Here is a 184,150-nt window from a genome sequence, read left to right as displayed (position 1 = left end):
CGCGGGCGACCCGCACGACGTCGTCACGGAACTCTCGGGGGTAGGGCTTGGGCACGGTGGCATCCTTCCAGCCCGCCTCAACGGCAAGCCAGCTCAGGTGTCACCAGTTGGTGCAGCAGACCCGACGGTTGGCGGCGGGGTTCGGGGTGTCGGTCACGACGGTGTGGCGGTACCTGCGCGAGGCCATCAACCTGCTCGCCGTCATGGCCGCCGACACCACAACCGCCGCTGCTCAGGCGGCGAGGTTGGCCTACGCGATCCTCGACGGCACCCTGATCCCGATCGACCGGGTCGCCGACCAGAAGCCGTACTACTCCGGCAAGCACAAGCGTCACGGCGTCAACGTCCAGGTCCTGGCCGACCCCCACGGCCGACTGTTCTGGGCATCGCCGGCACTACCCGGCGCGGTCCACGACATCACCGCCGCCCGCACACACGATCTCATCAACACCCTGACCAGCCACAACGTCGAAGTGCTGGCCGACCGCGGCTACCAAGGAGCCGGCGGCACCATCCGCACTCCGTTCAAGCGACGCAGCAGCCGCGGCGGCCTGTCCCGCAGGCAGAAGGCCGTCAACCGTTCCCACGCCCGCGTCCGCGCCCCCGGCGAACGCGCCGTAGCGGTCCTCAAGACTTGGAAGATCCTGACCAAGCTGCGCTGCTGCCCACGACGCGCCACCACCATCGTGCAGGCCATCCTCGTCCTCCAACACATCGAGGACAACCGCCACCCACGATGAAAATGGCTCACTGGTAGAACGCCTGTTTGGAGAAGCCGAGCACCCGGCAGGTCACCGCGACGGGAATCCCGTCCGCGGCCAGGTCAAGGACCAGCGGGTACATCATTTTGAGATGATGTCGCGGGCGAAGAACGCCGCCGCCCGGCGCAGGATCTCGTTCTCCTGCTCCAGCAGCTTGTTGCGCTTACGCAAAGCTCGTAGTTCCGCCGACTCCTGCCCAGTGACCCCTGGGCGGTTGCCGTCTTCGATGTCGGCCAGCTTCAGCCAACGGTGCAGGCAGGACTCGGAGATCCCGAAGTCCTTCGCGATCTGCGACAGCGGGGCCTCGCCCCGGCGGGCGACCCGCGACGACGTCAGCACGGAACTCAGGCGGGAACGCTTTCGGCACGGGTGCATCCTTCCAGGAGGACCAAGATCCTCACAGGTCAGGAGTCAACCAAACCCGGGGCAGTCCCGGTGCTGATCCCGGTCTCCTCCGAGACCCAGGCGAGGTAGGTCGGGTTGCTGTCCGTCGAGGGCGCGCAGATGACCTCCGACACCTCGTAGGAGTGGCGCTTACGCAGCAGCGCCTCCAGGGCCAGGTACCGGTGGACGGTCGTCTTCACCACCACAAGCCAGTCCTGGGCGGTTCCGCGCGGGATCAGCGTGGGGCGGTTCGCATGCTGCTTCGCCCGGCCCCACTCAAACACCGCCCGGCCGGCGCGGCGCCGGACCCGGTGGGCTGCTCAGGCCGCGGCGGGCGGCCCGCACGCGGCGTGGGCGGCGTCGAAGATCGCGCGCAGGTCGCCGTCGTCGGCCGCCTGGAGCGCCCGGTCGGCGTCGGCGAGCGCCGCCGCGAACGTGCGCAGCGTCGCCCGGACCGCCGCCCGGTTCTCCCACACCATCGCGGTGCTGCGGTACGGCGCGGAGGCGGCCGACGCGGTGGCCCGCGCGTAGCTGGCGGCGGCCAGGCGGCGCGCCAGCCCGTCGGGCGCGGCGGTGTTGGCCAGGACCGCCGCGAGCAGGTGCGGCAGGTGCGACACCAGCGCCACGGCGGCGTCGTGCCCGGCGGCGTCGACCGGCACGATCCGGGCGTCGAAGTGGCGGCGGAGCAGATCGGCGACCTGTCGGTACGCGGCCGGGTCCGCACCGTCGCCGGACAGCGCCCACGGCACCCCGACGAGGAGGTCGGCGGCGCCCGCGTCGAACCCGGCGCGCGGCCCGCCGGCCATCGGGTGCCCGGCGACGAACCGGTCGGCGTACCCGCCCTGCCGGGCGCGCGCGGCGACGCCGCCCTTGGTACTGCCGACGTCGGTCACCACCGCGTCGGGCCGGGCCGCGGCCACCACCGCGTCGAGCAGGTCGGGCAGCCGGCGCAGCGGCGCGGCGAGGACCACGACGGCGGCGTCGGCGACCGCGTCGGGCAGGTCGGTACCGCAGGCCAGGCCGGCGCGCGCGGCCGCCGCCCGGGTCGGCGCGGACGCGTCCCACACCCGCACCGGCACCCCCTGCCGGCGCAGCCGCAGGGCGACCGCCCCGCCGATGAGGCCGACCCCGACGACCGCCACGGCCGGCCCGGCCGGGGCGGCGGCCGGCCGGCTCACAGCGGCCCCCGGCCGGCGCGCAGCAGGAGCAGCGCGAACGCGACGCCGTCCTCGCCCAGGGCGGCCTTGAAGCGGGCCAGGATCTGCCGCTCCCGGGACAGCACCAGGCGGGTGCCCCCACCGGCGACGCGCGCCCGGCCCACCTGCTGGGAGAGGCCGCTGCGCTCCCGCCACAGGGCGAGCAGCGCGGTGTCGATGCTGTCGATGCGCGCCCGGAGCGCGTCGGTACCCCCGTCGTCGCACTCCTGCGGGCGGGGCGTGGTGGTGGTGGACGGGTGCGACATGGTGGTCTCCCTCGGCGGCGTTGTCACCGCCCCGGAGGTCGCCGTGCCCGGGAGATCCGACGAAAAAAGCCCCAGGCTCGACGAGCCCGGGGCCGGATGCGGATCGACTGATGTCAGACGTCCACCATCGGCTTCGGACCCGGCCTGGCATAGCCGACGAAGCGGTGGGCGTATCGCGCGGACATCACCCACCCATGGTGGCCGACGCGGCCCGCGAACGCAACGGCCGCCGGGTCGGTGTTTCCCGGATCGGCCGACCGGTCAGGCGCCGCCGCCACCGGTCGGCCCGGCACCGCCCCGTCGTGGGATGAATCGGTCCAGCTCCAGCGGTTAGCGTGACCGTTCACCGCGGCCGCCGCACTCCGGCCGGCCGCGGGCGTCGCGCCCCGCCGGGACGCGGCGACAGCGGGACGCCACGACAGCGAAGGGACTTCGGTCGCATGGGACGGGTCGTCGGACACTACGCGCCCCGGGCGCTCGCCGGCCTGGTCGGCGCCCTGCTGATTCTCGCCCTGGTGCCCGGCCTGGCCCTGCCGTGGCAGCTCTGGGTGGCGGTCCTCGGCATCGCCCTGGGCCTGGGGCTGGCCATCCTCGCGCACCACCGGCACCTGTGCTTGCGGTGCGTCGGCGCGCTGCCGCTGAACGCCGCGGCGGCGGCCGAGCGGTACGCCCGCAGGTTCCGCGCCGCCCACCTGTTCGAGCGCCGGCCGGTGGCCCTGGGGTACCTGGCGGCGGTCGCGCTCTGCTCGCTGCTGTACGCCGATCCGGTGGGGCGGTACTTCTGGGTGGGGGCGCAGCTCTCGCTGGTCTACCTGATGTTCGCCTACGTCACCCACCAGCGGCTCCAGCCGTGGTGCCCGCGCTGCCGGCACGGCGGCCAGGAGCACGCGGCACCGGCGACGCCCACCCCGATCCTCACCACCACCTGACCCCGCCGCCCGGCACCCGCTGCCCGGAACCCCGTCCGGCGCCGCGTGCTTCTTGCGCCTGACGGCCGCCAGGGCGCCCGACTGTGGAAATGCGGGCGGGCGCGGGGGATAGGGCTGGGGCGTCGCGGCCACTACAGTGAGGCATCCACCGATATCGATAGGAGAAGTGGATGCGATCCTCCTTCGCCGCCCTCACCGCCGTCGGGCTGTTGATCGCCCTCCCCGCTCCGTCCGCCCCGGCCGCGCCCGCGGCGCCGCCGGCCCCCACCCGCGCGGACCTCGCCGCCGCCACCGCCCACCTGCGCGACGACGACCCGAGCAACGAGGAACTGGGCCGCCTGCTCGACGAGGTCGCGGCCGCCGCCCGGGGCCGCATCACCCTCGGCACGGCCGGGACGACCAACGAGCGCCGCCCGATCCGGCGCGCCACGCTCGGCCAGGGCCCGCTGCGCATCTGCTTCGTCACGCAGCAGCACGGCGACGAACCGCTCGGCACGCCGGCCGCCCTCAAGGCGCTGTGGGCGCTGGGCGCGGAGGACACCGAGTTCACCCGCTGGCTGCTGGGTCGGATCACCCTCGACGTCGTGCTCCGGGCGAACCCCGACGGGCAGGCCCGCAAGTGGCGGTACAACTACGACCCCCAGGCCAAGCCGAAGTACGGGCAGGCGGGCAAGGGGTACGACATCAACCGGTACCACGAGCCCTCCACCGCGCCGGAGAAGAACCCCGCGCCGGAGGCCGGGGCGATCCAGCGGCTCTGGCTGGAGACGAAGCCGTCGATCGTCGTCGACTACCACATGCAGGGCGCGTACACCGGGCCCGACGGCAAGCCCGTCACGGCCTCGATCATGTGGCCGACGCACGCCAAGGTGACGGCAGCGGCGAAGAACCGCGGCAGGCAGCTCGCCGTCCTCGCCCGGACCAGCATGACCGCGGGCGGGGCCAGCGTGACCCGCTACCCGGGCGACGACCTGGAGGGGATCGCCCGCAACGCCTACGGCCTGCGCGGCAGCGGCTCGCTCCTGGTCGAGCTGTCGCGGATCCCGGGCCGGGAGGCGTTCCAGGTCCAGTCGGCGCTGGACTCGATGGTCGCCATCGCGCGGTCCGCCGCCGACGGGTCCCTGGACAAGATCGACCCCGCCAAGGCCGACGACATCCCCGGGCGCGGCTACCGCGTCGCGGACGCCGACGACCCCGGGCACTGACCGCATCCCCCCGGACGCGCGCACGGCGCGGCCAGGCCCGGTTCTGGCGCCGGGGCGGACCTGACGGCCGCCCCGGCGCGGCTCTCAGAAGATCCAGTTCTGGTGGTTGCCGCCGTTGCAGTCGAGCGTGTAGGCGGAGTTCTCGTAGTTGCTGTCCAGGCAGCGGCCGGTCGCCACGTTCTGGACCTTGAGGCCGACGCCGGTGCGGATGACGTGCCACTGCTGGTACCGGTTGCCGCTGCACCCCAGGGTGTAGAGATTGCCCTGGTGGTCGCTGTCCAGGCAGCGGTTCGTGGCGATGTTGACGAAGGTGGCGCCCTGCGGGCCGGACCCCCGCCGCCACTGCTGGAAGCCGCCGCCGTTGCAGTCGTGGGTGTACGCCACGCCGTCGTTGTTGCTGTCCAGGCAGCGGTCGGTGGCGACGCTGCGGACGCTGCCCGTGTCCCCTACGGCCTGCGCCGGGGCAGCCGTCAGCAGGGTGGCGGCCATGGCAGTGGCGGCGCCGGCCAGGAACATGCGCTTCATTGTGGACTCCTCGGACTGTGCTGTGCCGCGGTGCGGTGCGGGCCGTCCGTCGTGTCGGGCCGGCCCGTTCCCGCCTGACAGCGACGACCATCGCGGCCGGGCGGCGGCCGGGACAAGCAGGTGGGACGCGGTGGGGACGCCCGGGACGCCGCCACCCGCGCCACCTGTGCCGCCGCCCGCGCTCCGGTACGGCGCCGGAGTGGACGGACCCGGGTGCGCGCCCCCCCGGCCCGGCCGGGACGACAACCCGTGCGGGCGCCGCGGGCGGGTCAGGCGGCGCCGGCCGGCCCGGTCCGCGTGTCGCGGTCGGCGACTACCCGGTCGCGGCCGGCGCCCTTGGCGCGGTACAGGGCCGCGTCGGCCGCCTGGAACAGCGCCGCCCGGTCGACCGGGCCGGCCGCCGACGCCAGCCCGACGCTCACCGTGACCCGCAGCGGCCGCCCGTCGGTCTCGACGACCGCGGCGGCCACCCGGCGGCGCAGCTCCTCCATCCGCTGCCGGGCCGCCGCGGCGGGGGTGTGCGGCATCAGGACGACGAACTCCTCGCCGCCGTGCCGGGCGAGCAGGTCGTCGATGCCGAGGTCGACGGCGAAGACGCGGGCCAGGGCGGTCAGGACGGCGTCGCCCGCGCCGTGGCCGTACGCGTCGTTGACCCGTTTGAAGTGATCCACGTCGATGATGGCCAGGCTCAGGCGCGGCCCGGCCGGGCCGGCGTCCAGGATCAGCCGGTCGAGCCGCTCCATCAGGTGGCGGCGGTTGTACAGGCCGGTGAGCGGATCCCGGACGGCCTGCTCCGCGAGGTCCGCCCGCAGCGCCTCGATCGTCGCCAACTGGGCGCGGAGCTGCGCGTTGGCCTGGGCCAGGCGCGCGTTGGCCTGGTCCGCCTCGCGGCGGCGGCGGTTGAGTTCGGTGATGTCGCGGGCGACGAAGGTCCAGCCGATCGCGCCGCGCCGCCGGTCGGCGATGGCCTGGACCCGCACGTGCAGGTCCAGGCCCGAGCCCCACACGTCGGACAGCGTGTGGGCGGCGCTGCCGTGCTCCGGCGGGGCCAGGCCGGTCAGCAGGCCGTCGACGGCCGCGCCGATCAGCTCGCCGCCCTGGCGGGGCCGCAGGTGCCGGGCCAGCCGCCGGGCGGCGTCGTTGGCGTCCACGATGACGCCGCCGCCGTCCACCACGAGCACCGCGTCGCTGACGCTCTCGAACACGCGCTGGTGCGCCAGCGGCATCCGCTCGATCCAGTTGCGGGAGACCGCCAGGTACCCGGCGATGGCGAGCACCGTGAAGCCGGTGGCGGTGGCGTCGACCGGCAGGGCGCCGAGGTACCAGACGACGCGGGCGACCACCGGCACCAGGCTGCCGACCAGCAGCGCGCCCAGCATCCGCCGGTGGCTGTCCCGGCTGCGGTGCCAGGCGCGGGCCACCCGGACCATGCTGTAGGCGACGAGGCTCTGCCCGTACGCGACGTTGACCCAGAACAGGGGTCCCGGCTCGACCTTCACCTCGTGGCCGGGGCCCCGCCACAGCACGTCGCGCAGCACCAGCCCGTGCCACGGGTCGGTGAGTGCCGCCACGGCCGTCGCCGCCGGGACCACCGCGAGCGCCAGCAGCAGCCGGCGCGAGGGCTCCCAGCCCCGGTCCAGTACCGCCAGCGACAGCACCAGCAGCCCGCTGCACAGCACGAGGAGCACCGGCGAGCTGGCCAGCTTCGCCGCGTAGGCCAGGCGCGCGTCCGGCGCCAGTACCGCGGCCAGCTCGACGCCCGACCACACCGCCACGGTGGTGCAGTTGATCGCCAGCACCCGCAGCGGCAGTACCCGGTGCCGGCGGGGCCAGCAGAGCAGGGCCACGACCGAGACGACGGCGATCGACAGCACGAACTGCGCGCTGGCCAGGGTCACGCGGTACCTCCCGTTTCGGCCGCGGCGGGGCCGCCGCTGTCTGGGACTCATCGGCGGGCCGGCCCGCAGGCTGAGCCCCGGGCGCCGTCGCCCGCCCGCCGCCGCCCCGGCGACGCGGCGTACCGGCCTCGATTATCGAAGATGCGCGGGGCGGGCGGAAATGATCGGACACACACCGTCGAATACGGGATGGACAGCGCGCCACCGCGCCGACTGCGACAGCCGCGGGATTGCGCGATTTTCGCTCACGACATCCGTGAGGATCGATGTATATGATGCGCTCGGCCGTATGCCGCTGCGGGCGCGGCGGAGCGGATCCGCGCGGGGACGCGCGGATCCGCCCCCGGCGCGACGCGGCGGTCCGCTCCGACGACGAGACGTCCGCGCCGCTCCGGCGACCACCCACCCCATCCCGGAGCATCCGGCGCGATGTCGCCACCCGCCCCGGGCGCCCCGCGTGCAAGGTCCGCGGCGGTGCCGCCCGCCCCTCATGGAAGGCCGCCGCAGATGTCTGCTCGCACCCGCCCGATGACCGCCGCGCCCTGGATCGGCATACCGCTGCTGCTCCTGGCCGTCGCCGGCACCCCCGCCGGCGCCGCCGCGGGCGCCCCGCCGCCGGCGCCGGCCGGCTACCAGCCCTTCGCCAAGCCCGCGTCCGCCGCGCTGACCGCCGGCGACAGCCGCAGCGCCATCCGGGTGAAGTTCGCCGAGGGCGCCCCGGTCCGGCTGCGCGACGGCGTGCTGCGCGGCCCCGCCGGCCCCGTCGCCGTGCCCGGCACCGCGCGCCGGCTGTTCCCCCAGTCCGAGGAGGAGCTGGCGGCGCTGTCCGGGGCCGCGCTGCGCTCGTCCGGCCGCGTCCAGGCCGACCTGAACCAGTACTACGAGATCACGCTGCGGCCCGGCGCCGACCCGGTGGCGGCGCTCGCCGAGCTGCTCGCCCGCGACATCGTGGAGATCGCCTACCCGACTCCGCTGCCCGTGGTGCGCCCCGGCCCGACGGGCGCGGCGGCCGCCGGCCCGGCGGCCGCGGCCACCCCGAGCTTCGTGGACCGCCAGCGGTACCGGCAGTCGGCGTCCGTCAACGGCGTCGACGTCGAGTACGCGCGGACGGTGCCGGGCGGGACCGGCAAGAACGTGCGCGTGCACGACATCGAGGGCGGCTGGGTCCGCGACCACGAGGACATGACCTCGCTGCGCCCGGACGAGGTGTTCGTGCCGCAGGGCTCGCCCGCGCCCGAGGACAAGAACCACGGCACGGCCGTGATGGGCACGCTGATCGGCGACGACAACCCCGCCGGGGTGACCGGGCTGGTCCCGCAGGCCACCCCGCGGCTGACCAACGACACCATGGTCGGCGGGCAGGTCAACCGGGGCGGCGCGATCGCCACGGCGGCCAAGGTCCTGCGGCCGGGCGACGTGATGCTGTTGGAGATGCAGATGAACGGCTGCACCGGCGGCTTCGCGCCGGTCGAGTGGGAGCCGGCGACCTACGACGCGATCGTCGCGGCGACGTCGCTGGGCATCACCGTGGTCGAGCCGGCCGGCAACGGCAGCAGCGACCTGGACGCGCCGTGCAACGGCAGCCCGTTCCCGCGGGGCAAGCCCGACTCCGGGGCGATCATCGTCGGCGCGGGCGGGGCCGGCCCGGCCCAGGGCTGCTCGACGGCGCGGCAGAAGCTCGGCTTCTCCACGTTCGGCAGGCGGGTCGACCTCCAGGCGTGGGGCGAGTGCGTGGTGACGACCGGGTACGGCGACCTGCAGAAGGGCACCGCGCAGACGAGCTACACGGCGCGGTTCAGCGGGACGTCCAGCGCGTCGCCGATCGTGGCCGGCAGTGCCGCGGCGCTGTCCAGCATCGCCCGCGAGCGCGGCCGCACGCTGACCCCGGCCCAGATCCGCGACCTGCTGGTCCGCACCGGTTCGCCGCAGGCCGGCGGGGGCAAGATCGGGCCGCTGCCGAACCTGCGCGCGGCGGTCGCGGCGCTGGAGGAGCTGCCGGTCCGCTGATCCTCAGCCGGCGGCCTCGTCGTACAGGGTCTCCAGCCGGGCGGTCTGGGTGTGCAGGTCGAAGTGGGCGCCGACGTGCCGGCGGGCCGCGGCGGCGAGCCGGCGGCACCGCGCGTCGTCGGTGAGCAGCGCCCGCAGGTGCGCGGCGAGCGCGGCGGGGTCGCCCTCCGGTCCGAGCAGGCCCGTCTCGCCGTGCCGGACGGCCTCCGGGATGCCGCTGTGCCGGGTGGCGACCGCGGGCACCCCGTGCGCGGCGGCCTCCAGGATGGTCGTCGGCAGGCCCTCGCGGTCGCCGTCGGGGGCGAGCTTCGACGGCGCCGCGAGGAGCCGGGACCCGGCCAGGTGCCGCGCCACGTCCGCGGGCGGGCAGGCGCCGGTGAACGTGGCGTCCAGGCGCAGGGCCGCGGCCCTGCGCCTGGCCTCGGGCAGGCCGGGGCCGTCGCCGACCAGCAGCAGCCGGGGGCGCAGGTCGGCGAGCGCCGCCGCCGCCGTCAGCAGGTCGTCGACGCCCTTCTTCGGGACGAAGCGGCCGACGAAGACCACGTCCCACCGCTTCGGCCCGGCCGGCTGCGGCGCCGGCAGCGGTACGCCGGTGTGGTGCACCCGGACCCGGGCCGGGTCGGCGCCGAGCGCGACCACCCGCTGCGCGATCGGCCGCGAGACCGCCAGGACCAGGGCCGCCTGCGCGAACGCCTCCCGCAGGTGCCGCCGGTACCGGGCGCCGCGCGCGCCGGCCGCCGCGGCCTGGCTCGTGACGTCGCGCCCGTGCGCGGTGATCACCAGCGGGAGCCCGAGCGCCGCGGCCGACCGGGCGACCAGCCAGCCGTCCCCGGCGAAGTGGGCGTGCACCAGCCGCGGGTCCGCCCGCCGCAGCGCCGCGCGCAGCGGCCGGCAGCGGCCGGTGGCCCGCAGGGCGAGGAAGCCCGCCCGCCCGGCGGGGCCGCCGGGCAGGACCGCCACGTCGGTGGCGCGGGCCAGCGGCGAGGGGTGCCGCAGCGCCCCGACGTAGGTGGGGCGCCAGCGGGTCAGCGCCCCGCCCTGGTCACGGACGAACGTCTCGGAACCCGGCAACAAGAGGCTGCGCCAGATCACCACGCGCTGTTCGGCTGCCATGTGCTCCGTCCACCGGTTCCGCGGCCCGGCCCGCCGCGCCGCGGCGGCGCAGGACGGCGTCCCGCAGCCGGTGCCGCAGCGTCGGCGGGACGACCCACAGTTGCAGGAATGTCAGGTAGTCGATCATGCCCGGCCGCCCGTGCCGGTGCGCCTCGCGCCACAGCGCGGCGAGGACGTGCGGGCTGCGGGTGGGGGCGGCCATCGAGGTGACCACGCTCATCAGGAACGCCGCGTACGCCCGGGGCGTGAACAGGTGCCGGATCGTGCGGACCCACGCGAACTGCGCCTGCCACGGTTCGGTGAGGCTGATCCGCGGCCGGTCCTCGTCCTGGTTCCAGATCACCAGCGGCGCGTCGGCGACGACGAACTCCGCCCCGGGCAGGGCCGCCGCCCGCAGCGTCCAGTCCAGCTCCTGCTGCCGGCGCAGCCCGACGGTGAACGGCACCCGGCGGAACAGTTCGGTCGGCGCCAGCAGCGTCGAGGTCTGGACGAAGCCGTCGCCGTGGAACAGTCCGCGCCGGACGGTCAGGTACTCGCTGACCGGTTCGCCGGCCGCCGGCAGGCGGCGCGGGATGACGTACTCGGCGCGGGGCGTCCGGTTGTACATCCGGCAGGAGACGATCGGCAGCCGCGCCCGGACCCGCTGGGCCGCGGCGAACTGGGTGGCCAGCTTCTCCGGCAGCCACTCGTCGTCGTCGTCCAGCAGCGCCGTCCATGGGGCGCGGGCCGCGTCCACGCCCGCGTTGCGCGCGTGCGGCGCGCCGCCGTTGCGCTCCAGCGTGATCACGCGGAGGCGGGGGTCGTCGACGGCGGCCAGGGCCGCGGCCGTCGCGTCGTCGGGGCCGTCGACGACCACGACGACCTCGATGTCGGAGAGGGTCTGGGCCAGCGCACCGCGCACCGCGCGGGTGACGAGACCGGGCCGGAACCGGGTGGGGATGACCACGCTGACCATCGGTGTGGCGTGCATCGCGCGCCCTTCGCGTAGGGAGACCTTGCCGGAGCACGGAACGCGCCGAAGGTAGCGAGCGAGTACTTCTTTCGGGTGAATTCACGGGGGCCAATGCCCGTACGGCCGACGTGCGTGCCGCTATGCGGCGCCGCGCCCGCGCCGCCCGCGCAGCGCCGGACCGACTCCGGCCAGCGCCCGCCCGGCGCGCGCCAGTACCCGACCCGCCCGCGCGAGCAGCCGGCCGGCGGTCAGCGGCACGACGGAGACCAGCAGGTCGCCGGAGCCGTCGCGCACCGGTGCCACCAGGTAGAGCCGGGTGCCGCGCCGCCGGACCCGGCGGGCGCCGCCCGTCCAGCGGGGGGCGCGCAGCGCGGCCGCGCCGCCGATCCCGGCGGACCCGGGGGACCGCGTCGGGTCGGCCGGGCCCAGCCGCGCGGAGACGCAGCGCCGCCGGCCGCCGCCGGCCAGCAGGTCCGGCACCCGGAAGCCGATCTCGACGGTCGTGCCGGCGGCGTCGCGGCCGGTCACCCGGGTCGCCGCCGGCACGTCCTCCGCCGCGACCGCGAGGGTCGCCGGCAGGTCCGGTAGCGGGCTGCGGGCGGTGAGGACCAGTGTGTCCGCGCCGTCGGCGCCGCGCCGCCACGCCGCCGCCGCGACGTCCAGCCGGGCCGGCCAGTCCGGGGCCGCGGTGACCTCGAAGCAGGAGTCGGGCACCGGCCGGTCCCCGCGGCGCAGCCCCGGGTAGCGCGCGTACCGGCGCCCCTCCTCGACCAGGGTGCCCGGCGTGCCGGCGGTCGCGTCGTGCCGCACCGCGTCGAGTAGGTCGTCCAGCGCGCCGTCGCGGCACAGGGCCGCCCGGATCCGGGTCTGGGCCGGCAGCCGGTCGGCGATCTCCGGGGTCAGGTGCGCGGCCACCAGTCGCCCCACCCCGTGGTGGACCTCCCGCTGGGTGGCCCGGTCCAGCAGCAGCAGGTCGTCCTGGAGCAGCTTGCCGATGTTGTGGTCCACGTAGTGCCGCAGCACGGCTTCGCGGGCGGCGCCCGGCGGCAGCAGCCGCGACGCGAAGGCGAGCATCGCCCCGACCGCGGTCAGCCGGTCCCGGTGCCGGCTCAGGTAGGTGATGTTGGTGGCGCCGTGCCGGCGGACGGCGTAGTAGTACGGCTGGTCGGCGAGGACCGACACCCGGGCCGCCCGGTGGCAGGCCTCCAGCGTGAACGGCTGGTCGCTGCCCAGGGGCCAGCCCAGCGGGTACCGGATGCCGTACCGCTCGATCAGCTCCCGCCGGAACAGCTTGGTGTTGCCCAGGGAGCGGGCCAGCGGCGAGTCGGCCAGCCCGACGTCGACGGCGTCGCGGGCGAAGATGTCCTGGAAGATGTGCCGGCTGTTGACCCCGACGACGCGGCCGAGCACCACGTCCGCGCCGTGCGCGTCGGCCGCGTCGACCAGCCGGGCCAGCGCGTCGGGCGCGAGCCGGTCGTCGGCGCCGACGAAGAAGACGTACCGGCCGGTCGCCGCGTCGAGCCCGCGGTTGCACGGCCCGGCCGGGCCGCCGGAGTTCGCCTGGTGGACCACGGTGAACAGGCCCGGGTGCCGCCGGGCGTACCGGTCCAGCTCCCGGCCGCTGCCGTCGGTCGAGCCGTCGTCGACCGCGACGACGTGCATCCGCCGCGCGCCGATGCTCTGGCCCACCAGCGAGTCCAGGCACTGCCGCAGGTACGGCATCGTGTTGTAGACGGGGACGATCACGTCGACGTCGGGGCGGGCGTCGCTCATCGCCGCGGCACCCCGGCGGTCGGGGCCGGGCGGTCGGCGGCGGGGACCAGCCGCCGGTACAGCGCGTCGAGCCGCCGGGCCTGCGCGGGCCAGGTCCAGCGCGGCAGCGGGGAGTCGGGCGCGTCGTAGGCCGCCCGGTAGCGCCGCGGGTCGGCCAGTACCGCGCGGACGGCGCGGACGAGGTCGTCCACGTCCCCGGCGCGGAACACCTCGCCCTGGCCGGTCGCCCGGACCGCCGCCGCCATCGCCCGCACGTCGCTGACGACCACCGGCAGCCGGGCGTGGGCGTACTCGAAGAACTTGGTGATCAGGGCCAGTTCGTGGTTGGGCCAGTGGTGGATCGGGATGAGCCCCGCGTCGGCGCCGGCCAGCAGCGGGACGACCTGCCAGTACGGCACGTACGGCAGCAGGTGCACCCGGTCGGCGACCCCGAGCCGGCGGGCCAGCGCGCGCACCTGCCCGGGGTACGGCGCCGCCACGTCGCCGACCACGAGCGCCAGGTGCGCCCCCGGCAGGTGGGGCAGGGCGGCCACGGCGGAGGCGATCCCGCGCTGGGCGGCCGCGACGCCGCTGTACACCAGCAGCGGGGTGTCGGCGGCCAGGTTGCCGCACCGGCGGCGCAGGTCCGGGGCGGGCTCGTCGGGGGCGTCCGCCGGCCGCGCGAGCAGCGGCGCGTTGAGGACCACCACCGGACGCTCCGGCAGCCGGTGCGCGGTCTGCAGCAGGCCCGCCAGTTCGTCGGAGACGGTGACGACCGCGTCGGCGTCCGCCGCGAACTCGCGTTCGTAGCCGACGTGGGCGGGCAGCCAGCGCGCGTCGTCCCGGCGGGGCCGGATGCCCGGCAGGTACTCGTGCGCGTCCCACACCAGGGCCACCGGCCGGCCCCGCGCGCGGCGCCGCCGCGCGGCCCCCGCCCCGACGCCGAGCATCCGGAAGTCGTGGGCGTGGATCAGATCCGGCTCCAGCGCGTCGACGACCGGCCCGAAGACGCGCGCGTACGACGCCAGGCCCGGCTCCAGCCGCCGCCACGCCCCGTCGCCCAGGCGCCGCCGCCAGTACCAGAGCATCCCGTACTCGACGGGCCGCCGCGCCGCCCGCGCCAGCCGCAGCAGCAGGCCGCCCCGCGCCACGAGGCGCCGCCGCAGCGCCCCGGCACCTCCGCCGGCCGCGGCCGGGGAGCCCCCGCCGGGCATCGGCAGCAGCCGCACCTCGGCGCCGCCGAGCCGGTACCGCTGCGCGGTGTCCGTCGGCGAGACGCCCAGCAGGGTCACCTGCCAGCCCGCCTCGGCGGCCGAGCGGGCCACCTTCTGCACGCGGGAGTCCCCGGCGACGGCGTTGTCCACCAGCATGACCACCCGGCCGCGCGGCACGGCGCGGCCCGGGGCGGCGGTGCGCGACTCGGGGTCGGGGTCGGGTGACGTCATCCGGTCTCCGTGTGCTCGGGGGCCGCGGACGGGCGCGCCGGAGTCTACGCGGCCACCTCCGCCGACCTCGGCGCCCCCGGCGGCCTCAGGCCCGGCGGCGGGCCGCGCGCCGGACCAGCAGCCAGCCGCCCGCCGCGGCCGCGAGGACGGCGACCGCCGCGGCCGCCAGCAGCCAGGGCGGCGGCCCGCCGGAGCCGGCCGCGGCCGCGGGGGTGGGCTCCGGGCCGACCGGCGTACCGGTGGCGGTGGCCGGTGTCGGTGTCGGCGGGGCGGGGGCTGCCGGGTCGGCGACGGTGAACGGGTAGGCGCCCTGCACCAGGTGCCCGTCGACGGAGACCACCCGGTACGCCACCTTGTAGCTGCCGTTGGCCAGGGGCTGGCGGATGGGGACGGTGCCCTTGGTCCCGGCGACGGCGGCCTCGCCGGTGGGGACCTTCTGCCCGGCGCCGTCGGTGAGGACGACGGTGGTGAAGGCGGGGTCCAGCTCCTCCAGGAACCGCAGCACGATCGCCGTCGGCGCGGCCCTGAGGGCGGCCCCCTTGGCCGGGCTGGCGGAGGTGAGCTGGTTGTGGGCGGCCGCGGGGGCGGCCGGGGCGAGGGCGGCGGCCAGGGCGACCAGTACCGCGGCGGACAGGCGGGCGAGCGAACGGGGCATGGGGGTCTCCGGTGGGTGGGGGTCAGCCGAGCAGGTCCTGGCCGACCCAGCCGCCGGGGTCGCAGCCGGGCGGGACGGCGAAGACGGCGGAGCCGATCGGGGTCGTCCACTCGTTGAGCAGGTCCCGCTCGGCGAGGCGGCGCTGGAGGGGAAGGAACTGGCGGGCGATGTCGGCCTGGTACGAGGCGAAGATCAGCCCGCTGTCGGCGTGCCCCTCGGCCGTGGGGGCGCCGTCGTAGTTGTACGGCCGCCGCAGGATCTTGAGTCGGTCCTCGGTCACGTGGGCCCGCGTGACGTGCGAGAAGTCCGGCATGACGGTCAGGCCGTCGTCGTTGGTCGCCGTGAAGTCGGGGGGGTCGTGCTCGGCGGTGCCGGTCAGCGGGGCGCCGCTGTCCAGCCGCCGGCCGACGGCCGCCTCGCGGTCGGGCCGGCCGAGCAGGTCCCAGGTTTCCAGGTTCATGCTGATGCGGCGCACGACCAGCGTGGTGCTGTCGCGCAGCCACGGCGGACCCTCGGGCAGCCACACCACCGTGTCCGCCGCGGCGCCCGCGGCGGGGTTCGCCGTGCCGTCGAGCTGGCCGAACAGGTTGCGCTGGGTGCGGCCCGGCTCGGCGCCGGCCGCGCGCCGGAAGCCCTGCTGGACCCAGCGGACGGTGCCGAACGGGCGGCTGTCCTTGATCAGTACCCGCTGGGCGTGGGTGACGGTGACCGGGTCGTCGGCGCACACCTGGAGCAGGACGTCGCCGCCGGACCAGCGCGGCTGCAACCTGTCGATCTTGAACGGCGGCAGGTCGGCCAGCGACCCCGGGCGGCGGTCCTCGACGCCCGCGGCCCGGTACAGCCCCGGCCCGAAGCCGAAGGTCACCGTCAAGCGGGCGGGGATCTGCCCCAGCTCCGGCTCCGTGTCGGCCAGCGCCGGCTGCCCCTGCGTGAGCCGGGCGGCGTCGTCGGTGAGCAGCCGCAGCATCCGGCCCAGCTCCGTCCGGCCGACGCCGGGGCGCAGCGTGAGCGCCACGAACGCCGCGTGGGCCTGGGGCTCGGTGGTGACGCCGGCCTGCCGCGCGCCGTGGAACGGCTCCACCGCGGACCCCGTGGACACGGGGGTCAGGGCCGGCGCCCCGTCGCGGCCGGCGGCGGCGACCGCCGCGCCGCCGGCCAGGGCGCCGCCGGCCGCCACCGCCCCACCGGTGAGCAGCCGGCGGCGGCTCACCGGCCGCGCCTCGGGTGTGCCGCTCACGGCGCCGGGGACCCGGCGGCGGCGGACCCGCTGGCCGAGGGCGCGGCGCCGCCGGGCGACGGGCTGGCGCCGTGCCCGGGGGCGTAGTCCTCGCCCGCGCCGGTGTACGGCTTGGCGACCGCGGTGAACGCCATCGTCCCCCCACCGGCGAAGGTGAGCGTGAACGACACCTGCTCGCCGGCCGCGACCGGCCGCTTGAGCCCCATCAGCATCAGGTGGTCGCCGCCGGGCTCCAGCTTGTGCGTACTCCGGGCCTTGACCACAAGGCCGCCCTGCTTGGCCCGCATGACCATTTTGCCGTCTTTCATGGCCATCTCGTGCAGCTCCATCGGCGCGAGGTCCGTGGTGGCGCCGACCACGGTCACGTCGGCGTCGGAGTCGTTGACCAGCGTCCCGAACGCCGCGGTCATGCCCTTGTCGGCGGCCTTGACCCACGGGTCCTGGATCCGCAGCGACTGGGCGGCCGCCGTGCTCGGCGCGGCCGCGGACGGCGGGTCCGCCGACCCGCAGCCGGACAGCGGCGCGGCCAGGAGCGCGGCGGCGAGTAGGGCGGCGTACCGGGCGGTTCGGGCAGGAACATGGCGCATGGGATCCTCCTCGTACGGCGGGTCGACGAACTGTTAGTCGGCGCCGCGCGGACAGGAGTTCCCGGCATTGCCCAGCTCACCGCGCCTGGCGCCGCCGCACCGGAATCGGGTGGTCGAGCCGGGTGTCCCGGCCCGGAGGCCACGGCGCCGGCACGGTCAGGCACTTCGGCACCCGAGCGGCGCCAGACATCGATGGCCGTAATCCTCAAGAGGGTGTGTCGGATACCGGACAGTGAGGAAAGTCATGCGCCGGGCCGCCTCTAGCGTGGACGGACCGAGTCCGTTCGCCCACGCTCACGGAGGTGTCACCCATGCGTACGACGTACCTCGCGGCGGTCCTCGCCGCAGCCACCCTGTCCACCGCCCTGACGACCCCGGCCGGCGCCGCGGTGGTCGGGGCCCCCGCCGCTCCGGCGCCCGGCGGCCCGCCCACCGCGTTGTCGGCCGGGGGCGACGGCGACCGGACCGAGGTGGCCTGGCACCGCGGCCACGGGCAACTCGCCGTCTCCGCCGCGGAGGCGAGCGGCTGGAGCACGCCGCGCGAGATCGCCCGCCCCGGCCTCGTGCGCCAGACCGCCCTGCTGACCCGCCCCGACGGCGGCGCGGAGGTGCTGGCGCTCGCCGACGACCGCCACAACCGGCGGCAGCTCTCCAGCGTCGCGCGGTCCGCCGACGGCACGTGGTCGCCGCTGCAGCCGGTGCCGGCCGACGCCGCCTCCGCCACCGCGTTCGCGGCCGTCCCCGTCGGTGCCGCCGACCTGGACGTCGTCTACGTCGCGCAGAAGGAGGCGCGGACCGTCAGCCGGCGGGCGGGCGTGTGGTCGCCGCAGCGGACGCTGGGCGGCGCCAGCGAGGGGGTGGGGGTCACCGCGGTCCACCACCGCGGCCGGACCGAGGCGTTCTGGATCTCCGGCGGCGGGCTGCAGACGAGCGTGCGCGCGGCCGCGGACGGTGCGTGGAGCCCGCCCACTGTCGTGCCGGCGGGCATGACGTTCGAGACCGTGAACGCCGTCACCGGCGCCGACGGCAGCCTCGACCTCGTCGGGGTGACTCGCAAGCGCCTCGTGGGCGCGGTCCGGCGGGACGCCTCGGGCACCTGGGAGGAGACGCGGTTCCCCCAGTCCGATGGCGACGAACTGCGCGAGGCGCGGGGGGTCCGGGTCGGGAGCCGGCTGCACGTGCTGACCGCCGGGCGCGACGGAATGCTGCGGGTGACCACCCGCAGCGGCGACGCGTGGGGCAGGACGACGCACCTGGGGTCGGCGAGGGACCTCGGCGGCAGCCAGTCCCCGTTCACCACCGGCCTGCTGGGCGCGGCGAGCAGCGGCACCACCGTCGAGGTGCTCACCTTCGCCCAGGGGATCAACCGGGTCGGCGGCGACGAGCACGGCTGGACTCCGCAGCGGCGCGTACTTCCCTTCTGAGCCCGGCAGCGGCGGGCCCGGCACGGCCCGAGCCCGCCGGCACCGGCCAGGGGAGACTCATCTGTGCCGTCGCGGGCGCGCCGTCACCGGGTGCGGCGCAGTCCGCGCCAGGCGCCGAAGGCGGCCGCGACCACCAGCAGCACGCCGATCAACTGCATCCCCGGGGAGTCGTCGGCCTCCCCGTACCGGAGCGCGGCGAAGCCGAGGGCGGCGACCGCCGCGGCGGCGAGAACGACGAGGTACTTCACGCGGACTCCTCGGTGGTGTCGGCGGGCCGACCGTCGTCGACCCACTCCAGCAGGTCGCCGGGCTGGCAGCCGAGCACCCGGCACATGGCCTCCAGCGTGCTGAAGCGCACGGCCTTGGCCCGCCCGTTCTTCAGGACGGCGACGTTGGCCGGCGTCAGGCCGACCCGTTCGGCGAACTCGCCGACGCTCATCTTGCGCCGGGCCAGCTCGACGTCGATGCGGACGACGATCGGCATCAGATCACCGCCTCCATGTCGGTCCGCAGCGCGGTGGCCTGGCGCAGCAGGGCACGCATGACGACCATCAGCAGGCCGACGGCCGCGACACCGACCAGCAGCAACAGCAGCAGCAGCGGCAGCCCGGGGTCGTCGGCATGGAATCCGACATAGAAGAAGACCCCGAGGAGCACCGTCCAGGCTGCGCCGATCACCCACACGATCGCGTCCACCCACCACAGCGAGGCGTCGCTGAAGATCCGGTCGTTCTGGACCAGGCCGAGCAGCTTCCAGGTACAGACGATCACCGCCTGGACGCAGACCACCCAGAAGACGGTGACGGCGGTCGCCGGCCAGCGCAGGTGTGCCATGTCCGGCGACTCCCGGGCCATGTGCGCGAACTGTCCGGGCAGCGACATCGTCTCGAACAGGACGAGGATCCCGAACAGCAGTACGAGAAATACTCTCAGTGGCAGTACCACTCGATTGACCGTCAGCATTAATCGAGTATCAGTTGCATCCTATCGAAAGTCAATAGATAGATAGTCGCCGTGAGTACGGGTGTCCCGACGTCAGATGTGTGGTTTCGTGGGCGAAGCGTTCTGCCCGAGCCGATTGACGAATCCTGCGGCCGGCTCCTGCGCGGCGGACCACCCCGCGGCCGCGCAGGGGAAGGCGGCCGGCCGGTGGGCGCCCGGACTCACCGGGGCAGGCAGTTCCAGTGGCGGAACTCCGCTGAGCAGGGAGCTTGCCAGTCCTAGCAGCCAGATCCTCATGACTCATTGTGAGCGTTCGGGAGTCGTCCTCCCGGTAGCCGGCCCCGCACGCTGCCAGGTGACCCGGCGGTCAGTCGGCGGCGACGGCCGAATCGTGCTCGGCGCCCGGCAGCATCCAACCCCGAATCAACAGTCGGCGGTACCGGTACCGGTACTGCCCGTCGCCGACTGGGCGGAAGCGGTGAACGCCTCGATGGTGTCCATGTGTTCCGGGTTGAGCCCCGCCCGCGACTCGGGCCGGATCAACAACGCCCGGCCGGTCCCGGTCAGTTCGGCGTGCAGCGGACTGTCCGCGAGCGGTACGACCTCGTCATCGGTCCAGATCAGCCGCCGCCCGCGGGCGAGAACCCGCCGTGCGGCCTCGACCTTCAGCCGGTCGGCGTGCTCGCCGTGCACCTGGTCGGCGAAGGCCCGCTCCAGCGGGGGGAGCCGGAACAGGCGCTCCACCTGGTTCGAGAAGGCGCACCACGTGGAGCACCACACGACCTGCGCGCCGCCGGCGGTGTGCAGGTCGCGGATGCGGTCGAGGAGGGCCGGCGCCCACCGCATGGGGTAGGGGAAGCCTGCGGCGTGGGCGGTGCCGTGGTGCGGCGCGGCGCTCCAGCGGGGCTTGCGGGCATTGATGACGCCGTCGACGTCGAGGAGCCAGACGGGTGCCCCGGCCGGGTCGGCCGGCGGGGCGAGTCCGAGTCGTTCTTCCAGCGTGGTCATCGGGGAGCTCCCCACGTCAGGCAGCGGGTTCGGTCCGTCGGGGATCAGAAACCGCCGAGGCCGGGCGGGTCGAGGTCGAACGGCGGTCGGGGTTCGGGCGTCTGCGCTGCGGGCGGGGGAGGGAGACCAGAGGAGCGGCCAGCGGCGCCCACGAGCGGAACGCCAGGGCGACGAGTACGCCGCCGCCGGGCAGGACCGGCAGGACCCACGTGACCGTCCGCGCCGTCCGCTTCCGCCGCGACTGCCCCCGCGGCGACGGCGGCGAACGCCAGCGGGCCGCCGAGGACGTCACCCAGCCGGCCGAGGTCCTCCCACCGCGAGTGGCATCCCGTCGCCCGTTTCGCTGATAGTAGGACCGCGGAGTCGGGGCGGTAAGTCTTGTCGACATTTCTACTGGACGGCGGCGCGGAACTCCCGGGCGACTTCCTCGTCGTCGGGGTGGGAATGCCGCTTCACGTCCAATGAAAACAGTTGCCATTTTCGAATGATCTCCGTAGCCTGGCCTACAGTGGTCCGTCTGCTGAAAGGTCCCCATGCCTGGCCCTGGCCTGTCACGCCGTCGCCTGTTGCACGCCGGTGCCGGTCTCGCCCTGGCCGGTACCGGCCTGATCGGCGCCGCCGGGTGCGCGCGGCAGCACTCCGCTCCGCCGAGGTCCGCCGACACCCCGCCGCGCCGCGGCGGCCGGCTGCGGGCCGCGTTCATCGGGGGGACCGCGGACACCGCCAACGTGCTCTACGCGGTGATGACGGCAGTCGGCTACGTCCGGGCGCGGGTCGTCTACGACACCGTCGGCGAACTGGACGACGACGGCCGTCCGGTGTGGCGCCTGGCCGAGTCGGTCGAGGGGGACGCCACCGGCACCCGCTGGACCATCCGCCTGCGCTCCGGGCCGGCCTTCCCCAACAACCGCCCGGTCACCGCCGCCGACGTGCTGTTCAGCCTGCGCGCCTACGTGGAGCACAAGGCCCCCCAGTCGGCCCTGCTGGCCGACGTGGATTTCGCCGCCAGCCGCGCGGCCGACCCGCGCACCCTCGCCGTGGTACTCCGCCGGCCGAACGCCTTCTTCGACCTGGTGCTCACCCAGTCGCTGTTCGTCGTCCCGGCCGGCACGACCGACTTCGACCGGGCCGCCGGCAGCGGCCCGTTCACGATCACCAGCTACCAGCCCGGCAAGCCGGCGGTGCTGGCCGCCAACCGGAACTACTGGGGCGCGGACTCCGGCGGGCCGTACCTCGACGAGCTGGAACTGGTCCCCGTTCTCGACGCCACCGCCCGGGTCAACGCCCTCAAGGCCGGTCAGGTGGACTACGCCGCGAGCGTGCCGCTGCCCGCCGCCCGCGCCGAGGCGGGCAACCCGGCCCTGCAGGTCCTGACGCCCCCGAAGTCGGCGTGGGTGGATCTCGGCATCGCCTTCCACCGCGCCCAGGCCCCGTTCACCGACGCCCGGGTCGTCGAAGCGATGCGGTACGCCGTCGACCGCACCGCGATGGTGCGGACGGTCACGCTCGGCATGGGCGAGCCGGCCCAGGACCGCCTCGGTGCCCACTTCCCGTACTACGCCACGGACCTGCCGAGCCGGGACCACGACCCCGAGCGCGCCAAAAGCCTGCTGACCGCGGCCGGCGCGAGTGGCCTGAGCTTCCCGCTGCGGACCAGCGACTACGAGTACGGGATGGTCGAGGCCGCGCTCGCCCTCGCCGAGCAGGCCCGCGCGGCCGGGGTGACGGTCCGCCTGGACAAGGTGCCCGCGGCCGACTACTACCGCGACCCGGCCGGCTCCCGCGCCCCGGCGCAGTCGCTGAACAACCACCCGAAGCCGCTGCCGCTGGAGGTGCTGTACTACTACGGCACCGGCGCGGTCGCGGGGTTCACCGGCCTGGCCGGGCCGGCGATCGATCCGCTCGTCCAAGCGGTGCGCGGCGCGACGACGGAGGAGAAGCGGACCACCGCCCTGGGCGACATCCAGCACTTCCTGCACGACAAGGGCGGGGACCTGATCTACGCCCGTGCACCCGTCGTCGCCCTGGCGGACACCCGGGTACACCACGTGCAGGCGCGCGGCTACGCCGCCTGGCCGAGCTTCCGCGACGCGTTCCTCGCCTGATGGGCGACCGGGCGCCCGCCCGGCCGCCGCGAGCGTCGGTGCCCGGGCGGTTGGTGGCCGGGCGGTCGGGTGCCGGGCGGTTGGTGGCCGGGCGGCTGCTCGGGGCGCTCGCCGTGCTTCTCGCAGTGACCCTCGGCGTGTTCGTCGCCACGGCGCTCGCCGCCGGTGACGCGGCGTCGGCCCGGCTCGGGCCGGCGGCCGACCCCGCCACGGTGCAGGCGCTGCGCACCGAGCTGGGCCTGGACCAGCCGCCGGCCCAGCGCTACCTGGGCTGGCTCGGCGCCGCCGCGCGCGGCGACCTCGGCACCTCGCTGATCTCCGGCCGACCGGTGACCGACCTGATCGCCGACCGCCTGGGCAACTCGGCGATCCTCGCCGCCGCGGCCGCCGCCGTCCTCACCCCGGCCGCGCTGCTGCTCGGCACGTGGGCCGGACTGCGGCCGCGCCGCCGCCCCGACCGGGTGGTGGGCGCCGCCAGCGTGGTGCTGCTGGCGCTGCCCGAGTTCGTGGTCGGCGTGGCCCTGGTGAGCGTCTTCGCCGTCGGCCTGGGCTGGCTGCCCGCGGTGTCCTACCTGCCCGAGGGCCAGGGACCGCTCGGGCAGCCCTCGGTGCTGGTGCTGCCGGTGGCCGCCCTGACGCTGGCCAGCCTGGCGCCGACGGTGCGGCTGGTCCGGGCGGGCGTCGCCGTGGCCGGCGCCGCCGACGCGGCCGCCGCCGCCCGGCTGAACGGGGTACCGGAGGGGCGGGTCGTCCGCTGCTACGTCCTGCCGGCGGCGCTGCCGGCCGCGCTGCCGATGCTCGCGCGCACGCTGACGTACCTGCTCGGCGGGGCGCTGGTCGTGGAGACGCTGTTCGGCTACCCGGGCCTGGCCTCGGCGATGGTGGAGGCGGTGAACCAGCGGGACGTGCCGGTGGTCCAGGCGCTGGCGCTGCTGGCGGCGGCGGCGGCCGTGGCCGTCAACCTGTGCGCCGACCTGGCCGCCCGCGCGCTCGACCCGGCGGGGTCGGCCCGGTGAGCCGCGGTACCGTCCGCCGCGCGCTGGTGTGGGCGCCCGTGGCCCTGCTGGTGGCGGCGGCCCTCGCCGGCCCCGCCCTCGCGCCCGGCTCGGTCGCCGCGCCGGTCGACATCCCCTACGGGCCGCCCGCCCCCGGCCGGCCGCTGGGCACCGACTACGCGGGCGTGGACGTGCTCAGCCGGACGCTCGCCGGTGGGCAGCGGCTGCTGCTCACCGCCGCCCTGGCCACGGTCCTGGCGTACGCGCTCGGTACCGCGCTGGGGCTGCTGGCCGCGCACCGCCGGGGCGGCGTCGACACCGCCGTGGGCGGCGTCGCCGACCTCCTGCTGGCCCTGCCGGCGTTCGTCCTGCTGGCGGTGGTGGTGGTCGCCACGGGGCCCGGCGTGCTCGGGGTCGCGGCGGCCACCGTCGGCATCCTGCTGCCGGACGTGGTGCGGACGGTGCGGGCGGTCGCCCGGTCCGCGCTGGCGCGCGACCACGTCGAGGTCGCCGTGCTGCGCGGCGAGAGCGGCCCGGCCGTGCTCGGCCGGGAGGTGCTGCCGTACCTGGCCCGCCCGCTGGCCGCCGACGTGCCGATCCGCTTCACCGCCGCGGTCTACACCGGCGCCACGGCCGCCTTCCTCGGCTTCGGGGCAGCGCCGCCCACCCCCGACTGGGGCCTGATGGTCTTTGAGAACCGGGCCGGGCTGGGTATCCAGCCGGCCGCGGTCCTGGCCCCGGCGGCGTGCCTGTTCGCGCTGCTGCTGGCGCTGAGCTGGGCCGCCGGGCGGGTCGGTGACCGCGGCGGGGCCGCGCCCGCCGCAGCGCGGCGCGGCCGCCGGCCGTCCGCGCCGCCGGCCGCCGGCACGGGCGCGCCCGACGCCGCTGGCGCGGTGGCCGCCCTGCGCGGACTGGAGTTGCGCGACAGTGCGGGGCGGGCGGTGGTCGGCGGGGCGCATCTGACCCTGTGGCCGGGGCGGGTGGTCGCGCTGGTCGGCCCGTCGGGCTGCGGCAAGACGAGCTGCGCGCTGGCCCTGCTGGGCGCCGTCCGGCCGGGCCTGGTGTGGACCGGCGGCGTCGCCCACCTCGCCGGCGAGCCGACCGGCCCGGCGGTACCCCGGCGCCGGCTCCGCCGCCTCCGGGCCCGCTCGGTGGGCTACGTGGCCCAGGACCCGCGGACCGGGCTGCCGCCGCACCGGCCGCTGCGTCGGCTGATCGGCGACGTCCTGGCCGCCCGCGCGGTCCCGCGCGCGCGGCGGGCGGCGCAGACCGTCGCGGCGCTGCGCCGGGCCGGCCTGGACGGGTCGTTCGCCGACCGCCGGCCGCACACGCTCTCCGGCGGACAGGCGCAGCGCGCGGCGCTGGCGGTGGCGCTGGCTGCGGACCCCCCGATCCTGGTACTGGACGAGCCGACCAGCGGACTCGACCCGGCCACCACGGCCGCCGTCCTCGACGAGGTCGTGCGGCGCGCCCGCGGCGGCGGTACCGCGGTCCTGCTCATCTCGCACGACGAGGCCGCGGTGACCCGCTACGCCGACGAGGTCGTGCGGCTGGACCGGGCCGCGGCGGCGCCGGTCCCGCCGGTACCGAGCGCCACGTCGACGCTGCGCGCGCTGCCGGCGCCGGAGCCGCCCGCGGGCGGCGCTCCGGCGGCCCTGCGGGTCCGGGACCTGACCGTCGGCCGGCCGGGCGCCGGCACGCTGATCGACGGGCTGAGCCTGACGGTGCCGGCCGGCGGCGTCGTGACGGTCGTCGGCCCGTCCGGCTGCGGCAAGTCCACCCTGCTGCGTACGGTCGCCGGGCTGGTCGAGCCCGTCGACGGCGAGGTGCTCCTCGACGGGGAGCCGCTGCCCTTCCCCCTGGCCCGCCGGACCGGCGCGCTGCGGCGGCGCATCCAGCTCATCGCCCAGAACCCGTACGCCTCGCTCAATCCGCACCACCGCGTCGGGGCGATCGTCGCCCGGCCCCTGCGCCAGTTCCGCACCGTGCCGCCGGCCGCGCTCGCCGACGAGGTGGACGCCCTGCTCGCCCTGGTGTCCCTGGATCCCGACCTCGCCCACCGGCTGCCCGCCGCGCTCTCGGGCGGGCAGCGCCAGCGGGTCGCCATCGCCCGGGCGCTCGCCTGCCGGCCGCGTCTGCTGCTGTGCGACGAGGTGACCAGCGCTCTCGACGCCACGACCGCCGCGGCGGTCGTGGACACCCTGGACGAGGTCCGCCGTACCGCCGGCACGGCCCTGATGGTGGTCACCCACGACCCGGCCGTCGTCGCCCGCCTGCCCGGTGCACCCCTCACCCTGCCCGCGACCGGCGAGCGCCGCCCGCCGCGCGACTGACTCCGCCGCCCGGTGTGCCGCGCGGCTGACTCCGGCGCCCGGTGGCGGCCGGGGCGGACCGGTTAGCCTGCTGGCATGTCAGGAGCCGACCTGGACGAGCTGATCGTCGCGGACGCCGGGGCGCTGCGCGCGTGGCTGGCGGCCCACCACGCGACGTCGACGGGCGTCTGGCTGGCCCTGACCCGCAAGGGCGGTACCGTCACCACGCTGACCTGGCAGCAGGCGGTCGACGAGGCCCTCTGCGCCGGCTGGATCGACGGGCAGGGCCGCAAGCGGGACCAGGAGACGTCCTGGATCCGGTTCACCCCGCGCCGGGCCCGCAGTGCCTGGTCCCAGCGCAACGTCGCCAACGTGGCGCGGCTGGAGGCCCAGGGGCGGATGCTGCCCGCGGGCCGCGCCGCGGTGGAGGCCGCGAAGGCGGACGGGCGCTGGGCGGCCGCCTACGCCCCGCCCTCGGAGGCCCAGGTGCCGGCCGACCTCGCGGCCGCGATCGCCGCCGTACCCGCCGCCCGGGCGATGTTCGACGTACTCACCAGCGCCAACCGCTTCGCCCTCATCCACCGCGTCAACGCCGTCAAGCGCGCGGAGACGCGCGAGCGGAAGATCGGCGAGTGCGTCGCGATGCTCGCCCGCCACGAGACGCCCTACCCCCAGAAGGCCAGGCCGCAGGCCCCGCCGCCCTCCTGATCACGGGCCGGGGACCGCCGGGACGCACCGCCCGGCCCGCCCCCGGCGGTCTACGGCCGCGCGGGCTGGCGCCGTCGGCCGGCGGAGCGGTGCTCCAGGTCGCGCAGCAGCGCCCGGTCGTGGGCCAGCCGCCAGGCGGCGGCGACGGCGAGGTTGGTGGCGACGCCGAGGACGCGCGGGTCGACGTTGGCGAGGGTGTCGCCGGGGCGGTGGTAGCAGGGGTCGTGGCCGGACTCGATGCCGCCGACCGGGATGCCGTAGCGGCTGAACGACCAGCTATCGGTGTCGTCCGGGTTGCGGACCTGCCGGGTGGCCAGGCGGCACGTGGCGAAGTGCCCGTCGAGCAGCCGCCCGAGCGCCGGGTGGCTGTGGTAGACGTCCCAGCAGGTGGTGCCGTGGGCGCCCACCATGTCGAAGTTCAGGTACGCGCGGATCGCGGCGCGCTGCCGGCCGGCCAGGCTCCGGGTGTAGTGCATGGACCCGGCCAGGGCGTCGTGCGCCTCCTCGTGGCCCCACCAGGCCAGGCGCAGCCGGGCGGCGGGCCGCAGCCGGGCGCGGTCGACGGCCAGCGCGGTCTCCAGTACGGCGGCGGTACCGGAGCCGTTGTCGTTGATGCCCGGCCCCTCGGGCACGGAGTCCAGGTGGGCGCCGAGCACGACGACGTGGTCCGGGTCGCCGTGCGGCCACTCGGCCAGGACGTTCCAGCCCACCGCGCCGTGGTGGGTGAAGCGCTGCCGGGTCACTGTCCACCCCGTGCCGCGCAGGACACCGGCGACGTACTCCACCGAGGCCCGGTACCCGGGGCGGCCGTGGGCGCGGTTGCCGCCGTGGTCGTCCGCGATCTGCTGGAGGCGCGCCAGGTGGACCATCGGGCGGGAGTCCTCGATCTGCGGCGCCGGGGGACCGGCCGCGTCGGGCGGCGCGCCGGTGCGCGCGGGGGCGGCCGGGGTGTCCCGGGTGGCGGGGCGTCGGGAGGGCGCTGGCATGACTGCACCGTAGGCGCGCCGGGCAACCCGCGGTACCCGCTCAGGCCGCGACCGGCTCGTCGGCGGGGAAGGTGACCACGGCGTCCACGCCGCCGCTGCCGGCGGCCGCGTGCAGCGCGGCCGCGCCCCCGCCGACCTCCGCGAGCCTGCGGACCAGGGCGAGGCCGAGCCCCGTGCCGCCCTTGCCGGCGTCGGGGGCGCGCCAGAACGGTTCCAGCGCCTGCCGGCGCTGCTCCTCCGGCAGGCCCGGTCCGGCGTCGACGACGTGCAGCGCGACCATCCCGCCGCCGTCCGGTTGCCAGGCGATCCGCACACTGCTGCCGGGCGGGGCCGCCCGCAGGGCGTTGGACAGCAGGTTGTCCAGGATCTGGTCCACCGCGCCGGTCACGGCCACCACCTGGGTGTCCGGCGCGCCGGACGCGCTCAGCCGCACGTCGCGCTCCGCGGCCAGCGGCGACCACACGAAGAGCCGGTCGGCGACCGCGTCGGCCAGCACGACCGGCCCCCGGGGCAGCGACCCGTGCTCCGACCGGGCCACCCGCAGCAGCATCTCCACGAGGTGGGCCAGCCGGTCGGTCTCGGCGATCGCCGCCTGCAGGTTGCGGCCGCCGTCCGTGCCCACGTCCGGCTCCAGGTTCTCCAGCCGCAGCCGCAGCGCGGCCAGCGGCGTCTTGAGTTGGTGGGACGCGTGGCCCACGAAGGACCGCTGCGACTCCAGCAGGGCCTGCACCCGGTTGGCCGCGGCGTGGAAGGTGGTGGCGAGCCTGCGCAGCTCCGGTGGTCCGGTGGTCGTCGGCGGCGGGAGGGTCCCGTCGCCCCAGTGTCGCGTCGCCCGCTCCAGCGCCCGCACCGGCCTGCTGATCCAGCGGGCGAGGGCGAACGCGATGCCGGCGACGGCGGCGAGCACAGCGACGCCGACACCGGCGAGCAGGAGCCAGAACTGCTCGATGCGCGACGTCAGCGGCGCGGTGGGCACGCTCACCCGGACCGCGCCGCGCGCCGCCACGCCGGGGTGGATCGGCACGGCCACGGACATGAGGGCGACGCCGTCGGACTCGGCGGTGCGGGTGCTGATCCGGCCGTGGCCGCTGAGCACCGTCCGGATGTCGGCGGCGGCGGCGAGGCTGCCCGGCGGGTGCTTCCGCGGATGCGTACAGGTGGTCACCTCGCCGCGGGCGTCGACCACGTCGACGTGCCCGCCCAGGCGCCCCGCCGACTCCTGCGCCAGCAGGTCCACCTGGGCGGCGCGGCGGTCGTTGAGGGCGGCGTCGACGAAGGCGGCGAACACCTCGGCGTCGTGTTCGAGCTGCCCGAACGCGTGCTGGCGTTCGCTGCGCTGGTAGACGAGCCCGAGCGGGACGGCGAGCCCGGTCAGGACGAGTACGGCGAACGTGAGGAAGGACAGCAGGAGCCGGCGGGTCATGGCTGCGCGACGAGCCGGAACCCGACCCCGCGCCGGGTCTCGATCCACGCCGGGTCGCCCAGCTTGCGGCGCAGCGCGGCGACGTGGAAGTCCAGGGTCTTGCCGCGCCCGAAGAAGTTCGGCTCCCACACCGTTTCGAGGATGTGCCGGCGGTCGACCACCGCGCCGGGGTCGGCGGCCAGGACCAGCAGCAGCTCGTACTCCTTGGGCGCCAGGGCGACCAGTTCGCCGTGCACCCGCGCCTCGCGGGTGCGGTGGTCGATGCTCAGCGCGCCGACGGTCCGCGGGTGCGCGGGCGCGGGTCCGGCGGCCGACGGGCGGGCGCGGCGGCGCACCGCGTGCATCCGGGCGACGAGTTCCCGGACGCTGAACGGCTTGGCCAGGTAGTCGTCGGCGCCCAGCTCCAGGCCGAGCACCCGGTCGGCCTCGTCGCCGCGGGCGGTCAGCATGATCACCGGCACGGTGTCGGTCTGCCGGATCGTCCGGCACACCTCGATCCCGTCGAGGTCCGGCAGGCCCAGGTCGAGCAGGACCATCTCCGGCCGCGGCGCGGCCAGCGCGGCGCGGCCGGTGCCGACCCGGTGGACCGCCATCCCGTAGCGGGCGAGTCCGTCGACCAGCGGCTCGGCGATCGAGTCGTCGTCCTCGACCAGTAGCACCTGCATGTGTGGCCCCTCCTGCTCCGGGCTGTCCCGCGCCGCGGCGAACTGCGGACAGTGCGGGGTACGGATGCGCAGGGTGAACGGATGAAGTGGCGGGCGCCCGGCGGCCGGGAGCGGGCCGGAGACCAGGATTCGGCCAGGACGTCGCCAAATCTCCGCCGGCCGCCGTCCGCGGCGCCGGGTGCGGGCGTACTGGTCACCACAACGAGGATCGGAGATTGTCTTGCGCACCACGCTCATCACCGCCATCGCCGGCATCACGCTCGCGCTCGTCGTCGGCACGGCCACGGCCAACGCCAAGGACCGCGGCGAGCGCCGTACCCCGCCCGCGTCGCCGGGCGGGCAGCCCGGCTTCGACCTGGAGATCGACCCGGAACTCGACGCCCGGTTCGGACCGCGGCCCGTCAACGCCAGCCGGGCCGCCGCGATCGTCGCCGACGCGTTCCCGGGCGCCCGCGTGACCGAGGCCGAACTGGACGAGGCGGACGGAGTGCCCATCTGGGAGGTGAAGTTCCGGCAGGGCCGGGGGCAGGCCGAGGTCGAGGTCGACGCGATCACCGGCGGAATCCTGTCCGACGACTGACCGGGATTGACGTTTCCACGGAAACAAATCCGGTAACACGACCGCCGTAAACGTTCAATGCTGTCCTGTGGTGACCGCGTGGACATATGTTCCACGCATTGATGGATGCCACTGCCGATTCCGTGCGGCGGTGCACCGGGCGCCCGCGCGGGCGATTCCGGACTCACCCGTCACCCGTCAGGAGGCATGACGCATGGGGTACCCCACCGGTTCCAGCCGTCGGATCGCCCGGTCCCTCGTGGCCGCCACCGCCGTCGCCGCGGCCACCGCGGTCGGCGGCGGCGAGGCGTCCGCGCGGGAGGTCGGCCCGGTGCTGGCCGCCGACAGTCCCGCCGCCATCGCCGGCAGCTACATCGTGAAGTTCACCGACGGCGCCCTCCTGCGCGGCGGGGTCGACGCGACCGCCCGCCGGGTCTCCGGGGAGTACGGGGGCCGGGTCGTCCGCACCTACGACGCGCTCTCCGGCTTCCAGTTCACCGGTGGCCCGGCGGAGGCGGCGCGCCTCGCCGCCGACCCCGCCGTCGCCTACGTCGAGCAGGACCAGCGGGTCAGCCTCGACCTCCGGCCGGGTCGGCCCGCCACCGCGTGGGGCCTGGACCGCAGCGACCAGCGCAAGCTCCCGCTCGACGACCGGTACACGCCGACCGGAAAGGGCGGTGAGGGCGTCAACGCGTACGTCATCGACACCGGCATCAAGCAGACCCACACCGACTTCGGCGGCCGCGCCGTACCCGGCTTCGACGGCGTGACCAGCGGCGGCTCGGCTGTCGACTGCCACGGCCACGGCACCCACGTCGCCGGCTCGACGGCCGGCGGCACCTACGGCATGGCGCCCCGGGCGAAGATCCACGCCGTCCGGGTACTGGGCTGCCAGGGCACCGGCGACATGAGCGTCGTCGTGGCGGGCGTCGACTGGGTGACCAGGAACGCGGTCAAGCCCGCCGTGGCCAACATGAGCCTCGGCGGCCCGATCAGCCAGGCCTCGGACGACGCGGTCCGGCGCGGCATCGCCTCGGGGGTCGTGTTCGTCCTCGCCGCCGGCAACGACCGCAAGGACGCGTGCCGCGCGTCGCCGGCCCGCACCCGCGAGGCGATCACGGTCGCGGCGAGCCAGCGGACCGACGCGGCGGCGTCGTTCACCAACTGGGGCGCCTGCGTCGACATCTGGGGGCCGGGCGTCGACATCACCAGCGCCTGGGGCAAGGGCGACGACAACGCCACCAAGAGCATCAGCGGCACGTCGATGGCCGCGCCGCACGTCGCGGGTGCCGCGGCCCTGTACCTGGAGGCCCACCCCGCCGCCACGGCGGCGCAGGTCGCCGAGGCGCTGGTGGCCGCCGCGACCCCGGACGTGGTCACCGGCGCGAAGGACACGGTCAACAAGCTGCTGTACGTCGGCTCCTGACCGGGCGGCGCTACGGGACCGACACCGTGGTGGTGACGGTCGCCTCGTCGAGTTCGGAGATCCGGATCGTCAGCCGGAGCTGCCAGTCGCCGGGAATCGGGAAGTTGATACCGCCGAGGCCCTGGTTCCCGAGCAGGGGCGCGACCGGGTTGTTCATCGGCTCGATGCCCTTGCTGGGCAGCGCGGCGGTCACCTTCCACTCGGCGACGGCGAGCGGCTTGCCGTCGGGTGTGTAGACGAAACCGTGGAAGGTGTTGTTCTCGCCGAGCTGGACGGGGAAAATCTCGAACTGCACGGCGTACAGCGGGCTGTTGAGCGTGGTCACGAAACCCTTGGCCTTGACCTGCGCGGCGACCTCGACGGCCGCTGAACGCGCGGGCGTGGTCTGTGCCAGCGCCGCGCTGGCCGCCAGGATCACCGCGGCGAAACCCAGCTCGCCCCACACCGCACGGCGCAGCGGCGGCACACCGGCGGCGGCCGCGCGCCGACGCACCAGCCGCCGGGAGACGGCGGCGACCGCCAGGACGCCGGCCACCAACACCAGCTTGGCGATGATGAGCCGTCCGTAGTCGGTCTTCAGCAGGAGCTGCGGCGCGCCGACCTGGACGACGCTCTGGACCGCCCCGGCCGTGACCAGGCAGCACACCGCGACGGCGGCCCACCCCGACCAGACGGGCAGGATGACGCGCAGCGCCCGCGGGTCCGCCCGCCGCAGCAGGAAGCCGGCCAGTGCCGCCAGGCCGCCCAGCCACACCGACATGCTGACCAGGTGGACCATGTCCGCGGCCACCATGCCCGCCCACAGCGGGGAGGCGACCTGGTGGCCGGCCAGCGGCCACGTCGCCGACCCGGCGACCACGATCGCGGCCAGGGCGATCCGCGCCGGTCCGGTCCCCTTCGCCCGCAGGACCGGGCGGACCAGCGCGGCGGCCGCGGCGATCAGGACCAGGCGGGCGAGCAGCACCACCCCGAACCGGCTCAGCGCCACCTGGCGCAGTTCCGTGGCGGAGACGTCGAACATGCCCGCGCCGGAGCTGTAGGGCGCCTGTAGCCACAGCGATGCCAGGGTCGCGGCCGCCAGCAGCCCGAATCCGGTGCCGACCATGCGCAGCGGTCCCCGCCTGGACAGGCGCCGCGGCCAGAGGACGAGCAGCAGCAGCAGAGGGCCGACCGCGAGGGTCAGGCCGACGTAGCCGACGTACCTGGCGGCCGCGGACGCCGCCTCCACGGCCGGGTCCACGCCCGTGTCCTCGGCGCGCGGCGGCGCCGCCGACGGGGCGCCGACGGAGAACGCGAACGCGCCGGAGATGGTGTGGCTGTCGGCCGACACGATGCGGTAGCTCACCACGTAGGTGCCGAGCGGCCGGTCCGCCGGACGGATCGCCAGGGACATGCGCTGGCCGTTGCTGACCGGGTCGCCGAGGCTGATCCGCTTCCCGTCCGGGGCCACCACCTGCGTGCGCCCCGGCACCGGGGACACCGGCTCGTTGAACACCAGTTCGACGGTCGCCGGGGCGCGCGGGACGACCGACCCCTGCGCCGGGGTCGCCGCCGTCAGTACCGCGTGCGCGCTCGCCGGCCGCGCCGGCCCGGCCAGGACCGACAGCGCGCCCGCGAGCACCGCCACGGCGGCCGCGGCCGCCCACGGCAGACGTCGCAGTCGATTCACGTCCTCCAGTACACCTCACCGGCCCGGCGAATTCAGCGCGGTGGGACACACTCGGCGCCGAGCGCGGACACCGGTCCGCCCCCTTTCGTTTCCCGACATCGGCCGCGCCGGCCGGCTAGTAATATGCGCGGGCCAGCCGGGGTGGGCCGGGATCGGTAGGGTCGGCCCATGCGAGGTGCCGAGAGTGTTCCGGGCGCCGTGCGGGGGGCGCGCGCCATGTGGCTCGTCGCGATCGGCGCGGGAGTGTGCGAGACCGTGCTGATCGTGGCCAGCGGGCAGGCGGGTGGCGATGCCGCGGCGGGTGTCGCCGTCCGGGCCGCCGTCTTCGCCGCCGCCGTCCTCGTCGTGCTGCGGATGGCCGCCGGGCGGCGGTGGGCCCGGTGGCTGCTCACCGTGGCGCTGGGGGTCTTGGGCACCTTGTCGCTGACCGTGGAGCCGGTCCGCTGGCTGGCGCGCGGCAACTCGATCACCGAGCTGGTCCGGCAGGCCGGCGCCGTCGACCTGTTGTTCGGCGGCAGCCGGGTGGTGCATGTCGTCGCCGTGCTCGGCGGCTGTGTCCTGATGTTCGTGCCGTCGGCCAACCGGTACTTCCGGACCCGTCGAACCGCTCCGTGAGCGGGCCCCGACCGGAGACTCCCGGTCAGGGCCCGTTGCTCCGCCCGACTGGGCGGCGGTGTGTCGGTGTGCGGTTCCCGAGGCGTCTAGCTCGGGGTCGCGCGCCGGTGGCGCCCGGAACCGAGGTTGCGCACCAACCGCGTGGTGACGAAGACCGCGACGCCGAGGCCCGCCACCGCGATGACGACCAGCAGGGAGAGGTTCATGCTCGGCCCGGGGGTGCTGAGGTTGGCCGCCGGCACCACCTGGGTCGTCGCGCCCGCGCCGCTCGCCGCGGCCGGCGCCGGGGGCGGCGCGGTCGGCAGGGCGGCGAAGTCCACGATGCTGCTGCTCTCCAGCAGCGTCATGTGGGTCATGACGAACTGGTTGGCGCGTTGGGCGAGCTTGCGCACCGTGTCGTTGCGGGTGCTCGCCCGGATCGTCGCGATGGCGGGGAAGATCTTGCCGTGGGCCGCCCGTAGCCGATCGATGTAGATCTGGTCGAACTCGGTCCCCTCCGCCTCGCGCATCTCGTCGAGCCAGCCCTGCTGGTCCTTGTTGGGGTCGTCGGGCAGGGCCACATCGAGCTTCTTCGCGGCGGCCCGCACCAGCTCGTCGAGCTCCTGGTGCTGGTCGGCGATGTCGCGGCCGATGGATTTGATCCGGCGGCTGTTGGACCTGTCCTGGGCCAGCTCACCGGCCGGCATCTCCCACAGGCCGGCGAGGCGGACCTTCACCACGAAGTCGCGGTCGGCCTCCGAGACGTCGCCCTTGCCGGTGTCGGTCAGCAGGTCGTTCGGGGGTACCGGAACGCCCGGTTCGGCGCCGGCCACGCCCGGGCTCAACAGGACCATTGCGATAGCGGCGAGCGCCGAGCCTGTGAGACGGCGGCGCCACCGCGACATACCACCAACAGCGAACACGCCGACCTCCTTCAAATAGCGACTATGGCAAGGCTGTGACAGGTGGAAGTACGCGCCGCCGCGAGTTTCGGATCAACGAGTTCGGCCGCGGCTTCGCGATCGGTGGCCCGTTCGGCCAGCGCGCGGGCGTCGCACGCCGCGGATTCGGACGCGGGTGTCAGCGGAGGGTGAAACCCGCGTTTCCGGCATCGGCGCCGACGTCACCCCATAGGGGAGCGGCGGTTCTCTGGCAGGCCCGGTGTCCGGCGATAGCCTCTTGCACGATATTCGGCTTGATGGACGGGGTAGTCATGGCGGGGCGGAAAGCCAAAATCGTTCTTCTCTACGTCGCGGCGGCGGGGGCGCTCGTGGTGCCGTCTGCGATGCCGGCGCAGGCGGGGCCGGGTGTGCACCCCGCCGCGGGCGGTGCCGGCGCGGCCGGCCCGGTGCGGCACCAGCAGAGTGCGGGGCTGTCCGCGGGCGTGGCCGCGACCGGGACAGGCACGGGTTTCGGGTTGACGGAGACGTGGACGAACGGCGGGTATTACGGGGATCGGGGCACGTTCTTCGCGGATGTGACTGGTGATGGTCGGGCGGATGCGGTGGTGGTGAACAATGACCGGATCGCGGTGCGGCGTTCCACTGGTGCGGGTTTCGGGTTGACGGAGACGTGGACGAACGGCGGGTATTACGGGGACCGGGGCACGTTCTTCGCGGATGTGACCGGTGACGGCCGGGCGGATGCGGTGGTGGTGAACAACGACCGGATCGCCGTCCGGCGCGCGCAGTAGCGCGGGCGCCCGGGGCGCGGCGGCCGCAGCCGGTGGTCAGCCTGCGGCGACCGGTACGCCCCGAGAGCGGGGCTGGGCGTGCCGGTGGCGCTGTGCCCAGCGGACGGCCGGGGGCGTCGCCAGGCCGGTGAGGGCGAACAGGGCGCCGACGACGTACCAGCCGGGGCGCCCCCAGGTGATGCACAGGGAGATGAGCAGGGCCGGGCCGACGGCCTCGGCGAGCCCGGACCCCAGGCCGAAGACGCCGAGGTACTGGCCGGTGGCGTGGGCGGGGGCGAGGGCGAAGGAGATCTCGAAGCCGGCCGCGGAGTGCCACAGCTCGCCGACGGTGTGGACCACGACCGCGGCGAGGAGCAGGACCGCGGCGCCCCAGGCCGGGATCCCCGCGGTCAGCGAGATCAGCACGCACGCCAGGAGGAAGGCGACACCGGACCGGCGGTAGGCGAGCGCGCCGGCCGCCGGGGAGTCGACGTGGCGGCTGGCGCGCACCTGGCAGGCGATGACGATGGCGGTGTTCAGCAGCATGGTGCCCGAGATGAGCCAGTGGGGAGCCGCCGTGGCGGCGACCAGCCACAGCGGGATGGCGATGGTCAGCACCCGGAACTGGATGGCCATGACGCCGTCGAGGGCGGTGAGCGCGAGGTAGGGCCGGTCCCGCAGGGCCGTCCACCGCGGTCCGCCGCCGACGAGCTCCGGCCGGACCGGCGGCAGGACGACGAGGACCGCCGCGGCGGCGGCGAAGGCGGCGGCGTTGCCGACGACGAGCAGGTCGTAGGCGCTGTGGGTGCCGACCTGGACGGCCCAGCCCGCCAGGACGGCGCCCAGGGACACGCCGATGTTGGTCACCGCCCGGAGGTAGGCGCGGAACTCCTGCGGCCGGTCCCCTCCGTAGTGCCTGATGAGCGGGCTGCGGGCGGCCGCTCCGGCGGCCTTCGCCCCGGTGGCGGCGCACACCGCCAGGACGAAGGGCCAGAACCGGTCCGCCAGGACGAAGGCCGCCGTGGCCAGCGCCTGGACGGCGAGGGTGGCCGCGTAGACCCCGCGTGCGCCGATCCGGTCCGCGAGGTGCCCGACGGCGATACCCGCGGCGAGGGAGAAGGCCCCGGCGATGCCGAGCCCGAGGCCCACCTCGGCCGCCGGGAGTCGGGCCGCCTGGGTGAAGTACAGGACCCCGGCGGTCAGGTAGAGGCCGCTGCCGAGGGCGTGGACGAGGTTGGAGGCCGCGATGACGCGCTGCGGTCCGGTGTCTGGTAGCACGTGGCTCCGCATCCCGAGCAACGGTAAGGATTCACAAAGTCTGCGTACCTTACCGATCGGGTTCGGGAGTTGTCAGCCCCGAGCCGGCGCCGCCCGCCCGCGGGTGCGTTCCGGGTCGGGTGGGAAGCTCCAGGAGTCCTCTTGACAGGCAAGTGTTCGCTTGCGTATAACGGGGTGGTGGACGCGGAACGCGACCTGTTCAAGGCCCTGGGCGACGCGACGCGGCGCATCATCCTGGACGAACTGACCGACAGGGACGGCCAGACCCTGTTCGAGATCTGCGGCCGCCTGGCCGTGAAGCACGGCCTGGCGTCCACGCGCCAGGCCGTCTCGCAGCACCTCGCCGTGCTCGAACAGGCCGGCCTGGTGCACACCCGGCGACAGGGCCGGTACAAGTTCCACCACGTCGACACGGGCCCGCTGCGCGCGATCGTCGACCGGTGGCCCATCGCGCGAGAGGAACCCGACCCGTGATCCGTGTCGCCATCACCAGCGTGCTCGTCGACGACCAGGCCAGGGCGCTGGCCTTCTACACCGAGAAGCTCGGGTTCACCAAGAAGACCGACGAGCCCGCGGGCGGCGCCCGCTGGCTGACGGTGGTCTCCCCGGCCGACCCCGACGGGGTCGAGCTGCTCCTGGAGCCCGACGGACACCCGGCGGCCGGGCCGTTCAAGAGTGCCCTGGTCGCCGACGGCATCCCGTTCACCCAGTTCGCCGTTGACGACGTGTACGCCGAGGTCGAGCGCCTCAAGGCGCTGGGCGTCCGGTTCACGCAGGAGGCGGTCGACCTGGGGCCGGTGGTCACCGCCGTCCTCGACGACACCTGCGGAAACCTGATCCAGATCGCGGCCATGAAGTAGCCGCCGGGCCGCGGCGCGGAGTCGGTACCGGTACGCCGAATGCGCTGGCCCTGCGCGCCCGCGGGGCGGATGCTCTCTGGGAGGCAGAACAGAGCACCCGAAGGGAAATGAGCCGATGACCACCACGAGCACCGCCAGCCCGGCCGGGCTGGCCCTCACCCCGCTCAAGAGCACGCAGCAGCAGACCTGGGCCAGCGGGGACTTCCGGCGGATCGCCGCCCGCATCGTCCTGGTCAGCGAGTTGCTGGCCGACACCGCCGACCTGCGCGCCGGCTCGCGGGTGCTGGACGTGGCCTGCGGCAACGGCAACGCCACGCTGGCCGCCGCCCGCGCCGACGCCAGCGTCCTGGGCGTCGACTACGTCGAGGCGCTGCTGGAGGACGGCCGCCGCCGCGCCGCCGCCGAGGGCCTGTCCGTCGAGTTCCGCCTCGGCGACGCTGAGGCGCTGCCCGTCGCCGACGACGCCGTCGACGCCGCGCTGAGCGTGTTCGGGGTGATGTTCGCCCCGGACCACCAGCGGGCAGCGGCGGAGCTGGTCCGGGTCGTGCGGCCCGGCGGCACGCTCGGCCTGGCCTCCTGGTGCCCGGACGGGTTCATCGGGGCGGTGTTCCGCACGGTCGCCGGGCACGTGCCGCCGCCGGCCGGCGTGGCCTCGCCGCTGCTGTGGGGCACGGCCGCGCACCTGGCCGAGCTGTTCGGCGACGCGGTCGCGGAGACGGCCTCGGTGACCCGTACCTGCACGATGCGCTTCGCGTCCGCGGAGGCGTTCGTGGACACGTTCCGCCGCTGGTACGGGCCGACGGTCCGCGCGTTCGGCGCGCTCGACGAGGCCGGCGCCGCGGCTCTGGCCGCCGAGTTGACCGCGCTGGCCCGGCAGTGGGACCGGCACGGCGGCGAGGGTCCGGTGGCGCTCCCGTCGACGTACCTGGAGTCGGTGTTGACCCTGCGCTGACGTGCGGCGAGTCTGTGCGATGGCCCCTGGGGGGCGATCGGTCGACGCCGTTCGGCCAGCTACCGCGCTGCTGGCCCGTCGGGGTGGCCTGCGTTACCGTCTACTCAGCGCAGCGGCTCGCGCCTGAGACCTGCGGCGTTGAGTCCGATTCTGCACTGCGCGAGGAGACACCGATGACCGACGCTGCCGACGCCGCCGATCCCACCGCCGAGGCCGAAGCCGGATCCGAGGACCAGCCGCGGCCCTTCGAGAACCGGGCGGCACGCCGGTCCAAGGGCAAGGCCCCCGCCAACCACGCCGTGGGTCCCGCGGGCGGCGTCCAGGGCCGTTCCGGCACCGTGCAGAGCCCTCGCCAGTACGGCAACCGTCGAAGCGGCTGATCCCCGGACCCGCCGAGTAGCGGCCGTACCCGCTCGCGGTCGGGCTGCCTGCCTACTCGGCGCGGTGGCCTTTGGGGAATGGCGTTTCCCCCGGATGCGACGGCAGTCGCAATTCGAGGGGAATCAAATCTCACGCCGGACTCGGCACGGGCGAAACGCCCTGACCTCGGCGGTGTTTGCCTCTGCGTTGCTCGCATTGTCGAAATGCCGTTCGTCCGGCGGCGGTGACTCCCGCTGATTCAGCGCGCGCGGCGGTAGTGCATGGCCACCGCGCCGTTGCGGAGCGGCTGCGCCGAGAGCAGTGCGAGCTGGCGGGTGCCGGGCAGCCCACCCTGGTACAGCGTCGGGCCGTGGCCGGCGATCCTGGGGTGGACGAGGAGCCGGTACTCGTCGATCAGGTCCAGCCGGTCCAGTTCGGTGGCGAGCGTGCCGCTTCCGAGGAGGACCCCGGCCGGGGTCGCGTCCTTGAGCTTCTGCACGCCCTCACGCAGGTCGCCGACGAGGTGGTGGCTGTTGGTCCACGGGAAGTCCTTGCGCGTGGACGACACCACGTACTTGGGTTTGGCCTCCAGCTTGACCGCCCATTCGTGGAGGGCCGGCGGTGCCTTTTCGTCGCCGCGGGCGACGGCCGGCCAGTAGCTCTCCATCATTTCGTAGGTGACGCGACCCCACAGCACCGCTCCGCCCTCGTCCATGAGACGGGTGAAGAAGGCGTGCGTCTCGTCGTCGGCGATCCCCTCCCGGTGGTCGACGCAGCCGTCCAGGGTGAGGTTGAGGCCGAAGGTGAGTAGTCCCATGCTCGGCGACTCTATGCCACCACGGCGTCACGGCCACGCGGCGCCGCACCTGCGGCCTCCCCCGCTCGTCGGCACGTTGTGACCCGATGACGGGCGGAGGCCGGCGAACAGGCCGTGCGGCGTCCGTCACCGTCGCTGCTGACCGCTCCGCCCGGGTGCGGAGAGGAACACGGTGGTCGAGGGGCGCTTCGCCGCGTCCTGGTCGGCGACCGCCGCGTCGGTCTCGGCGAGTTCTGGTTCGTGTACCTGCCGGTGCAGCCCGTCAGCCTTCACCCGCAACTGCTGCAGTGTCACCTGGCTGCTCTCGCCGCTCAGGTCAACCTCGATGCGGCAGAACAGGTCACAGGGAAACTCGACGACGAACATCGCCTGCGGACCGCCGGTCATTCCGTCTCCCCACCGAGGCCGAGAGGGCGCCAGCCGCCCGCTCCGAGATCATTCTGCATGTCCCGATCGTAGCGAGCGACCGGCCGGCCGCGCGGCACCAGCGGACCGCGAACCCCGCGCGGCGCTTCTGCCCGCCCCACCGCTGACGCCCCGCGCCCCCAGCTCGTCACCATCCGGCTCGTCGTCATCGCGCGGGTGGCGAACACGGAGCCGACCGGGCTGGATGGGGCGTTGGCCTCGCCTGTCATGACGACGGTCACGGCGCGCACGGTCGAGTACCCGGCAGACGGCCTGACAACGACCACCGTCCCACGAACCCGGGTCGCTGACGCCAAAACTCAGCCGGCCGGCACCGTCGGCCTACCGCAACCACCGCAGCGCCGCGTCGGCGGTGTCCTCGGGTGTGGTGTTGAAGGCAGCGTGTGGAGTAAGCCGACGGCCGGAAGCGCAGTACCTAGTCGGGTCGCCGGATCGCGGTCCAGCCCGTGATGTCGCACTGGCCCTGCTCGTTGTTGCCCGCAGCGACCGCGGTTCCGTCCGCACGGAGCCCCACGGTGTGGGTGGAACCGGCCGCCACCGCGACGATCCCATGCCAGCCGACCACGTCGCACTGCCCGAAGTCGTTGCTGCCCGCGGCCACGACCCGGCCGGTCGCCGTCACTCCCACCGTGTGGTGGCTCCCCGCCGAAACGGCCACCAGGTCTCTCCACGTGCCGACATCGCAGGCCCCTGCCGATCCGTCCCCGACCGCCAGCACGCGCCCCTCATCGGTCAGACCAACGGTGTGCAGACAGCCGGCGGCGACAGCGGCGATTCCACGCCACCGGTCGACAGCGCACTGCCCGCGGCTGTTGTTCCCCACGGCGACCGCCGTGCCGTCGGCTCGGAGGCCCACCGAGTGCCAGTCACCACAAGCCAGGCCGACCATCTCGCGCCAGTCGCCCACCTCACCTGCGCCGTCCTGCGCCCGCCCGGCCGCCAGGACGGTGCCGTCGCCGACGAGCCCCAAGGTGCGCCGCCATCCCGCTGCCACCTGGGTCACGCCCCGCCAGGACCCCACGTCACACTGCCCGGCACCGCTCCAGCCTGTCGCCACCACAGTGCCGTCGGCGCACACGCCGACGCTGTGGGAACGGCCGGTGTTCGGCGCGGTGTGCACATTGCCTGCTGCCACGGCGACGACACCACCCCAGCCGTCGACCCGGCACTCACCGGCTGTCCCCGCACCGGCGGCAAGCACCGTGCCGTCACCGCACAGCCCCAACGAGTGCCGTCGCCCAGCGGCTATGACAGAACCCTTCACCGAGACCACCCTACGGGCCGGCGGTGACCTTCTTCTCCCGGACGGAAACCCGTGGGTGGCGATCGGCTCTGGCGCCCGCGGTGTCGGCGACCCGGGTCGTGGGGTCTGGTTCGAATACCGGTTGCCCGCCCCACCTCGCTGTTGCAGCGTACGGGGCATGACTGACCCGGTGCGCCTTCTCGCGGCCTACGACCAGCAGCTTCGGACCGACGCCGAGACACCGGGCGCGGTCTCGGTCACCCGGCACGGACCACTGCGCCTCGCCACCTTCGCCGGCGGTCGCGGTTTCATCACCTACCGCGATCTGGGCGGGGCGGGCATCGATACGATTCGGCGGCTCGTCGCCGAGGCGCTCGTCCACTACCAGGCGGACCCTGACATCAACCGGATCGAGTGGAAGACCCGTGGGCACGACCATGCGCCGGGGCTGCCCGAGGCGCTGCGGGAGAACGGGTTCGTCGCGGGCGAGTCCGAGTCGATCATGCTTGGCGAGGCGCGGCGGCTCGTCGTCGACGTTCCGCTGCCCGAAGGCGTGACGCTGCGTCGGGTCGGCGAGGAGGCGGACGTCCGCGCGATGAGTGCGATGCAGGACGAAGTCTTCGGGGATCCCGTCAGCGACGACACGGCGGACGCCCTCCTGCGCCGGCTGGCCCGCGATGACGGGATGGAGTTGTGGGTCGCCGAGGCGGGGGAGCGGATCGTCGGCGCCGGCCGGCTGGAACCGGTGCGGGGGACCGACTTCGCCGGGATCTGGGGCGGCGCGACCCGTGCGGAGTGGCGCGGCCGCGGGATCTACCGCGCGTTGACGGCAGCGCGGGCCCGCGCGGCAATGGAGAAGGGCACAAGGCTCATCCACAGCGACTCCACCGAGTACTCGCGCCCGATCCTCGCACGCTCGGGCCTGGTCAGGGTGTCCACGACGACGCCCTACCACCACGGCCCGCCGGTACCGCACCGTCAGCCCGCCCCGCCGTCGACCGGGTAGGGCACGGCGGTACGGCGGTGCGGGTCGATGGCGAGGTGGCCGCCCGCGGGCGGCCGGGCGCGCTGCGCGCAGTCGCGCCGCTCGCAGATCCGGCAGCCGAGGCCGATGGGGGTGGCGGCGCGGGCGTCGTCGAGCGCCACCCCCTCGGAGTAGACCAGCCGGTGGGCGTGGCGCAGCTCGCAGCCCAGGGCGACCGCGAAGGTGCTGCGCGGGTGGTGGTGGCCGTGGCCGCCGCGGGTGACGGTCCGGGCGATCCAGAAGTACCGCTTGCCGTCGGGCATCTCGGCGACCTGGGTGAGGATGCGCCCGGGGGCGGCGAACGCCTCGTACACCGTCCAGAGCGGGCAGGTCCCGCCGAGGCGGGAGAAGTGGAAGTCGCTGGCGGACTGCCGCTTGGAGATGTTGCCGGCGCGGTCCACCCGCAGGAAGGAGAACGGCACGCCGCGGCGGCGGCCCCGCTGCAGGGTGCTCAGGCGGTGGCAGACGGTCTCGAACCCGACGCCGAAGCGCAGGCTGAGCAGGGCGATGTCGTACCGCAGCTCCTCGGCGGCCGTGTGGAACGCCGCGTAGGGCATGAGTAGCGCGCCCGCGTAGTAGCTGGCCAGGCCGATCCTGGCCAGGGCGGCGGCGGCGGGGCTCAGGGTCGGGTCGGCGGCCAGCGCCGCGACGAGGTCGGCGTGGGCCAGGACGGCGAGCTGGGTGGCCAGTTGGAACGCCCGCTGGCTCTCGCTGAGAGTGCCGGACAGGTACAGCACGGCGCTGTCGGCGTCGTAGCGCCGCACGTCGGTGCCGGGCCGCGCGGCGGTGGTGACGACGCGGACCCCGTACACCTCGTCCAGGTGCCGGGTGAGGCTGCCGGCGGCCCGGCCGGGGGCGAGGTCGAGGTCGGCGGCGCGCTGCTCGGCCGCGCAGTCCAGCGGGTCGAAGTAGTTGTGGTGGCCGTAGAAGAAGTCGCGGACGTCGTCGTGGGGCTCGGTCAGGTCGTGCGGGCTGGGGCCGGCGAGCGCGGCCACCCGCTCGGCGGCGTCGCGGTACCGGTGGTGCAGGGCGACCAGGGCGCGGGCGGCGGCCGGGTGGTCGCGGACGAGTTCGGTGATCTCCTCGGCCCCGAGGTGCTCGCCGGTGGCCTCGTCGGACAGGGCGGTGCGCAGGTCGGTGCCGAGCCGCTCGGTGTCGGCGTCGGAGAAGTGCTCCGGCTCGACCCCGAGCACATCGGACAGGCGGAGCAGGACGGCGGCGGTGAGCGGCCGCTGGTTGTGCTCGATCTGGTTGAGGTAGCTGGTGGAGATGTCCAGCCGGCGGGCCAGCTCGACCTGGCTGAGGCCGTGCTCGCGGCGCAGCCGGCGCAGCTTGGCGTGCGCGTACACCCGCCCGATCCCCACCGGCGACCACCTCCTCCGGCTGCGAAATTAGCATCCGCAGAGTCCGCAACTTTCGCAGTTCCGCTGCCGCGGGAGGGACGGATTTCGCAGGTTCCGGGCCTCGACCGCGGCGGTGCGGACCGCGAGGCTGACGGGGTGCCCATCCCGGAGGAGCCGCGAGTGATCGAGCACCTGGTACGTGTGTCCCCGAGCGCCGCGCGCCTGCCGCGCGAGCGGCAGTTGGCCTGGAAGCTGGCCGCGCTGGCCACGACGGCGGCGCCGGTCGACCCCGCGGCGGGGGCGACGGTCGGCCACCGCGTCGTCGACAACGCGGCCGTGGCGGTGGCCTCGCTGGCCCGCCGGCCGGTGGCGGTGGCCCGCGACCAGGCCCGCGCCCACCCGGCGACGCCGGGCGCGTCGGTGTTCGGCGGGGGGCCGCGGCTGCGGGTGTCGCCGGAGTGGGCGGCCTGGGCCAACGGCACCGCGGTGCGGGAGCTGGACTTCCACGACACGTACCTGGCCGCCGACTACTCCCACCCCGGCGACAACATCCCGCCGCTACTCGCGGTCGCCCAGCACGCCGGCGTCGGCGGCGCGGCCCTCCTGCGGGGGCTGCTGGTCGCGTACGAGGTGCACGTCGCGCTGGTGACCGGCATCTGCCTGCACCGGCACCGGATCGACCACGTGGCGCACCTGAGCGCGGCGACGGCCTGCGGTCTCGGCGCGATGCTGGACCTGCCCACCGCGGTGGTGTACCAGGCGGTGCAGCAGGCGGTGCACACCACGACGGCGACCCGGCAGTCCCGCAAGGGCGAGATCTCCTCCTGGAAGGCGTTCGCCCCGGCGTTCGCGGGCAAGGCGGCGATCGAGGCGGTGGACCGGGCGATGCGCGGCGAGACCGCGCCGTCCCCGATCTACGAGGGCGAGGACGGGTTGATCGCGTGGCTCCTGGACGGGCCCGACGCCGCCTACACGGTGCCGCTGCCGGCGCCGGGCGAGCCGCTGCGCGGGATCCTGGCCACGTACACCAAGGAGTACTCGGCGGAGTACCAGGCGCAGGCACTGATCGACCTGGCCCGCCGGCTGCGGGAGAAGATCGCCGGCATCGACACCGCCGCCGGGGTGGCCCGGATCGCCTCGGTGGTCCTGCACACCAGCCACCACACCCACCACGTGATCGGGTCGGGGGCCAACGACCCGCAGAAGTACGACCCGACCGCCAGCCGGGAGACCCTGGACCACTCGATCCCGTACATCCTGGCGGTGGCCCTCCAGGACGGCGGCTGGCACCACGTCGACTCGTACGCGCCGCAGCGGGCCGCCCGCGCGGACACCGTGGAGCTGTGGCGCAGGATCAGTACGGTCGAGGATCCCGAGTGGACCCGGCGCTACCACTCGCCCGACCCGGCCCACAAGGCGTTCGGCGGGCGGATCGTGGTCACCTTCGCCGACGGCAGTACCGTCGAGGACGCCCTGGCCCTGGCCGACGCCCACCCCGCCGGCGCCCGGCCGTTCGACCGGGCCGCCTACGCGCGCAAGTTCGCCACCCTCACCGCCGGTACCGTCGCCGACGCCGCCGGCCGGCAGTTCCTGGACGCGGCCGACCGGCTGGGCGAGCTGACCGCCGCCGACCTGGCCCTGCTGTTCCCCGCCGTCGACGACGCGGCGCTCGCGGCAGCCGACGCCGCCCTGCCGAAGGGGATCTTCCGGTGACCGCCGGGGAGTCGTTCCCGCGGCCGCTCCTGGACGCCGCCGGCAAGCGCCGGCTGCTGCGCGGCCGGCTGGCCGAGAGCGGGCTGCTGCGCCTGCCCGGGGCCTTCAACCCGCTGGTGGCCCGGCTGGTCGCCGCGACCGGCTTCGACGGGGTGTACGTCTCCGGCGGCGCCCTGTCGGCCGCCGCCGGCCTGCCCGACATCGGCCTGACCACCGCCACCGAGGTCGCCGGCTGGGCGGCCCCCATCGCCGCGGCCACCGACCTGCCGACGCTGGCCGACGCCGACACCGGGTTCGGCGAGCCGGTGAACGTCGCGCGCACGGTCGCCTCGCTGGAGGACGCGGGACTGGCCGGCTGCCACCTGGAGGACCAGGTGCTGCCCAAGCGCTGCGGCCACCTCGACGGCAAGACGCTGGTCGGCCGCGACGAGATGGTGCACCGGCTGCGGGCGGCGGTGGCCGGCCGCCGCGACCGCGACTTCCTGCTGATCGCCCGTACCGACGCCCGCGGCGTCGAGGGACTGCCGGCGGCGATCGACCGGGCGCGGGCCTACGTGGACGCCGGCGCCGACGCGGTGTTCCCCGAGGCCCTGGCCGACGAGGCGGAGTTCGCGGCCTTCCGCGCGGCGCTGGACGTGCCGCTGCTGGCGAACATGACCGAGTTCGGCAAGGGACCCCTGCTGACCGCCGACACCCTGCGCGGGCTGGGCTACAACCTCGTCATCTACCCGGTCAGCACGCTGCGCCTGGCGATGGGCGCCGTCGAGTCGGGGCTGCGCCGCATCGCCGCCGACGGGACCCAGGCGGCCGTCGTCGCGCCGATGATGACCCGCTCGCGGCTGTACGACCTGGTCGGCTACGCCCACTACGCGCAGGTGGACGCCGACATCGCCTCCTTCACCCTGCCGCCCGACGCCTAAGCAACCCGGGAGTACCTGTGAGCACCGACATCCACCGCGGCCTGGCCGGCGTCGTCGTCGACACCACCGCGATCTCCACCGTCATCAGCGAGACCAACTCCCTGACCTACGGCGGCTACCCCGTCCAGGACCTGGCCGCCTCGCGCACGTGGGAGGAGGTCGCCTACCTGCTGTGGCACGGCGACCTGCCCGACGCGGGCCAGCTCGCCGACTTCCGCGCCGCCGAGCGGGCGCAGCGCGGCCTGGACCGCGCGGGCGCCGAGCTGCTGGCCCGGCTGCCCGCCACCTGCCACCCGATGGACGTACTGCGCACGGCGGTCTCCTACCTCGGGGCGCAGGACCCGACCGAGGACGACGCCGACCCGGCCGCCAACTACGCCAAGTCGCTGTCGCTGTTCGCCAAGCTGCCCACCGTCGTCGCCCTGGACGTGCGCCGCCGCCGCGGCCTGGACCCGCTCCAGCCCGACCCGGCGCTGTCCTACGCGGAGAACTTCTTCCACCTGTGCTTCGGCGCGGTGCCGCCGGCCGACGTCGTGCGGGCCTTCGAGATCACGATGATCCTGTACGCCGAGCACAGCTTCAACGCCTCCACGTTCACCGCCCGCGTCATCACTTCCACTCTGTCCGACCTGTACAGCGCGGTCACCGGCGCGATCGGCGCGCTGAAGGGGCCGCTGCACGGCGGCGCCAACGAGGCCGTCATGGACATGCTGGCCGAGATCGACGACCCGGCGCGCGCCGAGCAGTGGCTGGACCGGGCGCTGGCGGAGAAGCGCAGGATCATGGGGTTCGGGCACCGGGTGTACAAGAACGGCGACTCCCGGGTGCCGATCATGCAGGCCGCGCTCGACCAGCTCGTCAGCGCGCACGGCGACGCCCGCATCCGGCGGACCGCGGACCTGTACGGCCGACTCCAGCGGGCCATGCTGGCGCGCAAGGGCATCCACCCCAACCTGGACTACCCGTCCGCGCTCGCCTACCACCTGATGGGCTTCGACACCCCGGCCTTCACCCCGATCTTCGTGATGAGCCGGATCACCGGCTGGACCGCCCACGTCACCGAGCAGCTCCATGCCAACGTCCTGATCCGCCCGCTGGGCGCCTACACCGGACCGCGCCAGCGGCCGGTCCCGGCCGGCGCCTGACCCGTCGGGCGACAACGAGAGGAAGCGAGATGGGCCAGCTCGGGCACTTCATCGGCGGCAAGCGCGTCGCCGGCACCAGCGGCCGCTTCGGCGACGTGTACGACCCCAGCCGCGGCGCCGTGGCGCGGCAGGTGGCGCTCGCCTCGGCGGACGAGACCCGCACCGCCCTGGCCGACGCCGCCGCCGCGCAGCCCGGCTGGGCGGCGACCAACCCGCAGAAGCGGGCCCGGGTCCTGGTCCGCTGGCTGGCGGCGATCGAGGCCGAGGCCGGCGCGCTGGCCGCGACCCTGTCCGCCGAGCACGGCAAGACGCTGGCCGACGCCCGCGGCGACCTCCAGCGCGGCCTGGAGGTGCTGGAGTTCGCCATCGGCATCCCGCACCTGCTCAAGGGCGAGTACACCGACGCGGCCGGCACCGGCATTGACGTGTACTCGATGCGCCAGCCGCTCGGGGTGGTGGCGGGCATCACCCCGTTCAACTTCCCGGCGATGATCCCGCTGTGGCAGGCCGCGCCCGCACTGGCCTGCGGCAACGCGTTCGTCCTCAAGCCCAGCGAGCGGGACCCGTCGGTGCCGCTGCGGCTGGCCGAGCTGTTCGTCGAGGCCGGCGGCCCGCCCGGGGTGTGCAACGTGGTCAACGGCGACAAGGGCGCCGTCGACGTCCTGCTGACCGACGACCGGGTCCGGGCCGTGGGGTTCGTCGGCTCCACCGACATCGCCCGGTACGTCTACGCCACCGCGGCCGCGCACGGCAAGCGCGCCCAGTGCTTCGGCGGGGCGAAGAACCACGCCGTGGTGATGCCCGACGCCGACCTCGACCAGGTCGCGGACGCCCTCGTCGGCGCCGCGTTCGGGTCCGCCGGTGAGCGGTGCATGGCCGTCTCGGTGGCGGTGCCGGTCGGCGAGGAGACCGCCGACGCGCTCGTGGCCGCCCTCGCCACCCGGGTGCGGGCGCTGCGGGTGGGGGCCGCCGACGACCCGGACGCCGACCTCGGGCCGCTGGTCAGCGCCGCCGCGCGGGCGCGGGTCCGCGAGTACGTCGAGGTCGGGATCGCGCAGGGCGCGACCGCCGTGGTGGACGGGCGGGAGGTGGCCGTGGCGGGCCGGCCCGACGGGTTCTACCTCGGCGGCACCCTGTTCGACCACGTGACGCCGCAGATGCGGGTGTACGCCGAGGAGATCTTTGGGCCGGTGCTGTGCGTGACGCGGGCGCCGGACTACGAGGCCGCCCTGCGGCTGTGCGACACCCACCCGTACGGCAACGGGGTGGCGATCTTCACCCGCGACGGCGACACCGCCCGCGACTTCGCCCGGCGGGTGCAGGTCGGGATGGTCGGGGTGAACGTCCCGATCCCGGTGCCGGTCGCCTACCACACCTTCGGCGGCTGGAAGGCCTCCGGCTTTGGCGACCTCAACCAGCACGGCCCGGACGCCATCCGCTTCTACACCCGGACCAAGACGGTCACCTCGCGGTGGCCCTCCCGCGGCGTGCGGGACGGGGCCAGCTTCGTCATCCCGACGATGAGCTGAGCCGGCGATGCGACTGACCGACGACCAGCGGGCGCTGGCCGACACCGCCGCCGACTTCGCCGCCGAGCACCTGGCCCCCCGCGCCGTGGAGTGGGACCAGCGCAAGCACTTCCCCGTGGACGTGCTGCGCAAGGCCGCGCAGTTGGGGCTCGGCGGCGTGTACGTCGACGAGCGGTACGGCGGCAGCGGCCTCGGCCGGCTGGACGGCGCGCTGATCTTCGAGGCGCTGGCCGGCGGCTGCCCGTCGCTGGCCGCGTACACCTCGGTCCACAACATGGTCGCCGCGATGGTCGACCGGTACGGCGACGACGCCCAGCGGGCCGCCCACCTGCCGCGGCTGTGCGCGATGGACGACCTGGGCGCGTACTGCCTCACCGAGCCCGGCGCGGGCAGCGACGCCGCCGCCCTGCGCACCCGCGCCGTGCGCGACGGCGGCGGGTGGCGGCTGGACGGGGTCAAGCAGTTCATCTCCGGCGCGGGCGCCGCCGGCCTGTACGTGGTGTTCGCCCGCAGCGGCGGCCCCGGGGCGGGCGGCATCTCGGCGTTCCTGGTCGAGGCCGACACCCCCGGCCTGTCCTTCGGGCCGAACGAGGCGAAGATGGGCTGGAACGCCCAGCCCACCCGCCAGGTCGTCCTCGACGGCGCCCGCGTGCCGGCGGGCGGCCTGCTCGGCGGGGAGGGCGGGGGCTTCGGCATCGCGATGGTCGCGCTCGACGGCGGCCGGATCAACATCGGCGCCTGCTCGCTGGGCGGCGCCCGCGCCGCCCTCGACCGCGCCGTGTCCCACCTGCACGACCGGCAGGCGTTCGGCGCGCCGCTGGCCGAGGCGCAGGCGCTGCGCTTCCGGGTCGCCGACGCCCACACCCACCTCGCGGCGGCCCGGCTCCTGCTGTGGGAGGCCGCTGACGCCCTGGACACCGGCGCCCCGCACGCGACCCGCCTGTGCGCCATGGCCAAGCGCCTCGCCACCGACGCCGGGTACGAGGTCGCCGACGCGGCGCTGCAACTGCACGGCGGCTACGGCTACCTGACCGAGACCGGCATCGAGAAGATCGTCCGGGACCTGCGGGTCCACCAGATCCTGGAAGGCACCAACGAGATCATGCGCGTGATCATCGCCAAGGACCTCCTGCGCCGGACCGCGGCGTGAGCGCCGCCCCGCCGGTCATCGCCCGCCTGACCGGCCACCTGGGCCACCTCACCCTCAACCGGCCCCGCGCGCTCAACGCCCTGACCGGCGAGATGGTCGCCATCGCGCACCGCACGCTCGACCTGTGGGCCGGCTCCGACCGCGTCCGCACGGTCCTGGTGACCGGGGCGGGGGAGCGGGGCCTGTGCGCGGGTGGGGACATCCGCGCGATCCACGCCGACGCGGTGTCCGGCGGCGACGGCGCGCTGCGCTTCTGGGCCGACGAGTACCGGCTGAACGCGGCCATCGCCGCCTACCCCAAGCCGGTGGTGGCGTGGATGGACGGGCTGGTCATGGGCGGCGGGATCGGCGTCGCCGCGCACGCCCGGATCCGGCTGGTCACGGAGCGCTCCCGGCTGGCGATGCCCGAGGTCGGCATCGGCTTCCACCCCGACGTCGGCGGCAGTTGGCTGCTCTCCCGCGCCCCCGGGGAGCTGGGCACCCACCTCGCGCTGACCGGCACCCCGGTCGGCGCCGCCGACGCGATCGCCGCTGGCCTGGCCGACCGCTACGTCCCGGCCGCGCGGCTGCCGTACCTGCGCCTGGCCCTGGCCCGCCGCGACGCTGCCGACGCCGTCGCCTCGCTCACCGACACCCCGCCGCCGGGGGAGCTGGCCGCGGCCCGGACCTGGATCGACGCCTGCTACGCCGGTGACTCGGTCGCCGCGGTCCTGGACCGGCTCGCCGCCCACCCCGACCCGGCCGCGCAGGCCGCGGCCAAGGAGATCGCCGGCCGGTCGCCCACCTCGCTCGCGGTCACGCTGCGCTCGCTGCGCACCGCCGCCGGCCTGCCGGACCTGCGCGCGGCGCTGACCCAGGAGTACCGCCTGTCCGCCGCGCTGCTGCGCCACCCCGACCTGGCCGAGGGGATCCGCGCGCAGATCATCGACAAGGACCGCCGGCCGCGCTGGCGACCGGCCACCCTCGACGGCGTCGACGAGGCCGCGGTCGCCGCGTGCTTCGCCCCCGCCACGCCGCCACTGGATCTGACCGCGGAAGGACCCCGATGATCGCGTTCCTGGGACTGGGCAACATGGGCGGCCCGATGGCCGCCAACCTCGCCGGGGCCGGCCACCCGGTCACCGGCTACGACCCCGCGCCGGAGGCCGCGGACGCCGCCCGCGCCGCGGGCATCGCGCTCGCCCCGACCGCCGCGGCGGCGGTGTCCGGTGCCGACACCGTCGTCACCATGCTGCCCACCGGCGCCCACCTGCGCGAGTGCTACGCCGCCGTCCTGCCGCGGGTGTCCGCCGGCACCCTGCTGGTCGACTGCTCCACGGTGGCCGTCGAGGACGCCCGCGCCGCGGCCGCGCAGGCCCGCGCCGCCGGGGCGGTACCGGTCGACGCGCCGGTCTCCGGGGGCGTCGCCGGGGCCCGGGACGGCACGCTGACCTTCATGGTCGGCGGGGACGCGGCCGGGTACGGGCGGGCCGCGCCGCTGCTGGAGGCGATGGGCGCCCGCGCGGTCCACTGCGGGCCGTCGGGTGCCGGCCAGGCCGCCAAGATCTGCAACAACATGATCCTCGGGATCTCCATGATCGCGGTGTCGGAGGCGTTCGTACTCGGCCGGGCGCTCGGCCTGACCGACCAGGCGCTGTTCGACGTGGCGGCCGCGTCCTCCGGGCAGTGCTGGGCGCTGACCCGGTACTGCCCCGTCCCGGGGCCGGTGCCCGACTCGCCGGCCAACCGCGGCTACGCGGGCGGGTTCGCCGCCGCCCTCATGCTCAAGGACCTGCGCCTGGCCCGGGACGCCGCCGCCGCCACCGGGGTACCGGCCCACCTCGGCGCCGCGGCCGCGGGCCGGTACGAGGCGTTCGTCGCCGCGGACGCCGACGGCCGCGACTTCTCCGCCATCGTCACCGCCATCGCCGACCGCGCCGGGCGCGCGCCGGAGGAGACCCGGTGACCGCCTCGCCGGCGGCCGGACCGGGCGCGGTGCTGGTCGAGCGCCGCGACGCCGTGGCCGCGTTCCTCGGCAAGCGCGCTCCGGCCTTCACCGACCGGTAGCGCGGGGTGGGGCGGCCCACCGCGGGCCGCCCCACCGTCGTCACTGGTCCGCGCGCACCTGGCGGGCGGCGGCGACCAGGCGGGTCAGCGCCCGCTCCACCTCGTCGTACCCGCGCGTCTTCAGCCCGCAGTCCGGGTTCACCCAGACCCGCTCGGCCGGGACCGCGGCGACCGCGGCGCGCAGCGCCGCCACCACCTCGGCCTGCTCCGGCACCCGCGGCGAGTGGATGTCGTACACCCCCGGACCCACGCCCCGGCCGTAGCCCGCGGAGGCCAGGTCGGCCAGGACCTCCATCCTCGACCGGGACGCCTCGATGCTCGTCACGTCGGCGTCCAGCGCCTCGATCGCCGGCAGGACCGCGCCGAACTCCGAGTAGCACAGGTGCGTGTGGATCTGGGTCGCCTCTGCGGCGCCCGCGGTGGCGATCTGGAACGCCGCCACCGCCCAGTCCAGGTAGGCCCGGTGGTCGCGGGCGCGCAGCGGCAGCAGCTCCCGCAGCGCCGGCTCGTCCACCTGGATGACCCCGATCCCGGCCCGCTCCAGGTCACCCACCTCGTCGCGCAGGGCGAGCGCCACCTGCATCGCCGTGTCCGCCAGCGCCTGGTCCTCGCGGACGAACGACCAGGCCAGGATCGTCGTCGGCCCGGTCAGCATCCCCTTGACCGGGCGGTCGGTGCGCGACTGCGCGTACGCCGACCACGCCACCGTCATCGGCGCCGGCCGGGCCACGTCGCCGAACAGGATCGGCGGGCGGACGCACCGCGAGCCGTACGACTGCACCCAGCCGTGGGCGGTCGCCGCGAACCCGGACAGCCGCTCGGCGAAGTACTGCACCATGTCGCTGCGCTCCGGCTCCCCGTGCACCAGCACGTCCAGCCCGACCCGCTCCTGGAAGGCGAGCACCGCGTCGATCTCCGACCGCATCCGCGCGACGTAGTCGGACTCGGCCAGCCGCCCGGCCCGCCACGCCGCCCGGGCCCGCCGGATCTCCGCCGTCTGCGGGAACGACCCGATCGTCGTCGTCGGCAGGACCGGCAGCCCCCACCGCTCCCGCTGGGCGGCGGCCCGCCGCGGGTACGGCACCCGTCGGCGCTGCCCCGGCCCGAGGGCCGCCAGCCGGTCCCGCACCTTCTCGTCCCGCCAGTGCGGGGGAGGCGCCGCGACGGCCGGCGGCAACCCGTCCGCGCCGTCGCGGACCGCCGCGCCCAGCGCGACGACCTCGTCCACCTTCTGCCGGGCGAACGCCAGCCGCTCCCGCAGGCGCGGGTCCAGATCCACCTCGGCGTCCAGGTCGACCGGGACGTGCAGCAGCGAGCAGGAGGTGGACACGGCCACCCGGTCGCACAGCTCCCGCAGCGCCGCCGCCTTCGCCGCGGCCGCCCGCAGGTCCGTACGCCAGACGTTGCGGCCGTCGACCAGCCCCGCCACGACCGTCCGCCACGGCATCTGCCCGTGCGCGGCCAGCCCGTCCAGGTTCTCCGGTCCCGCCACGAGGTCGAGGCCGACCGCCTCCACCGGCGTGTCCAGCAGCGCCGGCAGGGCCTCGCCCAGCGCGCCGAAGTACGTGGCCACGAAGATCTGCGGCCGCGCCGGCAGAGCCGCGAGCCGCCGGTACGCCCGCGCCAGCGCCGCGATCTGCGCCGGAGTCCGGTCGCCGACGTACGCCGGTTCGTCCAACTGCACCCAGGCCACCCCGGCCCCGTGCAGGGCGGCCAGCAGTGCCCCGTACACCTCGACCAGGTCGTCCAGCCGGGACAGCGGGTCGAAGCCCGCCGGAGCCGCGGCGTCCGCCTTGGCCAGCAGCAGGAACGTCGCGGGTCCGACCAGGACCGGCCGGGTCTCGATCCCCAGTGACCGGGCCTGCGCGACCTCCGCCAGCAGCCGGCCGGGGTCGGCGGCGAACGCGGTGTCCGGGCCGATCTCGGGCACCAGGTAGTGGTAGTTGGTGTCGAACCACTTCGTCAGTTCCAGGGCCGGCTCGGCGTCGGTCCCGCGCGCCATGGCGAAGTAGGTCTCCAGCGCGCCCAGGCCGAGCCGCGCGAACCGCGCCGGCACCGCGCCGACGGTCACGGCCGTGTCCAGCACGTGGTCGTACAGGGAGAACGTGTGCGACGGGACGGCCGCCAGCCCGGCGTCGCGCAGCGTCCGCCAGGTGTCCTCCCGCAGCTTCGCGGCGGCGGCCAGCAGGCCCGCCGCGTCGACGTGGCCGGCCCAGAAGCCCTCCACCGCCGACTTCAACTCCCGGTGCGGGCCGATCCGCGGATAGCCCAGCACCGTGGTGGTACCGAATGGTGCGTACATGCGCCCGGTATTCCTTCCCTCGAAGTCCTGGCACGTCACCGGACTCCGGGAAGGGGCGCGAAGTGGCGGGCGCAGTCGACCGCGCCCGCACGACGCGCGACCGTCCCACGAGGTCGGCGACCGCACCCGCCGACCCGTGCCGGCGGATGCGGCACGGGCAGGTCTTCGGACTCGGAGGCGCGGGCGCACGCGCGCCCACCTACTGGCCGTCACTTCCCGAGCCCGACGGGCTCAGTGTTCTTCGACGGCGGTCGTTCCTCCACACCGCTGCGGGGCAGTCCCGGACTCGCACCGGGTTCCCTCTTGCGACACCGCCGCCCACGTGCGGACGACGGTGAACCCGTACCGCCCGCCAGGCTACGCGGCCCCCGCGACCGACGGAAGCGCCGCGACCGCGCACCCCGGCGGAAGGCGAACCCGGCCTGTTCGGTAGTCGTCGATCCGCGGCGGCGAGGGGCCGGGAGCGGGCCGGCGGCTGTCCGGTCGCTGGGACGGATGGGTCGGGGCAGGCTCAAGTGCCGTCTGTGCCGGCGCTGTCGGCGTGTCCTGCGCTGGCCGATCGGCGTGTCGGGCGGTCCCCGAGCCCGCGCACATACGGCGGCGAATACCTGAACCGTGGGCCCGTCGATCCCGTACTGACAGGCATCGGCTCGTCATGTTCCGACGACGAAAGGCCAAGCATGAGTTCCACACGTAACCGCGCCCCGGGCCACTCCTGGTTGTCCCGCCGTCGGGTGTTAGCGCTAGCCGCGACCGGCGTCGGCGTCTCCGTCGCCTCCGTCGCCGGACTGGGTCTCGCCAACGAGGTCGGTGAGGAGGACGACGGCGCGCCGCTGGTCATCTCGCTGCGGGACGCCAAGGAGGGCACGATCGATGTCTTCTCCGGGGAAAGCGTCAGGACGATCACCGACAAGCAGCTCGTAGCCAGCCTCCTCAAGGCCGCTGGCCGCTGACCTTCCGACAGGAGAGACCCGAGCAATGTCTTCCCACCGCGAAGCACCGGAAATCAGCAAGGACCCGGTCGCCGACAGCGCTGACCTGTACGCCTTCGTCAGCCCCGACCGACCCGACACCGTCACGATCATCGCCAACTACGTCCCGTTGCAGACCCCCGCCAGCGGCCCGAACTTCTTCGAGTTCGGCGACGACGTCCTCTACGAGGTACACATCGACGCCAACGGCGACGCCCGCCCGGACATCACCTACCAGTTCCGGTTCCGCACCGAACTGCGCAACAACCGCACCTTCCTCTACAACACCGGCCAGATCGAGTCGCTGGACAGCGAGAACTGGAACCGCCGCCAGTTCTTCTCGGTCACCAAGGTCGACCACCGCGGCCGGCGCACGGTGCTGGCGAACAGGCTGCCGTGTCCGCCGTGCAACGTCGGCACGATCTCCATCCCGGACTACGCCCGGCTCGCCGAGGACGCCGTGCACAAGCTGAAGACGGGCGAGAAGGTCTTCGCCGGGCAGCGGGCCGACGCCTTCTTCGTCGACCTCGGCGCCATCTTCGACCTGGGCACCCTGCGCCCGTTCCAGGACAAGCACCTGGTCGGCCAGAACCTGTTCAACTACGCCGGCAAGGCGGTCAACGCCACCGACAAGACCAACGTGCACAGCATCGCACTGCAGATCCCGCTGCACATGGTCCGCCGCGACGGCCGCAAGCGGGTCCGCGCCGAGGACGCCGCCGCCGTCATCGGCATCTGGACCTCCGCCAGCCGCCGCCAGGTCGAGGTGCGCGGCCACCGGGGCGGCGGCGACGTCGTCGTCGGTCCGCAGGTGCAGGTCTCGCGGCTCGGCAACCCGCTGTTCAACGAGGTCATCGTGCCGATGGCGGAGAAGGACCGGTGGAACGCCTCGCCGCCCAGCGAGGACAAGAACTTCGCCGAGTTCGTCGCCACGCCCGAGCTGGCGGCGCTGCTGCCGGTGCTGTACCCGGGCCTGTTCGACAACCTGGTCGGCCTCAACAAGGCCAAGAAGCCCCGCGCCGACCTGCTGGCGATTCTGCTCACCGGCATCCCGAGCGGCCTGATCGACGGGTTCCAGAACAACACCGGCGAACTCCAGGCGGACATGCTGCGGCTCAACACCGCCATTCCGCCGGCCAGCAAGGAGAACGCCTTCGGGGTGGTCGGCGGCGACATCGCCGGGTTCCCGAACGGCCGGCGCATCGCCGACGACGTGGTCTCGATCTCGCTGCGCGCGATCGCCGGTGCCACCGTGCCGCTGGTGGACGCGAACTTCAAACCGGACGCCGCCGCGACAGCGGTGGAGCAGGGGCTGTCCATCAAGGATGTCAGCGCCGAACTGCTGCGGGTGTTCCCGTACCTGCCCACGCCGTTCGACGGGTTCAACAACCCGTCATGAGGGGCCGACGCGGGGCCGCCGCGAACCTGACCGGAGGGGCAGCATGAGTCACGGACACCATCACACGCTCGCCCCCTCCGGTCAGGGCACGGTGATGCTGAACATCGGCCGGGAGATCGGTGCGCTGGTCATCCACACCGACGACCGGTGGCACGGCCACGAGATCGAGGTCAGCCGCGCGGGGGCGACGGGGAAGCGCACCCACGCCGCCGTCCGGGCCCGCCACGTCCAGGGCCAGGTCTCGTACTGCGTTGTCATCGACGCGCTGCCGCAGGGGTCCTACCTGATCTGGCAGGACGCCGCGGAGCCGCTGGCCCGGGTCGACGTGCGCGGCGGCGCGGTCACCGAGTACACCTGGCCGGCCGACGCCGTGCCCGGGCGGGGCGCCGACGGGACCCCGCCGCCCGCCGACGGGCACGACCACCATCCTCGGGTCACGGCCTGAGCGGCGTACAGCCGTTCGACCCGGAGGCCCCGTCGGCGCGGGAGACCCGTCCGGCCGCTGCCGGAGGTGATCGGCCGCGCTGGCCGGGTCGGTGCTCGTCGGCGACCCGACCGACATCGCGCTCCGTCCGGATGGGCTCGCACGGGCTCGTGGCTCTCGACGTGGCCGGGGCACTCGACGCCGGAACCGCGGAGCGGTCCCTCCGCTCCAGCCTCCCCGCCCTACCCGGTGGCCTGCCTGAGCCGGCGGCACTGGTCGCGCAGTCGCAGGGCCGTGACGGCGCGCCGCGAGCTGGGCCGGGCGTCCAGGCACGCCTGGAAAGCGGCCACCCCCGCGGAACCGAGCGCGTCGGCGTAGTCGGTCAGGTCGACATCGAGTACCCACTGGTCGTCCAGGACGAGGTCGGCCAGCCACCCGGCCAGCACGGCGGGTGCCGGCTCACCCGCTCGGGCGCAGACCCGGCCATAGCCGGCGTAGGCGGCAGCGGCCGCCGAGGCGATCTCGCCGGACGAGTCGTCGGCCTGCGCCGCCTGGGCACTCAACTGCTCGACTGCGCGCCGATAGAGCTTCGAGGCCCGTACCGGGTCGCTGTCGGCCAACGCGGCCAGGACGTCGAGCACGTGACCGGCGGCGTCGGCGTAGCGCCGGGCCGCCCGGTCGTCCAGGTATTCGTCGACGTACAGCGGCTCCAGCAGAGCCGCACCGTCGACGACATCGAGGGCTCCGCCGTCGGCCGCGCGGGTCATCAGGGCGGCATGGATCGCCGGGTAGTCATGCGCCATGGCCACGGCGAGATCGACAAGATCGTCGTGGGGCAGGGTGCGCAGCCAGCTCCGCAGCGCCGCCGGATCGGCGGTGGGCTCGGCCGGCTCCGGGACGACGCCGTCGAGCAGCGCCAGGCCGACTGCCACGCAGTGCTTGCAGAACGCGCCCTCCGCGCCGTACGGGCAGCGGCAGGCGCCGTCCAGCAGGTCCGGACATCCCGACAGCTCCACGGTGTAGGTGCTGGTGCCCCGCACCCTCGCCCACACGCCGGCCGGCGTGTGGCGTATCTCCACCACCGCGTCGCGGTAGCCGACACCCCGGTCGAACGAGCGGCCGTCCGCAATCTCGCGCAGGTCGTCCTCGGTGAACCACGCCTCAACTGCCATGTGGACAATCTAGAGGTAACCGGCGTGCGGCGGCGTCCCGCCGACATCGCGTTCAGTCGATCCCGGCCTCGCCAGCCGACCGGCCACATCCAGCCCCTCAGAGGAGCAACATGCCCACGCCGAGGAGAGGCAGCGACACGAACAGGAACAGCCCGGCGTGTGTCAGAACCCGGCCTTCGGCTCAGTGAATTGAGTGTAGGACTGGCCGCGGTGGCGACTGTCCCTTCCGGGCAGTCCCGTCAGGCGGCGGAAGAAGTGCCTACCTCGGAGATTGATCGGGAGTAGGCCGGTGAGCTGCCTCGATCGCCGCCGCAGCGAAGGGCGGTACGCCGCGTTAACGGATATCCGACAGATGGTAGGGATCGGCGTGAGCGCGGGTGCGGATGCTTGTACAGCCCGGTGAGGCCGCGGGAATCCCCGCCGCGAATGGGAGAGAACGAGACGCAGCAGTGCTGGGGTCCGGCACTCCTCCGCGGTCTGGCTGTCAGCCGCCTGAGTCGTCCATTTCGGCGCCCGCAGGCACGACGGTACTGTCGCGGTCGTCCAGCCAGCCGTACGGCAGGCTGACCTTTCCGGGGCTGTTGGTGCGTCCGCGGGGTTTGCCGAGAACCGTCTCCGGGAACGGCGCGCTGAAGTCGAGCTGGTGGGCCAGGTGTGCCAGTTCATCCAGCGTCGAGGTCATCGCCATGCTGCGGCGCAGCTCTGATCCCACGGGGAAGCCCTTGAGGTACCAGGCCACGTGTTTGCGGAAGTCCGTCACGCCTTCCCGCTCGCGGCCCCACCACCGGACCAGGAGTTCAGCGTGGCGCAGCATCATGGCGACGACCTCGCCGAGCGCGGGCCGGGCCCGGCGAGGCTGACCGGCGAAAGCGGCGGCCAGGTCCGCGAACAGCCACGGTCGCCCGAGGCAGCCCCGGCCGATGACGACGCCGTCACAGCCTGTCTGACGCATCATGTCCAGGGCGTCTTCGGCTTCCCAGATGTCCCCGTTGCCCAGGACCGGGACGCTCAGCTCCTGCTTGAGCTTGGCGATGGCCTCCCAGTCCGCCTCGCCGGAGTACCGCTGGGCGGCGGTGCGCCCATGCAGCGCGACCCACGCCGCTCCCGCCTCCTCGGCGATCCGGCCGGCATCCAGGTAGGTCTGGTGCTCGTCGTCGATGCCGATCCGCATCTTCACGGTCACCGGGATCCCCGCAGGCGCGGCGGCCCTGACCGCTTCGCTGACGATCCGGTCGAACAACCGGCGCTTCCACGGCAGCGCCGCGCCGCCACCCTTGCGGGTCACGCGGGGCACAGGGCAGCCGAAGTTCATGTCGATGTGGTCCGCGAGGTCCTCGTCGACGATTCGCCGGACCGCCGCGGCCGTCACCTCCGGGTCGACGCCGTACAGTTGGAGACTGCGCGGGCGCTCGTCGTCCGCGAACGCGATCATGCGCAGGGTCTTGGGGTTCCGCTCGACCAGCGCGCGGGTCATCACCATCTCGCAGACGTACACGCCGGCCCCCTGCTCCCGGCACAACTGCCGGAACGCCACGTTCGTGATGCCGGCCATGGGGGCCAGAACGACCGGCGTGTCGACGGCGAAGCGCCCGAACCGCAGGGGAGATGTCACCCGGCGAGGATGGCACACCGTCACCCGGTGCTCCTCACGTGGCTCGGCAGATGCCCGCGCGCCCCTCCGCGCCAGCCTCTCCGCCCTCCTGCGCGGCTGGACCACGTCCCGGTGAGCGCCCTTCGACCTGAAGGAGTCTCAGGACAGCAGCAGTACGGCACCCAGCAGGGGCGCCGCGGTGGCCAGCGCGCGGATCGCCCAGCCGATGCCGGTGAACTTGCGGGTGGCGATGAGCTGCGCGATCCAGAGCTGGTGGGCGAGTTCGGCCGCGAGCGCGGCGTCGTCGCCGCCCAGCGCCAGCCACGCGTCGACGAAGGCGCTCCGGTCGTGGACGAAGCGCTGCGGAAGCCGACCCACCTGGTAAACCCGCGTGCTGCAGGCCCGTGGCGCGACCCGCGGCGCCAGCGTCCGCAGGGCCAGCAGCGCCGCGGCGAGCAGCAGCCCCGCGCCTGCCGCGAGCAGCCACCCGGTCGGTCCGCGCACCCCCTTCGCGGCGGTGGCGGTGATCCCGCCGAGCGCCGCCGATCCGGCGAGCACGGCGCCGGCCTTGAGGTCCGCGAACCGGATGACCTCCTGTACCTGGGCCAGTGCCCGCCAGGTCGCCTCCACCCGGCGGGCGCCGGCGGGATCACAGGTCATCTGGAGCGTGCTGCGTCGGTACCGCGGCGGCCAGGTCCTCCCGTCCGTAGCCCTGGAAGATCACTGGCAGGGTGCTGATCAGTTGCGCGCGCTCGGGGCCGTCCAGGCCGCGGAGGAACTCCGCGACGGCGTCGACGAGCGGGTCCGGCGGGGCGCAGGCGTCGGTCCGCCGGCCGGCGATCACCTCGAAGACCTCGCCGCCCAGCTCCTGCAGGCGGTCGGGGTGGCGCCGGTGCCAGTACATGCGGGCCAGCTCCGGCTTGCTGAAGATCTCCGTCCAGAGGAACCGCAGATCCTCGACCTGCTCGGCCCGCTCGTACTCCCGGGCGGCGCGCGCGGCGGCGAGGCGCTGGTGCTCCTCGGTGCGGGCGACGGCGGACGCGGACACCCGCACCACGGCCTCGATCGACGTGATCACCGTGCTGCTGTCCGGAAGCTGCCGGGAGCGTGCGGAGTTGAGCAGGTCCTGGACGGCAGCGTCCTCGGTCACCAGGCGGTCGGCGGTGCACTGCACGACCAGATCCCGGAGCGCGGTACGGACGGCGGCCGGGTTCCACTCCCCGGTGTAGGTGGCGCACAGCTCGACGCCGAAGTCCGCACCGCGGACGGCTGTCGGCGCCACGTCCGTCAACCACTCCTGCCAGACCTCGGGCGGCTCCTCGGCCGGCCCGGCCGGCTCAGCGAGGAAGGCGCGCAGCCACTCCCGGAACCGCTCCCGCAGCGTCATCGCCGTGCTCCCGTCACGAGTGGATTGGCCTGGTGGAGAGCCTGGTGGACCACGTCGCGGACCTGACGGCGCCCGGGATCCTCCTCGGTGGGCGGGCACCAGGCGACGAGGTCCGCGCACAGGTGGGCGATCCGGGTGATGGCCGGCCCCGGTCGGGTCACGGCTTCGACGATGACGCCGGCCAGGACAGCCTGCCCCTCGGGTACCGCCGCGGCGGCGCCGAGGAGCGCGTGCAGCAGCCGATGCCGGCCCGGCCTTCCCGCCCCGTACCCGGCCGCGAGCGCGTCGGTCAGCGCCCCCCGGACGCTGTCCCCCGCGCCCGCCAGCGCCGACGGCCCGGCGGCCAGCAGTTCGACCAGGATGTCCACGGCCGGGCCGCTGCGCGGCAGGTCGGCGCCGGCCCACGTGGCCAGCGCGCGCAGGACCTGCGGCCGCAGGGCCCGCCGCGTCCACATCCCGCGGATCGACTCCGCCACCTCGACATGCAGCGCGGCGTCGGCCACGTCGGCGAGGTGCCCGAGGCGGGTGAGGCTGACCCTCGGGTACACCTCGGCGAACTCCCCGCGGCACACCTGGGCCACAAGGTGGTGGTGGGGGTTCGGAATGCGCTTCGTCGCCCATTCGTACAGGCGCTCGCGCACCCGCCGGCCGAGCGGGTCGCCGAGGGCGGCCACCGTCAACGCGTCGACCAGGTGGGGGCGCAGCGCCGGCCGCTCCCACCACGAGAGCAGTTGCCAGAGCGGCCCCGTGTCGCCGTAGCGTTCCGCGACGCGCAGCGCCTGCTCGCTGACCCGACCGGCGAGTGCCGCGCCGCGGTCGCCGTCCTCCCGGGGCAGCGCGATCGCCCAGCGCCACACGGCGCTCCACAGGCGGGGCGGGTACTCCGTGTGCAGGTAGTGGAGCACGGCTTCGGCGTAGCGCGGCCTGGGCCAGGTCAGCAGCCGCTGGTCGTCGAGGGCCGCATCGACGGCCGCGACCAGCGTCGAGACGCTGTCGCCGCAGACGTCGACGGCGTCGCCGGCCGGCCCGTCCGCCTCGATGGTCCGGCGCAGGTCGTGGGCTGCCTCGCTGACCACCGTCGCCGGATGACCGGCGAGCATCGCGGCCGCGATGAGGAAGCAGCGCTGCGGTGCCCCCCGGAGACCCTGGTACAGCTTCTCCAGGTGCCCACTCCAGTCGTGTACGGCGCCCTCGATGTGCGCGACCCACTGCTCGGCGCCGCCGTCGCCGCCCGCCGTCACCTCGGCGGCGATGCGGGCCAGCCGAGCGCCGTCGGTAGTCCCGTGTACGCCGTCGAGCAGGTCGCGCATGGCGTCTTCGCGCATCAGGCGGTCGGCCACGTCCGGCCCGCACGTCTGCCGGAGCAGTGCGGCGGCGGGCGGCGGGTCGACGGCGAGGACGGCGGATCCGGCCACCCCGCCGACTGCCCGCCAGGTGCGCGGGCTGGCGGTGACGACGAGCCAGGAGCCGTGCTGGCGCAGGCGGTTCCCGTGCCCCTCGCACCGTTCCGCCAGGTGCGGGTCCACGGCGGACTCGGGCAGCCGCAGAAGGTAGCCGGCTCCCCGTTCGACGAAGCGGAGCGCCTCGGTCAGCGGATCGTCCTCGGCGTCCTCCACGTCGTCGATCGGGACAGTGTGGAGTCGCCCGGCCCCCGCTAGGGCGGCCAGCACGGCGACAGCCGCGCTGCGCAGCCCGGAGTCCGGCTCTCCCAGCAGGACGACACACGAGGCGTCGGCTGCGCCGGCCAGGGCCTCCTCCTGGGACAGGGGCGACCCGGGCTCACCCCAGCGCCGGAAACGCCGGGGAACGTGCCGGGCGAGCAGATCGCGTACGTGGGCGGGTCCGAGCTGCTGCGCCTCGATCACTCGCCGGGCGACGTGCACGTGGAGCTGGTCAGCGGTGGCGTGGCGGACATTGAACGTGCCGTGGGCGGTGCCGAACACAGCGCCGCTGTTCTCCTCGACGGCGATGAACGTATGGCCCGCGGCGGCCGCGGCCGGTCCGCGCACGTCGTCCGGTAGGACGACCAGCGGCTCCGGCGGTACGACGGACAGGCCGTTCACGCGGCGCCGCCCGCGGAGCCGAAGTGGAACGTGCCGTGCGCCGATTCGTTGACCTGACCATGGTTCACGCCGACCGCGAACTTCGCGGGCGCGGTGGCGCCGGGGCCGGGTCCGGCGTGACCGGCCTCCGGGGCGGCCTGCGGGGGAGCGCTCACCGTCCCCGACGGGGACGGCAGGTACAGCCAGGCCGCCTGGTTGAAGTCCTTGCCGGCCACAGCCGCGGTGACCGGCGTGAAGTGGTGGGGGTGGCGCCCGGTGTACCCCGGCACCACGACATCCTGGAACACTCGGTCCGAGACGATGAGGGCGACCAGGGTGACGTGCGCGCTGTGCCGCTCCAGCGCCTCCCGGACGGGGCCGCTGTCCAGGAGGCGGTGGGTGTCGTTGCGCGCGTCGCCGTTGCCGCTGCTGCCGTACGGCCCCACCGCCGCCGACAGCGGCCCGATGTGCAGCGCGACGCGCATCCGCAGCGGCTCGGCCGCCGCCTGCTGGTACCGGAACCGCTCCAACTGCTCCTGCAGGTGCAGCGGGAAGGGGTGCAGCAGGTGCGGCACGATCCGCGTCGGCAGCCCGGTGGCCAGGCCGTCGCCGGTGTGGCTGAAGAACTCGCGGGCGGCCCAGGCGTCGGCGAGCCCGGCCGCTTCCATGGCGGATTCCACGAGGCCGGGGATCACCGCGGCCAGGTCGGCGTGGGTGCTGCCCGGCCGTCGGGTGAAGCCCTTGGCGTCCACAGCCAGGACAGCCCGGTAGTCGGGCAGCGGCCGGGGTTCGGTGAACGGTGTGATCACGTGCTGACTCCTTCACGTTCGCTTCGGTACTGCGATCGTGGTGCGGGAGTCCCGCGGGTGCTGCCCAGAAATGGGCAGTCCGGCGATAGTCATCAAGACATTCCGATCCCGGATGCGCAGCCGGCGCGGTCCGGTGTCGAGGCAGCCGGACCGGCGCAGCTCGGCGAGGGCGTTGACCACGGCGTTGCGGGAGGCGCCGATCAGGTCGGCGAGGTCCTGCTGCGGCAGCGGCGGGGGCGTGGGGCCGGGGAGGCGGAGCAGCAGTCGGGCGAGGCGCTGCCGGACCGGCAGCGCCGCCAACTCGGCGCGGTGGTGGTCGGCCTCGCGGAGCCGGTGCGAGGTGTACCGGTGCGCGGAGATCGCGATCTCCGCGGACTGCAGAAGACCGCGGAACGCCCGGCCGGACAGCAGGGTGCAGGTCAGGCGGGTGAGCGCCGTCACCGTTGCCAGGCGAGGATGGCCGTCTGCCGCGGCCAGGTCCCCGACCAGGTCGCCGGGCCCGCGCAGCGTGAGGATGGCGATCCGGCCGGCGTCCTCGTGGCGGACCACCTTGGTCAGACCCTCGTGGATCAGGTAGACGAAGTCCCCGGTGGTGCCCTGGGCGAAGAGAGTGTGGCGGGCGGCGAGACTGCACTGGGTACCGGCGGCGATGAGGCGGGTGGCCGCTGCCCAGGACAGGTACGCCAGGAAGCCGGTCGTGTACCGGGGGTCATCGGTCATGCGCCGAAGGTAGTTGATTGTCGGGAGCGGGTGCAGCCCCGCGCGGTCGGGCGATGATCAGTTGGTCCGGCCCAGTTGGCAGACTGCTCCAACATCAGCGTGACCCGTTCCTGAAGGACCAGATCCTGTGTGACGGCCACATCAGCCGCGGGCTGCTCACGGCGCCAGCGACGTCAATATCTGCTGACTAGGAAGCGGATCCGGGTCCGCCGGCCCCACCCGGTGCGCGGCCGGCCAGCCGTCTCCCTTCGGCCAGCAGCTCCCTGGCGAGCCACCAGTGCCGACCTTGCACTGCGACGCAGTGCGAAGCCGGTTCGTCCGAACAGGCTCGCCAGCAAAGCGGGTTGCCCTCGGCGGTCAGCTCAGAGCGTTCGCGGATGGCATGTAGCACAAGTGCTACTCTGGTGGTCATGAGTGTTGAAGTGGGTCTGCGGGAACTCCGGCAGAACGCCAGCGAGCTGGTCCGCCAGGCGGAGTCGGGGACCCGCGTGACGATCACGGTCGCCGGGCGCGCGGCGGCTGTACTCGGCCCGGTGGGTCCGCGGGCGTGGCGGAGCTGGGACGATCTCGCCGACCTGTTCCGCCAGCCGGCCGACCGAAGCTGGGCGGCTGACCGGGACCTGGTCGACGGCGACCTGGGTGACCCGTGGGAGCGGGCATGACGACGTCCGGCATGACCGAACCAGGAACGCGCGGGATTCTCGACACGAGCGTGCTCATTGCCGCCGACGTGACACCTATCCCCGGCCAACTGGCAATCAGCGTGGTGAGCCTCGCCGAGTTGCGCTTCGGTGTGCTGGTGGCGAAGGACTCGACTGCCCGGTCGGCCCGGTTGGCGCGTCTGGTGGCGCTGGAGCGCCGGTTCGACCCGCTGCCGGTCGACGAGTCGGTGGCCGACAGTTACGGGCGCCTGGCCGCGCGGGTGGTCGAGGTCGGCCGTCAGCCACGGGCCAGGGTCATGGACCTGTTGATCGCGGCGACCGCCCACGCCCACGGCGCCGCGGTGTACACGCGCAACGTTGCCGACTTCGCGGACCTCGAAGATCTGGTCCGTGTCGTGCCGGCATGAAGGCTCGACCGGTGAAGGCGTCCCTCACGTCGCCGCTGTCTGCATTGACCGCTCCTACAGGTCCCGCCTGCCAGGGCATCAAGCATTTCTGGAACTGCCAGGCCGCACTGCACTCATCGAACGTCGCCTCCTGATTCCGCCCCGTCCGCCCGAGCCAACCGAGCGACCGGTCCGCTGTCGTTCGACTGCGAGAAAGCGCCGTGGTGCCGGAGGGCGCCGACTCGCCGACTCCGGCGGCTGACCGACCGACACCGACGGATTGTCGAAAGCGTCCCAGCCGGCCGATGCCCGTCAGGGCGCCCCGAGCCGCGGCCCGGTCAGCGCCGCGCGAGCGGCAACGAAAGGGGAAAGGCGACCGGGCTCAGGAGAGTGCGAGGGCCAGGACGGCCGTCGCGGTGTAGTCGATCGCCGCCTCCCCTGTGGGCCAGGCGGCCACGTCGTCGCGGTACGCGGCGCCGCCGCCGTCGTACGCCTCCACCGCCACCCCGGCGCAGCGGTGCGCTCCGCCCGGGGCGTGGAGGCCGCGCAGGAGCTTGGCCTTGTTCGGGCCGTTGACCACCGCGCCGGTGAGCTGGCCGCCGGTCAGGTTGGCGACCTGGTGGTGGGGGCAGCGGGGGGACGTCGTCCCGGCGCCGATCAGGAACGACAGGCCCCACGGGTTCGCGCCGAGCGCCCAGCCGCGCTGGCCCGCGCCGAGCGCGGCGTAGCCGTCGCCGCCGCCCGCGCGGCGGTAGAGGGCGGCGGCGGCGGCGAGGCCGAACGCCCGCGGTACCGCGTCGAACTCGGTCAGCTTCATCCCGGCGCCGAACGGGTCGCCGGCCGCGCGGTCCCGCGCCGCGTCCAGCGGGCGGCGTACCGCGGCCAGCAGCGCGTCGCGGGTGGCGGCCGGCGCCTCGGGCGCCTGGGGGAGCAGCTCGGCGGCCGCCAGCGCCCCGACGTCGGCCGCGCCGGGCGGCTCGGGGGAGTCGTCGGCGGCGTAGGCGGCGGCCCAGCGCAGGGCCTGCGCCCGCCAGGTGGCCGCGCGCGGGTCGCCGAGGCGCCGGGCGGCCAGGGCGAGTTCGGCGCCGGCCAGGGCCAGGTCGTCGGCGGCGGAGTTCTCGGTGTAGTAGGCGGCGGGGTAGGTGGTGACGGTGGCGCGGCCGTCGGCGCGGGCGTAGAGGGTGGCGGCCCGGTCCAGGAGGCGGCGGGCCTCGGCGGGGGCGGCGAGCTGGGCGCCGAGGGCCAGGGCCGCGGTGACCCGGCCGGCGAGGTTGCCGCTGATCCGTGCGCCGGGGGCGTTGGCGGGGAACACCGGCCGCCGGGTGAGCAGGCGGGCGGGGTCGCCGGGGGTCGCCGGGGCGCGGTCGTCGGCCTCGGGCAGGCGCCAGCGGTCGTGGTCGCCGACGGTGGTGTCGTTGCCGTCGCCGATGCCGACCTGGGCGTACAGGACGCCGGCCCGCGCGTCGTACATCCGGTCGAGCCAGGCCAGGCCGTGCGCCGCCTCGCGGGCCAGGGGGGTGTCGGGTCCGGCGGCGCGGGTGCGGCGGGCGAGCAGGAGGACGACCGCGGCGTACGAGGCGGTGTGGGTGAACTTCAGGTAGTCCCCGGCGTCGTACCAGCCGCCGCTGACGTCGCCGCGCCCGCCGACGGGGCGCAGCGGGCCGTCCAGCGTCGTGCCGTCGTACGCGGGCACGGCGTAGCGCTGGGCCGCGCGGTCGGTGAGGTGGGCGGGGGCCCGGCGCAGGACGGCGCGGACGACGTCGGGGCCGTCGCGCTGGGCCTGGAAGAAGGTGACCGCGCGGTCGACGAGGGCGCGGTGCGGGTCGTCGGCGACGGTGAACCACGGCGACGCCGCGGCCGGGTCGGTGACCAGGACCCGGTACCGGCCGGGGGCGCGCAGGGCGCCGAGGTCCAGGGGGTGCACGGCGGGGTAGGCGTCGCTCCACCGGCCGCGGTCGGCCCCGGCGGTACCGCGCAGGACCACGGCCCCGGCCTCGTCGACGACCTCGAACGGGGCGTCGTCGGCGCGCGCGGCCATCAGGTACGCGGTCTGGGCGCCGCCGGGGGCGTAGCCGACCTGGTCGACGCGGATCTGCGCCGGCCCGGTCTGCCCGCTGACCAGTCCGCAGCCGGCGAGGGCGGCGACCAGCGCGGGCGCCACGGCCAGCGCGACGCGGCGCAGGCGGCGGTCGAGGGACACGAATCGCCTCCCAGACGGTGCGGCCGGCGGCGGGGGTCGCGCCGGGGTGGTCAACACGGTACCCGCGGGCGCCGCGCACACCCGGTGGCGCAGGCCCGGTGACCTGCGGATGTGTGGTTGTGGGGCGGCTTGTCCGAGTACGGAACCGGTGTCCGGCGGCTCCCGTACACTCGGGCCGCGGTGAGCAGATCCTGGTTCCGATCGGCGGACGCCGGCCCCTGGGCGGCGGCCAGGCAGGCGGCCGTCCTGCTGGTGATGGGCGCCGTCCTCAACCTGGTGCTGGCGGTCTTCGACGAGTACCCCTACCTCGATCTGCTCTACGCCGGCACGAACCTGGCCCTGGCCGCGGTCGCCGCGTTCGTGCCGTGGCGCCGCTGGAACCCGCTCTGGCAGCTCCTGCTCCTGCCGCTGCAACTGCTCAACGTCGGCTACTCCACGGTGACCTTCGGCGGCTTCGAGACCGGCAACGCGCCGTACCTGGTCCTGGTGCACGTGTGGATCGCGCTGAACTTCCCGCGCTGGGTCACCCTGGCCACCGCGCCGCTCACCGCGGCCAGCTACCTGGCTGCCCTGCTGTACGTCGAGCCGGCGGCGCTGTCGGTTGCGCAGTGCCTGATCCTGCTGCTGGTCTGCGTCCTCGTCGGCCTCGCGGTGACGGCGCAGCTCGCCGCACAGCGGCGCGACCGCGACCGGATCGCCCAGGTCGAGCGCTGGCGCGCCGCGCTGACCGCGACGCTCGCCCACGACCTGCGCTCGCCGCTGGCGACGATGCAGACGGCGGTGGAGATGGTCCGGGAGGAGAGCGACGAGATGTCGGCGGCCGAGCGCGACCGGCTGCTCGGCAGCGTGCAGCGGCAGATCACCCGGATCAACCGGCTGTCGACGAGCCTGCTGGACATGGAGCGGATCGACACCGACGGGACGCTGCGGCTGGACCTGGCCCCGGTGCGGCTGGTCGACGCGGTCGCCGAGGCGGTCGAGGCGGTCGGCGGGGCGGGGGTGGCGGTCCAGGTGCCGCCGGAGCTGACGGTCGAGGTGGACCCCGAGCGGCTCCAGCAGATGCTGATCAACCTGGTCGGCAACGCGCTGCGGCACGGGCGGGCGCCGGTCGTGGTCCGCGCCGAGGACGCGGCGGGGTGGGTGTCGATCGAGGTCCGCGACCACGGGCCGGGGATCCCCCCGGAGGTGCGGCGGACGCTGTTCACCCGGTTCGGCGCCGACGGCGCGCACGGCGACACGGTCGGGCTCGGCCTGTGGATCGTCGACCAGCTCGCGCGGGCCCACGGCGGCCGGGTGCGGCACGAGCCGGCGCAGCCGGGCGCCCGGCTGATCCTGCTGCTGCGGGAACGCGTTCCCAGCCGCTGAGCCGTGCCATGATCAAGGTGACGTCTTGTGCGCGAAAACCCAGCCCAGCGCGCACGAAACTGCGGCAATCCCGACCTCAGTGTGCCGCGCGTCACCTGCACCTCCCGATGGGCGGCGCGGTCGCATAACGTCCCGCCCAACGGGTCACTACGTCCGGGTAGCCGGCTTCTTACCGCCGGCCACCTGTAGCGCCGGCGTGGTGCGCGACCCATGGGCTTTCAGGAGGCACACGTGACCGGTCAGCGGGCTGGGGAGTCAGCGGCGGGCAAGCTGGTGTTCGACTTCGCCGAGGGCAACAGGGACCTCAAGGACCTGCTCGGCGGCAAGGGGGCCAACCTCGCCGAGATGACCAACCTCGGGCTGCCGGTGCCGCCGGGCTTCACGATCACCACCGCGGCGTGCCAGGCGTACCTCGCCACCGGCGACCGGCCGGCCGGGCTCGACGCGCAGGTCTCCGCGCACCTGGCCGCCCTGGAGGAGGCGATGGGCCGCCGGCTCGGCGACCCGGCCGACCCGCTGCTGATCTCGGTCCGGTCGGGCGCGAAGTTCTCCATGCCCGGGATGATGGAGACGGTCCTCAACGTGGGCCTGCACGACGGCAGCGTCGCCGGGCTGGCCGCGCAGACCGGCGGCGAGGCGGGGGAGCGGTTCGCCTGGGACTCGTACCGCCGGCTGATCCAGATGTTCGGCAAGACCGTCTGCGACGTACCGGGCGACGCGTTCGCGCACGCCCTCGACGACGTCAAGCGCGGCAAGGGCGTCACCAGCGACCTCGACCTGTCGGCGGGAGACCTGCGGGCGCTGGTCGAGGCGTACAAGAAGATCTTCACGGAGCACGCCGGCCGGGACTTCCCGCAGGACCCGCGCGAGCAGCTCGACATGGCCGTCGAGGCGGTCTTCCGGTCCTGGAACTCGGAGCGGGCCGTGCTGTACCGCCGCCAGGAGCGCATCCCCGCCGACCTCGGCACGGCGGTCAACGTGCAGTCGATGGTGTTCGGCAACCTCGGCGCCGACTCGGGCACCGGGGTGGCCTTCACCCGCGACCCGGGCACCGGCGCCCGCGGCGCCTACGGCGACTACCTGGCCAACGCCCAGGGCGAGGATGTCGTGGCCGGCATCCGCAACACCCTGCACCTGGACGAGCTGGAGCAGCTCGACAAGGCCTCCTACGACCAGCTCATGGACATCATGTCCACGCTGGAGGGCCACTACCGCGACCTGTGCGACATCGAGTTCACCATCGAGCGCGGCCGGCTCTGGATGCTGCAGACCCGCGTCGGCAAGCGCACCGCGGCGGCGGCGTTCATCATCGCCAACCAGCTCGTGGACGAGGGCGTCATCGACCTGGACGAGGCGATCGGCCGGGTCACCGGCGCGCAGTTGGCGCACCTGATGTTCCCGGCGTTCGACCTGTCCGGGGCGCCCGCGCCGCTGGGCCGGGGCGTGGCGGCCTCGCCGGGCGCCGCGGTCGGCCGCGCGGTCTTCGACGCGCGGCGCGCGGTGGCGGCGGCCGGCGCCGGTGAGCAGGTGATCCTGGTCCGCCGGGAGACCAACCCGGACGACCTGCCGGGCATGATCGCGGCGCAGGGGATCCTCACCTCGCGCGGCGGCAAGACCAGCCACGCGGCGGTGGTCGCCCGCGGCATGGGCAAGACGTGCGTGTGCGGCGCGGACTCCCTCGACGTGGACGTCGCCGCGGGCACCTTCACCGTCGGCGGCGCGACCGTCCGCGAGGGGGACGTGATCTCGATCGACGGGACCACGGGCCGGGTCTACGCGGGCGAGGTGCCGGTGCGGCCGTCCGAGGTGGTGGAGTACTTCGAGGGTACGGCCGCCGCCGACTCCTCGGTGCTGGTCGCCGCGGTCGACCGGCTGCTGCGGCACGCCGACGCCGCCCGCCGCCTCGGTGTGCGGACCAACGCCGACACCGGCGAGGACGCCGCCCGGGCCCGCCGCTTCGGCGCCGCCGGCATCGGCCTGTGCCGCACCGAGCACATGTTCCTCGGCGACCGCCGCGAGCTGGTCGAGCGGCTGATCCTCGCCGGGACCGACGAGGCCCGGTCGGCGGCGCTGGCGGCGCTGCTGCCGCTGCAGCGGGCCGACTTCGTCGAGATCTTCGAGGCCATGGACGGCCTGCCGGTGACCGTCCGGCTGATCGACCCGCCGCTGCACGAGTTCCTGCCGGAGCTGACGGAGCTGTCGGTGAAGGTGGCCGTCGCCCGGGCCCGCGGCGAGGACGCCGGCCGCGACGCCGCGCTGCTGGCGGCGGTCCAGCGGATGCACGAGCAGAACCCGATGCTCGGGCTGCGCGGGGTCCGGCTGGGGCTGATGATCCCCGGGCTGTTCGCCATGCAGGTGCGGGCGATCGCCGAGGCCGCGGTGGCCTGCGCCGCCCGCGGCCTGGACCCGCGCCCGGAGATCATGGTCCCGCTGGTCGGCGCGGTGCAGGAGCTGGAGTTCGTCCGAGCCGAGGCGGAGGAGGTCGTCGCCGCGGTGACCGCCGACCAGCCGGTGCCGGTCCTGATCGGCACGATGATCGAGGTACCGCGGGCGGCGCTCACGGCCGGCCAGATCGCCGAGGCGGCCCAGTTCTTCTCTTTCGGCACCAACGACCTGACCCAGATGGGCTGGGGGTTCTCCCGCGACGACGTCGAGGGCGCGTTCTTCTCCCGGTACCTGGAGCTGGGCATCTTCGGCGTCTCGCCCTTCGAGTCGATCGACGCCGACGGCGTGGGGCGGCTGGTCCGCATCGCCGTGGAGGAGGGGCGGGCGGCGCGCCCGGACCTCAAGCTCGGCGTGTGCGGCGAGCACGGCGGCGACCCGGACTCCGTCCACTTCTTCCACGCGGTCGGGCTGGACTACGTGTCCTGCTCCCCGTTCCGGGTGCCGATCGCGCGGCTGGAGGCCGGCCGCGCGGCGACCGCCGGTACCGCCTCCGACTCCCGCTGACCCGGCGCCGACCGGGCGGTCCGCGCGCGACGCGCGGCCGCCCGGCGGCGTGGTCGGTAGGGTTGGGGCGTGGGTGACGGGTGGGGCGTCGAGCACGGTCCGGGATCTTCCGGGCCGGGGTCTTCCGGTCCGGGGACTTCCGGGCCGAGGTTGCACAAGCCGGGGGCGCGCGGGTCGCAGCGGCACGGGCCGGGGGCGCAGCGGTGGGCGCCGGAGGCGCCCAAGGGCACCGGCAACGACCGGTCGCCGTTCGAGCGCGACCGGGCGCGGGTGCTGCACTGCGCGGCGTTCCGGCGGCTGGCCACCAAGACGCAGGTCCACACGGCCGGCACCGGCCCGGCCCACCCCGGGCCGGGCGGCGCGGGCGACTTCCTGCGCACGCGCCTGACCCACTCGCTGGAGGTCGCCCAGATCGCCCGCCACCTCGGCGAGAGCCTCGGCTGCGACCCCGACGTCGTGGATGTCGCCGGACTGGCCCACGACCTGGGGCACCCGCCGTTCGGGCACAACGGCGAGGACGCGCTGGCCCTGGTGGCCGAGGGCTGTGGCGGGTTCGAGGGCAACGCGCAGACGCTGCGGGTGCTCACCCGGCTGGAGGCCAAGGTCCTCTTTCCCGACCTGCGCTCCGCCGGCCTGAACCTGACCCGGGCGGCCCTGGACGCCGCGTGCAAGTACCCGTGGCCGCGCCGCGCGGGCGGCAGGAAGTTCGGCGTGTACGCCGACGACGCCGAGGTGTTCGCCTGGCTGCGCGCCGAGGCGCCCGCCGGGGAGCCGACCCGCCGGTGCCTGGAGGCCCAGGTCATGGACTGGGCCGACGACGTGGCGTACTCGGTGCACGACGTGGAGGACGGCGTGTTCGGCGGGCACGTCAGCCTCCGGCACCTGCTGGCCGACGCCGCCGAGCGGGCGGCGCTGTGCGCGGACGTGGCCGGCCGGTACTCGGGGGAGTCGGCGGCGGACCTCGGCGTCGTGCTGGTCGACCTGCTGGCCGAGCCGGTGCTGGCGCCGCTGGCCGGGTACGACGGCGGCCACCGGGCGCAGGTGGCGCTCAAGGGCGCCACGAGCACCCTGACCGGGAGCTTCGTGGCCGCGGCGGTGGCGGCGACGCGGGCGGCGTTCGGGGCGGGGCCGCTGCGGCGGTACGCGGCGGACCTGGTGGTGCCGGCGGAGACGCGGGCCCGGGTGGCGCTGCTCAAGGGCATGGCGCTGCGGTACGTCCTGCGGCGGCGCGGCGCCGAGCCGGGCTACCAGCGGCAGCGGGAGATCATCACCGAGCTGGTGCACGCGCTGACGGTGCGGGCGCCGGACGTCCTGGACCCGGTGTTCGCTCCGCTGTGGACCGCCGCGCCGGACGACGCGGCCCGGCTCCGGGTGATCGTGGACCAGGTCGCCTCCCTGACCGACCCCGCCGCCGTCGCCTGGCACCACGACCTCGCGAGCTGAGCCGCGGCCTGTCCCCGTGGCCGGCCAGGCCCGGCGTCGCCCGCCCCGCGCGGTCCGGCGGTGCCTGCGCGAACCGCCGATCGACCGACCCCGGACGGGTGCCGTCCGGCTTGGCGCGGTGTCGTACGTGGGGCAAAAATGAGGCGATTTGTGGGGGAGGGTCGTGGTCGAGGTACTGGCATGGTTCGCCGTGGACCGGACCGCGTCGGCGCGCGAGCCGCACTGGCGGCGGCGCGCCCGGGCCGCCTTCGCCCGCGGGGGGACCGGCGCCCGGACCGAGTTCGGCGGCCCGGGCTGGGGGATCGCGGTCCGCCACCGCCCCGCCCCGTGGCCCGGCTGCGCCGCGGGCGAGGGGCAGCTCGCGGTCTCGCTGGGCCTGCCCGTGGGGCTCGACGCCACCGGCGGGCCGCTGGCGCTGGCGCGGCGGCTCGCGGCGGGCGCGGACCCGGCCGCCGAGGTGGTACCGCCGTTCGCCGTGATCGCCCGCGACGTGGACGGCACGGTGCGGGTGGCGCAGGACTGGCTCGGCATGGCCCGCCTGTACACCGGTGCCCGCGACGGCGTGCTCGCCTTCGCCGACCGGTCCACGGTCCTGGCCGACCTCCTCGGCGGTACCCCGGTCGCGGACCCGTGGACGTGGGCGGGCGTGGCCGCCAGCGGGCACTTCGGCGGCGACGACGCGCCGGTGCGCGGGGTCCGCCTGCTGGCCCCGGGGACCCGGATCACGCTGCGACCCCCGCCGCCGGCCGCCGGGGCCGCCCCGTGGCGGGCCGCGTGGCGGGTGGGCCGGACCGTCGACGACCTGGTGCTGGCCGGCCTGGCCGGCCGCGGCGGCGACCCCGACCGGGCCGCCGCGGCGCTCCGGGCGGCCGCCGCCGCCTCGCGGGCCGCCGCCGACGCCCTGCGTGCCGCCGCCGACCCGCCCGCCGCCGCGCCGCCGGCACCACCCGGCGGGCCGGCGCCGGTCGGGGACCTGCGGGAGGCCACCACGCGGCTGCTGCACCGCCACGACCTGCACCTGCCCGGCGCCGACCTGCTCGACCCCGCCGCGCCGCCACCGCCGCCGGTCGCCGCGGGCGGCCCGCGGGCCCCGGTGTCGTGGTATCCCGCGGACCCCGACCGGTGCGCCGACCGCGCCGCCGTCGTCGGGGCGCTCGCCGCCCGGCACCTGGCCACGGTGGGCGACCTCGCGCCGCAGGCCGCCGCCGCCCGGCGCGAGCACTTCGCCGACCTGCTCCGGCACGCCGCCGAACTCGGCCTGGCCGGTACCGACGTGACCGACTACGTGTACCTCACCGAGCGGCTGCGCCGCGGCACCGCCGCCCCGGCCGCCGTCCACGTCGCCCTCAGCCCCGCCGCGGTGGTGGCGGCCTTCGCCGTGCCGGCGGGCCTGGCGCGGGGCCGGCTGCGCGCGGCCTTCGCCGACCCCGACCCGCCGTGCCGCCCGCGGGCCGCCGCCGTGGCCGCCGCCGCGCGGGCGCTGCTGGCCGAGGTCGGCGGCCGGGGACTCGCCGGGCTGCTGCGCCCCGGCGCGGTGGCGGCCCCACCCCGGGGCGGCCCGGTCGCGCGGCGGTACGTCCACCTGGCCCTCGCCGACGCGCTGCTGGCCGCCGGCCGCGGCTCCGCGCCCGGCCCCGACCGCGGCCCGGCGCACGGGACCCGGGACTGGGCCGCCCTGGACCGGGACCGCGCCGCCGCCGTCCCACCGGCCGGCCCCGCCCGCGCCGCCGGTGCGCGCCCCGACGGCGCCCCCGGCGGCGACCGGCCCCCGCCGGGGGCGCCGTCGGGGGCGCCGGGCAGGATGGACGGGCAGGACGGGCGGCGGTGAGGAGGCGCGGGTGGCGGGCCGGATCCGGGACGAGGACATCGCGCTGGTCCGCGAGCGGACCTCGATCGTCGACGTGATCTCCGAGCAGGTCACGCTCAAGAACGCGGGCGGCGGCAACCTCAAGGGCCTGTGCCCGTTCCACGACGAGAAGACCCCGTCGTTCACCGTCGCGCCCGCCCGCAACGTGTACTTCTGCCACGGCTGCGGCCAGGGCGGCGACGCCATCAAGTTCCTGATGGACACCGAGCACCTGGCCTTCGCCGAGGCCGTCGAGCGCCTGGCCGGCCGCGCCGGCATCCAGCTTCGGATCGTCGAGGGCGGCGCCGCGCCGATCCGGCAGGGGCAGGGCCAGCGCCAGCGGCTGGTGGCGGCGCACGCCGCCGCCGCCGAGTTCTACGCGGCACAGCTCGCCGCCCCGGGGGCCCGGCTGGCCCGGGAGTTCCTGGCCCGGCGCGGCTTCGGCCGGGAGGACGCCCAGCGGTACGGCTGCGGGTTCGCGCCCGACGCCTGGGACGCGCTCACCGGCCACCTGCGCGGCCGGGGCTTCACCGGCGCGGAGCTGGTCACCGCCGGGCTGGCCAAGGAGGCCCGCTCGGGATCCCTGATCGACCGCTTCCGGCGCCGGCTGCTGTGGCCGATCCGGGAACTCAGCGGCGACATCGTCGGCTTCGGCGCGCGCAAGCTGTTCGAGGACGACAACGGGCCGAAGTACCTGAACACCCCCGAGACGCCGCTGTACAAGAAGTCGACCGTGCTCTACGGCGTGGAGCACGCCAAGCGGGAGATCGCCAAGCGCGGCCAGGTCGTGGTCGTCGAGGGGTACACCGACGTGATGGCCTGCCACCTGGCCGGCGTGCCGACGGCGGTCGCCACCTGCGGCACCTCGTTCGGCGGCGAGCACATCACCGTCCTGCGCCGGCTGCTGATGGACACCGACGGCGTGGCCGGCGAGATCATCTACACCTTCGACGGCGACGCCGCCGGGCAGAAGGCCGCGCTGCGGGCGTTCGACTCCGACCAGCGGTTCGTCGGGCGGACCTTCATCGCCGTCGGCCCCGACGGGATGGACCCGTGCGAGCTGCGGCTGGCCCGCGGCGACCTCGCCGTGCGGGACCTGGTGGCCAGCCGCGAGCCGCTGGTGGACTTCGCGCTGCGCCACACGCTGGCCCGGTTCGACCTGGACACCGTCGACGGGCGGGTCGAGGCGATGCGCCGGGCCGCCCCGCTGGTGGCGGCGCTGAAGGACCAGGACAAGCGGCCCGAGTACGTCCGCAAGCTGGCCGGCGACCTGGGCATGGAGTTGGAGCCGGTGCAGCGCGCGGTCGCCGCGGCCGGGCGCCGGGGCGGCGTGCCGCAGCAGGCCGCCCGCCCCGCCGCGGAGGCGGACAGCCCCGACGCCCTCGTCGAGCGCGAGGCGCTCAAGATCGCCATCCAGGCGCCGGTGCTCGCCGGTCCGATGTTCGACGCGGTCGGCCCCGACAACTACCGGCACCCGCTGCTGCGGCCGGTCCGCGAGGCGGTCGCGGCGGCCGGCGGCGCCGCCGGTGCGGTCGCGGCGGCCGGCGGGGCGGTGTGGTGCGACGCGGTCCGGTCGCACTGCGCGGACCTCGGCGCCCAGGCCCTGGTCGCGGCCCTCGCCGTGGAGCCGCTGCGGGTGGACGGCGAGGTCGACCCGGCGTACGTGGCGGTGACGCTGGCCCAGTTGCAGTGGGGGGCGGTGGCGCGCCGCATCGGCGACCTCAAGTCCCGGGTCCAGCGGATCAACCCGGTGACCCACCGGGACGAGTACCTGACGCTGGCCGGGGAGCTGTTCTCCCTGGAGCAGCAGGCGCGCGCGCTGCGCGAACAGGCCGTCGGGGGGCTGTGATGATCTTCTTCCGCCGGCGGCTGCCGGCCGACCGCCGGCCGGCGCTGGCCCGCGACGAGCGGGTGGTCGCCTGGGCGGCGGCGGCCGACGCCGCCACCGTAGTGGTGACCAACCTCGGCCTGTACCTGCCCGGGGCGGCCGAGCGGCTGGACTGGCACCGGATCCTCAAGGCGACCTGGGACGAGCGGGCGCTGACCGTCACGGCGGCGCGGGAGGGTGCGGCCCGCGACGGGTACGCCGTCGTCGCCGACGACGTGCCGCGCCGCTACGCGTTGGCCGACCCCGGCGACGTGCCGCACCAGGTGCGGACCCGGGTCACCGGCTCGGTCGGCTACACCGTGCACGGGGCCGTGCCCGGCGGCGGCGCCCGGGTCGCGGGCCGCCGGGTCGCCGGCGCCGACGGCCTGGTCTGGACGGTCCGCTACGACCCGGGCACCCCGGCCGACGACCCGCAGGTCGTGGCGGCCACGGACGCCCTGGTCGCGGCGGCGCGCGCCAGCGCCACGCCCACCGACCTCTGAGGACGGCCCGGCCGGCCGGCGGCGCCGAGGGGTGGCCGGCGGTCAGCGGGGAGTCGGGGTGCTCGGGCTCGGGCCGGGGTCGCAGGGGCGCAGCGCGCCGGGGCGCTTGGCGGCGATGTCCACGCTGTCCTGGAGGTAGGTGCCGAACGCGGTCTGCCACTCGTTGGCCAGGAACAGCTCCAGCGCCTTGTTCACCTCCGCGCACAGCTTCGGGCGGTTGTTCGGCAGGCCCACGCCGTACTGCTCGATCCCGCCGATCGGGATCGGCTTGGGCGGCAGCATCCCGTGGCCGCGCGCGAACGCGGCCAGGATCGAGGCGTCGGTCGAGACGAACATCTTCTTGTCCCGCGAGGTCAGGAACTTGTTCATGCACGCCGACAGCGACTGCTCCAGGCGCGGGCGCCAGCCGAGTTGCAGCAGCCGGTCGGCGGCCGTCGTGCCGTTCGGCGTACAGATCTGGCTGGGCGGGATCTGGAGCAGGTCGGTGGCGTCGGTCCAGTGGAAGAAGCTCTGCGCGTCGACGAAGTACGGCCCCGCGAAGTCGACGTCCTTCTCCCGCTCGGTGGTCATCGAGAAGTTGGAGACAACGAGCTGCACCTCCCCGGCAACCAGCTTGTTCATCCGGTCCGGGATGGAGACCTCGACGTACTGCGGGGTGAAGTGGAAGTAGCTGGCCAGCGCCTCCACGACGGCGATGTCGAAGCCGAACCGCCGGCCGTTGATCACGCGGTTCCAGCCGGGGTACTCGTCGCCGCTCACCCCGACCCGGACGGTACCGGACAGGAACTGCCGCGGGTCCGCCTCGGTGTCGGCGGGCGCGCTCTTCGCGGCGCAGCCGGTCAGCAGGGCGCCGGTCAGTAGGCCGGCCAGAATCGGGATGCGTCGGGCGAAGCGTGACAAGGTCGTCCCCCTCATGGCGGCCGGTGGCGAGCGGCGTGCCAGCCCATTCAACGCCGGACCGCCAAACGGGTGACGCGGGCGCCGCGGCGCCGGGCGGGAGCCGGGTGACGGCCGGCGCCCCGCGCGCGGCGCCGGGGTGACACGCCCCCGGAACCCGCGGGAGGCGGCGGCGCCCGCGGCACCCTGTGGCGGTGGTATCAGGCGCCGGCCTGATCTCTCCTGGGATCAGCAGCGACGGCATGAAACGCGCGTAGCGGGCATACCCTGACAAGTAGGGTTGCCCTTTGAGGGAGGGACCATGGCATCGACGACCTCGCCCCGGCCTGCGACACCCGGCCGCGGCGACCGGGCCGCCGCCGAGGCGCCCCCGGCCTGGGAGCTGGCGGCGCGCGACTTCAGCGACTGGCGGGCCGGCGACCCCGCGGGCCTGCGCCGCCTCGTCGAGGCGCTCACCCCCGTCCTGTGGCACACCGCGCGGGCGTACGGGCTCAACCGGGAGGCCGCCGACGACGTCGTCCAGGCGACCTGGCTGGCCCTGGTCCGCGGCGCCGACTCCCTGCGCGACCCCCAGGCCGTGTGGCGCTGGGCCACCGTCACCGCCCGCCGGGAGGCGTGGCGCGCCGCCCGCCGCGACCGCCGCGAGGCCACCACCGACGACCAGCACCTCGACGCCGCGGCGCCCCCCTCGGCCGGGCCGGAGAACGCCGTCCTCGCCGACGCCAGCGCCGCCGCCCTGTGGCGGCACGTGGCCGGGCTCACCGCCCGCTGCCGGCGGCTGCTGCGGGTCATCGCCTTCGACGACCGGCCCGACTACGCCAGCATCTCCGCCGAACTCGGGATGCCCGTGGGCAGCATCGGCCCGACCCGCGGCCGCTGCCTGGAGAAGCTGCGCCACCTGCTCGCCGACGATCCCCAGTGGAGGGTGTCGTGACGGGCGCGGATCTGGTCGGTGCGGGGACGAGGCGGGGGAGGGCGTCATGACCGGGACCGAGGAAGTCGGCGCCGCGGACGCGGCCCTGCTGCGCGACCTGCGCCGGATGTGGACGGCGGCCGACCCCGCCCCGGCCGACCTGGCCGAGCGGGTCATGTTCACCCTCGCGCTGGAGGACCTGGAGGTCGAACTGGCCCAGCTCCAGGAGCAGAGCCTGGCCGGTGCCCGGACGGCCGCCGCCGAGACGGCCACCAGCATCACCTTCCACGCCTCGCAGCTCACCGTGCTGCTGACCGTCCAGGCCGCGGGCGCAGGCGCGGACGGTACGCCGCTGCGCCGGCTCGACGGCTGGCTCGCCCCGGGGGCGGCGCTGGCGGTCGAGGTCCGGGCCGGCGACCGCACCCTGCACGCCGAGGCCGACGCCGACGGGCGGTTCGCGCTCGACGGCGTGCCCGCCGGCCTCGTCCAGCTCCGCATCCAGCCGGGCGGTCCGCTGCTGCGGGCCGTCGTCACACCCGCCGTACAGGTCTGAGGCCCGGGAGGCACGCCATGACCGACCCGATCGATCCGCACCCGGCCGCCCGCAGCAGGACCCCCGGCGACGTCGACCCGCCGCTGCCGCCCGAGAGTGTGCTGGCCCAGTACGGCGCCCGGGTCCTCGACGGCGCCACGGCGATGGTGACCGACGGCCAGCGGATCCGCCCCACGGCGTACCGGACCGACTGGCTGCTCGCCCGCGCCGACCGGCTCACCCAGCTCATGGCCCCGCTGACGGCGGCCGCCAAGTCGCTGGGCCTGACCATCCGCGAGGAGCCGCGGACCGTCGGCACGGTCAGCACCGGCGTCCGGCTCAAGATCCGGCCGGCACCTGGCAAGGCCGCCGTGGTCGACGCGTGGGCGGTCCTCCAGCAGGCGCGGGCGGCCTCCGGCAGCCCGCTGCGGGGGGTCGGGCTGGACCACCTGATGTTCTCGACCAGCTCGTTCTTCGGCGCCCCGTACTACTCGGCGGCGCCCTACTACTCGGCCGCCCCGTACTACTCGGCGGCACCGTTCGACGGCGGCGCCATCGCCCAGTACTCCCAGCCCGGCTACGGCGGCACCCAGCCGGTCGCCGTCGTCCAGCCGCCGCCCCCGCGCACCAAGGTCCCCACCCGGCCCGTGGTGGCCACCCTCGACACTGGGTGCGGCGCGCACACCTGGCTCGCCGACGGCGTCATCACCGACCTGGGGCTGACCGACCCGGTCAGCGGCGAGGAGAAGCCGGTCGGCTACCTCAAGCCCGACCCCGAGCGCGACGGCGACCTCATCGGACCGCTGGACGGCGGCCGGGACCCGCTGGCCGGCCACGGTACGTTCATCGCCGGCCTGATCCGCCAGGTCTGCCCGGACGCCGACATCCTCGCCGTGCGGGTGATCCACTCCGACGGGGTGATCCCGGAGTCGTCCCTGATCACGGCCCTGGAGCAGATCGTCGAGCTGGCCCGCCGGCACGCCGCGGGGGAGCCCGGCGGCCACCGGGTCGACGTGGTCTCCCTGTCGCTGGGCTACTACCACGAGGCCCCCGAGGACGCCGCCACCGACACCGCGCTGCTGGCGATCATCGACAAGCTGGGCCAGCTCGGCATCCCCGTGGTGTGCGCCGCCGGCAACGACGCGACCACGCGGCGGCTGTTCCCGGCCGCCTTCGGCGAGCGGCCCGAGGGCGCCGAGGGCGGCGAGCGCCTGCCCGTGGTCAGCGTCGGCGCGCTCAACCCCGACGACAGCGTCGCGCTGTTCAGCAACAGCGGCGACTGGGTGCTGCGCTGGGAGCCGGGGGCGGCGCTGGTCAGCACGATGCCGCCGTTCGCCAACGGGCTGAACTCCGGCGCCACCACCAAGGACCCCACCGGCCGGGTGCGGCGCTCGCTGGACCTGGACAACTTCACCGGCGCGGCCGACTTCGTGGGCGGCTTCGCCGTCGGCAGCGGTACCTCCTACGCCACCCCGGTCTTCGCCGCCCGCGTCGCGCGCGAACTGCTGGCCCAGGCGCGCCGGCCCCAGGGCATCCCGCTGGACGCGACCGGCGCGGAGGCGGTCACCCGCGGCTTCCGGGCACTCGGCGCCCTGCTCAAGGTCTGACGCCGTGTCGGCGCGGGCGGCGCAACTGCACGCGGAGGCGGTCCGGGCCACCGAGCGCGGCCAGCACGACGAGGCCTGGTCGCTGCTGCGCGCCGCGCTCGGCGCCCAGCCCCCGCCGGCCTGCCGCGCGCGCATCCTGGTCAGCCTGGCCTTCCACGAGGCCGAACGGCGCAGCCTCGCCGCCGGGCTGGCCCTGCTCGACGAGGCGGACACCGGCGGCCTGCCCGACCAGGTCCGGGGCATCGTGGCCATGCAGCGCGGCCTGCTGCACCTGCGCGCGGGCGCGCCGGGCCCGGCGCTGGCCGGCTTCGACGCGGCGATCGCGCTGCTGGACGAGTCGGAGCCGCAGGACATCTGCCGGACCCTGCTCAACCGCGGGATGCTGCGCCTGGCCCCCGGGTCGCTGGTACAGGCGGAGGCGGACTTCGCCCGGTGCGTGCGGATCGCCGACAGCCACGACCTCACGCTGCTGGCGGCGAAGGCCCGCCACAACCTCGGGTACCTCGCCCTGCTGGCCGGCGACCTGCCCCGCGCGATCCGCGAGATGGACGCCGTCGCACCGGTCCTGGCCGACCACTCGCCGACGGTCTCGGCCGTCTACCACGTCGACCGCGCCAGCGTCCTGCTGACCGCGGGCCTGTTCCACGAGGCGGACGAGGACCTGCGGCAGGCGGCAGCGCTGTTCGCGGTGACCGAGAGCCCGCAGGACCAGGCCGAGACCGCGCTGGCCCGGGCGCAGTTGGCGCAGCGCCAGGAGCGCTGGGGGGACGCGCGCGCCCACGCCACCACCGCCCGCCGGCTGTTCGGCGAACGGGGGGCCGCGCCGTGGGCGCTGGTGGCCGACGCCGTGCTGCTGGCCACCGACCTGGGGGCGGGGCGCGGGCTGGCGGCCGTCCAGGTGGCCGGCGCCGCGCTGGCGGCGCGGCTGCGGCAGCACGGCCTGGCCGACGAGGGCCGGCGCACCGCGCTGACGGCGGCCGCCGCCGCGCTGCGCCGCCGCGACGGGCGGGCCGGCCCGGCCGGCCAGCGCGCGCTGATGGCGCGGCACCTGGCCGGCGACGCGCTGCGGCTGCGCCGCGACGACCCGATCGGCACCCGGATGCAGGCCCGGGCGCTGCGCGCCGACCTGGCCGACGCCGAGCAGGAGCCGAAGCAGGCGCTGGTCGAACTGCGGGCGGCCGTGTCCGACCTCCAGCAGCACCAGGCGTCCTTCGGCAGCCTCGACCTGCAGACCGCCGCCGCGGCACACGTGGAGCGGCTGGCCGCCCAGGGTTTGCGGCGGGCGCTGGAGCAGGGCGTACCGGCGGCGGTACTGGCCTGGACCGAGCGCGCCCGGGCCCTGTCGGCCCGGCTGGCGCCGGTGAGCGCGCCGGCCGACGCGGCCGCCGCCGAGATGCTCGCCGAGCTGCGCCACGCGCAGGCCGCGCTGCGGACCGGCGCCCTGGCCGGCCACCCCGACCCGGTGCTGCGGACCCGCTGTCTGGCGCTGCAGCGGCAGATCCGCCAGCGTGCCTGGTACCGGCCCGGCCCCCGCCAGGTCACCGCGCCCGCCGCGCTGCGCGACATCGTCGGCGGCCTGGGCACCGGGACGCTGGTGACGTACCTGGTCGTGGACGAGGCGCTGCACGCGCTGGTGGTCAGCGGGCGCCGCCGCGAGCTGGTGGCGCTGGGCGCCGCCGCGCCCCTGTACGAGTTGCAGCGCCGCTGGCGCGCTGATCTGGACGCGCTCGCCGCCGAGACCCTGCCGCCCGCGCTGCGGGCGTCGGTGCGCACGGCGTGCGCGCGCGCCGCGGCCGGCGTCGACGACCTCCTCGCGCGGCCGCTGGCCGGCCGGCTGGGGGACGGGCCGCTGCTGGTCGCCCCGCCCGCGCGGCTGGCCACGCTGCCGTGGACCCTGCTGCCGACGCTGCGCGGCCGCCCGCTGTCGGTGGTCCGCTCGCCTACGGCCTGGCTGGCGGCGCGGCCGGGGGCGGCGCTCCCGCCGCGGCCGGTCGTCACCGTCGCCGCGGGGCCGCTCGTGGCCCGGGCCGACGCCGAGGTCAAGCTGGTCGCCGACACCTGGCCGGACGCGGTGACACTGGGCGGGCCGGCGGCCACGGCCGCCGCCGTCCGTGCGGCGGCCGGGTCGACCGACGTCCTGCACGTGGCCGCGCACGGCGTGCACGAGCCCGACAACCCGCTGTTCTCGTACCTGCAACTCGCCGACGGCCCGCTGTACGGCCACGAGTGCGACTCCTGGGAGCGGCCGCCCCGGCACGTCGTCCTGTCGGCGTGCGAGCTGGGACTGTCGCACCGGCGGCCCGGCGACGAGACGTTGGGCATGACGGCGGCGCTGCTGCACGGCGGGGCGGGCAGTGTCGTGGCCGGACTGGCCCGGATCGGCGACGAGGTCGCCTACGCGGTGGGTCCGGTCCACCACGGGGCGCTGCGGCGGGGCCTGCCACCCGCGGCGGCGCTGGCCGAGGCGCTGGAGTCGGTCGACACGCCGACCCCGCTGGTCTGCTTCGGCGCCGGCTGGTAGCTGGCCGAGCGGGGCCGCGCAGCACGAAGCGGGCGCGCGTGTGATCGCAGCGCCCGCCCCGAGCAGCTCGGGTTCAGCGAGGTCGGCCCGGCGACCCGCCGCCGACGCCCGCCGGGGACAGCGGCTCGGCGCTGCCGTGGCGCAGCTTCTCGCCCAGCTTGCTGTTGCTCAACGTGTGGCTGACCGCGTCCTTGCCCTGGTCGTACAGCTTGTTCGCCTCCGCCTGGACGACGCCGGCGGCCTCCTGGACGGTCGGGTGGTCCCAGAGCCTGCGGGCGGTCACCGCGATCTGCTCGTACCGCTCCCGCCCGGCCCGCGCGCCGATGACGTAGCCGGCGGCGGCTCCGAGAGCGAACCACAGTTTCCCGCGCATTCCGCGCTCCTCTCAGTCTGCCGCGGACGGCCCGCCCGGCCCTGGTGCTGGTCGGTGCGCTGCCCCTGGTCGGTGCCTGGGCCTCCGCGTCGTACGTGTTCGTGGCATACCCATCCTCCCCTTCAGGTATGCCTGGGGCGAGGGGGAAACTCCCCGAACCCGGTGGCACCCCACGGGGGTGTCTCCTGTAATGTGGTCCCCGACCCGCCAGCCAGCGGCGTCGTCTACATTCCCCCATAGCTCAATTGGCAGAGCAGCCGGCTGTTAACCGGCAGGTTTTTGGTTCGAGTCCAAATGGGGGAGCTCCAGGTCAGGCCATCGCCGTCAGCGGCGGTGGCCGTCTTCGTCGAGGGGCAGGGCGCTCGGCGCCTGGCAGTGCGGTACGTCCGGTTTCGTCGGTAGACCAGGATGCTGCACCGAATGTCGTTAATCGGACCTTGTGGAGCGACATCGGCGGCGTCCGGTAGCCTCGGGGCACGTCCGGGGCGGTAGCTCAGCTGGTCAGAGCAGGGGACTCATAATCCTTGGGTCGCGGGTTCGAGCCCCGCCCGCCCCACCAGCGCAAACGCAAGATCACTGATCTTGGAAAGTGGCTCTGGGGGAACCGTGGGGGGACGGGTCCCTCTGAGGCGCTCTCCGTGCGGCCCGGACAGAGGGGCGTGGAGGGCCGATCTGTCCGCCTGTGTGGAGTGCCGGGAACCGGGAACGCGACGCGCGGGTCCACTGAGGTCACGGCCGTGAGCTGAGGAAACTGGCGGCCGGGTGTCGGACCACGCCGGTGAAGTGCGGGGTGCGCGCGGCTCGGCCGCCGCCGAGGTGGTGACCCTCAAGCGCGGGTGTCCGCGGAAGAAAACCGGTGGAGCGGGAGGATGTGGCTGACCGGCGCGAGCCGCGCCGGTCAGCGCGACATCTACGTCAGATGACCCGGACGGCGCTGGCCTGCGGCCCCTTGGCGCCCTGGGTGATCTCGAACTCCACGCGCTGGTTCTCGTCCAGGGTGCGGAAGCCGTTGGACTGGATCTCCGAGAAGTGGACGAAGATCTCGTCATCGCCGCCGTCGACGGCGATGAAGCCGAAGCCCTTGTCGCCGTTGAACCACTTCACAGTTCCCTGCGCCATGCCGAATGCTCCTTCGATTGCACGGGCCGCACGGTGCGGCGCCGCAGGCCGTAGGCCGGCATCGACGTCCATGAGAACGCGAGACGCCCGCTTACCGATTCGCGGGCTCCCGATACACCAGGTAGTTCACACGCAAAATCACGACCACTCGCTACAACATACGCCCTGTCGGCGGGAATCCCCAGTCTGGCGTCGGTGCGGCGTTGCGTGAGTACCGCCACTGTCGCCCGCCGGGCCTCAGCGGGCGACCTGCTGCCAGCGGCTGGGCCCGCCCATCCACGCCTGGGCCAGGATCTCGGCGGACTGCCGCCCGGGGCACTGGTGCACGGTCGAGCGGCCCGCGTCGCCGCCGGCCTGCGCCTCGACCTCCCAGTGCTCGCCGTCGGTGCGGATGTACACGTCCCGCCGCGCGCGGGCGCTGCGCTCGCCGTTCCACCATTGACGCTCGACTCTCATACGCCGACGGTATAGCACCGTGCGGAACCCGTACCCGTCGCGCGCGGGCTGGGGTACAGTGGCCGCAGCGCGCCCGCACCGTTCTGCCTCGAGGCGCGTTTCCGTCGATCCCCACGCGCCGCAGCCAGCATGGGCTGCGCCGGGCAGGACGACCCTTTCGTGTACGGAGAACCTGTATGGCGGCACGCCGCCCTCATCACCCCACCTCGCCCGTCCCGTCCAGCTTCTCGGCCCTCGGCGTCCACGACGCCCTCGTCCGGGAACTGGCCCGTCAGGGCGTCACCACTCCCTTCCCGATCCAGGCGGCCACGCTGCCCGACTCGCTGGCCGGGCGCGACGTGCTCGGCCGCGGGCGGACCGGCTCCGGCAAGACCTACGCGTTCGTCCTGCCCGTCCTGCACCGCCTGGCGGCGCCGGGCGCGGCGGCGCGGCGCCCGGGCCGGCCGCGCGCGCTGATCCTCGCCCCGACCCGCGAGCTGGCGACCCAGATCGCGGCGTCGGTCGAGCCGCTGGCGCAGGCGCTGTCCCTGCGCACCCTGACCGTCTTCGGCGGCGTGGGCGCAGGCCGGCAGATCCGCGAGCTGCGGGCGGGTGTCGACATTGTCGTGGCCTGTCCGGGCCGGCTCGCCGACCACGTCGCCAGCGGGCACGCCCGGCTCGACGGCGTGGAGATCACCGTCCTGGACGAGGCCGACCACATGGCGGACCTCGGCTTCCTGCCGGTGGTCCGGCGGCTGCTGGCGCAGACGCCGCGCGGCGGCCAGCGGCTGCTGTTCTCGGCCACGCTGGACGCCGCGGTCGACGCGCTGGTGCGCCAGTTCCTGGTCGACCCGGTCCGGCACAGCGTGGACTCCTCGCTGTCGCCGGTCGCCGCGATGACCCACCACGTGCTGCACGTCGACCGCAACGACCGGCTCCCGGTCCTGGTGGATCTCGTGGCCGCGCCCGGCCGGGCGCTGGTGTTCACCCGCACCAAGCACGGCGCCAAGGCGCTGACCCGGCGGCTGATCGCGTCGGGCGTGCCGGCCGTCGAGCTGCACGGCAACCTGGCCCAGGGCGCCCGCGACCGCAACCTGTCGGCGTTCACGGCGGGGACGGCGCGCACGCTCGTGGCCACCGACATCGCCGCCCGCGGCATCCACGTGGACGACGTCACCCTCGTCGTGCACGCCGATCCGCCGGTCGAGCACAAGGCGTACCTGCACCGGTCCGGCCGCACGGCCCGCGCCGGTGCCGGCGGCACCGTGGTCACGCTGATGACCGACGACCAGACCGCGGACGTCCGCGACCTCGTCCGCAAGGCGGGCATCAGGCCGACGACCACCCGCCTGCGCCCGGGCGACCCGCTGCTGGCGGAGATCGCCCCCGGCGACCGGATGTTCGTCGAGCCCCCCGCGGCCCCGCCCGCGCCCGCCGCCGCGGCCGGCCGCGGACGCACGCGGGGACGCTCCCAGCCGCACCCGTCGCGGGGCTCCCGCACGCGGTCGGCCGGCACCTCCGCCGGTACCGCGGACCGGGCCGCCCGCGGCCGGACCGCCTCGGGCGACGCCGGCACCGAGCGCGGCGTCCGCGCCGACCGCGGCGGCCGCGCCGGGGCGTCGAGTTCGGGAGCCGCCGCGTTCTCTGGCCGCTCCCGGGTGGGCAGCCGCCGCGGCGGCCGCTAGCGCCGGTAGCTGACGGCGGCGGGCCGACCGGGGACGACCTGGTCGGCCCGCCGTCTACCTCCGGCCGCCGTCAGCCGGAGTCGGAGGCGACCGGGTCCCGGCCCGCGGACCACGTCGGCGTCCCGAACTCCCAGAACGGCGGGCCGGCGGTCTCCGCCGCGGTCCAGCCGAGCAGCTCCTCCCAGCGGCGGTTCACCAGCGTCACCCGGCCGCCGCGGTCCACCACGGCGACCAGGCAGCCGACGGTCTGGAGGACGGCGTCGACGAAGTCGCCGCTGGCACGGGCGCTCGCGCGCGCGGCCGACTCGTCGCAGGCCCGGCGGCGGACCTGCGCCGCCAGGTGGCTGCCCGCGACCGCCACGGCGCAGGCCAGGGCGAACGCCATCGTGATGCGCGCGAGGTAGTCGGCGGGGGCCGGTCGTAGCCGGCGATGAGGACGACGGCGAGCAGGACCAGGCCCGCCCGCAGCGCGCGGCCGGCGTGGAACACCGCCAGCCAGAGCACGGGCAGCAACGCGAGGGCGACGAAGACCGCCCCGCCCCCGGCGAGCCGCACGGGGCCGGCGACCGCGAAGTAGGCCAGGGCGGGCGCCGCCTGCCACCCCGGCGGCCACCGCCGCCACGGCAGCGCGAGGCAGGCCAGTCCCAGCGCGGCGCTGAGGGCGCCGGCCGCGAACCAGTAGCCCCGCAGCGCGGGGGTGTCGGCCCACGCCAGTGCCACGCCCAGGGCGGTGAGGGCGGCGTACGGGGCCAGTCGCCGTCCCCGGCCCGGCGGGAGCAGCGGCGCCGTCGCCGCGTCTCCCGTGATGTGGCTCACAGGGTCGGAATAGATCTGTCACGCCTCTGACCAGCGGAAACGTCCGCTACCGCGATGCCCCGGTGCGGCATCACGGCGCCCCACCCTGGCTACTGACCGGTAACAGGGCGGTGCGGCGGCGGATGTCCGCCGCCGCACCGCGGAGGTCCTAGAAAAAGCGCTCCCACTCGCCCTTGGTGGCGCTGCGGGCGCGCAGCATGTTCTTGCGGGTGCCGCTGTGGCCCTCCTCGACGGAGAGGTACCTGTTGTTGGCCAGCGACTTCAGGTAGCAGGGACCCTCGTCGCCGTCGCAGTCGATGTCGAACTTCTCCCACGGGCCGATCCGCTCGCCGCGGGCGCGCACCATGCCGTAGTCGATGCCCGTGGCGCCCAGCTCGGCGCTGAGGTACTTGTCATTGGCGATCGACTGGAAGGTGAGGTAGGTGCTGCCGCCGTCGAGGTGGGCGCAGATGTCCAGCTCCTCCCACGGCCCGTCGGCCGGCGCGCGCAGCCGCACGAGGTTGGCCAGCGCCCCGGTGTAGTCCATCTCGTTGCTGGCGTAGACGGTGCGCCCGTCCGGCTGGGTGCGGAACAGGCTGCTGCGGCCGCAGTCGGCGCGTCCCGCACGGGCGGCGTCGCTGAGCTGCCGGGCGACGTTCCCCGACGGCGCGGTCGGCGCCGCCTCGGCGACGGCCGGCAGGGCGAGGCTGCCGAGGACGACGGCGGCGGTCACGATGGTTCGCTTCACGCTCACTCCTTCTGGTCCGGGCGTGGGCGCAGTGCCCACATCGGACAGGATGTCGGGCGGGGGTGCGGGGGTGCACCCGGACCGCTCAGTCAACCAGTGGCCGATGGCCGATTCCAGCGAAAGTCGTCCACCTGACACCCGCCGACGCGCCGGAGTACCCGGCGGCGGCCCTGTCGCACCGCCGCGGTCGGGCCTGTGCGTCAGCCCACGTTCCGCATCAGACGAGCCCGAGTTGTGCCAAACTCGTGCGGAATGACCGGTGTCTACTGTCACCGGTGGGTGACCGGGTGACGGTGATCATTTAACAATCGGCCCGCAGGTGGCTAGCCTCGACTGCCGACCAACCGTGAGAGAGGGACCTCATGCGTACGCATCCGGTGGGGCACGCGCTGGTGGTGCTGGGCCTGGTCGGCGCCGTCGCGGCGCCGGTGGTCGGCGCCACCGCCGCCCCCAGCGTCGCCGCCTCGGTGTACCTGTACGACGTGACCGTCGCCGCGGGCGGCGCCGCCAAGGCGGAGGAACTGTACGTCGACACCGCCGGGGCGCCCGTGACCCTGAACCGGGCGACGGTCACCTACGACTACCGCGACGCCGCCGCCGTCGTCCGGCTGGCGGCCGCGGCCGACCCGGCGGACGAGGATCGCTGGGAGTCCTGCACCGCGGCGCCCGGCCGGCTCACCTGCCGGCTGCCGGCCGGCTGGACCCTGCGCGGGGAGGGCGACGCGCTGCCCGAGGTCCGGGTCGCGGCCGCCGACGGCGCCGCGCTGCACGCCGCCGGGCAGGTCACCACGACGCTGGCGGACCCCGCCATCGGCACCACCGCGGTCACCTCCCGGGTCCGGGTCGGCGAGCGGGCCGACCTGCGCGCCGCCGCCGACCCGCCCCTGTCCGCCGAGGTCGACGGCGGCTTCACGCGCAGCCTGGGGGTCACCAACGCCGGCCGCCGGCCGGTCGAGGGGGTGGTGGCCGTGTTCGAGGGCACCCACCACGTCGTCGACGCCGACACCGACTACGGCAACTGCCACTACGCCGACGGCGTGCTGCGGTACTGCTACTTCGCCGGCCCGCTCGCGCCCGGCCGGACGTACCGGACCAGCCTGCCGATGCACGTCGCCGCCCGCGCCTACGCCCCCGGCGTCCAGGCCAGTACCGTCACCTGGCTCACCCGGGCCGAGGCCGAGGACGCGATCGACGCCGACAGCGTCGGCGAGCCCGGCGACGGCGCACCGCTGCTCCTGCGCCTCGACCGCCGGGCCGCCCGGGTCGCGCCGCCCGCCGCGGACCACGCCGACGGCGACCGCGCCCCGAACACGGCGACGGCCGAGATCGACGTCACCGGCGTCAACGGCACCGACGTGGCGGTCAGCGGCAGCACCGTCCACGCCCGACCGGGCGACACGGTCGACCTGCGGGTCGGGTACGCGGTGGCCGGCCCCGCCGCCCTGGAGGCGCCCGAGGGCCTGCGCGCGGTGACCGCCGTGGACGTGACGCTGCCGCTCGGCGTGACCGTGGTGGAAGACCCCGACGGGTGCAGCGAGGTCGGGGAGCGGACGTGGCGGTGCTACGCGTCGGCGCGGTACCTGGCCGTCGGCGCGGGCGAGGAGTGCGCCTTCACGGTGAAGGTCAACCGGATCGTCGACGACGGGGCCGGCGAGGTGGCCCTGGTGACGGACGACCCGGCTGTCCAGCACCGGTCCGACGACCGGTCCGAGAACGACACGGCGGCGCTGCGCGTCCTGCGCTGACCGCGGCCGGGCTCGGTCCGGCGGGGCAGCGGCGTTTGCGGCCGGCCGTTACTGTCCGGTACCGGCCTGGTCACGCCGGGCCGCCCGGCGGGAGCGTCCCGCCCGGCCACGGCCCGGAAGGGAGGTCCGTCGATGGCGGACCCGGAGGAGACCGCGACACCGACCCCCGCCCCGGCGGGCGCGCCCCCGCCGGCCGCGTCGCCCTCGTCACCCGCGTCACCCTCGCCACCCGCGTCGCCTCCGCCACCGGCGCCGCCCGCTCCGCCGCCGCCCGCTGCGCCCCCGCACCCCGGGGTGTTCGACCGGTGGTGGCCGGCGCCTTCGACCGCCCCGCGCCCGGCCGCGATCGCCGCGGTGGCCGCCGGTGCTCTCGGTGCCGCGGTCTTCACCCCGCTGGGCGGCACCGGCATCGGCTGGCTCCTCGCCGGGCTCTGCGTCCTGGGCGGCTGGGGGCTGGCCCTGCGGACCGCGGACCTGCCGCCGGCCGAGCGCCGCCGCCGCGGACTCTGGGCCGGCGCGGCGCTGGCGCTGCTCGGCGTGCTGGCGTTCCGCAACGCCTGGTGGCTGGTGACCTTCTGCGTTCTGGGCGCCTTCGGCTGCACCGCCCTGGCCGTGATCGGCGGCCGCTCGCTGCGGGCCGTCGCCGTCAGCGTGTGCGCCGCGCCGGTCGCCTCCCTGCGGGCGCTGCCGTGGCTGGCCGCGGCCCTGCGCCCGGGCGCGGACGGCCCGGCCGGCTCCCGGGCGGTGGCGCTGCGCCGAAGCCTCGTGGCCGCCGTCGGCACCCTCGCGGTCCTGGTCGTCTTCGGCGGCCTGCTCGCCTCGGCGGACGCGGTGTACCGCGGGATCCTCGCCGGCCTGCTGCCCGACATCACCGCCGGGACCGTGTTCCGCACGCTGTTCCTGCTCGCCGCGGGCGGCCTGGTCGCCGCCGGGGCCGCCTTCGCGCTGGCCGGCCGCCCGGACCTCGGCGGGCTGACCGGCCCGGGGCGCCCGCGGTTCAGCCGGTGGGAGTGGGCGGCGCCCGCGGGCACGCTGGTGCTGCTGTTCGCGGGTTTCGTGGCGGTCCAGGCGACCGCGCTGTTCGGCGGCGCGCGCCACCTGGCCCGGTCGGCGGGCCTGACCGTCGCCGAGTACGCCCGCGGCGGCTTCTGGCAACTGGTGGCCGTCAGTGTCCTGACGCTCGCGGTACTCCTGGTGATCAGCCGGTGGGCGCAGCGGGAGGACCGCTGGGACCGGCTGCTGCTGCGCTGGCTGCTCGGCCCGCTGTGCGTGCTCAGCCTGGTGATCGTCGCCTCCGCGCTGTCCCGGATGTACACCTACCAGCGGGTGTTCAGCTTCACCGGCGAGCGCCTGTTCGTCATGGCGTTCGAGGCGGTCCTCGGCCTCGTCTTCGTGCTGGTCCTCGTCGCCGGCCTGCGCGGCTCCGGGGCCTGGATCCCCGAGACCGTCGCGGGGCTGCTCGTGGTGATGCTGCTGGCCCTGGCCGCCCTGAACCCGGAGGGGTACGCCGCCCGGCGCAACGTCGAGCGGTACCGCACCGACGGCGTCGTGGACCTGTGGTACCTGCGGGCGCTGTCGGCCGACGCCACCCCGGTGTTGGCGACGCTGCCGCCGGAGCTGCGCCGCTGCGCGCTCAGCCGGACGCCGGACCGGCTGCGGGGGGACCGCTGGTACGGCTGGAACCTCGGCCGGCAGCGTGCCCGGGCGGCCCTGCGGGCGGTGCCCGGACTGGCTGACGAACCCCGCGCCTGCCGGCACGCCGCGCGCTACGACGGGCCGGTCCGCCGGCCGTGAACCGCGCTGTCCGCCGCCCGGCACCGGGCGGCGGACGGTCGCGGTGCGCGGCCGGTCACGGCGTCAGGCGGGCCACCTGCGGGTCGTGGTCGCTGGCCTGGTCCACGAACTCGGCGTTGAGGTGCACGATGTCGTAGGCGGCGGCGCCCCAGCCCGCGCCGATCAGCGTGTGGTCGAGGGCCTGGGAGTTGCCCTGGTACACGTAGGTGTAGCGCTCGGCCGCCGGCAGCGTGTCGGCGAGGTTGCGCAGGGCGCCGCCGGCGGTGAGGGTCGCCAGCGTCGGCGAGAAGGCGAAGTCGTTGAGGTCGCCGACGACCGCGAGCCGCGTGTCGCCCGGCACCGCCAGGACGCTGTCGACGAACCGGCGCAGGGTGGCCGCCTGCGCGCCGCGCTGCTGCTCCGAGGGCCGCGCCGGCGGCTGGACCCGCGCGCTCAGCGGCTGGTCGCCGCCCTTGGAGGCGAAGTGGCAGGCGACCACGATGACCCGGCGCCCGCCGAAGGTGAACTCGGCGGCCAGCGGCTTGCGGCTGTTCGCCCAGGCCGGGTCCGTCGGGGCCACCCGGCCGGGGGAGTGGCTGAGCCGCGCCCCGCCGTCGGCGACGACCGTGACCGCGGTGGTCGGCCCGCCCCCGGCGCGGTCCTCGTGCCGGACGCGGGCGGGGTTGTAGAGGAAGCCGACCCGGATGTTGCCGCCGGGCTCGCCGCCGTCGGCGTCGTCGACGGGGTCGATCTGCCGGTAGGCGTACGCCGGCCCACCGGCCGCCGTAACGGCCGCGATCAGCCGCCGGTACGTCTCGGCCGCGCTGACCACGGCGTCGTTGGCGGCGCCGTTGTCGTCCTGGACCTCCTCCAGCGCGACGATGTCCGGCGACCGGAGGTGGGTGACGATGCCGGTGGCGAGCCGGTTGAACTTGGTGGCGGGGTCGCGCGGGTCGAGGTTCTCCACGTTGTACGTGGCGACCGTGAGCTGCCCGGGGGCCGGCGCCGCCGCCGTCTCCCGGGCCAGCCCGCCGGGGCGCAGGGCCCCCACGGCGGTGGCCGCGACGCCGTACCCGCCGTACTGGTCGTAGTCCACGACGCCGACGGTCTCGCCGGTCAGCACGTCGCCGACGTTGCCGGCGGGCGCCTCCCCGGCCAGCGGCGCGATCTTGAGCCGGCCGGCGTTCTGCTGGTCGTACCCGCCGTAGAGGGTGCCGCCGCGCGGCGTGCGGTGCTCGGCCGGGCGGACCGTCACCCACGTCTCCCGGTGCGCCGTCGGCCCGACCACCGGGGCGTCCCGGAGCCGCACCCGCATCCCCTCCCACGACTCGTACCGGTCCAGCGCGTACCGGGTCGGCGTCAGCGCGCGCGCCTCCTGGTCGCCGTCGGCGGCGTACGCGGCCGGCACCGCCGCGGCGGTGACCTCGACCGGCGCGGGCAGCGGCCCGGCGGCGGCGGTCTGCCGGACGGTCGGCTTGGTGATCTCGGTCCGGGACAGGCCGCCGCTCTCGGCGCCGCCGGGCCGGTACTCGCTGACGGTGCCCGTCACCTCCACGGTCGCCCCGGAGGTGACCTCGGGCCGGGTGTTGGTGAAGACGTAGACGGCCTCGCTGGTCCGCTCGTCGGCGTCCGGGGCGGCGCTCTGGATCCAGAAGCCGCCGGGCTTGGCGGCGCGGACCGCGGTGACCACGCCGGTCACGGTCACCTGGGTGCCCTGCACCGGCGACACCGCGCCGGTGCCCTGGATTTCGTGGATGGTGTGGGCACGCCGCGCCCCGACCGTCGGCACCGCGCAGGAGGCGCAGGTCAGGGCGGTGAGCAGGGCAGTGGCGACGTACGGGCTGGCCATCGGCGTACCTCTCGGTGGGAACGGGCCACCGCGGCCCCCCACGACGGGTGGGCGGCCACGGTGGACACTCGGTCCATTCTCACCGATCCGGGCGCGCGGCGCGTGTCCCGGCGGGGTGCCGGCGCCGCGCGCCGGCAGAAGTTCGTCAGCCGCCCGCCTGCGAGACGAATGCCTGAAGGCTCAGCGTCATCGAGGTCCGGCTGCCCTGGACCGTGGAGTTGACCTGGCCCACGAGCACGGCCCGACCGGCGGCCTGGAGCCGGTTGAGGAACGCCTCGGTGTCGGCCGTGGGCCCCGTGACCGACATCGTGATCGGCAGGGTGACCACGCCCGGCTGCTTGGCCGGGGCCGGGTCGCTGATGGCCAGGTTGTCGATGGTGACGCCGGTGGCGGTACCCATGCTCTGGAGCGCCCGCAGGAACTCCGGCTGCGCGGCGTTGGCCGGCAGCGCCTCCTGGGCGCCCGCCAGCTCGGCCTGGAACTGGGCGAGCTGGTTGTTCTGGCTCCTGAGCTGGGCCAGCCGGGTCTGCTGGCGGTCGAGGTCCAGTTCGGCGTTCTCGGTCTGGGCGCGCTGGTCGGCCAGCGCGCTCGTGGCCGGCCCGACCAGCAGGACCCAGCCGAGGCCGAGGATGGCCACGATCCCGGCGAGGCCGACGAGCAGCCAGGTGCGGTCGGCGGTGCGGCTCTCCATCAGTTGCCCCCCTGGGCCGGCGTGCCGAAGCGGCCGCCGAGCGCCGCGGCGGTCAGGTCCATGTGCAGGTTGAACGCGGTGCCGGTGTAGGAGTCGAGCAGGGGGCGGTCGATCCCGTTGACGTTCTCCAGGTCGGTCAGGAACCGCGCCACGTCCGTCTTGCGGGTGGCGGTCCCGGACAGCGTGATCTTGCCGATCACCCGGTCGCCGCCGCCGGGCGCGCTCACCGTCGGCGGGCCGGCCGCGGGGGCGCTGCCGGCCCCGCCCTCAAACGCGGTCACGTTCGCGTTGAGGCTGCCGACCTTCACCGCGGACGGCGCCGCCTGCTGGATTCCCCGCAGGACCCGCTGCCAGCGCACGTCGTCGGCCATCAGCGCCGCCAACTGCTTGTTGATCGCGGCCGCTTTGGTCTGCGTCTCGATCAGGGGGGCGAACTCGCCCTGCTGGCGCTGTACCGCGGCGACGTCGGCCTCGACCAGCTCCTGCTGCATCCGCGCCGCGGTCGACAGCGCCAGCACGCCGGCCCAGGCGGAGCCGACCAGCACGGCGGCGCCGACCAGTCCCGCGATCGCCTGGCGGCGGCGGCGCCGGTTGGCGCGCGCGTCGCGGATCTCGTCCGGCAGCAGGTCGGCGGAGATCGGCGGGATCCGCATCGGACCGGTGAGCCGGCCGGACGCCGCACCCCGGGCCACGTTGGTCGAGGACATCAGGCAGCAGCTCCCAGGCTCAGGCCGATCGAGACGGCGGCGGACGAGCGAACGCGGTCCATCTGGTCGTGGCGGCCGCGGCCGGGCCGGTGCAGACGCATCACCGGGTCGGCGAGGATGACCTCCATCTCCAGCTGTACCCGCAGCATCTCGGCGAGGCCGGCGAGGTTGGCGCCGCCCCCGGACAGCGAGACCCGGCGCACGTCGGTGGACTGCGAGCCGGAGGACAGGTAGGTGAAGGAGCTGCGGATCTCGTTGATCAGCGGCCGGAGGCTGTCGCGGATCAGCTCGGCGACCTCGGGCCCCTCGTGCAGTTGCAGCCCGATCCGGCACTTGAGCGCCTCGGCCTCGTCGACCGACACCCCGAACCGGTTGGCGATCGACTCGGTGATCTCGGCGCCGCCGCGCGGGACGGTGCGGACGATCCGCGGCTCCCCGTCCACGTGCACGACGACGGTCGTGGACTGGGCGCCGATGTCCACCAGCGCCTCGGCGTACGAGTCGAGGCGGGCCGCGGCCCGGACCAGTGCGAACGAGGCGAGGTCGACCTTCGTCACCAGCAGCCCGGCCTTCTCGGCCACCCGGACGGCGGTCAGGACCGCGTCCTTGGGGGCGGCGATGAGCAGGCCGCGGACCGTCTTGTGGTCGCCGGGGTCCTCCAGCGGGTAGAAGTCCAGCAGCGAGCGCTCCACCGGCAGCGGCAGCGAGTCGCGGACCTGGAACGGCAGCGAGCGCTTCAGCTCCCGCGGCGGCAGGTTCGTCACGGACATCTCCCGGACGACCACCTGCGGGTTGCTCACCCCGAGGACGACCTCCTTGGTCTTGAACTTCGCCTGCGACCACAGCTTCTTCAGCGCGGCCGTGACCATGGGCTGGTCCTGGATCACGCCGGCCCGCACCACCCCGTGGGCCAGCGGCACCTGCCCGAAGTGGGAGATGACGAAGCCGTCGCGGCCGCGCCCGGTCTCGACGCCACGGACGGACATCGCGCCGATGTCCAGTCCGACGGGCATGTCGGTGGCCATGCGTTTCTCCTTTCGGGAGGTCAGGCGCCCGCGGTGAGCAGCGAGGCGTACCAGTGGGTGACGGGTGCGGCGACGAACACCGCCAGGAACGCGCCGGCCAGCATCGCCGGCCCGAACGGCAGGGCGGTCTTGCGGTCGGCCCGGCCGCTGGCCAGCAGCGCGACGCCGACGACGCTGCCGAGCAGGAAGCCCGCCAGCGTCCCCACCCACACCGACGACCAGCTCAGCCAGCCCAGGTACAGGCCGAGCAGGCCGGCGAGCTTGACGTCCCCGAAGCCCATCCCGGCGGGGTGGACCAGCGTCAGGGTGAAGTAGAGGGCGAACAGGACGGTCATCCCGAGCAGCCCGCGGACCAGCGCCGACCAGTCGCCGCCGACGAGCACCGCCGGGAGCAGCAGGAGGACGCCGACGCCGTACGAGGGTAGGACGATCACGTTCGGCAGCCGCTTGACGTCCACGTCGATCATCGCCAGGGCGACGGCGACGGCGGCCAGGTACAGGTACGCCGGCAGGGCCGGGTCGACCCCGAAGCGGGCCGTCACCGCGACGAACAGCGCCGCGGTGCCGGCCTCCACCAGCGGGTACCGGACGCTGACCGGCTCCCGGCAGTGGGCGCACCGCCCGCGCAGCAGCAGCCACGAGACCACCGGCACGTTGTGCCGGGCGGCGATGGCGTGCGCGCAGCGCGGGCAGCGCGACCCGGGCCGGACGACGGACTCGCCCCGCGGGACACGGTGGATCACGACGTTGAGGAAGGAGCCCACCGCGAGCCCCAGCGCCCCGATGCCTAGGTACAGCACCCACGTCATGATCCACCTCCGCCCGCGGGCCTCGTCGTCAGCAGGTCTTGACCGGCGCCGTCGTCTTCTTGGTCGGCGCGCCGCCAGTCTGGCTGGAGAACGTGTACGCCGCGGTGCCGTTGGCGTTCACCGCGCACAGCGTGTACGTGGCCGCACCGGCCGCCAGCGTGTACGTCACCGTCACGTTCTCCGACACTCGGATGCTCATCGTGTCGACGGTCAGGGTGTTGTTGGTCGAGACGGTCGTCTCGGCCGCCGCTGCCGGGGCACCCGGGTACTGGTTGCCGTTGTTGGTGTAGTGCGCCTCGATCGCCGAGATGCCGCTGCGGACGTCGGACTGCGCGGCCTTGTCGGCCGCCCCCTCGCGGTAGGACAGGTAGGTCGGTACGGCGATGGCGACGAGCACGCCGATGATGACGACGACGACGAGAAGCTCGATCAGAGTGAAGCCGGCGTCCCCGCGGTCGCGCCGCGCTCGCAGGCTGCGGAGCAGGTGCTGCATGGTTGTTTCCTCTCTCGGTGACGAAGACTGACGCGGATTACTGCTGGATGTTCTGGTAGATCGTGAACATCGGCAGGTACAGGCAGATGATCATTCCGCCGACCAGGACCCCCATGACGAGCACCATGATCGGCTCGATGGAGGCGGTCAGGGACTCCGTGGCGCTGTCGACCTCCCGGTCGTAGAAGTCGGCGATCTTGTCCAGCATCTGACTGATCTCGCCCGTCTCCTCGCCCACCTCGACCATCTGGGTGACCATGGGCGGGAAGATCCAGTGGTCGTACATGGGCGCCGACATGGGCCGCCCCTCGCGGATCGCGCCCTGGAGGTCGGCCATCGCGTCGGTGATCACCTGGTTGCCGGTGGTGCCGCCCACCACGGACAGTGCGTTGAGGACCGGGACCCCGGAGTGCAGCAGCGTGGCCAGGTTGCGGGCGAACCGCGCCATCGCCAGCTTCTGCAGTAGCCTGCCGAAGACCGGCATCTTGAGCTTGAACCGGTCGAAGGACAGCCGCAGCGACTCGCTGGACTCCAGCCGGCGGCGGAACAGCAGCGTGCCGCCGACCACCACCGTGACGAACAGCGGCCCGGCCCACACCATGTTGTGGCTGGCCGTCACGATGAGCTGGGTGATCAGGGGCAGCTCGCCGCCGAGCTGGGCGAACATGTCCTCGAAGATCGGCACGATGAAGATCAGGACCGCGCCGATGAGGACGAAGCTGAACGCCAGCACGATCGCCGGGTACGTCAGCGCGGCCTTGATCTTTCCGCGCAGCTCGGAGTCCTTCTCGAAGTTGGCGGCGATGTCGGCCAGCGCGCGGTCCAGGAAGCCGCCGGCCTCGCCCGCGGTCACCAGCGACACCATCAGCTTCGGGAAGATCTTGCGGTGCCGGCCCAGCGCCTCGGACAGTGCGCTGCCGCCCTCGACGTCGATCCGCACGTCCGTCACGGCCTGCTTGAGGGCGGGGTTGACGGTCTGGTCGGCCAGGACGCCCAGGGCGCGCAGCAGCGACATGCCGGAGGAGACCAGCGTGGCGAACTGGCGGGAGAAGATCGACAGGTCCTTGAGCGTGACCCGCTTGCCGCCGCCGGGCATCTTGATCTCGCGGCGCATGCCCTTGCCGCTGCCGGTGGCCTCGATGACCAGCGGCATGTCGCCGCGCTGGCGCAGGATCGAGGCCGCGGCGGCCTCGCTGAGCGCGTCGACCTGGCCCTTGCTGCGGTTGCCCTTGGTGTCGACCGCCTCGTAGGCGTAGGTCCGCGTACGCGTGTTCGCCGCCATGGTCAGGCCCGTCCAGTGAGTCGTCGGAAGTCGTCGGGTGAGTGGGCGAGGGTGATCGCGTCCTGGTAGTTGATCCGCTGGTTGGCCAGCCGCTCGGCCAGGTGCTGGTCGAACGAGAGCATCCCCTCGCCCGTGCCGGACTGCATGAACGACGGGATCTGCACCGTCTTGCCCTCGCGGATCAGGGCGCGGACGGCGGGGGTCGTCGACATCACCTCGGTGACCACGACCCGGCTCTCGCCGTCGGCGGACTTGCACAGGGCCTGGCTGACCACGCCCTGCAGGGTCACCGAGAGCTGGGAGCGCACCTGGCTCTGCTGGTGCGGCGGATACATGTCGATGATCCGGTCGATGGTCTGCACCGCGCTCTGGGTGTGCAGGGTGCCGAGCACGAGGTGGCCGGTCTCGGCGGCGGTCAGCGCGGTCGCCGTCGTCTCCAGGTCCCGCAGCTCGCCGACGAGGATGATGTCGGGGTCCTGGCGCAGGGCGTGCCGCAGGGCTGCGGCGAACGAGTCGGTGTCCGTGCCGACCTCCCGCTGGTTGACCAGGCAGCGCTTGTGCGGGTGCAGGTACTCGATCGGGTCCTCGATGGTGATGATGTGGCCGGACCGGGTGCGGTTGGCGAGGTCGAGCAGGGCGGCCAGCGTGGTCGACTTGCCCGAGCCGGTGGGCCCGGTGACGAGGACGAGGCCGCGGGTGAGGCGGGCGAACCGGTTCACGGTGTCGGGTACCCCCAGGTCCTCCAGCGGCCGGATCTCGTGGGGGATGGCCCGGAACGCGGCGCCGCAGGAGCCGCGCTGCATGTAGGCGTTGACGCGGAACCGTGAGACGTCGTCGAGGCTCATCGAGAAGTCGATCTCGTGCTCGCGCTCGAACCGGACGATCTGCTCGTCGTCGCAGGCCGCGCGGACCAGCATGGCGGTGTCGGCCTGGCTGAGCCGGTCGTAGCCGGGCATCGCCGTCAGTCCGCCGTGCAGCCGCATCGTCGGCGGGGCCCCGGCGGACAGGTGCAGGTCCGAGCCCCGCAGCCGGACGAGGTCGACCAGCATCCGGTGCAGGTAGGAACGGTCGCCGCTCATCGGCGGGTACACCAGCGTGTCGTGCAGCGCGTGCGATGCCATGCCAGCAGTGCTCCTGTCGGTCTCCCGTGCCCCCACCGGATCCGTCCGCGCCCGGGTGGGGCGGGCGGACCGGTCACCCCTCTGGATCGACCGGGTGGCCGGCCACCTGAGGAACGGTGTCCGATCGGCCTCCCCGGAGGGGATTTACTATGAAATTTCAGACGTACCGCAGGTCAGATGGCGACCCGCAGCACCTCCTGCGGCGAGGTCACGCCCGCCGCCGACTTGGCCAGCCCGTCCACTCGCAGCGTCCGCAGGCCCTGTGCCAGCGCCACCTCGCGAATCTCGCTGGCCGACGCGCGCCGGACGGCCAGCGACTCGATCTCCTGGCTGACCGGCATGACCTCGTGCAGCGCCATCCGGCCCCGGTACCCGGTGGCCGAGCAGGACTTGCAGGCCCCCGGGCGCCACAGGGTCTCCGGGCGCGGCAGCAGCTCCAGCGGCCAGTCCAGCGCGGCCAGGTCCTCGTCGCTGGGCGCGTACTCCTTCTTGCACCAGTCGCACAGCTTGCGGGCCAGCCGCTGGGCGAGCACGCAGTCGACCGAGGAGCCGACCAGGAACGGCTCGATGCCCATCTCGATCAGCCGGGTGATGGCGCCGGGGGCGTCGTTGGTGTGCAGGGTGGACAGCACGAGGTGGCCGGTGAGCGCGGCCTCGACCGCGAGCTGGGCGGTGTCGGCGTCGCGGATCTCGCCGATCAGGACCACGTCCGGGTCCGAGCGCAGGATCGCCGGCAGCACCTTGGCGAACGTCATGCCGGCCTTGTGGTTGACCTGCACCTGGTTGATGCCGGGCAGCCGGTACTCGACCGGGTCCTCCACGGTGATGATGTTGATCGACGGCTCGCTGATCGCCATCAGGGTCGCGTAGAGCGTGGTCGACTTGCCGGAGCCCGTCGGTCCGGTGACCAGGGTCATGCCGTGCGGCTTGGCGAACGCCCGGCCGTACCGGTCGAAGTTGTGCTCGCTGAAGCCGAGCTTGTTGATGTCCAGCTCCACGCCGCCGGTGTCGAGCACCCGCAGGACGACCTTCTCGCCGAACACCGTCGGCAGCGTGGCGGCCCGCAGGTCCACCGAGCGGCGGCCGATCTTGACGGTGACGCGGCCGTTCTGCGGCACCCGGCGCTCGGTGATGTCGATGTTCGACATGATCTTGATGCGGGAGATCAGCGACGCCTGGACGTTGCGGGGGACGGTGTCCAGCTCCTTGAGGACGCCGTCGATCCGGTACCGGACGCGCATCTCGTGCTCGGTCGGCTCCAGGTGCAGGTCCGAGGCCCGGTTCTGGATGGCCTGCTCGATCAGCGAGTTGACGTACCGGACGACCGGCGCGTCCTCCTCGGTCTGGACGAGCTGCTCGCTGCTCTCCTCCTCGTCGTCGTCGAAGGTGAAGGCGCCGATGTCGGCGCCCTCGCGCTGGAGCTTCTCGATGACCTTGCGGACCTCGCTGCGCGGCACGACGATCGGCCGGATGACCATGCCGGTCGCGGCGCGGACGTCGTCGATCGCCATGACGTCGGCGGGGTCGGTGATGCCGAGGGTGAGTTCGTTGTTGGTGATGGCCAGGCCGATGACCCGGTGCCGCAGCACCACCGACAGCGGGACCTTCGACAGGGTCTCGTCGTCGATGTCGAAGTCGATGATCTCGGCGTGGGCGAACCCGAACGCCTCCGCGGCGGCCTTGGTCAGCTCGGTCTCGGTGACGACGTGGTCGTTGATCAGGACGTCGCGGATCGTCCGGCCGCTGCGCTCGACCTCCTTGACGGCCTGGTCGATGGCAGCCGGATCGACGCCCGTGCGACGCAGCGCGTCGAGCAGCGGGTAGAACGTCGGATTCATGGCGCCCCCGTGCGACCTGGTCCTCTACGGCTCGTTCGCCGCTCTCCGTCTACCTCGACGCGGAACGGTCGGACATGAGCGACTTCAGGCTACAGAAGGTGTGGACCCTGAGAGGGAGGATGCGCGGGGTTGGACCTACGGTATCGTAGGTTACGGTACCGTAGGTTTCGGGACCGTAAGTTCGGGGACCACAAGTTTGGGGACCGTAGAGTTTCGGGACCGTCAGCGGGTCCGCGACCGTGGGGTCTCCGCGGCGCCGACCGGCGGGACCGCCACCTAGGACACCGAGCACCTAACCTCCCTGGAGCGTTGATGACCAAGCCGGAGCCCACCCCCACCGACCTGCTGCGGGAGCTGGAGAGCGTGGTGGAGACCAACCTCAACCGCCACCTGTCCCTGGCCAAGGAGTGGTTCCCGCACGAGTTCGTCCCGTGGAGCGAGGGCACCGACTTCGACGGCCCGCTCAACGGCACGCCGTGGGAGCCGGGCCAGTCCAAGCTCTCCGAGGTCGCCCGCACCTCGCTGATCGTCAACCTCCTCACGGAGGACAACCTGCCCAGCTACCACCACGAGATCGCGGCGCTGTTCGGCCGCGACGGCGCCTGGGGCACCTGGGTGCACCGGTGGACCGCCGAGGAGGGCCGCCACGGCATCGCCATCCGCGACTACCTGCTCACCACCCGGGCGGTCGACCCGGTGGCGCTGGAGCGGGCGCGCATGGTGCACATGGCCAGCGGGTTCACCAGCGACCAGACGATGAACATGCTCGGCTCGGTGGCGTACGTCTCGTTCCAGGAACTGGCCACCCGCGTCGCCCACCGCAACACCGGCCGGGTCAGCGAGGACCCGGTCTGCGACATGCTGCTGGGCAAGATCGCCACCGACGAGAACCTGCACATGGTCTTCTACCGCAACCTGCTCCAGGCCGCCTTCGAGCTGGCGCCCAACCAGACCATGCGGGCCATCGCCGACGTGGTGAGCAGCTTCCAGATGCCCGGCCACGGCATCGAGAACTTCGGGCGCAAGTCCGTGCAGATCGCCATGGCGGGGATCTACGACCTGCGGATCCACCACGACGAGGTGATCGCGCCCGTACTGCGCAAGCTGCGCGTGATGGAGCGGACCGGCCTGTCCGGCGACGGCGAGCGGGCCCGCGAGGAACTGGCCGCCTTCCTGGCGACCCTCGACCAGAACGCCAGCCGGTTCACCGAGCGGCGCGACGCCATCCAGGCGCGCGCCGCGGCCCGCGCCGCCGGCTGAGGGCCGCCCGTGACCCGCACCCGGGCCGGGAACCGCACGGGGCCGGGCCGCGTCCTACCCGGCATGATGGTGGGGGCGGTTTGCCGTGCGACGGCCTCGGGTATCGCCCCACGTTGGCAACGGATCGGCTCCGGTGCGCGGACCCCGCCCCCGGGGCGCGCGCCGGCCCTGACGCCCGGGCGACCGGCGGCACAGGAGGCAGGCGTGAGCTTGACGGCAGAAGTACGGCGACATCCCGACGGCACGGTCGAGATCGCGTTCGGCGGCGAGATCGACATCGAGACGGCCCACGAGATCTCCGACGCCGTGACCCAGATCCTGCACACCGAGCAGCCACCCCGGATCGCCCTCAACATGCGGGCGGTCACCTTCATCGACTCCGTCGGGATCAGCGCCCTGGTGGCCTGCTTCCAGGCGGCCGGCGTGAGCGGTACCGCGCTCGTGGTCGCCGAGCCCTCCCCGAACGTCCACCGCACCCTGTGGGTGACCGGCCTGCACGGCCTGTTCGGCGCCCCGGAGCCCGCGCTCACCCCCTGACCCGCTACCAGGACGGGGCGTGGCAGACCGGATGCGACCGGGCCGGCTCCACCTGGAGCGTCGGGTGGGTGATGTGGAACTTGTCGTGCAGCATCTCCTGGGCCTCGTGCAGCACCGGGGCGACGTCGGCGTCGGACTCCAGCAGCAGGTGCGCCGAGGCCACGTCCATCCCCGAGGCCAGTGTCCAGACGTGCAGGTCGTGGACGTCGGCCACCCCGCGGACCGCGCGCAGCGCGCGCTCCACGTCCACCACGTCGATGTGGTGGGGCGCCGTCTGGATCAGGATCCGCACCGCCTTGCGGGCCAGCTTGAACGTCCGCGGCAGGATGAACACGCCGACGGCCAGCGCCGCGATCGGGTCGGCGTAGTGCCAGCCGGTGAAGTGGATGACGGTCCCCGCGGCCAGGACGCCCGCGGCCCCGAACAGGTCGCTGAGCACCTCCAGCGCGGCGCCGTGCAGGTTGAGGTTCTCCTTGGCGCCGGCCTGGAGCAGCAGGAACGCGACGACGTTGACGAGCACGGCCGCGCCGGCCACGATCATCACCGGCCCCGCCTCGATCTCCGGCGGCGCGGTCAGCCGCTGGGCGGCCTTGACCATGACGAAGACGGCCACGCCGGAGAGCAGGACCGCGTTGGCCAGCGCCGTGAGGACCTCCAGCCGGTACAGGCCGAAGGTGCGCTGGGGGTTGGCCCGCTCGTGCTTGCCGCTCTGCCGGACGGCGATCAGCGCGGCGAGCGCCATGCACATCCCGAGTACGTCGGTGAACAGGTGACCGGCCTCGGACAGCAGCGCGAGCGAGCCGGACGAGTACGCGATCACCACCTCGGCCACGGTCAACGCGGCGAGCATGGCGATGGCGGCGATCAGCCGCCCCAGGTGCTGCTGCCCCGTGCGGAGTGCGTCCGCCCCGTGGTCGTGTCCTGCGCCCATCTCTCCTCCATCGGCAGGCGGCCGCGACCCGGGAATTATATAGTCACTTTGACATATGTCGGGGACCTCATGCGTCCGCGCGCCACGACGTGTCGTAGCTCACGGTCGTCAGGCGCTGGGTGGCCCGGGAGAGCGCGACGTACAGCGTCCGGGCCCCCGAGGCCGCCTCGCCCAGGATCTCGGCCGGCTCGACCAGGACCACCCCGTCGTACTCCATACCCTTGGCCTCCAGGCTCGTCACCACCTGGAGGCGCTCGCCGTGCCCCGCCTCCGCGAGCCAGCCCGCGGCCGCGTCCCGGCGCCCGAGCGCGGTGATGACGCCGACGGTGCCCTCCACCTCGCGCAGGACCGCCGCCACGGCCGCGCGGGCGGCGTCGGCCAGGCCGTCGGGGGAGTCGACCGCGACGTGCCGCGGCGCGACGCCGGTCGAGCGGACCGCCACCGGCAGCCGCAGGTCCGGCTGCACCCGGCGGATCACGCCGGCCGCCACCTCGAAGATCTCCGCCGAGTTCCGGTAGTTGGTCGACAGCGTGTACGTCTCGCGGCGGCGGCGGCCGAGCGCGTCGTCGCGGGCGCGCGCCAGCTCCGCCGGGTCGCCCGTCCACGCGCTCTGCGCCGGGTCGCCGACGACGGTCCAGGAGGCGTGCCGGCCGCGCCGCCCGAGCATCCGCCACTGCATGGGCGTGACGTCCTGGGCCTCGTCGACGACGATGTGGGCGTAGTCCCGGTAGTCGTCGGGCCGCTGGACGGCCTGGGCGCGGGCGGCCCGCTGCCGGTCGGCGAAGGTGCTGACCTCGTGCACCCCGGGCGCGATCTCGAAGCTGTCGCGGACCCGCCTCGACCGCCGCCGGGGCCGGCCGAGCAGGGCGTCCAGCTCGTCCAGCAGCGCGATGTCGGCGACGGTCGGCCCGACGTCGAGCAGGGCCGCGAACGACCCGGCCAGGGCGCCCACCTCGGCGCCGGACAGCACGTCGCGTCCCCAGCGCCGCAACCGGCGCTCGTCGGCGCACCAGCTCAGCACCCGCAGCGGGGTGAGCTGCGGCCACCAGGCGCGCAGGAAGTCCCGGAACGCCGGGTGCTCGCTCAGTTCCTCCTCGAACCGGGGCCGGTCCGGCAGCCGGCCCCGGAGCTGCTGGGGGGCCTGGCGCCAGAGCGCGGTGAAGATGTTGTCGAAGCCCGCCCGGCGGACCTCGTTGCGGCGGGCGCCGCGCGGCAGCGCCCCGACGCGGGCCTTGTCCAGGGCGTCGCGGTCCAGGGTGAGCAGGCCGCCGCGGTACGCGAGCCGGAACTCCTCCGGCCCGCCCGGCACCGCGGCCCGGGCGGCCCGCTCCAGGACGGTGCGCATCCGCAGCGACCCCTTGAGCGAGGCCAGGGCCGGCGGGTCGACCCGCTCGGTGGGGGACAGGCGCGCCACCAGCGAGCCCAGCGAGCGCAGCGTGGCCGCGTCCTCGCCGAGCGAGGGCAGGACGGCGCTGATGTACTCCACGAACACCGGGGACGGGCCGACCACGAGGATCCCGCTGCCGGCGAACCGGCTGCGGTCGGCGTACAGCAGGTAGGCGGCGCGGTGCAGGGCGACGGCCGTCTTGCCGGTACCCGGGCCGCCTGAGACGATCGTCACGCCCCCGGCCGGCGACCGGATCGCCTCGTCCTGCTCCCGCTGGATGGTGGCGACGATGTCGCGCATCCCGCGGGTGGTGGTGCGCGACAGCGAGGCCAGCAGCGCGCCGTCGCCGACCAGGGCCATGTCCGGCGGGGCGGCGGCCGGGTCGAGCAGGTCGTCGGAGAGGCCGGTGACGGTCTCGCCGCTGGACTGGATCATCCGGCGCCGGACGACACCCTGCGGGTCGGCGGCCGTGGCCTGGTAGAAGGCCGCGGCCGCGGGCGCCCGCCAGTCGACCACCAGGGGTTCGCTGGCCTCCCCCCGGACGCCGAGCCGGCCGACGTGGTGGACCTGCCCGTCGCGCCGGTCGAGGCGGCCGAAGACCAGGCCCTCGTGCTCGGCGTCCAGTACGTAACGGCGCTGGGCGGCGTGGAAGACCATCGCGTCGCGCTCCACGAGCGCGCCGAAGTTGCCGACCCGGGCCAGCGAGTACCCGTCCCGCTCGGTCTCGGCGGCGCGGTGGCGCAACTGCCCCAGCCGGGCGTACACGCGGTCGAGGTGGTCCTGCTCGGCGGCCAGTTCGCGGGCGAGTACGCGGTCGGCGGGCTGCGGCGCGGCGTCGCTCATCGCTCTCCTGGAGTCGCGGGCATTCGGTGAGAGTACTGGCCCCCGCCCGGGAGCGGGCCGCGTGTCCGCCCCGGGTCAGTCGCGGGGCGCGGCGGCGACCCGGTCGGGGGCGGCGTCCCCGGCCGCGTCGCCGCCGTCGAGCGTGCGGCGGGCGCGGCGCTTGAGCCAGATGGTGCTGCCGAGCCCGGCGAGGACGGCGACGACCAGACCGACCCACGAGAAGCCCTTGAGCCAGCGCTCGGCGACCTGGCCGAGGGAGTACAGCGCGAACACCGTCCCGAACGACCACAGCAGACCGCCGCCGGCGTTGGCCAGCAGGAACTTGCGGTACGGCACGTGCAGCGCCCCCGCCAGCGGCCCCGCCAGGATGCGCAGCAGCGCCACGAACCGGCCGAAGAAGACCGCCCACACGCCCCACCGGCCGAACATCCGCTCGGCGGCCGCCAGGTGCCGGGGGCCGAGGTGCTTGGGGAACCGCCGCCCGAGCCGCACCAGCAGCGCCCGCCCGCCGCGGCGCCCGATCGCGTACCCGATGGAGTCGCCGACGATCGCGCCGGTCGCCGCTGCGCCGGCCACCCACCAGGGGTCGACGGCTCCGGTCGCCGCCAGCAGGGAGGCGCTCACCAGCGCGATCTCGCCAGGGAGGGGGATGCCCATGCTCTCGATGCCGATAATCAGTCCGACGATCGCGTACAGGCCCCCGGGGGGCAGCGCGGTGAGCCACGCCTGAATCTGGTCCACGACACATCCTCGGCGGTGGGCGGAAGGGGCGAGGTACCGAATTTACCCGAGCTGCGCGCTCCGCATCGGCCCCGGCCGCGCCTCAGGCGGCGCGGCGCAGGCGGCGGCTGCCGGCGGCGGCGAGGACGCCCGCGACGGCGGCCGTGACCTCGGTGGGGCGCTCCAGCATGAGCATGTGGCCGGCGTCGGCGCACACGTGCAGGCCGGCGTCGCCGCCGAGCGCGTCGGCGATGCCCTGGGCGCAGGGCAGCGGGGTGATCCGGTCCTGCTCGCCGACCAGCACCGCCGAGGGCAGGTGCGGCAGGCCGCGCAGGGTCTCCAGCCGCTGCTGGGTGCCGGCGGACTCCCGGAAGCCGCCGATCGAGCGCAGGCTGGACCCCGCCACCGCCGCGCAGGTGAGTTGGAGGTCGTCGTTGTCGCACCGCTCGCCGAACATGAGCCAGCGGATCGCCGGCCGGATCGCGGCCATCAGCGGGCGGTGCGGCCGGACGTCGCCGCAGCGGGCCATCACGTAGGAGCCGGACAGCTCCAGCACCCGGACGATCCGCGACAGCGGGTGCGGCAGCCCGTACCCGGTGTGGGTGTGGCCCTCGGCGGTCGTCGAGACCATCACGACGCCCCTGACCCTGGCCGCGAAGGCGGCGGCGTGCGCGGCGGCGTACTCCATGATCGTCATCCCGCCGAGCGAGTGGCCCACCAGGACCACCGGCCCCTCGACGTGGGCGAGGACCGCGGCCAGGTCGTCCCCGAGCTGGGGGAGGGTGGCCGCCAGGCGGTGGGTCGCGGAGGACCGGCCGTGGCCGCGGGCGTCGTAGGCCACGACCCGCGGGCCGCCGGCCTGCCGGGTCAGGGCGGTGATCTGCCGGTGCCAGATGCGGCGGTCCAGCGTCCAGCCGTGCAGGAACACGACGGTGATGGGGGCGCGGCGGGGGCCGTACGACTCGACGTGCAGCCGGACGCCGTCGGCGAGGCGCACGCTGTGCTGCCCGGTGGGCTGCGGCAGTGGCAGGCCCGAGGGCTCCGGCAGAGTCGTCATCTCCCAACCTCCACGGACGCTGGGTCCCACCGGGGGTACCGATGGGTAACTATTATCGCCCACGCTAACGGGAACTGAACGTTTCCTTAATCGGGCGATCCGCCGGAAAGCACCTCCGGCCGCGAGGCAACCGCTCACCCGAACGGGTGAATGCGCCGAGGTTCCCGGTCACGCGAAACTCCCGCCCGGTCGCAGACCGGGCGGGAGTGGTGTCGCCGTGCGTGGTGTCGCGGCGGTCGGTCAGCCCTCGAAGACGCCGGCCTCGGCGAGCCGGGCCTCGATGCCCGTCCAGTCGTCGGCCGGGTTCGCCTCGGCCAGCGCCGCCAGTTCGGCGCGGATCTTGGTGCCGTGACCGGCGGCGGTGAGCACCCGGATCTCCTCGACGAACGCCTCCGAGCTGGTGCTCAGGTGGGTCGTCTTGCCGTTGGTCAGGTTCCGCACGTAGGCGTGCTTGCCGCCGTTGAGCGGGATCAGGTACTTGAACTCACCGAGCACGCTCAGTGCGCCACCCTGGCCGGCCTGGCCGGCGCGGACGGATGCGCGGGCGGTCTTCGACGTGTTGCTCGCCACGGGAGGCACTCCTAGGGACTTGCGGGTCGGATGCGTGCGGGTCTTGCGCGGCCGTCACCGGCGGTCGGTGCGGTCAGGCGCGGCGCGGGCGGGTGCCGGGCGGCCGGCGGGCGCCGGGCGCGCGGCACGCGGTGCGGGCTCGCGGCACGCGGTGACCGGAGAGCAGCGTACACGACCGGGGGTGCGCGGCCGGCGGCGGCCAGTTTTGCCGATCGCTGGCGCTGCGCGGGCCCTTCCCGGCATCATGGGGGTGACTGACACGTTCGGCGCATTCGGGAATCGCGGCGCAGGCAGGACGCGGCGTCGCTTCCGGGAGTCGCGGCGCGGGCAGGGGTCGAGGGGGTTTCCGGCGGCCGGGTCCGCGCGGCGGCGCCGGCACACGACGAGCGCGTCCCGCGGCGGGCGCGCGGAGGGGCAAGCCACCACAGGAACGCGTGACCGGGCACCGGCGGTCCCGACGACACCACTCGCCGCGGACCGACCACTGCACGGGCCACACCACTTTCATAGCACCGCCATCGACCCGCTGTGCGTGCGGCACGCCGGGCTGGCGCCGGGGATCCGAGGTCGTAGGGGAAGACGTACCTCGGTCCCAGGAGGTCAGCAGTGTCCACTCGTGGCGTCGTCTACGTGCACTCGACACCCGCCGCCGTCCGGCCGCATGTCGAGTGGGCGATCGCGCGTGTGCTGGAAACGCCCGTCCGGCTGCACTGGACGCCCCAGCCGGTCGACCCCGGCGCCCACCGGGCGGAGTGCGACTGGAGCGGCCGGCCCGGTACCGGCGCGCAGCTCGCGCACGCACTGCGGCAGTGGTCGATGCTGCGGTTCGAGGTGAGCGAGGAGCCCAGTCCCGGCTGCGACGGGGAGCGGTTCATGCACGTGCCCAACCGCGGCCTGTTCCACGCCCCCGCCGGGGCGGCCGGGGACGTCCAGCTCGGCGAACACCAGCTACGCGAGATCATGCGGTCCGCCCGGGGTCCCGAGGCGCTGGCCCACGCGCTGGAGCGGGCGCTCGGGGCGGCCTGGGACCACGAACTCGAACCGTACCGCTATGCCGGCGACGGCGCCCCGGTCACCCTGCTGACCCAGGTCGGCTGACACCGTCCGGGAAGCGACAGGGCAAACCAGACACTTAGCCCATTTGCCTAACTTCGCCCGTCCTGTTCTCATTGCAAGGTGGACATTTCCGGGCGATGGGTAGCCGGCGCCGCCCTCCTCGCCGTGGCGCTGCTGGGCGGCTGCGGCGGCCCTGCGGCGCCGCCCGCCGGCACCCCGGCCGCCCCGGCGGCCCCGGGCGACGCCGCCGCGCGGGCCGCGGCCGCGCTCGCCGACGAGGACCTGGTCGGCCAGGTGCTGATGCCGTTCGCGTACGGCGCCGACGCCACCGCGGTCAGCCCCGGCTCGGTTGCCGCCAACCGCGCGTCCGCCGGTGTCGACACCGCCGCCGACATGATCGCCCGGTACCGGCTGGGCGGCCTGATCCTGACCGGACAGTCCGCCGACGACCCGACCGCCGCGAGCCAGCCCACCAGCAACGTCGACGACCCCGCGCAGGTGCGCCGCCTGACCGACGGCCTCCAGCGCGCCGCCCGGGCGCTGCCCGCCGGGGTACCGCTGCTGGTGGGCACCGACCAGGAGTACGGCACCGTCGCCCGGATCCGCACCGGCGTGACGGCCCTGCCCTCGGCCATGGCCTTCGGCGCCGCCGCCCGCCCCGCCGCGACCCGCGCCGCGTGGCGCGCCGCCGGTGCCGAACTCGCCGCGATGGGGGTCAACGTCGCCTTCGCGCCCGTCGCCGACGTGCACGCCGCCGCGCCCGGCGGGGTCATCGGCTCGCGCTCCTACGGCAGTACCCCCGAGGCGGTCGGCGGGCAGGTCGCGGCGGCCGTCGGCGGCCTGCGGGGAGCCGGGGTCGCCGCGACCCTCAAGCACTTCCCGGGTCACGGCCAGACGGTCGTCGACAGCCACGCCGACCTGCCCCGGCTCGACCGGTCGCTGCCCGCCCTGCGCTCCGGCGACCTGCCGCCGTTCCGCGCCGGCATCGCCGCGGGCGCGGGCCTGGTCATGACCGGCCACCTGGACCTGCGCGCGGTGGACCCGGGCACGCCCGCCGCGTTCTCCCGCCCGGTCGTCACCGGGCTGCTGCGCGAGCAGCTCGGCTACGACGGCGTCGTCGTCACCGACGCCCTCAACATGGCGCCCGCCCGCCGGTGGCCGCCGGCCGAGGCCGCCCTGCGCGCCCTGCTGGCCGGCAACGACCTGCTGCTGATGCCGCCCGACCTGCCCGCGGTCCACGCCGGACTCGTGGCGGCCGTGCGGGACGGGCGGCTGCCGCGCGACCGGCTGGTGGCGTCGGTGGCCCGCCTGCTGCGGCTCAAGCAGCGGTGGGCGGCGGTCCGGCAGCCGGCGCTGTCCACCCTGCGCGGCGCCGCCCACCAGCACGCCGCGGCGGCCGTCGCGGCCGCGGCCGCGACGGTGCTGCGCGGCCGGTGCGGCGGCCCGCCGCTGCTGGCCGGCCCGGTCACGGTGACCGCCGCGGCCGACCAGGCGCCCGCGGCGGCGCGGCTGCGGGCCGGCCTCGCAGCGCGGGGCGTGGCCGTCGTACCGGCCGGCGGCGTGCCGGTCCACGTCGTCGGGCAGGGCGACGACGCCGCGGACCTGCGCGCCGACGCCGCGGTGACCGTGGCCACCGACACTCCCTACGTACTGGCGGCCGCCCGCTCGCCGGTCCTGCTGGCGACCTACTCGACCACCGCCGCGGCGATGGACGCCGCCGCCGCCGTCCTGGTCGGCGCGGCCGCGGCACCGGGCCGCGCGCCCGTGGCCGTGCCGGGGCTGCCCCGCAGCACCTGCGGCTGAGGCCGGACCCGCGGCGAACGGGGGCAGCCGGGCCCCGCGGGCACTGGTAGCGTGCCGCGAATGGTCAACCGGATCGTGGTGCGGTTCGCGCCCGCCGTGGTCGGTGCCGCCGCCGTCGCGGCCTTCCTCGTCTCCGCCGACACGCCCCTGCGGGCGCTCGCCGCCTACGCCGCGTACGCCGCGCTCGCCGTCGTCCTGCCCGGCACCCTGGTGTACCGGGCCGTGCGCTCCCGCCCCCACACGCTGGTCGAGGACCTGACCTACGGCGCCGTCACCGGCCTGGTTCTCGAACTGGGCGCGTGGGCGGTCTTCGCCGCCGCGGGGGTCCCGCGCTGGCTCTGGCTGTGGCCGGCGGCCGTGCTCGCCGTCTTCGCCGCGGTACCGCGGCTGCGTCGCCACTGGTGGGTGCTCGGGTACCGGCCGACCCCGCCGGCCTGGTCGTGGGCGCTGGCGGCCGTCGTCGTGGGCTTCACCTGGTACCTGGCCGAGGCGTTCCTGTGGCGCAACCCGGTGCTGCCGACCGGGGAGGGGCAGCAGCAGTACATCGACCTGGCCTTCCAGCTCTCGCTGGCCGGGGAGGCGACGCACCGGTTCCCGCTGGACGTGCCGCAGGTCGCCGGGGAGGCGCTGCACTACCACTGGTTCGGGTTCGCGCACATGGCGGCGGCCAGCCTCGTGAGCGGGGTGGACCTGCCGCTGGTCTTCTTCCGGCTCGCGGTACCGGCCCTGTGCGCCCTCTGCGTCCTGGCCGTCGGCGTCACCGGCTGGCGGGTCAGCCGGCGGCCGGCGGTCGGGGCGGTCGCCGCGGCGCTGATGTTCACCGTCGGGGAGTTCGGGTTCGAGAACGGCGTCCGGCAGCTCTTCGGCACGCAGACCGCGTTCATCGTCTGGGGCAGCCCCTCGATGACGTACAGCTGGGTGCTGCTCCTGCCGCTGATCGCCCTGGCGGCCGACCGCCTCGCCCCCGCCCCGCGCGGGCCGGCGGATGCCGGACCCCGGCCGGCGGGCGCCGCACCGCGGGGGACCGCCGCGGGTGAGCCGCCCGCGCCGCCGCCGCCGATCGGGCCGGGCGGGTGGCTGCTGATGGCGGCGCTGCTGCTGGCCTCCACCGGCGCCAAGGCCAGCTCCATCCCGGTCTTCGCCGGGGCGGCCGGCTTCGCCCTGCTGGTCGTGCTGCTGCGCCGCCGCCGGCCGGTGTGGCCGGCGCTGGGCGTGCTGGCCCTGGCCCTGGCCGCCCAGGGCTTCGCCACCGTCGTGCTGTTCGCGTTCGAGCGGCACGGCGTCGCCGTCCAGCCGTTCTCCGGCCTGGCCCCCTACGCCACGCCCGGGGTCGCCTGGGCGTGGCCGGCGGTGGTCCTCGCGTTCCTGCTCAACATGCAGGTGCGGCTGGTCGGCGTGGGGGCGCTGCTGTGGCGGCGCCGGCTGCGGGTGGACGGCGCCGAGGCGTTCCTGCTCGGCGGGGCGCTGGCCGGGCCGGCGCTGTACCTGGCGCTGGGGCACCCGGGCAGCAGCAACCAGTACTTCGTCCGCGCCGCCTTCGCCTTCGGGGTGCTGGCCTCGGCGTGGGGCTTCGTCGAGGTCTGCGCCCGCGCCCGGGTCGGCCGCCGGGCCGGGGCGGCGCTGCTGGGCGGCGCCCTGCTGCTGGGCGGCGCGCTCGTCGCCGTCCAGGTGCGCTACGGCCCGGCGGCGCGCGACCACGACGTGCCCCACGACGCCGTCCTGCCGCTGCTGCGCTGGGCGGGGGCGCTCGCCGGCCTCCTGCTGCTCGGCGGGCTGGCCTGGCGGCTGGCCGGCCGGACCCCGGCCGGCGCGCGGCTGCGCGGGCGCGGCGGCGCGGCGGCGCTGGCCTGCGTCCTCGTGGCCGGGGCCCCGGGCCTGGTCATGGACGCGCTGGCCAACCGCGCCGAGCCCAACGGCGGCGCCAACCACAACGTCACGATGCCGCGCTCCCGGGTGCAGGCCGCCCGCTACGTACACGCCCACAGCGCGCCGCCGGACATCGTCGCCACGAACGCCCACTGCCTGGCCGTGGTCGAGGGCTGGTGCGACTCGCGGTCGTTCTGGCTCAGCGCCTACGCCGAGCGCACCGTCCTGCTGGAGGGCTGGGCGTTCGCCCCGCGCGCCGTCACCCTGGGGATAAGTCCGTTCGGTCCTTTCTGGGACCAGGATCTGTTCGCCGCCAACGAGGCCGCCTTCCGCGCCCCGACCGCCGCGGACCTGGCCGCGCTGCGGGACCGCCACGGCGTCCGCTGGCTGGTGGCGGACCGGGCCGCGGGCGCCGAGTCGCCCCTGCTGGACACCCTCGCGGAGCGGCGTTTCGACAACGGGAAGATCGCCGTGTACCGCCTGAGATGACCTTGCCAGTTCCGCTGGCGGGCCGGCACCGGTACCGTACGGCGATCGAGTTGGGTCGATCGCTGGGGGGCGAGGTGCGCGGATCCGTCGCGTGGAGGACGGCGACGGCCGGGTGGGGTGCGGCGGAGTCGCGTTCGGCCAGGTCGGGTCCGGTCGGGGTGCGGGTTGTCGCCTCCGTGGTCGCCGCGGTGTTGTCGGTCGGCCCGGGCGTGCTGCCCGGCGCGGCCCCGGCGTCAGCCGCGGGTGGGTCGTCGCCCGCGCCGGTGGCCCGGTCCGCGGCCGCCGACCGGTCTCCGGCCGCGGCCGCCGCCGTGGTCGGCACCCCGCGGGCCGCCCGGCTGGCCGTCCCCGCCACCGGCCGCCGCGCCGGCACCGGCAGCATCGTCGCCACGGCGACCGACGCGGCGACCGGCGTTGCCCTCGACGGCGTGTGCGCCCAGCCGCTGCTGCCGACCGCCCAGGTCGCCTCCGTCTGCGGCACCGGCGGCTCCGCGACCGTCGACAACATCCCGGCCGGCACCGTCACCGTCGCCGTCTGGACCGCGCCCCACCGGTACTACGTGGGCGCCGCGGCGCAGATCGTCGTCGCGGCCGACTCCGCGACCCCGGTCGCCGTCGCGCTCGGCCGCGGCGGCGTGATCACGGCCGCCGTCACCGACCCCGCCGGTGCCGCGGTCCCCGACGCCACGGTCGAAGCCTTCGCCCACACCGGCGCGCAGGGGCACGTGAGCTGGGGCGACACCGACGCCGCGGGAGCCGCCGAGACCCCGCCGGTACCGCCGGGCACCTACCGGCTGTTCGCCACGCCGCCGGCCGGCAGCCCGCTCGGTCGCCAGTGGGTCGGCCCGGCCGGTGGTACCGGGCGCGAACACCTCGCCGCCCAGGTCACCGTCGCCGCCGGTACCACCACGGCCGCGCCGCCGGTACGGTTGGACCCGGCCGGCGCCGTGCACGGCGCGGTCAGCACCCCCGCGGGCGCCGACGTGCCGGCATGGGTGCACCTGCGCACCGAGTACGCCTGGGACGCTGCCGACGGGGTCGCCGCCGACGCGGCCGGGAAGTTCACCTATCCCGGGCTCGGCCCGTACGACTGGGCGCTGCGGCTGTCCGGGACCGGCTTCGCCCACCAGTGGGCCGGCGGCGCGGCCACGTCGGAGACCGCCACCGGCGTCCAGGTCACGGCCGGCGAGACCGCCGAGGTGGCGCTGCGCGCCGTCCCGGGCGTACACATCCGGGGCCGGTTCGCGCCCGTCGGGCCGGGGGAGAACCTGCGGTTCATCGAGGTCTTCGACGCCGGCACCGGCGCCCGGCTCGGCATCTCCAACACCGACGCCGACGAACCGCGCTACGACGTGTGGGCGCTCGGCGGCGGCGACGCCCGGCTCCGGTGGGTCACCGTCGTCGGCAACGGGCCGGAGCTGACCGACGGGTGGTACGACCGCGCCGCCTTGTTCGCGGACGCCACGCCGGTCACGCTGCCGCGCGGCGGCCGCCTCCCGCTGGACATCACCGCGCGCTGAAGACCCGGACGGGCGAGGTCACCACCCGGGGCGATCGCCGCGCCGCGCGGCGTGCGTGCACCGCGCCGCGCGGGTGCACGGCGCCGCCTGGGTTCATAGCGCCGGTGGGGTTCACCGCGCCGGTCGGTGGGCGCGCAGCATCAGGGAGACGCCCGGCAGGCCGCGCACCGGCAGGTACCGCTCGGCGGTGATGACGCCGGTGAGCCCCCAGTTCACCAGCGCCGGCAGCTCGTCCAGGTCGCTGCCGGTGGAGGTGCGCCGCCGCCAGGCGGCCACCGGCCGCAGCAGGACGTTCCAGCTCCACAGCTCGTCCACGACCAGCCCGGCCTTCTCCACGACGGCCCGCAGGCCCGCCCGGTCGTACCGCCGCACGTGCCCCACGGCGACGTCGTGCGCCGACCACAGCCGCATGTCGCACGGCACCGCCACCAGCGCCGTACCGCCCGGCCGCAGGACCCGCAGGATCTCGCCCGCGGCCAGGTGGTCCTCGTCGAAGTGCTCCAGGATGTCGAAGGCCGTCACCAGGTCCAGGCTCGCGGAGCGGACCGGGAGCCGGCGGGCGTCCGCCCGCAGGACGGCCAGGCCGCGCTCGCGGGCGACCTGCGCACCGTCCACGCTGTACTCCAGCGCCGCCGGCTGCCAGCCGTGCCGGCGCAGCACCCGGGTGTTGCCGCCGCCGGCCGCGCCGATGTCGAGCGCGCGGCCGGGCCGGACACCGGACCGGGAGAGGCGGCGCAGGGCGCGGGCCAGCAGGGCGCGGCGCTCCCGGTACCACCAGTGGGTGTCCTCCAGGGCGGCCAGTTTGCGGATCTCGGTGGCTTCCACCCGCGCCACCTTAGTACCCGCGCCCGACCCCGGCGCCAGGCCGGCCGGCCGCACCCGCTACAGCGGGATGTTGCCGTGGGCGCCGCGGGCGGCCGGCGCCGCCGCGAGCGCCTCGGCGATCCGCCGCCGCGTGTCGCCGGGCGCGATCACCTCGTCGACCACGCCGATCTCCAGCGCCCGGTTGACGCCGCCCGCGCTCTCGGTCTGGCGCTCGATCAGCTTGGCCCGCATCGCCTCCCGCTCCTCGACCGGCGTGGCCGCCAGCTTCTTGCGGAACAGGATGTTGACCGCCGCCGACGCGCCCATCACGGCCACCTCGGCGTGCGGCCAGGCGAACACGGCGGTCGCGCCCAGGGAGCGGGAGTTCATGGCGATGTACGCGCCGCCGTACGCCTTGCGGGTCACCAGCGTCACCCGGGGTACGACGGCCTCGCTGAACGCGTGGAGCAGCTTGGCGCCGCGCCGGACGACGCCGTCCCACTCCTGGCCGAGGCCGGGCAGGTAGCCGGGGACGTCGACCAGCACGATCAGCGGTACGCCGAGCGCGTCGCACATCCGCACGAACCGGGCGGCCTTCTCGGCGCTGGAGGCGTCCAGGCAGCCGCCGAGCCGCAGCGGGTTGTTGGCGATGACGCCGACGGTGCGGCCGGCGAACCGGCCGAGCGTGGTGACGACGTTGGGCGCCCACTTGGCGTGCAGCTCGACGCCGGGGGCGTCGAGCAGGGCCTTGACGACGGGCTTGACGTCGTACGCCCGCGCGGCCTCGGCCGGCATCAGCGCGGCCAGGTCGTGGCCCTCGCCGTCGGCGGCGTCGCTCGGGCTGATCCGGCCCTGGCTGCCCAGCAGCGCGGCGACGTCGCGGGCCTTCTCCAGGGCGGTCGCGTCGTCCTTGGTGGTGATGTGGACGACGCCGGAGCGCCGGCCGTGCGGCTCGGGGCCGCCCAGGCGGGCCATGTCGACCTGCTCGCCGGTGACGCTGCGGACGACCTCGGGGCCGGTGACGAAGATCCGGCCGGTGTCACTCATGATCACGACATCGGTGAGGGCGGGGCCGTAGGCGGCGCCGCCGGCGGCGGGGCCGAGGACGACCGAGATCTGCGGTACCCGGCCCGAGGCCCGGACCATCGCCGCGAAGACCTGCCCCACGCCGTCGAGCGCCACCACGCCCTCGGCCAGCCGCGCGCCGCCGGAGTGCCACAGCCCGACGACCGGCACGCGGTCCCGGACGGCGGCGTCGATGGCGTCCACGACGTGCCGGCAGCCCTCCAGGCCCATCGCGCCGCCCATCCGGGTGGCGTCGGTGGCGAACGCGACGACGGCGGTCCCCTCGATCTCGCCCCGCGCCCACAGGACCCCGGAGTCGTCGGCGGGGACGGCCAGCCGCAGCGTGCCCTGGTCGACGAGCGCGCGCAGGCGGACCTCGGGGTCGCGGTGGTCGACCGCCGGCTGGTCGGAGACGACGGAAGGACTGGTCATGGGGTTGTGCCTCCTAGGCGGCTCGGGTTCCCCCGGGCGGGAGCGGCGGGCGCGGGTCAGGCCCGGGTGAATAGCAGCGCCACGTTGTGGCCGCCGAAGCCGAACGAGTTGTTCAGCGCGGCCGGGATGTCGAGCCGGCGCGCGGTGTGGGCGGCGACGTCGAGGTCGAGCCCGTCGTCCGGGTCGTCCAGGTTGATCGTCGGCGGGACGATGCTGTCGCGGATCGCCAGGATCGTGGCGATCGACTCCAGCGCGCCCGCGGCGCCGAGCAGGTGGCCGGTCATCGACTTGGTGGCGGTGAGGACCGGGTGGGAGCCCAGCGTCCGCCGCAGCGCCTTGATCTCGATCATGTCGCCGATCGGCGTGGACGTGGCGTGCGCGTTGACGTGCGCGACGTCCACGGCCGCGATGTCGGCGTCGGCGAGGGCCTTGGCGATCGCCTTGGCGGCGCCGACGCCGTCCGGGTGGGGCTGGACGATGTCGAAGGCGTCCGAGGTCATGCCGGCACCGGCCAGCCGCGCGTAGACGCGGGCGCCGCGGGCGGCGGCGTGGTCGGCGCGTTCGAGCACCATGACCCCGGCGCCCTCGCCGAGCACGAAGCCGTCGCGGCCCTTGTCCCAGGGGCGGGAGGCGCGCTGCGGCTCGTCGTTGCGGGTACTCATGGCGCGCATCGTGGCGAAACCGGCCAGCGGCAGCGGGTGGATGACCGCCTCCGTGCCGCCGGCGACGACGATGTCGGCGCGGCCGGCGCGGATCATGTCCAGCCCCCACGCGACGGCCTCGGCGCCGGTGGCGCAGGCGCTGGCCATCGCGTGGACGCCGGCCTGCGCGTTGAGCGTGATCCCGACGTGGGCGGCCGGGCCGTTCGGCATGAGCATCGGCACCGTGTGCGGGGAGACCCGCCGCGGGCCGCTGGCCTCCAGGATGTCGTCCTGGTGGAGCAGCGTCTGGAGACCGCCGATGCCGGAGCCGAGACTGACGGCCAGGCGCTCCGGGTCGCTGCCGCCGTCGACCAGGCCGGCGTCGGCCCAGGCTTCGTTGGCGGCGATCAGGGCGATCGCCTCGGACCGGTCGAGCCGGCGCAGGCGGACGCGGTCCATGACCTCGCTGGGCTCGACCGCCAGTTCGGCGGCGATCCGGGCGGGTAGCTGCTCCGCCCACTCCTGGGTGAGCACGCCCACCCCGGAGCGGCCGGCGAGCATCGCTTCCCACGTCGACGCGACATCCCCGCCGAGCGGGGTGGTGGCGCCGAGCCCGGTGACGACTACCTCATGCGTGGACACGTTTCTCAGAGAGCCTTCTCGATGAAGGAGACGGCGTCGCCCACGGTCTTGAGGTTCTGCACCTCGTCGTCCGGGATCTTGACGCTGAACTTCTCCTCCGCCGCGACGACGACCTCGACCATGGACAGCGAGTCGACGTCCAGGTCCTCCGTGAACGACTTGTCCTCGGCGACGTCGTCCTTGCTGACGCCGGCGACCTCGTCCAGGATGGCGGCGAGTCCGGCGGTGATCTCCTCGCGGGTCATGCTGGTGTTTCCTCTCGTCGGTGGTGCTCCCCGGCGGCGGATCGGCCCGCCGCCGGACATCTGGGTGGGGCTACGGGCAGCGGACGACCTGTCCGGCCCAGGTGAGGCCGCCGCCGAAGGCGAACAGCAGGACCGGCGCCCCGCTGGCGATCTCCCCGCGCTCGACCATCTTGGACAGCGCCAGCGGCACGCTCGCCGCCGACGTGTTGCCGGACTCGACGATGTCCTTGGCCACGACGGTGGTCTCCGGCAGGCCGAGGCGCCGGACGATGCCGTCGATGATCCGGGTGTTGGCCTGGTGCGGGACGAACGCGGCCAGCTCGGCCGGGTCGACCCCGGCCGCGTCGCACGCCTGCCGGGCCAACGGCGCGAGGGCGGTGGTCGCCCAGCGGAAGACCGTCTGGCCCTCCTGCTGGATCTTCGGCTGCCAGCCCTCGATGCGGATGGCGTCGCCCTTGTCCGGCGCCGAGCCCCACACGACGGGGCCGATGCCCGGCTCCTCGTCGCCGTCGACGGCGGAGACCACGGCGGCGCCCGCGCCGTCGGCGAAGATGACGCAGGTGGCCCGGTCGGTCCAGTCCATCAGCTCGGAGAGCTTCTCGGCGCCGACGACGATGGCGTGCCGGACGGCGCCCGCGCGGATCGCGTGGTCGGCGAGCGCGACGCCGTGGGAGAAGCCGGAGCAGGCGGTGTTGATGTCGAACGCGACGGGGGCGGCGATGCCGAGGGCGGCCGCGACGCGGGTGGCGACGTTGGGGCAGCGGTCGGCCGAGGAGCAGTTCGCGACGATCACCATGTTGATGTCGGCGGCCGTCAGGCCCGAGCCGGCGAGCGCCTTCTCAGCGGCGGCGGTGGCCATGTCGGCGACGGTCTCGTCCTGCGCGATACGCCGGCTGGCGATGCCCACGCGGGACTGGATCCACTCGTCGTTGGTGTCCACGAGCTGGGCGAGGTCGTCGTTGGTGACGATCTTGCTGGGCTGGTAGTGGCCGAGTGAGACGATCCGGCTGCCGGTCATCGGCGTACCTTCCCTGGGCGGTAGGACTTCACAGCTGGGCACCGCCGATGCGGGCCAGGGGCTGACCCGGGGCCACCGGGTCGTCGTCGTGGGCGAGCCACTCGGTCAGCGAACCCGCCGAGTGGGCGGTGACGTCGACGGGGCCCTGGCGGGTCCGGACCTGCCCGACCACCTGGCCCTGCCGCACGGTGTCGCCCTCGGCGAGGTCGGCGCCCGGGGTGAAGGTACCCGCCGCGGCGGCCACGACCACGTGGAACTGCGGCGTCGGCTCGTGGGTGTGCCCGGCGCCGTGCCGGGCGATGAGGTCCCGGGCGGCGGGCAGGTCGTCGGGGGTGTTCAGGTTGACGATCTCGGGGACGCCGCGGTCCTTCAGCTCCCGCTTGAGCAGCCCGGTGAGGGTACCCGCGGGGGCCAGCTCGATGACGCCGGTGACGCCGAGGTCGGCCAGGGTGCCCATGCACAGGTCCCAGCGCACCGGCGCGGTGACCTGGCGGACGAGGCGCTGGAGCAGCTCGCCGCCGTGGTTGACGGCGGCGCCGTCGGCGTTGGAGAGCAGGATCCGCTGCGGGTCGGCGGGGGCGATCCCGGCGGCGACCCCGGCGAGGGCCTGCTCGGCCGGCGCCATGTACGGCGTGTGGAACGCCCCGGCCACCGGCAGCGAGCGGATCCGGGCGCCGCCCGGCGGCGCGGCGGCCAGCTTCTCCAGCGCGTCCAGGGCGCCGGCGGCAACGATCTGCCCGGCGCCGTTGCGGTTGGCCGGGTGCAGCCCGAGGTCGGCGAGCGCGGCCAGGATCTCCGCCTCGTCGCCGCCGAGCAGGGCCGACATCCCGGTGGGCTCGGCCGCGCACGCGGCGGCCATCTCCCGGCCCCGCACGCCCGCGAGGGTGACCGCGGCGTCCGGGCTCAGGACCCCGGCCAGCGCCGCCGCGCCCAGCTCGCCGACGCTGTGGCCGGCGACGACGGAGACGTCGTACAGCGGTAGCTGCTCGGCGGTGACCAGGGCGGCGGCGACCAGCAGCGGCTGGGTCCGGGCGGTGTCGCGGATCTCCTCGGCGTCGGCGTCGGTGCCGAGGTGGAGCAGGTCGACGCCGGCCAGTGCCGACCACCAGCGCAGGCGGGCGGCCACCCCGGGCAGGTCGCGCCACGGGGCGAGGAAGCCGGGCTTCTGGGCGCCCTGGCCGGGCGCGAGGAGTGCGAGCACGTGTTCGACTTTCCTGTACGGGGGGCGGTTGGTGCGCTGTCGCCAACCACCAATTCGCACTACGAACGTTGTAGGTTTCCTACAAAGCGTCGGAGATCACCGGTGTCGGGCCGCTCCGGGGCCGCCGGTCACGTGTCCTTGAGGCCGACCACGCCGCGCAGGAGGTCCCGCTGGAGGTGGCGCAGCGGGCGGTCGCCGGCCTGCCGCCGGGTCCAGGTGCCGTCGCCGGCCAGGACGAAGCAGTCGGCGTCCTCGCCCAGGGACAGCTCCAGCACGTTCTCCACGGTGCGGACGGCGGTCGGGTCGGTCACCCGCACCAGCGCCTCCACCCGGCGGTCCAGGTTGCGGTGCATGAGGTCGGCCGAGCCGATCCACACCTCCGGCCGGCCGCCGTTGCCGAACCGGAACACTCGCGAGTGTTCGAGGAACCGGCCCAGCACCGACCGGACCCGGATGTTCTCCGACAGCCCCGGCACCCCCGGCCGCAGCGTGCACATGCCCCGGATCACCAGGTCGATGCGCGTACCGGCGGCGGAGGCCCGGTACAGGGCGTCGGTGATGTCCTCGTCCACCAGCGAGTTGACCTTGATCTGGATGGACCCCTCGGCGCCGTGCGCCGCCTCCCGGGCGATCCGCTCCGTCAGGCCCCGGCGGATGCCGTGCGGCGCGACGAGCAGGCGGCGGTACGAGGTCTGCCGGGCGTACCCGGTGAGCGTGTTGAACAGCTCCGTCAGGTCCGCCCCCACGTCGGGGTCGGCGGTCAGCATGCCGAAGTCCTCGTACAGCCGGGCCGTCTTGGGGTGGTAGTTGCCGGTGCCGATGTGGCAGTACCGCCGCAGCCGGCCCCCCTCGGCCCGCACCACCAGCGCGGTCTTGCAGTGCGTCTTCAACCCGACCAGCCCGTACACCACGTGGCAGCCGGCCCGCTCCAGCTTGCGCGCCCAGCCGATGTTGGCCACCTCGTCGAACCGCGCCTTCACCTCGACCAGGACCACCACCTGCTTGCCGGCCTCGGCGGCGTCGATCAGCGCGTCGACGATGGGCGAGTCGCCGCTGGTCCGGTACAGCGTCTGCTTGATCGCCAGCACCTGCGGGTCGGCGGCGGCCTGCTCGATGAAGCGCTGCACGCTGGTCGAGAACGAGTGGTACGGGTGGTGCACCAGTACGTCGCCGTCGCGGAGGGTGGCGAACACGCTGCGCGGGGTCTCGCCGTCGGCCAGCCGCGGATGGGTGGCCGGCACGAACGGCGGGTCCTTGAGGTCGGGCCGGTCGACGCCGTTGTACACCTGCCAGAGGAACGACAGGTCGATCAGGCCGGGCACCCGCAGGACGTCGTTGGCGTCCATGTCCAGCTCGCGGACCAGCAGCTCCAGCACGTGGTCGGACATGTCGGCGGTGACCTCCAGGCGCACCGGCGGGCCGAGCCGGCGGCGGGCCAGCTCCCGCTCCAGCGCTTGGAGCAGGTCCTCGTCACGGTCCTCGTCGACCTCGAAGTCGGCGTTGCGGGTGACCCGGAACAGGTCCGCCTCGACCACCTGCATCCCGGCGAAGAGCTGGTCGAGGTGGGTGGCGATCAGCACCTCGACGGGCAGGAACCAGGACCCGTCGGCCCGCTCGACCCGGACCAGCCGCGGCACGTTGTCGGGCACCTTGACCCGGGCGAAGAACTCCGGTCCGCCCCCGGGGTCGCGGACGGTGACCGCGAGGCTGAGCGACCGGCTGGAGATGTACGGGAACGGGTGGGCCGGGTCCACGGCCAGGGGGGTCAGGACCGGCAGGACGTTGTCGTGGAAGTACGTGTGCAGGAGCTGGCGCTCGGCCAGCGCCAGGTCGGCCCAGCCCAGCAGGTGGATGTCCTCGGCGGCCAGCCGCGGGCGCACCTCCTCGGTGAAGCAGCGCGCGTGCCGGTCGACCAGCTCGGCCAGCCGGTCGGTGATCTTGCGGAGCTGGGTGCGCAGGGGGAGCCCGTCGCCGCCGCGCACCGGCAGCCCGGCCTGGAGCCGGCGCTTGAGGCCGGCGATGCGGACCATGACGAACTCGTCGAGGTTGCTGGCGAAGATCGCCAGGAACTTGGCCCGCTCCAGCAGCGGCGTCGCCGGGTCCTCGGCGAGCGCCAGGACCCGGGCGTTGAAGTCGAGCCAGGAGAGTTCGCGGTTGAGGAACCGGTCGGTCGGCAGCGGGCTCTCCGCCGCGGCCGGGTCGGCGTCGGGCTCGGGCGGCGTCGCGGCCCCCGGGGCCGGCCGGGCGGGCGCGGGGCGGCGGCCCGTCTGGCGCGTGGAGGCGCGGGCGCGGCTAGGGCGTCCGGCGGGGGTGGCGTTCATCGGCACATCATCACCCGATCGGGGTGAATCAGGGCTGAACTCCAGGAGGACGGGAGGTGTCCAGTGTCGGCAGCGTGACGCGGTAGGGCACGCCCTGCGGGTCGCGGTCGAAGCGAACCCGCTGGCCCGGGCGCAGGAAGCGCAGGCCCGAGGCGGCGAAGGCCGCCGCCGTGATGTCCACGCGCCGCCCGGCGTCGGTCAGCGCGACACCGGTACCGGTCCGCGGGTCGAAGGTCGCCACCGTCGCCTGCATACCCCGCACCGTACCGGTCGGCCCCGGCCCGGACCCCGTGCCCGGCCGGCGCCGGCCGCAAATCGGATGATCACCTGCCGACAGGTCGGCTACCGTCCTGCCCGCCTCGGCGGGCATGATGGCGGGTCAGGGACTCCGTGCCGCGGGGACCCGCGGTAGCGCGCAGGGAGGAGCGGCGTGGCACGGCGCAGACTCGGCTTCTGGCGGCGCTTCTCCGTCTGCCTGGCCAGGCCGGTCCTCGCCCTGTTCACCGCGGGGGAGTGGCTCGGGTACGCCCACATCCCCGCCGAGGGCGGCGCGATCGTCGTCGTCAACCACATCTCCCACGCCGACCCGCTGATCTCCGGCTGGTTTCTCCACCGGGCCGGCCGCTGGCCGCAGTTCCTCGGCAAGGCCAGCCTGTTCCGGCTGCCGCTGCTCGGGCCGCTGCTGGACCGGGTCGACCAGATTCCCGTCGAGCGCGGCACCGTCGACGCCGCCCGCTCGTTGGAACGCCTGGTCCGGGCGGTCCGGGCCGGCGGCGTCGTCGTGATCTACCCCGAGGGCACCACCACCCGCGAGCCCGAGCTGTGGCCGATGGTGGGCAAGACCGGCGCCGCCCGGCTGGCCCTGGCCACCCGGGCGCCGGTCATCCCCGTGGCCATCTGGGGGGCGCAGCAGATCTTCGACCCCCGGACCGGCATCCTGCGGCTGCGCCTGCGCACCCCCGTCACCGCGAAGGCCGGGCCGCCGATCGACCTGAGCCGGTTCCGGCACACCGACCCGAGCAGGGAGACCCTGGCCGAGATGACTGATGTGATCATGACGACGCTGCGGGACATGCTCGCCGAGATCCGCGGCGGCACCCCGCCACCGCTGTACCGGCCGGCGCCCACCGGCCGCTACCGCGCCGTCGAGGGCGACCGCGGGCGGCCTATCGAGGACGCCGCGTGAGCGGGCGACCGCGGGCCGCCGTCCTCGGGGCGGGCTCCTGGGGGACCACCGTGGCCCGGATCCTGGCCGACGCCGGCACCCCGGTGACGCTGTGGGCGCGCCGGCCCGAGGTGGCCCGCGGCATCCGCGCGCGGCGCCGCAACCCCGAGTACTTCGCCGACGTACCGCTGCCGGACCTGGTTGACGCCACCGACGACGCCGCCGCGGCGCTGTCCGGGGCGGCCCTGGTCTTCCTGGCCGTACCGTCGCAGACCCTGCGCGCCAACCTCGCCGGCTGGGTCGGGCACGTCGACCGCGACGCCACCCTGGTCTCCCTCATGAAGGGCGTCGAACTGGGCAGCGGCCGGCGGATGACCGAGGTGATCCGGGAGGTCACCGGCGTGCGGGCGGACCGCGTCGCCGTCCTCTCCGGCCCGAACCTCGCCCCGGAGATCATGGACGGCCAGCCCACCGCCACCGTGATCGCCTGCGCCGACGAGGACCGCGCCACCGCGTTGCAGGAGGCGGTGACGACCCCGTACTTCCGGGCGTACACCAACGACGACGTGATCGGCGTCGAGCTGGGCGGCGCGGTGAAGAACGTGATCGCGCTCGCCTACGGGGTGGCGTGCGCGATGCGCCTCGGCGACAACCTGCGCGCCACCCTGATCACCCGCGGGCTGGCCGAGACCGCGCGGCTGGGCGTGGCACTGGGCGCCGACCCGCTGACCTTCGCCGGGCTGGCCGGGCTCGGCGACCTGGTCGGCACCTGCTCCTCGCCGATGTCCCGCAACCGCACCTTCGGCGAACACCTCGGCCGCGGCGGCTCGCTGGAGGACGCGCAGCGGGCCACCCGGCAGACCGCCGAGGGCGTCAAGAGCTGCCTGGCCATCCGGGACCTCGCCCGCGCGCACGGCGTCGAGATGCCGATCACCGAGCAGATCGAGCGGGTGTGCCACGAGGGCGTGGACCCGCGCGCGGCGCTGACCACGCTGATGAGCCGGAAGCCGAAGCCCGAGTGACCGGCGACGGTACCCGCTGCGTGCGCGCCGGCCTGCCGGCCGCCCGGCCGGGGGAGCCCCTGCTGCCGGGGCCGGTGTTCGCGGCGCCGTTCCACCTGGACCCGGCCGACCCGACCGGCGCCGACACCTACGCGCGCACCGACAACCCGACGCGCCGGCTGTTCGAGGCCGCCGTCGGGGAGCTGGAGGGCGGCACGGCCGTCGCGTACGCCAGCGGGCTGGCCGCGGTCACCGGCGCCCTGCTGGCCGTGCTCGCCGCCGGCGACACCGTCGTGCTGCCCGCCGACGGGTACCACAGCACGCCCGCGTTCGGCGTGGAGACGCTCGCGCCGCTGGGTGTCCGGGTGCGGACCGCGCCGACCGCGGGGCCGGTACCGGCGCTGGACGGGGTCCGGCTGGTGCTGGTGGAGGCGCCGGCCAACCCGGGCCTGGACCTGCCCGACCTCGCCGGCCTGGTGGCCGCCGCGCGGGCGGCCGGCACGCTGGTGGCGGTCGACAGCACCGCCGCGACGCCGCTGGGCCTGCGCCCGCTCGACCACGGCGCCGACCTCGTGCTGGCCTCGGGCACCAAGGCGCTGTCCGGGCACTCGGACCTGCTGATCGGGTACGCCGCCACGCGCGACCCCGAGCTGGCGGCGCTGCTGCGGGCCCGGCGGGAGCACTCGGGGGCCGTACCGGGGCCGTTCGACTGCTGGCTCGCCCACCGCTCGCTGGCCACCCTGGACCTGCGGCTGGCCCGGCAGGGCGTCAACGCCGCCGCCGTGGCCGCCCTGCTGGCGGCCCGGCCCGAGGTCACCGGCGTGCGCTGGCCGGGGCTGCCCACCGACCCGGCGTACGACCGCGCCCGGGAGCTGCTGCGCCGCCCGCCCGGCCTGGTGGCCGCGGTGTTCCCGGACGCCGCGCACGTGACCCGGCTGCTGCGGCACAGCCGCCTGGCGGCGGCGGCGACGTCGTTCGGCGGCCTGCACACCACCGTCGACCGGCGCGCGGTCTGGGGGGACCACGTGCCCCCGGGCTTCGTGCGGATCTCCTGCGGCATCGAGGACACCGCGGACCTCGTCGCCGACCTCACCGACGCCCTGGACGCCGCCGGCACCGGTCCCTGAGCGCGGCGCGCCGCGGCGGGCGCGCCCACGCCGTGCGCCTGCCGTGGTGACCGGCCAGTACGGTGGCGGGGTGAGCCAGGACAGAATCCGCGTCGCCGTCGTCTTCGGCGGGCGCAGCACCGAGCACGCGATCTCCTGCGTCAGCGCCGGCGGGATCCTCGCCGCGCTGGACCCGGCCGAGTTCGACGTACTGCCCGTCGGCATCGCCCGCGACGGGCGCTGGGTCCTGCCCGCGGACACCGCGCCGCTCGCCATCGTCGACCGGCGGCTCCCCGAGGTCACCGCCGACTCGGGGCCGGCCCTGGTCCTGCCCGGCGACCCCGCCCACGGCCCGCTGCGGCTGGAGCCGGCGGACCGGCCCGGCGTGGTGGCCCCGGCGCGCGGGTTCGCCGCGCTGGGCGGCGTGGACGTGGTGTTCCCGGTCCTGCACGGGGCGTACGGCGAGGACGGCACGGTCCAGGGCCTGCTGGAGCTGGCCGGCCTCCCCTACGTCGGCTCGGGGGTGCTGGCCTCGGCGGCGGCCATGGACAAGGAGTTCACCAAGCGGCTGGCGCAGCAGGCCGGCATCCCGGTCGGGCCGTACGCCGTCCTGCGGCCCGGTACGGCCACCCTGGACGGGCCGACCCGGCAGCGGCTGGGCCTGCCCGTGTTCGTCAAGCCGTGCCGGGCCGGCTCCTCGCACGGGATCAGCCGGGTCGCCGACTGGGCCGACCTGGACGCCGCCGTCGCCCACGCGCGGGCCGTGGACCCGAAGGTGATCGTGGAGGCCGGGATCGCCGGCCGCGAGGTCGAGTGCGGCGTCCTGGAGGGCGAGTCCGGCGGGGTACCCGAGGCGTCGCCGCTGGCCGAGGTGCGGGTGGTGGCCGGCCACGACTTCTACGACTTCGAGGCCAAGTACCTCGACGACTCCTGCGAGTACGACGTCCCGGCCCGGCTGGGCGCGGCGGTGACCGCCCGGGTCCAGGAGCTGGCCCGGACGGCGTTCACCGCGCTGGACTGCGCCGGCCTGGCCCGGGTCGACTTCTTCGTCACCGACGCCGGCGAGGTCCTGCTCAACGAGGTCAACACCATGCCCGGCTTCACCCCCACCTCGATGTTCCCGCGCATGTGGGCTGCCGCCGGCCTGGAGTACCCGAAGCTGGTGGCGCGGCTCGTGCACACGGCGCTCGCCCGCGGCACCGGCCTGCGCTGAGCGCGGGGTCACGCGACCGCCGCCCTACCGCCGCGCCGGCAGCCGCCACTGGGTCAGCGTGCGGTCTGTGTTGAGGTAGACGTCGCCGTCGGCGACGACCACGCTTCCGTCGTCGGGGATGGGCAGGTCGGCCACGGGTGCGCCGGTGTCGGCGCGGCGCACCTGGATCTTCGCCAACCCGACGAGGTAGAGCAGGTCGCCGGCACCGACCATCGAGTAGTACTGGTCGTCCAGCGGCACGCGGTACCGCTGCGCGCCGTCGTCCAGGCCGAGAGCCACCAGCTCCTGCTCCGCCACCTGGTGGAGGGTCCGCGGTCCCACCGCCTGGGCGACGATGCGCTGTGCGCTGCTCGACCGCCACCGCACCCGGCGCGTGGCGGCCTCGCGGGCGGTGGTGACGTTGCGGTTGCTCTCCAGGGTCAGGGTGCGGTCGGCGCCCAGATTCTCCGGCGCGTAGCTTCCGGGGACCGTGTGCAGGGTGCGGCCGGTGGCCGGGTCGACGAGATCAGTGTCGCCCTCGGGCGTGCCGACCGCCGCGGCGCCGTTGACCAGGACGCGGCCGAGCAGCGGCCAGTGCCGCTGCCACAGCACCTCGCCGTCGGCGAGGCGGAAGCCCGCCGCCTCCTCGGCGTCGGTCGACTCCGCGCCGCCCGCGACGAGCACGTCCCCGGCCACCATTGTCCTGACGGGCACGTCGAGGTACCGGCTCCACTGCTTCGCCCCGGTCGCCGCGTCGTACACCGTCACGGTGCCCGAGGAGTCGCTGAACGAACGGCAGTAGCTCTGGCTGAGGACGAGCCTGCCCTGCACGACGTCGATCTGGCCGACGAAGTCGTCGGTGTCCAGCGGGACATACCAGCGGCGGTCGCCCGAGCGCGGGTCGTAGGCGCCCAGGCCCTTGCCGTCGGGTACGTAGAGCAGGCCGCCCGCGAGCACGGGGCGGCCGCCGCCCTGACAGCTCATGTCGGGGTGGGGCAGCGGCAGCGAGAGCCCCTCCTCCAGGCCGTTCACGGTGGCGGCGGTCAACCGCGTCTCGTACCGGTTGTAGCTGGACGCGGAGTCGTCGAAGCCGGTGGACGGCCACCCGGCGCCGCTGGCGCGGCCGGCCGCGGCGGACGGCACCGCCGGCACCAGCATCGACGTGGCCACAAGCGCCGCTGTCAGAATTCGCCGTTTCATCGTCTCCCCGTCCGCCAGGTTCCCCGTCGCTTGCCAGTCAAGCGAGCACCGGGCGCGGGCGTCGAGCGGTGTGTCGGCAACCTGACATCCGCGACGGTGCCGGGGTCCGGCATCCGTGCGGGACCGGCCGGCCGGCCCTGCTGCGGGTCACCCGTGCCGGGGTACCGGCGCGTCGCCGGCCCGGGCAGAGTCGTTACACAGGGTGCGGCCTGGCCGTCGCCCGCGGTCGGCAACCGCCCCTGCGGTCGGCACCGACAGCGGGGGAGACGCGCGTGCACGTGGAGCAGACCGAGTCGCCTGCCGGCGGGCCGATGCGCGAGTACCCGGCCGCCGTCGGCTTCGTCCGGCTCCTGCGGCAGTTGCTGGGCGGCCGCGGCCGCGGCGCCTGGCCCATGCCCCTGGTCCCGCTGCGCACCCACGACGAGGCCGGGTCGGCGACCGCCTGGCTCGGCCCCCTGTTCGCCGCCGACGGCCGCCAGGTGCCGCACGTCGTGGTCCCCGACGCGCCGGACGTGCGCGCCCTGCTGCACGAGGTGTACGGCGGCCTCGCCCAGGACTTCGGCCTGCCCGTGGTGCGGCTGCGCCACTACCGGCTCGCGCACTGGCTGGTCGGCCTCGACCTGCGCCAGGTGCCGGTCGACCAGCAGCAGCGGCACCTGTACCGGCAGCTCCGGGCGCACCTGCACCTGCAGACCGGCGATCCGGGGGCGCCGTCGCAGGCCCTCGGCGGCTGGATCGGCTTCTCGTACTGGCTGGCCGCGACCGTCCTGCCCGGTCCGCTGATGCGGATGCTGGTGACGGGGCGGCTGCTCGGGTTCGGCCGGGAGTTCCGCTGGGCGGTCCGGCAGCAGTACCCGTCGCCGCGCCCGGCCGGGGGCTTCTTCGCCCTCGCCCGGCACCTCGGCCGGCACGGGCACGAGCCGGCGATGCAGCCCAAGCTCGACCGGCTCCTCGTCCACGCGCTGCTCCAGGACCTGCGGGTGGCCTACCGGCGCCGGCCCTGGCGGCTGGCCGCGTGGCGGCGCACCGCGGCGCCGGTGGCGCTGCTGGAGGACGCGACCGCCGGTACCGCCGGGGCCGCCCTGCTGGAGCTGATCAACACCATCCGGCACGACACCGAGGAGACCGATCCGCTGCTGGTGATCGCCGGCCGGGTCCGGGTGCCGGCCGGCGAGTCCACGGGCGTGCCGGTCAGCGGCGCGGCGGGCGCCTACGAGGCGTGGCGGACCCGGCTGGCGGCGGACAGCCGGGCCGGCGCCAACACCCGGTGGTACCTGCCGATGGCCCGGCCGCACCCCGGGCTGGTCGACCTGGTCGACGACCTGCCGAAGATCCGCCCGCCGCGGCCGCCGGTGCTGGCGCACCCGCTCGCGGTGGGGCTGGTGGTGCTGGCCGCCCTGCTCGGCACCGCCGGCTGGTACAGCCCCGAGCTGTACCGCGCGTACCAGGCCTACAAGGCCGGCTGCCTCACCCTGGTGACCGACGGGGCGGTCCGCACGAAGCTGATCGGCGGCGAGTGCGTCGGCTACAGCGACCACCCGGACCAGTTCTTCACCGCGGACGCCGGCCTGCGCGAGGCCGAGAAGATCATCTTTGAGAACAACCGGCTGGCCCGGGAGGCGGCGCACCAGCGCCCCGACCAGCCGTACGTCACCTTCGTCTACCTCGGCTCGCTGACCAAGCCCGGGACGCTGGCCACCGAGGAGACGTTCGCCGCCGAGCGCGAGGAGTTGCAGGGCATGGCGGCGGCGCAGGCCCGCGCCTACGGGCTGGCCACCAACGACCCGGCGCAGCCGCTGCTGCGGATCGTCGTGGCCAACGCCGGCCAGGAGATGGCGCACGCCGGTGACGTCGTCCCGATGCTCGGCGACCTGGCCCGCCAGGACCCGGCGGTTGCCGGCGTGGTGGGCCTGGTGGAGAGCCGCACCGGCACCAAGGAGGCCATCAGGAAGCTGTCGGAGGCGCACCTGCCGACCGTCGCGCCGACGCTGTCCGCCGACGACATCGCCGACGGCGCGCGGCAGTACCTCCAGCTCTCGGCGCCCAACATCGACGAGGCCCGGCTCGTGCACGACCACGCGACCAAGGTCCTGGGCCGCAGGCGCGTGATGAACTTCTACACCTACGGCAGCAAGGGACTCGCGGGTGCCGCGAGCGACCTGTACGTGCAGACGCTCGCCGCCGGGGTGCGGGCCAAGTTCGGCGCGGCGTACTACGACAGCGCCTTCTGGACGCCGGGCACCGACCTGCGGCCGTACTGCGCCGACCGGTACCGCGACGGCGTGGTCTTCTTCGGCGGCCGGTACAGCGAGTTCGGGGCGTTCGCCGCGGCCCTGGCCGACCGGTGCAACGGGCGGGCGGTGCTGCTGGCCGACGACTCCGTGAACCGGTACATGGCGAACGCCAGGCTGCGCGAGCGCGCCCCCGCGAACCTGCCCGTCGCCTACGTCTCCAAGGGTGCGCTGGCCTACTGCGACCGGCTGGCGCAGGCCGCGGACACCGAGCGCGGCGGCTTCCTGGAGGACGTGCGCACCACCCTCGGGCTGTGCACGCCGGGCCGGCCGGTGGGCGAGCGGGTCGGGCTGGCCTACGACGCCACCCGGCTGCTGCTCAAGGCCGTCACCGTGCTGACCGCCGACGGGTGGCGCGCGCAGCCGGGGTTCTCGGCGCAGGTGTACGCGCAGGCCCGGGCACTGTCCACCCCGTACCGCTCGACGACCGGGCTGACCCGCTTCGACGCCCGCGGCGTGGCGACCGGCAAGCGGCTGACCCTGCTGTGCGCCCGCAACATCCAGCGGGCGTTCCGCACCGACGCGGACGTGCCGTACGAGATCGACCAGGGGTGGCGCAGCCCGGTGCAGCAGGTGGAGGAGCAGACGTACTACCAGGAGCGCCCGCTCCGGCCGCGCGCCTGCCGCTGACCGCGGTCGCCCGCGTAGCTGCGGGTCGCGCGGCGCGCCGCCGTCGTCATCGGCGGGCTGTCGCCGCCCGCCGACGGTCAGGCCGGCGGGGCCGGGGGACTGCCGGCGGGGTGGCCGGGCGGGGGCAGGTCCCGGCAGCCCGGGGGCGGGTCCGCGACGGCGGGGACCGCGCCCACCACCGGCGCGGAGAAGTCGATGACCCGCTGGGCGGCGCCGTCGGCCGGCGGCGGGACGGTCAGCGTGACCGGTACGGCGCGGTCGACGGTGGTCCACGCCGAGCCGGCGGGGGTGCCGCGGCCGTACCAGCAGACGCCGTCCAGGCGCAGGAGCTGCGTGGTGGCGGGGAAGACCGCCGGCGGGGTGCCGCAGGCCAGCGTCAGCGGGGGCTCGCCGTACGCCGCGTTCTGCGCCGGCCCGGCGGTGACGGTGCGGCGCGGGAGGTCGCGGGCGCGGGCGGGGAGCTGGGCGAGCAGGTCGCGGCACAGTGCCGCCGCGCGGCCGGCCAGCGGGCGGGCGGCCATCGGCACCGGGGTGTCCGGCACCGCCGAGGGGGTCGGGGCGGCGGCGGCCGGCACCGCGGCCGGCTCGGCGGCCGGGCGCAGGAGCTGGTGCACGCCGAGGCCGGCGAGCAGGGTCACGGGCAGCGCGACGAGGGTCGCGGTGCGCGCGGCACCGCGGCGGAGCGGGTCGGACACCTAGAGATTCACCACCGTGCAGGTCGTCGTACGGGTGACTCCGGCGACGGCCTGAACCTGGCCGACCACCATGCGACCGAGGTGGTCGAGGTCCGGGGCCTCGCCGAGGACCACGATGTCATACGGCCCGGTGACCGCGTCCACGCGGACCACCCCGGGAATTTTCGCGATCCACTCGACGGCGTCACCCGTCGTGCCGATCTCGCTCTGGATCAGGATGTATGCCTGTACCACGACAGGACCCCTCCGCTGGGCGGAAGCCGCCGACAGAATGCGACGGCGTGTACTTATGAGACTACCGTGCGTGGGGATGTGGTGGAACGCGCGCGCCGTCGTACCGTGTTGCCGGGGACGAGCTTCGATGAAGGAGTCTGCATGAGCGTCGCGCACGCCGGCGAGTTCGGCCTGATCGCCCGGGTGACCGCCCGGCTCGGCACCGGCGCCGACTGCCTGCTCGGCCCCGGCGACGACGGCGCGATCGTCGCCGCCCCCGACGGCCGGGTCGTGGCCTCGACCGACGTCCTCGTGGACGGCCGCCACTTCCGCCGGGACTGGTGCGGCGCCGAGGACGTCGGCCACCGCGCCGCCGCCGCCAACCTCGCCGACATCGCCGCCATGGGCGCCCGGCCGACCGCGCTGCTCGTGGGCCTGTGCGCGCCCCCGGACCTGGACGCCCGCTGGGCCGAGGAGCTGGCCGACGGGCTGGCGGCCGAGGCCGCGAAGGTCGGCGCGGCCGTGGTGGGCGGCGACATGACCGCCAGCCCCGTGCTGACCGTCGCGGTGACCGCGCTGGGCGACCTGGCGGGCCAGGAGGCCGTGCTGCGCGCGGGGGCCCGGCCCGGGGACGTCGTCGCGCTGGCCGGCCGGGTGGGCTACGCGGCGGCCGGGTACACGGTCCTCTCGCGCGGCTTCCGCACGCCGAAGCTGCTCGTGGACGCCTACCGCCGCCCCCAGGTCGAGTACGCGGCCGGCCCCGCCGCGGCCCGGTGGGGCGCCACCGCGATGATCGACGTCTCGGACGGCCTGCTCGCCGACCTGGGCCACGTCGCCCGGGCCAGCGGCGTGGGCGTCGACCTGCGGCGGGCGGCGTTCACGGTCTCGGTGCAGATGCGCGACGCCGCGGCGGCGCTCGGCGTCGACCCGTACACCTGGATCCTCGGCGGCGGCGACGACCACGCCCTGGCCGCGACGTTCCCCGCGGGCCGGCCCCTGCCGGAGGGCTGGTGGGTCGTCGGCGCCGTGACCGACACCGGCGAGGTGACCGTGGACGGGCGCCCGTACAGCGACGGGCCGGCCGGTTGGGACCACTTCCGGCCGGGTTCTACGCTGGGCCCGTGAGTGAGCTGACCATCGTCGCCCTGCCGTACCTGCACCCCGACGCCCAGTTGCTGATCGAGGCCACGATGGCCGACCTCGGCCGGCGGTACGAGGGGGAGGGCGACGCCACACCGGTGGACCCGGGCGAGTTCGAGGCGCCGCGGGGGGCGTTCCTGGTCGGGTACCTGGACTGGACGCCGGTGGCCTCGGCCGGCTGGCGCAGCCGCGGGGCGGACGCCGAGCTCAAGCGCATGTACACCGCCGAGGCGGCGCGGGGGCGCGGGCTGGCCCGGCGGATGCTCGCCGCCGTGGAGGACTCGGCCCGGGCCGCCGGGAAGGTCCGGCTGATCCTGGAGACGGGCCTGAAGCAGCCGGAGGCGATCGCGCTGTACGAGTCGGCCGGCTACCTGCCGGTCCCCGGCTTCGGCCACTACAAGGACCACGAACTGGCCCGCAGCTTCGCCCGGACCCTCTAGCCGGACACGCCCCGCCGGCCCGCCGCCGCGTGCGGTGCGGCGGGTGGACGCAAAGAACCGCCGCGCTCCGGGGGGAGGGCGGCGGTTCCAGGGGACGGGGTCAGGCGCGGACGACCTTGCCCGCCTTGATGCATGAGGTGCACACCTGGAGCTTCTTGGTCGTGCCGCCGCCGGCCGGGGTACGCACCGGCTGGATGTTCGGGTTCCAGCGGCGGTTGGTCTTCTTCTTCGACCACGGCACGTTGTGGCCGAAGCCCGGCCCCTTGCCGCAGACGTCGCACACGCTAGCCACTGGAATCTCCTGAAGTCTTGGTGGTGCGGAACCGGATCAGGCTACCTGACCGCGGGCCTCCGCCGCGAACCGGCCCGGACGCCGACCCCGACCGCCGGCCCGCCGACCTGGGGCGCCGGCCGACCGTGCGCGTCGATCCGGGCAAAGTGCACAGCGGGTCCGAAAGTGTTCCGGCGCGCTGCCGGGGCGCGGGGCTAGGCTGCCCAGGTGAGCAGCCCGACCACCCTGGACACCCCGCTGGCCGACGTGCTGGGCGCCAAGACCGCCAAGGCGCTGGACTCCCACCTCGACCTGGTCACCGCGGGCGACCTGCTGCGGCACTACCCCCGCCGGTACGACGAGCGCGGCGCCCCCACCGACATGCAAGCGCTGACCGTCGGCGAGCAGGTGACCGTCCTGGCCCAGGTGCGCGGCGCCAGCGTGCGGCCGATGCGGGCGCGCCGCGGCTCCATGCTGGAGGTCACCCTCGCCGACGGGTCCGGCGGCACGCTGTCCTGCGCGTTCTTCCAGCAGGCGTGGCGGCAGAAGGACCTGCGCCCCGGGGTGTGGGGGCTGTTCGCCGGGAAGGTCACCGAGTTCCGGGGCAGACGCCAGCTCAACGGACCGGACTACGTGCTGCTCGACGCCGGGGCCGAAGGGCAGGAGGAGCTGGTCGAGTTCGCGGGGGCGCTGATCCCGGTGTACCCGGCCGCGGCGGCGGTGCCGACGTGGACGATCGCCCGCTGCGTCCGCGAGGTGCTCGGCCGGCTGGCCGAGGTGCCCGACCCGGTCCCCGCCGCCGTCCGGGCCGACCGCGGCCTGGTCGGCCTGTCGGCGGCGCTGCGCGGCATCCACCAGCCGGAGTCGTGGGAGGAGCTGGGTCGGGCGCGGCGGCGGCTGAAGTGGGACGAGGCGTTCGCGGTCCAGCTCACGCTCGTCCAGCGCAAGCGGCGGGCCGCCGACTGGCCCGCGGTGGCCCGGCCGCCGGCCGCCGACGGCCTGCTCGCCGCCTTCGACGCCGCGCTGCCGTACACGCTCACCGCCGGCCAGCGGGAGATCGGCGCGCGGATCGCGGCCGAGCTGGCCGACGCGCACCCGATGCACCGGCTGCTGCAGGGCGAGGTCGGCTCCGGCAAGACCCTGGTCGCCCTGCGCGCGATGCTCCAGGTCGTGGACGCGGGCGGACAGGCGGCGCTGCTGGCGCCCACCGAGGTCCTGGCCGCCCAGCACCTGCGCAGCGTCGCCGAGCTGCTGGGGCCGCTGGGGCGCGCGGGCGAGCTGGACGGTGACCCGCGCGGCACCCGGGTCACGCTGGTCACCGGCTCGCTGTCCGCCGCCGCCCGGCGCGCCGCGCTCGCGGACCTGGCCTCCGGCCGGGCCGGGCTGGTGATCGGTACCCACGCCCTGCTCTACGAGGGGGTCGACTTCCACGACCTCGGCCTGGTCGTGGTGGACGAGCAGCACCGGTTCGGCGTCGAGCAGCGCGACGCGCTGCGCGCCAAGGCCGGCCAGCCGCCGCACGTCCTGGTGATGACCGCCACCCCGATCCCGCGGACGGTCGCGATGACGGTGTACGGCGACCTGGAGGTCTCGGCGCTGACCGAGCTGCCGCAGGGCCGCTCCCCGATCGCCTCGCACGTCGTCCCGGCGGCGGAGAAGCCCGCGTACCTGGACCGGGCCTGGCGCCGGCTGACCGAGGAGGTGGCCGCCGGCCACCAGGCGTACGTCGTCTGCCCCCGGATCGGCGCCGACGACGCCGACGACGACGCCGACCTGGACACCGGCGCGGAGGAGGGGCGGCGCGCGCCGCTGGCGGTCAGCGAGGTGGCCCCGCTGCTGGCCGAGGGCCCGCTGCACGGGCTGCGCGTCGAGGTCCTGCACGGGCGCCTGCCCGCCGACGCCAAGGACGCGGTGATGCGCGACTTCGCCGCCGGCCGGGTGGACGTGCTCGTGGCCACCACCGTCGTCGAGGTGGGCGTGAACGTCCCCAACGCCACGGTGATGGTCGTGCTGGACGCCGAGCGCTTCGGCGTCTCCCAGCTCCACCAGCTCCGCGGCCGGGTGGGTCGCGGCGCCGCCCCGGGCCTGTGCCTGCTGGTCACCGAGTCCGACCCCGGCACGCCCGCCCGCGAGCGCCTGGACGCCGTCGCCGGCACCCTGGACGGGTTCCGCCTCGCCGAGCTGGACCTGGAGCAGCGCCGGGAGGGCGACATCCTCGGCGCCACCCAGTCGGGGCGGCGCTCGCGGCTGCGCCTGCTCTCCCTGCTGCGCGACGAGAAGCTCATCGGCGAGGCGCGCCTGGCCGCGGTCGACCTGCTGGCCGGGGACCCGGAGCTGGCCGCCCACCCGGAGCTGGCGGCGGCCGTGGCGGCGCTGGTCACCGAGGACCGGGCGGAGTACCTGGAGAAGGGCTGAGCGCGGCCGCGGCGGCGGGGCGTACCGTTCCGGGCGTGACGAGGATCGTGGCGGGCGAGTACGGCGGGCGGCGGCTGAAGGTGCCGGCCGGCGACCGGACGCGGCCGACCAGCGACCGGGTGCGGGAGGCGCTGTTCAGCACCCTGGAGTCGCTGACCGACCTGGACGGCGCCCGCGTCCTGGACCTGTACGGCGGCTCCGGCGCGGTCGGCCTGGAGGCCCGCTCGCGCGGGGCGGCGCACGTGCAGCTCGTCGAGTCCGACCCGGCCGTCCTGCGGGTCCTGCGGGCGAACGTGGCGGCGCTCGACCTGGCCGGCGAGGTCCAGGTGAGCGCGGCGAAGGTGGCCGCGGCGCTGGCGGTGCGCCCCGCGGCGCCGTACGACGTGGTGTTCCTGGACCCGCCGTACGCGACGCCGACGCCGGAGGTGGACGCGGCGCTCGCGGCGCTGGCGGCGGGCTGGCTGGCCCCGGACGCGGTGGTGGCCGTGGAGCGTTCGTCGCGCACGCCGGACCTGTCCTGGCCGGCGGGCATCGAGGCCCATGCGACGCGGCGGTACGGCGAGACCGCGGTTTGGTACGGTCGCCGATCATGAGACGTGCCGTCTGTCCCGGCTCTTTCGACCCGGTCACCAAGGGTCACCTCGACATCGTCGGGCGGGCGTCCCGCCTGTTCGACGAGGTGGTCGTCGCGGTCATGATCAATCCCTCCAAGTCCGGGCTGTTCCCGATCGAGGAGCGCGTCGAACTGCTCGGGCTCGTGACGCGCGAGCTGCCCAACATCCGGGTCGAGACGTTCCGCGGGCTGCTGGTCGACTTCTGCAGGGCCCAGGACGCCCCGGTCGTGGTGAAGGGGCTGCGCGCGGTCAGCGACTTCGACTACGAGCTGCAGATGGCCCAGATGAACGTCGGCCTGGCGGGGGTGGAGACGCTGTTCATGCCGACGAACCCGCTGTACTCGTTCCTGTCCTCCAGCCTGGTCAAGGACGTCGCCAAGTGGGGCGGCGACGTCTCGGCCCACGTGCCGGAGCTGGTGGCGCGGCGGCTGCGCGACCGGTTCGCCGCGCCGCCGGCACCGGCCGCGGCGGACTGACCCGCGCCGCCGGCCCACCGGTCCGCCCGGCGCGGCCCCGGCCCCGGCGGCGGCGCGCCGGGCGAGAAGTTGGCGCGACGCGCGGGCGCGATCAGCGGCAGTTGTCATGATCGGCAGCATGATGGGTACGTGCGGGATGGGCTAGCGACCGACCTCGACGGTCGGCACACGGATGACGGGAGTGATGCGCCGATGGATCCACTGGACCGCATCGACGAGATCATCGCCATGATCGAACAGGCCCGGTCGGCGCCGATGTCGCGCAGCAACTGCGTCATCGAGCGCGCCGAGGCCATCGCGATGCTGGAGGACCTGCGGGCCGAGCTGCCGGCGGACCTGCGCCGGGCCGCTGCCCTGCTGGAGGAGCGCGACAAGATCGTCGACGCGGGCAAGCGCGAGGCCGACCGGATCATCGCCGAGGGCGAGGGCGAGCACGCCCGGCTCGTCTCGGTCAACGAGATCACCGTGTCGGCCGAGCACGAGGCCGCCCGGCTCGTCGCCGAGGCGCGCGCCGAGGCCCAGCGGCTGCGTGACGAGGTCGACGACTACGTCGACACGGCGCTGGCGAACTTCGAGCAGTTCCTCACCCGGTCGCTGGCCTCGATCGAGCGCGGGCGGGACAAGATGCACGCGCTGCGCGAGATCGGGACGTTCGCCAGCGAGGACGAGGAGCACCCGCTGGCGATCTGAGCGGCCTCGGTTCGACCCCGTCGGGGCGGCTCGGGTAACGTGAGGGGTCGACCTCCGGGTCGTCTGCGTCACCCTGCGGCCGGCGTCACCGGGTCCGTCGGGCCGACGGCAGGGTCCACCCGCCGCTACCAGCCACCGTGAGTCATGCCTAAGCACTCGGAACCGCAGCTCGACCCCAGGGCGCCCCTGGTCCTCGACACGAAGGACCTGCCGCGACGGCCTGGTGCCATGCGTACCCTCACCCGGGTCGCGCCGTCGCCGGCCGACCTCGGCGTGGAGATGATCGGCGTCCCCGAGGGCGCCGAGCTGAGCCTCGACCTGCGGCTCGAATCGGTCTCCGAGGGCGTGCTGGTCAGCGGCCGGGTCAGCGGGCCGCTGGCGGGGGAGTGCGGGCGCTGCCTGCGGGAGCTCCGCGACGAGCTGGTGGTGACGGTCCAGGAGCTGTTCGCCTACGAGGACAGCGCCACGGACGAGACGACCGACGAGGACGAGATCGGCCGGGTGCGCAACGACCTGATCGATCTGGAGCCGGCGCTGCGGGACGCGGTGGTACTGACACTGCCGACGAACCCGGTGTGCCGAGCGGACTGCCGGGGCCTGTGCCCCGACTGCGGTGCGCTCTGGGATGATCTCCCGGCTGACCACAGCCACCAGCAGGTCGACCCCCGGTGGGCCGAACTGCGCACCATGACCATGACTGAGGAGTAAGAGCCGTGGCCGTCCCGAAGCGGAAGATGTCGCGCAGCAACACCCGGTCGCGCCGGGCCAACTGGAAGGCCGCGGCCGTCACCACGGTGAACTGCGGGCAGTGCAAGTCGGCGAAGCTGCCGCACGCCGCCTGCGGTGTCTGCGGCACGTACAACAACCGTCAGGTCCTTGAGGTCTGACCCGTCGATTCACGGCCGGCGCGCGTGGGGTGTACCCGCCCCGCGCCCCGGCTGCGGACTCCAAGGAGCCCAGTGGCCCGTCCGACCACCGGTCGGTCGGCGCGCCGGCCGAGCCCGGACGCCCCGGCGCACCGTGAGGGTGCACCAGGTGCCGTGCGGATCGCCGTCGACCTCCTCGGCGGGGACAACGCTCCCGACGTCGTGGTGGACGGCGCTCTGCGTGCTTGCGCGGCCGACCCGGCCGTACACCTGCTGCTCGTCGGCCCGCCCGCGGTCGCCGAGGCCGCCGTCGCGGCCGCGCCGGCCGCCACCCGCGACCGGCTGAGCGTGCTGCCGGCGACCCGCGCCGTCGCCATGACCGACCCCGCGACCCGCGGGGGCCGCCCCGAGACCACCGTGCGCGCGGCCGTGGCCGCCGTCGCCGCCGGTACCGCCGACGCCGTCGTCTCGGCCGGCGCCAGCGGCGCCATCGTCACCGCCGCCGCCCTCGGGTTCGGCAGGCTCCCCGGCATCCGGCGGCCCGCGCTCGCCGCCTCGCTCCCCGCGGTCGCCGGCCCGGTGGTGCTGCTGGACGTCGGTGGCTCTCTGGACTGCGGCCCGGCCACCCTGCTGTGGCACGCCGCCCTCGGCGCCGCGTACGCCGCCCTCGTCCACGACCGCGACCGCCCCCGGGTCGGCCTGCTGTCGATCGGCGTCGAGCCCGGCAAGGGCGACCGGGCGCGGCGGCTCGCCGACCCCGCCCTCGCCGCGGCGGACCTGCCCCGGCGGGCGCGGTACGTCGGGCTGGTCGAGGGGCACGAGGTGTGCGACGGCAGCCGGGCCGACGTCGTGGTGACCGACGGGTTCACCGGCAACATCCTGCTCAAGGGCATCGAGGGGGCGTACGCGATGGCCGGCGCGGCCAGCACCGCCCCCCGGGCCGGCGCGCTGCTCGGGGTCCGGGGCACGGCCGTCGTCTGCCACGGCGCGGCGGGCCCGGCCGACGTGGCCTCGGGCATCGCGCTCGCCGCGACCCTGTACCGCCGGCGGGTGGCGCAGACCCTCGCCGCCATCGTCGCCGACCGCGTGGAGGCTTAGAGGATGACCGACCGGACCGTTCGCCGCCGTCCGTCGACGGCGCACCTGGAGGCGGCGATCGGCGTCACGCTCGACCCCGACCTGCTGCACCGGGCGCTCACCCACCGCTCGTACGCCTACGAGAACGGCGGTCTGCCGACCAACGAGCGGCTGGAGTTCCTGGGCGACTCGGTCCTCGGCGTCGTGGTGACCACGGCGCTGTTCCACAACCACCCGGACCTGCCCGAGGGGCAGCTCGCCAAGCTGCGGGCCAGCGTGGTCAACATGCGCGCGCTCGCCGACGTGGCCCGCGGCATGGGACCCGGGGGCCTCGGCCCGTACCTGCTGCTGGGCAAGGGCGAGGAGGCCACCGGCGGCCGGGACAAGGCCAGCATCCTGGCCGACACCCTGGAGGCGCTGCTCGGCGCCGTGTACCTCCAGTACGGCATGGAGGTCGCCGCCCGCGTCGTGCACACCCTGTTCGACCGGCTGATGGCGGAGTCGGCGGGGCGGGGGGCGGCGCTGGACTGGAAGACCTCCCTCCAGGAGCTGACCGCCGCGCTGGGGATCGGGGTGCCCGAGTACCACATCGACGAGGAGGGCCCGGACCACGCGAAGACCTTCACGGCGTGGGCGGTCGTCGCCGGTCACCGGTACGGCGGGGCCAGCGGCCGGAGCAAGAAGGAGGCCGAGCAGCGGGCCGCCGAGGCGGCCTGGCGCGAGCTGAGCGGCCCGGAGGAGCCCGAGGTCGCCCCCGCGGACGAGGACGTGGCGCCGCTGCCCGAGGCGTCGCTCGTCGTGCCCTCGGAGTAGCCGTGCCCGAGCTTCCCGAGGTCGAGACCGTCCGCCGCGGCCTGCGCGAGTGGGCCGTGGGCCGCCGCCTGAGCGGGGTGGACGTCCACCACCCTCGCGCCGTCCGCCGGCACGCGGCCGGCCCCGAGGACTTCGCCGCCGCCCTGGTCGGGCGCACGTTCACCGAGGTCCGCCGCCGCGGCAAGTACCTGTGGCTGCCGCTGGACTCCGGCGACGCCATGATCGGTCACCTGGGGATGTCGGGACAGTTCCGCGTCCTGCCCGAGGAGGCGCCGGACGGTCCGCACCTGCGGGTGCGGTTCCGCTTCGCCGAGGGCCCGCAACTGCGCTTCCTGGACCAGCGCACGTTCGGCGGCCTGGCCGTGTCCCGCGGCGGCGCGGACCTGCCGGCGGAGATCGCGCACATCGCGCCGGACCCGTTCGAGCCGGGCTTCGACGCCGACCGGTGCGTGGCGGCGCTGCGCCGCCGCCGCACCGAGGTCAAGCGCGCCCTGCTGGATCAGACGGTGGTCTCCGGGGTGGGCAACATCTACGCCGACGAGGCGCTGTGGCGGGCGGGGCTGCACGGCGCCCGCCCGGCCGACGCGCTGACCGGGCCGGCGGCGCACCGGCTGCTCGGCCACGTCGTGGACGTGCTGGGAGAGGCGATCGCGCAGGGCGGGACGAGCTTCGACGCCCTGTACGTCGACGTCAACGGCGAGAGCGGCTACTTCGACCGTGCCCTGCACGTCTACGGCCGCGAGGGCGCGCCGTGCGACCGCTGCGGGGCGTCGATCCGCCGGGAGTCGTTCATGAACCGGTCGTCGTTCTCCTGCCCGCGGTGTCAGCCCCGCCCGCGGGGACGGGGCTGACACCCGCGCCGCTCTCCGCCGCGGCGCAGGGGGCGCGCTACTGGCCGCCGAACATCTGGGTCCAGAGCGGCTGCTTCCCGGCGTTGACCACCACGCCCACGGCGGTGGACCGGTACTGGCAGTTGAGGATGTTGGCGCGGTGCCCGGCGCTGTTCATCCAGGCGTCCGTCACCGCCTGGGCGTCGCGCTGCCCCATGGCGATGTTCTCGCCGACGAACTGGCTCGGGTAGCCGGCCGCCCGGGCGCGGTCCCACGGCTTGCGCCCGTCCTTGCTGGTGTGGTCGAAGTAGCCGTTGTCGGCCATGTCCTGGCTGTGCAGCCGCGCGGCGGTGTGGAGCTGCGCCTGGTGGACCACGGCCGCGCAGCCCGCCCTGGCCCGCTCGGCGTTGACCAGCCGGGTGACCTCGGCCTCCTCGGCCGTGGGCTCGGCGGCCGGCACGTCCGGCGCGGCGGGGGGTGCCGGGGCGGTCAGGGCGCCGGCCGCGACCGGCGCGCCGACCAGCAGGGCGGACACCGCGAGCAGCAGGCCGGCGGCGAGCAGCGGGCGGCGGAGGCGCGGTCCGGCGGGGGTACCGGGGGCGTGCGTCACAGGGAACCCTTTCGTCGGGGTCGGGGGGCGGCCTAGCGGCCGCCGAACATCTGGGTCCAGTACGCGGTGCCGCCCCGGGCGGCGCGGCCCACGGCGGTGACGCCCGAGCCGCAGCGCAGGATGTTGGCGCGGTGCCCGGGGCTGTCCATCCACATCCGCACGACCCGCGCGGCGTCGACGCCGGTACCCATCGCGATGTTCTCGCTGACGGACCGGCTGCGGAAGCCGGCGGCCGCGGCACGGTCCCAGGGCTGGCGGCCGTCCTTGCCGGTGTGGCTGAAGTACTGGCGCGCCGCCATGTCGGCGCTGTGGCCGCGCGCCGCCCTGAGCAGCTTGGCGTCGATCGTCACCGCGCCGCAGCCGTGCCTGCGGCGCTGGATGTTGATCAGACGGGTGACCTCGCGCTCCTGGGCCGTGGAGGCCCCCCGGTCGGCGGGCGCCGGCTTCGGGGGCGCGGGCTTGCGGGGGGCGGGCGGCCGGGCGGGGGCGTCGGGCCTGCGGCGCGGCGGCGGGTTCTGCCGCCCCGCCGTCGGCGACGGCGCGGCCGTCGGCCGCGCGTCCGCGGGCGGCGCCGCGGGGGTGGCCGTCGGCGGCTCCCCGCCGGGGGGCGGGTCGGCGGCGACGTCCGCCGCGGCGTCCGCGGCCGGCACCCCGCGGGCGGTCCCGTTGTCGACGGCGCAGGCGCCCGTCCCGCTGGCGACGGCGAGCAGGGCCGAGGCGGCCAGCAGCGGGCGCGCGAGGCGGCGGAGCGCGGTGTGCGGGTCCGCGGGGAACGGGCGGGTCACGGGGAGGTCCTCTCGCGGGGCGGCAGCGCCCGGCTGGTACTGCCGCGGATCGGTGGCGCGGGCGGCGGCGCGCGGTCGAATGGATCGACGGATGTCGCCTCGGCCGCAGCGGACGTTAGTTTTCTCCGCCGCGCAGGACAACGCGGCACAGTGAGACTTAAGGTTCCGCTGTACTCCCGGCGGGGTCGTCACCCGTGTCCCGTTACGTGCCGGCCGAGTGGCCGGCGGCGAGGTCAGCCGCGTGATGAGGGCCGCCCCCGCTTGACTCTGCGGCAGGGCCGACGGACTATAGAAATATCGCCAGACGCGCCAGGCCCTCGGACCTGCTCGGTCTGCTGACCTGTTCGGTCCGCGGGGCCTACTCGGTCCGTGGGCCACGCGGCCCGCTGACCAGCCCGGATCGGGAACTGATCGGATTCGCTCCGTGCGGAACCGGTCCGGGGTCGGGGGCGCCTAAGTATCGGCTGGATCGCCCACACCGATGCGAAGATCGAATGCCTGTAGATCGTTCTGTTGAGGATCGAATATCGGTTTCGCGCGGTCTGGCGCTATATCGCAATACGTGAACGGAGTACGGCCGACGCCGTGCGCCGTCCGCGACGACGTGTGGTCCCGGGTGTTCCGATCCGGGGCTCGTGTTCGGGCGGTAGCCTGATTGATGGGCGCGCGTAATCGCCGGATTTGCCGGCTGCGCATGACAAGGAGACGATATGGCGAAGGCCCTCTACGGCCACGTCGGCGTCGCGCGGGATCGCCGCATCACCGACGAGGTCACCCGTCTGCGTGCCACGGTGCGGGCACTGGAGTTCGAGATCGCCCGCCTACGGGCCGAGAACGACCGCCTCGCCGCCGCGGTGGCCGAGTCGGACGACCACCTGCTGCGGCTGGAACCGGCGCTCACCTGAGCCCGCTTCCGCACCGGCAGCGACAACGGACCGTCAGGCCCGTCGGCCCATGGGTGTCCGTACCCCGGTCCGGCCGGCGTGCCTGGTGGCACATGTCCGTTACCGCACGCACCCGTCCCTGACCTCCGCTTTCCGGCGGTAGGGCGCGCCGTGCGCGGGACGGGTGTATTCGCGGCCCGCCGGCTCCCGCCGGCCCGTGTCGCAGCCGGCGGCTCCACCGGGCACGGGTACCCTCGGCACTCTGACCGCGCGGGTCCAGCCCGGTCCGCGCGCTGACCTGCCTGCGGAGATCTGTGCACCTCAAGAGCCTCACGGTGAAGGGCTTCAAGTCCTTCGCCTCCGCCACCACGCTGAAGCTGGAGCCGGGGATCACGTGCGTCGTGGGCCCCAACGGCTCCGGCAAGTCCAACGTCGTCGACGCCATCGCCTGGGTGCTCGGCGAGCAGGGCGCCAAGGCGCTGCGCGGCGGCAAGATGGAGGACGTGATCTTCGCCGGTGCCGGCGGGCGCGCGCCGCTGGGCCGCGCCGAGGTCACCCTCACGATCGACAACACCGACGGCGCCCTCCCGATCGAGTACACCGAGGTGTCGATCACCCGCCGGATGTTCCGCTCGGGCGAGAGCGAGTACGAGATCAACGGCGACTCCTGCCGCCTGCTCGACATCCAGGAGCTGCTCAGCGACTCCGGCATCGGCCGGGAGATGCACGTCATCGTGGGCCAGAACCGGCTCGACGGCATCCTGCACGCCAAGCCCGAGGACCGGCGCGCGTTCATCGAGGAGGCCGCCGGGGTCCTCAAGCACCGCAAGCGCAAGGAAAAGGCGCTGCGCAAGCTCGGCGCGATGGAGACCAACCTCAACCGGCTCACCGATCTCACCGCCGAACTGCGCCGCCAGCTCAAGCCGCTGGGCCGGCAGGCCGAGGTGGCCCGCCGCGCCGCCGGCATCCAGATGGACCTGCGCGACGCCCGGCTGCGCCTGCTCGCCGACGACCTCGCCACGCTGCGCACCACCCTCGACCGGGAGATCGCCGACGAGACGGCCCTGCGCGAGCGCCGCCAGGAGATCGAGCGGGCGTACACCGAGGTACAGCGCCGGCAGGCCGCGCTGGAGGCCGGGCTCGCCGCCGACGCCCCGCTGCTGGCCGCCGCGCAGGACACCTGGTACCAGCTCTCGACCCTCGCCGAGCGGTTCCGCGCCACCGAGCAGCTCGCCGCCCAGCGCCTGCGCCACCTGGAGGCCCCCGCCGAGGAGGAGCGGCCCGGCCGCGACCCCGACCAGCTCGCCGCGGAGGCGCAGCGGGTCCGCGAGCAGGAGGCCGAGCTGCGCGAGGCCCTGCGCGAGGACCAGGAGCGCCTGGCGGAGGCGGTCCTGCGCCGGGAGGACCTCGAACTCGCCCTGGCCGACGCCGAGCGCGCGCTGGTCGCCGAGGTCAAGGCGATCGCCGACCGGCGGGAGGGCCTGGCCCGCCTCACCGGCCAGGTGCAGGCCGCCCGGACCCGCACCGCCACCGCCGCGGAGGAGATCGAGCGGCTGAGCGCCGCGCACGCCGACGCCGCCGGGCGGGCGGGCGTCGCGCAGGGCGAGCTGGAGGAGGTGGCGGCGCACTCCAGCGAGGCCGACCGGGACAACGCCGAGATCGACGCCCGGCACGCCGACGCCGTCGCCGCCCACGAGGCCGCGACCCGCACCGTGCGCGAGCTGACCCAGGCCGAGCGCGCCGCCGAGAAGGAGGCCGCGAGCTGGCACGCCCGCGAGGAGGCCCTCGCCCTCGGGCTCAGGCGCAAGGACGGCGCCGGCGCCCTGCTGGCCCGGGCCGCCGAGGTCCCTGGCCTGCTGGGCAGCCTCGCCTCCCTGCTGACCGTGGAGCCCGGCTGCGAGGCGGCGCTGGCGGCCGCGCTCGCCGGCCTGGCCGACGCCGTCGCCGTCGCGGGCGTGGACGAGGCCACCGAGGCCATGCGGACGCTCAAGATCGCCGATGCCGGCCGGGCCGCCCTGCTGGTGGCCGGGCCGGCCGGCGCCGGCCTGGGCGGCTCGCTGGATCAGCTCCGGCCGCCGCTGCCGGCCGGCGCCCGCTGGGCGCCCGACGTGGTGACCTGCCCGGACGCGCTGCGCCCCGCCGTCCTGCGGGTCCTGCGCGACGTCGTCCTGGTCGCCGACCTCGGCGCGGCCGCCGCCCTGGTCGCCGCGGCCCCGCTGCTGCGCGCCGTCACCCCGGACGGGGACGTGCTCGGCGCCTACGAGGCGGCCGGCGGGTCGGCGAAGGCGACGAGCTTCATCGAGGTGCAGGCGGCGGTCGACGAGGCCCGGACCCGCCGCGGCGCCGCCGAGCGCGCCGTGGTGGAGCTCGCCGCGCAGCTCGACACCGCCCGCGCCGAGGTCGCCGCCCGCAAGGCCGACGTCGACGCCGCGGCGGCCGCCCGGCGGGCCGCCGAGGGCGAGCGCAACGCCGCCGCCCGCCGGCTCGCCGAACTCGGCGCCGCCGCGCGCTCCGCCACCGCCGAGACCGCCCGCCTGGAGGCGGCGCTCGCGCGCGCCCGGCAGTCGCGCGACACCGACCTGACCAGCCTCGCCGAGCTGGAGGAGCGCCTCGACCTCGCCGAGGCCACCCCGGTGGACGCCGACCCGTCCGCCGACGAGCGGGACCGCCTCGCCGCTCTCGTGCCGCACGCCCGGCAGAACGAGCTGGAGGTGCGGCTCGCGGTACGGACGGCGGAGGAGCGGGTGTCCGCGCTGTCCGGGCGCGCGGACTCGCTGGCCCGGCAGGCCGAGGCCGAGCGGGCCGCCCGGGAGCGCGCCGCCGCCCGCCGCGCCGCCCGCGCCCGGGGCGCGCACATCGCCCGGGCCGTCCAGGCCGGCGCGCGGCAGGCCCTCGACCGGGTGGCGGCGTCGCTGACCGCGGCGGCGGCGGCCCGGGACGAGATCGCCACGGCGCGCTCGGGCCGGGAGGCGGAGTTGTCGGAGGTGCGGGCGGCCGCCCGCGACCACGCCGCCGAGCTGGAGCGGCTGACCAGCGCGGTGCACCGCGACGAGGTCGCCCGCGCGGAGCAGCGCCTGCGCATCGACCAGCTCGAAGCCAAGGCCGCCGAGGACTTCGGCCTGGACGTCGAGACGCTGATCGGGGAGTACGGCCCGGAGCAGCCGGTACCGCCGACCGAGGTCGAGATCGCGGCGGCCGCCGCCATCGGCGATGTGCCGCCGGACTCCGAGCCCTACGACCGGGCGGTACAGGAGAAGCGCGCCGCCAAGGCGGAGCGGGAGCTGAACCTGCTCGGCAAGGTCAACCCGCTGGCGCTGGAGGAGTTCGCGGCGCTGGAGGAGCGGTTCAAGTTCCTGTCCGAGCAGTTGGAGGACCTGCGCAACACCCGGCGGGACCTGCTGACGGTCGTCAAGGACGTCGACGACCGGATCCTGGAGGTGTTCGCCGAGGCGTACCACGACACCGCGCGCGAGTTCGAGCAGGTGTTCGCGGTGCTGTTCCCGGGCGGCGAGGGCCGGCTGGTGCTCACCGACCCCTCGGACATGCTGGCCACCGGCGTGGAGGTGGAGGCCCGGCCGCCGGGCAAGAAGATCAAGCGGCTGTCGCTGCTGTCCGGCGGGGAGCGCTCGCTGACCGCGGTGGCGATGCTCTGCGCCATCTTCCGCGCCCGCCCGAGCCCGTTCTACATCATGGACGAGGTGGAGGCGGCGCTCGACGACGTGAACCTCGGCCGGCTGCTGACGCTGATGGAGCAGTTGCGGGAGAAGAGCCAGCTCATCATCATCACGCACCAGAAGCGGACGATGGAGGTCGCCGACGCGCTGTACGGCGTGACGATGCGGGCCGGCGTCACCGAGGTGATCTCCCAGCGCCTGCGGGTGGAGGAGTGACCGGCTAGCGCGGGGCCAGCAGCGGCGCGAGGACGGCGTTCCAGCAGTCGGCCATCGCCGCGTACCCGAGGTCGTTGGGGTGCAGGTTGTCGCCGAGGTGGACCGCCGGGTCGACGGCGTCCATCCGGACCAGCGCCGCGCGCCCGTAGCTGGCCGCGACGAGGCCGGGGATCGTCGCGTTGTAGGCGGCGATCCGGCGCTGGACCGCCGGCGCGGGCGAGCCCACCAGCGTGGACACGAGTACCAGCGCGTCGGGCGCGGCCCGCCACAGCGTCGCCAGGAGGCCGGCGAGGCGGGCGGTGGCGCCGCGCTCGCGGCCGGCGATCTTCATGTCGTTGGTCCCCAGGTGCAGCAAAACCAGCTCCGGCGCCGCGGCGGCGAGCCAGTCGGGCGCCCGGTCGGCGGCCTGGGCGAGCCGGAGGCCGGGGTGGCCCTCGTGGTCGGGGGAGTCGACGCCGCGGCGGGAGCCGACGAAGGCGACGTCGCGCACGGGCGTGAGCAGGGCGGCCAGGTACCGCCGCCAGCCGGTCCCGTCGGAGGAGCCGGTGCCGGAGGTCAGCGAGTCGCCGAGGGCCATGATCCGTACGGGCGCGTCCGCGGCGGCCGCCCCGGCGGGCAGCAGGAGGGCGCCGGTACCGCCGCCGAGGGCGGTGAGCAGGCGCCGCCGTGTCCAACTCACGTGTTCCTCCACGACGGGTGCTAGCTGTTTCGCGGCAATTGTACTAATAGGCCAGTGACCTGCCTCATAGAGGGACCTCCGCTATACAGATACGATCAGTCAAAGTCAACCGGATGAACGGCTAGACTTTGGTTAGACCTTTGCCATAAGTTAAGCGAGCGCGCAGCCCACCGGTACACCAGGAGGACTGATGAGCACGTCTGTGCACACCCGTACGACCCCGGCCCACGCGGAGACCGAGTTCGACAGCGTCTCCCGTGAGCGGTTGGCCCTGCTGGCGTCCCTGCCGGCCCAGCACCCGTCCCGGGCGAAGGTCCGCGACACCGTCATCGAGTCGTGGATGCCGCTGGCCCGCAAGCTGGCGCTGCGGTTCACGAACCGGGGCGAGAACACCGACGACCTGATCCAGGTGGCGACCGTCGGCCTGATCAAGGCCGTCGACCGGTTCGACCCCGGCCGCGGGGTCGACTTCGCCGGGTTCGCCATCCCGACCATCGTCGGCGAGATCAAGCGGCACTTCCGCGACCGCACGTGGGACGTGCGGGTGCCGCGGCGGCTGCAGGAGCTGCGGCTCCAGATCGCCGAGGCGCGCGGCGCGCTGACCCAGAGCCTGGGCCGGTCGCCGACGGTCACCGACATCGCCGAGCACCTCAGCGTGGGCGACGAGGACGTGCTGGAGGCCCTGGAGGCCGCGCACGCCTACAACGCCGTCTCGCTGTCGACCCCGCTGGGCGGCGCCGCCGACAGCGGCGGCGAGCTGGGCGACACCCTGCCGGAGCCCTCGGACGAGTACGCCGCCGCCGACCTGCGGGCGACCCTCGGCCCGGCGCTGTCCCAGCTCGACCCCCGCGAGCAGAAGATCATCGTGATGCGGTTCTACGGCAACATGACCCAGTCGCAGATCGCCGCCGAGATCGGCGTCTCCCAGATGCACGTGTCGCGGCTGCTGGCCCGCGCGCTGGGCACGCTGCGCGGCGCGCTCACCTGAGCGGTCCCCCGCCTGAGCGGCAGTCCCCCTGAAGCGGTACCCCTGCCTGAGCCACGGTCCGGCCGCGCACCCGCGGCCGGACCGTTTCCGCCGCGGCGGCTCAGCCGGGCAGCGGGCCGCCGCGCCCGGGGAGCTTCACCACGGCCACGAAGAAGTTGTCGATCTGCCGGACCACGTCGATGAACTGGACGAAGTCGACCGGCTTGGTCACGTAGGCGTTGGCGTGCAGCCGGTAGCTGCGGACGATGTCCTCCTCGGCCTTGGACGTCGTCAGCACGACGATCGGGATCGAGCGCAGGTCCTCGTCGCCCTTGAGCTGGGCCAGGATCTCCCGTCCGTCGTACTTGGGCAGGTTGAGGTCCAGCAGGATCAGGTCGGGGCGGGGGGCGCCGACGTGGGCGCCGCGCCGGTACAGGAAGTCCAGCGCCTCCTCGCCGTCGCGGACCACCCGCAGGTCGTTGGCGACCTTGTTCTCGTCGAATGCCTCCCGGGTCATCATCTCGTCGCCCGGGTCGTCCTCCACCAGGAGCACCACGATCGGCTGCTGGTTGTCTTCGCTCATCACTCAATCCTTGTCGGTGTCGCGGGGGCGCCCAGGGACGCTCCGGCGGCGGACTCGCCCGCTGACGTGTCCTCACCCGGCGCGGGCAGGGTGAAGCGGATACAGGTGCCTCCAGTATGCGCCGGATCCACCCAGATCCTGCCGCTGTGGTACTCGACCACCTTCTTGCAGATGGCCAGGCCGATGCCCGTGCCCGGGTACGCCTCCCGGGTGTGCAGGCGCTGGAAGATGACGAACACCTTCTCGGCGAACTCCGGCGCCACGCCGATCCCGTTGTCGGACACGGCGATCTCGTACTCGTCGTCGTGCCGCACGCAGTCGATCTCGATCCGGGGCGGCACGCCGGGCTCGGCGAACTTGATCGCATTGTGGACGAGGTTCTGGAACAGCATCGTCAGCAGCGTCACGTCGCCGGTGACCGTCGGCAGCGGGACCCGCACCGTCGTCTGGGCGCCGCTCTCGTCGTACATCGCCTGGACGTGCCGCTGCGCCGCCGCGAGTGCCGCCGCGAGGTCCACCGGCGCCCGGCCGCTGTACATCCGGCCCACCCGGGAGAACCGCAGCAGGTCGTTGATCAGGACCTGGAGGCGGGAGGCCCCGTCGACGGCGAAGGCGATGTACTGCCGGCCCCGGTCGTCGAGCAGGTCGTCGTAGCGCCGCTGGAGAAGCTGGCAGAACGAGGTGATCTTGCGCAGGGGCTCCTGCAGGTCGTGGGAGGCGACGTACGCGAACTGCTCCAGCTCGGCGTTCGAGCGGCGCAGCTCCGTCGCGCTCCGCTCCAGTTCGTCGCGCGCCGCGCGCGCGGTCGTCAGCTCGGCCACGATCCGCTGCCGCATCGCGTCGACGTCCGCCCCGAGCTGCCGCAGCTCGGCGGTCCCGCCCGCGCTGACCCGGTGGTCGAAGGTGTCCCGGTCCAGCACCGCCCGGGTGTCGGCGCCGAGCCGGCGCAGGGGCCCCACGATGCCGCGGTGCAGGCCGAAGGCCAGCGCGGCGCAGGCGCCGACGACCAGCGCGGCGACGGCGCCGAAGACGACCGCCCGCCAGTACGCCTGGCGGTCCAGGGTGTGCCGCTGGGCGTCGCGGAAGGCCAGCAGCTCGCGGTCCAGCGCGGCCACGGCGGCGCGGATGTCCTCGAAGCGGGCCCTGCCCGCGGCCGCGTCCGGGGCCGGCGCGCCCTCGTGAACCGGCCCGGCGTAGCTGTCGCGCCACGCCGCGGACGTCCGCTCGACGGCCGACAGCTCGTCCTCCAGGGACAGGTGCCGGCCGAGGTGGCGGCGCAGGTTCCGCGCCGCCTGGTCCTGCCGCGCGAGCCCGGCCTCGTACGGGGCCAGGAACGTCCGGTCGCGGCTGAGCAGGTAGCCGCGGATGCCGGTCTCCTGGTCCAGCAGCGCCGAGCGCTGCTCGCCGGCCGCCGCGCGGCCCAGCGCCACGTCGTCGACCAGGATCCGGGTGGTGGCGTCCGTGCGCGCCAGCACGTACCAGCCGGCGCCGACGCCCGCGGCGACGAGGACGCCGAAGACGGCCAGCAGCCGGCCGAACCACTGCTGCGCCGTCATCGGCGTCGCCATCGTCATGCGCTCCATCTCACGTGCACCAGGGCCAGGTCGTCGGCCAGCCGGCCGCCGTCGGCGGCCGTCACCGCGTCCACCACGGCGTCCACCAGGGGTCGGCGGGTCTCGCGCTGGTGCAGCAGCGACACGATACCGGCAAGCCCGTCGATGCCCAGCCGCTCGTCGCCGTCGCCGACCCGGCCGTCGACGAGGCCGTCGGTGTACAGCAGCAGCTCCGCCCCGGGCGGCAGCGCGATCCGCGTGCCGGGGCGCCGGGCGACGGGGCCGCGCAGCAGGCCGACCGGCGGCTGGTGGCGCAGCGCGACGGCGGCGGCGCCTCCGTCGAGCAGCAGCGGCGGCGGGTGCCCGGCGCACAGCACGGCGGCGCCGGCCCGGTCGGCGTCGATGCTGGTCAGGCACACGGTCGTGTACATCTGCGGCGTCGGGCGCTCGGCGCGCAGCACCTGGTCGAGCAGGTCCAGCGCGGCCAGGTCGTCCAGCCCGGCCAGGACGGCGGTCCGCCAGCAGATGCGCAGGCAGACGCCGACGGCCGCCTCGTCCGGCCCGTGCCCCGACACGTCGCCGACCAGCGCCCGGACCGTCCCGTCGGGCTGCTGCACCAGGTCGTAGAAGTCGCCGCCGAGCAGCGCCCGCTGCCGGCCGGGCTGGTACCGGACCGCGACCCGCAGGGCCGGGTCCCGGACGATCGGCTCCGGCAGCAGGCCGCGCTCCAGGCGGGCGTTCTCGGCGGCCCGCCGCTGGCTCTCCAGCAGGCGCACCGTCGCGCTCTCGGCGCGCTTGCGCTCGACGGCGTACCGGACGGCGCGCGCCAGCGTCGAGGTGTCGATCTGTCCCTTGACCAGGTAGTCCTGCGCGCCCGCGGCCACCGCGCCGGCCCCGGCCGCCTCGTCGTGCAGGCCGGTGACCACGATCAGCGGCACGTCCGGCGCGGCGTCCAGGACCGCCGGCAGGGCGGCCAGGCCGCGGCCGTCGGGCAGGTGCAGGTCGAGTAGGACGCAGTCGGCGCCGGCGGGCAGCGCCGCCCGCGCGGCGGCCAGGGTCCGCACCCAGGTGACCGCCGCCGGCAGTCCGCTGTCGGCCAGCAGTTCGCGCAGCAGCAGGGCGTCCCCGGCGTCGTCCTCGACCAGCAGCAGGCGCAGTTCGCGCCCGCCGTCGGCGGCCTGCGGGGGGCCGCCGGGGTGCCGTGTCGGGGCATCGGTCGCGGGCGGCCCCGCCATGCCGGATACTGAACCCGGCAGTGTCGGTGAGGAAGGGTGCGTCTCATGCCGCAGGTTGGTCGTCGGAGGCCCGTCGCCGGGCCCGACGCCGACAGCGTGGACGTCCTGGCCGACCTCGTCATGGAGTACACCGACCGCGCCCGGGAGGCGACCTCCCCCCGGCTCTCGCACCTCCAGTTCCAGGCGCTGACGGCGATCGACCGCCACGGCGCGCTCAACCTGGGCAGGCTCGCCGAGCTGCTGTTCACCGCGATGTCCTCCACCAGCCGGCTGTGCGACCGCCTGGAGGCCACCGGCCTCATCGAGCGGCACCCGCGGGAGGACAACCGCCGCGAGGTGGTGCTGAGCCTGTCGGGGGACGGCCGCCGGCTGCTGGCCGGCCTGCGGGCGCACCGGCGCGAGGGGATCGCGCGGGTGCTGGCCGACGACGGGCAGATCGGGCTGACCATGCGGCCGGCGCTGCGGTCGGCCGACGGCCGGCAGCGCCGGCTGGCGTGACCCGCCCGCGGGTCGGCCGCCGCCCGCCCCCGGCGCGGCGGGCGGGCTGGGCTCCGGTTCCACACTTGCCATAGTGCAACATTCGGCGGGTGCCGCGCCAACCCGCCGCCGGACGGGCGGCGGGCACTCAGGACAGCGCGCGGACATCCGCCTCCGGCGCGATCGGCGGCCGCGGCCCGTACCAGTCCAGACAGGTCACGACAGCGTCGTCGTCCAGCGGCGAGGTGCCGTGGTGGGTGAGCAGGTCGCCCACCACCGTGCGGACCGCGTCCAGGGGGGCCATGGCGCGGGTGCGGCGCAGGGCGCGCTGGAGCGCCCGCTCGGCGTACCGGTTGCCGTCGCCGCCGCGCAGCTCGGTCACGCCGTCGCTGACCACGATCAGCCGGTCGCCCGGGGTCAGCCAGACGTGCTGCGCGGTGTACTCGGTGCCGTCCTGCGCGCCCAGCGGCGGCTGCGGGGCCAGCTCGACGACGTCGAGGTCGCCGGCCCGCAGCAGCAGGACCACCGGCGAGCCGGCGTCGATGAAGGTCACCTGGCCGGTGTGCGGGTCCAGTTGCAGCAGCAGCGTCGACAGGTGCAGCTCGCCGCGGAACTGGCTGTACAGCGCCTGGTCGGCCAGGCTGGCCTGGTCGACGAGACTCAGGCCCGCGCGGCGGGCGTTGCGCAGCGCGGTGATCGCCACCGTGGTCAGCGTCGCCGCCTCCATGCCGGTACCCATGCCGTTGGTCACCGTGACCGTGAACCGGTCGTGGTCGTCGGACCAGTCGAACCCGTCGCCGCGCACCGCGTACGCCGGCTCCAACTGACCGGCGAAGTCCAGCGTGGCGGTCCGGCAGCTCCGGCCCGGCAGCAGCGCCCACTGCATCTCGGCGGCCAGGGTGAGGCGCCGGGTGCGGCGGACCCGGTCGTAGCGGTCGGTGGCCCGGTCGGCGGCCGGCAGCATGTGCGCGAGCACCGTGGCCACCTCGGCGAGCGTGGCGCTGTGCCGGGCGAGCGCCCCGGCGTCCGGCAGCGTGGCGCGCAGCACGCCGTGGCGGTCGCCGCGGATGCTGACCGGCACGTACAGGTCGGTGCCGTCCGCGACGGGCTCCTGCTGGGTGAAGCACCCGGCGGCCGGGCCGCCGGTCAGCGGCGCGGCCGGCCCGGCCGGGTCCAGGACCGGCAGCAGGGTGACGAGCTGGTAGTCGGCGAGCAGCAGCTCGACGGCGGTGACGCCCAGCTCGTCGTGCAGCGCGGCGGCCAGGACGTCGACCATCTCGTGCGCGCACGCCCGCGCCATCGCACCGATGACTGCCATGCCGGAGTTCATCGCGCGACTCCCGCCCGGCGCGTCGCGCCCCATCCGCTCCCCCTCGACACCGCCGCGCCCACCATGGTCCGCTCGCCCCTCACGTCCGCCGTCTGACGATTGCCATACGGCAACATTATGACGGTTGTCATAGTGCAACATTCAGCCCCGCCGTGGCACGGCAGGGTTACCCCGGCGGTGACAGCGGCGTGGCCTGGACGCACCGATGGGCGCGGCGAGAACGCCGCGCCCATCGGTGCGCACGTCAGGCGTGCGCCGTTCGCCGTCCCGTGTGCGCCGCTCAGGCCTGGTAGGTGCGGTCGTAGTACGAGCCGACCTCGTCCCGGTACTCGGGGCGCCGGTGGGCGTCCTCGTCGTACTCCGGGCTCGCCTTGACCTGGTCCTTCGTCCGGTCCAGGAAGACCTTCTTGTCGGCGTGGTCGATCCGGTTGATCGTGCCGGCCGGCAGCATCACCTTCTTGCCGAAGATCCACGGGCCGGTGTCGACGACCACGTAGTGCGCGTCGACCTCCTCGCTGGCGTCGTCGATGCTGCCGATGCTGCCGTCGGTGGCCTCGACGTCGTAACCGGAGAGATCCTGGCCGGTCTCGAAGCCGCTGTCGGCCCGGTAGGCGTACGGCGTGAATCGTTCGGTCATCGCGGTGATCCTCCTCAGTGGAAGTCTCCAGTGGAGATCCTGTTGGGGCCACCGGTACCCGGGCCGCGCGCGTTTCAATCGTGGGGTCCCGCGATCGGGGGAGGGTCCGGTTCAGACGGCCGACCAGTACCGGACGCGGGTGACCCGGCGCACGGTCGTGCCGTCGGCCCGCCGGACGGCGACGGTGACCGTCCGCACCCGGACCGTCTGCCACGTCAGCGCCCCGGGCCGGCCGGCGGCGGTGCCGGGGCCGGGCCGCAGGTGCCACCAGCGGCAGTACGCGCCCCGCAGCCGCCGGTGCGCGTCGACCCGCACGCGCGCGCACTGGTACCGGCTGCGCTGGGGGTCCCCGGCCTCGCTCCACGGCGCGCCGCCGCGGCGCAGGACCGGCTGGAGCGCCCGGTACCAGCGGTGGGCCAGGACCGCGTAGCCCCGCCGGTTCGGGTGCAGGCTGTCGGCGAAGTCGGAGAACACGCCGAGGGCGGCCATGTCCACGACCCGGACCCGCGGGCCGCGCCGGGCGGCGACCACCGCCAGCGACCGGTTGAACCGGGCGAGCCGCGGCTGGATGTCGACCCGCGGCGAGTTGGCCACCTGGGCCACGAGCACCGGCGCGGCCGGCGCCAGCCGCAGGAGCTGGTCCAGCAGCAGGCCGAGGCGGGCGGGCGCCCCGGCCACGCCCGGGCCGGGCAGCTTCACGTCGTTGGTCCCGACGTGCAGCAGGATGACGTCGGGGTCCGCGGCGCGGACCAGGGCCGGGGCGGCGCGGCGGAGGTCGGCGATCCGCCAGCCGGGCCGGCCGTCGTGCTGGTTGTCGGCGAAGGCGCCGGTGGCCCGGCTGCCGACGAAGTCCACCGGGACGCCCGCGCGGACCAGCCGGGCGCGCAGGCCGCGCCGCCAGCCGTCGAGGTGCGGCGCGGCGGTACCCCAGGTCAGCGAGTCGCCGAGGGCCAGGATCCGCACGGGGTCGCGGGCGGCCGCCGCCTGCCGGGCGGTCGGCGCGGGCAGCAGGGCGAGCACCGCGGCCAGGACAACGGCGGCCGTCGCGCCCGCCGCCGGGCGCCCGACCCCGAACCGCCCAGACAGCGCGGCACGGGGCGCAAACGCCCCCGCGTCCGCCCCGCACCCGGGGTCCGTGCCGTCGCCCACCCCTCAGGACTACCGTGGCACGGGCGTCCGGGCGGCCTGGTTGGCCCGACTGCTACCGAAGCGTCCGACGTTGCGCCGACCCGGCCGCCGCGGCGGCGGCCCCCGGCCCACCCGGCCGTCGCCGCGGCCCGGCCCACCGCCAGAGGACCCCCGTGCGGCGTTCCCCCGCCACCGCCCTGCTCATCGACTTCGACGTGCTCCGCCGGTACGCCGACGAGCGGGACCTCGGCTCCCGGCACGGCGTGAGCGGCGCCGAGGTCCGGGCCGGCGCGCTGGCGCCGGCCCTGCGGGTGCCGGCCCTGGCCGGCCTGCGGACCGCGGCCAGTGGCGCGACGACGTGGCCGCCGCCCTGGCCGCGTAACGCTGGACGGGCGGCCCGTCCGACGTCCGGTACGTGCGGGCGGCCCTCGGGCTGTGACGCCCGCCGGATCCGCCGGCCGCCGGGGCTGGGCCGGCGGCCGGGATTGTGTTTAGCTGGCACAACATCGAGGAACTTGGATCCGTCGAGAGGACAGTCCCATGCCAACGAACAGGCGGATGGCGGCCCTGGGCGCCGCGGCGGCGATCGGCCTCACCGGCGCGGCGCTGCCCGCCGCCGCGACCGCGGTGGGCCCCCAGCTTCTCTACGGCACCGGCACCGCGACCGACGGCGGCAGCGGCGGCGCGTACCGGTACGACGCCACGCTCGTCCCCGACGGCGCGCTGGTCCACCTCGGCTCGGCGTCGCTGAGCACCGGCGTGACGAAGACGACCCTGACCGTCCACGGCCTGCTGCCGCACCGCACGTACGGCGCCCACCTGCACGCCCTCGCGTGCGGCCCGGAGCCGGCCTCGTCCGGCGGCCACTACCAGCAGGAGCCCGGCACCGACCCGCACGCGGCGAACCCGCGGAACGAGGTCTGGCTCGACGTCACCACCGACGCCAACGGCACCGCGGTGACCGCCGCGGAGAACCCGTGGACCTACCGCGCCGCCCCCGGCTCGGTGGTGGTGCACGCCGACCCGACCAGCCACGACCACAGCAATCCCGGCGTCGCCGGTGCCCGGGTGGCCTGCCTGACGCTGGCGGCCCGCTGACGGCCGGTCAGGTGGCGGCCGCGCCGTCGATCCGCTCGCGGATCAGGTCGGCGTGGCCGTTGTGCCGGGCGTACTCCTCGACCATGTGCAGGTGCACCCAGCGGGCCGTGAAGTCGCCGCCGGGCCGGCCGCGGGAGGACACCGTGGCGTCCAGGTCGTGCCGGCCCGCCGCGGCCCGGGCCGCGGCGACCTCGGCCCGGTAGGTGGCGAAGTCGGCCTCCGCCCGGTCCGGGTCCAGGTCGTGGAAGTCGGCGTCGGCATCGGTGTCGTACGAGAACAGGCTCGGCACCGGCTCGTCGTCCAGGACGCGGCGGAACCAGTACCGCTCCACCTCGGCCAGGTGCCGGACCAGCCCGAGCAGGGTGAGCCGCGAGGGCGGTACCGAGGCGGTCGCGAGCTGTGCGCCGGTCAGGCCGGCGCACTTGGTCAGGAGCGTGGCGCGGTGGAAGTCCAGCCACGCGGCGAGCTGCGCGCGCTCGTCGCCGGTGTGGGGTACGTCGGCGCGGTCCTGCGCGGGTGCGGTCCAGGTCATGTGTCCCATCTTCGCCATTTACCGCCGTCCAGCAAGCGTTTTACACTCGCCCCATGGGGTACGACTGGTTGCCGGCGGCGCTGGAGTCGCTGCGCGGTGTCCAGCCGCACGAAGTCACCCAGGTGCTGGCCGCGCCGCGGCGGATGCCCGTGGCCGCGATCAGCGGCGGAGTCCGGATCATCACCGTCGCCGGGCGTACGCTGACGGGGCGGGCGCTCATCGTCGCGGTCCGCCGCATCGATGACTTCGACCAGCTCATCCTGGGTGCCCGGGAGTTGACACCGGCGGAGACCGCCCGGTTCGAGCAGTGGGAGGCGACGGCATGACCGGAGCGCAGTCCGAGCGTGAGCTGACCGCGGCCGCACGGGCCTTCGACCACGGGGACGTCGACTACGCCGCGCAGATCGAGGAGGACCCGCCGCCGCCCGCCGAGACCGAGCCGATGGTGATGCGCGGCGTCCGGCTGCCCGTCGAGCTGGACCGCCGCGTCCGGGCCGCCGCCGAGCGGGCCGGCATCCCGTTCTCCACCCTCATCCGGGAGTGGATCGAGCTGGGTCTCACCGAGGCCGAGGACGACCGGACGATCCCGCTGGCCGCCCTCCGGCGGGCCATCGCCCACGCGACCCAGAGCATCCGCGCGGCCTGAGCCGCACTCACCCCCGCTCCGGCCCGCCGGTCAGCGGTACCGAGGCCAGCGGGCGCAGCGTCCCCTCCTTCGTGGTCGCCTCGAAGTCCACGTGCGCCGCCCGCCCGGACAGCCGGAGTGTGGCGACCGCGTTGCCGAAGAACGGGCCGGCCAGCCGCCGCCAGCGCAGGGACGGCCGCGGCAGCCCCGCCAGCCGGGCCAGCGCCCGTCCGGCCACCGCGGCGCCGCGCGACCAGCCCAGCCGCAGGAACGGCCGCATGAAGCCGGGCACGTCGTTGTGCAGCGGCGAGCAGGTGAGCTGGTGCACCGGCGCGCGCACCGCGCTGTTGTACCGGGCCCGCGCGACGTACGAGTGGTGCACGTCGCCCGAGAGCACGCTGATCGTCGCCGGCCCCCGCGCGGCCGAGCCGATCTCCGCGCACAGCGCGACCAGCCGGTCGAACGACGCCCGGAAGGCGCCCCAGTGCTCCAGGTCCACCGCCAGCCGCAGCCGCTCGCCGCACGCCCGGACCCCGGCCCGGCCGGACTCGGCCAGGCGCTCGCTGAGGTTCTCCAGGTGGTGGACCGCGGGCGGCAGCAGCCACGGTAGGGACGCGCCGATGACGAGGTGGTCCGGCGGGTCGGCGACCTGCGCGGCGAGCCAGTGCCAGTCCCGCTCGGCCAGCATCGACCGGCGGCCGGGCTCCAGGACCCGGTCGGCGCGGTTGTCCAGCATGACCAGGCGGGTGCGGTCGAGGTCGACCACGTAGCTCCACCGGTACCTGCCGCCGTCGGCGGTCACCTCCCGGACGGCGCCGGTGGCGTCCGCGGCGTCGTGCAGCCGGGCGTACAGCGGATCCTCGGCGAGCTGCGCGGGCGCCAGGTTGCCGAGGTGCTGGTAGATCCAGTACGAGGCCAGACCGGCGGCGATCCGCTCCGGCCACCAGGGCTGGCGGCGGATCTCCTCCCGCCAGAAGGCCGAGGAGTTCCAGTCGTCGATGACCTCGTGGTCATCGAAGATCATCACGGAGGGGACGGTGGCGAGCAGCCAGGCGATCTCCGGGTCCCGCCACGACTCGCGGTACAGCCCCGTGTACTCCTCGTACGTCATCACCTGGTCCTGCGGCGCGTGCGCCGGCCGGCGGCGCTGGCGCAGCCAGCGCCGGACGACCGTGGAGGTCTCGTCGGCGTAGACCTGGTCGCCGAGCAGCACCAGCAGGTCTGGGCGGGGCGTCGACGGGTCCGCCGCCAGCCGCCGCGCGTAGGCGTCCAGGGCGTCCGGCGGCAGCCCGCGGCCGCTGGTCCGCTCGGTCGCCTCGCGGCACGAGCCGAACACCAGGTGGACCGGGTCCCCGGCGCCGCGGGTGCGGATCACCGCCGCCGGGTGCGCGGTGCGCTCCGGGTCCGGCCAGGCCGGCGCGCCGTCGACCAGCACCTCGTACGGCGTGGCCGCGGCCGGCGGCAGGCCGCTGACGACGACGAGGGCGTAGTGGTGGCCGTACGCGCTGAAGGTCCGCGCCCGGCCCGCCGCCGCCCCCGCCCGCACCTCGACCGTCGCCGGGTCGCTCAGCTCCAGCCAGACGGTGGCCTGGTCGCCGACGACGCGGCGCAGCAGCGGGCCGATCACGATCGACGGTGCTGACACGGCGAACCTCCGGGGCAAAGGGATCAGCATCCTGCCGGTCTGCCAGGATTTCAGCATGGATCCCGTGCTTGCCGTCATCATCCTCCTGGGCGTGCTCCTGCTCGGCGCGGTGGCCCTCCTCGCGCCCCGGCTGCGCCGCCGCCCGACCGCGCCGCCGGCCGGGGAGGGGGCCACCACGGGCGCCACCGCGGTACCGGCGACGACGACGCTGCCCACCCCGCGCCCGCACGAGGATTCCGCCGGGGCCGCGCCGCAGCCGCCGGCCGTGCCCGCCGAGGCGCCCGCCCCGGCGGAGCCCGGACCGCCGGCGCCCGCCCCGACCGAGGAGCCCGCGCCGACCCGGGAGCCCGCCCCGACCGAGGAGCCCGCCGGTGCCGGGGCGGCGGAGGCCGGGGTCGAGGCACCCGCGCCCACGGCCGGGCGGCTGGTCCGGCTCCGCGGCCGCCTGGCCCGCTCGCAGGGCCTGCTCGGCCGGGGCCTGCTGAGCCTGCTGGCCCGCGACCACCTCGACGAGGACGCCTGGGAGGAGATCGAGGAGAGCCTGATCGGCGCCGACGTCGGGCTCGACGCGACCACCGAGATCGTCGGCCGGCTCCGCGCGCGGGTGAAGGTCCTCGGCACCCGCAGCCCCGCCGAGCTGCGGGCGCTGCTGGCCGAGGAGCTGGTCGCCGTCCTCGACCCCGCGCTGGACCGCTCGCTCGCCGCGACCCCCACCGGCGGTATGCCCGCGGTCCTGCTCGTCGTCGGCGTCAACGGCGCTGGGAAGACCACCACCTGCGGCAAGATCGCCCGGGTGCTCGTCGCCGACGGGCACACCGTCGTGCTGGGCGCCGCCGACACCTTCCGCGCCGCTGCCGCCGACCAGCTCACCACCTGGGCGTCCCGGGTCGGCGCGGAGGTCGTCCGGGGACCCGAGGGCGGCGACCCGGCGAGCGTCGCCTTCGACGCCGTCCGGCGCGGCATCGACGCCGGTACCGACACCGTCCTCATCGACACCGCCGGCCGGCTCCAGAACAAGGTCGGGCTGATGGACGAGCTGGGCAAGGTCAAGCGGGTCGCCGAGAAGCACGGCCCGGTCGCCGAGACCCTGCTCGTCCTCGACGCGACGACGGGACAGAACGGTCTGGAGCAGGCCCGCGTGTTCACCGAGGCGGTGAACGTGACCGGCGTGGTGCTCACCAAGCTCGACGGTACGGCCAAGGGCGGCATCGTCATCGCCGTGCAGCGGCGCCTCGGCATCCCGGTCAAGCTCGTCGGCCTGGGCGAGGGCCCCGACGACCTCGCGCCGTTCGAGCCGGCCGCCTTCGTCGACGCGCTCCTCGCCGACTGAAGCCCGGCCGGGCGCCGGCCCGGCTTCCCCGGCCGGGCGTCACACCGGAGTGTCGGAAGCCGGACAGGTCGTCGCCCGGGAGGCGTCCAATCTGGTGGGATCGCGGGTACCACATCCACCGTTTGGAGGATCCGTGCCTCATCGGTCCAGAACGACGACGGCGGCCGCCCTGGGCGCCGCCCTGCTCGGCGGCGGACTGGCCGCGGCCCCCGCCGCCGCCGCCCCGCCCGCGCGCCCGCCGGCCGCCCGACCCGCGCCGGCCGCCGCGGCCGGGGCGGTCACCCTGCTCACGGGCGACCGGGTGGAGGTGCGGGCCGACGGCGGCGTCGTGGCGCGCCCCGGTCCCGGCCGGACGGGAATGACCTTCGTCGGCCAGCGCGCCGGTCGGTCCGTCCTGGTAATCCCGCGCGACGCCGTCAGCCTGCTCGCCGCGGGGAAGTTGGACCAGCGGCTGTTCCGCGTGGACGAGATCCTGGCGGCCAACCGGGCCCGGCGCAGCGACGCGGTCCGGCTCATCGTCGCCGCCCCCGCGGGCGCGGCGGCCGCCCGGGCCGCGGTCACCGCGACGCCGGGCGGCGCGGCCCGGCCGCTGCCGGCCATCGGCGCCCTGGCCGTGAGCGCCGGGGCGGGCCAGGCCGCCGCGCTGTGGCGCGGCATCACCGCGGACACCGGCCAGGCCCGCCAGCTCCGCGGCGGGCTGGGCAAGGTCTGGCTCGACGGCGTACGCCAGGTGTCGCTCGACAAGAGCGTGCCGCAGACCGGCGCGCCCGCCGCGTGGGCCGCCGGCCTGGACGGCGCCGGGGTCAAGGTGGCGGTGCTGGACACCGGGGTCGACGCGACCCACCCGGACCTCGCCGGCCGGGTCGCCGCCGCGCGCAGCTTCGGCACCGACACCGGCGACCCGGGGGTCGACAAGGTCGGCCACGGTACCCACGTCGCCTCCACCGTCGCCGGCTCCGGCGCTGCGTCGCAGGGGCGGCGCAAGGGCATGGCGCCGCAGGTGTCCCTGCTCAACGGCAAGGTCTGCGCGTCGGAGATGTGCGACGAGAGCGCGATCGTCGAGGGCATGACCTGGGCGGCCGAGCAGGGCGCGCGGGTGGTGAACCTGAGCCTCGGCGGCAGCGACACGATCGGCGAGGACCCGCTGGAGCAGGCGGTCAACGGCCTCAGCGCGCGACACCGGACGCTGTTCGTCGTCGCGGCCGGCAACTCCTACGGGCTGGGCCAGGTCGGCTCCCCGTCGACGGCCGACGCCGCCCTGTCGGTCGCCGCGGTCGACGGCGCCGGCCAGGTCACCGCGTTCTCCTCGAAGGGCCTGCGCGAGGACGGGGCCGTGAAGCCGGAGATCGCCGCGCCGGGCCTGGACATCAACGCCGCGCGCAGCGCGCAGAGCCCGGGCAGCGGGCCGTACACCACGATGTCGGGCACCTCGATGGCCACCCCGCACGTCGCCGGTGCCGCCGCGCTGCTCGCCCAGCGGCACCCGGAGTGGACCGGGGACCACCTCAAGCGCGCGCTCGTGGCGTACGCCAAGCCCACGGTCGGCACCGCGGTACACGCCCAGGGGGCCGGGCAGGTCGACGTCGCGGCCGCGGTCCGCGCGTCGGTGCTGCCGGGTACCGCCTCGGTCAACTTCCCGCGTCAGCTCTGGCCGCACGACGACGACCAGCCGGTCAGCCGGTCCGTCTCCTATGTCAACCCCGGTACCGCCCCGGTGACGCTGGCGCTGCGGCTGGACATGGGCACCGCCGACGGCACCCCCGCGCCGTCGGGCATGTTCACCCTGGCCGCCAGCCAGGTCACCGTCGCCCCGGGTACCACGGCGACAGTCGACCTGACGGCGCGCACCGCCGTCGAGGGCGCCCTCGGCGACTACGCCGGCACGGTCACGGCGACCGCGCCGGGCGTCTCGCTGCGCACCCCGGTGGGCATCCAGCGCGACAGCGAGCGGTACGACGTCACGGTCAGGACGCTGGACCGCGACGGCCTCCCGGCGGTCGGCCTGACCCTGATGGCGGACATGGCCGGTCAGATGTTCATGGCCACCAGCCGGCCCGGCGTCGACCAGCCGCAACTCCGGCTGGCCAAGGGCACGTTCGCCGCGGCGTTCATCAGCATCCCGGTCGACGGGACCAAGCCGGCCGCGTTCATGGTCCACCCGGCGTACCGGGTGTCGCGCACGACCACCATCACGGCCGACGCGCGGATCACCAGACCGGTCGTCACGCGGGTCCCGCACGCCGACGCCCGGGACCTCGGCGTGGTCATGGCCCCGACGTTCACCGACCGGCCGTCCGAGACGGCCCTGATGTTCGGCGACTCGCCCCGGCCCGGCGGCGCGTCGATGTACGTGGGCCAGCTCGGCCCGAAGATCAGCTACCCGCACCTGCGCACCATGGTCCAGGTCACCAAGCTGCACCCGGAGGGCGACGGCCGCCGCAACCGCGGGTACGGCTACAACCTGGCGTGGGCCGTCCAGGGGCGGGTGCCGACGGGCTTCGCCCGCACCGTCTCCGGTGACCAGCTCGCGACGGTCACCACCGACATCGCCGACGTCGGCCTGGGGACCGGCGCCAAGTTCAACATGGCCCAGATGGGCACGCCGATGATGTCGATGGGGGTCAGCGAGGCGCTCCCGCGCCCGTACGTCATGACGGAGTACTTCCTCAACGACAGCCCGGACCTCCGCTGGCAGAGCGACACCATGGAGGGCACGATCGCCGAGGACGCGACGATGCTCGGCACGATGGACACGCCGCGGCGCTACGAGCCCGGCCGCGGGTACTTCGAGAAGTGGAACAGGGGGGTGTTCGGCCCGGCCGTCAGGTCGGACGACGCGCCGGTGCGGATGGGGCAGGGCACCATGAGCATCTGTCCCGCCCTGCTCGACGACGGCGCCGGCCGGGCCGGCTTCGGCACCCTGGCGGGGACGGTCACGGTCCGCCGGGACGGCGCCGAGCTGGGTCGGCTGGACGAGCTGTGCGGCCAGCTGCCGGTGCCGGCGGGCACGGCCCGGTACGAGGTGGACGTGGTGGCGCGGATGCGCGACCTCGCGGTGAGCACGGAGACCCGGACGCGGTACGCGTTCACCCAGGCGCCGCCGGCCCAGGGGGAGGTGACCCCCGACGCCGCCGCCGTCCGGTTCAGCCCGGCGTTGGACGACCGCAACGCCAGCCCGCGGGGCGCCCGGATCGAGGTGCCGGTGCTCGTGCAGCGCACGGGTGCCCCGGGTCGCCTGAAGTCGGTCACCGCGCAGGTGTCCTACGACGACGGCCGCACGTGGGCGGGCCTGGAGCTGACCCGGCGCGGCGACGGCCGGTACACCTACCAGGCGCAGAACCCCGCCGCGCCGGGCTTCGCGTCCCTGCGGGCGGTGGTGACCGACCAGGCCGGCAACACCACGGAGCAGACGACGATCCGGGCGTACCGGATCGGCTGACCGCCGAGCACGCGGTGCCCGCGGCCACGCCGGCCGCGGGCACCGCGCCGTGCCGGGGACGGACGCGCCGGCCGCGGTCCGGGTCGGCACCTAGGGAAATCACGGATGTTAGGGCCGCCCGCCGCTGCGAGGGTGGTGTCGGGCGGCACGCCAGCGCCCGCCACACCCAGGGAGGCATCAGTGAGACCTCGCACCACGGCCGGCGTCATCGCCGCGCTCTGTGTCGCCGTCCTGCCGCTCGGCGCCGCGCCCGTCGCGGCGGCGCGGCCACCGGCCGCGGTCCTCGACCCCGAGGACAAGGACTCCACCGAGGGCACCGTCGAGGCGTCCGCCGACGCCCCGCCGGGCCGGGACACCGCGGAGCGGATCCGGAAGTACTGGACGGCCGACCGGCTCAGCCGCGCGCCGTACGCCGATCCGGCCCACACCGTCAGCGACCCCGACGACCCCCAGCGGGACCCGGACGAGGACGAGGACACCGCCGGCCCGACCCGACCTGACACCCGCGCGACCGGCCGGGCGGTCATGTCCCGCCCCGTCGGCATGATCTTCTTTCACGACCCGGTGGCGAAGAAGGACATGCGCTGCTCGGGCTCGGTCGTCCGCAGCACGCACAAGATGCTGGTCGCCACCGCCGGGCACTGCGTGCACACCGGCAAGGGCGGCCGGTGGGTGCAGAACCTGGTCTTCATCCCCGGCTACGACGTCAAGGGCACGGAGCACGTCCGGCCGCACGGCACGTTCGCGGCGGAGAAGGTCCGCGCGATGAACGGCTGGACCAAGCGGTCCAACCAGGGCCGGGACGTGGCGTTCTTCCGCGTCACGAAAAGCGACCTCGGCAAGGGCCTGGAGTCCGAGGTGGGCGCCCAGGGCTACGCGTTCGGCGGCCGGCGCTTCGGGGTCAAGGTGACGGCGATCGGGTACCCGTCGAGCCACAAGTTCACGGGCAACGCGCAGCAGAAGAAGTGCGCCGACGCGACGCGCCGCTCGGGTCAATGGAAGCAGCTCCGGATCGACTGCGACCTCACCAAGGGCGCCAGCGGCGGACCGTGGCTGCGCGACTACGCCGACGGCTACGGCCGGATCATGAGCGTGAACAGCAACATGCCGAAGGCGGAGAAGGAGGTGGACGGCCCCCAGTTCGACCTGGCCGTCCGCGCCATGTACCGCAAGATTGACTGACCACCCACCCTCGGCCCGCTCCCGGCTCCGCCGGCCCGTTCGCCCCGCTCGCCTGTCGATTTCAGCTCCCCGCAGCAACGACCAGAACAAATCGACGCACGACGATGAAGGGCGGACGGGTCGGCAGGCCCTGGTAGCTCATCGAAACGACCTCCTGTGTCGCCCAGCGGGGCGAGTCATCGTGGAGCCACGCGCACCCGGGCCGGCAGCGACGACAGCGCAAGGTGCCGGCCGAGGTGCGGGCGCGTCGTACGGAGTTCGCGGACGAGCACGGTCTGAAACGCCACCGGCTGGGCTGCTCCGAACGTCCTGACGTGGGACAGCCCGGAGCAGGCCGAGCCGCGCACGGTGTCCAGCTAGGGCGACGCGGTCCGGGCAGGGCCAGCGTCAGCCGCCGTCAGCCGCCGCGCTGGGACGTGCTCAGGTTCGTGAAGTCGAACCGGCGGCCGGCGTCCCAGGCCGCCCGCTGGTTGCCGTGGGCGGGGATGCCGCCCCCGTGCTTGAGCATGCGGGCCAGGTGCATGAGGTTCCAGGTCATGAAGGTCAGATTGCGGTTGACGAAGTCGTTCTCCGGCCCGCCGGAGCCCTCGTCCAGGTAGGACGGGCCCGGCCCGGCCGGGCCCATCCATCCGGCGTCGGCCTGCGGCGGGACGACGTAGCCGAGGTGCTGGAGGCTGTACAGGATGTTCATGGCGCAGTGCTTGACGCCGTCCTCGTTGCCGGTGATCAGGCAGCCGCCGACGCGCCCGTAGTAGGCGTACTGGCCCGCGTCGTTGAGCTGCCCGGAGTTGCCGTACAGCCGCTCGATGACCCGCTTGGTGACCGAGCTGTTGTCGCCCAGCCAGATCGGGCCGGCCAGCACGAGGATATCGGCGGCCTGCACCCGGCGGTACAGCTCCGGCCACTCGTCGGTGGCGGCGCCGTGGGCGCGCATGTCGGGGTACACGCCCGCGGCGATGTCGTGGTCGACGGCGCGGAACTCGTCCACCTCGACGCCGCGCTTCTCCATGATCTGGCGGCTCAGGGCCACGAGGCCGCCGGTGTGGCTGCGCTCGGGGGACGGCTTGAGCGTGCAGTTGACGAAAAGGGCACGGAGGCCGTCGAAGCGCCATTCTTCAGTCATGGCGACCAGCCTGCCAGGCCCGACGGGGCCGCGGAGGCCGACAGCGTGGCTCGTCCGGGGTAGGGCCGCGGGAGGGAGCCCGCCGCGCGGGGCGTCGGAGGGCCGGCCGGGAGCCGGGGTACCCGGGCGGAGCCGGCCGGCGGCTACGCTGGCAGGCGGGCCCGCAGGCCCCGACCGCCGCTGGACCGACGCATGGGACGTAGCCACCGTGTTCGACACCCTGAGTGACCGCCTCTCCGGCATCTTCACCAAGCTGCGCGGGAAGGGCCGGCTGACCGACGCGGACGTCGACGCCACCGCCCGGGAGATCCGGCTGGCGCTGCTGGAGGCCGACGTCGCCCTGCCGGTGGTCAAGGCGTTCATCCACGCGGTGAAGACCCGCGCGCGCGGAGCCGAGGTCTCTCAGGCGCTCAACCCGGCCCAGCAGATCATCAAGATCGTTCACGACGAGCTGGTGGGCGTCCTGGGCGGCGAGGCGCGCCGGCTCCAGTTCGCCAAGCACCCGCCGACCGTGATCATGCTCGCCGGCCTCCAGGGCGCGGGAAAGACGACGTTCGCCGGCAAGCTGGCCGGCCTGCTCAAGGGCCAGGGGCACCAGCCCCTGCTCGTCGCCTGCGACCTCCAGCGCCCCAACGCGGTCAACCAGCTCCAGGTCGTCGGCGAGCGGGTCGGCGTCGAGGTCTACGCACCGCAGCCGGGCAGCGGCGTCGGCGACCCGGTGCAGGTGGCCCGCGACTCCGTCGCCCACGCCACCCGCGCGGCCCGCGACATCGTGATCGTCGACACCGCCGGCCGGCTCGGCATCGACGGCGAGATGATGGCCCAGGCGGCCGCCATCCGCGACGCGGTGGAGCCGGACGAGACGCTGTTCGTCATCGACGCGATGGTGGGCCAGGACGCGGTCGCCACCGCCGAGGCGTTCCGGGACGGCGTGGGGATCACCGGCGTCGTGCTGTCCAAGCTGGACGGCGACGCCCGCGGCGGCGCGGCGCTGTCGGTGCGGCACGTCACCGGCCAGCCGATCATGTACGCGTCGACGGGCGAGAAGCTGACCGACGTCGATGTCTTCCACCCCGAGCGGATGGCCAGCCGGATCCTCGGCATGGGCGACATGCTCACCCTGATCGAGCAGGCCGAGCAGGCCTTCGACGCCGATCAGAAGGAGAAGATGGCGGCGAAGCTGCTCGGTGGCGAGCAGTTCACGCTGGAGGACTTCCTCGACCAGCTCACCGCGGTCCGCCGGATGGGGCCCATCGCCAACGTGCTCGGGATGCTGCCGGGCATGAACCAGATGAAGGACCAGCTCGCCGAGCTGGACGACAGCCACTTCGACCGGATCACGGCGATCATCCGGTCGATGACGCCGGCCGAGCGCACCACCCCGAAGATCATCAACGGCTCGCGGCGGGTGCGGATCGCCAACGGCTCCGGGGTGACCGTCATGGAGGTCAACCAGCTACTCAACCGGTTCGGCCAGGCGCAGAAGATGATGAAGCAGATGGGCGGCATGATGGGCCTGCCCGGCAGCCGGCGCAAGGCCACCAAGTCGCCCAAGAACAAGCGCAAGGGCAAGTCCGGCGGCAACCGTCCGCGCACCGGCGGCGGGCTGCCCGGAGTGGGCGGGCTGCCCGGGGGCCTGCCGGGCGGGATGCCGCAGCTCCCCCCGGGGCTGGACCCGGGCGCGCCGGGCGGTGGCGGGTTCACGCTGCCCAATCTGGACTTCACGAAGCTGACCAAGCGCGACGAGGACCCCCGCGAGCAGTAGCGCGGCGGGCGTCGGTCAGACGACCCCGAAGCGGTAGCCGCGCGCCTTGAGGGTGGCGATGGTGCGGTCCAGCGCCGCGACGGTGTTCGCACGGTTGCCGCCGCCGTCGTGCATGAGGACCACGTTCAGGCGGTCCTTGCGGACGGCGCCGAGGATGTGGGCGCGGATCCGGTTGGCGCCGGGGCGCTCCCAGTCCTGGGTGTCGATGTTCCACTTGACCGGGCGCAGGCCGCAGCTCGCGACGATCGCGGTGGTCCGGGCGTCCGTGGCGCCGTAGGGGAACCGGAACGACGTGGGGGTGACGCCGGTGGCCTGGCGCAGGAGGCGCTGCTGCCGGGTGATCTGGCTGCGGGCCCCGTCGTCGCTGAGCGTGCGCATGTCGGGGTGGTCCCAGGTGTGGTTGCCGATCCGGTGCCCCTCGCGCACGATCCGCCGGGCCAGGACCGGGTGCTTCTGCGTCTCCACGCCCAGGGCGAAGAACGTGGCGCGGACGCCGTGGCGTTTCAGGACCTTCAGGATCCCCGGGGTGTAGGCGGAGGGCCCGTCGTCGAACGTGAGCGCGACCACGCCGCGGCGGCTCGCCCCGGTCCGCATCTGCGAGACGTGGGCCAGCCGGGCGGGGAAGTCGGTCAGGTCCGGGCTGGCGGCGGGGGTCGGCGTGGCGGCGGCCGGGGGCGCGGCGGCGGGTTCGTCCACCGCCAGGAAGCTCGCGGCCGCCAGACCCAGCGCCAGCGCCAGGCCCAGCGGCCCGAGCCGGCGGGCGTGGGCGGGTCGGATGTGCGGCATGGTCGGCCTCCGGTCGCGCGGCGCGTCTGGTGTGATGTGTGCGGTGCGGGTCCGCCGTGGCCGACACCGGTCGGGCCGCGGAGGATGCGCGGTTATCGGACGGTACGGAGAACGCCGCCGCTCCCAGCAGAGGGAAATGGCCACTGTGCGGTGGCCGCGGGGCGTGAACCGGACGAAGCGAGGGAAACGGAGTGGGGCGGATGGTGCTGCACGTGCGCGGGGTGGTCCTACCGGACGACGAGGTGCGGGACCTCTGGCTGACCGAGGACGCCGTGAGTCTCGAACCGCTGCCGGGCGCCCGGACCGTCTGTACGGAGGGCTGGATCCTGCCCGGGCTGGTCGACGCGCACTGCCACATCGGCATCGCGTACGGGGCGAAGCCGGTCCGCGACGTGCGGCACGCCCGGGAGCTGGCGCTGGTGGACCGCGACGCCGGGGTGCTGGCCCTGCGCGACGCCGGCTCGCCGGTGCCGTACCCCGAGCTGGACGACGACCCCGACGTGCCGCGGCTGGCGCGGGCGGGCCGGCACGTGGCGCCGGTGCGGCGGTACCTGCGCGACATCGGCGCCGAGGTGACCGCCGAGGACGTCGTGGACGAGGTGGTGCGGCAGGCCCGGGCCGGCAACGGCTGGGTGAAGCTGGTCGGCGACTGGATCGACCGCGGGGTCGGCGACCTGGCGCCGGCCTGGAGCGCCGACGCGCTGCGCGCCGCCGTCGCCGCCGCGCACGCCGTGGGCGCCCGGGCGGCGGCGCACACGTTCTCGGAGGAGGCCGTGGAGATCCTGGTCCGGGCCGGTGTGGACTCCGTCGAGCACGGCACCGGCCTGTCGCTGGACCTGGTCGACACCATGGCCCGCAACGGGACCGCGCTGGTTCCGACGATGATCAATATCGAGAACTTCGAGGAGATCGCCGCGCAGGCGCAGCCGAGGTTCCCGGGGTACGCCGCGCACATGCGCGCGCTGCACCGGCGGTTCCCCGAGGTGGTCGCGGCGGCGTACGAGGCGGGTGTGCCGATCTACGTCGGCACCGACGCCGGTGGCGGGATCCACCACGGACTCGCGGCGAGCGAGATGCTCATGCTGCGGGACAAGGCCGGGATGGCCCCGGTCGACGTCCTGGCCGCCGCGTCGTGGAAGGCGCGCGAGTGGCTCGGGTTCGCCGGCCTCACCCACGGCGGCCTGCCCGACCTGACGGTGTACCCGGCGGACCCGCGGACGGATTTGCGGGTCGTCCAGGCGCCGCGGCACATCATCCTGCGCGGCCGGGTCGTCACCCCGTGACGGCGGGCGGGTGGCGGAGACCGGGTCGCGGGCGTCGATAGGATGGTCGAATGGGTCGAGTAGTCACTCCGCGTGCCGAGGATTTCCCCCGGTGGTATCAGGACGTCATCGCCAAGGCGCAGCTCGCCGACAACGGGCCGGTGCGGGGGACGATGGTCATCCGGCCGACCGGCTACGCGCTCTGGGAGCGGATGCAGGCCGAGCTGGACGCCCGCATCAAGGCCACCGGCGCGCAGAACGCCTACTTCCCGCTGTTCATCCCGGAGAGCTACCTGACCCGCGAGGCCGAGCACGTCGAGGGCTTCTCGCCGGAGCTGGCCGTCGTCACCCACGGCGGCGGCAAGAAGCTGGCCGAGCCCGTCGTCGTCCGCCCCACCAGCGAGACGATCATCGGCGAGTCGATGGCGAAGTGGATCGGCTCGTACCGCGACCTGCCGATGCTGCTCAACCAGTGGGCCAACGTCGTGCGCTGGGAGCTGCGCCCGCGGATCTTCCTGCGGACCAGCGAGTTCCTCTGGCAGGAGGGCCACACCGCCCACGCCGACGCCGCCGACGCGCGTGCCTACGCCCGCCGGATCCTGCACGAGGTCTACGAGGACTTCATGGTCAACGTACTGGCGATCCCGGTGGTGGTCGGCCGCAAGACCGCCCGGGAGCGGTTCGCGGGGGCGACCGACACGTACCCGCTCGAAGCGATGATGGGCGACGGCAAGGCGCTCCAGATGGGCACCAGCCACGAGCTGGGCCAGAACTTCGCCCGCGCCTTCGACATCACGTACTCCGACAGCGCCAAGGGCGTCAGCCACGCGTGGACCACCTCGTGGGGCGTCACCACGCGGATGATCGGCGGCGTGATCATGGTGCACGGCGACGACGACGGCCTGCGCATCCCGCCGCTGCTGGCACCGGTCCAGGCGTACGTGATGGTGGTCAAGGACGGCGAGGGCGTCCTGCCCGCGGCGGCCACGCTGCGCGACGCCCTGCGCGACGCGGGCGTCCGGGTCGCGCTGGACGACCGGGTGGACACCGCCTTCGGCCGCCGCGCGGTCGACGCCGAGCTGAAGGGCTACCCGGTCCGCGTCGAGGTCGGCCCCCGGGACCTGGCCCAGGGCACCGTGACCCTCGTCCGGCGCGTCGACGGCAGCAAGACGCCCGTCGCGGTGGACGCGGTCGTGGACGCGGTCGTGCGGGCGCTGGCCGAGGACCAGCAGGCCCTGTACGCGCAGGCGCTGAAGGCCCGGACCGACCGCACCGTCGAGGTGGCGACGCTGGGCGAGGCGCTGGAGGCCGCCGCGACCGGCTGGGCGCGGGTGCCGTGGGCGGCCGTGGGCGCCGCGGGCGAGGCCGAGGCGAACAACCAGGGCGTGACGGTCCGCTGCCTGGTCCGCCCCGACGGCGCGGTGCCGGACAGCGAGGACGAGCCGGACCTGGTGGCGATCCTGTCCCGCGCGTACTGAGCGCCGTGTTCCGCTTCACCCCCGGCGAGGTGGTGGTCCACCGCAACGTGCGGCCCGGCGCGATCGGCTGGGTCCGCACCGCGGTGGTGGTGGCCGACGACGACCGGGGCCTGCTGCTGTGGATCCCGCGCGGCGCGCCGGTGGGCAGCCTGGTGGCCGCGGACGGCCGCGGGATGCGGGCGATGCCGTTCGCCGAGTGGGTGACGCTGGAGCACCGCGTGTTCCCGCACACATGGCACGGCCCGGGGGTGCTCAAGCTCCTGCCGCCGGGGGCGGGCCACTCGGTGTGGTGGTTCTTCGACGACGGCGGCGGCTTCCGCAACTGGTACGTCAACCTGGAGGAGCCCGCGGTCCGCTGGGCCGACCCGGGGCTGCGCGGGGTGGACATGCGCGACCAGGACCTGGACCTGGTGGTCCGGCCCGACCTGTCCTGGGAGTGGAAGGACGTCGGGGAGTTCGCCGAGCGGCTGGCGCTGCCGGGGCACTACTGGGTACCCGACCCGGACGCGGTGTGGGCCGAGGGTCGGCGGGTCGCCCGGTCGGCGGAGGCCGGGGCGTTCCCGTTCGACGGCACGTGGTGCGACTTCGCGCCCGAGGCGGGCTGGACGGTACCGGCGGCGCTGCCCGACGGCTGGGACCGGCCCGCGGCGCGCTGAGCCGGGACGGCCCCGGCGGGCTCCCGCGCGGTACCCCGCGGCGCGTCGGGGTGGGGATCGGCGGGGGTGGGCGCCGGGGGAGCAAGGCGTCTGGCAGAATGACGTGTTGGTATGCGGCAGTGCGCACGGCGCCCTCTAACCCGGGCGTACTGTCCAGTCCGTGAGCTGTCGACGCGCGCCAACCCCACGGCGTCGGGTCGACCGGCTCGGCTCACCCAGACTTCAGGAGCGCGCACACGTGGCCGTCAAGATCCGGCTTATGCGGATGGGCAAGATCCGCAACCCGCAGTACCGCATCGTCATCGCCGACTCGCGCACCAAGCGCGACGGTCGCGCGATCGAGTATGTCGGCATCTACCAGCCGAAGCACGACCCCTCGCTGATCGAGGTGAAGTCCGACCGGGTGCAGCACTGGCTGTCCGTCGGCGCCCAGCCCAGCGAGGCCGTCCAGCGGATCCTCGAACTGACCGGCGACTGGCAGCAGTTCAAGGGCCTGCCGGCGCCGACCAAGCCGCTGCTCATCCCGGCCGTCAAGGCCCGCCAGATCGCCGCCGCCGAGGCGGCCGCGGCGGCGGCCGAGGAGCCCGGGACCACCGCGGTCGAGGAGAAGCCCGCCAAGAAGGCGGCGCCGAAGAAGGCCAAGGCTGACGACAAGACCAAGGCTGACGACAAGGCCAAGGTCGACGACAAGGCCAAGGCTGAGGCGGCTCCGGTCGAGTCGGCCGCCGAGACCACCGGCGAGCAGGTCTGACATGGCGCTGCGGCCGGCCCTGGAGCACCTGGTCAAGGGCATCGTCGACAACCCCGACGATGTGCGCGTGCGACTGGTGGATTCGCGGCGCGGCAAGCGCCTGGAGGTCCGGGTGCACCCCGAGGACCTCGGCACCGTGATCGGGCGCGGCGGACGCACGGCCAAGGCCCTGCGGACCGTCGTCGGCTCGATCGGCGGGCGCGGCGTGCGCGTCGACATCGTCGACGCCTACTGAGCGTGGCCCTACCACCGGTGCACGTGATCGTCGGGCGGGTCGTCCGTCCGCACGGCATCCACGGCGAGCTCGTCGTGGAGGTCCGCACGGACGACCCGCTGGCCCGGTTCACCGTCGGCGCCACGCTGCTCACCGGCACCAACCGGGGTCCCGCCCCGGCACCGCCGGCCACCGACGGCCGCTGGACGGTGCCCGCGCGCCTGCGCGTACGCACGGTCCGCCCGCACCAGAACCGCCTGCTCGTCACGTTCGAGGAGACCCCCGACCGCGACGTGGCCGAGGAGATGCGCGGCGTCGTCCTGTGGGTCCCGGTGGCCGAGATCGACGCCCCGGACGACCCGGAGGAGTTCCACGACCACCAGCTCGTCGGCCTGCGGGCCGTCGACCCCGCCGGCCAGCCCGTCGGCGAGGTGCTGCGCATCGACCACGCCCCGGCCGCCGACCTGCTGGTCCTGCGCCGGCCGGACGGCTCGCGGGGCCTGGTGCCGTTCGTCGCGGCGATCGTGCCGGAGGTCGACGTGGCCGGCGGCCGGATCGTCGTCGACGCGCCGCCCGGCCTGTTCGACCTGTGACCGCGGTCGGCGCCGACGGCGCGGCACAGCTCCGGGTGGACGTACTCACGATCTTCCCGGAGTACCTGGCCCCGCTCGACCTGTCCCTGATCGGCCGGGCGCGGTCGGCCGGGACGCTGAGCCTGCGCCTGCACGACCTGCGTACCTGGACCCACGACGCGCACCGGACCGTGGACGACACGCCGTACGGTGGCGGCCCCGGCATGGTGATGCGCCCGGAGCCGTGGGGCGAGGCGTTCGACGCGCTGCTGCCCGCGGCCGGCCCGCCGCCGCGCCTGGTGGTGCCCAGCCCCGCGGGAGAGCGGTTCCGGCACCGGCTGGCCGTCGAGCTGGCCGCCGAGCCGTGGCTGATGTTCGCGTGCGGCCGGTACGAGGGCATCGACCAGCGGGTCCTCGACGACGCCGCGCGCCGGATGCCGGTGACCGAGGTGTCCCTCGGCGACTACGTGCTCTTCGGCGGCGAGGTCGCGGTGCTGGTGATGCTGGAGGCGGTCACCCGCCTGCTGCCCGGCGTGCTCGGCAACGCCGACTCGCTGGTCGAGGAGTCGCACACCGCGGGCCTGCTGGAGGCGCCCGTCTACACGAAGCCGGCGACCTGGCGCGGTCTGGACGTCCCGGAGGTGCTGCGCTCCGGCGACCACGGCCGGATCGCCCGCTGGCGGCGCGAATCGGCGCTGCTGCGGACCGCCCGCCGCCGACCCGATCTGCTGGCCGGCCCGGCCGCGGCCGCCCTGGACCGGCGGGATCGGGCCGTGCTGGCCGAGGGCGGGTTCCCGACCGCGGAACCCGGTGTGGCAGAGTAGGGGGGTTGCCGCGGCGTACCCGCCGCGCGACCTGCCGCCGGCACGGGCGCCACCGCCGTGGCGGCGAGGGCATTCTAGCCAGATACGTACGCACGACCGGTCCCGCGCGGGCCGGTGTGCCTTGAGCTGACGAGGTATGCAGCGATGAACACGCTGGACGCTCTGGACGCCCAGTCGAAGCGGACCGACATCCCGGACTTCCGCGCAGGAGACACGCTCAAGGTGCACGCCCGGGTCGTCGAGGGCAACCGCTCCCGGGTGCAGGTCTTCCAGGGCGTCGTGATCCGCCGCCAGGGCTCCGGCCTGCGCGAGACCTTCACCATCCGCAAGGTCAGCTTCGGCGTGGGCGTCGAGCGGACCTACCCCCTGAACAGCCCCGCGATCGACCGGGTCGAGATCATGACCCGCGGCGACGTGCGCCGCGCCAAGCTCTACTACCTGCGCAACCTGCGCGGCAAGGCTGCCAAGATCAAGGAACTGCGCTAGAAGGTCGGCTGACTGTCGTCGCCCAAAAACGGATCGGCACTGGCCGATCGGGGCTGGGCATGATCAGGCCGGCCCCTTAGGCTGGGTCTCGATGTACGGCTCTGGCTCCGACCGCGGCGACCGCGGCGACACCTTCGGCTACCGCTCGGCGGGAACCTCCCAGGAGGCCCCGGGCGGTAGCCGCGTCGCGCGCCGCGGCGACGTCGACCGCGGCGGCCAGGCGGGCGACCGGCGCGGCGGCGAGCTGGAGCGCTCCGGCCGCAGGCCGCACACCGGCCCGTCGTACGACCCCGGCGAACCCGCCGCCCGGCGGCGGGACCTGCGCGAGGAGCCGGACGGCGCCGCGCGGGGGCGGTCCCGCGACGACGGCGAGTACCAGCCGCGGCGGGCGTACCGCGGCGACGTGCCGGGCCGGCCGCGGCCCGACGGACAGCGCGACCCGGCACCCGACTCCGCCCGCGACCCCCGGGGCCGCGGGGCCGAGGACGGCCGCCGGGCGATCGGGGCGCCCTCCTACCGCGCGGACCCCCGCGGCGAGGCACCCCGCCCCCCCTCGTACCGCGCCCAGGTGCCCGCTCCCGGCGCGGTGGGCGCGTCCGCCGGCCGGGTGCCGGTGCGGGCCGGCACCACCGGGACGGGGCGCCTCCAGGTGCCCGCCCGGGCCCGGCTGGACCTCGGCGCGACCGACGGCGTCCGCTCCCGGCCCGTGGCCCGCGCCACGCCGCCGCCGCCGCGGCGCAAGGAGATGCCGCTGTGGCAGGAGATGCCGGTCCTGCTCGTCGTCGCGTTCTGCCTCGCGGTGCTGATCCGCACGTTCCTGATGCAGGCGTTCTTCATCCCCTCCGGTTCGATGGAGAACACCCTGCTGGTCAAGGACCGGGTGCTGGTCAACAAGATGGTGTACGACATGCGGGGTCCGCAGCGCGGCGAGGTCGTCGTGTTCAGCGGCACCGACTCGTGGCTGCCGGAGATCCCGCCCGAGCCGAACCTGGGCCTGGTGGCCAAGTTCAGCCGGACCCTGGGCGACCTGGTCGGGGTGACCCGCCCCGGTGACAAGGACTTCATCAAGCGGGTGATCGGCCTGCCCGGTGACCGCGTGTCGTGCTGCGACCCCGACGGGCGCGTCCTGGTCAACGGCGTGCCGCTCGACGAGCCCTACGTCTTCGAGAACTCGCCGCTGGACGCCCCGCCGGGCGGCCAGTGCCGCGGCCGGCGCTTCGAGGAGGTCGTGGTCGGCAACGGGCAGATGTTCGTCATGGGGGACCACCGGCTCGTCTCCCTCGACGGCCGCTGCCAGGGGCTGGTGCCGATCGACAACGTGATCGGCAAGGCGATGGCCGTGGTCTGGCCGACCAGGAACTGGCGCGTTCTGCAGACACCGTCCACGTTCGACGCCGTGCCCGACGTGGCCAACGCCCCGGTCCGCGGTACGGCGAAAGGCACCCGCAACGCCGGAGAGTTCGGAATTGTCCTCCCGCTGCTGTTGACTTCGCTCGTGTCCGGGCGTACCCGCAGGCAGTTCTCAGCGACGCGTCGTACGCTTCTGGAGTGATTGACGAGCAGACCGACAAACGCCGCACCTCGTTCTGGCGTGAGATGCCCATTCTCCTGGTGGTGGCCGTACTGGTCGCCTTCGTGGTCCGGGCGTTCGTGCTCCAGACCTTCTACATCCCGTCCCAGTCGATGGAGCACACGCTCGATCTGAACGACCGGGTCCTGGTCAACAAGCTCGTCTACGACTTCCGCGACCCGGCCCGGGGCGAGGTCATCGTGTTCAAGGCCCCGACGGAGTGGCGGACCGGCGCGGAGAGCGACGACTTCATCAAGCGCGTCATCGGCCTGCCCGGCGACCACATCAAGTGCTGCGACACCCAGCAGCGTCTCATGATCAACGGCGTTTCGATCACCGAGCCGTACCTGTACTCCGAAGGCGGCGTGAGCGACCCGCCCGCCGACCGGGTGTTCGAGGTCACCGTCCCGGCCGACCGCCTCTGGGTCATGGGGGACCACCGCTCGCAGTCCGGCGACTCGCTGGAGCACTGGGGGCGCAGCGCGGACATCAAGGTCGCCACGGTACCGACGGACTCCGTGGTCGGACGGGCGTTCGTCCTGTTCTGGCCGTTCTCCCGGGCCACCTGGCTGAGCCCGCCGGCGGCGTTCGACAGCGTCCCCGCCCCCAAGCCCTGACCCCGGCGGGCCGCGCCCGCGGCGGACCCGCTCGGGCGCGGACTAGGCTGGCGGCTGCGATGGAGGACGACATTCGACGGGCGGCGCGGGTTCTCGTGGTGGACGACGACGCCCGGGTGCTGCTGCTGCGGGTCAGGGAGTCCGACCCGCCGCGCGCGTACTGGTTGACACCCGGCGGCGGCCTGGACCCCGGCGAGACGGCCGCGGGGGCCGCCGCCCGGGAGCTGGCTGAGGAGACCGGCCTGCGGGTACCGGCGGCAGCGCTGGGCGCGCCGGTGCACCGGGAGACGATCCGGTACCGCGGCGCCGGCCGGGACGTTGTCCAGGACCAGGAGTTCTTCGTCCTGCGCACCACCGCCTTCGCCGTCGACACCCGCGCCGATCCCGGCGGTCTCGGCGCGGCGGAGCGGCGCACGGTGGACGGCCACCGCTGGTGGACCCGCGCCGCGCTGGCGGACACGGCCGAGACCGTCTACCCCGCGGTGCTGCCGGACCTGCTCGACCGCGTCCTGGCGGAGTCGGCGTGCTGACGCCCCCGCGCACGCTGCTGCGCCGCGACGGGGACATCTACACCCTGGAGCGCGCGCTGCACCGCCGCGGCTTCGCCGTGGTGGCCGGCGCCGACGAGGCCGGCCGGGGCGCCTGCGCCGGCCCGCTGGTGGCCGCCGCCGCGGTGCTCGGTACCGGCCGTCGGGGTGAGATTCCGGAACTCGCCGACTCCAAGCTGCTCACCCCGGCGGCGCGCGAGCGGGTGTACGACGCCGTGGTGGCGCGGGCGCTGGCGTACCGCGTCGTCGTCGTCGAGGCCGCCGAGGTCGACGCGCGCGGCCTGCACGTGTGCAACGTCGCGGCCCTGCGCCGGGCGCTCGCCGGGCTGCCGGTACCGCCGCAGTACGTCCTGACCGACGGGTTCCGGGTGGACGGCGCCGGGGTCCCGGGCCTGGCGGTGTGGAAAGGTGACCAGGTCGCGGCCTGTGTCGCCGCGGCCAGCGTGCTCGCCAAGGTGACCCGGGACCGGATCATGGTCGGGCTGGACGGGACGTACCCAGGGTACGGGTTCGCGGTGCACAAGGGGTACGTGACGCCGGAGCACCGGGAGGCGTTGACCCGGCTGGGGCCGTGCGCGGAGCACCGGTTCTCGTACGTCAACGTGGCGGCGGCCGCGCGCGCGGCCCGCCCGGTCGGCGTGGAGCCGCCGACGGGCGCCGGCACCCCGGGAGGTACGGTCGGCGTGGCGCGTCGGGCGCGTCGGCGGTCCACCCCGTCCGTGGGGGAAGATGTGGCCATGGAAGGCGGAGGGCGATGAGCGCCGAAGATCTCGAAAAGTACGAGACGGAGATGGAGCTTCAGCTCTATCGGGAGTATCGGGACATCGTTCGCCAGTTCTCCTACGTGGTGGAGACGGAGCGCCGGTTCTACCTGGCGAACCAGGTGGACGTCCACGTGCGCAACGCGGACGGCGAGGTGTACTTCGAGGTCGAGATGCAGGACGCCTGGGTGTGGGACATGTACCGCCCCGCGCGCTTCGTCAAGAACGTCCGGGTGATCACGTTCAAGGACGTCAACGTCGAGGAGCTGGAGAAGCCCGACATCTCCCTGCCCTCGGACTCCGGATTCGGCAACTGAGCCCCTCGCGGGTGCCCTGACCGCTCGGGCGGCTGCCCGCACGCCCTCCAGCGAGCGATGTCTGTCCACAGGGACGGGCTTGTCCACAGAGGCGGCTCGCCGCGGTGGCGGCACGCGCACGACCGGCCCGATGCTGCGTCCATGGGTACTCGTGGCGACAGGTTGATCATTTCGCGGCGGCGCGCCGGCAGGATGGCGAGGGCCGCGGGGACGGCCGTCGCGGTGACGGCGAGTGGGGTCGTGGCGGTGACCTCCGTGTGGTGGTGTGGTCAGGAACATCCGGCGCCCTTCCTCCCGCTGCGGTCTGTCGTTGCCGGTCCGGCCGCCCCGTCGGCATCGACCTCCGCGCTGAACCGCACTCCGCCCCTGGCCTTCGCGCCGCAGGGCCTCGCCCACCAGGGACCGGTAGACGCCGCACCGCGGCCCGGCGCTTCGGGGGCGGTGTGGCCGCTGGCGGGTCCGCCGGACATCGCGCGCCCGTTCGACCCGCCGCCGCAGCCGTGGCGGCCCGGCCACCGAGGGGTGGACCTGGGCGGGCGGCCCGGCGCGGTCGTGTCCGCGGCCGCGGCCGGCGAGGTCGCCTTCGTCGGAGCGGTCGCCGGCCGGGGTGTGGTGAGCGTCCAGCACCCGTCCGGCCTCCGCACCACGTACGAGCCCGTGACCGGGACGGTCGCCGTCGGCGACCGCGTGGACGCCGGCTCCCCGGTCGGCCGGCTGGACGCGGGCCACGCCGGCTGTGCCCGGCCGGCCTGCCTCCACTGGGGACTGCGCCGGGACCGGCAGTACCTCGACCCGCTGGCGATGCTGGGCCTCGGCCGTAGCCGCCTCCTCCCGTGACGGGAGGGCGCAGGTCGCGCCGGCCACGGAGCACGGCGTCGCCCCAGCACGTCAGGGGCGGCGCGGGCCGAGGACGTAGCCGCCGTCCACGGCACGGACCAGGTCGAGGTCGACCAGCAGCGGCAGCACCCGCAGGACGGTCCGCACCGGCAGACCGGCCGCGCCGCTCACCGCATCCGCGGCGGCCGGCCGGGACGGCGGCACGACCTCCAGCACGGCGGCCGCGTCCGGCGGGAGCC

General features: G+C 75.1%; 171 protein-coding genes, 2 tRNA genes, 2 pseudogenes and 1 riboswitch (1 of these 176 running past the window's edge). Of the genes and pseudogenes, 92 read left to right on the top strand and 83 right to left on the bottom strand.

What is annotated here, in order from left to right; all coding sequences use genetic code 11:
• Positions 1–125: 125 nt before the first annotated feature.
• Positions 126–740: pseudogene (locus IEY75_RS11160) on the top strand (transposase family protein); the annotation flags it as partial.
• A 10-nt stretch (positions 741–750) separates the two neighbouring features.
• Here the strand turns inward: IEY75_RS11160 and IEY75_RS11155 are convergent.
• The 4 genes and pseudogenes from IEY75_RS11155 to IEY75_RS11140 form a co-directional block, all read right to left on the bottom strand.
• Positions 751–1,128, bottom strand: a pseudogene (locus IEY75_RS11155) (transposase); the annotation flags it as partial.
• A gap of 37 nt (positions 1,129–1,165) precedes the next feature.
• On the bottom strand, positions 1,166–1,429 hold the full coding sequence (gene cutA / locus IEY75_RS11150) for a divalent cation tolerance protein CutA (protein WP_268244345.1): 264 nt from the start codon (positions 1,427–1,429) through the stop codon (positions 1,166–1,168).
• A gap of 36 nt (positions 1,430–1,465) precedes the next feature.
• Positions 1,466–2,323 carry a prephenate dehydrogenase/arogenate dehydrogenase family protein gene (locus IEY75_RS11145; RefSeq protein WP_189114198.1) on the bottom strand — a complete coding sequence of 286 codons (858 nt, stop codon included), beginning with the start codon at positions 2,321–2,323 and terminating at the stop codon, positions 1,466–1,468.
• Positions 2,320–2,607, bottom strand: a complete 288-nt coding sequence (locus tag IEY75_RS11140) for a chorismate mutase (protein ID WP_189114197.1) — start codon at positions 2,605–2,607, stop codon at positions 2,320–2,322. The genes IEY75_RS11145 and IEY75_RS11140 overlap by 4 nt, the downstream gene beginning before the upstream one ends.
• Before the next feature lie 440 nt (positions 2,608–3,047).
• On the opposite strand from IEY75_RS11140, the gene IEY75_RS11135 reads away from it, so the two are divergent.
• Together IEY75_RS11135 and IEY75_RS11130 are read left to right on the top strand one after the other, a co-directional pair.
• Entirely contained in the window at positions 3,048–3,536 is a 489-nt protein-coding gene (locus tag IEY75_RS11135; RefSeq protein ID WP_189114196.1) for a hypothetical protein, read from the top strand.
• Between the two features lie 170 nt (positions 3,537–3,706).
• Positions 3,707–4,741: a M14 family zinc carboxypeptidase gene (locus IEY75_RS11130; protein WP_189114195.1), complete on the top strand. Its 1,035-nt coding sequence runs from the start codon at positions 3,707–3,709 to the stop codon at positions 4,739–4,741.
• Between the two features lie 84 nt (positions 4,742–4,825).
• Here IEY75_RS11130 and IEY75_RS11125 read toward each other — a convergent pair whose 3' ends face one another.
• The gene (locus tag IEY75_RS11125; RefSeq protein WP_189114194.1) at positions 4,826–5,266 is read right to left on the bottom strand and encodes an RICIN domain-containing protein; all 441 of its coding nucleotides are present in this window, start codon (positions 5,264–5,266) and stop codon (positions 4,826–4,828) included.
• A 269-nt stretch (positions 5,267–5,535) separates the two neighbouring features.
• Positions 5,536–7,164 (bottom strand): histidine kinase N-terminal 7TM domain-containing diguanylate cyclase, encoded by a 1,629-nt coding sequence (locus tag IEY75_RS11120; RefSeq protein ID WP_189114193.1) that lies wholly within the window; start codon positions 7,162–7,164, stop codon positions 5,536–5,538.
• A gap of 507 nt (positions 7,165–7,671) precedes the next feature.
• Here IEY75_RS11120 and IEY75_RS11115 point away from each other — a divergent pair.
• Positions 7,672–9,171 (top strand): S8 family serine peptidase, encoded by a 1,500-nt coding sequence (locus IEY75_RS11115; protein WP_189114192.1) that lies wholly within the window; start codon positions 7,672–7,674, stop codon positions 9,169–9,171.
• 3 nt (positions 9,172–9,174) lie between these two features.
• On the opposite strand, the gene IEY75_RS11110 is transcribed toward IEY75_RS11115, so the two are convergent.
• The 7 genes from IEY75_RS11110 to IEY75_RS11080 all read right to left on the bottom strand — a co-directional run bounded on the left by IEY75_RS11110 (position 9,175) and on the right by IEY75_RS11080 (position 16,912).
• Positions 9,175–10,284, bottom strand: coding sequence for a glycosyltransferase (locus tag IEY75_RS11110; protein ID WP_189114191.1), 1,110 nt, complete (start codon positions 10,282–10,284; stop codon positions 9,175–9,177).
• On the bottom strand, positions 10,214–11,254 hold the full coding sequence (locus IEY75_RS11105) for a glycosyltransferase family 2 protein (protein WP_189114190.1): 1,041 nt from the start codon (positions 11,252–11,254) through the stop codon (positions 10,214–10,216). Before IEY75_RS11105 ends, IEY75_RS11110 begins: the two co-directional genes overlap by 71 nt.
• A gap of 120 nt (positions 11,255–11,374) precedes the next feature.
• On the bottom strand, positions 11,375–13,009 hold the full coding sequence (locus tag IEY75_RS11100; protein ID WP_189114189.1) for a glycosyltransferase: 1,635 nt from the start codon (positions 13,007–13,009) through the stop codon (positions 11,375–11,377).
• Complete coding sequence (locus tag IEY75_RS11095) at positions 13,006–14,358, bottom strand: glycosyltransferase family 4 protein (protein ID WP_189114225.1); 1,353 nt, start codon at positions 14,356–14,358, stop codon at positions 13,006–13,008. The genes IEY75_RS11100 and IEY75_RS11095 overlap by 4 nt, the downstream gene beginning before the upstream one ends.
• A 160-nt stretch (positions 14,359–14,518) precedes the next feature.
• Positions 14,519–15,088, bottom strand: a complete 570-nt coding sequence (locus IEY75_RS11090) for a copper resistance CopC family protein (RefSeq protein ID WP_189114188.1) — start codon at positions 15,086–15,088, stop codon at positions 14,519–14,521.
• A 22-nt stretch (positions 15,089–15,110) separates the two neighbouring features.
• A complete protein-coding gene (locus IEY75_RS11085) occupies positions 15,111–16,298 on the bottom strand; it encodes a Dyp-type peroxidase (RefSeq protein WP_373290255.1) in 1,188 nt (395 codons plus the stop codon).
• A 23-nt stretch (positions 16,299–16,321) separates the two neighbouring features.
• Complete coding sequence (locus tag IEY75_RS11080; RefSeq protein ID WP_189114186.1) at positions 16,322–16,912, bottom strand: copper chaperone PCu(A)C; 591 nt, start codon at positions 16,910–16,912, stop codon at positions 16,322–16,324.
• Between the two features lie 311 nt (positions 16,913–17,223).
• Here IEY75_RS11080 and IEY75_RS11075 point away from each other — a divergent pair, with 311 nt between their 5' ends.
• Positions 17,224–18,336 (top strand): hypothetical protein, encoded by a 1,113-nt coding sequence (locus tag IEY75_RS11075; RefSeq protein ID WP_189114185.1) that lies wholly within the window; start codon positions 17,224–17,226, stop codon positions 18,334–18,336.
• A gap of 83 nt (positions 18,337–18,419) precedes the next feature.
• On the opposite strand, the gene IEY75_RS11070 is transcribed toward IEY75_RS11075, so the two are convergent.
• From IEY75_RS11070 to IEY75_RS11055, 4 genes are all read right to left on the bottom strand, one after another.
• A complete protein-coding gene (locus IEY75_RS11070; RefSeq protein WP_189114184.1) occupies positions 18,420–18,584 on the bottom strand; it encodes a hypothetical protein in 165 nt (54 codons plus the stop codon).
• Entirely contained in the window at positions 18,581–18,820 is a 240-nt protein-coding gene (locus IEY75_RS11065) for a helix-turn-helix domain-containing protein (protein WP_189114183.1), read from the bottom strand. The genes IEY75_RS11070 and IEY75_RS11065 overlap by 4 nt, the downstream gene beginning before the upstream one ends.
• Positions 18,820–19,281, bottom strand: a complete 462-nt coding sequence (locus tag IEY75_RS11060) for a DUF2975 domain-containing protein (protein WP_229789546.1) — start codon at positions 19,279–19,281, stop codon at positions 18,820–18,822. Before IEY75_RS11060 ends, IEY75_RS11065 begins: the two co-directional genes overlap by 1 nt.
• 420 nt (positions 19,282–19,701) lie before the next feature.
• A complete protein-coding gene (locus IEY75_RS11055) occupies positions 19,702–20,286 on the bottom strand; it encodes an HAD domain-containing protein (protein WP_189114181.1) in 585 nt (194 codons plus the stop codon).
• A 566-nt stretch (positions 20,287–20,852) separates the two neighbouring features.
• Here IEY75_RS11055 and IEY75_RS11050 point away from each other — a divergent pair.
• The 4 genes from IEY75_RS11050 (at position 20,853) to IEY75_RS11035 (ending at position 26,406) form a co-directional block, all read left to right on the top strand.
• Complete coding sequence (locus IEY75_RS11050) at positions 20,853–22,391, top strand: ABC transporter substrate-binding protein (RefSeq protein WP_189114180.1); 1,539 nt, start codon at positions 20,853–20,855, stop codon at positions 22,389–22,391.
• 38 nt (positions 22,392–22,429) lie between these two features.
• A complete protein-coding gene (locus tag IEY75_RS11045) occupies positions 22,430–23,407 on the top strand; it encodes an ABC transporter permease (protein ID WP_229789544.1) in 978 nt (325 codons plus the stop codon).
• On the top strand, positions 23,404–25,719 hold the full coding sequence (locus tag IEY75_RS11040) for an ABC transporter ATP-binding protein/permease (protein WP_189114178.1): 2,316 nt from the start codon (positions 23,404–23,406) through the stop codon (positions 25,717–25,719). The genes IEY75_RS11045 and IEY75_RS11040 overlap by 4 nt, the downstream gene beginning before the upstream one ends.
• A 75-nt stretch (positions 25,720–25,794) precedes the next feature.
• Positions 25,795–26,406 carry a YdeI/OmpD-associated family protein gene (locus tag IEY75_RS11035; RefSeq protein ID WP_189114177.1) on the top strand — a complete coding sequence of 204 codons (612 nt, stop codon included), beginning with the start codon at positions 25,795–25,797 and terminating at the stop codon, positions 26,404–26,406.
• Positions 26,407–26,456: 50 nt separating this feature from the next.
• On the opposite strand, the gene IEY75_RS11030 is transcribed toward IEY75_RS11035, so the two are convergent.
• The 3 genes from IEY75_RS11030 to IEY75_RS11020 are packed head-to-tail and all read right to left on the bottom strand — an operon-like array spanning position 26,457 to position 29,480.
• Positions 26,457–27,392 carry a M28 family peptidase gene (locus IEY75_RS11030; protein ID WP_189114176.1) on the bottom strand — a complete coding sequence of 312 codons (936 nt, stop codon included), beginning with the start codon at positions 27,390–27,392 and terminating at the stop codon, positions 26,457–26,459.
• A gap of 40 nt (positions 27,393–27,432) precedes the next feature.
• Positions 27,433–28,815 carry a sensor histidine kinase gene (locus IEY75_RS11025; RefSeq protein WP_189114175.1) on the bottom strand — a complete coding sequence of 461 codons (1,383 nt, stop codon included), beginning with the start codon at positions 28,813–28,815 and terminating at the stop codon, positions 27,433–27,435.
• A complete protein-coding gene (locus IEY75_RS11020) occupies positions 28,812–29,480 on the bottom strand; it encodes a response regulator transcription factor (RefSeq protein WP_189114174.1) in 669 nt (222 codons plus the stop codon). Before IEY75_RS11020 ends, IEY75_RS11025 begins: the two co-directional genes overlap by 4 nt.
• 220 nt (positions 29,481–29,700) lie before the next feature.
• Between IEY75_RS11020 and IEY75_RS11015 the strand changes: the two genes are divergently transcribed.
• Both IEY75_RS11015 and IEY75_RS11010 read left to right on the top strand, forming a co-directional pair.
• Positions 29,701–30,060, top strand: a complete 360-nt coding sequence (locus IEY75_RS11015) for a PepSY domain-containing protein (protein ID WP_189114173.1) — start codon at positions 29,701–29,703, stop codon at positions 30,058–30,060.
• A 193-nt stretch (positions 30,061–30,253) separates the two neighbouring features.
• On the top strand, positions 30,254–31,465 hold the full coding sequence (locus tag IEY75_RS11010) for a S8 family peptidase (protein ID WP_189114172.1): 1,212 nt from the start codon (positions 30,254–30,256) through the stop codon (positions 31,463–31,465).
• Positions 31,466–31,475: 10 nt separating this feature from the next.
• Here the strand turns inward: IEY75_RS11010 and IEY75_RS11005 are convergent, their stop codons facing one another.
• Positions 31,476–33,134, bottom strand: a complete 1,659-nt coding sequence (locus IEY75_RS11005; protein ID WP_229789543.1) for a copper resistance CopC/CopD family protein — start codon at positions 33,132–33,134, stop codon at positions 31,476–31,478.
• A 168-nt stretch (positions 33,135–33,302) separates the two neighbouring features.
• Between IEY75_RS11005 and IEY75_RS11000 the strand changes: the two genes are divergently transcribed.
• Entirely contained in the window at positions 33,303–33,749 is a 447-nt protein-coding gene (locus tag IEY75_RS11000; protein ID WP_189114171.1) for a hypothetical protein, read from the top strand.
• Positions 33,750–33,835: 86 nt separating this feature from the next.
• On the opposite strand, the gene IEY75_RS10995 is transcribed toward IEY75_RS11000, so the two are convergent.
• Positions 33,836–34,582, bottom strand: a complete 747-nt coding sequence (locus tag IEY75_RS10995) for a DUF4142 domain-containing protein (RefSeq protein ID WP_229789540.1) — start codon at positions 34,580–34,582, stop codon at positions 33,836–33,838.
• 344 nt (positions 34,583–34,926) lie between these two features.
• On the opposite strand from IEY75_RS10995, the gene IEY75_RS10990 reads away from it, so the two are divergent.
• Positions 34,927–35,421, top strand: a complete 495-nt coding sequence (locus IEY75_RS10990) for an FG-GAP repeat domain-containing protein (protein WP_189114170.1) — start codon at positions 34,927–34,929, stop codon at positions 35,419–35,421.
• Positions 35,422–35,457: 36 nt separating this feature from the next.
• Here IEY75_RS10990 and IEY75_RS10985 read toward each other — a convergent pair whose 3' ends face one another.
• Positions 35,458–36,690, bottom strand: a complete 1,233-nt coding sequence (locus tag IEY75_RS10985) for an MFS transporter (protein ID WP_189114169.1) — start codon at positions 36,688–36,690, stop codon at positions 35,458–35,460.
• Positions 36,691–36,852: 162 nt separating this feature from the next.
• Here IEY75_RS10985 and IEY75_RS10980 point away from each other — a divergent pair, with 162 nt between their 5' ends.
• The 4 genes from IEY75_RS10980 to IEY75_RS10965 all read left to right on the top strand — a co-directional run bounded on the left by IEY75_RS10980 (position 36,853) and on the right by IEY75_RS10965 (position 38,870).
• Complete coding sequence (locus IEY75_RS10980; RefSeq protein ID WP_229789562.1) at positions 36,853–37,152, top strand: ArsR/SmtB family transcription factor; 300 nt, start codon at positions 36,853–36,855, stop codon at positions 37,150–37,152.
• The gene (locus tag IEY75_RS10975; RefSeq protein WP_189114222.1) at positions 37,152–37,538 is read left to right on the top strand and encodes a VOC family protein; all 387 of its coding nucleotides are present in this window, start codon (positions 37,152–37,154) and stop codon (positions 37,536–37,538) included. The genes IEY75_RS10980 and IEY75_RS10975 overlap by 1 nt, the downstream gene beginning before the upstream one ends.
• A 115-nt stretch (positions 37,539–37,653) precedes the next feature.
• Positions 37,654–38,490 carry a class I SAM-dependent methyltransferase gene (locus IEY75_RS10970; RefSeq protein WP_189114167.1) on the top strand — a complete coding sequence of 279 codons (837 nt, stop codon included), beginning with the start codon at positions 37,654–37,656 and terminating at the stop codon, positions 38,488–38,490.
• Between the two features lie 173 nt (positions 38,491–38,663).
• Positions 38,664–38,870, top strand: coding sequence for a hypothetical protein (locus tag IEY75_RS10965; protein WP_189114166.1), 207 nt, complete (start codon positions 38,664–38,666; stop codon positions 38,868–38,870).
• Positions 38,871–39,109: 239 nt separating this feature from the next.
• Here the strand turns inward: IEY75_RS10965 and IEY75_RS10960 are convergent, their stop codons facing one another.
• The 4 genes from IEY75_RS10960 to IEY75_RS10945 form a co-directional block, all read right to left on the bottom strand.
• Positions 39,110–39,667 carry a dihydrofolate reductase family protein gene (locus tag IEY75_RS10960; protein WP_189114165.1) on the bottom strand — a complete coding sequence of 186 codons (558 nt, stop codon included), beginning with the start codon at positions 39,665–39,667 and terminating at the stop codon, positions 39,110–39,112.
• Positions 39,668–39,793: 126 nt separating this feature from the next.
• Positions 39,794–40,054, bottom strand: coding sequence for a hypothetical protein (locus IEY75_RS10955; RefSeq protein ID WP_189114164.1), 261 nt, complete (start codon positions 40,052–40,054; stop codon positions 39,794–39,796).
• On the bottom strand, positions 40,051–40,314 hold the full coding sequence (locus tag IEY75_RS10950; protein ID WP_189114163.1) for a hypothetical protein: 264 nt from the start codon (positions 40,312–40,314) through the stop codon (positions 40,051–40,053). Before IEY75_RS10950 ends, IEY75_RS10955 begins: the two co-directional genes overlap by 4 nt.
• A gap of 194 nt (positions 40,315–40,508) precedes the next feature.
• On the bottom strand, positions 40,509–41,357 hold the full coding sequence (locus IEY75_RS10945; protein WP_229789539.1) for an RCC1 domain-containing protein: 849 nt from the start codon (positions 41,355–41,357) through the stop codon (positions 40,509–40,511).
• A gap of 55 nt (positions 41,358–41,412) precedes the next feature.
• Between IEY75_RS10945 and IEY75_RS10940 the strand changes: the two genes are divergently transcribed.
• A complete protein-coding gene (locus tag IEY75_RS10940) occupies positions 41,413–42,342 on the top strand; it encodes a GNAT family N-acetyltransferase (protein WP_229789538.1) in 930 nt (309 codons plus the stop codon).
• Here the strand turns inward: IEY75_RS10940 and IEY75_RS10935 are convergent.
• Positions 42,315–43,724, bottom strand: a complete 1,410-nt coding sequence (locus IEY75_RS10935) for a short-chain fatty acyl-CoA regulator family protein (RefSeq protein WP_189114160.1) — start codon at positions 43,722–43,724, stop codon at positions 42,315–42,317. The genes IEY75_RS10940 and IEY75_RS10935 overlap by 28 nt on opposite strands.
• A gap of 159 nt (positions 43,725–43,883) precedes the next feature.
• Between IEY75_RS10935 and IEY75_RS10930 the strand changes: the two genes are divergently transcribed.
• The 7 genes from IEY75_RS10930 to mmsB are packed head-to-tail and all read left to right on the top strand — an operon-like array spanning position 43,884 to position 52,105.
• Entirely contained in the window at positions 43,884–45,416 is a 1,533-nt protein-coding gene (locus IEY75_RS10930; RefSeq protein WP_189114159.1) for an MmgE/PrpD family protein, read from the top strand.
• Positions 45,413–46,336, top strand: coding sequence for a methylisocitrate lyase (gene prpB, locus IEY75_RS10925; RefSeq protein WP_229789537.1), 924 nt, complete (start codon positions 45,413–45,415; stop codon positions 46,334–46,336). Before IEY75_RS10930 ends, prpB begins: the two co-directional genes overlap by 4 nt.
• A gap of 17 nt (positions 46,337–46,353) precedes the next feature.
• Entirely contained in the window at positions 46,354–47,481 is a 1,128-nt protein-coding gene (locus IEY75_RS10920) for a bifunctional 2-methylcitrate synthase/citrate synthase (protein WP_189114158.1), read from the top strand.
• Between the two features lie 29 nt (positions 47,482–47,510).
• Entirely contained in the window at positions 47,511–49,010 is a 1,500-nt protein-coding gene (locus IEY75_RS10915; protein ID WP_189114157.1) for a CoA-acylating methylmalonate-semialdehyde dehydrogenase, read from the top strand.
• Between the two features lie 7 nt (positions 49,011–49,017).
• Positions 49,018–50,160, top strand: coding sequence for an acyl-CoA dehydrogenase family protein (locus tag IEY75_RS10910; protein WP_189114156.1), 1,143 nt, complete (start codon positions 49,018–49,020; stop codon positions 50,158–50,160).
• Complete coding sequence (locus IEY75_RS10905; protein ID WP_189114155.1) at positions 50,157–51,209, top strand: enoyl-CoA hydratase/isomerase family protein; 1,053 nt, start codon at positions 50,157–50,159, stop codon at positions 51,207–51,209. The genes IEY75_RS10910 and IEY75_RS10905 overlap by 4 nt, the downstream gene beginning before the upstream one ends.
• The gene (mmsB, locus tag IEY75_RS10900) at positions 51,206–52,105 is read left to right on the top strand and encodes a 3-hydroxyisobutyrate dehydrogenase (RefSeq protein ID WP_189114154.1); all 900 of its coding nucleotides are present in this window, start codon (positions 51,206–51,208) and stop codon (positions 52,103–52,105) included. Before IEY75_RS10905 ends, mmsB begins: the two co-directional genes overlap by 4 nt.
• A 141-nt stretch (positions 52,106–52,246) precedes the next feature.
• Here mmsB and metE read toward each other — a convergent pair whose 3' ends face one another.
• Positions 52,247–54,508 carry a 5-methyltetrahydropteroyltriglutamate--homocysteine S-methyltransferase gene (metE, locus tag IEY75_RS10895; RefSeq protein ID WP_189114153.1) on the bottom strand — a complete coding sequence of 754 codons (2,262 nt, stop codon included), beginning with the start codon at positions 54,506–54,508 and terminating at the stop codon, positions 52,247–52,249.
• A 139-nt stretch (positions 54,509–54,647) separates the two neighbouring features.
• Positions 54,648–54,867, bottom strand: a riboswitch (cobalamin riboswitch).
• A gap of 375 nt (positions 54,868–55,242) precedes the next feature.
• Between metE and IEY75_RS10890 the strand changes: the two genes are divergently transcribed.
• From IEY75_RS10890 to IEY75_RS10880, 3 genes are read left to right on the top strand one after another with little or no spacing between them, the layout of a single operon-like run.
• Positions 55,243–55,461, top strand: a complete 219-nt coding sequence (locus IEY75_RS10890) for a hypothetical protein (protein WP_229789535.1) — start codon at positions 55,243–55,245, stop codon at positions 55,459–55,461.
• Between the two features lie 25 nt (positions 55,462–55,486).
• Positions 55,487–56,878 (top strand): DUF4331 domain-containing protein, encoded by a 1,392-nt coding sequence (locus IEY75_RS10885; RefSeq protein ID WP_189114151.1) that lies wholly within the window; start codon positions 55,487–55,489, stop codon positions 56,876–56,878.
• 43 nt (positions 56,879–56,921) lie between these two features.
• On the top strand, positions 56,922–57,323 hold the full coding sequence (locus IEY75_RS10880) for a phospholipase (protein WP_229789533.1): 402 nt from the start codon (positions 56,922–56,924) through the stop codon (positions 57,321–57,323).
• Between the two features lie 221 nt (positions 57,324–57,544).
• Here IEY75_RS10880 and IEY75_RS10875 read toward each other — a convergent pair whose 3' ends face one another.
• The 7 genes from IEY75_RS10875 to IEY75_RS10845 form a co-directional block, all read right to left on the bottom strand.
• Positions 57,545–58,474: an SWIM zinc finger family protein gene (locus IEY75_RS10875; protein ID WP_189114150.1), complete on the bottom strand. Its 930-nt coding sequence runs from the start codon at positions 58,472–58,474 to the stop codon at positions 57,545–57,547.
• Between the two features lie 484 nt (positions 58,475–58,958).
• Entirely contained in the window at positions 58,959–60,086 is a 1,128-nt protein-coding gene (dusB, locus tag IEY75_RS10870) for a tRNA dihydrouridine synthase DusB (RefSeq protein ID WP_189114149.1), read from the bottom strand.
• Between the two features lie 138 nt (positions 60,087–60,224).
• Positions 60,225–60,725 carry a Pycsar system effector family protein gene (locus IEY75_RS10865; RefSeq protein ID WP_189114148.1) on the bottom strand — a complete coding sequence of 167 codons (501 nt, stop codon included), beginning with the start codon at positions 60,723–60,725 and terminating at the stop codon, positions 60,225–60,227.
• The gene (locus IEY75_RS10860; RefSeq protein ID WP_189114147.1) at positions 60,715–61,452 is read right to left on the bottom strand and encodes a hypothetical protein; all 738 of its coding nucleotides are present in this window, start codon (positions 61,450–61,452) and stop codon (positions 60,715–60,717) included. Before IEY75_RS10860 ends, IEY75_RS10865 begins: the two co-directional genes overlap by 11 nt.
• A complete protein-coding gene (locus tag IEY75_RS10855) occupies positions 61,449–63,515 on the bottom strand; it encodes a hypothetical protein (protein ID WP_189114146.1) in 2,067 nt (688 codons plus the stop codon). The genes IEY75_RS10860 and IEY75_RS10855 overlap by 4 nt, the downstream gene beginning before the upstream one ends.
• The gene (locus tag IEY75_RS10850; protein WP_189114145.1) at positions 63,512–64,303 is read right to left on the bottom strand and encodes a hypothetical protein; all 792 of its coding nucleotides are present in this window, start codon (positions 64,301–64,303) and stop codon (positions 63,512–63,514) included. The genes IEY75_RS10855 and IEY75_RS10850 overlap by 4 nt, the downstream gene beginning before the upstream one ends.
• A gap of 12 nt (positions 64,304–64,315) precedes the next feature.
• Positions 64,316–65,023 (bottom strand): Crp/Fnr family transcriptional regulator, encoded by a 708-nt coding sequence (locus IEY75_RS10845; RefSeq protein ID WP_189114144.1) that lies wholly within the window; start codon positions 65,021–65,023, stop codon positions 64,316–64,318.
• 410 nt (positions 65,024–65,433) lie between these two features.
• Between IEY75_RS10845 and IEY75_RS10840 the strand changes: the two genes are divergently transcribed.
• Positions 65,434–65,685 (top strand): type II toxin-antitoxin system Phd/YefM family antitoxin, encoded by a 252-nt coding sequence (locus IEY75_RS10840; RefSeq protein WP_189114143.1) that lies wholly within the window; start codon positions 65,434–65,436, stop codon positions 65,683–65,685.
• Complete coding sequence (locus IEY75_RS10835; RefSeq protein WP_229789532.1) at positions 65,682–66,092, top strand: type II toxin-antitoxin system VapC family toxin; 411 nt, start codon at positions 65,682–65,684, stop codon at positions 66,090–66,092. Before IEY75_RS10840 ends, IEY75_RS10835 begins: the two co-directional genes overlap by 4 nt.
• Positions 66,093–66,453: 361 nt before the next feature.
• On the opposite strand, the gene IEY75_RS10830 is transcribed toward IEY75_RS10835, so the two are convergent.
• Positions 66,454–68,271, bottom strand: coding sequence for a glycoside hydrolase family 9 protein (locus IEY75_RS10830; protein WP_189114142.1), 1,818 nt, complete (start codon positions 68,269–68,271; stop codon positions 66,454–66,456).
• Between the two features lie 180 nt (positions 68,272–68,451).
• On the opposite strand from IEY75_RS10830, the gene IEY75_RS10825 reads away from it, so the two are divergent.
• From IEY75_RS10825 to IEY75_RS10800, 6 genes are all read left to right on the top strand, one after another.
• Positions 68,452–69,636 carry a sensor histidine kinase gene (locus IEY75_RS10825; protein ID WP_189114141.1) on the top strand — a complete coding sequence of 395 codons (1,185 nt, stop codon included), beginning with the start codon at positions 68,452–68,454 and terminating at the stop codon, positions 69,634–69,636.
• A gap of 231 nt (positions 69,637–69,867) precedes the next feature.
• Positions 69,868–72,585 (top strand): pyruvate, phosphate dikinase, encoded by a 2,718-nt coding sequence (gene ppdK, locus IEY75_RS10820; protein ID WP_229789527.1) that lies wholly within the window; start codon positions 69,868–69,870, stop codon positions 72,583–72,585.
• Positions 72,586–72,735: 150 nt separating this feature from the next.
• Positions 72,736–74,028, top strand: a complete 1,293-nt coding sequence (locus tag IEY75_RS10815; protein WP_189114139.1) for a deoxyguanosinetriphosphate triphosphohydrolase — start codon at positions 72,736–72,738, stop codon at positions 74,026–74,028.
• Between the two features lie 163 nt (positions 74,029–74,191).
• The gene (locus IEY75_RS10810; RefSeq protein ID WP_189114138.1) at positions 74,192–75,856 is read left to right on the top strand and encodes a hypothetical protein; all 1,665 of its coding nucleotides are present in this window, start codon (positions 74,192–74,194) and stop codon (positions 75,854–75,856) included.
• A gap of 10 nt (positions 75,857–75,866) precedes the next feature.
• Positions 75,867–77,723: a DNA primase gene (gene dnaG, locus IEY75_RS10805; RefSeq protein ID WP_189114137.1), complete on the top strand. Its 1,857-nt coding sequence runs from the start codon at positions 75,867–75,869 to the stop codon at positions 77,721–77,723.
• Positions 77,723–78,244: a hypothetical protein gene (locus tag IEY75_RS10800; protein ID WP_189114136.1), complete on the top strand. Its 522-nt coding sequence runs from the start codon at positions 77,723–77,725 to the stop codon at positions 78,242–78,244. Before dnaG ends, IEY75_RS10800 begins: the two co-directional genes overlap by 1 nt.
• A gap of 42 nt (positions 78,245–78,286) precedes the next feature.
• Here IEY75_RS10800 and IEY75_RS10795 read toward each other — a convergent pair whose 3' ends face one another.
• Entirely contained in the window at positions 78,287–79,144 is an 858-nt protein-coding gene (locus IEY75_RS10795; RefSeq protein WP_189114135.1) for a transporter substrate-binding domain-containing protein, read from the bottom strand.
• 298 nt (positions 79,145–79,442) lie between these two features.
• Between IEY75_RS10795 and IEY75_RS10790 the strand changes: the two genes are divergently transcribed.
• The 4 genes from IEY75_RS10790 to IEY75_RS10775 are packed head-to-tail and all read left to right on the top strand — an operon-like array spanning position 79,443 to position 84,714.
• Positions 79,443–80,075 carry an RNA polymerase sigma factor gene (locus IEY75_RS10790; RefSeq protein WP_189114134.1) on the top strand — a complete coding sequence of 211 codons (633 nt, stop codon included), beginning with the start codon at positions 79,443–79,445 and terminating at the stop codon, positions 80,073–80,075.
• A 46-nt stretch (positions 80,076–80,121) separates the two neighbouring features.
• Positions 80,122–80,607, top strand: coding sequence for a peptidase associated/transthyretin-like domain-containing protein (locus IEY75_RS10785; RefSeq protein ID WP_189114133.1), 486 nt, complete (start codon positions 80,122–80,124; stop codon positions 80,605–80,607).
• Positions 80,608–80,624: 17 nt separating this feature from the next.
• Positions 80,625–82,193, top strand: coding sequence for a S8 family serine peptidase (locus IEY75_RS10780; RefSeq protein WP_189114132.1), 1,569 nt, complete (start codon positions 80,625–80,627; stop codon positions 82,191–82,193).
• Between the two features lie 4 nt (positions 82,194–82,197).
• A complete protein-coding gene (locus IEY75_RS10775) occupies positions 82,198–84,714 on the top strand; it encodes a CHAT domain-containing protein (RefSeq protein ID WP_189114131.1) in 2,517 nt (838 codons plus the stop codon).
• Between the two features lie 73 nt (positions 84,715–84,787).
• Here IEY75_RS10775 and IEY75_RS10770 read toward each other — a convergent pair whose 3' ends face one another.
• Positions 84,788–85,087, bottom strand: coding sequence for a hypothetical protein (locus tag IEY75_RS10770; protein WP_189114130.1), 300 nt, complete (start codon positions 85,085–85,087; stop codon positions 84,788–84,790).
• Positions 85,088–85,317: 230 nt separating this feature from the next.
• Between IEY75_RS10770 and IEY75_RS10765 the strand changes: the two genes are divergently transcribed.
• Positions 85,318–85,390: transfer RNA gene (locus IEY75_RS10765), tRNA-Asn, on the top strand.
• A gap of 179 nt (positions 85,391–85,569) precedes the next feature.
• A tRNA-Ile gene (locus IEY75_RS10760) sits at positions 85,570–85,646 on the top strand.
• Positions 85,647–86,002: 356 nt separating this feature from the next.
• On the opposite strand, the gene IEY75_RS10755 is transcribed toward IEY75_RS10760, so the two are convergent.
• Entirely contained in the window at positions 86,003–86,206 is a 204-nt protein-coding gene (locus tag IEY75_RS10755) for a cold-shock protein (protein WP_189114129.1), read from the bottom strand.
• Positions 86,207–86,443: 237 nt separating this feature from the next.
• A complete protein-coding gene (locus IEY75_RS10750; protein ID WP_189114128.1) occupies positions 86,444–86,662 on the bottom strand; it encodes a hypothetical protein in 219 nt (72 codons plus the stop codon).
• Between the two features lie 176 nt (positions 86,663–86,838).
• Here IEY75_RS10750 and IEY75_RS10745 point away from each other — a divergent pair, with 176 nt between their 5' ends.
• Positions 86,839–88,326 (top strand): DEAD/DEAH box helicase, encoded by a 1,488-nt coding sequence (locus IEY75_RS10745; RefSeq protein ID WP_189114127.1) that lies wholly within the window; start codon positions 86,839–86,841, stop codon positions 88,324–88,326.
• A gap of 70 nt (positions 88,327–88,396) precedes the next feature.
• Here IEY75_RS10745 and IEY75_RS10740 read toward each other — a convergent pair whose 3' ends face one another.
• Together IEY75_RS10740 and IEY75_RS10735 are read right to left on the bottom strand one after the other, a co-directional pair.
• Positions 88,397–88,711 (bottom strand): PAS domain-containing protein, encoded by a 315-nt coding sequence (locus IEY75_RS10740; protein WP_189114126.1) that lies wholly within the window; start codon positions 88,709–88,711, stop codon positions 88,397–88,399.
• 579 nt (positions 88,712–89,290) lie between these two features.
• A complete protein-coding gene (locus IEY75_RS10735; RefSeq protein WP_189114125.1) occupies positions 89,291–89,869 on the bottom strand; it encodes a fascin domain-containing protein in 579 nt (192 codons plus the stop codon).
• A gap of 362 nt (positions 89,870–90,231) precedes the next feature.
• Between IEY75_RS10735 and IEY75_RS10730 the strand changes: the two genes are divergently transcribed.
• Positions 90,232–91,614 (top strand): hypothetical protein, encoded by a 1,383-nt coding sequence (locus IEY75_RS10730; RefSeq protein WP_189114124.1) that lies wholly within the window; start codon positions 90,232–90,234, stop codon positions 91,612–91,614.
• A 354-nt stretch (positions 91,615–91,968) separates the two neighbouring features.
• Positions 91,969–93,408, top strand: a complete 1,440-nt coding sequence (locus IEY75_RS10725; protein WP_189114123.1) for a DUF4153 domain-containing protein — start codon at positions 91,969–91,971, stop codon at positions 93,406–93,408.
• A gap of 55 nt (positions 93,409–93,463) precedes the next feature.
• Here the strand turns inward: IEY75_RS10725 and IEY75_RS10720 are convergent, their stop codons facing one another.
• From IEY75_RS10720 to IEY75_RS10680, 9 genes are all read right to left on the bottom strand, one after another.
• The gene (locus IEY75_RS10720; RefSeq protein WP_229789526.1) at positions 93,464–95,236 is read right to left on the bottom strand and encodes a DUF8508 domain-containing protein; all 1,773 of its coding nucleotides are present in this window, start codon (positions 95,234–95,236) and stop codon (positions 93,464–93,466) included.
• 145 nt (positions 95,237–95,381) lie between these two features.
• The gene (locus tag IEY75_RS10715) at positions 95,382–95,927 is read right to left on the bottom strand and encodes a type IV pilus inner membrane component PilO (RefSeq protein ID WP_189114122.1); all 546 of its coding nucleotides are present in this window, start codon (positions 95,925–95,927) and stop codon (positions 95,382–95,384) included.
• On the bottom strand, positions 95,927–96,634 hold the full coding sequence (locus tag IEY75_RS10710; RefSeq protein WP_189114121.1) for a PilN family protein: 708 nt from the start codon (positions 96,632–96,634) through the stop codon (positions 95,927–95,929). Before IEY75_RS10710 ends, IEY75_RS10715 begins: the two co-directional genes overlap by 1 nt.
• The gene (pilM, locus tag IEY75_RS10705) at positions 96,634–97,659 is read right to left on the bottom strand and encodes a type IV pilus assembly protein PilM (protein WP_189114120.1); all 1,026 of its coding nucleotides are present in this window, start codon (positions 97,657–97,659) and stop codon (positions 96,634–96,636) included. Before pilM ends, IEY75_RS10710 begins: the two co-directional genes overlap by 1 nt.
• Before the next feature lie 20 nt (positions 97,660–97,679).
• A complete protein-coding gene (locus IEY75_RS10700) occupies positions 97,680–98,468 on the bottom strand; it encodes a prepilin peptidase (RefSeq protein WP_189114119.1) in 789 nt (262 codons plus the stop codon).
• Between the two features lie 28 nt (positions 98,469–98,496).
• Complete coding sequence (locus IEY75_RS10695; protein ID WP_189114118.1) at positions 98,497–98,961, bottom strand: prepilin-type N-terminal cleavage/methylation domain-containing protein; 465 nt, start codon at positions 98,959–98,961, stop codon at positions 98,497–98,499.
• A 37-nt stretch (positions 98,962–98,998) separates the two neighbouring features.
• Positions 98,999–100,243: a type II secretion system F family protein gene (locus tag IEY75_RS10690; RefSeq protein ID WP_189114117.1), complete on the bottom strand. Its 1,245-nt coding sequence runs from the start codon at positions 100,241–100,243 to the stop codon at positions 98,999–99,001.
• Positions 100,244–100,245: 2 nt separating this feature from the next.
• On the bottom strand, positions 100,246–101,364 hold the full coding sequence (locus IEY75_RS10685) for a type IV pilus twitching motility protein PilT (protein ID WP_308425699.1): 1,119 nt from the start codon (positions 101,362–101,364) through the stop codon (positions 100,246–100,248).
• Positions 101,365–101,537: 173 nt separating this feature from the next.
• Positions 101,538–103,202, bottom strand: coding sequence for a GspE/PulE family protein (locus IEY75_RS10680; RefSeq protein ID WP_189114116.1), 1,665 nt, complete (start codon positions 103,200–103,202; stop codon positions 101,538–101,540).
• A 312-nt stretch (positions 103,203–103,514) separates the two neighbouring features.
• Between IEY75_RS10680 and IEY75_RS10675 the strand changes: the two genes are divergently transcribed.
• Both IEY75_RS10675 and IEY75_RS10670 read left to right on the top strand, forming a co-directional pair.
• The gene (locus tag IEY75_RS10675) at positions 103,515–104,462 is read left to right on the top strand and encodes an acyl-ACP desaturase (protein WP_189114115.1); all 948 of its coding nucleotides are present in this window, start codon (positions 103,515–103,517) and stop codon (positions 104,460–104,462) included.
• Positions 104,463–104,666: 204 nt separating this feature from the next.
• Positions 104,667–104,999, top strand: coding sequence for an STAS domain-containing protein (locus tag IEY75_RS10670; protein ID WP_229789524.1), 333 nt, complete (start codon positions 104,667–104,669; stop codon positions 104,997–104,999).
• Between the two features lie 4 nt (positions 105,000–105,003).
• Here the strand turns inward: IEY75_RS10670 and IEY75_RS10665 are convergent, their stop codons facing one another.
• The 5 genes from IEY75_RS10665 to IEY75_RS10645 form a co-directional block, all read right to left on the bottom strand.
• Positions 105,004–105,930 (bottom strand): cation diffusion facilitator family transporter, encoded by a 927-nt coding sequence (locus IEY75_RS10665; protein ID WP_189114114.1) that lies wholly within the window; start codon positions 105,928–105,930, stop codon positions 105,004–105,006.
• Between the two features lie 67 nt (positions 105,931–105,997).
• Positions 105,998–108,160, bottom strand: a complete 2,163-nt coding sequence (locus IEY75_RS10660) for a HelD family protein (protein ID WP_189114113.1) — start codon at positions 108,158–108,160, stop codon at positions 105,998–106,000.
• 75 nt (positions 108,161–108,235) lie between these two features.
• Positions 108,236–108,901 (bottom strand): DedA family protein, encoded by a 666-nt coding sequence (locus IEY75_RS10655; RefSeq protein WP_229789522.1) that lies wholly within the window; start codon positions 108,899–108,901, stop codon positions 108,236–108,238.
• An 82-nt stretch (positions 108,902–108,983) separates the two neighbouring features.
• Positions 108,984–109,937, bottom strand: a complete 954-nt coding sequence (locus IEY75_RS10650; protein WP_189114112.1) for an alpha/beta fold hydrolase — start codon at positions 109,935–109,937, stop codon at positions 108,984–108,986.
• 240 nt (positions 109,938–110,177) lie between these two features.
• Positions 110,178–110,507, bottom strand: coding sequence for a hypothetical protein (locus IEY75_RS10645; protein ID WP_189114111.1), 330 nt, complete (start codon positions 110,505–110,507; stop codon positions 110,178–110,180).
• A 606-nt stretch (positions 110,508–111,113) separates the two neighbouring features.
• On the opposite strand from IEY75_RS10645, the gene IEY75_RS10640 reads away from it, so the two are divergent.
• The 4 genes from IEY75_RS10640 (at position 111,114) to IEY75_RS10625 (ending at position 117,241) form a co-directional block, all read left to right on the top strand.
• Positions 111,114–111,605, top strand: coding sequence for a DUF3145 domain-containing protein (locus tag IEY75_RS10640; RefSeq protein WP_189114110.1), 492 nt, complete (start codon positions 111,114–111,116; stop codon positions 111,603–111,605).
• A gap of 78 nt (positions 111,606–111,683) precedes the next feature.
• The gene (locus tag IEY75_RS10635; RefSeq protein ID WP_189114109.1) at positions 111,684–113,366 is read left to right on the top strand and encodes a glycoside hydrolase family 3 N-terminal domain-containing protein; all 1,683 of its coding nucleotides are present in this window, start codon (positions 111,684–111,686) and stop codon (positions 113,364–113,366) included.
• Positions 113,367–113,426: 60 nt separating this feature from the next.
• Complete coding sequence (locus IEY75_RS10630) at positions 113,427–115,721, top strand: LPXTG cell wall anchor domain-containing protein (RefSeq protein ID WP_189114108.1); 2,295 nt, start codon at positions 113,427–113,429, stop codon at positions 115,719–115,721.
• A 158-nt stretch (positions 115,722–115,879) separates the two neighbouring features.
• Positions 115,880–117,241, top strand: coding sequence for an MSCRAMM family protein (locus IEY75_RS10625; RefSeq protein ID WP_189114107.1), 1,362 nt, complete (start codon positions 115,880–115,882; stop codon positions 117,239–117,241).
• Positions 117,242–117,352: 111 nt separating this feature from the next.
• Here the strand turns inward: IEY75_RS10625 and IEY75_RS10620 are convergent, their stop codons facing one another.
• The 8 genes from IEY75_RS10620 to IEY75_RS10585 form a co-directional block, all read right to left on the bottom strand.
• The gene (locus IEY75_RS10620) at positions 117,353–118,066 is read right to left on the bottom strand and encodes a class I SAM-dependent methyltransferase (RefSeq protein WP_189114106.1); all 714 of its coding nucleotides are present in this window, start codon (positions 118,064–118,066) and stop codon (positions 117,353–117,355) included.
• Between the two features lie 57 nt (positions 118,067–118,123).
• On the bottom strand, positions 118,124–119,542 hold the full coding sequence (locus IEY75_RS10615; RefSeq protein ID WP_189114105.1) for an acyl-CoA carboxylase subunit beta: 1,419 nt from the start codon (positions 119,540–119,542) through the stop codon (positions 118,124–118,126).
• 56 nt (positions 119,543–119,598) lie between these two features.
• Positions 119,599–120,825, bottom strand: a complete 1,227-nt coding sequence (fabF, locus tag IEY75_RS10610; RefSeq protein ID WP_189114104.1) for a beta-ketoacyl-ACP synthase II — start codon at positions 120,823–120,825, stop codon at positions 119,599–119,601.
• Positions 120,826–120,830: 5 nt separating this feature from the next.
• Positions 120,831–121,070 (bottom strand): acyl carrier protein, encoded by a 240-nt coding sequence (locus IEY75_RS10605; RefSeq protein WP_189114103.1) that lies wholly within the window; start codon positions 121,068–121,070, stop codon positions 120,831–120,833.
• A 70-nt stretch (positions 121,071–121,140) separates the two neighbouring features.
• Entirely contained in the window at positions 121,141–122,088 is a 948-nt protein-coding gene (locus tag IEY75_RS10600; protein WP_189114102.1) for a beta-ketoacyl-ACP synthase III, read from the bottom strand.
• Between the two features lie 28 nt (positions 122,089–122,116).
• On the bottom strand, positions 122,117–123,289 hold the full coding sequence (locus IEY75_RS10595; RefSeq protein WP_189114101.1) for an acyltransferase domain-containing protein: 1,173 nt from the start codon (positions 123,287–123,289) through the stop codon (positions 122,117–122,119).
• Between the two features lie 128 nt (positions 123,290–123,417).
• Positions 123,418–125,610 (bottom strand): RNA degradosome polyphosphate kinase, encoded by a 2,193-nt coding sequence (locus IEY75_RS10590; protein WP_189114100.1) that lies wholly within the window; start codon positions 125,608–125,610, stop codon positions 123,418–123,420.
• A gap of 28 nt (positions 125,611–125,638) precedes the next feature.
• The gene (locus IEY75_RS10585) at positions 125,639–125,863 is read right to left on the bottom strand and encodes a cold-shock protein (protein ID WP_189114099.1); all 225 of its coding nucleotides are present in this window, start codon (positions 125,861–125,863) and stop codon (positions 125,639–125,641) included.
• Between the two features lie 177 nt (positions 125,864–126,040).
• On the opposite strand from IEY75_RS10585, the gene IEY75_RS10580 reads away from it, so the two are divergent.
• The 4 genes from IEY75_RS10580 to IEY75_RS10565 all read left to right on the top strand — a co-directional run bounded on the left by IEY75_RS10580 (position 126,041) and on the right by IEY75_RS10565 (position 130,095).
• Positions 126,041–126,796, top strand: a complete 756-nt coding sequence (locus IEY75_RS10580; RefSeq protein ID WP_189114098.1) for a lysophospholipid acyltransferase family protein — start codon at positions 126,041–126,043, stop codon at positions 126,794–126,796.
• Complete coding sequence (locus IEY75_RS10575) at positions 126,793–127,797, top strand: NAD(P)H-dependent glycerol-3-phosphate dehydrogenase (RefSeq protein WP_189114097.1); 1,005 nt, start codon at positions 126,793–126,795, stop codon at positions 127,795–127,797. The genes IEY75_RS10580 and IEY75_RS10575 overlap by 4 nt, the downstream gene beginning before the upstream one ends.
• A complete protein-coding gene (locus tag IEY75_RS10570; RefSeq protein WP_189114096.1) occupies positions 127,794–128,903 on the top strand; it encodes a cystathionine gamma-lyase in 1,110 nt (369 codons plus the stop codon). Before IEY75_RS10575 ends, IEY75_RS10570 begins: the two co-directional genes overlap by 4 nt.
• A 70-nt stretch (positions 128,904–128,973) precedes the next feature.
• Positions 128,974–130,095: a D-alanine--D-alanine ligase family protein gene (locus tag IEY75_RS10565; protein WP_189114095.1), complete on the top strand. Its 1,122-nt coding sequence runs from the start codon at positions 128,974–128,976 to the stop codon at positions 130,093–130,095.
• Between the two features lie 24 nt (positions 130,096–130,119).
• Here IEY75_RS10565 and IEY75_RS10560 read toward each other — a convergent pair whose 3' ends face one another.
• Positions 130,120–131,274, bottom strand: coding sequence for an outer membrane protein assembly factor BamB family protein (locus IEY75_RS10560; protein ID WP_189114094.1), 1,155 nt, complete (start codon positions 131,272–131,274; stop codon positions 130,120–130,122).
• A 272-nt stretch (positions 131,275–131,546) separates the two neighbouring features.
• On the opposite strand from IEY75_RS10560, the gene IEY75_RS10555 reads away from it, so the two are divergent.
• Positions 131,547–134,195, top strand: coding sequence for a type 1 periplasmic-binding domain-containing protein (locus tag IEY75_RS10555; RefSeq protein ID WP_189114093.1), 2,649 nt, complete (start codon positions 131,547–131,549; stop codon positions 134,193–134,195).
• Between the two features lie 77 nt (positions 134,196–134,272).
• On the opposite strand, the gene IEY75_RS10550 is transcribed toward IEY75_RS10555, so the two are convergent.
• On the bottom strand, positions 134,273–134,890 hold the full coding sequence (locus IEY75_RS10550; RefSeq protein WP_189114092.1) for a DUF3515 domain-containing protein: 618 nt from the start codon (positions 134,888–134,890) through the stop codon (positions 134,273–134,275).
• The gene (locus IEY75_RS10545; RefSeq protein WP_189114091.1) at positions 134,891–135,124 is read right to left on the bottom strand and encodes an Lrp/AsnC ligand binding domain-containing protein; all 234 of its coding nucleotides are present in this window, start codon (positions 135,122–135,124) and stop codon (positions 134,891–134,893) included. It lies immediately after the preceding gene.
• Between the two features lie 141 nt (positions 135,125–135,265).
• Here IEY75_RS10545 and IEY75_RS10540 point away from each other — a divergent pair, with 141 nt between their 5' ends.
• Both IEY75_RS10540 and IEY75_RS10535 read left to right on the top strand, forming a co-directional pair.
• The gene (locus IEY75_RS10540) at positions 135,266–136,228 is read left to right on the top strand and encodes a thiamine-phosphate kinase (RefSeq protein WP_189114090.1); all 963 of its coding nucleotides are present in this window, start codon (positions 135,266–135,268) and stop codon (positions 136,226–136,228) included.
• A complete protein-coding gene (locus tag IEY75_RS10535; protein ID WP_229789521.1) occupies positions 136,225–136,683 on the top strand; it encodes a GNAT family N-acetyltransferase in 459 nt (152 codons plus the stop codon). Before IEY75_RS10540 ends, IEY75_RS10535 begins: the two co-directional genes overlap by 4 nt.
• A 100-nt stretch (positions 136,684–136,783) precedes the next feature.
• On the opposite strand, the gene rpmB is transcribed toward IEY75_RS10535, so the two are convergent.
• Positions 136,784–136,975, bottom strand: a complete 192-nt coding sequence (rpmB, locus tag IEY75_RS10530; RefSeq protein WP_189114089.1) for a 50S ribosomal protein L28 — start codon at positions 136,973–136,975, stop codon at positions 136,784–136,786.
• Between the two features lie 207 nt (positions 136,976–137,182).
• On the opposite strand from rpmB, the gene recG reads away from it, so the two are divergent.
• The 9 genes from recG (at position 137,183) to mutM (ending at position 144,756) form a co-directional block, all read left to right on the top strand.
• The gene (gene recG / locus IEY75_RS10525; RefSeq protein ID WP_189114088.1) at positions 137,183–139,369 is read left to right on the top strand and encodes an ATP-dependent DNA helicase RecG; all 2,187 of its coding nucleotides are present in this window, start codon (positions 137,183–137,185) and stop codon (positions 139,367–139,369) included.
• A 35-nt stretch (positions 139,370–139,404) separates the two neighbouring features.
• On the top strand, positions 139,405–139,962 hold the full coding sequence (gene rsmD, locus IEY75_RS10520; RefSeq protein WP_189114087.1) for a 16S rRNA (guanine(966)-N(2))-methyltransferase RsmD: 558 nt from the start codon (positions 139,405–139,407) through the stop codon (positions 139,960–139,962).
• The gene (gene coaD / locus IEY75_RS10515) at positions 139,959–140,459 is read left to right on the top strand and encodes a pantetheine-phosphate adenylyltransferase (RefSeq protein ID WP_189114086.1); all 501 of its coding nucleotides are present in this window, start codon (positions 139,959–139,961) and stop codon (positions 140,457–140,459) included. The genes rsmD and coaD overlap by 4 nt, the downstream gene beginning before the upstream one ends.
• Positions 140,460–140,651: 192 nt before the next feature.
• Positions 140,652–141,149 (top strand): hypothetical protein, encoded by a 498-nt coding sequence (locus tag IEY75_RS10510; protein WP_189114085.1) that lies wholly within the window; start codon positions 140,652–140,654, stop codon positions 141,147–141,149.
• A 144-nt stretch (positions 141,150–141,293) separates the two neighbouring features.
• A complete protein-coding gene (locus IEY75_RS10505; protein WP_189114084.1) occupies positions 141,294–141,857 on the top strand; it encodes a YceD family protein in 564 nt (187 codons plus the stop codon).
• A 5-nt stretch (positions 141,858–141,862) separates the two neighbouring features.
• Positions 141,863–142,036 (top strand): 50S ribosomal protein L32, encoded by a 174-nt coding sequence (rpmF, locus tag IEY75_RS10500; RefSeq protein WP_189114083.1) that lies wholly within the window; start codon positions 141,863–141,865, stop codon positions 142,034–142,036.
• A 153-nt stretch (positions 142,037–142,189) separates the two neighbouring features.
• On the top strand, positions 142,190–143,113 hold the full coding sequence (locus tag IEY75_RS10495; protein WP_229789519.1) for a phosphate acyltransferase PlsX: 924 nt from the start codon (positions 142,190–142,192) through the stop codon (positions 143,111–143,113).
• A gap of 3 nt (positions 143,114–143,116) precedes the next feature.
• Positions 143,117–143,905, top strand: a complete 789-nt coding sequence (rnc, locus tag IEY75_RS10490) for a ribonuclease III (RefSeq protein ID WP_189114081.1) — start codon at positions 143,117–143,119, stop codon at positions 143,903–143,905.
• A 2-nt stretch (positions 143,906–143,907) separates the two neighbouring features.
• Positions 143,908–144,756 carry a bifunctional DNA-formamidopyrimidine glycosylase/DNA-(apurinic or apyrimidinic site) lyase gene (mutM, locus tag IEY75_RS10485; protein ID WP_189114080.1) on the top strand — a complete coding sequence of 283 codons (849 nt, stop codon included), beginning with the start codon at positions 143,908–143,910 and terminating at the stop codon, positions 144,754–144,756.
• Between the two features lie 37 nt (positions 144,757–144,793).
• Here mutM and IEY75_RS10480 read toward each other — a convergent pair whose 3' ends face one another.
• Positions 144,794–145,345, bottom strand: a complete 552-nt coding sequence (locus IEY75_RS10480; RefSeq protein ID WP_189114079.1) for a CAP domain-containing protein — start codon at positions 145,343–145,345, stop codon at positions 144,794–144,796.
• A gap of 32 nt (positions 145,346–145,377) precedes the next feature.
• Positions 145,378–146,130, bottom strand: coding sequence for a CAP domain-containing protein (locus tag IEY75_RS10475; RefSeq protein WP_189114078.1), 753 nt, complete (start codon positions 146,128–146,130; stop codon positions 145,378–145,380).
• A gap of 710 nt (positions 146,131–146,840) precedes the next feature.
• Between IEY75_RS10475 and IEY75_RS10470 the strand changes: the two genes are divergently transcribed.
• Together IEY75_RS10470 and smc are read left to right on the top strand one after the other, a co-directional pair.
• On the top strand, positions 146,841–147,035 hold the full coding sequence (locus IEY75_RS10470; protein ID WP_189114077.1) for a hypothetical protein: 195 nt from the start codon (positions 146,841–146,843) through the stop codon (positions 147,033–147,035).
• A gap of 293 nt (positions 147,036–147,328) precedes the next feature.
• The gene (smc, locus tag IEY75_RS10465; RefSeq protein WP_189114076.1) at positions 147,329–150,904 is read left to right on the top strand and encodes a chromosome segregation protein SMC; all 3,576 of its coding nucleotides are present in this window, start codon (positions 147,329–147,331) and stop codon (positions 150,902–150,904) included.
• A 4-nt stretch (positions 150,905–150,908) separates the two neighbouring features.
• Here smc and IEY75_RS10460 read toward each other — a convergent pair whose 3' ends face one another.
• Entirely contained in the window at positions 150,909–151,583 is a 675-nt protein-coding gene (locus tag IEY75_RS10460; protein ID WP_189114075.1) for an SGNH/GDSL hydrolase family protein, read from the bottom strand.
• Positions 151,584–151,773: 190 nt separating this feature from the next.
• Between IEY75_RS10460 and IEY75_RS10455 the strand changes: the two genes are divergently transcribed.
• Positions 151,774–152,571, top strand: a complete 798-nt coding sequence (locus tag IEY75_RS10455; RefSeq protein WP_189114074.1) for an RNA polymerase sigma factor SigF — start codon at positions 151,774–151,776, stop codon at positions 152,569–152,571.
• Positions 152,572–152,671: 100 nt separating this feature from the next.
• Here the strand turns inward: IEY75_RS10455 and IEY75_RS10450 are convergent, their stop codons facing one another.
• The 3 genes from IEY75_RS10450 to IEY75_RS10440 are packed head-to-tail and all read right to left on the bottom strand — an operon-like array spanning position 152,672 to position 155,921.
• Complete coding sequence (locus IEY75_RS10450; RefSeq protein WP_189114073.1) at positions 152,672–153,133, bottom strand: response regulator; 462 nt, start codon at positions 153,131–153,133, stop codon at positions 152,672–152,674.
• Positions 153,133–154,707 carry a sensor histidine kinase gene (locus IEY75_RS10445; RefSeq protein WP_229789518.1) on the bottom strand — a complete coding sequence of 525 codons (1,575 nt, stop codon included), beginning with the start codon at positions 154,705–154,707 and terminating at the stop codon, positions 153,133–153,135. The genes IEY75_RS10450 and IEY75_RS10445 overlap by 1 nt, the downstream gene beginning before the upstream one ends.
• Positions 154,704–155,921: a PP2C family protein-serine/threonine phosphatase gene (locus IEY75_RS10440; RefSeq protein ID WP_189114072.1), complete on the bottom strand. Its 1,218-nt coding sequence runs from the start codon at positions 155,919–155,921 to the stop codon at positions 154,704–154,706. Before IEY75_RS10440 ends, IEY75_RS10445 begins: the two co-directional genes overlap by 4 nt.
• 45 nt (positions 155,922–155,966) lie before the next feature.
• On the opposite strand from IEY75_RS10440, the gene IEY75_RS10435 reads away from it, so the two are divergent.
• Positions 155,967–156,419, top strand: coding sequence for a MarR family transcriptional regulator (locus IEY75_RS10435; protein ID WP_189114071.1), 453 nt, complete (start codon positions 155,967–155,969; stop codon positions 156,417–156,419).
• A 127-nt stretch (positions 156,420–156,546) separates the two neighbouring features.
• Here IEY75_RS10435 and IEY75_RS10430 read toward each other — a convergent pair whose 3' ends face one another.
• The 3 genes from IEY75_RS10430 to IEY75_RS10420 form a co-directional block, all read right to left on the bottom strand.
• Positions 156,547–157,716 carry a PP2C family protein-serine/threonine phosphatase gene (locus tag IEY75_RS10430; protein WP_189114070.1) on the bottom strand — a complete coding sequence of 390 codons (1,170 nt, stop codon included), beginning with the start codon at positions 157,714–157,716 and terminating at the stop codon, positions 156,547–156,549.
• Positions 157,717–158,008: 292 nt separating this feature from the next.
• Entirely contained in the window at positions 158,009–158,365 is a 357-nt protein-coding gene (locus IEY75_RS10425; RefSeq protein WP_189114069.1) for a PRC-barrel domain-containing protein, read from the bottom strand.
• Positions 158,366–158,476: 111 nt separating this feature from the next.
• Complete coding sequence (locus tag IEY75_RS10420; RefSeq protein WP_189114068.1) at positions 158,477–159,514, bottom strand: GDSL-type esterase/lipase family protein; 1,038 nt, start codon at positions 159,512–159,514, stop codon at positions 158,477–158,479.
• A 519-nt stretch (positions 159,515–160,033) separates the two neighbouring features.
• On the opposite strand from IEY75_RS10420, the gene IEY75_RS10415 reads away from it, so the two are divergent.
• Positions 160,034–160,591: a superoxide dismutase family protein gene (locus IEY75_RS10415; RefSeq protein ID WP_189114067.1), complete on the top strand. Its 558-nt coding sequence runs from the start codon at positions 160,034–160,036 to the stop codon at positions 160,589–160,591.
• Positions 160,592–160,598: 7 nt separating this feature from the next.
• Here IEY75_RS10415 and IEY75_RS10410 read toward each other — a convergent pair whose 3' ends face one another.
• On the bottom strand, positions 160,599–161,123 hold the full coding sequence (locus tag IEY75_RS10410) for a DinB family protein (RefSeq protein WP_189114066.1): 525 nt from the start codon (positions 161,121–161,123) through the stop codon (positions 160,599–160,601).
• Between the two features lie 53 nt (positions 161,124–161,176).
• On the opposite strand from IEY75_RS10410, the gene IEY75_RS10405 reads away from it, so the two are divergent.
• Entirely contained in the window at positions 161,177–161,449 is a 273-nt protein-coding gene (locus tag IEY75_RS10405) for a hypothetical protein (RefSeq protein WP_189114065.1), read from the top strand.
• A complete protein-coding gene (locus IEY75_RS10400) occupies positions 161,446–161,769 on the top strand; it encodes a hypothetical protein (RefSeq protein ID WP_189114064.1) in 324 nt (107 codons plus the stop codon). Before IEY75_RS10405 ends, IEY75_RS10400 begins: the two co-directional genes overlap by 4 nt.
• A 7-nt stretch (positions 161,770–161,776) precedes the next feature.
• Here IEY75_RS10400 and IEY75_RS10395 read toward each other — a convergent pair whose 3' ends face one another.
• Positions 161,777–163,393 (bottom strand): alkaline phosphatase D family protein, encoded by a 1,617-nt coding sequence (locus tag IEY75_RS10395; protein ID WP_189114063.1) that lies wholly within the window; start codon positions 163,391–163,393, stop codon positions 161,777–161,779.
• Between the two features lie 55 nt (positions 163,394–163,448).
• Between IEY75_RS10395 and ftsY the strand changes: the two genes are divergently transcribed.
• The 3 genes from ftsY to IEY75_RS10380 all read left to right on the top strand — a co-directional run bounded on the left by ftsY (position 163,449) and on the right by IEY75_RS10380 (position 169,344).
• Positions 163,449–164,723: a signal recognition particle-docking protein FtsY gene (ftsY, locus tag IEY75_RS10390; protein WP_189114062.1), complete on the top strand. Its 1,275-nt coding sequence runs from the start codon at positions 163,449–163,451 to the stop codon at positions 164,721–164,723.
• A gap of 133 nt (positions 164,724–164,856) precedes the next feature.
• The gene (locus tag IEY75_RS10385) at positions 164,857–168,162 is read left to right on the top strand and encodes a S8 family serine peptidase (RefSeq protein ID WP_189114061.1); all 3,306 of its coding nucleotides are present in this window, start codon (positions 164,857–164,859) and stop codon (positions 168,160–168,162) included.
• Positions 168,163–168,342: 180 nt separating this feature from the next.
• The gene (locus IEY75_RS10380) at positions 168,343–169,344 is read left to right on the top strand and encodes a trypsin-like serine peptidase (RefSeq protein WP_189114060.1); all 1,002 of its coding nucleotides are present in this window, start codon (positions 168,343–168,345) and stop codon (positions 169,342–169,344) included.
• A 397-nt stretch (positions 169,345–169,741) separates the two neighbouring features.
• Here IEY75_RS10380 and IEY75_RS10375 read toward each other — a convergent pair whose 3' ends face one another.
• Positions 169,742–170,467 carry a flavodoxin family protein gene (locus IEY75_RS10375; RefSeq protein WP_189114059.1) on the bottom strand — a complete coding sequence of 242 codons (726 nt, stop codon included), beginning with the start codon at positions 170,465–170,467 and terminating at the stop codon, positions 169,742–169,744.
• Positions 170,468–170,675: 208 nt separating this feature from the next.
• On the opposite strand from IEY75_RS10375, the gene ffh reads away from it, so the two are divergent.
• Positions 170,676–172,232, top strand: a complete 1,557-nt coding sequence (gene ffh / locus IEY75_RS10370) for a signal recognition particle protein (RefSeq protein WP_189114058.1) — start codon at positions 170,676–170,678, stop codon at positions 172,230–172,232.
• A gap of 15 nt (positions 172,233–172,247) precedes the next feature.
• Here ffh and IEY75_RS10365 read toward each other — a convergent pair whose 3' ends face one another.
• Entirely contained in the window at positions 172,248–173,018 is a 771-nt protein-coding gene (locus IEY75_RS10365) for a polysaccharide deacetylase family protein (RefSeq protein ID WP_189114057.1), read from the bottom strand.
• 200 nt (positions 173,019–173,218) lie between these two features.
• Here IEY75_RS10365 and IEY75_RS10360 point away from each other — a divergent pair, with 200 nt between their 5' ends.
• From IEY75_RS10360 to IEY75_RS21400, 14 genes are all read left to right on the top strand, one after another.
• On the top strand, positions 173,219–174,301 hold the full coding sequence (locus IEY75_RS10360) for an amidohydrolase family protein (protein ID WP_189114056.1): 1,083 nt from the start codon (positions 173,219–173,221) through the stop codon (positions 174,299–174,301).
• Positions 174,302–174,351: 50 nt separating this feature from the next.
• A complete protein-coding gene (gene proS / locus IEY75_RS10355; protein ID WP_189114055.1) occupies positions 174,352–175,758 on the top strand; it encodes a proline--tRNA ligase in 1,407 nt (468 codons plus the stop codon).
• Between the two features lie 5 nt (positions 175,759–175,763).
• On the top strand, positions 175,764–176,414 hold the full coding sequence (locus IEY75_RS10350; protein WP_308425698.1) for a ribonuclease FAU-1 family protein: 651 nt from the start codon (positions 175,764–175,766) through the stop codon (positions 176,412–176,414).
• Between the two features lie 238 nt (positions 176,415–176,652).
• Positions 176,653–177,165: a 30S ribosomal protein S16 gene (gene rpsP, locus IEY75_RS10345; RefSeq protein WP_189114054.1), complete on the top strand. Its 513-nt coding sequence runs from the start codon at positions 176,653–176,655 to the stop codon at positions 177,163–177,165.
• Position 177,166: 1 nt separating this feature from the next.
• Positions 177,167–177,400: an RNA-binding protein gene (locus tag IEY75_RS10340; RefSeq protein ID WP_189114053.1), complete on the top strand. Its 234-nt coding sequence runs from the start codon at positions 177,167–177,169 to the stop codon at positions 177,398–177,400.
• Positions 177,401–177,417: 17 nt separating this feature from the next.
• A complete protein-coding gene (gene rimM / locus IEY75_RS10335; protein ID WP_189114212.1) occupies positions 177,418–177,972 on the top strand; it encodes a ribosome maturation factor RimM in 555 nt (184 codons plus the stop codon).
• Positions 177,969–178,775: a tRNA (guanosine(37)-N1)-methyltransferase TrmD gene (trmD, locus tag IEY75_RS10330; RefSeq protein WP_189114052.1), complete on the top strand. Its 807-nt coding sequence runs from the start codon at positions 177,969–177,971 to the stop codon at positions 178,773–178,775. Before rimM ends, trmD begins: the two co-directional genes overlap by 4 nt.
• Positions 178,776–178,919: 144 nt before the next feature.
• Positions 178,920–179,261 carry a 50S ribosomal protein L19 gene (gene rplS / locus IEY75_RS10325; protein WP_189114051.1) on the top strand — a complete coding sequence of 114 codons (342 nt, stop codon included), beginning with the start codon at positions 178,920–178,922 and terminating at the stop codon, positions 179,259–179,261.
• Between the two features lie 706 nt (positions 179,262–179,967).
• Complete coding sequence (gene lepB, locus IEY75_RS20865) at positions 179,968–180,813, top strand: signal peptidase I (protein ID WP_229789557.1); 846 nt, start codon at positions 179,968–179,970, stop codon at positions 180,811–180,813.
• Positions 180,810–181,448 carry a signal peptidase I gene (gene lepB, locus IEY75_RS10315; protein WP_189114049.1) on the top strand — a complete coding sequence of 213 codons (639 nt, stop codon included), beginning with the start codon at positions 180,810–180,812 and terminating at the stop codon, positions 181,446–181,448. Before lepB (IEY75_RS20865) ends, lepB (IEY75_RS10315) begins: the two co-directional genes overlap by 4 nt.
• A 59-nt stretch (positions 181,449–181,507) precedes the next feature.
• Positions 181,508–181,978, top strand: a complete 471-nt coding sequence (locus IEY75_RS10310; RefSeq protein ID WP_189114048.1) for an NUDIX hydrolase — start codon at positions 181,508–181,510, stop codon at positions 181,976–181,978.
• Positions 181,972–182,754 (top strand): ribonuclease HII, encoded by a 783-nt coding sequence (locus tag IEY75_RS10305; protein WP_189114047.1) that lies wholly within the window; start codon positions 181,972–181,974, stop codon positions 182,752–182,754. The genes IEY75_RS10310 and IEY75_RS10305 overlap by 7 nt, the downstream gene beginning before the upstream one ends.
• Entirely contained in the window at positions 182,751–183,074 is a 324-nt protein-coding gene (locus IEY75_RS10300) for a DUF2469 domain-containing protein (RefSeq protein ID WP_189114046.1), read from the top strand. Before IEY75_RS10305 ends, IEY75_RS10300 begins: the two co-directional genes overlap by 4 nt.
• A gap of 192 nt (positions 183,075–183,266) precedes the next feature.
• Entirely contained in the window at positions 183,267–183,911 is a 645-nt protein-coding gene (locus tag IEY75_RS21400) for a M23 family metallopeptidase (RefSeq protein WP_189114211.1), read from the top strand.
• 51 nt (positions 183,912–183,962) lie between these two features.
• On the opposite strand, the gene dprA is transcribed toward IEY75_RS21400, so the two are convergent.
• Positions 183,963–184,150, bottom strand: partial view of a DNA-processing protein DprA gene (gene dprA, locus IEY75_RS10290; protein WP_229789517.1) — the final stretch only. Its footprint extends 1,018 nt past the window's final position; the window shows 188 of its 1,206 coding nt (coding positions 1,019–1,206); the start codon falls outside the window, past its right edge; it ends in the stop codon at positions 183,963–183,965.

It is taken from the genome of Pilimelia terevasa (assembly GCF_014647915.1).
Taxonomy (GTDB): Bacteria; Actinomycetota; Actinomycetes; order Mycobacteriales; family Micromonosporaceae; genus Pilimelia; species Pilimelia terevasa.
The sequence above is the reverse complement of the archived record's forward strand: the minus strand, read 5'-3'. Positions and strand labels throughout refer to the sequence as shown.

Bases quoted from the DNA above. Each gene is read 5' to 3' on its own strand.
- IEY75_RS11140 (WP_189114197.1), bottom strand. From the start codon at position 2,607: ATGTCGCACCCGTCCACCACCACCACGCCCCGCCCGCAGGAGTGCGAC.
- IEY75_RS11135 (WP_189114196.1), top strand. From the start codon at position 3,048: ATGGGACGGGTCGTCGGACACTACGCGCCCCGGGCGCTCGCCGGCCTG.
- IEY75_RS11130 (WP_189114195.1), top strand. From the start codon at position 3,707: ATGCGATCCTCCTTCGCCGCCCTCACCGCCGTCGGGCTGTTGATCGCC.
- IEY75_RS11125 (WP_189114194.1), bottom strand. From the start codon at position 5,266: ATGAAGCGCATGTTCCTGGCCGGCGCCGCCACTGCCATGGCCGCCACC.
- IEY75_RS11115 (WP_189114192.1), top strand. From the start codon at position 7,672: ATGTCTGCTCGCACCCGCCCGATGACCGCCGCGCCCTGGATCGGCATA.
- IEY75_RS11110 (WP_189114191.1), bottom strand. From the start codon at position 10,284: ATGGCAGCCGAACAGCGCGTGGTGATCTGGCGCAGCCTCTTGTTGCCG.
- IEY75_RS11105 (WP_189114190.1), bottom strand. From the start codon at position 11,254: ATGCACGCCACACCGATGGTCAGCGTGGTCATCCCCACCCGGTTCCGG.
- IEY75_RS11100 (WP_189114189.1), bottom strand. From the start codon at position 13,009: ATGAGCGACGCCCGCCCCGACGTCGACGTGATCGTCCCCGTCTACAAC.
- IEY75_RS11095 (WP_189114225.1), bottom strand. From the start codon at position 14,358: ATGCTGGTGGACAACGCCGTCGCCGGGGACTCCCGCGTGCAGAAGGTG.
- IEY75_RS11090 (WP_189114188.1), bottom strand. From the start codon at position 15,088: ATGCCCCGTTCGCTCGCCCGCCTGTCCGCCGCGGTACTGGTCGCCCTG.
- IEY75_RS11080 (WP_189114186.1), bottom strand. From the start codon at position 16,912: ATGCGCCATGTTCCTGCCCGAACCGCCCGGTACGCCGCCCTACTCGCC.
- IEY75_RS11075 (WP_189114185.1), top strand. From the start codon at position 17,224: ATGCGTACGACGTACCTCGCGGCGGTCCTCGCCGCAGCCACCCTGTCC.
- IEY75_RS11065 (WP_189114183.1), bottom strand. From the start codon at position 18,820: ATGCCGATCGTCGTCCGCATCGACGTCGAGCTGGCCCGGCGCAAGATG.
- IEY75_RS11055 (WP_189114181.1), bottom strand. From the start codon at position 20,286: ATGACCACGCTGGAAGAACGACTCGGACTCGCCCCGCCGGCCGACCCG.
- IEY75_RS11035 (WP_189114177.1), top strand. From the start codon at position 25,795: ATGTCAGGAGCCGACCTGGACGAGCTGATCGTCGCGGACGCCGGGGCG.
- IEY75_RS11030 (WP_189114176.1), bottom strand. From the start codon at position 27,392: ATGCCAGCGCCCTCCCGACGCCCCGCCACCCGGGACACCCCGGCCGCC.
- IEY75_RS11025 (WP_189114175.1), bottom strand. From the start codon at position 28,815: ATGACCCGCCGGCTCCTGCTGTCCTTCCTCACGTTCGCCGTACTCGTC.
- IEY75_RS11020 (WP_189114174.1), bottom strand. From the start codon at position 29,480: ATGCAGGTGCTACTGGTCGAGGACGACGACTCGATCGCCGAGCCGCTG.
- IEY75_RS11010 (WP_189114172.1), top strand. From the start codon at position 30,254: ATGGGGTACCCCACCGGTTCCAGCCGTCGGATCGCCCGGTCCCTCGTG.
- IEY75_RS11000 (WP_189114171.1), top strand. From the start codon at position 33,303: ATGCGAGGTGCCGAGAGTGTTCCGGGCGCCGTGCGGGGGGCGCGCGCC.
- IEY75_RS10995 (WP_229789540.1), bottom strand. From the start codon at position 34,582: ATGGTCCTGTTGAGCCCGGGCGTGGCCGGCGCCGAACCGGGCGTTCCG.
- IEY75_RS10990 (WP_189114170.1), top strand. From the start codon at position 34,927: ATGGACGGGGTAGTCATGGCGGGGCGGAAAGCCAAAATCGTTCTTCTC.
- IEY75_RS10985 (WP_189114169.1), bottom strand. From the start codon at position 36,690: ATGCGGAGCCACGTGCTACCAGACACCGGACCGCAGCGCGTCATCGCG.
- IEY75_RS10970 (WP_189114167.1), top strand. From the start codon at position 37,654: ATGACCACCACGAGCACCGCCAGCCCGGCCGGGCTGGCCCTCACCCCG.
- IEY75_RS10965 (WP_189114166.1), top strand. From the start codon at position 38,664: ATGACCGACGCTGCCGACGCCGCCGATCCCACCGCCGAGGCCGAAGCC.
- IEY75_RS10960 (WP_189114165.1), bottom strand. From the start codon at position 39,667: ATGGGACTACTCACCTTCGGCCTCAACCTCACCCTGGACGGCTGCGTC.
- IEY75_RS10955 (WP_189114164.1), bottom strand. From the start codon at position 40,054: ATGACCGGCGGTCCGCAGGCGATGTTCGTCGTCGAGTTTCCCTGTGAC.
- IEY75_RS10915 (WP_189114157.1), top strand. From the start codon at position 47,511: ATGGGCCAGCTCGGGCACTTCATCGGCGGCAAGCGCGTCGCCGGCACC.
- IEY75_RS10910 (WP_189114156.1), top strand. From the start codon at position 49,018: ATGCGACTGACCGACGACCAGCGGGCGCTGGCCGACACCGCCGCCGAC.
- mmsB (WP_189114154.1), top strand. From the start codon at position 51,206: ATGATCGCGTTCCTGGGACTGGGCAACATGGGCGGCCCGATGGCCGCC.
- metE (WP_189114153.1), bottom strand. From the start codon at position 54,508: ATGTACGCACCATTCGGTACCACCACGGTGCTGGGCTATCCGCGGATC.
- IEY75_RS10885 (WP_189114151.1), top strand. From the start codon at position 55,487: ATGTCTTCCCACCGCGAAGCACCGGAAATCAGCAAGGACCCGGTCGCC.
- IEY75_RS10880 (WP_229789533.1), top strand. From the start codon at position 56,922: ATGAGTCACGGACACCATCACACGCTCGCCCCCTCCGGTCAGGGCACG.
- IEY75_RS10875 (WP_189114150.1), bottom strand. From the start codon at position 58,474: ATGGCAGTTGAGGCGTGGTTCACCGAGGACGACCTGCGCGAGATTGCG.
- IEY75_RS10865 (WP_189114148.1), bottom strand. From the start codon at position 60,725: ATGACCTGTGATCCCGCCGGCGCCCGCCGGGTGGAGGCGACCTGGCGG.
- IEY75_RS10860 (WP_189114147.1), bottom strand. From the start codon at position 61,452: ATGACGCTGCGGGAGCGGTTCCGGGAGTGGCTGCGCGCCTTCCTCGCT.
- IEY75_RS10845 (WP_189114144.1), bottom strand. From the start codon at position 65,023: ATGACCGATGACCCCCGGTACACGACCGGCTTCCTGGCGTACCTGTCC.
- IEY75_RS10840 (WP_189114143.1), top strand. From the start codon at position 65,434: ATGAGTGTTGAAGTGGGTCTGCGGGAACTCCGGCAGAACGCCAGCGAG.
- IEY75_RS10835 (WP_229789532.1), top strand. From the start codon at position 65,682: ATGACGACGTCCGGCATGACCGAACCAGGAACGCGCGGGATTCTCGAC.
- IEY75_RS10800 (WP_189114136.1), top strand. From the start codon at position 77,723: ATGATCTTCTTCCGCCGGCGGCTGCCGGCCGACCGCCGGCCGGCGCTG.
- IEY75_RS10790 (WP_189114134.1), top strand. From the start codon at position 79,443: ATGGCATCGACGACCTCGCCCCGGCCTGCGACACCCGGCCGCGGCGAC.
- IEY75_RS10785 (WP_189114133.1), top strand. From the start codon at position 80,122: ATGACCGGGACCGAGGAAGTCGGCGCCGCGGACGCGGCCCTGCTGCGC.
- IEY75_RS10780 (WP_189114132.1), top strand. From the start codon at position 80,625: ATGACCGACCCGATCGATCCGCACCCGGCCGCCCGCAGCAGGACCCCC.
- IEY75_RS10770 (WP_189114130.1), bottom strand. From the start codon at position 85,087: ATGCGCGGGAAACTGTGGTTCGCTCTCGGAGCCGCCGCCGGCTACGTC.
- IEY75_RS10755 (WP_189114129.1), bottom strand. From the start codon at position 86,206: ATGGCGCAGGGAACTGTGAAGTGGTTCAACGGCGACAAGGGCTTCGGC.
- IEY75_RS10750 (WP_189114128.1), bottom strand. From the start codon at position 86,662: ATGAGAGTCGAGCGTCAATGGTGGAACGGCGAGCGCAGCGCCCGCGCG.
- IEY75_RS10745 (WP_189114127.1), top strand. From the start codon at position 86,839: ATGGCGGCACGCCGCCCTCATCACCCCACCTCGCCCGTCCCGTCCAGC.
- IEY75_RS10740 (WP_189114126.1), bottom strand. From the start codon at position 88,711: ATGGCGTTCGCCCTGGCCTGCGCCGTGGCGGTCGCGGGCAGCCACCTG.
- IEY75_RS10730 (WP_189114124.1), top strand. From the start codon at position 90,232: ATGCGTACGCATCCGGTGGGGCACGCGCTGGTGGTGCTGGGCCTGGTC.
- IEY75_RS10720 (WP_229789526.1), bottom strand. From the start codon at position 95,236: ATGGCCAGCCCGTACGTCGCCACTGCCCTGCTCACCGCCCTGACCTGC.
- IEY75_RS10715 (WP_189114122.1), bottom strand. From the start codon at position 95,927: ATGGAGAGCCGCACCGCCGACCGCACCTGGCTGCTCGTCGGCCTCGCC.
- IEY75_RS10710 (WP_189114121.1), bottom strand. From the start codon at position 96,634: ATGTCCTCGACCAACGTGGCCCGGGGTGCGGCGTCCGGCCGGCTCACC.
- pilM (WP_189114120.1), bottom strand. From the start codon at position 97,659: ATGGCCACCGACATGCCCGTCGGACTGGACATCGGCGCGATGTCCGTC.
- IEY75_RS10700 (WP_189114119.1), bottom strand. From the start codon at position 98,468: ATGACGTGGGTGCTGTACCTAGGCATCGGGGCGCTGGGGCTCGCGGTG.
- IEY75_RS10695 (WP_189114118.1), bottom strand. From the start codon at position 98,961: ATGCAGCACCTGCTCCGCAGCCTGCGAGCGCGGCGCGACCGCGGGGAC.
- IEY75_RS10690 (WP_189114117.1), bottom strand. From the start codon at position 100,243: ATGGCGGCGAACACGCGTACGCGGACCTACGCCTACGAGGCGGTCGAC.
- IEY75_RS10685 (WP_308425699.1), bottom strand. From the start codon at position 101,364: ATGGCATCGCACGCGCTGCACGACACGCTGGTGTACCCGCCGATGAGC.
- IEY75_RS10680 (WP_189114116.1), bottom strand. From the start codon at position 103,202: ATGAATCCGACGTTCTACCCGCTGCTCGACGCGCTGCGTCGCACGGGC.
- IEY75_RS10675 (WP_189114115.1), top strand. From the start codon at position 103,515: ATGACCAAGCCGGAGCCCACCCCCACCGACCTGCTGCGGGAGCTGGAG.
- IEY75_RS10665 (WP_189114114.1), bottom strand. From the start codon at position 105,930: ATGGGCGCAGGACACGACCACGGGGCGGACGCACTCCGCACGGGGCAG.
- IEY75_RS10660 (WP_189114113.1), bottom strand. From the start codon at position 108,160: ATGAGCGACGCCGCGCCGCAGCCCGCCGACCGCGTACTCGCCCGCGAA.
- IEY75_RS10650 (WP_189114112.1), bottom strand. From the start codon at position 109,937: ATGACGACTCTGCCGGAGCCCTCGGGCCTGCCACTGCCGCAGCCCACC.
- IEY75_RS10630 (WP_189114108.1), top strand. From the start codon at position 113,427: ATGGTCAACCGGATCGTGGTGCGGTTCGCGCCCGCCGTGGTCGGTGCC.
- IEY75_RS10615 (WP_189114105.1), bottom strand. From the start codon at position 119,542: ATGACCAGTCCTTCCGTCGTCTCCGACCAGCCGGCGGTCGACCACCGC.
- IEY75_RS10605 (WP_189114103.1), bottom strand. From the start codon at position 121,070: ATGACCCGCGAGGAGATCACCGCCGGACTCGCCGCCATCCTGGACGAG.
- IEY75_RS10600 (WP_189114102.1), bottom strand. From the start codon at position 122,088: ATGACCGGCAGCCGGATCGTCTCACTCGGCCACTACCAGCCCAGCAAG.
- IEY75_RS10590 (WP_189114100.1), bottom strand. From the start codon at position 125,610: ATGAACGCCACCCCCGCCGGACGCCCTAGCCGCGCCCGCGCCTCCACG.
- IEY75_RS10585 (WP_189114099.1), bottom strand. From the start codon at position 125,863: ATGCAGGCGACGGTGGCGACCTTCGACCCGCGGACCGGTACCGGTGTC.
- IEY75_RS10560 (WP_189114094.1), bottom strand. From the start codon at position 131,274: ATGAAACGGCGAATTCTGACAGCGGCGCTTGTGGCCACGTCGATGCTG.
- IEY75_RS10540 (WP_189114090.1), top strand. From the start codon at position 135,266: ATGAGCGTCGCGCACGCCGGCGAGTTCGGCCTGATCGCCCGGGTGACC.
- coaD (WP_189114086.1), top strand. From the start codon at position 139,959: ATGAGACGTGCCGTCTGTCCCGGCTCTTTCGACCCGGTCACCAAGGGT.
- IEY75_RS10510 (WP_189114085.1), top strand. From the start codon at position 140,652: ATGGATCCACTGGACCGCATCGACGAGATCATCGCCATGATCGAACAG.
- IEY75_RS10505 (WP_189114084.1), top strand. From the start codon at position 141,294: ATGCCTAAGCACTCGGAACCGCAGCTCGACCCCAGGGCGCCCCTGGTC.
- rnc (WP_189114081.1), top strand. From the start codon at position 143,117: ATGACCGACCGGACCGTTCGCCGCCGTCCGTCGACGGCGCACCTGGAG.
- IEY75_RS10470 (WP_189114077.1), top strand. From the start codon at position 146,841: ATGGCGAAGGCCCTCTACGGCCACGTCGGCGTCGCGCGGGATCGCCGC.
- IEY75_RS10455 (WP_189114074.1), top strand. From the start codon at position 151,774: ATGAGCACGTCTGTGCACACCCGTACGACCCCGGCCCACGCGGAGACC.
- IEY75_RS10450 (WP_189114073.1), bottom strand. From the start codon at position 153,133: ATGAGCGAAGACAACCAGCAGCCGATCGTGGTGCTCCTGGTGGAGGAC.
- IEY75_RS10445 (WP_229789518.1), bottom strand. From the start codon at position 154,707: ATGACGATGGCGACGCCGATGACGGCGCAGCAGTGGTTCGGCCGGCTG.
- IEY75_RS10440 (WP_189114072.1), bottom strand. From the start codon at position 155,921: ATGGCGGGGCCGCCCGCGACCGATGCCCCGACACGGCACCCCGGCGGC.
- IEY75_RS10435 (WP_189114071.1), top strand. From the start codon at position 155,967: ATGCCGCAGGTTGGTCGTCGGAGGCCCGTCGCCGGGCCCGACGCCGAC.
- IEY75_RS10430 (WP_189114070.1), bottom strand. From the start codon at position 157,716: ATGGCAGTCATCGGTGCGATGGCGCGGGCGTGCGCGCACGAGATGGTC.
- IEY75_RS10425 (WP_189114069.1), bottom strand. From the start codon at position 158,365: ATGACCGAACGATTCACGCCGTACGCCTACCGGGCCGACAGCGGCTTC.
- IEY75_RS10415 (WP_189114067.1), top strand. From the start codon at position 160,034: ATGCCAACGAACAGGCGGATGGCGGCCCTGGGCGCCGCGGCGGCGATC.
- IEY75_RS10410 (WP_189114066.1), bottom strand. From the start codon at position 161,123: ATGACCTGGACCGCACCCGCGCAGGACCGCGCCGACGTACCCCACACC.
- IEY75_RS10405 (WP_189114065.1), top strand. From the start codon at position 161,177: ATGGGGTACGACTGGTTGCCGGCGGCGCTGGAGTCGCTGCGCGGTGTC.
- IEY75_RS10400 (WP_189114064.1), top strand. From the start codon at position 161,446: ATGACCGGAGCGCAGTCCGAGCGTGAGCTGACCGCGGCCGCACGGGCC.
- ftsY (WP_189114062.1), top strand. From the start codon at position 163,449: ATGGATCCCGTGCTTGCCGTCATCATCCTCCTGGGCGTGCTCCTGCTC.
- IEY75_RS10375 (WP_189114059.1), bottom strand. From the start codon at position 170,467: ATGACTGAAGAATGGCGCTTCGACGGCCTCCGTGCCCTTTTCGTCAAC.
- IEY75_RS10365 (WP_189114057.1), bottom strand. From the start codon at position 173,018: ATGCCGCACATCCGACCCGCCCACGCCCGCCGGCTCGGGCCGCTGGGC.
- IEY75_RS10360 (WP_189114056.1), top strand. From the start codon at position 173,219: ATGGTGCTGCACGTGCGCGGGGTGGTCCTACCGGACGACGAGGTGCGG.
- proS (WP_189114055.1), top strand. From the start codon at position 174,352: ATGGGTCGAGTAGTCACTCCGCGTGCCGAGGATTTCCCCCGGTGGTAT.
- IEY75_RS10340 (WP_189114053.1), top strand. From the start codon at position 177,167: ATGGCGCTGCGGCCGGCCCTGGAGCACCTGGTCAAGGGCATCGTCGAC.
- rplS (WP_189114051.1), top strand. From the start codon at position 178,920: ATGAACACGCTGGACGCTCTGGACGCCCAGTCGAAGCGGACCGACATC.
- IEY75_RS10310 (WP_189114048.1), top strand. From the start codon at position 181,508: ATGGAGGACGACATTCGACGGGCGGCGCGGGTTCTCGTGGTGGACGAC.
- IEY75_RS10300 (WP_189114046.1), top strand. From the start codon at position 182,751: ATGAGCGCCGAAGATCTCGAAAAGTACGAGACGGAGATGGAGCTTCAG.
- IEY75_RS21400 (WP_189114211.1), top strand. From the start codon at position 183,267: ATGGCGAGGGCCGCGGGGACGGCCGTCGCGGTGACGGCGAGTGGGGTC.